Origin of the sequence: Capnocytophaga sp. oral taxon 336 str. F0502 (genome assembly GCF_000411575.1) — a bacterium.
GTDB lineage: Bacteria > Bacteroidota > Bacteroidia > Flavobacteriales > Flavobacteriaceae > Capnocytophaga > Capnocytophaga ochracea.
The window spans coordinates 5,001-235,686 of sequence record NZ_KE150488.1 but is presented as its reverse complement, the minus strand read 5'-3'; the positions used below and the strand labels follow the sequence as shown (position 1 = coordinate 235,686).

211 protein-coding genes, 1 tRNA gene, 1 rRNA gene and 4 pseudogenes (2 of these 217 only partly in view) are annotated in these 230,686 nt (G+C 40.0%); 101 read left to right on the top strand and 116 right to left on the bottom strand.

The annotated features are described in order from the left end of the window. The 4 genes and pseudogenes from HMPREF1528_RS01125 to HMPREF1528_RS01110 all read left to right on the top strand — a co-directional run. On the top strand, nt 1–285 hold the 3' portion of the coding sequence (locus HMPREF1528_RS01125; protein WP_002674144.1) for a hypothetical protein. It extends 9 nt beyond the left edge of the window; 285 of the gene's 294 nt are visible here — the last part of the coding sequence; its start codon lies off the left edge, out of view; it ends in the stop codon at nt 283–285. A gap of 2 nt (nt 286–287) precedes the next feature. Further along, a complete protein-coding gene (locus HMPREF1528_RS01120) occupies nt 288–578 on the top strand; it encodes a cell division protein ZapA (RefSeq protein ID WP_009410520.1) in 291 nt (96 codons plus the stop codon). Between the two features lie 233 nt (nt 579–811). Beyond that, the gene (gene rny, locus HMPREF1528_RS01115) at nt 812–2,380 is read left to right on the top strand and encodes a ribonuclease Y (protein WP_002674146.1); all 1,569 of its coding nucleotides are present in this window, start codon (nt 812–814) and stop codon (nt 2,378–2,380) included. Between the two features lie 55 nt (nt 2,381–2,435). Continuing rightward, a pseudogene (locus HMPREF1528_RS01110) lies at nt 2,436–2,587 on the top strand (anion permease); the annotation flags it as partial. 100 nt (nt 2,588–2,687) lie between these two features. Here HMPREF1528_RS01110 and HMPREF1528_RS01105 read toward each other — a convergent pair. Continuing rightward, nucleotides 2,688–4,223 carry a RagB/SusD family nutrient uptake outer membrane protein gene (locus HMPREF1528_RS01105; protein WP_016478280.1) on the bottom strand — a complete coding sequence of 512 codons (1,536 nt, stop codon included), beginning with the start codon at nt 4,221–4,223 and terminating at the stop codon, nt 2,688–2,690. A 12-nt stretch (nt 4,224–4,235) separates the two neighbouring features. Next, entirely contained in the window at nt 4,236–7,292 is a 3,057-nt protein-coding gene (locus HMPREF1528_RS01100; RefSeq protein ID WP_016478279.1) for a SusC/RagA family TonB-linked outer membrane protein, read from the bottom strand. Nucleotides 7,293–7,487: 195 nt separating this feature from the next. On the opposite strand from HMPREF1528_RS01100, the gene HMPREF1528_RS01095 reads away from it, so the two are divergent. Further along, a complete protein-coding gene (locus tag HMPREF1528_RS01095) occupies nt 7,488–9,443 on the top strand; it encodes a multiheme c-type cytochrome (protein ID WP_016478277.1) in 1,956 nt (651 codons plus the stop codon). Between the two features lie 136 nt (nt 9,444–9,579). Then, nucleotides 9,580–9,935 (top strand): annotated as a pseudogene (locus HMPREF1528_RS01090) (DUF488 domain-containing protein). 684 nt (nt 9,936–10,619) lie between these two features. On the opposite strand, the gene HMPREF1528_RS01080 reads toward HMPREF1528_RS01090, so the two are convergent. The 6 genes from HMPREF1528_RS01080 to HMPREF1528_RS01055 form a co-directional block, all read right to left on the bottom strand. Beyond that, nucleotides 10,620–11,237 (bottom strand): 4'-phosphopantetheinyl transferase family protein, encoded by a 618-nt coding sequence (locus HMPREF1528_RS01080; protein ID WP_009418518.1) that lies wholly within the window; start codon nt 11,235–11,237, stop codon nt 10,620–10,622. Between the two features lie 341 nt (nt 11,238–11,578). Further along, nucleotides 11,579–12,556, bottom strand: a complete 978-nt coding sequence (locus HMPREF1528_RS01075; protein ID WP_016478275.1) for a pyruvate dehydrogenase complex E1 component subunit beta — start codon at nt 12,554–12,556, stop codon at nt 11,579–11,581. A 147-nt stretch (nt 12,557–12,703) separates the two neighbouring features. Continuing rightward, nucleotides 12,704–13,507, bottom strand: coding sequence for a class I SAM-dependent methyltransferase (locus HMPREF1528_RS01070; protein ID WP_016478274.1), 804 nt, complete (start codon nt 13,505–13,507; stop codon nt 12,704–12,706). 59 nt (nt 13,508–13,566) lie between these two features. Then, nucleotides 13,567–14,802, bottom strand: a complete 1,236-nt coding sequence (locus tag HMPREF1528_RS01065) for a hypothetical protein (protein ID WP_016478273.1) — start codon at nt 14,800–14,802, stop codon at nt 13,567–13,569. 105 nt (nt 14,803–14,907) lie between these two features. Next, a complete protein-coding gene (locus HMPREF1528_RS01060; protein ID WP_016478272.1) occupies nt 14,908–16,125 on the bottom strand; it encodes a hypothetical protein in 1,218 nt (405 codons plus the stop codon). Between the two features lie 140 nt (nt 16,126–16,265). Continuing rightward, nucleotides 16,266–18,590 carry a TonB-dependent receptor gene (locus HMPREF1528_RS01055; protein ID WP_034567742.1) on the bottom strand — a complete coding sequence of 775 codons (2,325 nt, stop codon included), beginning with the start codon at nt 18,588–18,590 and terminating at the stop codon, nt 16,266–16,268. Nucleotides 18,591–18,893: 303 nt separating this feature from the next. Between HMPREF1528_RS01055 and HMPREF1528_RS01050 the strand changes: the two genes are divergently transcribed. Both HMPREF1528_RS01050 and HMPREF1528_RS01045 read left to right on the top strand, forming a co-directional pair. After that, on the top strand, nt 18,894–19,859 hold the full coding sequence (locus tag HMPREF1528_RS01050; protein ID WP_016478270.1) for a helix-turn-helix domain-containing protein: 966 nt from the start codon (nt 18,894–18,896) through the stop codon (nt 19,857–19,859). 300 nt (nt 19,860–20,159) lie between these two features. Continuing rightward, nucleotides 20,160–21,668 (top strand): GH3 auxin-responsive promoter family protein, encoded by a 1,509-nt coding sequence (locus HMPREF1528_RS01045; RefSeq protein ID WP_016478269.1) that lies wholly within the window; start codon nt 20,160–20,162, stop codon nt 21,666–21,668. A 62-nt stretch (nt 21,669–21,730) separates the two neighbouring features. Here the strand turns inward: HMPREF1528_RS01045 and HMPREF1528_RS01040 are convergent, their stop codons facing one another. Then, nucleotides 21,731–25,972, bottom strand: a complete 4,242-nt coding sequence (locus HMPREF1528_RS01040; RefSeq protein ID WP_016478268.1) for a cobaltochelatase subunit CobN — start codon at nt 25,970–25,972, stop codon at nt 21,731–21,733. 900 nt (nt 25,973–26,872) lie between these two features. Between HMPREF1528_RS01040 and HMPREF1528_RS12825 the strand changes: the two are divergent. Further along, a pseudogene (locus HMPREF1528_RS12825) lies at nt 26,873–27,048 on the top strand (phosphinothricin acetyltransferase). 193 nt (nt 27,049–27,241) lie between these two features. On the opposite strand, the gene HMPREF1528_RS01030 reads toward HMPREF1528_RS12825, so the two are convergent. After that, nucleotides 27,242–27,315, bottom strand: a tRNA-Ile gene (locus tag HMPREF1528_RS01030). 176 nt (nt 27,316–27,491) lie between these two features. Between HMPREF1528_RS01030 and HMPREF1528_RS01025 the strand changes: the two genes are divergently transcribed. Further along, on the top strand, nt 27,492–29,666 hold the full coding sequence (locus tag HMPREF1528_RS01025) for a S9 family peptidase (RefSeq protein ID WP_016478267.1): 2,175 nt from the start codon (nt 27,492–27,494) through the stop codon (nt 29,664–29,666). A gap of 65 nt (nt 29,667–29,731) precedes the next feature. Here the strand turns inward: HMPREF1528_RS01025 and HMPREF1528_RS01020 are convergent, their stop codons facing one another. From HMPREF1528_RS01020 to HMPREF1528_RS13115, 5 genes are all read right to left on the bottom strand, one after another. Then, nucleotides 29,732–31,066 (bottom strand): UDP-N-acetylmuramoyl-tripeptide--D-alanyl-D-alanine ligase, encoded by a 1,335-nt coding sequence (locus HMPREF1528_RS01020; protein ID WP_016478266.1) that lies wholly within the window; start codon nt 31,064–31,066, stop codon nt 29,732–29,734. Between the two features lie 142 nt (nt 31,067–31,208). Beyond that, the gene (gene gldJ, locus HMPREF1528_RS01015) at nt 31,209–32,876 is read right to left on the bottom strand and encodes a gliding motility lipoprotein GldJ (protein WP_009420001.1); all 1,668 of its coding nucleotides are present in this window, start codon (nt 32,874–32,876) and stop codon (nt 31,209–31,211) included. Nucleotides 32,877–33,078: 202 nt separating this feature from the next. Further along, complete coding sequence (locus tag HMPREF1528_RS01010) at nt 33,079–34,113, bottom strand: inorganic phosphate transporter (protein ID WP_016478265.1); 1,035 nt, start codon at nt 34,111–34,113, stop codon at nt 33,079–33,081. A 264-nt stretch (nt 34,114–34,377) separates the two neighbouring features. Continuing rightward, nucleotides 34,378–35,622, bottom strand: coding sequence for a lipocalin family protein (locus HMPREF1528_RS01005; RefSeq protein ID WP_016478264.1), 1,245 nt, complete (start codon nt 35,620–35,622; stop codon nt 34,378–34,380). A 129-nt stretch (nt 35,623–35,751) separates the two neighbouring features. Then, a complete protein-coding gene (locus tag HMPREF1528_RS13115; RefSeq protein ID WP_316928362.1) occupies nt 35,752–35,889 on the bottom strand; it encodes a phosphinothricin acetyltransferase in 138 nt (45 codons plus the stop codon). A gap of 736 nt (nt 35,890–36,625) precedes the next feature. On the opposite strand from HMPREF1528_RS13115, the gene HMPREF1528_RS00995 reads away from it, so the two are divergent. From HMPREF1528_RS00995 to HMPREF1528_RS00950, 10 genes are all read left to right on the top strand, one after another. Then, entirely contained in the window at nt 36,626–36,874 is a 249-nt protein-coding gene (locus HMPREF1528_RS00995) for a ferrous iron transport protein A (protein ID WP_016478263.1), read from the top strand. Nucleotides 36,875–37,006: 132 nt separating this feature from the next. After that, nucleotides 37,007–39,169 carry a ferrous iron transport protein B gene (gene feoB, locus HMPREF1528_RS00990; protein WP_016478262.1) on the top strand — a complete coding sequence of 721 codons (2,163 nt, stop codon included), beginning with the start codon at nt 37,007–37,009 and terminating at the stop codon, nt 39,167–39,169. A 71-nt stretch (nt 39,170–39,240) separates the two neighbouring features. After that, on the top strand, nt 39,241–40,116 hold the full coding sequence (locus tag HMPREF1528_RS00985) for a hypothetical protein (RefSeq protein ID WP_016478261.1): 876 nt from the start codon (nt 39,241–39,243) through the stop codon (nt 40,114–40,116). A 202-nt stretch (nt 40,117–40,318) separates the two neighbouring features. Beyond that, complete coding sequence (locus HMPREF1528_RS00980) at nt 40,319–42,583, top strand: NADP-dependent malic enzyme (protein WP_016478260.1); 2,265 nt, start codon at nt 40,319–40,321, stop codon at nt 42,581–42,583. A gap of 468 nt (nt 42,584–43,051) precedes the next feature. Beyond that, a complete protein-coding gene (locus tag HMPREF1528_RS00975; RefSeq protein WP_009409967.1) occupies nt 43,052–43,615 on the top strand; it encodes a sigma-70 family RNA polymerase sigma factor in 564 nt (187 codons plus the stop codon). Then, nucleotides 43,615–43,905 (top strand): hypothetical protein, encoded by a 291-nt coding sequence (locus HMPREF1528_RS00970; RefSeq protein WP_009409968.1) that lies wholly within the window; start codon nt 43,615–43,617, stop codon nt 43,903–43,905. Before HMPREF1528_RS00975 ends, HMPREF1528_RS00970 begins: the two co-directional genes overlap by 1 nt. A 168-nt stretch (nt 43,906–44,073) precedes the next feature. Next, nucleotides 44,074–44,505: a DUF417 family protein gene (locus tag HMPREF1528_RS00965; protein WP_009409969.1), complete on the top strand. Its 432-nt coding sequence runs from the start codon at nt 44,074–44,076 to the stop codon at nt 44,503–44,505. A 40-nt stretch (nt 44,506–44,545) separates the two neighbouring features. After that, complete coding sequence (locus tag HMPREF1528_RS00960) at nt 44,546–44,788, top strand: hypothetical protein (RefSeq protein WP_016478258.1); 243 nt, start codon at nt 44,546–44,548, stop codon at nt 44,786–44,788. A 173-nt stretch (nt 44,789–44,961) separates the two neighbouring features. Further along, on the top strand, nt 44,962–46,233 hold the full coding sequence (locus tag HMPREF1528_RS00955; RefSeq protein ID WP_016478257.1) for a spondin domain-containing protein: 1,272 nt from the start codon (nt 44,962–44,964) through the stop codon (nt 46,231–46,233). A 153-nt stretch (nt 46,234–46,386) separates the two neighbouring features. Next, nucleotides 46,387–48,678, top strand: coding sequence for a TonB-dependent receptor (locus HMPREF1528_RS00950; RefSeq protein ID WP_016478256.1), 2,292 nt, complete (start codon nt 46,387–46,389; stop codon nt 48,676–48,678). Between the two features lie 624 nt (nt 48,679–49,302). On the opposite strand, the gene HMPREF1528_RS00940 is transcribed toward HMPREF1528_RS00950, so the two are convergent. The 18 genes from HMPREF1528_RS00940 to HMPREF1528_RS00860 form a co-directional block, all read right to left on the bottom strand. Continuing rightward, the gene (locus HMPREF1528_RS00940; RefSeq protein WP_009417089.1) at nt 49,303–49,719 is read right to left on the bottom strand and encodes a CBS domain-containing protein; all 417 of its coding nucleotides are present in this window, start codon (nt 49,717–49,719) and stop codon (nt 49,303–49,305) included. Between the two features lie 278 nt (nt 49,720–49,997). Further along, a complete protein-coding gene (locus HMPREF1528_RS00935; protein ID WP_002674192.1) occupies nt 49,998–50,255 on the bottom strand; it encodes a DUF6952 family protein in 258 nt (85 codons plus the stop codon). Continuing rightward, nucleotides 50,236–50,547 (bottom strand): thioredoxin family protein, encoded by a 312-nt coding sequence (locus HMPREF1528_RS00930; RefSeq protein WP_009419978.1) that lies wholly within the window; start codon nt 50,545–50,547, stop codon nt 50,236–50,238. The genes HMPREF1528_RS00935 and HMPREF1528_RS00930 overlap by 20 nt, the downstream gene beginning before the upstream one ends. Nucleotides 50,548–50,679: 132 nt before the next feature. After that, complete coding sequence (locus tag HMPREF1528_RS00925) at nt 50,680–51,315, bottom strand: peroxiredoxin (protein ID WP_016478255.1); 636 nt, start codon at nt 51,313–51,315, stop codon at nt 50,680–50,682. A gap of 119 nt (nt 51,316–51,434) precedes the next feature. Beyond that, entirely contained in the window at nt 51,435–51,653 is a 219-nt protein-coding gene (locus HMPREF1528_RS12015) for a YgjV family protein (protein WP_016478254.1), read from the bottom strand. Further along, nucleotides 51,653–51,835 (bottom strand): hypothetical protein, encoded by a 183-nt coding sequence (locus HMPREF1528_RS00920; RefSeq protein ID WP_002674183.1) that lies wholly within the window; start codon nt 51,833–51,835, stop codon nt 51,653–51,655. Before HMPREF1528_RS00920 ends, HMPREF1528_RS12015 begins: the two co-directional genes overlap by 1 nt. Before the next feature lie 14 nt (nt 51,836–51,849). Next, the gene (gene lptC / locus HMPREF1528_RS00915) at nt 51,850–52,422 is read right to left on the bottom strand and encodes an LPS export ABC transporter periplasmic protein LptC (RefSeq protein WP_016478253.1); all 573 of its coding nucleotides are present in this window, start codon (nt 52,420–52,422) and stop codon (nt 51,850–51,852) included. Further along, nucleotides 52,419–52,688: a type II toxin-antitoxin system RelE family toxin gene (locus HMPREF1528_RS00910; RefSeq protein ID WP_002674181.1), complete on the bottom strand. Its 270-nt coding sequence runs from the start codon at nt 52,686–52,688 to the stop codon at nt 52,419–52,421. The genes lptC and HMPREF1528_RS00910 overlap by 4 nt, the downstream gene beginning before the upstream one ends. Beyond that, on the bottom strand, nt 52,675–52,911 hold the full coding sequence (locus HMPREF1528_RS00905) for a hypothetical protein (RefSeq protein WP_002674180.1): 237 nt from the start codon (nt 52,909–52,911) through the stop codon (nt 52,675–52,677). Before HMPREF1528_RS00905 ends, HMPREF1528_RS00910 begins: the two co-directional genes overlap by 14 nt. Before the next feature lie 87 nt (nt 52,912–52,998). Further along, nucleotides 52,999–54,342, bottom strand: a complete 1,344-nt coding sequence (locus tag HMPREF1528_RS00900) for a hypothetical protein (protein WP_016478252.1) — start codon at nt 54,340–54,342, stop codon at nt 52,999–53,001. A 14-nt stretch (nt 54,343–54,356) separates the two neighbouring features. Then, on the bottom strand, nt 54,357–55,637 hold the full coding sequence (locus HMPREF1528_RS00895; RefSeq protein WP_016478251.1) for a hypothetical protein: 1,281 nt from the start codon (nt 55,635–55,637) through the stop codon (nt 54,357–54,359). A gap of 6 nt (nt 55,638–55,643) precedes the next feature. Then, nucleotides 55,644–56,408 carry a type III pantothenate kinase gene (locus tag HMPREF1528_RS00890; protein WP_016478250.1) on the bottom strand — a complete coding sequence of 255 codons (765 nt, stop codon included), beginning with the start codon at nt 56,406–56,408 and terminating at the stop codon, nt 55,644–55,646. A 71-nt stretch (nt 56,409–56,479) separates the two neighbouring features. After that, a complete protein-coding gene (locus HMPREF1528_RS00885; RefSeq protein WP_084667242.1) occupies nt 56,480–57,634 on the bottom strand; it encodes an ABC transporter permease in 1,155 nt (384 codons plus the stop codon). A 117-nt stretch (nt 57,635–57,751) separates the two neighbouring features. Continuing rightward, nucleotides 57,752–58,462, bottom strand: a complete 711-nt coding sequence (locus HMPREF1528_RS00880) for a Fic family protein (RefSeq protein WP_016478248.1) — start codon at nt 58,460–58,462, stop codon at nt 57,752–57,754. Nucleotide 58,463: 1 nt separating this feature from the next. Beyond that, nucleotides 58,464–58,790 (bottom strand): hypothetical protein, encoded by a 327-nt coding sequence (locus HMPREF1528_RS00875; RefSeq protein ID WP_016478247.1) that lies wholly within the window; start codon nt 58,788–58,790, stop codon nt 58,464–58,466. A 41-nt stretch (nt 58,791–58,831) separates the two neighbouring features. Then, complete coding sequence (rbfA, locus tag HMPREF1528_RS00870; RefSeq protein ID WP_016478246.1) at nt 58,832–59,224, bottom strand: 30S ribosome-binding factor RbfA; 393 nt, start codon at nt 59,222–59,224, stop codon at nt 58,832–58,834. A 665-nt stretch (nt 59,225–59,889) separates the two neighbouring features. After that, the gene (gene pgmB, locus HMPREF1528_RS00865; RefSeq protein WP_016478245.1) at nt 59,890–60,513 is read right to left on the bottom strand and encodes a beta-phosphoglucomutase; all 624 of its coding nucleotides are present in this window, start codon (nt 60,511–60,513) and stop codon (nt 59,890–59,892) included. Between the two features lie 8 nt (nt 60,514–60,521). Further along, nucleotides 60,522–61,406, bottom strand: a complete 885-nt coding sequence (locus tag HMPREF1528_RS00860) for an NAD kinase (RefSeq protein ID WP_016478244.1) — start codon at nt 61,404–61,406, stop codon at nt 60,522–60,524. Nucleotides 61,407–61,662: 256 nt separating this feature from the next. Here HMPREF1528_RS00860 and HMPREF1528_RS00855 point away from each other — a divergent pair, with 256 nt between their 5' ends. After that, nucleotides 61,663–62,922: a putative DNA modification/repair radical SAM protein gene (locus HMPREF1528_RS00855; RefSeq protein WP_016478243.1), complete on the top strand. Its 1,260-nt coding sequence runs from the start codon at nt 61,663–61,665 to the stop codon at nt 62,920–62,922. Here HMPREF1528_RS00855 and HMPREF1528_RS00850 read toward each other — a convergent pair whose 3' ends face one another. The 4 genes from HMPREF1528_RS00850 to HMPREF1528_RS00835 form a co-directional block, all read right to left on the bottom strand. Beyond that, nucleotides 62,923–64,311 (bottom strand): RagB/SusD family nutrient uptake outer membrane protein, encoded by a 1,389-nt coding sequence (locus tag HMPREF1528_RS00850; protein WP_034567735.1) that lies wholly within the window; start codon nt 64,309–64,311, stop codon nt 62,923–62,925. Nucleotides 64,312–64,482: 171 nt separating this feature from the next. Beyond that, the gene (locus HMPREF1528_RS00845) at nt 64,483–67,788 is read right to left on the bottom strand and encodes a SusC/RagA family TonB-linked outer membrane protein (RefSeq protein ID WP_016478241.1); all 3,306 of its coding nucleotides are present in this window, start codon (nt 67,786–67,788) and stop codon (nt 64,483–64,485) included. 474 nt (nt 67,789–68,262) lie between these two features. Next, nucleotides 68,263–68,442: a hypothetical protein gene (locus HMPREF1528_RS12820; RefSeq protein ID WP_034567734.1), complete on the bottom strand. Its 180-nt coding sequence runs from the start codon at nt 68,440–68,442 to the stop codon at nt 68,263–68,265. Between the two features lie 206 nt (nt 68,443–68,648). Beyond that, the gene (locus tag HMPREF1528_RS00835; RefSeq protein ID WP_084667229.1) at nt 68,649–69,392 is read right to left on the bottom strand and encodes a TIGR03915 family putative DNA repair protein; all 744 of its coding nucleotides are present in this window, start codon (nt 69,390–69,392) and stop codon (nt 68,649–68,651) included. Nucleotides 69,393–69,752: 360 nt separating this feature from the next. On the opposite strand from HMPREF1528_RS00835, the gene dprA reads away from it, so the two are divergent. The 4 genes from dprA (at nt 69,753) to HMPREF1528_RS00815 (ending at nt 73,842) form a co-directional block, all read left to right on the top strand. Further along, nucleotides 69,753–70,847, top strand: a complete 1,095-nt coding sequence (gene dprA / locus HMPREF1528_RS00830) for a DNA-processing protein DprA (protein ID WP_016478239.1) — start codon at nt 69,753–69,755, stop codon at nt 70,845–70,847. An 18-nt stretch (nt 70,848–70,865) separates the two neighbouring features. After that, nucleotides 70,866–71,954 carry a DNA polymerase IV gene (gene dinB, locus HMPREF1528_RS00825; RefSeq protein ID WP_084667228.1) on the top strand — a complete coding sequence of 363 codons (1,089 nt, stop codon included), beginning with the start codon at nt 70,866–70,868 and terminating at the stop codon, nt 71,952–71,954. A 215-nt stretch (nt 71,955–72,169) separates the two neighbouring features. Beyond that, on the top strand, nt 72,170–73,138 hold the full coding sequence (locus HMPREF1528_RS00820; protein ID WP_016478237.1) for a DUF438 domain-containing protein: 969 nt from the start codon (nt 72,170–72,172) through the stop codon (nt 73,136–73,138). Then, nucleotides 73,138–73,842, top strand: coding sequence for a class I SAM-dependent methyltransferase (locus HMPREF1528_RS00815; RefSeq protein WP_016478236.1), 705 nt, complete (start codon nt 73,138–73,140; stop codon nt 73,840–73,842). Before HMPREF1528_RS00820 ends, HMPREF1528_RS00815 begins: the two co-directional genes overlap by 1 nt. A gap of 54 nt (nt 73,843–73,896) precedes the next feature. On the opposite strand, the gene HMPREF1528_RS00810 is transcribed toward HMPREF1528_RS00815, so the two are convergent. The 5 genes from HMPREF1528_RS00810 to HMPREF1528_RS00785 form a co-directional block, all read right to left on the bottom strand. Continuing rightward, a complete protein-coding gene (locus HMPREF1528_RS00810) occupies nt 73,897–74,529 on the bottom strand; it encodes a 7-carboxy-7-deazaguanine synthase QueE (RefSeq protein ID WP_016478235.1) in 633 nt (210 codons plus the stop codon). Between the two features lie 3 nt (nt 74,530–74,532). Further along, a complete protein-coding gene (locus tag HMPREF1528_RS00805; RefSeq protein WP_016478234.1) occupies nt 74,533–75,945 on the bottom strand; it encodes an SPOR domain-containing protein in 1,413 nt (470 codons plus the stop codon). Further along, nucleotides 75,942–76,904, bottom strand: coding sequence for a Gfo/Idh/MocA family protein (locus HMPREF1528_RS00800; protein WP_016478233.1), 963 nt, complete (start codon nt 76,902–76,904; stop codon nt 75,942–75,944). The genes HMPREF1528_RS00805 and HMPREF1528_RS00800 overlap by 4 nt, the downstream gene beginning before the upstream one ends. A gap of 1 nt (nt 76,905) precedes the next feature. Next, on the bottom strand, nt 76,906–77,874 hold the full coding sequence (gene trpS / locus HMPREF1528_RS00795; RefSeq protein ID WP_009418979.1) for a tryptophan--tRNA ligase: 969 nt from the start codon (nt 77,872–77,874) through the stop codon (nt 76,906–76,908). 947 nt (nt 77,875–78,821) lie between these two features. Further along, entirely contained in the window at nt 78,822–79,655 is an 834-nt protein-coding gene (locus HMPREF1528_RS00785) for a S24 family peptidase (protein ID WP_016478232.1), read from the bottom strand. 621 nt (nt 79,656–80,276) lie between these two features. Between HMPREF1528_RS00785 and HMPREF1528_RS00780 the strand changes: the two genes are divergently transcribed. The 4 genes from HMPREF1528_RS00780 (at nt 80,277) to HMPREF1528_RS00765 (ending at nt 81,866) form a co-directional block, all read left to right on the top strand. Next, the gene (locus HMPREF1528_RS00780) at nt 80,277–80,474 is read left to right on the top strand and encodes a hypothetical protein (protein ID WP_016478230.1); all 198 of its coding nucleotides are present in this window, start codon (nt 80,277–80,279) and stop codon (nt 80,472–80,474) included. Nucleotides 80,475–80,569: 95 nt separating this feature from the next. Beyond that, nucleotides 80,570–80,848 (top strand): hypothetical protein, encoded by a 279-nt coding sequence (locus HMPREF1528_RS00775; RefSeq protein ID WP_009418596.1) that lies wholly within the window; start codon nt 80,570–80,572, stop codon nt 80,846–80,848. A 186-nt stretch (nt 80,849–81,034) separates the two neighbouring features. After that, nucleotides 81,035–81,538 carry a host-nuclease inhibitor Gam family protein gene (locus tag HMPREF1528_RS00770; RefSeq protein ID WP_016478229.1) on the top strand — a complete coding sequence of 168 codons (504 nt, stop codon included), beginning with the start codon at nt 81,035–81,037 and terminating at the stop codon, nt 81,536–81,538. A gap of 124 nt (nt 81,539–81,662) precedes the next feature. Then, entirely contained in the window at nt 81,663–81,866 is a 204-nt protein-coding gene (locus tag HMPREF1528_RS00765) for a hypothetical protein (protein WP_016478228.1), read from the top strand. Nucleotides 81,867–81,887: 21 nt separating this feature from the next. Here HMPREF1528_RS00765 and HMPREF1528_RS00760 read toward each other — a convergent pair whose 3' ends face one another. After that, nucleotides 81,888–82,160, bottom strand: a complete 273-nt coding sequence (locus HMPREF1528_RS00760; RefSeq protein WP_009418684.1) for a hypothetical protein — start codon at nt 82,158–82,160, stop codon at nt 81,888–81,890. A gap of 228 nt (nt 82,161–82,388) precedes the next feature. Here HMPREF1528_RS00760 and HMPREF1528_RS00755 point away from each other — a divergent pair, with 228 nt between their 5' ends. The 19 genes from HMPREF1528_RS00755 (at nt 82,389) to HMPREF1528_RS00660 (ending at nt 95,867) form a co-directional block, all read left to right on the top strand. Next, a complete protein-coding gene (locus HMPREF1528_RS00755; protein WP_009418683.1) occupies nt 82,389–82,952 on the top strand; it encodes a hypothetical protein in 564 nt (187 codons plus the stop codon). A 134-nt stretch (nt 82,953–83,086) separates the two neighbouring features. Further along, nucleotides 83,087–84,259, top strand: a complete 1,173-nt coding sequence (locus HMPREF1528_RS00750) for a DUF2586 family protein (RefSeq protein WP_016478227.1) — start codon at nt 83,087–83,089, stop codon at nt 84,257–84,259. A gap of 106 nt (nt 84,260–84,365) precedes the next feature. Beyond that, nucleotides 84,366–84,782 (top strand): hypothetical protein, encoded by a 417-nt coding sequence (locus tag HMPREF1528_RS00745; protein WP_009411049.1) that lies wholly within the window; start codon nt 84,366–84,368, stop codon nt 84,780–84,782. An 81-nt stretch (nt 84,783–84,863) separates the two neighbouring features. Then, the gene (locus HMPREF1528_RS00740) at nt 84,864–85,154 is read left to right on the top strand and encodes a hypothetical protein (protein ID WP_009411050.1); all 291 of its coding nucleotides are present in this window, start codon (nt 84,864–84,866) and stop codon (nt 85,152–85,154) included. 194 nt (nt 85,155–85,348) lie between these two features. Continuing rightward, a complete protein-coding gene (locus tag HMPREF1528_RS00735) occupies nt 85,349–86,962 on the top strand; it encodes a tape measure protein (protein WP_016478226.1) in 1,614 nt (537 codons plus the stop codon). A 3-nt stretch (nt 86,963–86,965) separates the two neighbouring features. Then, nucleotides 86,966–87,562 (top strand): DUF6046 domain-containing protein, encoded by a 597-nt coding sequence (locus HMPREF1528_RS00730; protein WP_016478225.1) that lies wholly within the window; start codon nt 86,966–86,968, stop codon nt 87,560–87,562. Beyond that, entirely contained in the window at nt 87,562–88,527 is a 966-nt protein-coding gene (locus HMPREF1528_RS00725; protein ID WP_016478224.1) for a hypothetical protein, read from the top strand. The genes HMPREF1528_RS00730 and HMPREF1528_RS00725 overlap by 1 nt, the downstream gene beginning before the upstream one ends. After that, nucleotides 88,524–89,015, top strand: coding sequence for a hypothetical protein (locus HMPREF1528_RS00720; protein WP_002674111.1), 492 nt, complete (start codon nt 88,524–88,526; stop codon nt 89,013–89,015). The genes HMPREF1528_RS00725 and HMPREF1528_RS00720 overlap by 4 nt, the downstream gene beginning before the upstream one ends. Before the next feature lie 63 nt (nt 89,016–89,078). Then, entirely contained in the window at nt 89,079–89,300 is a 222-nt protein-coding gene (locus HMPREF1528_RS00715; RefSeq protein ID WP_015781914.1) for a hypothetical protein, read from the top strand. 28 nt (nt 89,301–89,328) lie between these two features. Beyond that, complete coding sequence (locus HMPREF1528_RS00710; RefSeq protein WP_002674113.1) at nt 89,329–89,640, top strand: hypothetical protein; 312 nt, start codon at nt 89,329–89,331, stop codon at nt 89,638–89,640. After that, nucleotides 89,640–89,951, top strand: coding sequence for a hypothetical protein (locus HMPREF1528_RS00705; protein ID WP_016478223.1), 312 nt, complete (start codon nt 89,640–89,642; stop codon nt 89,949–89,951). Before HMPREF1528_RS00710 ends, HMPREF1528_RS00705 begins: the two co-directional genes overlap by 1 nt. A gap of 28 nt (nt 89,952–89,979) precedes the next feature. Next, complete coding sequence (locus HMPREF1528_RS00700; RefSeq protein WP_016478222.1) at nt 89,980–90,822, top strand: hypothetical protein; 843 nt, start codon at nt 89,980–89,982, stop codon at nt 90,820–90,822. Then, on the top strand, nt 90,819–91,313 hold the full coding sequence (locus HMPREF1528_RS00695; RefSeq protein ID WP_016478221.1) for a hypothetical protein: 495 nt from the start codon (nt 90,819–90,821) through the stop codon (nt 91,311–91,313). Before HMPREF1528_RS00700 ends, HMPREF1528_RS00695 begins: the two co-directional genes overlap by 4 nt. A gap of 5 nt (nt 91,314–91,318) precedes the next feature. Then, on the top strand, nt 91,319–92,164 hold the full coding sequence (locus tag HMPREF1528_RS00690) for a hypothetical protein (RefSeq protein WP_009418576.1): 846 nt from the start codon (nt 91,319–91,321) through the stop codon (nt 92,162–92,164). Between the two features lie 17 nt (nt 92,165–92,181). Next, nucleotides 92,182–93,582, top strand: a complete 1,401-nt coding sequence (locus HMPREF1528_RS00685; RefSeq protein WP_016478220.1) for a hypothetical protein — start codon at nt 92,182–92,184, stop codon at nt 93,580–93,582. A 5-nt stretch (nt 93,583–93,587) separates the two neighbouring features. Continuing rightward, complete coding sequence (locus HMPREF1528_RS00680) at nt 93,588–94,418, top strand: hypothetical protein (RefSeq protein WP_016478219.1); 831 nt, start codon at nt 93,588–93,590, stop codon at nt 94,416–94,418. Between the two features lie 3 nt (nt 94,419–94,421). Further along, nucleotides 94,422–94,688 (top strand): hypothetical protein, encoded by a 267-nt coding sequence (locus HMPREF1528_RS00675; protein ID WP_016478218.1) that lies wholly within the window; start codon nt 94,422–94,424, stop codon nt 94,686–94,688. A 217-nt stretch (nt 94,689–94,905) separates the two neighbouring features. Continuing rightward, a complete protein-coding gene (locus HMPREF1528_RS00665; protein ID WP_016478216.1) occupies nt 94,906–95,340 on the top strand; it encodes an N-acetylmuramoyl-L-alanine amidase in 435 nt (144 codons plus the stop codon). Continuing rightward, nucleotides 95,337–95,867 (top strand): hypothetical protein, encoded by a 531-nt coding sequence (locus tag HMPREF1528_RS00660; RefSeq protein WP_016478215.1) that lies wholly within the window; start codon nt 95,337–95,339, stop codon nt 95,865–95,867. The genes HMPREF1528_RS00665 and HMPREF1528_RS00660 overlap by 4 nt, the downstream gene beginning before the upstream one ends. A 66-nt stretch (nt 95,868–95,933) precedes the next feature. On the opposite strand, the gene HMPREF1528_RS00655 is transcribed toward HMPREF1528_RS00660, so the two are convergent. The 8 genes from HMPREF1528_RS00655 to HMPREF1528_RS00620 all read right to left on the bottom strand — a co-directional run bounded on the left by HMPREF1528_RS00655 (nt 95,934) and on the right by HMPREF1528_RS00620 (nt 110,250). Then, entirely contained in the window at nt 95,934–97,343 is a 1,410-nt protein-coding gene (locus HMPREF1528_RS00655; RefSeq protein ID WP_016478214.1) for an alpha-amylase, read from the bottom strand. Nucleotides 97,344–97,405: 62 nt separating this feature from the next. After that, nucleotides 97,406–98,449: a SusE domain-containing protein gene (locus HMPREF1528_RS00650; RefSeq protein ID WP_016478213.1), complete on the bottom strand. Its 1,044-nt coding sequence runs from the start codon at nt 98,447–98,449 to the stop codon at nt 97,406–97,408. A 12-nt stretch (nt 98,450–98,461) separates the two neighbouring features. After that, nucleotides 98,462–100,084, bottom strand: coding sequence for a RagB/SusD family nutrient uptake outer membrane protein (locus HMPREF1528_RS00645; protein ID WP_016478212.1), 1,623 nt, complete (start codon nt 100,082–100,084; stop codon nt 98,462–98,464). Nucleotides 100,085–100,096: 12 nt separating this feature from the next. Further along, entirely contained in the window at nt 100,097–103,054 is a 2,958-nt protein-coding gene (locus HMPREF1528_RS00640) for a SusC/RagA family TonB-linked outer membrane protein (protein WP_016478211.1), read from the bottom strand. A 280-nt stretch (nt 103,055–103,334) separates the two neighbouring features. Then, nucleotides 103,335–105,524 carry a glycoside hydrolase family 97 protein gene (locus HMPREF1528_RS00635; RefSeq protein ID WP_034567731.1) on the bottom strand — a complete coding sequence of 730 codons (2,190 nt, stop codon included), beginning with the start codon at nt 105,522–105,524 and terminating at the stop codon, nt 103,335–103,337. A gap of 155 nt (nt 105,525–105,679) precedes the next feature. Then, nucleotides 105,680–106,798 (bottom strand): glycosyltransferase family 4 protein, encoded by a 1,119-nt coding sequence (locus HMPREF1528_RS00630; protein ID WP_016478209.1) that lies wholly within the window; start codon nt 106,796–106,798, stop codon nt 105,680–105,682. A 523-nt stretch (nt 106,799–107,321) separates the two neighbouring features. Next, nucleotides 107,322–109,208 (bottom strand): amidophosphoribosyltransferase, encoded by a 1,887-nt coding sequence (locus HMPREF1528_RS00625; RefSeq protein WP_016478208.1) that lies wholly within the window; start codon nt 109,206–109,208, stop codon nt 107,322–107,324. A 46-nt stretch (nt 109,209–109,254) separates the two neighbouring features. Continuing rightward, the gene (locus HMPREF1528_RS00620; RefSeq protein ID WP_016478207.1) at nt 109,255–110,250 is read right to left on the bottom strand and encodes a mevalonate kinase; all 996 of its coding nucleotides are present in this window, start codon (nt 110,248–110,250) and stop codon (nt 109,255–109,257) included. A gap of 1,528 nt (nt 110,251–111,778) precedes the next feature. Between HMPREF1528_RS00620 and nrdD the strand changes: the two genes are divergently transcribed. Both nrdD and nrdG read left to right on the top strand, forming a co-directional pair. Continuing rightward, nucleotides 111,779–113,569, top strand: a complete 1,791-nt coding sequence (nrdD, locus tag HMPREF1528_RS00615) for an anaerobic ribonucleoside-triphosphate reductase (RefSeq protein WP_016478206.1) — start codon at nt 111,779–111,781, stop codon at nt 113,567–113,569. Next, entirely contained in the window at nt 113,550–114,047 is a 498-nt protein-coding gene (gene nrdG / locus HMPREF1528_RS00610) for an anaerobic ribonucleoside-triphosphate reductase activating protein (RefSeq protein WP_016478205.1), read from the top strand. The genes nrdD and nrdG overlap by 20 nt, the downstream gene beginning before the upstream one ends. Nucleotides 114,048–114,206: 159 nt before the next feature. Here nrdG and HMPREF1528_RS00605 read toward each other — a convergent pair whose 3' ends face one another. The 16 genes from HMPREF1528_RS00605 to HMPREF1528_RS00530 all read right to left on the bottom strand — a co-directional run bounded on the left by HMPREF1528_RS00605 (nt 114,207) and on the right by HMPREF1528_RS00530 (nt 126,776). Next, nucleotides 114,207–115,394 (bottom strand): ABC transporter permease, encoded by a 1,188-nt coding sequence (locus HMPREF1528_RS00605; protein ID WP_016478204.1) that lies wholly within the window; start codon nt 115,392–115,394, stop codon nt 114,207–114,209. Further along, nucleotides 115,381–116,532 carry an ABC transporter permease gene (locus HMPREF1528_RS00600; RefSeq protein ID WP_016478203.1) on the bottom strand — a complete coding sequence of 384 codons (1,152 nt, stop codon included), beginning with the start codon at nt 116,530–116,532 and terminating at the stop codon, nt 115,381–115,383. The genes HMPREF1528_RS00605 and HMPREF1528_RS00600 overlap by 14 nt, the downstream gene beginning before the upstream one ends. A gap of 26 nt (nt 116,533–116,558) precedes the next feature. Further along, nucleotides 116,559–117,041, bottom strand: a complete 483-nt coding sequence (locus HMPREF1528_RS00595) for a hypothetical protein (RefSeq protein ID WP_016478202.1) — start codon at nt 117,039–117,041, stop codon at nt 116,559–116,561. Beyond that, nucleotides 117,038–117,448, bottom strand: coding sequence for a hypothetical protein (locus HMPREF1528_RS00590; protein WP_016478201.1), 411 nt, complete (start codon nt 117,446–117,448; stop codon nt 117,038–117,040). Before HMPREF1528_RS00590 ends, HMPREF1528_RS00595 begins: the two co-directional genes overlap by 4 nt. Nucleotides 117,449–117,566: 118 nt before the next feature. Then, on the bottom strand, nt 117,567–117,959 hold the full coding sequence (locus tag HMPREF1528_RS00585; protein ID WP_016478200.1) for a DUF4279 domain-containing protein: 393 nt from the start codon (nt 117,957–117,959) through the stop codon (nt 117,567–117,569). Nucleotide 117,960: 1 nt separating this feature from the next. Continuing rightward, on the bottom strand, nt 117,961–118,407 hold the full coding sequence (locus HMPREF1528_RS00580) for a DUF1016 N-terminal domain-containing protein (protein WP_016478199.1): 447 nt from the start codon (nt 118,405–118,407) through the stop codon (nt 117,961–117,963). Between the two features lie 10 nt (nt 118,408–118,417). Continuing rightward, nucleotides 118,418–118,927 (bottom strand): hypothetical protein, encoded by a 510-nt coding sequence (locus HMPREF1528_RS00575; RefSeq protein WP_016478198.1) that lies wholly within the window; start codon nt 118,925–118,927, stop codon nt 118,418–118,420. 69 nt (nt 118,928–118,996) lie between these two features. Continuing rightward, on the bottom strand, nt 118,997–119,350 hold the full coding sequence (locus tag HMPREF1528_RS00570) for an MmcQ/YjbR family DNA-binding protein (protein WP_016478197.1): 354 nt from the start codon (nt 119,348–119,350) through the stop codon (nt 118,997–118,999). Nucleotides 119,351–119,420: 70 nt separating this feature from the next. Next, entirely contained in the window at nt 119,421–119,711 is a 291-nt protein-coding gene (locus HMPREF1528_RS00565; RefSeq protein ID WP_016478196.1) for a hypothetical protein, read from the bottom strand. A 45-nt stretch (nt 119,712–119,756) separates the two neighbouring features. After that, a complete protein-coding gene (locus tag HMPREF1528_RS00560; RefSeq protein ID WP_016478195.1) occupies nt 119,757–120,248 on the bottom strand; it encodes a hypothetical protein in 492 nt (163 codons plus the stop codon). A 48-nt stretch (nt 120,249–120,296) separates the two neighbouring features. After that, nucleotides 120,297–121,019 (bottom strand): hypothetical protein, encoded by a 723-nt coding sequence (locus HMPREF1528_RS00555; RefSeq protein ID WP_016478194.1) that lies wholly within the window; start codon nt 121,017–121,019, stop codon nt 120,297–120,299. A 40-nt stretch (nt 121,020–121,059) separates the two neighbouring features. After that, the gene (locus HMPREF1528_RS00550; RefSeq protein ID WP_016478193.1) at nt 121,060–121,443 is read right to left on the bottom strand and encodes a VOC family protein; all 384 of its coding nucleotides are present in this window, start codon (nt 121,441–121,443) and stop codon (nt 121,060–121,062) included. A gap of 24 nt (nt 121,444–121,467) precedes the next feature. After that, nucleotides 121,468–121,917, bottom strand: a complete 450-nt coding sequence (locus HMPREF1528_RS00545) for a GNAT family N-acetyltransferase (RefSeq protein WP_016478192.1) — start codon at nt 121,915–121,917, stop codon at nt 121,468–121,470. Beyond that, entirely contained in the window at nt 121,914–122,894 is a 981-nt protein-coding gene (locus tag HMPREF1528_RS00540) for an HlyD family secretion protein (protein ID WP_002674037.1), read from the bottom strand. The genes HMPREF1528_RS00545 and HMPREF1528_RS00540 overlap by 4 nt, the downstream gene beginning before the upstream one ends. A 241-nt stretch (nt 122,895–123,135) precedes the next feature. Next, complete coding sequence (locus HMPREF1528_RS00535; protein ID WP_016478191.1) at nt 123,136–124,548, bottom strand: TolC family protein; 1,413 nt, start codon at nt 124,546–124,548, stop codon at nt 123,136–123,138. 110 nt (nt 124,549–124,658) lie between these two features. Beyond that, a complete protein-coding gene (locus HMPREF1528_RS00530; protein WP_016478190.1) occupies nt 124,659–126,776 on the bottom strand; it encodes a heparinase II/III family protein in 2,118 nt (705 codons plus the stop codon). A 493-nt stretch (nt 126,777–127,269) separates the two neighbouring features. Here HMPREF1528_RS00530 and HMPREF1528_RS00525 point away from each other — a divergent pair, with 493 nt between their 5' ends. The 35 genes and pseudogenes from HMPREF1528_RS00525 (at nt 127,270) to HMPREF1528_RS00350 (ending at nt 162,568) form a co-directional block, all read left to right on the top strand. Next, nucleotides 127,270–128,367, top strand: a complete 1,098-nt coding sequence (locus tag HMPREF1528_RS00525; RefSeq protein WP_016478189.1) for a methyltransferase — start codon at nt 127,270–127,272, stop codon at nt 128,365–128,367. A 64-nt stretch (nt 128,368–128,431) separates the two neighbouring features. Beyond that, on the top strand, nt 128,432–129,055 hold the full coding sequence (locus HMPREF1528_RS00520) for a sugar transferase (RefSeq protein WP_016478188.1): 624 nt from the start codon (nt 128,432–128,434) through the stop codon (nt 129,053–129,055). Nucleotides 129,056–129,076: 21 nt separating this feature from the next. Beyond that, nucleotides 129,077–130,051: an ATP-grasp domain-containing protein gene (locus tag HMPREF1528_RS00515; protein WP_016478187.1), complete on the top strand. Its 975-nt coding sequence runs from the start codon at nt 129,077–129,079 to the stop codon at nt 130,049–130,051. After that, entirely contained in the window at nt 130,044–130,691 is a 648-nt protein-coding gene (locus tag HMPREF1528_RS00510; RefSeq protein ID WP_016478186.1) for an HAD family hydrolase, read from the top strand. The genes HMPREF1528_RS00515 and HMPREF1528_RS00510 overlap by 8 nt, the downstream gene beginning before the upstream one ends. Then, nucleotides 130,688–131,815 (top strand): DegT/DnrJ/EryC1/StrS family aminotransferase, encoded by a 1,128-nt coding sequence (locus HMPREF1528_RS00505; protein ID WP_009419461.1) that lies wholly within the window; start codon nt 130,688–130,690, stop codon nt 131,813–131,815. The genes HMPREF1528_RS00510 and HMPREF1528_RS00505 overlap by 4 nt, the downstream gene beginning before the upstream one ends. 67 nt (nt 131,816–131,882) lie before the next feature. Next, entirely contained in the window at nt 131,883–133,811 is a 1,929-nt protein-coding gene (locus tag HMPREF1528_RS00500) for a nucleoside-diphosphate sugar epimerase/dehydratase (protein WP_016478185.1), read from the top strand. Further along, nucleotides 133,808–135,124 (top strand): UDP-glucose dehydrogenase family protein, encoded by a 1,317-nt coding sequence (locus HMPREF1528_RS00495; protein WP_016478184.1) that lies wholly within the window; start codon nt 133,808–133,810, stop codon nt 135,122–135,124. Before HMPREF1528_RS00500 ends, HMPREF1528_RS00495 begins: the two co-directional genes overlap by 4 nt. Before the next feature lie 39 nt (nt 135,125–135,163). Next, nucleotides 135,164–136,372 (top strand): UDP-N-acetylglucosamine 4,6-dehydratase, encoded by a 1,209-nt coding sequence (locus HMPREF1528_RS00490; protein ID WP_016478183.1) that lies wholly within the window; start codon nt 135,164–135,166, stop codon nt 136,370–136,372. Between the two features lie 69 nt (nt 136,373–136,441). After that, nucleotides 136,442–137,584, top strand: a complete 1,143-nt coding sequence (locus HMPREF1528_RS00485; protein ID WP_009750598.1) for a LegC family aminotransferase — start codon at nt 136,442–136,444, stop codon at nt 137,582–137,584. Next, nucleotides 137,539–138,174, top strand: coding sequence for an acetyltransferase (locus HMPREF1528_RS00480; protein WP_232211444.1), 636 nt, complete (start codon nt 137,539–137,541; stop codon nt 138,172–138,174). Before HMPREF1528_RS00485 ends, HMPREF1528_RS00480 begins: the two co-directional genes overlap by 46 nt. Further along, the gene (gene neuB / locus HMPREF1528_RS00475; protein WP_016478181.1) at nt 138,171–139,178 is read left to right on the top strand and encodes an N-acetylneuraminate synthase; all 1,008 of its coding nucleotides are present in this window, start codon (nt 138,171–138,173) and stop codon (nt 139,176–139,178) included. The genes HMPREF1528_RS00480 and neuB overlap by 4 nt, the downstream gene beginning before the upstream one ends. A gap of 64 nt (nt 139,179–139,242) precedes the next feature. Next, nucleotides 139,243–139,473: an acyl carrier protein gene (locus tag HMPREF1528_RS00470; protein ID WP_016478180.1), complete on the top strand. Its 231-nt coding sequence runs from the start codon at nt 139,243–139,245 to the stop codon at nt 139,471–139,473. Between the two features lie 5 nt (nt 139,474–139,478). After that, complete coding sequence (locus HMPREF1528_RS00465; protein ID WP_016478179.1) at nt 139,479–140,225, top strand: SDR family NAD(P)-dependent oxidoreductase; 747 nt, start codon at nt 139,479–139,481, stop codon at nt 140,223–140,225. 4 nt (nt 140,226–140,229) lie between these two features. Continuing rightward, on the top strand, nt 140,230–141,231 hold the full coding sequence (locus HMPREF1528_RS00460; protein WP_016478178.1) for a 3-oxoacyl-ACP synthase III family protein: 1,002 nt from the start codon (nt 140,230–140,232) through the stop codon (nt 141,229–141,231). 2 nt (nt 141,232–141,233) lie between these two features. Then, entirely contained in the window at nt 141,234–142,292 is a 1,059-nt protein-coding gene (locus HMPREF1528_RS00455; RefSeq protein ID WP_016478177.1) for a hypothetical protein, read from the top strand. 3 nt (nt 142,293–142,295) lie between these two features. After that, nucleotides 142,296–143,282 carry a polysaccharide deacetylase family protein gene (locus tag HMPREF1528_RS00450; RefSeq protein ID WP_016478176.1) on the top strand — a complete coding sequence of 329 codons (987 nt, stop codon included), beginning with the start codon at nt 142,296–142,298 and terminating at the stop codon, nt 143,280–143,282. A 4-nt stretch (nt 143,283–143,286) separates the two neighbouring features. Continuing rightward, entirely contained in the window at nt 143,287–144,444 is a 1,158-nt protein-coding gene (gene neuC, locus HMPREF1528_RS00445) for a UDP-N-acetylglucosamine 2-epimerase (RefSeq protein ID WP_016478175.1), read from the top strand. A gap of 7 nt (nt 144,445–144,451) precedes the next feature. Further along, nucleotides 144,452–145,495 (top strand): nucleotidyltransferase family protein, encoded by a 1,044-nt coding sequence (locus tag HMPREF1528_RS00440; protein ID WP_016478174.1) that lies wholly within the window; start codon nt 144,452–144,454, stop codon nt 145,493–145,495. Between the two features lie 3 nt (nt 145,496–145,498). Continuing rightward, a complete protein-coding gene (locus HMPREF1528_RS00435) occupies nt 145,499–146,218 on the top strand; it encodes a cytidylyltransferase domain-containing protein (protein WP_016478173.1) in 720 nt (239 codons plus the stop codon). Further along, nucleotides 146,215–147,507: a glutamate-1-semialdehyde 2,1-aminomutase gene (locus HMPREF1528_RS00430; RefSeq protein WP_016478172.1), complete on the top strand. Its 1,293-nt coding sequence runs from the start codon at nt 146,215–146,217 to the stop codon at nt 147,505–147,507. Before HMPREF1528_RS00435 ends, HMPREF1528_RS00430 begins: the two co-directional genes overlap by 4 nt. Next, nucleotides 147,507–148,298 carry a nitrilase-related carbon-nitrogen hydrolase gene (locus HMPREF1528_RS00425; RefSeq protein ID WP_016478171.1) on the top strand — a complete coding sequence of 264 codons (792 nt, stop codon included), beginning with the start codon at nt 147,507–147,509 and terminating at the stop codon, nt 148,296–148,298. Before HMPREF1528_RS00430 ends, HMPREF1528_RS00425 begins: the two co-directional genes overlap by 1 nt. Beyond that, nucleotides 148,295–149,062: an oxidoreductase gene (locus tag HMPREF1528_RS00420; RefSeq protein ID WP_016478170.1), complete on the top strand. Its 768-nt coding sequence runs from the start codon at nt 148,295–148,297 to the stop codon at nt 149,060–149,062. The genes HMPREF1528_RS00425 and HMPREF1528_RS00420 overlap by 4 nt, the downstream gene beginning before the upstream one ends. Nucleotides 149,063–149,083: 21 nt before the next feature. Further along, nucleotides 149,084–150,400 carry a hypothetical protein gene (locus tag HMPREF1528_RS00415; protein WP_016478169.1) on the top strand — a complete coding sequence of 439 codons (1,317 nt, stop codon included), beginning with the start codon at nt 149,084–149,086 and terminating at the stop codon, nt 150,398–150,400. Continuing rightward, nucleotides 150,397–151,815 carry a lipopolysaccharide biosynthesis protein gene (locus tag HMPREF1528_RS00410; RefSeq protein WP_016478168.1) on the top strand — a complete coding sequence of 473 codons (1,419 nt, stop codon included), beginning with the start codon at nt 150,397–150,399 and terminating at the stop codon, nt 151,813–151,815. The genes HMPREF1528_RS00415 and HMPREF1528_RS00410 overlap by 4 nt, the downstream gene beginning before the upstream one ends. Next, entirely contained in the window at nt 151,815–152,453 is a 639-nt protein-coding gene (locus HMPREF1528_RS00405; protein WP_016478167.1) for an acyltransferase, read from the top strand. Before HMPREF1528_RS00410 ends, HMPREF1528_RS00405 begins: the two co-directional genes overlap by 1 nt. A gap of 278 nt (nt 152,454–152,731) precedes the next feature. Beyond that, nucleotides 152,732–153,028 (top strand): hypothetical protein, encoded by a 297-nt coding sequence (locus HMPREF1528_RS12695; RefSeq protein ID WP_016478166.1) that lies wholly within the window; start codon nt 152,732–152,734, stop codon nt 153,026–153,028. After that, complete coding sequence (locus HMPREF1528_RS00395) at nt 153,028–154,170, top strand: NAD-dependent epimerase/dehydratase family protein (protein WP_016478165.1); 1,143 nt, start codon at nt 153,028–153,030, stop codon at nt 154,168–154,170. Before HMPREF1528_RS12695 ends, HMPREF1528_RS00395 begins: the two co-directional genes overlap by 1 nt. Next, the gene (locus HMPREF1528_RS00390) at nt 154,167–155,138 is read left to right on the top strand and encodes a hypothetical protein (protein ID WP_016478164.1); all 972 of its coding nucleotides are present in this window, start codon (nt 154,167–154,169) and stop codon (nt 155,136–155,138) included. Before HMPREF1528_RS00395 ends, HMPREF1528_RS00390 begins: the two co-directional genes overlap by 4 nt. Beyond that, the gene (locus HMPREF1528_RS00385; RefSeq protein WP_016478163.1) at nt 155,125–156,330 is read left to right on the top strand and encodes a hypothetical protein; all 1,206 of its coding nucleotides are present in this window, start codon (nt 155,125–155,127) and stop codon (nt 156,328–156,330) included. The genes HMPREF1528_RS00390 and HMPREF1528_RS00385 overlap by 14 nt, the downstream gene beginning before the upstream one ends. Next, complete coding sequence (locus tag HMPREF1528_RS00380; RefSeq protein ID WP_051129437.1) at nt 156,263–157,123, top strand: glycosyltransferase family 2 protein; 861 nt, start codon at nt 156,263–156,265, stop codon at nt 157,121–157,123. Before HMPREF1528_RS00385 ends, HMPREF1528_RS00380 begins: the two co-directional genes overlap by 68 nt. A 5-nt stretch (nt 157,124–157,128) precedes the next feature. Then, nucleotides 157,129–157,752: a haloacid dehalogenase-like hydrolase gene (locus tag HMPREF1528_RS00375; RefSeq protein ID WP_009750620.1), complete on the top strand. Its 624-nt coding sequence runs from the start codon at nt 157,129–157,131 to the stop codon at nt 157,750–157,752. 773 nt (nt 157,753–158,525) lie between these two features. Continuing rightward, nucleotides 158,526–159,356, top strand: coding sequence for a glycosyltransferase family 2 protein (locus tag HMPREF1528_RS00370; protein ID WP_016478160.1), 831 nt, complete (start codon nt 158,526–158,528; stop codon nt 159,354–159,356). A 795-nt stretch (nt 159,357–160,151) separates the two neighbouring features. Further along, a pseudogene (locus tag HMPREF1528_RS00360) lies at nt 160,152–160,593 on the top strand (GDP-mannose 4,6-dehydratase); the annotation flags it as partial. A gap of 102 nt (nt 160,594–160,695) precedes the next feature. Further along, nucleotides 160,696–161,769, top strand: a complete 1,074-nt coding sequence (locus HMPREF1528_RS00355) for a GDP-L-fucose synthase family protein (RefSeq protein WP_016478157.1) — start codon at nt 160,696–160,698, stop codon at nt 161,767–161,769. 187 nt (nt 161,770–161,956) lie between these two features. After that, the gene (locus HMPREF1528_RS00350; RefSeq protein ID WP_009750628.1) at nt 161,957–162,568 is read left to right on the top strand and encodes a hypothetical protein; all 612 of its coding nucleotides are present in this window, start codon (nt 161,957–161,959) and stop codon (nt 162,566–162,568) included. 128 nt (nt 162,569–162,696) lie between these two features. On the opposite strand, the gene HMPREF1528_RS00345 is transcribed toward HMPREF1528_RS00350, so the two are convergent. The 7 genes from HMPREF1528_RS00345 to HMPREF1528_RS00310 form a co-directional block, all read right to left on the bottom strand. Next, nucleotides 162,697–163,983: a histidine-type phosphatase gene (locus HMPREF1528_RS00345; protein WP_016478155.1), complete on the bottom strand. Its 1,287-nt coding sequence runs from the start codon at nt 163,981–163,983 to the stop codon at nt 162,697–162,699. Nucleotides 163,984–164,219: 236 nt separating this feature from the next. Then, complete coding sequence (locus HMPREF1528_RS00340; RefSeq protein WP_009750631.1) at nt 164,220–165,434, bottom strand: OprO/OprP family phosphate-selective porin; 1,215 nt, start codon at nt 165,432–165,434, stop codon at nt 164,220–164,222. An 11-nt stretch (nt 165,435–165,445) separates the two neighbouring features. Further along, nucleotides 165,446–166,222 (bottom strand): acid phosphatase, encoded by a 777-nt coding sequence (locus HMPREF1528_RS00335; RefSeq protein ID WP_002674231.1) that lies wholly within the window; start codon nt 166,220–166,222, stop codon nt 165,446–165,448. A 760-nt stretch (nt 166,223–166,982) separates the two neighbouring features. Further along, a complete protein-coding gene (locus tag HMPREF1528_RS00325; protein ID WP_016478154.1) occupies nt 166,983–168,212 on the bottom strand; it encodes a 3-deoxy-D-manno-octulosonic acid transferase in 1,230 nt (409 codons plus the stop codon). Nucleotides 168,213–168,330: 118 nt separating this feature from the next. Beyond that, nucleotides 168,331–169,299, bottom strand: coding sequence for a glycoside hydrolase family 130 protein (locus tag HMPREF1528_RS00320; protein ID WP_009417204.1), 969 nt, complete (start codon nt 169,297–169,299; stop codon nt 168,331–168,333). 59 nt (nt 169,300–169,358) lie between these two features. After that, on the bottom strand, nt 169,359–170,483 hold the full coding sequence (locus HMPREF1528_RS00315) for a DegT/DnrJ/EryC1/StrS family aminotransferase (RefSeq protein WP_016478152.1): 1,125 nt from the start codon (nt 170,481–170,483) through the stop codon (nt 169,359–169,361). 265 nt (nt 170,484–170,748) lie between these two features. Next, complete coding sequence (locus HMPREF1528_RS00310; RefSeq protein ID WP_016478151.1) at nt 170,749–171,558, bottom strand: RHS repeat domain-containing protein; 810 nt, start codon at nt 171,556–171,558, stop codon at nt 170,749–170,751. 981 nt (nt 171,559–172,539) lie between these two features. Here HMPREF1528_RS00310 and dut point away from each other — a divergent pair. From dut to HMPREF1528_RS00290, 4 genes are all read left to right on the top strand, one after another. Next, nucleotides 172,540–172,977, top strand: coding sequence for a dUTP diphosphatase (gene dut, locus HMPREF1528_RS00305; protein ID WP_002674355.1), 438 nt, complete (start codon nt 172,540–172,542; stop codon nt 172,975–172,977). Between the two features lie 32 nt (nt 172,978–173,009). Beyond that, the gene (locus HMPREF1528_RS12545) at nt 173,010–173,177 is read left to right on the top strand and encodes a hypothetical protein (RefSeq protein ID WP_016478150.1); all 168 of its coding nucleotides are present in this window, start codon (nt 173,010–173,012) and stop codon (nt 173,175–173,177) included. 86 nt (nt 173,178–173,263) lie between these two features. Then, nucleotides 173,264–174,040 carry a DUF4292 domain-containing protein gene (locus tag HMPREF1528_RS00295; protein WP_016478149.1) on the top strand — a complete coding sequence of 259 codons (777 nt, stop codon included), beginning with the start codon at nt 173,264–173,266 and terminating at the stop codon, nt 174,038–174,040. A 96-nt stretch (nt 174,041–174,136) separates the two neighbouring features. Continuing rightward, nucleotides 174,137–175,405, top strand: coding sequence for a murein hydrolase activator EnvC family protein (locus HMPREF1528_RS00290; RefSeq protein WP_009409901.1), 1,269 nt, complete (start codon nt 174,137–174,139; stop codon nt 175,403–175,405). Between the two features lie 51 nt (nt 175,406–175,456). Here HMPREF1528_RS00290 and HMPREF1528_RS00285 read toward each other — a convergent pair whose 3' ends face one another. From HMPREF1528_RS00285 to rplM, 23 genes are all read right to left on the bottom strand, one after another. Continuing rightward, nucleotides 175,457–176,053 carry a ribonuclease HII gene (locus HMPREF1528_RS00285; RefSeq protein ID WP_016478148.1) on the bottom strand — a complete coding sequence of 199 codons (597 nt, stop codon included), beginning with the start codon at nt 176,051–176,053 and terminating at the stop codon, nt 175,457–175,459. A 13-nt stretch (nt 176,054–176,066) separates the two neighbouring features. Beyond that, complete coding sequence (locus HMPREF1528_RS00280; RefSeq protein WP_016478147.1) at nt 176,067–177,263, bottom strand: beta-ketoacyl-[acyl-carrier-protein] synthase family protein; 1,197 nt, start codon at nt 177,261–177,263, stop codon at nt 176,067–176,069. A 2-nt stretch (nt 177,264–177,265) separates the two neighbouring features. Continuing rightward, nucleotides 177,266–177,523, bottom strand: coding sequence for a phosphopantetheine-binding protein (locus HMPREF1528_RS00275; RefSeq protein ID WP_016478146.1), 258 nt, complete (start codon nt 177,521–177,523; stop codon nt 177,266–177,268). A gap of 85 nt (nt 177,524–177,608) precedes the next feature. Next, nucleotides 177,609–177,839: a hypothetical protein gene (locus HMPREF1528_RS00270; protein WP_034567789.1), complete on the bottom strand. Its 231-nt coding sequence runs from the start codon at nt 177,837–177,839 to the stop codon at nt 177,609–177,611. A 122-nt stretch (nt 177,840–177,961) separates the two neighbouring features. Further along, complete coding sequence (locus tag HMPREF1528_RS00265; protein ID WP_016478144.1) at nt 177,962–178,504, bottom strand: hypothetical protein; 543 nt, start codon at nt 178,502–178,504, stop codon at nt 177,962–177,964. 3 nt (nt 178,505–178,507) lie between these two features. Then, nucleotides 178,508–178,765 carry a hypothetical protein gene (locus tag HMPREF1528_RS00260; protein ID WP_016478143.1) on the bottom strand — a complete coding sequence of 86 codons (258 nt, stop codon included), beginning with the start codon at nt 178,763–178,765 and terminating at the stop codon, nt 178,508–178,510. Nucleotides 178,766–179,136: 371 nt separating this feature from the next. Then, the gene (locus tag HMPREF1528_RS00255) at nt 179,137–180,246 is read right to left on the bottom strand and encodes a beta-ketoacyl synthase N-terminal-like domain-containing protein (protein ID WP_016478142.1); all 1,110 of its coding nucleotides are present in this window, start codon (nt 180,244–180,246) and stop codon (nt 179,137–179,139) included. Between the two features lie 691 nt (nt 180,247–180,937). Beyond that, nucleotides 180,938–181,852, bottom strand: a complete 915-nt coding sequence (locus HMPREF1528_RS00245; protein WP_016478140.1) for a ribonuclease Z — start codon at nt 181,850–181,852, stop codon at nt 180,938–180,940. Then, nucleotides 181,843–182,160 (bottom strand): hypothetical protein, encoded by a 318-nt coding sequence (locus HMPREF1528_RS00240; RefSeq protein WP_016478139.1) that lies wholly within the window; start codon nt 182,158–182,160, stop codon nt 181,843–181,845. Before HMPREF1528_RS00240 ends, HMPREF1528_RS00245 begins: the two co-directional genes overlap by 10 nt. Nucleotides 182,161–182,314: 154 nt before the next feature. Further along, nucleotides 182,315–183,586: a serine--tRNA ligase gene (gene serS / locus HMPREF1528_RS00235; RefSeq protein WP_002674327.1), complete on the bottom strand. Its 1,272-nt coding sequence runs from the start codon at nt 183,584–183,586 to the stop codon at nt 182,315–182,317. A gap of 89 nt (nt 183,587–183,675) precedes the next feature. Further along, nucleotides 183,676–183,939, bottom strand: coding sequence for a SemiSWEET family transporter (locus tag HMPREF1528_RS00230; RefSeq protein ID WP_002674323.1), 264 nt, complete (start codon nt 183,937–183,939; stop codon nt 183,676–183,678). A gap of 74 nt (nt 183,940–184,013) precedes the next feature. Continuing rightward, the gene (locus HMPREF1528_RS00225; protein WP_002674321.1) at nt 184,014–184,451 is read right to left on the bottom strand and encodes an RrF2 family transcriptional regulator; all 438 of its coding nucleotides are present in this window, start codon (nt 184,449–184,451) and stop codon (nt 184,014–184,016) included. Between the two features lie 16 nt (nt 184,452–184,467). Next, a complete protein-coding gene (locus HMPREF1528_RS00220) occupies nt 184,468–185,613 on the bottom strand; it encodes an acyl-CoA dehydrogenase family protein (RefSeq protein WP_016478138.1) in 1,146 nt (381 codons plus the stop codon). 468 nt (nt 185,614–186,081) lie between these two features. Further along, complete coding sequence (locus HMPREF1528_RS00215; protein WP_016478137.1) at nt 186,082–186,915, bottom strand: helix-hairpin-helix domain-containing protein; 834 nt, start codon at nt 186,913–186,915, stop codon at nt 186,082–186,084. Between the two features lie 27 nt (nt 186,916–186,942). Continuing rightward, complete coding sequence (gene rlmB, locus HMPREF1528_RS00210; RefSeq protein ID WP_016478136.1) at nt 186,943–187,680, bottom strand: 23S rRNA (guanosine(2251)-2'-O)-methyltransferase RlmB; 738 nt, start codon at nt 187,678–187,680, stop codon at nt 186,943–186,945. 75 nt (nt 187,681–187,755) lie between these two features. Then, complete coding sequence (locus HMPREF1528_RS00205) at nt 187,756–189,414, bottom strand: hypothetical protein (protein ID WP_016478135.1); 1,659 nt, start codon at nt 189,412–189,414, stop codon at nt 187,756–187,758. 186 nt (nt 189,415–189,600) lie between these two features. Further along, nucleotides 189,601–190,632: an Acg family FMN-binding oxidoreductase gene (locus HMPREF1528_RS00200; RefSeq protein ID WP_034567719.1), complete on the bottom strand. Its 1,032-nt coding sequence runs from the start codon at nt 190,630–190,632 to the stop codon at nt 189,601–189,603. 493 nt (nt 190,633–191,125) lie between these two features. Beyond that, nucleotides 191,126–192,466 (bottom strand): NADP-specific glutamate dehydrogenase, encoded by a 1,341-nt coding sequence (gene gdhA / locus HMPREF1528_RS00195; RefSeq protein ID WP_016478133.1) that lies wholly within the window; start codon nt 192,464–192,466, stop codon nt 191,126–191,128. A 155-nt stretch (nt 192,467–192,621) separates the two neighbouring features. Further along, nucleotides 192,622–195,246: a reprolysin-like metallopeptidase gene (locus tag HMPREF1528_RS00190; protein WP_016478132.1), complete on the bottom strand. Its 2,625-nt coding sequence runs from the start codon at nt 195,244–195,246 to the stop codon at nt 192,622–192,624. 106 nt (nt 195,247–195,352) lie between these two features. Then, nucleotides 195,353–196,315: a translation elongation factor Ts gene (tsf, locus tag HMPREF1528_RS00185; RefSeq protein WP_016478131.1), complete on the bottom strand. Its 963-nt coding sequence runs from the start codon at nt 196,313–196,315 to the stop codon at nt 195,353–195,355. Nucleotides 196,316–196,438: 123 nt separating this feature from the next. After that, entirely contained in the window at nt 196,439–197,164 is a 726-nt protein-coding gene (gene rpsB / locus HMPREF1528_RS00180; RefSeq protein WP_016478130.1) for a 30S ribosomal protein S2, read from the bottom strand. Between the two features lie 111 nt (nt 197,165–197,275). Further along, on the bottom strand, nt 197,276–197,662 hold the full coding sequence (rpsI, locus tag HMPREF1528_RS00175) for a 30S ribosomal protein S9 (protein ID WP_002674299.1): 387 nt from the start codon (nt 197,660–197,662) through the stop codon (nt 197,276–197,278). Next, nucleotides 197,662–198,117, bottom strand: coding sequence for a 50S ribosomal protein L13 (gene rplM / locus HMPREF1528_RS00170; protein ID WP_016478129.1), 456 nt, complete (start codon nt 198,115–198,117; stop codon nt 197,662–197,664). Before rplM ends, rpsI begins: the two co-directional genes overlap by 1 nt. Nucleotides 198,118–198,871: 754 nt before the next feature. Here rplM and HMPREF1528_RS00165 point away from each other — a divergent pair. Continuing rightward, the gene (locus HMPREF1528_RS00165) at nt 198,872–200,503 is read left to right on the top strand and encodes a hypothetical protein (RefSeq protein ID WP_016478128.1); all 1,632 of its coding nucleotides are present in this window, start codon (nt 198,872–198,874) and stop codon (nt 200,501–200,503) included. Here HMPREF1528_RS00165 and purN read toward each other — a convergent pair. The 19 genes from purN to HMPREF1528_RS12805 all read right to left on the bottom strand — a co-directional run bounded on the left by purN (nt 200,498) and on the right by HMPREF1528_RS12805 (nt 217,522). Next, the gene (purN, locus tag HMPREF1528_RS00160) at nt 200,498–201,061 is read right to left on the bottom strand and encodes a phosphoribosylglycinamide formyltransferase (protein ID WP_016478127.1); all 564 of its coding nucleotides are present in this window, start codon (nt 201,059–201,061) and stop codon (nt 200,498–200,500) included. The genes HMPREF1528_RS00165 and purN overlap by 6 nt on opposite strands. A 67-nt stretch (nt 201,062–201,128) precedes the next feature. Then, entirely contained in the window at nt 201,129–201,509 is a 381-nt protein-coding gene (locus HMPREF1528_RS00155) for a ribonuclease P protein component (protein WP_002674290.1), read from the bottom strand. A 571-nt stretch (nt 201,510–202,080) separates the two neighbouring features. Next, nucleotides 202,081–202,830: a uroporphyrinogen-III synthase gene (locus tag HMPREF1528_RS00150; RefSeq protein ID WP_009410955.1), complete on the bottom strand. Its 750-nt coding sequence runs from the start codon at nt 202,828–202,830 to the stop codon at nt 202,081–202,083. 33 nt (nt 202,831–202,863) lie between these two features. Beyond that, a complete protein-coding gene (locus HMPREF1528_RS00145; protein WP_016478126.1) occupies nt 202,864–203,568 on the bottom strand; it encodes a DUF4271 domain-containing protein in 705 nt (234 codons plus the stop codon). 13 nt (nt 203,569–203,581) lie between these two features. After that, complete coding sequence (locus HMPREF1528_RS00140) at nt 203,582–203,962, bottom strand: DUF4296 domain-containing protein (RefSeq protein ID WP_002674027.1); 381 nt, start codon at nt 203,960–203,962, stop codon at nt 203,582–203,584. 4 nt (nt 203,963–203,966) lie between these two features. Next, on the bottom strand, nt 203,967–205,304 hold the full coding sequence (locus HMPREF1528_RS00135) for a dihydroorotase (protein ID WP_016478125.1): 1,338 nt from the start codon (nt 205,302–205,304) through the stop codon (nt 203,967–203,969). 5 nt (nt 205,305–205,309) lie between these two features. Further along, on the bottom strand, nt 205,310–205,852 hold the full coding sequence (locus HMPREF1528_RS00130) for a GNAT family N-acetyltransferase (protein ID WP_016478124.1): 543 nt from the start codon (nt 205,850–205,852) through the stop codon (nt 205,310–205,312). Then, on the bottom strand, nt 205,852–206,142 hold the full coding sequence (locus HMPREF1528_RS00125) for a DUF721 domain-containing protein (protein ID WP_016478123.1): 291 nt from the start codon (nt 206,140–206,142) through the stop codon (nt 205,852–205,854). Before HMPREF1528_RS00125 ends, HMPREF1528_RS00130 begins: the two co-directional genes overlap by 1 nt. 40 nt (nt 206,143–206,182) lie before the next feature. Next, nucleotides 206,183–206,959: a UDP-2,3-diacylglucosamine diphosphatase gene (locus HMPREF1528_RS00120; protein ID WP_016478122.1), complete on the bottom strand. Its 777-nt coding sequence runs from the start codon at nt 206,957–206,959 to the stop codon at nt 206,183–206,185. 42 nt (nt 206,960–207,001) lie between these two features. Next, nucleotides 207,002–207,226, bottom strand: coding sequence for a Fic/DOC family N-terminal domain-containing protein (locus tag HMPREF1528_RS00115; RefSeq protein ID WP_016478121.1), 225 nt, complete (start codon nt 207,224–207,226; stop codon nt 207,002–207,004). Nucleotides 207,227–207,228: 2 nt separating this feature from the next. After that, nucleotides 207,229–207,738, bottom strand: a complete 510-nt coding sequence (locus tag HMPREF1528_RS00110) for a hypothetical protein (protein WP_016478120.1) — start codon at nt 207,736–207,738, stop codon at nt 207,229–207,231. A 161-nt stretch (nt 207,739–207,899) separates the two neighbouring features. Continuing rightward, nucleotides 207,900–208,343, bottom strand: coding sequence for a 6-pyruvoyl trahydropterin synthase family protein (locus HMPREF1528_RS00105; protein ID WP_009410945.1), 444 nt, complete (start codon nt 208,341–208,343; stop codon nt 207,900–207,902). 532 nt (nt 208,344–208,875) lie between these two features. Further along, on the bottom strand, nt 208,876–212,283 hold the full coding sequence (gene ileS / locus HMPREF1528_RS00100) for an isoleucine--tRNA ligase (RefSeq protein WP_016478119.1): 3,408 nt from the start codon (nt 212,281–212,283) through the stop codon (nt 208,876–208,878). A gap of 85 nt (nt 212,284–212,368) precedes the next feature. After that, nucleotides 212,369–212,611 (bottom strand): GNAT family N-acetyltransferase, encoded by a 243-nt coding sequence (locus tag HMPREF1528_RS12815; RefSeq protein ID WP_016478118.1) that lies wholly within the window; start codon nt 212,609–212,611, stop codon nt 212,369–212,371. Nucleotides 212,612–212,639: 28 nt separating this feature from the next. Next, on the bottom strand, nt 212,640–213,017 hold the full coding sequence (locus HMPREF1528_RS12810) for a hypothetical protein (protein WP_016478117.1): 378 nt from the start codon (nt 213,015–213,017) through the stop codon (nt 212,640–212,642). A gap of 152 nt (nt 213,018–213,169) precedes the next feature. Then, complete coding sequence (locus HMPREF1528_RS00090) at nt 213,170–215,644, bottom strand: DUF4982 domain-containing protein (protein ID WP_016478116.1); 2,475 nt, start codon at nt 215,642–215,644, stop codon at nt 213,170–213,172. Between the two features lie 80 nt (nt 215,645–215,724). Continuing rightward, nucleotides 215,725–216,165, bottom strand: coding sequence for a hypothetical protein (locus tag HMPREF1528_RS00085; RefSeq protein WP_016478115.1), 441 nt, complete (start codon nt 216,163–216,165; stop codon nt 215,725–215,727). Nucleotides 216,166–216,226: 61 nt separating this feature from the next. Next, nucleotides 216,227–217,231 carry a BtrH N-terminal domain-containing protein gene (locus tag HMPREF1528_RS00080; protein WP_034567715.1) on the bottom strand — a complete coding sequence of 335 codons (1,005 nt, stop codon included), beginning with the start codon at nt 217,229–217,231 and terminating at the stop codon, nt 216,227–216,229. 135 nt (nt 217,232–217,366) lie between these two features. Beyond that, nucleotides 217,367–217,522: a phosphinothricin acetyltransferase gene (locus HMPREF1528_RS12805; RefSeq protein WP_232211453.1), complete on the bottom strand. Its 156-nt coding sequence runs from the start codon at nt 217,520–217,522 to the stop codon at nt 217,367–217,369. 570 nt (nt 217,523–218,092) lie between these two features. Between HMPREF1528_RS12805 and HMPREF1528_RS00075 the strand changes: the two genes are divergently transcribed. The 11 genes from HMPREF1528_RS00075 to HMPREF1528_RS00025 form a co-directional block, all read left to right on the top strand. Next, nucleotides 218,093–218,920, top strand: a complete 828-nt coding sequence (locus HMPREF1528_RS00075) for a glycoside hydrolase family 16 protein (protein WP_016478113.1) — start codon at nt 218,093–218,095, stop codon at nt 218,918–218,920. Nucleotides 218,921–219,013: 93 nt separating this feature from the next. After that, nucleotides 219,014–219,397 carry a TraR/DksA family transcriptional regulator gene (locus tag HMPREF1528_RS00070; RefSeq protein ID WP_002673934.1) on the top strand — a complete coding sequence of 128 codons (384 nt, stop codon included), beginning with the start codon at nt 219,014–219,016 and terminating at the stop codon, nt 219,395–219,397. A 13-nt stretch (nt 219,398–219,410) separates the two neighbouring features. Beyond that, nucleotides 219,411–219,995 carry a Crp/Fnr family transcriptional regulator gene (locus HMPREF1528_RS00065; RefSeq protein ID WP_002673935.1) on the top strand — a complete coding sequence of 195 codons (585 nt, stop codon included), beginning with the start codon at nt 219,411–219,413 and terminating at the stop codon, nt 219,993–219,995. Nucleotides 219,996–220,061: 66 nt separating this feature from the next. Continuing rightward, a complete protein-coding gene (locus HMPREF1528_RS00060) occupies nt 220,062–220,448 on the top strand; it encodes an START-like domain-containing protein (protein WP_002673936.1) in 387 nt (128 codons plus the stop codon). A 2-nt stretch (nt 220,449–220,450) separates the two neighbouring features. After that, nucleotides 220,451–221,305: an aminotransferase class IV gene (locus HMPREF1528_RS00055; protein ID WP_016478112.1), complete on the top strand. Its 855-nt coding sequence runs from the start codon at nt 220,451–220,453 to the stop codon at nt 221,303–221,305. Nucleotides 221,306–221,345: 40 nt separating this feature from the next. After that, nucleotides 221,346–222,641: a tRNA lysidine(34) synthetase TilS gene (tilS, locus tag HMPREF1528_RS00050; RefSeq protein ID WP_016478111.1), complete on the top strand. Its 1,296-nt coding sequence runs from the start codon at nt 221,346–221,348 to the stop codon at nt 222,639–222,641. A gap of 198 nt (nt 222,642–222,839) precedes the next feature. Continuing rightward, on the top strand, nt 222,840–225,551 hold the full coding sequence (locus HMPREF1528_RS00045) for a TonB-dependent receptor (RefSeq protein ID WP_034567714.1): 2,712 nt from the start codon (nt 222,840–222,842) through the stop codon (nt 225,549–225,551). Between the two features lie 111 nt (nt 225,552–225,662). Continuing rightward, complete coding sequence (locus HMPREF1528_RS00040) at nt 225,663–226,352, top strand: hypothetical protein (RefSeq protein ID WP_016478109.1); 690 nt, start codon at nt 225,663–225,665, stop codon at nt 226,350–226,352. A gap of 58 nt (nt 226,353–226,410) precedes the next feature. Continuing rightward, nucleotides 226,411–228,252, top strand: a complete 1,842-nt coding sequence (locus HMPREF1528_RS00035; RefSeq protein ID WP_016478108.1) for a DUF5689 domain-containing protein — start codon at nt 226,411–226,413, stop codon at nt 228,250–228,252. A 162-nt stretch (nt 228,253–228,414) separates the two neighbouring features. After that, nucleotides 228,415–230,019, top strand: a complete 1,605-nt coding sequence (locus tag HMPREF1528_RS00030) for an L-lactate permease (RefSeq protein ID WP_016478107.1) — start codon at nt 228,415–228,417, stop codon at nt 230,017–230,019. Nucleotides 230,020–230,461: 442 nt separating this feature from the next. Continuing rightward, nucleotides 230,462–230,686, top strand: a 16S ribosomal RNA gene (locus HMPREF1528_RS00025); it runs 1,293 nt beyond the window's last position.

The following is a 230,686-nucleotide window of genomic DNA, read 5'->3' as shown; positions in this document are numbered from 1 at the left end:
TTAAAAAAGTTGGTAGCGTTATTAGAAGAGAAAGCCATTGTCTTACAGAGCAAATTCAATAGTCTTAGGGAAGAAAATGGCAAGCTAAAACAAACCATTGAAGAACTTCGCAGTGAGAAACAGTCGCTTGAAAGCACTATCACTACACTGAAAGAGAAGAACGAAACACTCGCCATAGCCAACCGTATATTAGGCAGTAAAGATAATAAAAGAGAAACTAAATTGAAGCTCAATACGCTCATTCGCGAAATCGATGCGTGTATCACTCAGCTTACTAAACAATAGCAATGGAACAGGACGGATTGAGAATTAAACTTTCGGTAGCCGATAGGTTATACCCTTTAACCATTGCTCCACAACAGGAAGAGGGTTTTAGAAAAGCCGCTAAAAAGATAAACGATATGATTCAAGATTTTGAAACCGTTTATGAACTGCGCGATAAACAAGATGGTTTAGCAATGTGCGCTATCGCTTTGGCAAGAGAAATAGAACAAGCCAAACTCAACGAAACGCACGAAGATGAATCCCTCAAAGAAACCTTAGCACAGGTGTACAACGCCTTAAACCAAATAGGTTAAAACACGTTCCTTTACATAGAAAACTTACTGCCTATATTGATTGTCCTTTCGGTAAACTCAACATTAACATTTCACAAAAGGGAGAGTTACAGCGGCTAAAGCGTGCCGGTCTTCAGTTGCCGGATACTTGCCCCACTGAGTATCCCTAAACCTGTTTTTCAGAGTTTTACGTGAAACATATTAATCAATATAGGCATTTTTTATATCAATATTTTATTTTTTAAACAACAAAGATGGATAGTACAGTTATTATAAGTATTGCAGTTTTTATCATTGCCCTTTTCATAGGGTTTGCTATCGCCAAATCGCTGGAAAAGAAGAACGCCTCTAAAATCATTCTCAACGCTAAGAATGAAGCCGACGTTCTTCTGAAAAACGCTAAAGCTGAAGCTGAAAATATCAAAAAAGACAAGATATTCCAAGCAAAAGAGAAGTTCCTTGAACTAAAAGCTGAACACGAAAAAGCAATCACTGCCAAAGATAAAAAAATGGCAGAGGCTGAGAAGCGTATACGCGATAAAGAGTCGCAAGTATCTAATGAATTGGCACAAAATAAGCGCCTAAAAGATGAGTTGGAAAAGAAAACAGAAGAAGCCGACTTTCGCTTGCAGACCCTCGACAAAAAGCAAGAAGAAATAGACCGCCTACACAAAAGTCAGGTACAACAATTAGAGGTTATTTCAGGCTTGTCTGCCGAAGAAGCTAAGAAGCTACTCACCGATTCATTGCGCAGTGAAGCCCAAGCCGACGCGATGGCTTATATCCAAAATACCATTGAGGAAGCCAAGCTCACTGCTCACCAAGAAGCGCGCAAAATCATCATCAACACCATTCAGCGTATAGGCACTGAGGAAGCAGTAGACAATTGCGTATCGGTATTCAATCTCGAGTCTGACGAGGTGAAAGGTCGTATCATCGGTCGTGAAGGTCGCAACATCCGTGCCCTCGAAGCAGCCACAGGGGTCGAAATCATTGTAGACGATACCCCCGAAGCAATTATCCTCTCTTGCTTCGACTCGGTACGTCGCGAAATCGCACGTCTTTCTTTGCACAAGCTCGTAACCGACGGGCGTATTCACCCTGCACGTATTGAAGAAGTGGTGGAAAAAACTACCAAACAAATAGAAGAAGAAATCGTTGAAATAGGTAAACGCACCGTGATTGACCTCGGTATTCACGGACTGCACCCCGAGTTAGTAAAATGTGTAGGACGTATGAAATACCGTTCGTCATATGGGCAGAACCTCTTGCAACACTCGCGCGAGGTAGCCAAACTCTGTGGAGTAATGGCAGCCGAGTTAGGCTTAAATCCTAAACTTGCCAAACGTGCCGGACTCTTGCACGACATCGGTAAAGTACCGCAGATAGAAAGTGAGACTCCTCACGCACTCCTCGGTATGGAATGGGCAGAGAAATACGGCGAAAAACCCGAAGTGTGCAATGCTATCGGGGCACACCACGACGAGATTGAGATGACCTCCTTGCTTTCGCCTATCGTACAAGTATGCGATGCTATTAGTGGGGCTCGTCCCGGAGCACGTCGCCAAGTACTCGATTCGTATATACAACGTCTCAAAGATCTCGAAGATGCTGCTTTCACCTTCCAAGGAGTGAAGAAAGCCTATGCAATCCAAGCAGGTCGTGAGTTGCGTGTAATCGTAGAAAGCGAAAGAGTAACCGACGATAAAGCCGCAGAACTATCATTCAACTTATCGCAAAAAATCCAAACCGATATGACCTACCCAGGTCAAGTAAAAGTAACGGTAATACGTGAAACTCGTGCTGTGAATATTGCGAAGTAAAGTTATATGAATTATATACAAGACTACCTATATCAAATTATTGCTACTGCTATTTTCCTTTATGTTACCTGTAGCTCTACGCCTCCTAATGCCATAGCTTACAGTACGGGCAAGGTAAGTCAACGTGATATGATAAAAGCAGGTTTTGTATTGAATATTCTTAGTATTATCTTTATATCAGTAGTAGCCTACTACTTTTGGAGATAATAGTTAATGATTAATGATAATAAAAAAGCGGTCTACTGACCGCTTTTTTATTTCAAATTTGTTTGAAATCTCTTTATTGTATTGGCAATTAATCATTGTTTTACCAACCTGGGTTTTGTTGCCAGTTGGCTCTACCTTGTTCATAGAGAATGTCACTTGGAGAAAGTGGCCAAACCATTTTATAATTCCCTGCAGGGATATTAAGCTGATAATACTGGTCAGCAGGGTCTGAAACAATAGCACTGAGGTTCTGAGGGGTACCACGCACTACACCCAAATTCCAACGCTTGATGTCTGCCATACGGAAGCCCTCGAAAGCAAGTTCGCGGTTGCGTTCGTTTTGAATCTCTGCCCAAAGGTCGGTATAGGTTACACTACCGATACCACGAGCGGTGCGCAATCTGTCTAAGTAGGTTTTAGCATTAGTTTGATCGCCGTTTTTATACGCAGCTTCAGCGGCTATGAGGTATATTTCAGCAATACGGAACACCTTAGGACGGTGCATATAAGTAGACGAACCATTGGGTGTTTGTTTTAGCAAAGGGTTATCGGGGTATTTATTCACCAAATACAAATCGTTGAAAGTAGCACTACCATAGTTAGCGAAAAGTTTTTTGATATAAATAGACTTACGGTAGTCGTTGTCGTTATACAAATTTACGAAATCTTGAGTAGGTATTGCTTTTGGCAAATACTTTATCTCAAATCTACGCAATCTGTAGTTCCATTCTCTTTGGTATCCTAAATAGACATCGTTAGCTGAAGGCAATTCGGCAGTATTACCTATATCATATTTAGCATAGAGCTGTACGATACTTTCTGCTGTATCATCATCTTTCCATACCTTTTCTAAATCACTACTACTACTCACTAAGCTATAACGACTACCAATAATTGAAGTAGCTGTGGCATAAGCCTCTGCCCACTTGCCTCTATAAAGCAATACACGTGCCTTGAGTGCTGCAACTGCATCTTTGGTAAACTTCTCTGACCCTAAAGCACCTGTTACATCACTAAGGCGAGTTTCGGCTTGTGCTATATCGGCCAAAATAAAGTCATAAGTCTGTCCTACTGTACTTCTGTTAGGAAAATTGTTGATAGTAGGCCCGCTTAGCAAAGGCAATCCATAAGCTGAAGCCTCGTCGGTAGGGCAATAATGCGTAAGTAGATAGGTGTAGTAATAAGCACGTGCCAAATACAATTCGCCCATATTGTGCTTTATCTGTGCCGCATCGGTGCGGTAATTTTCTTGGGGAATAGTAATAGTAGGAATCCCCTCTAAACCTATATTTATATTTTGTATTGCCCCCCAATAGCGTTGCCAAATAGCAGCTGTAGCTGCATTATTGACAGTAAACAACGTCCAGTTTTGAAAGTTTGTAATTGTTTCGTTAGTACCGTCTCTTAGAGCCATATTCAGGAAATCAGCTTGCAAGTCGGTAGCATACATTGCACTTCCGTATATGTTTGTACGCAACTTACCATACATACCATTCACCCAAGATTGAGCATCTTGTACGGTTTTAAAAGAGTTAGCTTGGCTCAAATCTTCATAAGGTTGTTGGTCGAGGTTGAAACAGCCGGTAAAGAACAGAGGAGCTACTACTAAAGTTATTATTTTATAAATCTTTTTCATTGTTTTACATTTTTAAAAATTAACATCTACCCCTAAGGTAAATTGACGAGAAGGAGGATAGCCACCTGATGAAATAGCATTATTGTACTCAGGGTCTGCACCTTCGTATTTGGTAAGCGTAAAGATATTACGAGCGGTAGCATATAAGCGTACTCCTTCAAAGAAATTCAATTGTTTGATAACTTCTTTCGGGAGGCTATAGCTAAGGGTAATATTTTTCAAACGCATAAATGAGGCGTCTTGTATCATACGCGCATCCGATGAATTTACGAAAGTGGTAGTGTTTATCTTAGGGTGGCGGGTGTTATCACCTGGATTTTTCCAATAGTCTAATATTTTTCTACTTAGGTTGTGATCGCCAAACTGATCAGGATTTTCGGTGTACTTCATATCGTAGTTCCACTTATATTTTTCCAACGAAAAAGAGAATGCCATATCGAGCGAGAAAGTTTTATAGCTGATATTCCAACCGAATCCACCATTGATAGGGGCTTGCATTTTCTTGCCTGTGGTTTGTCCTAACTTACTTGAATCGTAAGTAGTTGTTACTCTATTATCATCAGTTACTTGCTCCATACGGTCATCACCTGGTATGTAATACTCCATTTGTCCAGTAGTAGGGTTCACGCCTTTGGGGATAACGGCTGCCCATTCAAGGGCACGACCTAATTTATACCCTATTTCAGAAGAAGGAACCACATTAGAGATTTTATTGCCAAAAAGAGCGGTTATTTCTTGCTTGTTATAGTTTACGTTAAAGTAAGGACGAATGCTCAAGTCTTGATTTTCACTTCTGTAGACTACTGATGAGAAGGTGAAGTCTATCCCACGGTTGCGCATACCCCCTGCATTGTCAAAGAATTGATTTTGCCCTGAAGTACTATTGAGCTCACGACTTGAAATCATATCGTAAGTTTCGCGGTCGTAGTATTCTATATTGAAAGAAGTACCTCTATCAATCACAATATTAAGCCCTACAGTAGTTTTGCGTTGCTCTTCCCAACGTAGATCAGGATTACCCAAGCTACCTACTGTATAAGCTGTTTTACCTTGATAGAAATTGTCTGGTTTTACGGTAGTGATATGTTTGTAGCCTCCTAAAGCATTTCCTGAAAGCCCTGTGCTGAAGCGCAAATTGAGGTCTGAAAGCCATTTTACATCTTTCAAAAAGTTCTCTTGTTTGAGTTTCCACATCGCTCCTATTGCCCAGAAGTTACCGTAGTGGTTGTTCTTACCAAAGGCTGATGAACCATCACGGCGCATTGATAGGTCTACGAAATAACGAGTGTTATAAGAGTATTCCACTCTTCCGAAATAAGAATTGAAAGTACTTACAGTCTTTTGGTCTTCTATTCTTTTATCTTTACTACCGTGTCGGAGCATTGTTAGCCCTTCTGAAGGTTGTCCGAAAGTAGTAGCATCTAATTGTTTACTGCTATTTTCAACCGACTCTTGTCCTAATAACACATTGAAGCTATGTTTTTTGTTTTCTCCTAACAGGAAGCGATATTCTAACGTGTTAGTAATTGTTTTTCTGAGTGTACGACTGTTAGACACTGAAGTGTAAGGATTAGGGTCATCGAAAAACTTATAATCTATAAACGAAGGTAATTCTTTTAGTTCTGATTCGCCATACCCGTATTGTATCCCTCCTTGTGTTTTGAATATGAGGTTTTTAATAGGCTCTATAGAGACGAACCCCGAAGGCAAGAAGTCATCGGAGAAAGAGTTGCTAGGGTGTGTTTCGGCATAGTAGTCGGGGTGGTAGAAACCAGCTGAACGACTGGTGATGCCAGGGATATAGTTTTTACGACGGCCATCTTCGTAAGTAGGACTGTAAAGTGGCAAAGCTATCACCTTAGGGGTGTTGAGGGTAGAACCTCCTTCGCGCTCGGTATGTCCTGCTGCAAATGAGAAGCCTGTTTTTAACCATTTAGTGATTTGGGTATTGATACTACCATTGACAGTATAACGACGGTAATCGCTGCGAGGTGCTGTAGAACCCTCTTGGCTGAAGTGCCCAAACGACAAATAATAAGTACTATTATTAGTACCTCCTGAAATAGAGACATCAGTACGTATCAACGGTACAAAATCTCTGAAGAAAACCTTATCCCAACGGGTATTGTAAGGATTATCGGCTAAGATTTTTTCTGCTGACTGTCTCGCTACATCCTTGCTTGAACTGAACTTACCTACAGCCAAGTTTACTGCTTCAGGATTTTTTTCTATCCAAAAGTCCATATACTCGCGTGGGGTCATCATATCGTCAAAAAACTTACGACTGGCATTGGTAAGCGCTGTAAAACCGAGTTGGTGACTGATAGTTACGCTTGTACGCTCGTTATTACGTCCTTTTTTGGTAGTGATGAGTATCACTCCATTGGCGGCACGAGCTCCGTAGATAGAGGTAGAAGCCGCGTCTTTAAGTACCGTAATACTCTCTATATCGTTAGGGTTGAACCTGCTCATCACACTACTGCTTACGGCTATTCCGTCCATTATATAGAGAGGTTCTTGGGTTCTTTCACCTCGTAGTGCGCCTTGAAAGTTGTTATACCCGTGGATAAGGATATCGCTATTGCTACCTGGGCGACCAGAATCGCTGGTTACCACTACCCCTGCTAATCGTCCTTGTAAGGCATCGGATACGCTGGCTACCGGAGCGGCACTCACATCTTTACCTTGTACTTGTGCCACTTGTGCAACGGTGCGGCTGGCGAGCTTAGGAGCTCCATAGCCGGTAACCACCATCTCTTCAAGCTCTTGTACATCTTCTTTAAGAACTATGTCTAATCGTTTGGTGGAGGCGGTTATTTTTCTCTCTACTGTCTTCATTCCTAAGGTCGAAAAACTCAACGTTTCTCCCACTTTGGTTTGGATAGTATAATTCCCGTCCATATCGGTAGTGGCACCGTGCTGGGTACCCTTGATTAATACCAATACACCTAATAAAGGCTCACCTTTTTCATCTTTTACAGTACCTGAAACCTCTATGTTCTGTGCTGTAACACTAAAAATTACCAGCAAGAAGAGAGCCCAAGAGTACAACAATCTCAGTTTTGTCATCTATATTTAATTTTGCGCAAAAGTAGTAAAAAGGTTTCAATAGTACAAGAGTTTTTAACACAAGTAAATACATTTGTTAATTTTTAATGTTTTAGGACTCTTTTATTAGGATTTTTAACCGTCTTATCCGTTGTATATTAAATATTGTTTTTGTACCTTTGCCTCGCTGTAAGAAAACCGCCTAAATGTTTCTTTATGTCGAAAAAACTATTGATAGCTCTTGCTGTTCTATTATGCCTTGCGGGCATTGTTTTTCTATTCTTCAAAACTACTAATCAGGAGACGTATACCTTCGTAGAGGATATTGATAAAGAAACTCCTCAGGACTACATAGGTTCGGCTTCCTGTAAGCAGTGTCACCTAAAAGAGTATAATGAATGGACGCTCTCCGACCATTACAAGGCAATGCAAATCGCTAACGATAGCACCGTACTCGGCAATTTCAATAACACTACCTACACCGCCGATGGCATCACTTCTCGTTTCTTCAAGCGCGATGGCAAATTTTTTATCCATACACAAAGCGAAGATGGCTCTTACAAAGACTATGAGGTATTGTATACCTTTGGTTATTACCCCCTACAACAGTATATTACCGATTTTCCTAACGGCAAAAAGCAAGTCTTCCGTCAGTCGTGGGATAGCCGCCAAAACAAGTGGTTTCACCAATACGCAGGCGAGGTGATTCCCCCCGATGATTACCTGCATTGGACGCAAGCAGGACAGAATTGGAACCTAATGTGCGCCTCTTGCCATAGCACCAACCTGCAAAAAAAACTCAACCCTTATACCGACTCCTATCACACTACTTATAGCGAACTCACCGTAAGTTGTGAATCCTGCCACGGAGGGGCTAAAACGCACGCCGAGAGTAAGGGGAAAACTCGCACGTTTGTTCTCGCCTCGCAAACCCAAGAACTCAATGCCTGTATGCCTTGCCATACGCGTAGGGGAGAGGTAACCCAGCACCACGCTATGGTAACAGAGGTAATGGACGAATATCTGCCTGAAGTGCCCGTAACCGACCTTTATTTTCCCGACGGACAAGTATTAGGTGAAAACTATAAATATTCGTCTTTCTTACAAAGCAAAATGTATCACCAAAACGTGCGCTGTACCTCTTGCCATTCGTCTCACACAGGCAAGCTGAAAGCCGAAGGTAGCAAAGTGTGTTTGCAGTGTCACGCGCCTAAGTACGCTTCTCAGGCACACACTTTCCATAAGGACAACCCAGCCGAAACCGATTGCCGTGTGTGCCATATGCCTACCCGCACTTATATGGGCAACGATGTGCGCCACGACCACAATTTCTACGTCCCTCGTCCCGATTTGTCTGCTCAGTACGGCACACCCAACGCTTGCAATGCTTGTCATACCGATAAAACCGCTGGGTGGGCAGCCGAGGCTGTTGCCAAGTGGTACGGCAAACAGCGCAAACCGCATTTCGCCGAAAATCTTATTAAAGGAAGTAAAGGAAATATCACCGCACTCAGTAGTCTGTTAGAAGACAAAACAACTCCCGCCATTGTGCGTGCGGGAGCCATTCACTATCTGGGCAATCACCCTTCTGAAAAGAGCTTTGCGCTTATTAAAAAAGAACTCCACAATCCCCACCCACAAACGCGTTATCGTGCCGTGGTGGCTATTAGCGAATATCCTCTGAATCTCTATGAAAATGATTTGTTGCCCTTACTTACCGATAAGGTGAAGGCGGTGCGTATGCTCGCGGCTAATGCCTTGCTCACCCAAAAAGGATTAGAGGCTTGCAGGGTCTATAACCGATTTGAACAAGCACACCAAGAGTACAAGGAGTTTGTGCTTTCACAGTCCGATTTTCCATTAGGAAGTGCTACGGCAGGCGACTATTTTGTGAAGATAAACGATACCGATAACGCCATTCGTTTCTACGAGCGTGCTCTGCTGAAAGACAAACAGCTGAACTACATTCGCCTAAATCTCGCCGTTCTTTACAGTGGCAAAGCCCAAAACGACAAGGCAGAAAGCTTCTTAAACGAAGCCTTGAAGTACGAACCCAAAAACGCCCAAATCTATTACGATTTGTATTTGCTCTACAACGAACTTGGGCGCGAGGCAGAAGCCAAAGCTGCGCTTAGTAAAGCCAAAGCCTTAGGATTTAAGAGCAGGTTTTAATCCTTAAAGCATACCGCTTACAACACTCCTACCGCTCACAACCAGCCCTTCTCCGCTTCTTAATCATTAACCATTAAACATTAATCACTAATCATTAAATCCTAATCGGTATATTTTTTGCAATGGTCTTGTTACTATGAAAATACAATTAAAACGCGTATACGAAGCAGAAAGCCCCGATGACGGCTTTCGTATCTTAGCCGATAGGCTTTGGCCTCGTGGCATCAAAAAAGAAGCACTTCATTTAGATTTTTGGGCGAAAGAGGTAGCTCCTTCCACAGCTTTGCGCAAACGCTATCATCAAGACGGCAAATTCGAAGATTTCAAAGCAGATTATACCCAAGAACTCTTGGTAAACCCCGCTTTTGCATCTTTCTTAGAGATGCTTAAACCTCATAAAGTAATCACCCTCCTCACCGCTTCTCAGCTTCTCAGCTGATTGAGAGAAGTGCCCTCCCCATACTCAAAGAGGCAATCTCCAAAACCCCCTAAAAACCTCTTAAAATAACATTAGCCGAGTATGTAACTATCAATAGTCGAGTGTGTGTATAGAAGAATATTTTTCCCCACATTACCTCCGACTTTCCGTCACTACATTCCCCCTTTGAAGGTAGCCAGCAAGAGATTTTCATCACATTTCCTTCGTCATTCGTCTCTCGTCATTCGTCATTTCTTCCCTTTTCCGTCATACTCCCCCTAGTGCCTATGGCCTAAGGCCTAGTGCCTATTCCCTTTTCTTTCGCCTCGAAACCCCGTTTTTACCATTTTTAGCCTTGTTGTATTATACTATGAATCAACTACTTATACACCCTTTCTATATCAATCGTCCAAGATTCGTATAAGCTTCCTATAAGCTCTCTATAAGCTACCCCCACCCTTCTTACACCCTTTTTTCATCAAAAATCTTACCTTCCTTCTTCCGAACTTTTCCGTTTTCTTCCGAACACTCCTAACAGTCTCAACACGTCGCTTTTTCATCTCAAACTTTGCCAAAGTTAATAGCCCGTCGTGCTACGACTGCCTGTGCGGCTCGCACTCATTTTCTCATTTCCTAATTTCCTCATTTTCTAATTCTGAGATTTACGCCCAACCCACATTCATTAACATAAAAAAACAAATGGCAAACTTTGTACAACTACAAAATCTACCATTTGTTCCTGTGTATAACCAAAATGTTCATTTATTAGCTTTACAATATCCTAAAACAAAATCTTCTATCAAAACAAAAAAGACCTTATACATAGTGTTTCCTATCTTAATATCCGTCTCCTTGTCATTAGGGAAAAAGTCTTTTACCCTCACATCATTTAGGGTAAGTGTAGGTTTGTTGTGAATTTTAAAACCTACTTCTTTGGCACACCACGTCATTGTAAGTTTCTGAATGATGTTATGAATCGAGTAATTCGCTGAGCGATAATTCCATTGAGTGAATTTATGTGCAATACGCAATATTTTCTCTCGTTTCTTCTCAATATCCACCCCCACAGGTTTATTACTTATCATCACCACAACCTTATCAAACGAATGACTAATCGAAATAAAATCTTTTCCCTTTAAAAAAGGCTTCCCGTAAGCATTGTAATGCAAAGAATTGGGGGCGTGTCCTAACTGAGTTAGCAATAAACGCGTAGCTAAAAAGTTCTTTTTAGCCCTCTCATTGCTAATGGCATTGTAACTCTCCTTTTGTTCAGGAGTAAGAGGAGTTTCTTCTTCCAACACAGCAAGCTCCTCCCTTACCTCCCAAATGTACAAGGTGGTTTTTTTATCTACTTTTATGGTGCTCTCTAATGGCATATATAATTCCCCTCCTAATTTCGCACAAAGGTACTGAAAAATTCTTAATTCTTACAAGTTATATAAACCACCTCTGTATCTTTTTCTTTTCTTTCAGAAATCAATAATATGTTAAAACAACGCCCTTATAATGAGCTTATTTAGCATCATTTTAATAGTTCATAAACAATGAAGACGTTAATTTGTGTTACAAGCATAACTTTTATTCTTTTGCTTCCCTATCAAAAGTTTAACAAAAGATTAACGCTCTTAAACGAAAAAAAGTCTTCACGATGAGGAAAAATCGTGAAGACTAAAAAATAAAATATAACTTTTAAAAAAATAAAAATGATAGCAAATTCTTATTTATAAAGTAATTTTTTTACCGCTTTTACTACGTCGTCAGCATTTGGCAAAAACTCTTTCAAAAGCTCTGAAGAGAAAGGTGCTGGCGTATCAGTGGTAGTAATGCGTTGTACAGGCGCATCGAGATAATCGAAGATGTGCTCTTGTACTTGATAAGTAATTTCAGAAGACACACTGGCAAAAGGCCACGCTTCTTCCAAAATCACTAAGCGATTAGTTTTCTTAACCGATGCGAATACCGTGTCAAAGTCAAGTGGACGTACAGTACGCAAGTCGATGATTTCACACTCAATACCTTCTTTGGCTAAAATATCAGCAGCTTTATGCGCTTCTTTAATAATTTTACCGAAAGAAACGATAGTTACATCAGTACCCGCACGCTTAATATCGGCAACGCCTAATGGAATAGTGTATTCTTCTTCTGGCACTTCACCTTTATCGCCGTACATTTGCTCAGATTCCATAAAGATAACAGGGTCGTTATCACGGATAGCCGACTTCAAGAGTCCTTTCGCATCGTAAGGCGTAGAAGGAACTACTACTTTCAATCCAGGGCAGTTAGCATACCAGTTCTCAAAGGCTTGAGAGTGGGTAGCCGCCAACTGACCAGCAGAAGCGGTAGGACCACGAAAAACGATAGGAATATTAAACTGACCTCCTGACATCTGGCGCATTTTAGCCGCGTTGTTAATGATTTGGTCAATCGCTACTAATGAAAAGTTGAAGGTCATAAACTCTACAATAGGACGGTTACCATTCATAGCAGCTCCTACTGAGATACCTGCAAAACCACCTTCAGCGATAGGAGTATCAATAATACGTTTAGGCCCAAATTCATCGAGCATTCCTTTAGAGGCTTTGTAAGCGCCATTATATTCGGCTACCTCTTCACCCATCAAATAAATAGACTCGTCGCGACGCATTTCTTCACTCATCGCTTCGCAAACGGCTTCTCTAAATTGTATTGTTCTCATTTATATTTATTAAATAAGGTATATAACTAAAATTTCTGTTTTGAAAGCACAAAAGTAATAATAATTATTTAATCTCCTAATTTTTTTACTACTTTTATTTTCTATATATTATTTAAAACGTTATATATCAAATATTTATTATGTTATTTACCTTATCTCTAATCTTACTACTCTCTGGTTAAATCGCCTATAAAAATACGGAATCTTATATAGCATACGGAAGATAAATGGGTAGCGCCCTTGGTCGTACTTACTCATAAAATACTCTTTCGCCACGTGCAACTTAGGGTGCCATTGCTCCATCGCCTCGCTATACTTTTCGCTCCATTGAAATTCAGGGCGCCTGTCTTTATCCATTGCTTTTAGTGTATCGTGGTTCTTAGCGTGCCCTACTAAGGCGTAAGCCAGCATATCGAAGAGAAGAGTAGCCTCAGTAAATGCTTCACAGAGATGTATCATAAAATCTTTTACCTCAAACGGAGGGAAATACATCAGTACCCCCTCAACAATAATGAGTATCGGTTTGTGGTGAGCTTTTACTTTCTCTATCCATTCGGTATCAAAGAGAGACATTTCTAAAAAACTACGTCTTTCACTCTCCTCAAAAAACTGACGCCGGATAGCAATCACCTCAGGCAAATCGAGGTCATACCAATGGGTAAGTTCCGGACAACCCAAACGCTCATAACGAGCATCAAGACCCGTACCCAATTGTATTATTACTGCATCGGGGTGTTGCTCTATAAAAGCACGTGTTTCTTCGTCTATCAGGTGAGCGCGCACACACACGCCTGCTTGGGAGAATTTAGCTTTCTTGAATCGGCTAAAATCATAGTCTATTTTGTTTATAATCTCAGCAGCCTTCTCATCGCGTAACAGCGGTTGAGGTTCTTTATTTTCAGTAGCTTTTGCCCATAAAGTAATGAGCATTGTTTCGGGTATTTTGTTCATAGATGTTAGAGGTTAGAATCAGACCTGTTCGACTCGTTCGACAGGTCTGATTCTAAAAATTAGAACTCGTGAAAGAAAGCGGGGTTTCCAGTAGTGCTAAGCACTTGTTCTACGGTTTCAGTAGCAGGGTTGAAATCGAATAAGCCTCTTTTATCGGTACCGAAAGCGCCAAAGAGTACTCTATCTTTCAGTTTGGTGATGAGAATACTATGTCCGTCAGTAAGCGGAACGCCTCTTATCTGGCTGATAGATTTGTTGTTGAAATTTATGAGTACTGCCATAGCGTTTTTAGCAGTATAGGGGTTTGCGCCACCGAGTTCCACGATACCCACATAAGCTACAGCTTTACCATTGCCTATATACAAACAGTTGTACACGCTAGCAGGCTTGTAATTAGTGCCTGCAATAGGAGTAGTAGAGATATCCCACGATTTGCTACTGTCGAATTCAGTCTTTCCTTTGGGAATACAGAGGAAACCGCATTTAGTATTGTCTTTGGAATATCCAAAATAACCTGCGGTAGCTATATAAAGGTCACCTGCTTCATTGGTAAAGAGCATTCCTTTACATTGTGCCATAGGGCGAGTGGGGAAAGTGAGTTTGGTAGTGGTTTCCGATACTACTTTCTCTACCACATCAGTTTGAGTGTCGATGATAGCCATATCACACTGTTGGTAGTCGGCGTAAGGTTGCCAACCTGCTCCAGGGTTGATTTGGTTGAGACATAGGTAATACTTGCCATCGCGAATAATCCCCATAGCAGGCTCAGGACTACTGTCGCCGTGAGCGTATTGGGCGAGATTGATTTCTCCTGTTTTTTGCATTGTCTGTGGGTTGATAATCCACACCACGCCTTGTGTGTACATAGGTACATAGGCTTTCGTAGCACTTACTTTTTCGAGATGACCTACCATCGAATTAGAAAGCCCTGCGAGATTTGCTCCTTTGGTGAGCTTTTTGGTAGTAGGGTCGTAAGTATATTGGGTGATACCGCCGACACCTTTCATAGTGTCGAAGAGGTAGACACTTTTCCCTTCTACTTGTATCGAAGAGCCAAACTCTATTTGCTCAGCTTTGGAGTTATCAATAGCGATACCTCCCGCCATTTTATGAAAGATTTGAAGGTAAGAACTACCACTCATACCATCAGGGTTTTTGACAGAGGATTCTAATAAGAAATCACCTGTATAAACCACATTACTTGGAGGTATGGGAGCAGGGGTAGGGTTGTCGTCTTTCTTGCAAGACACACTTAGTAGTGCTAATAAGCACGCTGTTATGATTGATTTTTTCATTGTAGTTTATTTTTTTTGATTCATTATTGTTTTTTAAGAGGGTGTTATAGACTTTGACGAATTATGTTAATACGCAAAATTAGCAAACAGCCCGTGTGGCTCGCACTAAAATGCGTGGAAGAAAGTGGGATTCCCTTCGGTGGTGAGCACTTGCTGTACATTGCCATTAGTGGGGTTGTAGCGGAACAACCCTACTTTGTCACTGCCAAAAGCACTTAGAATCACGTCGTTCTCATAAGAACCTATAAACAGACTTTGTGGGTCAGTAAGAGGTACACCTTCTATCTTCTTTATCGTCTTAGCATTGAGGTCTATTAGCACTGCCATTGCCATTTTAGCCGTAAAAGGATTGTCACCATAGAGCTCGGCAATACTCACATAAGCTACTACTTTTCCGCTTCCTATATATTTAGTATTGAGAATAGAAGCGGGTTTGTACTGAGTGCCCTGAATGGTTACTTGCGATAAATCCCACGACTTATTACTATCGAAAGCAGTTTCCGAAACTGTTTTAGCATTGGGGATACAAACAAAACCAAACTTAGGGTGCGCAGGATTGAAACCGTAGAAACCAGGACAAGCGATATAAATATCCTTATTTTCCGTGCTGAACATCATTCCGCGTTCTGAAGGTCGGGTAGGGTAACAAATGCCTGAAGTCTTTTCAGAAACTACCTTTTCTACCTTATCAGTTTGGATATTGATAATTGCTACATCGGCTTGTACATAATCCTCATAAGGCTCGTAGTTTTTCTTTTCTTGTGCCAATGCCAAGTAGAAATAACCGTCTTTTACAACACCTGTTGAAGGCTCTGGGTTGTTATCGGTATGCGCATAAGCACTTAGGTCTATTGATCCTATTTTTTTCATCGTTTGTGGGTTGAGCACGATGATTTGTCCTAAGGCAAAAAGGGGCAGATAAGCTTTGGTATCACTCACTTTCACCAAGGCAGAAGCTTGTGAATTAGCGGGAATAGAAAGCATAGCTCCTGCCACTATCGAATGATTCTTAGGGTTATATTGCCATTTTGTTACTCCTTTTTCGCCAGTGTAATCATCGACAACAAAAATATCATTACCTTCCACTACTATGATAGCGCCAAAAGGAATTTGAGCCCCCTTACTGTTGTTGATGTTCCCTGAAAGGTTTGCAAAGGTTTGCAGATAGCAAGTCCCCGTCGTGCCATCAGCACTTTTGATAGAAGTTTGTAATAGGTACTTTCCGGCTCCTCCATTAGAAGGAATGGGGTTGTTGTTGTCGTCTTTCTTGCAAGACACACCTAGTAGTGCTAATAAGCACGCTGTTATGATTGATTTTTTCATAATATGATATTATATATTTATTAATTACTGGTTTACTACATTTATTGAATATTTTAGATTCGCTTTTAATTTATTGTAGACCCACTGTAGACCCACTGAAAGTATAGTTAAAGTATATTTTTAGTTCGGACGAGAGGGAGTTAGAATATTACTCTTAGCTTCACCCCTCCATTGATTCCCATTAATGGGCGGTTAAATTCTGATAAGGTCTTTTCATTCGTTATATTCCGCACTTTCCCTGAGAGAAATACTTTATTATTCAAGAAACTGTGCTCAAAACCTATATCAATGGTCGTACTGCGCGGAATGCGGCGTTTCTGCAATTGCGTCATTTCAAAATCATAGTAATATTCTTCTACGAAAGCAACATCGGCAAAAAGGCGTGTGTTTTGTCCCGTACCGCCAAAGAGGTTCTCGCGGTGGAACTCCAAGCCTGCATTCGCCATTAAGTATGGTATATTAGGCATACGTTTGTTTTTAGTAGGGTTAGGTACGGTGCTTTCTGGCTCGTAAGCACGTGTATCGCGCAGGTCTTGATAAGTAGTGTTGCCGTATAGATAAAGCGAAGGCAATACATCGGCTTTGGCTTCGAACTCTACCCCAAGAGTACGCATCTCTCCAAAGTTTTGGTATTGTGCCCCTATGAGTCCGGCAGTATAACGTATCATATCTTGCAAATACATATAGAAGAAGTTCATTTCTATCTGAGCATTGGTAGGGTGCTTGCCTGTAAGGTCGAACAGCAAACCGAGGTTAGCGCTGAGGTTACGCTCTGGCAATAAATCAGGACTGGGAATTACAGCTATACCATCGCCTAAGAGCTCCGTTTCCGAAGGAATACGCACCTCATAACCAGCAGAGAGTTTCCCCATTAGCGAAGGCAGGAAGCGGTAACGCATCGCATTATTCACCCCAAAATCGCTCTTGTTTACGTCTACATCGTACTTGCCGGGAACGAAGAGTGGCGCCATTTGGGTGTGCATAGTATACATATAATGGCGTACTGTGAGCGAGTTTAAAAACACGTCGTTAAGCGTACGGAAGTCGTATGTAAGTCCGCTTATCCAACTGCGCATTTGCGAATCGAAATTCACTTGCTTACCCAGGCTCAGGGTCTTTAAGTCGTCTTTGGGCGTACCGTTTGCCATAGAAAACACACTGTTGATATTCAGCGAATGGCGTTCAGTAAGAATGTACTCCAAATTGGTTTTATTAATAAAAGTAAGCTTTTTATCATCAGAGTCCGATGGGTAGTTATAACCTGCCTCACCGCCATAACGCGAAGGGGTAGGGTAGGAGCTACCGTCCCACTCATAGCGACGGGTGGCTTTGTCGATGAAGTTCATTTTGGTAATTACCAATCCGTTGAACATATCGAGGTTTAAGCCTTCTGTGAGGAAATTATCTTTTTCGAGTTTATTAGAAAGCCCAGTCATTAACGACTGACTATGGGCTTCTCGTATATCGTATTCGATACCTTGAATTTCCTTATAGGTTTTGACGAACACGGGTTCTAATTCTACTTCGTCGAACCACCATTTCTTTGCTTTGAAGCTCCCGCCAATGATGAGCTTGCGGTACTTATCGTGATTGCGGGTGATGCGTAATCCTTCTTGAAAAGGAGAATCGAAAGTATAGTTATTATCCGATGAAGTATAGCCTCCACCGATACCGAATACCAATCCGCGCTGTTTGAGGTTGCGTTTGAATACCCCTTGTGCCTTATGGGTGTTGTAACTTTCATATCCATAACTGAGGTCGGCATATTTATCGGGGTATTCGCGAATAACGATATTGATAGCTCCTCCAAGCGATGAGCCCCCGAAGCGTGCTGGTACTACTCCTTTGTAAATCTCAATACGGTCAATCATATCTATGGGGATATCATTGATATCGATATAATCCGTTTGCTCACCTAAGGGCAATTCGTCTATAAAAAAGCCTATGCGTTTGCCTTCTAACCCTCTTACTGAGATACGTGAACTACTGCCTACCCCTCCTGAAGAACGCAAAGTGATACCTACGGTTTTTAGAAGAATGTCCTGCACACTGCTTACCGTACCTCGCAGGTTACTCATATCAATTACCGTTACGGGCATACTCTGCTCTTTCTTTTGGTGAGCGATACTCTTGCCCGAAACAGTTACTCCGCTTATTTCTTCGGCTTGTTCTTTCAGCGATACATCTGAACGTACCTGTCCTTTCACACTGATTTTCTTTCCAAAAGTTTGATAACCGAGGAAACTAAACCACACGGTATAATTCCCTTCGGGCAAGTGTGCCAATCGATATTGACCGCGTGCATCGGTGCTCACACCTTTGTTTAGTTCTTTGATGTAAACATCGGCACCTATTAAAGGTTGGTGAGTTACTTTATCGGTAACCGTACCAATGAGTTCGGCAGTGTTTTGAGCTGATATAGAAAGACTGAAGAGTAGTAGTAAAAGAAAAGTTTTGTTTAACATAGATATTGGTTTTTGCATCTCAAACTTTGGCAAAGTTGAATTACCTAATAATCAGTATTTAATCGCTTGCTAACTGCTAACGACTAAAAAACTAAAAGCTAAAATATTTGGTGGTTTGAAATATGTTATTTACTTTTGTTCTAAACAACAGATTTCAGAGTGCAAAAATACAGCAAAAAGGAAGCACGATTGTTTAATTTCCTTAGCAAAGTTTTACATCTGAATAGCAAATAAAGTGATTAGTTGTTTGTAGCTGGCTGGTGAGGCTGACGGCAAACGGCTTATGAACGTGATAAACGACTGATGAATATGATAAACGAAATAACATTACCTTTGGCAACTAACGAAGAAGAGGTGCAAAATTATTACGAAAGAGTGAATGAACAAATGGGGGTGTTTCAATTGGAACAACAAGCCTTAGGCAATCATACTTACTACCGATGGCAAGTACAAATGAAAGAGGAAGTGACTTTTGTGGGACGTATGGATATCCCCTCAGTGCGTCTTTATTTTGTAACCCGAACCTACAAAGGTATGACAGTGCAGGTAGACGGGCGAGATTGTATCAGTAAGGCGGGGACTCACAATATCTTTTTTGGTAAAGAAGAATGCTTGGGCAAAGACTTGTTGCATAAAGATGATATTATAGAAGTGATTACGGTTGCTATCAGTGCTGAGCAATTTGCGCAAATAGCTACTCAATACCCTGAAACTTTTATGGCGTGGTACCAGCGCTATGAGCGGGGTGGTAACTTTATTCTTTCGCCTGAACAATCACTTCCTACTGACTTTGTTATGCAAACTGTCCTTGACCAACTGCAACACGCTTCTCTTTTGGGCAAGGCAGCACGACCTTATGCCGACCTAAAAGTGCAGGAACTTTTTTTGTTACAATTACATCAATACGAACAGCAACAGCTACAAGTATACCAATACTGCAAAACCCAAACCGACGTGCGGAAGATGTACGAAGTGCGCGACCGCCTTACGGATCAGTTGGACGTTACGCCTTCGATAACTGAATTGGCACGTGCCGTAGGTGTGAACGAAAAGAAGTTGTGTTATGGTTTTAAAGAGGTATTTGGCACTACTGTTTTTGGTTATCTATACGACTATAAAATGGAGTTGGCACAACAATTGCTCCTTCACACCGATAAGAGTATAGGTGAAATCGCCATTACCTGTGGATATGATTATATATCGCATTTTTCGACTGCCTTTAAGAAGAAGTTTGGTAGAAATGCAAAGGAGGTAAGAGATAAGAGGTAAATGTCATATGTCATATGTCATATCCTGAAATAGGTTTATACTAAAAACCATAAAAAGATATGACAATAGGGAGGAAAGAAACAGTTCGGTACAGTGATTGCTTTAAGTTGAGTATCGTAGAAGAGATAGTGCTTAGGGGAGGGTTGCTTGCTGATTATTGAAAAGAATATGGTGTTTAAGTTGCAGAAAGACAACAAACCGGCGGAGAAAAGTTACTTTTGTAACTTAATTGTAATAGTAGTTTCTTGTTAGTTCAGAAATAATTATTACTTTTGTCACTTGTAATTTGTTATACAGGATATGCCATTAGCTTTATTCAATTCTATTACTTCGTGGTTTTTAAAACGCCGTATTGACCAAATACAAGAGTTCGTAGAGCACCCACATAAGGTGCAAGAACGTGTGCTTTTGGAGCTTCTCGATGCTGCCAAAGACACTGAACTCGGCAAACTATATAACTTTGCTGAGGTGAAAAACTATGAGCAATTCAGTAGAAATACACCATTAGTTTCTTATGAAGCCTTTGAGCCTTACGTAGAAAGGGCAAGACGAGGGGAGCGGAATGTGTTTTGGCATACGCCGATAAAATGGTTTGCCAAGAGCAGTGGGACTACTAACGCTAAGAGTAAGTTTATTCCGGTAAGTGAGGAGGCACTGCAATTGTGCCATTACAAATCGGGGAAGGATATGCTGTGCTTATACCTAAATAACAACGAGGATTCGAATCTGTTTAAAGGCAAGAGTTTGCGACTGGGAGGGAGCAAGCAACTGTATGAACAAAACGGTACTTATTTTGGGGATTTATCGGCGATTTTGATTGAAAACCTGCCTTTTTGGGCAGAATGGAGTTGTACCCCCAGCAACAAAGTATCGCTGATGAGTGAATGGGAGAGTAAGTTACAAGCGATTGTCAAAGAAGCGAAAACAGAGAATGTGACTAGTATTGCGGGGGTTCCTTCGTGGATGTTAGTGCTTTTGAATCGGATTTTAGAAGAAACCAAAAAGGAACATCTTTTGGAGTTGTGGCCAAACTTAGAAGTATACTTTCACGGAGGGGTGAGCTTTATACCGTATCGCGAACAGTATAGGCATATTATTCCTTTGGATAGTTTTCGTTATTACGAAATATACAACGCCTCCGAAGGGTTCTTTGCAATTCAAGACCGCAACAATTCGGACGAGATGTTGCTAATGCTCGACTACGGGATTTTCTATGAGTTTATACCGATGGAGACTTTTGGTACTGCAGAACAAAAGGCAATTCCGCTGAGTGAGGTGGAAATAGGGAAGAACTATGCGATGGTGATTACTACCAATGCCGGTTTGTGGCGCTATATGATAGGAGATACGGTAAGGTTTACTTCGGTAGTGCCTTATCGGATTAAGATTACGGGTCGTACCAAGCACTTTATTAATGTATTTGGAGAAGAACTCATCGTAGAGAATGCCGAGCGCGCCTTAGAAAAGGCTTGTGAGCAGACTAATAGTCACTTAATAGACTACACGGTTGCGCCTATATTTATGCAAGACAAGCTGAAAGGAGGGCACGAATGGGTAATAGAGTTTGATGCACCTCCTGAGAGTTTGGAGCAATTTACCGAGATATTAGACCGCGAACTGCAAAAACTTAACTCAGATTACGAAGCTAAACGCTACAACAATATGACGCTGAATATGCCCAAAGTGCACAAGGCTCGCACGGGGCTTTTTCACGACTGGCTCAAACACAAGGATAAGCTTGGTGGGCAAAACAAAGTACCTCGACTCTCGAACAGTAGGGAGTACGTGGAGGAGTTATTAAATTTATAATGAAATTAAAAGAAGAAAGGCTACCCTATTGGGTAGCCTTTCTTCTTTGCTGTAACTTTAAATTATCTTCTTCTTTTGCGAATGAAGATGATGAGACCGACGAAAGCGAGGAGCACTATTCCGCCTATCCAAAGGGCGCTGAGTGATACTTTTTCTTGAGGACTTCCGGCAGAGGTTTCTTCTTTTTTGAGGACTTTTGCATCTTGGGTATTGGCTTGTGCCTGACTGCCTTGGTGCGATTGAGCGAGCTGTTGCTGATACGCTTGGGCATTGGCAGGTGAAGCCTTTTTGCTGATATAATCCTGCAACTTCTTATTTTCAGAAGAGAAATGAGAAGAGCTTACACCGAATTGCTTGGTGAGGTCGGTATGGATATCGGCAAGTTTACTGATTTGGGCATCGGAGGCTTTCCACATACCTTTGCGGGTAGCTTCGAGCATTACAGCAGTTACCTCTTGCAAGGCTGCTACGTTTTCTTTCTTTATAAAATTGGTGATGCCCAGGTGATGTTTATCTTCTATATAAGTGTTATATACCTCATTCCACATTGCATCGTCGATGAGTTCGGGGCGAGTAGCTTCCCAACCGTGCATATTAGTAACGATTTCGGCTATTTGCCCGGCACTTGAAGCCTTACCCTTCATCATTTCTTTGATGTATTTAGGATTGAATATTGTACTGCGAGCTTCGACCCCTACGGCTTCTTTGAGTTCTTGCACGTGCATATTCTTATGGTTGCGATAATCGGCGAGGTAGGCATCGGGGTCTTTGCCGTTCACTTCTTTGATAGCAGCATTCATACCCCCCATAAACTCGTAGACGTGGTCGAGGCTAAGCGCTCCCCAAGTGTTGTTTTGGCGAGGCTGAATGAGCACATCGGCGTTCTTGATAGCGGCGCGGAACATACCTTCTTGGAACTTGCTCCAATTGTCTTTACTGCCGTAGAAAGCGCCCATATTATGCATATAAACCTCAGCGATATCCTTTTGAGTTTCCCACTTATCGCCGGAATTAATCAACTCCTTAGTGCCTGTATCATAACGACCTTGCAAGCCACCAAAGATACGTTCGGTAGAAAGTTCGCGGGCTTCTTTGGGCGATACTCCGGCTTCTACCAATTGTTTTTCGATATCTACACTACCTGCGCTCACTTCATTGGCATATGCTTCCTCAGGAAGAGCTGATACCATTTGAATGGCTTTGGTAAGCAAGAACAAACGAGAAGCTGCTAAATCGCGAAACTGACCTGAGGTTTGAATCACTACATCGATACGAGGGCGACCCAACTCTTCAGAAGGAATGACGCGCACATCGCCTACACGACCAAAGCTATCCCATACGGGTTCAACACCTAACATATACAAAGCTTGGGCGATAGATACACCTTCGGTTTCTATAAATTCAGAACTCCAAAAAGTATAGGCTATTTTCTTGGGATATTCGTGGTGTTTGGTTTGGTATTCACTAATTACATTTTGGGCTAAAGCTACGCCTCTATCCCACGCGAGTTTAGACGGTGTACTTTCGGCATTCACCCCATAGAGGTTATGACCGGTAGGTACACCTTTAGGATTGGCTACTGCATCACCTCCTGAGGAAGGAGGGGTGTAACCACCATTTAGAGCATTGAAGAAAGCCTTTTCTTCTAAACGCGGACTGTTTTGCAAGGCGTCTTTATAGAGCGCTACATTGGTAATGGTTCTTTCGATATCTACCAAGGCACGTGCATAATCTATTTTAGCTTTTTGAGCGTTGAGAGCTGTCAGCTCTTCCTTAGTAAGAGGCTTGCGGTCTTCCTTTTTGGCAGGAGCTTTGATTTTGGTAGGACGACCTACGGCATCAGGTTTCTTAGCAGTAGCCGAAGCTGTGGCTGTTGTGTGAGTAGCAGTAGTGGTTGCTGAAACCGTAGCTTGTTTTTTCATCTGCTGTTGTAAGAAATAAGGCATACCACTTCCTTCTTCTTTAGCCATTGTAGCTTTGGCTTTTTGCAAATCGTCAGCAGAAATATGAGCATAGTTGCAAATCAGTTCAGTAGAAACTGGTTTGCCTGCGAGTATTTGGTTTACTAAGCTCTTAGCAGGGTTTAAATAATGAGTTGTGAAAAAGGCTTTGTGTTTAAGGTCGGCTTCGGTAACTTTACCGTGGTACTTATCTAAGGTAGCCAAACTGTACGCAATAGGGTCGGCACTCATAGCCAAGATGGTAGAATTAATTTTATCAGGAGTATAAGGGACTCCCATTACGTAGTATTCGCCATTAATCTTCTCGGTGGCAATCTCTTCGGCGAAGTTAGCAAGGCGGTCGATTTCGGCTTCGGTATACGGTTTGGAGAGGATACTATCCAAACGCAAATCACGATGTAAGCCCATTGTTACGGCTAACTTTTTGATGTGTAACCCAATGGTTTGTTTATCGATAGGGTTCTTTGCTTTCTGATAAGAAAGAATGGTGTTCTCTAAATTATTGAAGGTATTGCGCATATCGCTTTCGGTAAAAGCAGGGGTAAGATAAGACACAATACTGCCGTACGAACGGCGTTTTGCCATCATCGCTTCGCCTATATTTCCGATAGTATAATAGTAGAAATGTGGTACGGTACCCACACAGATATCTGCCCAATCGTAATCGGAGAGGGCTACTTGTTTATTAGGGGTGAACTCCAATGAGCCGTGCGTACCGAAGTGAATGAGCGCATCGGCTTTGAAGCCGTTTTGTATCCAAAGATATGCCCCCATATAGGCATAAGGAGGGATTTCTTTTACGCCGTGCAACACTTTAAAATCATCATCAGTACTAATAGCGGCAGGAGGTTGAGGCAGAATGGTGATATTACCGAAAGTGAGTTGGGCTACTGCCAGATAATTTTTACCGTCCTTAGAAGTATTGAGGTAAGTGCCCGGTACAGCACCGTTCTTTTCGATTACTTGTTTATAGAGTTTTTCGGGTAAAGTTTTTTTGAGCCAAGCATCTAATTCGTGAGCTTCTACCAAAGCAGGTGCACCTGTACTGATGAACTTTTCGATATCGCCTTTGGCATTGGCTCTATAAGTATTGGCGTGCGTGAGCAGTAGCTGATTGAATTCGGCTTGTGTAGCGGGGAGCGTTCCTACGTTATAACCTTCGTTTTTGAGTTGATGTAAAAAGCGGAATAGTGAAGGTTCGACCTCCAACCCTTGAGCGGCAGCAGGAGTAAGCCCCACACCTTTGAAGTAAACAATCGCCAACTTCTTGTCGGCATTAGGTTTACGTTTTAAATCGGTGAAGTTATGAATAATTTTGGCGAACTTACGGGCGCGGTTCTCGATAGTGTTGAGGAAGTAATAACCTTGTTTGTTTTGTTCTTGGGCAATCACTACATAAGGATAGAGCGCCCCGTCTAACTCGGGCATTACAATGGTTTGCCCCATAAAGCCGCCCGACATACCCATAGGGTCTTTTTCCCAATCGTCTTTCATTGCTAAGACCGATAATCCCGTGAAGAGGGGTACGTTGTGCTCCTTAGCCCAATTGATAAACAGTTCGGGTTGCCCCATCATCATTTGTCCGTGAGGAAAATAGACAATGGCATCGGGATTGATTTCGGTAAGGAAGTCGATGCGTTTTTCTTGAGCGGTGAAAGGATAGACGTTCATACCCTCGTTCTGCAAGGCGTTTATTACCCCATTGAGATGTTCTTTATTTCCGCCAAAAGGCTCGTGTAAGCCTGCTACTATGGCGATGCGAGGAGCTCCTTCTTTATAGAAATTATTCTTCTGAATATACTCTTGATATTCTTTAAGAGAGCTGAAAGAGCGCTCGTCGTCTAAATGAAAGTAGACGTTTTCTTTGCGTTCGATAGGTGGTGCGGGTTCGGTAGCAAACCATTTCTTGTCGATATATTTGCGGACATAACGAACGAGGTTTTGGTAGTTTGCTTTATTGCCACTCATCAGATAGTCGCCTACGTGTTTGAGTTCGGTTTCGTTGAGGCTACTGATATCGTTATCGGGATTGGTAACGGCGAAACTGTGAAAAGGCACGCGGTTAGCAGCATCGATGAGTTGATTGCGCTGTTCGTCGCTAATTTTCAGTCCCATTGCCCATACGAGGACGAAGTCGTAGTTTTTGAGTTTATCGAGTTGGTCGAGGGGGACTTCTTCGATTTTGATAAACTTATCGGAATTAGAAAGGGCGATATTGGACGCCTGATAGCTGATGAAGTTCACCAATGCGATACGGGTGGGGGCGATGTATTTTCGCCATACGAAATAACCTGCTATTACTATAAGGAGCAGGGCAATGATGGATAGAATCTTTTTTTTCATCTTATTTGCTGTGGGTCGTAGCACGACAACAGATTGTTTTATAAATTAGACAAAAAGGTTTTATGTGAACAGGTGAGGCTGTGCCTCAGAAATTAAGCAAAATCAAGGTAATGCTTTGTAAAATGCTTGCTTTTAACGTGAGTTCGATGTAAGAAAAGTGTAGCTTACGCTACAGAAATCTTACAAATCTTTAAAAAAAATCGAGCAAATGAACAGCTTCGCTGTTTTTAAGTCTCGCACAAATTATACGAATAGTCTTTCAATTGACAATTGTGATGTGCACCGATGGGCAATTTAATTAATAGATAGGTTAACATTAATGTAATGAAAACTTGGGTGCAAAGATAAGAAAATTATTTTGAATAATAATAAATAGTGGAAAAAAGGTATTAGGCCATAGGCCTTAGGCACTAGGAATAGCGACGCAAAAGCGATGAGCGGAAAATGAGAGAATGAGGAAATGAGAGAATTGGTAAATGGGGTGTGAGCTACAAGAAAAGTGCCTGCGGAGGTATTGTCAGTTTATTCAAATTTGCCAAAGTTTGAGATGAAAAAGCAATGTGTTGAGGCTGTTAGGAGAATTCGAAAGATATCGGAGAAGAACGGAAGAGAGGAGGAAGGACTTTTGATGGAAAAAGGGTGTGAGGAGGGAGGTCTTAGCTTATAGAGAGCTTATAGGAAGCTTATACGAATCTTGGACGATTGGTATAGAAAGGGTATATAAATAATTGATTAATAATATAATACGACAATGCAAAAAACGGTAAAAACGGGGTTTCGAGGCGAAAGAAAGAGGAAGAGGCAATAGGCCTTAGGGCATAGGCACTAGGAGGGAGTGTGACGGAAAAGCGGAGGAAACCTCCCCCTAGCCCCCTCAATGAGGGGGAACTGTGACGAGTCATTTATTCGGTAAGCCCCCGAACCCCCGAAGGGGGACAAGCTGGGAAAGGTGACAAACTCCCCTTTCTCACATACTCCGCTCTCGCAGGGCACATACCCAGCTGTCGCTGGCTACCTTCAAAAGGGGAATGTTGGGACGGAAAAGGGGGAATGTGGTGACTAATAGGGGAGTGTAAAAGGTTTTGAAGAGGTTGGGAGGAACCAAATGGGCACGAGCTACAAGCTCGCGCTAGCGATAGGGGCTATCTTCAAAGGGGGAGAGTAGCGAAAAAAAGGGAGGTGTGTGGGGACGGAAAATATAGTTAAACCGAAGTTGGGGTATAATAAAAAAGCACTTACAAATGTTTGTAAGTGCTTTTGTTTTGAGGGTGGTCCCAGTTGGGCTCGAACCAACGACCCTCTGATTATGAGTCAGATGCTCTAACCAGCTGAGCTATGAGACCTGTCTGTTTTTAATTAAGACGGTGCAAAAGTAGTATTTAAAAATGAATTGACCAAATTTATAGGGATTTTTTTCGAGAAAAAGGGTAAAAATAAGTGATGAAGGCTTTGGCTATTTGAAGAGAATGTTTTATTTTTGCGCTGTAAAAACAATTCATTACATTGGTAAAACTGAATTATGAAAAGAGTTATTACTTCGCTATTCGTAGCTTTTATTACGCTTTCGGCGTTAGCTCAAGACCGTAAACTGACGGTTGCCGAAGCGGTTTTTCACGCGGTACAAGACCCTTCTTCTGAAATGGGATACCGCTTGCTCTCTCCTGAAACTTTGGATAATTTGCAGTGGATTGAGGGCACTGACCTGTATCTGTACAGCAAAGGTGATACGTATGAGATTTTCAATCCCAAAGGTGAAAAAGTGGGTGCTATTGGCAGTGAGCTCACAATGGGGTTTGAGTGGTTGCAAAGCTACTTGCGGAACAGCGGTTCGTTGCCTCCTATCAACTATATCGGTAAAGAGGAAATGGTTTTAAAAATGGATAATACTTATTACCGTTACAATTACGAGCGCAAGAATGTGCTCAGTAGTATCACACTACCCAAAGGGGCTGAAAACGCTGAATACAATCCTCTTACAAAATCGGTGGCATATACCTTAGATAATAATTTGTATTTGGCTACTGAAAAGAATGAAAAACAAGCGGTTACTGCTTTTACTGATGCGAATATTGTAGCGGGTAAATCGATTCACCGCAACGAATTTGGCATTAATAAAGGCATTTTCTTTTCGCCTAAGGGCAATTATTTAGCTTTCTATCAGAAAGACGAAAGCAAGGTGGCTGATTACCCTTTGGTGGATATTACCACCACTCCTGCTACCTTAAAAGCGATTAAATACCCGATGACAGGTCAGCCGAGCGAGCAGGCAGCAGTAGGGATTTACGATTTCCAAAGCGGGAAGGTTTCTTATTTAGACATCAACACTACCGATGAGCACTTTCTCACGAATTTGGCTTGGAGCCCTGATGAGCGATATATCCTTTTGGCGGAAGTAAACAGAGCGCAGAACCACTTTGCCTTAAACCGTTACGACGCACGTACGGGCAAAAAGGTAAATACAATTTTTGAAGAGCGCAACGCTAAATGGGTAGAGCCCGAAAAGCCAGCTGTGTTCTTGCCGAACAACGCAAATGAGTTTTTATGGCTAAGCGAGCGCGATGGTTTTACAAATGTATACCATTACAATGTGAATGGCAAACTCATTAAGCAAGTTAGCAATTTCCGTTGGGTAGTGCAAGATATTTTAGGTTTCGACGCACAAGGGAAATACGTATTTATCACCGGTACAGGTGCTGACCCACGTGAACAACATTGCTTTAAGATAGAGCTTAAAAACCCTAAAAAGGTGAGTGCTCTTACTCCCGAAGCAGGAACTCATAACGTACAGCTGAGCAGTGACGGGAAATATCTTTTGGATAGCTATAGCAGTATCAGCGTTCCACAAAATATAGACCTTGTAAATACGGATAAAGGCAGTAGACAGCGTTTGCTTACGGCTAAGAATCCGCTGGAAGGTATTGCGGTAGGCACTACTGAGTTTGTAACGCTGAAAGCCGAAGACGGTTCGCCTCTTTACGGTAAATTGCACAAACCTAAGACTTTTGACCCTAACAAAAAGTACCCTGTGCTGATTTATGTATATGGAGGACCACACGCCCAACAGGTGAAAAACGAATGGTTGGCAGATACTTACTTGTGGTTACACGCTTTTGTAGAAAACGAACAGTATATTGTGTTCACCTTAGACAACCGCGGTAGTGAAAACAGAGGTTTTGCTTTTGAGAGTGTAATTCACCGTCGTTTGGGAGAAATAGAGGTAAAAGACCAGCTTAAAGGGGTGGATTATTTGAAGAGTCTGCCTTATGTAGATGGCAATAGGATAGCAGTACACGGATGGAGTTTTGGAGGATTTATGGCTTCGAGCTTGCTCACTCGTCACCCTGAAATATTCAGAACTGCTGTGGCAGGAGGGGCTGTAACCGATTGGAAGTATTACGAAGTGATGTATGGCGAGCGCTATATGGATACCCCACAAGAAAACCCAGAGGGTTACGAGAATAGCCGAGTGGGCAAATACCTCACGAACTTGAAGCGCCCACTACTATTTATTCACGGCAGTGTAGACGATGTAGTAGTACCTCAGCACCTGATGAGTATTACACGTGAGTCTATCAAGAAAAACGACTTTATAGAGTTATTTATCTACCCGATGCACGCACACGGTGTACGGGGTACTGACCATATCAATCTTACAGAAAGAATTATTGATTATGTGAAGAAACACAATCAGTAGTTATCAGAGGATAAGCGAAGGGCTGTCGGCATTGCCGACAGCCCTTCGCTGTTTTTTTATGCTCTTTAAGAGTTGGCTATAAGTCTTTCTAAAGCCATTCCTCTTGAACCTTTGATGAGTATTAGGTTGTCTTGAAAAGAAAGCTTCTTAAAGACTTCTCGGAATTCCTCAAAGGTTTCATACTGCGGATAAGGCGCTTTAGTTTGTTTAAAATTCTTTCCGATGAGGTAGACCCCTGCCCATTGGTGTTCTGTGAGTTTATCGACAATGCTTTGATGCTCCTGAGTAGCGTAATCGCCAAGCTCAAACATATCGCCGAGAATAAGCACTTTATTAGGGAAGCTTTTCATAGAAAGAAGATTGTCGATAGCAGCAGTCATACTGCTAGGATTGGCATTATAGGCGTCGAGCAAAACAGTATTACTACCCCATTGCAATAGCTGACTGCGATTGTTTTGAGGAATATAGCTCTCTATGCCCTTCTGAATAGCCTTTGTAGAGAGTTTGAAGTAACGCCCAAAAGCTACCGAAGCAGCAATATTAGTGAAGTTATAGCTTCCTACCAGATGAGAAGTTGCGACAGTGGGAGCATCAGTAAAGCCCTCTATATTGGCTGGGAATCCTTCTGTGGTGGTTTGTAGGGACGAGTCAGTAAACTGTATTTTCACGGGTTGAGTGCTGAGACATTGCACAGAGACGTTTACCCCTTCGCCTACTCCAAAACTGTACACATTGTTATAGTTTTCCAAAAGTGCTTCGGTGATAGGATTATCGGCATTGGCAATAATGGTTTTATGGTGTGTTTTGAGGTAATCATAGAGCTCTCCTTTGGTTTTTATCACGCCTTCGAAAGAACCAAAGCCTTCTAAATGCGCTTTACCAATACTGGTAATATAGCCGTAGTCGGGTTCAGCAATAGAACATAGGAAGGCAATTTCACCTGGGTGATTGGCACCCATCTCCACAATAGCAATATCGGTTTCTGGTTTAATTGTGAGCAAAGTGAGAGGTACTCCTATATTGTTGTTTAGGTTGCCTTGTGTAGCTACTATGTTCAGTTGTTGTGATAATACCGACTTAATAAGCTCCTTTGTGGTGGTTTTCCCATTGCTACCGGTAATACCAATAACAAGTGTTTTTAGCTTCCTGCGGTGATAAGTAGCGAGCTGTTGGAGTGTAGTGAGGACATCGTCTACCAAAAGTGTTTTATCGGCGATGTGATAAGCAGGGTCATCAATTACTGCATAGCAGGCTCCTTTGGCAAGAGCTTCTTGAGCAAAGGTGTTGCCGTTAAACGAAGTTCCTTTCAAGGCAAAGTAAATACTATTAGGTGTTATATTGCGGGTATCAGTACTTACGCCCGCTGAAGTTATATATCTTTGATAAAGCTCTTCTATCATAAACTATTAGTTCTTTTATAATGCAAAACTACAGCGTTTTTTTGAGTTAAGCAAATTGTTTCTCTTACTTTCTGTAAAAAAAGAAAAGAGCCCTCTTGAAAAGTTCAAGAAGACTCTTTGCCTATGAAATATTTTATGGTTTTTATCCTTTAGGAGTTTTATGGTTCTTTTTGGCTTTTGAACCTACACGGCTCATAGCGTTACGGAACCCTATATAATCAGTAGCGATGTACTGAGGTAAGAAACGACGTTGTGCTGGGTCAAGCCAATAAGCACGGTCTCTCCAAGAACCTCCTTTGTATACGCGTACTTCGTCGTCGATAAGTGAAGTACGGTCGTTAGAAGTATCATAGCCCTTACCGCTGATATCGCTACCTGGTCTTTTAGGACGAGGAGCATTGTACATTGAGTTTGTATACTCTGAACCTTCTGCCATCAAGTCATTTTGGTTGCGATAGTTGCGTGTAGATGATTTATCGCCATCGTGATAACTGCGGTTATCGGAGTGTGTAAAGTTATAACGCAAGTAGGTTTCGTTTGAGTCGATAGGAACAGTAGCAAGATTTCCTGGCAAATTACGAGCGATAATTTTACCGTTCATCAAAGTATCATACTTCACATTCTCAGGAGTTACTACTATTTGTTTTCCGTCTTCACCAATAGCGTGTTTCATATACACGTTACCGCGGTAATAGTTGAAATCTGTTATTTCATCATCAACAATAGGACGATAAACATCAGCTACCCACTCGGCTACGTTACCTGCCATATCATACAAACCAAAGTCATTAGGTGGGTAAGTTTTAACTGCTACAGTAATATCACCTTTATCATCTGACCAACCTGCTAATCCGCCGTAGTCACCTTTACCTTGTTTAAAGTTAGCTAAGAGGTCTCCACGAGTTCTACGTTTGGTAGAACGAGTGTATTGGCTATCCCAAGGGTATTTCTTTCTACCTTGCAATGAGTTATATTCACGAATACCACCCAAAGATTTGGCAGCGTATTCCCACTCTACTTCAGAAGGCAAACGATACTCAGGCAATAAAATACCGCTAGTTTGTTTAGCATAAGTTGCTTCTCCTTCTTTATTAGTTTTCTTACCCCCCATTTCACCAGCTATCTTACCTCCGTAAGTTTGTGATGGAGCGTTTAGGTAAGTATCGGTACTAAATGTGCTAGTAGCATCTACTTGGTAACGAGCATCTTTTGCAAGATAACCATCACGTTCCAAGATTGCCTCGTTCACACGGTCAGTGCGCCAAGAACTAAACTGTACTGCTTGTACCCAGTTTACCCCTACTACAGGATACTCAGCATAAGCAGGGTGACGCAAGTAATTGCTAACCATTGCTTCATTAGCACTTAGAGGGCTTCTCCATACTAAGGTATCAGGAAGGGCACCTATATATATATTCCTATATTGCTCTTCATCTGGTGGGAAGACACGTTTTAACCAATCGAGGTATTCCATATACATCTTGTTGGTTACCTCTGTTTCGTCCATATAAAAAGACTGTACGTGTTGTTGGGTAGGTGTGTTATTCCAGTCGTGCATTATGTCGTCTTCCACCTGACCCATAGTGAAGGTACCTCCCTCAATGAGCACAAGACCAGGACCTGTCTCTTGGTCTTTAAAATCTGTATTGTATTGAAAACCACCTTCTTTCGCGTTGATTTTCCAACCTGTCGCACTCGATGTGTTCTTATCAGTCTTCTTGCCACAACCTGCGAGCAACAATCCTGCTAAGGCCATATAAACAGGTACTTTTAATAAATTTCTTTTCATAGTAAAAACACTTGTTAGCATAAAAATTCGGGCGCAAGATACTACTTTTTTTTAATGTAGTATCATCTTTTCTCAATTTTAACTATATATTAATATTCTATTTTTTGTGTATTTTTTATATATGTTTGATTTATAGTTTTATACACTCTATTCTCTCCTTCTCTTGTTTCTTATATTTCCTCTTCTCCCACCCTATTTTTTAACAATTCTTTAAGTATTTTGTTTATAACATTTGGTTCTTATCAGCTAAAAAAACCAATAACAACGACAAAAAGAACGCTATAATAGGTGCTATCATCCACATCGCAAAGAATCGCTTTACTTGAGTCTTGCGAAAAATATTCTTATGTCCCATCTTCGCTACGCCTATTCCTAAGATAGCCGCCACATTCACTTGTACCAATGAGGTGGGTATTCCTTTTACAACCGAAGCCAGCAACAACAAGCTCCCCGATATAAATGCGATAATCACCGCTTCAAACTTCCCAAAAAGTATTATTTCCTTCCCTGTATTCTTCAGTATCTTATGCCCAAAAAGCGAAGCGCCAATGCCAAAACACGGAGCTACCACCAAGGTAGCCAACATCAAGATAACAATATGGTCGCTCTCGCGAATGTGTAGCTCATTAATCGTCATTGTATACAAAGGTCCCGTCGCATTAGCTACGTTGTTAGAGCCTATCGCAAACGATACATACAAAGCCATTATCACCAACGCCACATCCCAAATACGCTTCTTGTTCTCATTCTGCGCCCGCTGTATCGTCAGCCCTCGCCTGCGCATCGGCTGGTAAATGTATTTCCCCGCGAAATAACTCAGAAAATAAGCAATCACAGGCAATATAAACCACGCAGGTATAATCTCCATAAATAGCCTATTCGTGTCTAACTTCTCAAAATACAACGCTGGTGCCGCTAAGGCTAATACTGCTGCCTGACTGGTCGACTGCGGTATCCCGGAAATGTTCGAAATAAGCATCGTTACCGCTATCGAAAATAAGGCTATCGATACCACCGTAAAATCCAAATACTCCGAGGGTAATATGCCACTCCCCATTGTACCTGCCGTTTTCTTCCCTGCCAAAAACGCCCCTACAAACACCATTATCCCAAATAACCCCGGGATAACAGTCTTTCTAATCACATTAGCGCCATAGCTTGCCGAGAACGCAGGAGCGGTACCACTACCTCCCATCGTAATGGCTACTGCCATTGCAATGAGAAACGGAATAAGTAATTGGCTGTATATGGGTGTCATTCTTTATATCAGTTTTTCTCCGCAAAAGTATAAAATCTTTTTTAAATAACAATACTTTTTCTGCAAAAAAAAAGCCCGATATTACTATCGGACTTTTCCATTAACCAACCAAAACTTTAAATTATGAAAACTATTATTTGAAGTTTTACAATGAGCTACCACCCTCATTGCGTCGGCAAAGGTACGGCGTTTTTTTAAACTACCAAAATAATTCCAGAGTTTAACAAAACTTTAACGTACCTATAATGTCTTTATCACTGATTATCAGCGTTTAGTATCTTTCTTTTGTTTCTTCTCCAATTTATTTATCTCCGCAAGTTCTGCCTCTGTAAGTTTCCTAAATGTATACTCATACGTTCCTTCATTATCGTCATCATCTTTATCTATAAATGAAATGACAAGCCTATTTCCTCTTACAAAAAAGTTCTCAGGAGTATCGCCTTTTGTAGTAATCGTACCATTAGAAGCAGTATAAGGCACCGCTCTGCCTTTTTCAAACTCACAACGATTAGTATTACTATTGAAGCCAAACTCATAATTAGTTACTGTATTGGCAGTGTAAATGCTTACTTGTTTATCTTCACAGGGTTCTTTTTCGATAGGTTGTCCATTAAAGGTAGCTTTTTCTATCTGCCACGCCCCTATGAGTGCTTTTGGGTCGGTAGTTTTTTCAGGAACTTTATACTTCATCGCTCTAAGGGCTGTCAATTCTTTTTCGCTGATTTTCTTATAGGTATATGAAAAAGAACGCATTTTTCCTTGTTCATCTAATCCAGTTCCGTTTATCTCAAATTTAGTTTCAGTCACAGTAAAAGTAACTGTCTTACCTTCACGTGTAATAGTTGTCCCCGATATAGTATAGGGTTTTATTTCTTGTTTTTTATAGGTACAATTATATTCATCATACTTTTTAAAGATAAGCTCTTCTACTGTGCTTTCAGTAAAAATAACAGCATCTTTTAAAGAGCACTCCGAAAGCTCTAACTTCTCACCATCAAGAGTTGCCGATTCCACTTGCCACGCCCCTATCAGTTGTTTTTTGTAATCAGGAGCTTTATACTCCATCGTTCTAAGGGCTGTCAATTCTTTTTCGGTAATTCTTTTATAGGTAGTGGTAGAAGGCTTTTTGTTTCCTTGTACATCTGTATAGACTCCCTCTATCACAAGTTTACCCTCAGTAATGGTAAAAGTGATAATTCCATCTTTGGTTGTAAAGGTGTTTCCCGAAAGAGTGTAAGTCAAAAGGTCTTGTTTCTCATAAGAGCAATTACCATTTCTCTTCTTAAACGAAAGACGTTCCATTGTCTTTTCAGTAAAAACAATCGTTTCTTTTAGTGTACATTCTGAAACCGCCTTCGGTTTCCCGTCTATGGTAGACGATTCCATTTGCCACGCTCCTATCAGTTCGGCAGTTTTCTGTGGAGGCTCAGGCGTTTTATCATCTTTGCTTCCGCAAGACGAAATCATTGTGGCAAGGGCAACAAATGCCCCAAATAAAAATTTCTTCATATGTGTTAGTATTTTTAGTTTGAGGGCGCAAAACTATAAAATTAATTTATCTTCACCAAAAAATCGTCATAACACCCCACCTCCGAGTTCCTCCTAACCCCTCCAAAACCTTTTACAACCCCCTATTGGTCACCACATTCCCCCTTTGAAGGTAGCCAGCGACAGCTGGGTATGTGCACCGCGAGAGCGGAGTATGTGAGAAGGGAGAGGTTTGTCTCCTTTTCCAGCTTGTTCCCCTTCGGGGGTTCGGGGGCTTACCGAATAAATGACTCGTCACAGTTCCCCCTCTCCGAGAGGTTTCTTTCGCTTTTCCGTCACTACATTCCCCCTCATTGAGGAAGTCCGCGACAGCTGGGTATGTGTAAAAGGGGAGGTTTCCTCCGCTTTTCCGTCACACTCCCTCCTAGTGCCTATGCCCTAAGGCCTAGTGCCTCTTCCTCTTTCTTTCGCCTCGAAACCCCGTTTTTACCATTTTTTGCATCGTTGTATTATGTTATGAGTCAACTACTTATATACCCTTCCTATACCAATCGTCCAAGATTCGTATAAGCTTCCTATAAGCTCTCTATAAGCTACCCCCACTCTCCTTATACCCTTTTTTCACCAAAATCTCTCCCTCTCCTCTTTTGAATCTCTCTGTTTTCTTTCGAATTCTCCTAACAGCCTCAACACATTGCTTTTTCATCTCAAACTTTGGCAAAGTTTTAAACTTTGCCAAAGTTGATGTTTCAAAAAGCTACTTTACAAGGCGCAGCCTTGATTTTGTTTAAATTTTGTTTGATTTCTGAGGCACAGCCTCATTCCCCTAACACAACCTCGCACCCCATTTCCTCATTTCCTCATTCTCTCATTTTCCACTCATCGTTTTTGCATCGCAATTCCTAGTGCCTATTGCCTATGACCTAAAGCCTCACATCTAAAAACCTAAAATAATTTTGTCAATTCAATAAAAGATTGTAATTTTGCTTGTCTAAAAATATATTTTGATAATACAAACGCTTATATGACCATTACCTTAGCCTCACTGAAAATAGGACAAAGCGCTGTCATTGCAGGATTTACCCCTGAAAGCCGACAAGAAGTAAGGCAACGCTTGCTCGACTTAGGTTTCGTACGCGGGTCAAAAATCAAGATAGAAAACGTCAGTCCTCTATCCGACCCCGTTGCTTATAGCATTCACAACACCCAAATCGCCCTCCGTAAAACCGATGCCCTCTGTGTGCTGATTCAGGTGGCAGGGGATAGGGGTTAGGTGTCAGGTGTGCTACACTTTACCAAAGTTTTTGTCTGTGTGGCTCGCACCTTTGGCAAAGTTGATAATCCTTGTAAATAAGAAAAAATAAATATAAACAAATCAAACAAGCGTTCGGCTTGTTATACAACTATGAAAAACACTTGCGATACTTGTGCCCTCAACCCCTCCGCTTCCCTAAAACCCTTAGGCGAAGAGGCGAGCACTTATAACTATACCATTGCCCTCGCAGGGAATCCTAATACCGGCAAAAGCACCGTTTTCAACGCTCTTACCGGCTTGCGCCAACACACCGGCAACTGGCCTGGTAAAACCGTAACACGTGCCGAAGGCAGTTTCTCATTCCATAAGGAACGATACCGCATCATCGACCTACCTGGCACCTACTCGCTGCTTTCTACTTCCGAAGACGAAGAAGTAGCACGCGACTTTATTCTCTTTGGCAAACCCGATGTAACAGTCATCGTAGTAGATGCAAGTCGTTTAGAACGCAACCTCAGCTTGGCACTTCAAATACTCGAAATCACCGATAAAGCAGTGCTTTGTCTCAACCTGATGGACGAGGCGCGCCGGCATCACATCAATATCGATACGCGCACCCTTTCACGCGATTTGGGCATTCCGGTAGTGGCAACATCTGCACGTACCAAAAAAGGTATCGCCGATTTGCTCTTTGCTATCGAAGAAGTGGTAAGTGGTAAATTCCAAACGAAGAAACAAACCTTTATCGACCTTCCTAAGCAAAATGCCGAAGCCATTGCTGAGTTACAGAAGGCACTTTCTGAACTAAATCCCGATTTACCGAATACACGTTGGCTCTCAATGCGACTCATCGAAGGCGATGAGAGCGTACAAAAAGGTATAGAAGAAGGAGCTTTTTCTGCTGAAAATAATCCCGAAAGGCAGGCGCGTATCTTGCGTATTGCCGAAGAATATCATCATCTCTTAGGCGATACGTACCGCAACGATTTGGTAGAAGCAATCTACGCCCAAGCTACTGCCCTTACCAATGCCTCCGTCAGTACCGATTTTACTGCGCGCTCTTTCCGCATCGACCGCGTGATAGATAAAGTCGTAACACATAAAATTTGGGGTTTCCCTATTATGTTTCTGCTCTTGGCAGGTGTGCTGTGGATTACCATTATCGGGGCTAACTACCCTTCGCAATGGCTCTCCGATTTATTTGTAGGGTGGCTCTATCCGCTCCTGAAAAATGGAGCGAATGCCTTGCATTTCCCTTGGTGGCTCAGCGGTTTCCTTATCGATGGAGTGTACTTGGCTACGGTATGGGTCATTTCAGTGATGTTACCCCCAATGGCTATATTCTTCCCGCTCTTCACCCTCCTCGAAGACTTTGGCTACCTGCCTCGTGTGGCTTTTAATCTCGATAAGCTCTTTCGCACAGCAGGCGCTCACGGCAAGCAAGCCCTCACAATGAGTATGGGCTTTGGTTGTAATGCCGCAGGAGTGGTAGCAACGCGTATTATCAATAGTCCGCGTGAAAAACTCATTGCCATTATCACCAATAACTTTTCGCTCTGCAACGGTCGTTGGCCTACCCAAATACTCATCGCTACATTGTTCATCGGGGCTTTAGTGCCTAAGCAGTGGAGTGATACAGTAGCAATGCTTGCTGTCATAGGCATAGCCGTGTTGGGCATTGTCTTTTCATTCTTCACCTCGTGGCTATTGAGCAACACACTTCTCAAAGGCGAATCGTCGTTCTTTGTATTGGAGTTGCCTCCTTATCGTCCACCGCGTTTCTTTCAAACGCTCTACACATCGCTTATCGATAGAACCCTTATCGTACTCTGGCGCGCTATTGTATTTGCTGCGCCTGCGGGAGCAGTAATATGGCTAATATGTAATCTCCAAATAGCTCACCAGCCCATTGCTCTCTGGCTCATTCAAGGGTTAAACCCCATAGGCGTGTTTATAGGCTTAAATGGCATAATCCTGCTTGCCTATATCGTTGCCATTCCAGCCAACGAAATCGTCATTCCCACCGTGCTGATGCTCACCACTATGGTCTTAGGGCAAACAGCAGTAGGCGAGGGGGCAGGCGTACTGATGGAAGCCTCAACCTCTCAAGTAGGTACCTTGCTACACGCTGGGGGTTGGACGCTCCTCACTGCCGTAAACCTAATGCTCTTCAGCTTGTTACATAATCCTTGTAGTACTACTATCTACACGATATACAAAGAAACCCATAGCAAGAAATGGACGCTCATTGCTACACTCTTGCCCGTACTATATGGCATAGTAGTGTGTTTTTTGGTGGCAAAACTGTGGTAATAACCTAAAAAACATTTGCTTTTTTAGTTAAAACAAGCTATCTTTGCACAGATATTTTAATAAGCAATGATATGAAACGCTTTCTTTTGCTCTTTACATTTCTAACCACTACAACTTATGCACAACTCTCTTCTTACACCTATAAGCAAGAACTGAAAGGTGTAAAGGGGAACACTTGGCATAAGCTTATTCTACCCGACCACACCTTTGCACAATTCCAAAGTTATGGCACAGACCTCCGTATTTATGGCGTATCAGCTACTGATACCATCGAAGTCCCTTATACAGTAATCGACACTAATAACATCGTAAAACACAAGGTCAATTTCTCAGTAATAAACAGTAAAGAAACCAAATGCAGTTACATAAACTTCAGTCTGCCTCAGGCTCTTCGTATCTGTAAGATACGCGTTGTCCCTCAAGCCTCTTATGATTATTACAGGAAGCTAAATCTCGCTACTTCTGTTACCGAATCGTATGCGCAAAAGCGTTGTGATAGTTATTGTTCTTACGATTTAAGAGAAGTGCCACTTAGTTCTAAAACCAATAATACCTTCTCCTTTGATGATATTCTTGTGAAATACGGACAAATAATAATAGAAAACGGAGATAACGAGCCTCTTCCTATTAGCGAAGTCGTAGTATATGCAATACGTTATACCTTAGCGGCTCGTTTTTTAGACCCTAATCGCACCTATTATTTAGCTTATGGCAAAGAAGATGATTACACCCCCGAATATGATATAGAGCACTTCATAACCGATATCCCCAAACAACTCACCGAATTGCAATATGGCGAAGTGCTCAAACAACCCAAAACAGAAAGCTCTTCTGTAAAAGCATCTTCCACTCCTGCCGAAAAATCTCATCAGCAACTCCTTTGGTGGGTAATGGGAGTGATTGTACTACTTATTTTTATATTTTCAGCAAAGATGATGAAGAAATAATCTTCAAAGGTAATACTTTGATTTCGTTTCAATTTTAGCTACCTACTTTAACTCAAACTGATGTTATATAATACTTTTTCACTATTCCTCATTCGTCATTCGTAATTATTTATTACCTTTGCCCCCTAAACAAATAATAGGTAACACGTAATTAGGTAACAAATGCCGTTACCTCTTACCTCTTACCTCTTACCTAAATCAAATGGATCAAAGAAAAAAAGAAGAGGCACTACACTATCACGAGTTTCCACAACCTGGTAAAATCGCTATTGTGCCTACCAAAAAACATTCTACACAACACGACCTCGCCTTGGCTTACTCTCCTGGAGTAGCCGAACCTTGCTTGGCAATTGCCGAAGATAAAAGCAACGCCTATAAGTATACTGCCAAGAGCAACCTCGTAGCCGTAATTTCCAACGGTACTGCCGTGCTCGGTTTAGGCGATATAGGCGCTGATGCCTCTAAACCTGTAATGGAAGGAAAGGGTTTGCTTTTCAAAATATTTGCAGGTATCGATGTGTTCGACATCGAAGTAGATGCCACCGATGTCGATAAGTTCGTAGAAACCGTAAAAGCTATTGCTCCTACCTTCGGGGGTATCAACCTCGAAGACATCAAAGCGCCTGAGGCTTTCGAGATTGAACGTCGCCTAAAAGAGGAATTGGATATCCCTGTAATGCACGACGACCAGCACGGTACAGCTATCATCTCGGCAGCAGCCCTTGTCAATGCTTTAGAAATTGTAGGTAAGGACATTGCCAAAGCCCAGATAGTAGTAAACGGCGCAGGAGCCGCCGCTATCTCTTGTACACGCTTGTACGTGGCTTTGGGTGCCAACCCTAAGAACATCGTAATGTGCGATAGTAAGGGTGTGATTCGTAAAGACGCTCCCAACCTCACTGAACAAAAAGCCGAATTTGCTACTGACCGTAATCTCCGTACTCTCGAAGAAGCAGTAAAAGGTTCTGATGTGTTCATCGGTCTTTCTAAGGGAGATGTACTCACCCCCGAGATGTTGCTCTCTATGAATAAGGACGCTATTGTATTTGCAATGGCAAACCCTATTCCTGAAATCGATTATGATTTGGCGGTGAAAACCCGCAAAGATATCATTATGGCTACAGGTCGTTCCGACTTCCCTAACCAAGTGAACAACGTGCTCGGTTTCCCTTATATCTTCCGCGGAGCGTTGGACGTTCGCGCTACTAAAATCAACGAAGAAATGAAACTCGCTGCGGTACGTGCTATCGCCGATCTTGCCAAGAAAACTGTACCTCAGCAAGTAAGTTTGGTATACGGAGGTGAAAATCTTGCCTTTGGTCGCAACTATATTATTCCTAAGCCGTTCGACCCTCGCTTGATATACGAAGTACCACCCGCTATTGCCAAAGCCGCTATGGAATCAGGGGTAGCACAAAAGCCTATTACCAACTGGGAAGCCTACAAAGGCGAACTAATGGACAGAATTGGTGTAGGTAGCAAAGAAATACGCCTATTGCAAGACCGCGCCAAACGAAATCCTAAACGCGTAGTATTTGCTGAAGCCGACCAATTGGAAGTGCTTAAAGCTGCTCAACGCATTTATGAAGATGGTATCGGTATTCCTGTGCTTTTGGGTAATAAAGAAGTGATAAAAGCGCTCAAATACGAAATAGGTTTCACCGGTCGTGTAGATGTAATCGACCCTAAAAGTGATGCCGAAAAAACACGTCGTGAGAAGTTTGTAAAGCATTATTGGAAACTGCGCGAACGTCGTGGTATCACCTACGAAGTAGCCGAACGCCTAATGCGCGAGCGCAATTACTTTGGTACGATGCTCGTAGAAACCGGTCAAGCCGATGCAATGATTACTGGTTACTCTCACGCTTATCCTAATGCTATTCGCCCTGTATTGGAGATTATTAAAAAAGACGAAGGTGTAGAGCGTATTGCTGCCACCAGCATTATGCTTACCAAACAGGGTCCTTTATTCCTTTCAGATGCTACTATCAATATCGACCCTACTGCCGAAGAGTTGGCTAACATCGCCTTGCTTACGGCTCGTGCCGTGAAGTTCTTCGGTTTAAAACCTTCGGTAGCGATGTTGTCGTATTCTAACTTTGGTTCGGCAGTATCCGAAAGTAGCCTGAAAGTACGTGAGGCAGTAGCTTACCTCCACAAGCGCCACCCCGATTTAGTAGTCGATGGTGAAATCCAAGCCGATTTTGCTCTTAATCCTGAGAAGATTGCCAAGAACTATCCGTTCTCTAAGCTCAACAAGGGCAAAGGGGCTAATGTACTCATCTTCCCTAATCTCGAAGCGGCAAACATCAGTTACAAGCTTCTCAAGGAAACGCAACACTTAGACACCATAGGCCCTGTGATTTTAGGTCTTTCTAAACCCATTCACATCACCACTATCGGTTCTACTGTCGACGAAATGGTAAATCTCGCTACCCTCGCAGTAATTGACGCTCAACAAAAATAGTACGAGTCGCACAAACAATTACTGCGAAGTTATATAAACAATAAAAAAATGTTGTTTTCATATTATAAAAAAGGCTGTTCAATATATATTGAACAGCCTTTTTTACCATTTGATAAATATTTTTTACCTTTGCCTAAATTATATCAGAGATATAGATAAAACATATCAATCAGGTTGTAATATATTTCTCTAAAAATGAAAAAAATAGAACCTTATCTTCGTCTTAGCTTCATCCAACTTATGTATCCATAAGAAAGATCTTAGTGGCTTTGTTTAAGATTCGTTTTCTCTTGAGAAAAAGTAAAAAGATTCTATCTGTCTTGATTCTTATCAAGATATAGTATTTATAAGACTTATTCAAAAATATTTTAAATGCTTTAAAATAAATAGTATTTTTTTGTCAGGTTTTATAACTTTTGATGACTATTCTAAAAATAAGAAAAGATGTTTAATATCAACTAAAAAATAATGCTAAATATGAAATCATCAACTGAAGAAGTAGCGCAATGGGTAGACGCTTATACCGAAAAATTGTTAGATCACGCTTGCTATTTAGTTTCCGATAGAGTGGAAGCAGAAGATTTAGTACAAGAAGTTTTTTTAACAGCGCTTTCCTCCTATGATTCTTTTCAAAACAGAAGTAACCCTCTTACTTGGCTCAAAGCTATTTTACGTCACAAAATAGCCGATTTCTATAAAAAGAAATACAAATCTCCACACGTAAATTTCGATTATTTTTTCGATGAAGACGGCAATTGGAAAAAGAACCAAGAAATAGACGAGTGGGAAGAAGATACTTCCTCTTTGGAAAATCTTCTTGATGATACTGACTTTAGAGAAACTTTACAAAATTGCCTAAATAAACTTCCTACCAAATGGTCTATTCTAATGAAAATGTGCTATCTCGAAGGTAAAAAATCTTCTGAAATTTGTCAGGTTATGAATATCACACCGACTAACTATTGGAAGATGTTGCAACGTAGCCGTATGCAACTCAAGGAGTGCTTAGAAATAAATTGGTTTAAAGAATAATGAAACGCCTTTTACACAAATTCATTCACTTTGCTATTTTGCCGTGTAACGAAGCTACTTTTATGATTGAAAAGCAATTACACAGCAAACTATCTCTAAAAGAACAACTACAACTAAAAGCTCATTTACATCTCTGCAAGATATGCTTAAACTATAGCAAAAAAGCTTTTGCTATACATCAGTGGTTACAAAAGTTTTTTTTGAGTAAAGAAGAACATAGTCCTATCAAGACTGCAGAGATGGAACAGTTTAAAAAAGATTTGAAAAAACGCTTGCATACACAATCATAAATCGCATTTAGTTCAATTCAATTTTTTAAGACAAGAAGAAGGGAAGCTTCTTTTTAGGTTTTTAGAAGTTTCCCCCTTCTTCCTTACAAAAGAAAAGAGAAGAACTTTTTTTGATATGTCAAGTATCAATCTTTTTATTGACTAAGGTTACGAAAAATCTAAAAGAATATGAAGTACGCACACACAGAACGCATTTACAAAGTAGGATATTATATAGGTCTTTTTGGTACAGCATTAATCCTATTGTGGCTTGGAATATTTAAATTTACTAATGTAGAGGCTACTTCTATTAAACCTCTTATAAGTCATCATTTTTTACTTTCGTGGTTGTATAGTATAGCCTCAGAGCAAATGGTATCAAATTTAATAGGTTGTATTGAAATTAGTATAGCACTTGCTTTTATTATAGGAGTGCGTTTCGCAACAGTGCGAAAGATAGCATTTATAGGAAACTCCATCACTTTCTGTTTAACACTTAGCTTTATTTTTACCACCCCTAATATGTGGCGAAGTATTGAAGGTATTCCAGTTACGGATTTTTTCATTTTAAAAGATGTTGCCTTATTAGGGGTTGGTTTTATGAGTCTAAGGAAACCTTAAACTTAGTATTTTAATCACTAACATAAAAAATTCAATCAGTATGAAAAACATTTTAACACTTGTTGCAGTCAGTTTTTTTACCATTTCTGCAGCAAACGCCCAAGAGAAACCAATGCAAGAAAAGCCGGCTATGGAAAAGAGTTGCAAAAAATCTTGTGACAAAAAAGACAAGGAATATAGCTCCTCTAAGGAAAGTAAGAAGTCTTGTTGTAAAAAAGACAAGAAATCTTGCGATAAAAAGCAAGAACAAAAGCCAATGAATACATCTGATAACAAGATGTAGTTTATTTGTGTTCTTTCATCTATGATTTAGTTTTATTATCCGTTCAAAAAATAAAAGAGTTCTGAACTCTTTTATTTTACAACGGATATGAAGAAACCTACCAACCTAAAACCTTTTCTTCACCTCTTTTCTTAGTAAAAGAATTAATCACTTTTTATAAAAAACATTTCACTATGAAACATCAAATTTTATCAGTGGCAGTAATTCTGTCAACACTTGTTGTGTCTTGTAAGAAAGATAAAATGGACACAATCCCCCCTGTAAGTCCTACACAAGCTATTCTTACCTTTGAGAATGTAGTTAAACCAATGAAGTATGTAGAAAGCGGTATTTTCAAAGGAGAAGGTTCTGTACAAATGGATAATAAAGAAATTAAAAATCTCATACTTCCTTCTAATGATCCCAAAACCAATTCTGCTTCCTTTACTTTTCACGCGGGCAAAGGGCAACGCCTAATGTTTACAATGATGTTTGGAGCTTCCAAAGACTGGTTTTTCGCTGCTAAGCAACCCGGTATAGAACTTTACGACGAAAAAGGGAATCCTAAAACGGGCGTAATTACCTCTGATGTTAGTCTTTGGGATAATGGCAGTAAGGAAAATACAAACGGTACAAAAGAAGATAAGGTAATCACTTCTATCAAAGATAAAACGATGCCTCAAAATCTAATGAAGTTAATACTTTCTTATAATGAGCAAAGTTCAGCGTTTACGTTGAAAATCATCAATACTTCCAAAGGAAAAAAAGATACTGAAGGTAACTCCTTAGAAACTCCTTTTGCTCCTGGTGTATGGGTAGTGGCGAATACTTTAGGTGGTAAACTTTTAGACGAGAAACCTTTCTTTGAAGCTGGTCAAAAAAGCACAAAAGAACTTACTATACTTTCCGAAACCGGTAACCCTGAACCACTATATCAAAAAGTAAAAGCCCAAACAGGTATTATTACAGGCTTATCACCCGCTGTGGTAGTAGTTTATACCGGTAACAAAAATCCTCTTTTTACTATGGGACAAAAAGCTACTGAAGGCTTGAAAAAGCTATCTCAAATGGGAGATGTAAAAACCTTCCAAATGGAACTTAAAAAATTAAAAGAAGTAAAAGAGGTTTACATTGCGGGAAATGCTCCCATAGCTCCTAATACTAAAGTGATGACTACTATCAAAAAAGCTACAGGTGACAAAGTGGCCTATGCTCTAATGTTCGGCTATTCTAACGACTGGTTCTATGCCAATAGTACCAATATATTAACTACTGATAGAGGCAATCTTACCGATAAAACTGCTCTTTATGACAGTGGTACAGGTGTAGACCAATTTCCTGGTGCAGGTAACAAACAAGCTCTCTTTGGTGGGATTCCTCAAAAAGAAGATAAAGTTATCGAAAAAGTAGGCAATGTTTTCCCTCTACCCAAAACAAACGAAGTAATAAAAGTTACTCTCCAATAATTTTCTTTTCTAAATGAATGGTTAAATTAGGACTACCGTGAAGTTCGTTTCACGGTAGTTTTATTTTACCCTTAGCTAAAATATTTTTTAGAAAGTTTTTATATTGTCTAAAAATATATTACTTTTGCGCCGAATAAATAAAATTAGTACTATATGAAAACGTTTTTATCTGCTATAATCATAGCTTTCAGTACTTTGGGTTTTGCCCAAAACGGGACACTCAAAGGTACTATCACGGCAGAGGGTCAACCCTTAGAAGCCGTAACTGTTCAACTCGAAGGTAAAACCTTCAAAAAATGGACAACCTCCGACCGCAATGGTCAGTATTCTCTTTCCTTACCCGCTGGCGAATATAGGCTAAAAGTGCGTTCGTTGGGGTATATTCCTTATAACGATAAAGTTGTAATCACAGGAGAAGAGACCCTCTCTCAAGATGTCTCTCTCAAAGAAGATGTAGTCGGAATGGAAGAAGTGGTCGTAACAGCTACCAAAACCAAAGAAAACCGTAAGGACGCACCTGTACTGGTGAGTGTTACTACCAATCGCGAATTGGCAAACGTCAAAGCCCATACCTTGATGGAAGGTCTGGTATTCCAACCGGGTTTGCGCACCGAAGTAAACTGCCAGAACTGTGGTACTTCCCAAGTGCGCATCAACGGTTTGGAGGGTGCTTATTCCCAAATCCTCATCGATAGCCGTCCTATCTTTGGCTCGCTTAATGGTGTGTATGGCTTAGACCAAATCCCTGCCAATATGATTGAGCGCATAGAGGTGATTCGTGGAGGTGGCTCAGCGCTTTTTGGCTCTAATGCCATTGCCGGTACTATCAATGTGATTACTAAAAACCCTACCAAAAACGAGGCGCAAGCAGGTATTGTGGGCAATCTCATAGGCGGTAAATCAGGCGATGTGGTAAGCTCCTTCAATGGCTCTCTCGTGAGTGAGAACTATATGCGCGGTATTTCTTTCCACGCTATGCAACGCACGCGTCAGTCTTACGACGATAATGGCGATGACTTTACCGAAATCACTCGTTTGCGCAATCTCAATGCTGGTGCGAAACTCTTTAACGATTTCAGCGACCGCCATAAGCTCACCGCCGAACTGAACGTGAGCAACGAAAACCGTCGCGGAGGTAATAAACTCGACGAACCCGAACACCTTGCCGACCTTGCCGAGAGCATTCGCACTCAAATGCTTGGAGGAAATGCAAGTTTCGACTACTTTTCGCCTGCTTATAACCATAAGTTCACCGCCTATACCAGTGCCGAACGCACTCGCGCCGATAACTATTACGGCAGCTTCGATGGCACCGATATAGTAGCCTCTTCTGGCAACTATGGCGTTACTAAAGAAAACATATGGTTACTCGGCGGACAGCATACGGCTTATGTACCTACGGGCAACGGCAATTTGCAATGGACGTCGGGCGCCGAATATCAATACGACAAGATAGCCGAAAAGCGTCAGAATCCTAATGTGCTTGCCGTAAACCAAAAAGCGAATACATTTGGTCTCTTCACTCAAGCCGATTGGCGTATCTCTCCCAAAATCAAAGTGCTCGGGGGTGTCCGATTCGACAATGTCAATTCCGATATAATGAAGAAAAGCGTTACAGCGCTCAACCCTCGTGCGAGCGTGCTCTACAATATCGATGAGAATTTCATTGCTCGGGGTTCGTATTCAAGAGGATTTAGAGCGCCTTTCTTCTATTCAGAAGATGTACACAGCGAATTGCAAGGAGGTGAAGCACGACGCGTAAAACTCGCCGATAATCTTAAAAAAGAGACCTCCGATAGCTTTACCGCTTCTTTTGAGTATAACCACGCTCACGATAACCACCAATTTGTAGCGATGATAGAAGGATTTTATACAGCTTTGCACGACCGCTTTACTTACGAAGATGCAGGTTTAGAAAACGGATTGCCTATCCGTGAGAAACGCAATTCCGATGGCGCCGTAGTGAAGGGAGTAAATATAGAAGTGAAGTACAGCCCCAATCCCAAATTTATGGTACAACTTGCCACCACTATCCAAAGTTCTAAATACAATAGTGTGCAAAACCCCGAAGAAAACGTCTATACCGATGAAATTCTCCGCACGCCAAGTGTGTATGGCAACCTGATGGCAACCTATAAACCACGCTCTAATTGGGATATCAACTTTGTAACCGTATATACAGGTAGTATGAAAACCACTCACTTAAAAGGCTATATTCCTGATACGCGTTTGGAGACCACTCCCGCAATGTGGGACGTAGGCGTGAACACCGCTTATGAGTTTAAATTCCCGAGCTTCTTCCCCTTAGAAGTGAGTTGTGGTATCAAAAACCTTTTCAACCAATATCAAAAAGATTTCGACAAAGGTGCTGAACGCGACGCCGATTACATCTATGGTCCTTCGCTACCTCGCACTGTGTTTGTAGGTTTGAAAGTGAAGATTTAGAAGAGAGATAAGAGTTTGAGAAGCGTTTTACATCGCAAAGAATATTAGACTCATAATCAGTTATATTTGCGTCATATTTTGTAGGGGTGAATGGCAATTCACCTTTACAAAATAGAATATAAAAAAAAGCGACTCTTTTTGAGTCGCCTTTTTTATAAAAATGGTATAGTTATACTTCCCTACTTTCAAAGCACTTCGCAATACCTCAGCTCCTTTATAAGGAGCGATTTCTTTCGCCTCGAAACCTCGTTTTTAGCATTTTTAGCCTTGTTGTATTATGGTATGAATCAACTATTTACACACCTTTTCTATACCAATCTTCCAAGATTCGTATAAGCTTCCTATAAGCTAACCTCACCCTCCTTACAGCCTTTTTTCATCAAAATCCCTCTCAACTACCTTTTGAATTTCTCCGTTTCCTTCCGAAAACCCTAACCAGTCCGATTTGTCCAACAAGTCAGACCTGTTAAAAGACCATTTTTATCATTACCCTTTTGCTAATTCCCTCATTTCCAAACTTTCTAAAATTCCTCCTCCGCCGGTGCGAGCTTGTAGCTCGTACCCCATTTTCTAATTCTCTCATTTTCTAATTTTCTAATTTTTCCCCGTCTGTATGGCTCGCACTTAGTATTGTTCCAAAAGATATTTAATAAGGTCAGTGGTTGTAACCAATCCCACTAACTTGCCGTTATCCACTACCGGTATAGAGTGAAAACTTTGGTCGGCTAGTATTTCAGCCACTTCTTTAATCGAGGTATCAGCGCTCACCGTAAGAGGTGTTTTAGCCATAATTTGCGGAATAGTATACATATCATACACCACCGAAGTAACCTCCTCTTCGCCATCAGTCATATCAGCAAAACTAATACGCAAAAGGTCAGAATAGCTTACGATACCTATAAGCTTATCTCCTTCTACCACAGGAATATGGCGAATATTATGCTTCTTAAACAGTCGCTCAGCTTCATAAAGCGATTGAGTAGGAGTAAGAGTTACTAACTCCTTACTCATAATTTGTGATACAGGTACTCTTTGTTTCATAATATATACGTTTTTAAAATGAATAATTCCGTTTTGTAGTTAAATTACCCTACAAAGGTAGTTATAAAAGAGATATAAAACAAAGTGTTTAACAAATATTTAACGTTCTAACATACCTTAACTCCCGAGCTTTCACAGGTTATTTTAACTCAAACTGATGTTGTGTCGGTCTAATCTTTCTTCGTCTTACCTTCGGAAGTATATAAAATAGAAAAAGCCGTTCAGACATCTCTGAACGGCTCTTTCGTTTCTAGTTAGTGAAAGAAATAATAATAATTTTACTTGTCAATAGACCCTACTACACGCTTCATAAAGCTGTTAAGGGCGTCTTTCTGTGGAGTACCTTGTTTAATCATATTGTCTACCTCGATAGCTCCGTAGAAGTTGGAGAGCAATTCGCCTATTACGTCCAGCTCCTCATCTTTGAGTTGCTCACATTCTATGAGATTTTCGAGCGTTTCTACCGTCTCATTTACGTAATCTTGGTCGTTTGTCTCAATAAATTGAACGATGTGTTTAATTACCGGTAATCTCATCTATAAATTGCTTTAAGAGTTCGGCTTTATTCGTTTGTATTTGGTTCACCAAAGTACCGTTTTTAAAAGCAGCGAAGGTAGGCAAATTATCTACTTTGGCTAATTTGCGTGACTCTGCGAAAGCTTCAGCATCTACATAAATAAAAGTAGCATTAGGAGTTTCGCTGGCATACTTTTTAAATTTTGGTTTCATTATCTTGCAATTACCACACCATCCTGCGCCGTATTGTACGAATACAAGAGGGTTAGAGGCTATTATTTCTTGCAAGTTATCTTGGGTAAGTTCTGTCATTATAAAAATAAAATAGTGATGAGTTTTTTAGTGTGTGATTTTCTCATTCTCATCCCCCCTCTCGCAAAGAGAAGAGGGGGAGAATGAGTTCCTTACAATGATCAAGTTATCTATAAGAGTGTTGTTTACTTTTTAGTGAGAAGCCAAGTAGCTGGCTACTCCTTTGCGGTCGGCGTGCATAGCCTCTTTACCTTCTTCCCAGTTAGCAGGGCATACTTCACCGTGCTGTTGTACGTGAGTATAAGCATCTACCAAACGCAAATATTCTTTTACATTGCGCCCTAATGGCATATCGTTAATACTTTCGTGAAATACTTTTCCCGTTTCATCGATAAGATAAGTAGCACGGAAAGTTACATCATCACCTTCAAGAAGGTAAGCATCAGCTGTTTCGTCGTAAATTTCACGAGAGTCGAGAATACCTAAAATACGAGTGAGGTTGCGGTTGCTATCAGCAAGGATAGGGTAAGTTACGCCTTCTATGCCTCCATTGTTTTTAGGAGTATTGAGCCAAGCAAAGTGTACTTCGGGAGTATCGCAAGAAGCACCTATTACTTTCACATTGCGTTTCTCAAACTCAGCCAAAGCTTCTTGGAAAGCGTGAAGCTCAGTAGGGCATACAAAGGTAAAATCTTTAGGATACCAGAAAAGGAGAACTTTCTTTTTGTTGTTCACTGCTTCTGAAAGCACGTTTATTTTGAATGTATCCCCAAGGTCGCTCATAGCATTCACTTCGATATTGGGGAATTGTTTTCCTACAAATGACATATAATATTGTGTTTTGTTTTACGGGTGCAAAAGTAGGGTGTTTTTGTATAGGAAGAAACGTTTTTTTATTGAAAGATTTTATATGAAGATAAATAATAATTATGCAAGAAAAAGTTTCTTTACTTCCTCTTACGTAATTCTCGCCAAATATATACTATTTGTACTATTATTAAAAAGCCGTTAGGCAGTATCACCGGAATACTATTAATTAAGTAACCGTAAACAACAAAGAGAGCGCACCCCACCAAATTAGTAAGGCGTATATACACAAGATTATCTTTAATCAAAAAGCTGAGCACTATAAATAGTGAAGCAGTATAACCAATAAATTCAATCATTATTTTTTATGTTTAAGTCGGGTTTGACGTCTGAACCAAAACATTGCCAAGGCTCCCAAAGCAAAGGCGATGTACAAATACCACTGAGTGCGGTCAGCAGTGCCCCACAAGTTATAAACCTCATAGGCACAGTAAAGAGCGATTGCCAAATAGGCATATTCAAAAAATATACGTGCGTTCATATTATTTTATATTGTTATTCTTCTTCGTTATCTTCAATAGCTAAGATACCTGTGGTTTTATGCGCTTTTACAGTCGAAAATTTCTTGTCGAAATCCATACCTATACCATTAGTAACAGTACCTTTAGTTTCATCGGTAAAACTAAATTCTCTATCGGTAAAAATCCAATCTTCTTTTTGGTCCCAAAAGAGCTGAGATGTTTTTAGCTTCTTACCGTCATAAGTAGTGAGTACTACATTGTCGCGCAGTTCTACCATATCGGAGCTCGGATAGATAATGCCGTAATTAGCTTCTACAATATTTTTATGTCGTGCTTGGTCGTAAAACTCTACTTTCACCCCTTCGGGGAATTCAGAGTACGGCATACGCTGATTGGTAAAATCTTTATTTAATTTACTGGTAACAACAGCAACCACCTTAGTAGAATCGGTGTATACAAGTTTAAAATCAAAAGCTTCTCCTTGCGGGAATTTCTTTTGAATGCTCAGCTGTTGAAGATTGCGCATATCGTTATTACACGAAAAAAGCATTGCCATACATAATAGTAAAGCAATACTTCTTATTATTTTTTCAAGAGTTCTTCTCATCTTTTATAGGCTTCTTTTCTATGGCTTACCTTAACAATTTCAACTGTTACAACCTCTTCAAAAATTTTATAAAGAATCCTATAGTCTCCCACTCGTATCCTGTACTTATCATCGTTTGTTAGTTTCTTATAACCAAAAGGTCTTGGATTTTCTTCAAGCGAAACCAAAGCTCTTACAATAGCAGAATAATGAGGCTCTGAAAGGGATTCGATAAATTTACTTATCTTTTTGACAACTACTACAGTGTATTTTTTAGTAGATTCCATTTTTTTTTCTGTTTTCCTCTACTCTTTTTAAAAAAACATCTAAGGGTTCTGTTTCCTCTCCCTCAGCATCTTTAAAGGCTTGGATATCTTCTAAATCTTCATACATTTCGGCTATAGCTAATAATTCTTTATACTCTTCGGCGGGAATTAAAGCTATAGATTTACCATTATTATCAGTTAAAAACTGTGGTGTTTGTAGATTTTGTAAATTGATAGTATGCATAAGTTAAGGATATTTTTTAGCATTATCCATAGAGATGATTTTATATCATTTCTACGGATAATGCTATATTTTTTATCACTATATTACTTACAAACGTGGCACTGTGATAGATTGTCCTATCCAGCATTTAAAAGTAATGTTTTTACCTGCTAAACCAGATTCAAATACATCTACTTTTGAAGGAGCTAAAGCATCGTAACGAGCAGCTAAACTTTCCAAACCTCCTTTACGAGCAGTTTTGGCAGCTAACCAATAAACGGCTCTTTTTTCAAAAGGAGTACTACCACATTCATTAGCTGAGCTTGCGTAGGCGTGTGCCATAATACGATAAGCGTCGGAGTTTGAAGGGTTGTAAGAAAGTGCTTTTTGAGCATAGGCAACCGCTTGTGCTTTGCTGTGTTTAGAGGCGATACGAATGAGTAATTTTGATTTCTTAAAGTTATCTGTCTCTAAGTTCACTGACTCATTGTAATACTGAATAGCTTTGGCAGAATTTCCTGCTTTATCATTCATTACCCCTAAATAGTAAGCTGAGTTTGCTGACGGTTTAACGTTGTGCAATGAGGTTACGATTTTCACGAATAGAGGGTCTTTGGTACAATCTTTATCTGACATTTTACCTGCTGCACGGCGTAACCATTCTTCATTGTTCTTATTTGCCTCAAAGTTCTTGGTGTAAAGAGGAATAAGGTTTTTACAATCAGCAAGCTGACCGAGTTTAGCATCTACACTCTCTGCAATAGTTTCGTAGTTATCTACGCGTTTACGACAACCGTCCAAGAGCCTTTTGTCCTTTTCGCTAAGAGTACCTGCTTCTTCTTGAGCTAAATACTTGTTGATAGTTTCAGAAAGTTCATTCTTTTCGTCTTGAATTTTATCGGATACGTTGTCATAAGCATCAAATACTTCTTGCAATTCTTTTTGTCCTTTTTCGTGTAAAGAAACCAATTCAGAGAAGTACAAATACAGAGCCTTTTCGTTTTTAAAGTTAGCTTTATCTTCGGTAAAGGCTTTGTGCAAAAGGTCGTAAATCTCTTTATCTGTTCCTATTTTTTCATCGAACATCAAAAGGGCTTGACGAATACGCATTTCAGTAGCTGAAAGACGTGTAGGGAATGTTTTGTTATAATCGGTGTAGAGTTGTAACAATTCTTTGGCATTTTGAGTCTTTTCAGCACCTGTGGTTGTATTCATTTTGTCTTGCAAGATGCGTTCGCCATAGGCAAAGGTAGCATAGTGTAAAGAAGGACATTGGGTATATACTTCCTTCCATACAGGATAAGCCTCTTTGTAATTTTTGGCTTTGGCATACTCACTAAATATAGAGAGTTTTTGCTTTAATTCTTCGTTGTTTTTGCAATCTTGTGCTTGTGCATAGGCAGCATAAAAGAAACTTGCAACTACTGTGGCTAATAAAATTCTTCTTCTCATTCTTTGTTTGTTTTTTATTGATATTTTGTTCGTTGGAACCACTTATCGTTTAAAGTGAAACCTATTTTTAAGTTGAAATAATTTTCCTTTACTAAACTGGCTGAGGTAGTACCTCTTATGCCGTATTCTCCCACAAGGGTAAGATTTGAAAATCCTTTTACGGGTAAACTAAGTCCAAAAGACGTGCCAAAGTCGTTTATGTTTTGATTATTGAGCACAATTCCTGTATTTTCATAGCGCAAACCTATGCGGTAGGTTACTCTTTTCCAGTAACTTGAATAGGAATTGTAGTTAGGAATCCAAAAACCTCCTAAGGCTATTTTGTATCCGTCGGTATAACTGACATTGGTGGTAGTAAGGAACGGATTTGAAAAAGCTTTTGTATTGGCATAGGTATACTCAATCCCTGTAAACCATTTTTGGTGTTCTCCTAAACCTAATCCAAATTCTATTTGAGTGGGCAAGGTAAGAGAAGTATTTTTGAGCCCTAAGGCTTCTAAATCTAAAGCACGTGTTTCGCGTATTGCCAATTGTGGTGCGGAACGCCTGTTATTTCCTGTTACATAGCCTAAGGTAGAGATATTGCGTTGGTTTTCAGAAGACAGTTTGCTTTGCGGTGTATATACCAATGAGGTATACAAACGCAAGCGGTGTTTCAAAGTCTCTTCGTAATACAAACCTAAGTTAAAAGCACCTCCTTTTAGGCGTGATTTGCTAAACTCTTGGGTATAGAATTGCACATCTTTTTGTTGCAAGAGGTCGGTCATATCAATGGTTCCAAAGTTATAACGGAAAGAAGCTCCTAAACTGAGTCCGCCAAATATCTTTACCCCAGAGGAAAGAAAAAACTGATTCACATTTCCTTTTCCTTCGAACTGATTTACTGTTTCGCTTGTGGTGTGCTTCAGTTTATAACCTACCGATGAGTAAGGCACCAACCCAAACGATACCCCAAAGTTTTCGAGAATAGGGAACCCGAGTGTAAAATAATCGAAGGCGGAGGATTTAGTACCTATTTTTGTTTCATTTGTAACAATATTTTTGCTTTGCATTGTAAATCCGGCTGAAAAAGCGGTGAATTTTAAGTGCGAAAGTGAGGCAGGATTCTGCATATTGATACGAGTAGAATCGGCATAGACACCAATTCCGCCCATAGCACTTTCCTCGGCTATACCGTTAAAATTGCGTTCACCGACTCCGTAAAAAGAGTAAGGCGACTCAGTAGTTTGTTGCGCAAAACTCACGTAAACGGTTGTAAATAAAGCACTAATAAGTGTGATTAGTTTCTTGTTCATAAATATTTATCCAATATTAGTAACGTGTGCCTCTCCTTCTTTTGTTTGATATTCTAAGATGGCATTGAGCCCCTCGAGCAACACGTATGAGCCTGCAAATATCTGATTTTTTATTCTTTCTTGCAAATAATTTTGATTACCCCCTGTTAAAATAGTGATAAGCGAGGGGAATTTTGCTTCGTATTTTTTAATCACTCCCTCGATTTCACACACCACATTGTGATAGACACCTGAGAGCATACAGCTTTCGGTAGTATTTCCTATAAACTGTTCAGTATCAAAAAGCTGTTCGGATACTAATGGCAGTTTGGAAGTGAAATGGTGCATCGCTTTTAGGCGCATTGTTATGCCTGGAGCGATAGCTCCCCCAAGATACTCTTTTCTATCGGTAACTATATCGAAAGTAATGCAGGTACCCGCATCGATGATGAATACGTTGCGGTTGGGGAAACGTGTTACCGCACCTGCTACCAGAGCCAAACGGTCGATACCTAACGAGTGAGGGGTTGCATACTTATTGACGAAAGGCACAGGGGTTTCAGCAGTGAGATATAACACATCTGGCAGGAGTTGTTCTAAGAAAGAGAAACGCTCTTTAACCCCAGTTACCACCGAAGCGATGATGCAATGAGTTACCTCGTTTAAAGGTACTTTGCTTAAAAAAGATTCTTGAAAACCCTCTTTGGCAAAGGAAAGAAAGAATGTTTGTATTCCTTTTTTGAACAGTGCTACTTTTATGGACGTATTACCTTCGTCTATTATTAAATTCATTTTCAAAAATCAGTGGGTGTGTGATTGTCCTGCAATAATTGCGCCAAAAAAAGAAGGTCTCCTGTTTCCTTTTATTTTACTCGTACTCGTGAGGAAGCTACTAATGAGGCTAAAACGCCCAAAACAACAATCGTAGCCAATACAATGAGTACATTTAAAGGAGTAATAGCAACAGGGTAGGCTAAGGTAGGGCTTATCATTACAAACTCAAAATGTTGTTGTAAAAGGACTACCGCAACGCCTAAGGCAATACCTATCAGAGCGCCGATTACCGATGCCATAGTGCCTTGCCAGAAGAATATCTGTCGCATTTGTTTTTCGTTCATACCCAGTGCATAGAGCGTTTGCAGGTCGTCTTTCTTGTCGAGTATCATCATAATGATAGCGCCTACGAGGTTGAAAAGCGCAATGATGAGCACCAAAATGAAAATCAGATACACCGCTATATTTTCGGTATTGAGCATACGGTAAAGCGCATCGTTTAGCTGTGCGCGGTTTTTCACTACTACGGGCTCTTGAAAGAGCTGTGAGAGCTGTTCGACGACTTGCTTTTCATCAGCATTTGGGGCTAATTTCACTTCTATCGCTGAGACCTGACCCTTACTTAGCCCCAATAAGAATTGGGCTTCGTCTAATGATGAAAATACGTATTTCTTATCTAATTCTTCCGTGAGTTGGTAGATGCCTTGTACTACTGAAAAGGCTTGACGGTAGGGCATAGGGTCGTTTAGGATACTGCCTTTGCCTGCCTTGGGAACTACTATTTGTAGAGGGGAAGAACCATCGAGGAGATTTAAACCGAGATTATTGAAAATAGTAGCGCCCACTATCACACTAGGAGGTGAGAGCTCCCAATTGCCCAGCACGAGGATACTATCGACATCGTTTACTTTGGGGTACTCAGCATCTACTCCCTTGATATAGGCGATGTGGTTTTTTTGGTTGTGAGTGAGAAACACCTGTTCTTCTAACACTTTGGTAAAGTGTGCTACCGATGAGAGTTGGCTTAATTTGAGCGTATCTTGATTGGTGAGTGATAGGTATTTGCCTGTTTTAGGAAACACTTTTAGGTCGGGGTCGAAAGTGGAGGAGAAGGAAAGCGTAAAGTTTTTGAGACCTGCGAAGCCGGCGAGCACAATAAAGAGGGCAGCGCCACCCAACACCACCACAAAAGCCGTAACCCTATTGATGATGTTGATAACGTTCTGCGAACTTTTGGCGAACATATAACGCTTTGCTATGTAGAAAATAGAAGTCATTGTTAATGATTAGTGATTAATGATTAGTGGTTAATGAAAAGTGCAAAGATATAGAGTAATTAGCAAAAAGGCAAAGTTTGGGAATTAGCAAATTCTAAAATACGCCATTACTGCCTTGTATTCATCTTGTGCTGTTAAGCAAGTGTCGAGCAAAAAGCCTTCTGTTTGTTGCCAATTTTGTAGCCCGCGATAGTAGAACCAACGGAGTTGTTCGGTAATGATAAAAGGCACTATGTTGTTAGCTAAACATTCTTTAAAGAGCAACAAACGTCCTATGCGTCCGTTGCCGTCTTGAAAGGGGTGAATGGTTTCAAAACGCCAATGAAAATCGACCAAATCACGAAAGGTTTTGGTTTGTTTTTGGTGGTAATCGACTAACAAAGCGCTCATTTCCTGTTCTACATTTTCAGGCAGATTGGTGGCATTGCCTCCTACTTCGTTAGGTAGTTTTTTATAGTCGCCTATGGCAAACCAATCTTTATTGCTATCGGAAGTATCTGCTTTGAGAATGCTGTGAAAGGTTTTAATCATCTCTTGGGTAAGAGGTTCAGTAGCGCATTCCAACATTGCATCAAAAGCCTTAAAATGATTAATAGCTTCGAGAATATCATCAATTTTTACCGCTTGTTCTGTAATGCCAATGGTATTGGTTTCGAAAATATAGCGTGTTTGCTCGTGCGTGAGCTGGCTACCCTCTATATGATTGGAATTATAGCAAAAATCTATTTGAGTGCGGTGATAAATACCGCCCTTTAGCTTTGTTTCTTTCTCTTGTAATAATTGTTTTAAAAGCATTTTATTTCTTTAATAATTTAGCTGTGTTCTTTTCTAATACTTTTAAACTCTCTAAAATCACCTCCTCCATTGCCTTTGAGGGTCTTCTAACATCTCGGGTACCTTCTTTTTGAACTGTCAAGAAATTCTTGACAGTTGAATCGGGTATAAGTTCTCCTTCTTCAAATATATTCTGAATGTGTAAACTTATATTCTGTTTGGAAGTGTTAAAAAGCTCAGCCATTAATTGTTGTGTAAGCCAAACGGTATCCTCTTCGAGTCTTACATCTATTCGGGCTGAACCATCTTCTCGCTGATAGAATAAGATTTCTCCTTTTTGTTTTTCCATTTTTTGCAGATTAAATTAGCAAACTTTTATTTTTAATATTTTTACGTCATTTTTCTTTTGTAGAGCAAGTCTCGGTTTTCGATGGGGTTTTCTTCCTCTTTGAGGGATTGCTCAATGCCTTCGATGTATTGCAAAGAATCGTCGATATAAAAATACAACTCGGGCATACGACGGAATTGGTGTTTGGTGATTTGCGACAGTTCGTGCTTGATCAGGGGCGCATTGGAGGTTACGCCTTTGAGCACCTCAGCTGCCTTTGTTTCTGGGAATACACTGAGGTACACCTTGGCTACAGATAAATCGACGGTTACATTTACTTTGGTTACCGAGATGAGTAGGTTTTGTTGCCCTGCATCGCGTATGGATTGCTGCAACACTTTGGCTAATTCTTCTTGAATAATGCCTGCTATTTTCTTTTGTCTGTTGTTTTCCATTAGTTTGTTTATTTATGGTGCAAAGATAGGGAATAATACTGATAATACCAAAAATGCCAAAAGAGCGGTAAAAATGAGAGAATTAGAAAATGGGGTGCGAGGTTGAGTTAGAGGAATGAGGCTGTGCCTCAGAAATTAAACAAATTTTAAACAAAATCAAGGCTGCGCCTTGTGAACCAGCGGAGGTATTGTTAGTTTATTCAACTTTGCCCAAGTTTCAAACTTGGGCAAAGTTTGAGATGAAAAAGCGATGTGTTGGGACTGTTAGGAGCATTCGGAAGGAAACGAAGAGGTTCAAAAGAAGGTAGGAAGGGTTTTTGGTGAAAAAAGAGTGTAAGAAGGGTGGGGGTAGCTTATAGGAAGCTTATACGAATCTTGGACGATTGGTATAGAAAGGGTATATAAGTGATTGACTCATAGTACAATACAACAGTGCTAAAAATGTTAAAAACGGGGTTTCGAGGCGAAAGAAAAAGGAAGAGGTGATAGGCCTTAGGTCATAGGCAATAGGAGATAACATCCCCCTAGCCCCCTTCAAAGGGGGAATGTAGCGACGGAAAAGGGAAGGGATAATTAGAGAATTAGCAAATTAGAAAAATAGAAAATTAGGAAATTAGTTGGAGAGACTCTGAGAGGCTTCTCCAACTATTAGCTACATTGGGTGCTTATATCTTCATATTTAAAAAGTTGGGAATTACGGTATCGGCGGCTTTAAGGACTTCGGGATTGCCGACTCCTATTACTTTCATTCCGGCACTCTTGGCGGCTTGTACGCCTGCGGGAGCGTCTTCGAATACGCAACAATCAGCAGGAGGAAGCCCTAAACCTTCGGCGGCTTTGAGGAATACTTCGGGGTTGGGTTTGGCTTTGCTTACCATTGTGCCATCGACAATAGCATCGAATAGGGGGAGAATGCCGGTGCGCTCCAACACTAAACGGGCATTACGGCTTGCGGAGCCCAAGGCTATCTTTTTGTGATGGGCTTTGAGGAGCTGTAAGAAGTTTAACACACCAGGGAGTAACTCGGAGCTATCGATACTACTGATTTGCTCTAAGTACAATTTGTTTTTGCGCAAGGCGGTATCGGTAAAGTCGGTTTCGGAGAGTGTTTTGCCTGCCCATTGGAGGATTTGGTGCAAGGAGACTTCGCGCCCGATGCCTTTCAGCTGTTCGTTATGCTGAGGAGTGAGCTCAAAATTGAATTCTTTGGCGATGGTTTTCCACGCGATATAGTGGTATTTTGCGGTGTCGACGAGCACACCATCTAAGTCGAAAATATATCCTTTCATTTTTTTAGTTACTTGTTACGTCGGTCTTCACCCCAGAGTAGTTTATAGCGCAGGGTGTTTATAAAGCTGTCTCCGTCGAGGCGTATCATTTTCACGACAAAGGGAGCTTTACGGACTATAATGGAGTGTTTGTTAGCAACGGGCTTGATATGTGAGTCGAGCGACATTAAAAACTTCTTTTCTCTGCCTGATACAGTGAGTTTTACTTCGGTATCTTCGGGGATTACCAGCGGGCGCGCGTTGAGGTTGTGAGGGGCGATAGGGGTAATCACAAAGTTTTTGGCGGTAGGGAGTATTACAGGTCCGCCACAGCTAAGAGAGTAGCCTGTGGAGCCTGTGGGGGTGGAGATGATGAGCCCGTCAGCCCAATAGGAGGAGAGGAAATCGCCGTTGAGTTCAGTATCGATAGTAATCATAGAGGCGGTATCCTTACGAGTAAAGGTTATTTCGTTCAGAGCGAAGTTCACAGGGGCTACGGGTTCGCCTGTATCGGCGTAAACGGCTTCGATAACGGAGCGTTCTACTACTTTGTAATTTCGTTCGCGGAGTTGTGTTAGTACGTTTTTCAGGTCGTCTTTATGTGCATTTGCCAAGAAGCCCAAGCGTCCTGCATTGATACCGAGAATGGGGATTTGCAGGTTTCGTACATAAGTAACCCCTTTGAGCAATGTGCCGTCGCCACCAATAGTGAGCATTACATCGTAAGAGGAGTTGAGGTCTTCGAAGGAAGCAAAAGATTTTGCTTTGAGGAATTGCTCGGAGCGATCGTTGAGGTCGCTGAGGATTTCGCGTTCTATAAACACCTTATCGGAGGGCAATAGAAGGGTAAAAAGCTCATTGAGAATGGCTTCGTTTTCCTCGGAGTACTGACGTATGTAAATAGCAATCTTCATTTTAAGCAGAAAACTAAGAATTTTTGGCAAAGATACAACTTTTGAAGAAAAGGAGGGTATTTAAGAGGTTTTATTTTGGGTTGGGCAAGGGGAATTAAACCTTTAAAGAAGTATGGTTTACGTTATAGAAGTTGAATAAAAATCAAGGCTTCACTTTGTGAAATTGGCGAGTTCTTTTGCTTATTATTTTTTCTTGTTTATCTCAGAAAAAAGCAGTACATTTGCACTCGTGATTCGTTATGCTAAAATAAATTAAATGGATTTTGAACGTATCAAAGAAAAGCTGGCTATCCTTGCGGATGCTGCCAAATACGACGTGTCTTGCTCGAGTAGTGGGAGTGCTCGTAAGGCGGTGAAAGGTGAATTGGGCAACGCTGCGAACTTCGGTATCTGCCACTCGTTTACTGAGGATGGCAGGTGTATTTCTTTGCTCAAAATCTTACTTACGAACCACTGTATCTACGATTGTATTTATTGTGTGTCGCGACGCAGTAACGATATACAGCGCGCTGCTTTTAGTGTGCAGGAAGTGGTAGACCTTACTATTAATTTCTACCGACGGAATTACATCGAGGGGCTGTTTTTGAGTTCGGGAGTGTTCAAAAACCCTAATACTACGATGGAACGATTGGTGCGTGTGGCTAAGAAGTTGCGGACAGAAGAGCGCTTTAACGGTTATATTCACCTGAAAACAATACCTGGGGCAAGCGAAGAACTGATTCACGAAGCGGGACTTTATGCCGACCGTCTGTCCGTTAATCTTGAAATACCTACCAAAGAGGGGTTGAAACTGCTTGCACCAGAGAAAGACCACCTGCAGATGCTTACCCCGATGCAACAGGTGAAGAACGAGTTGGCAATGCATTCGATTGAAAAGAAGAAGTTTAAGCATACGCCTAAGTTTGCGCCTGCCGGACAGACCACCCAAATGATTATAGGCGCGACTGACGAAACCGACCATAAGATTATAAAGGTTGCCAGCTATATGTATGACAAGCTTGAAATGAAGCGAGTGTATTATTCGGGTTATGTGCCGGTATTGCAGGACAGTAGGTTACCGTCTATCCACAGCCAAGTGCCCATAGTGAGAGAAAACCGCCTATACCAAGCCGATTGGCTGATGCGTTACTACGGCTTTGCTCCTGATGAGATTTTAGATGCTCGGCAACCGTTCCTCGATTTGGAGATAGACCCTAAATTAGCGTGGGCATTGCGTCACCCTCATCTTTTCCCCGTAGATGTGAACACGGCTCCGCGTGAAATGCTCTTGCGCGTTCCAGGGGTGGGAGTACAGTCGGTACAGAAGATACTTGCGGCGCGTACTTTTCAGAAGCTCACGTATTACTCGCTCAAACAGATAGGGGTAACCTTAAACAGAGCAAAATACTTCATCACTTGTAGCGGGGCTACGCCGTTGGCAGGCAGTATGGAGCCCGCCAAACTTCGCCATTTGCTTATCGCTAATAGCCACAACAAGCATAAGGAGCTTTTCGGTGGGCAGTTGTCGTTGTTTTGATTAATAATTCTGTGTAAGCGATGGGTTCTTCTCCATTACATCCTTAGGAAAAGGAACGATGTACATAGGCGAATTGGGAGGCAGGGTATAGGTGTGTTGCGGTACGGTGGTATTCACCAGAGGGAAGGTGCGTTGCAAGGTTTTGGCATAAGCACTCTCGGTGTTCAATCGTTTTAAATCGAAAAAGCGATTAAAGCCCATAGCGAGCTCTCTACGGCGCTCATCGATGATGAGTTTTACGGTCTCCTCAGTAGTAGCAGGGGTAGCAAGGGTCGCACCATTGCCTTTTATGCGTTTGCTACGGAGGATATTTACGGTTTGCATCGCCCCACTGAGGTTGCCCAAGCGCGCTTTGCACTCGGCTAAAGTAAGGTACATCTCACCTGTTTTCATTCCTACGGTAGGGTAGAAGAACTTAGTGGCGAGCATATCCCAGTTGGCAGTACCCGAACCTTTATCGTTATAACGGTGGTTCTTATTGAAGAAGAGCTTGAAGCGCATATCGTTTTCGGCATCAAAAAGGTTGCAAAACTCAGGACTCACGGGGTAGATGTACCAAATATTCATCTCGGTATGTCCGTTCATATAGGCTAAGTTGAGCACTTCGGGGTTTTTATCTACTGTGATAGGGGTAGGACTTGCCTCATAAGCCACCATATCTATCAGTTGGTTGTTGTACGACAGACTCTTTTGGGCTGCCACTAATGCCTGCTGATATTCTCTTCTGAATAGGTGCACTCTGGCTTTCAAGGCATAGCCAAAAGCTAATGAGGGGTGATATACATTCACAGGGTGTTCTTGCAAAAGGGGCAATGCCGCCTCGATATCTTCTTGAATAAAATCATACACTTCTTTTACGGTAGCTTTGGTAGGGTGAGCTTCTAAGTCGAATTCACGCATTAGGCACACGGCACCATCGGTAGCTGCTGTGGTAGGGTCGTAGCCTTTGGCGTAAACGTTTACCAGCATAAAATAATCAAAAGCTCTTAGCAAGCGGGCTTCGGCTTTGGCACGTGCTTTTAGTGAGGCATCGCCTTTGGCATTATCAACGGTAGTGATAATCATATTCCACCTACCTATATAGCTGTATACATTGTTATAAAAGGGAGACGACTCGATATAATCGGCACGTGGGGCACTTTCTTCGTAATAGAAGTTGATGCTGTTCAGGTCGGGTGTCTTACCGATGATACTACTCTCCTTCACCCAATTGTCGTCTACCAGAGTGCGGAAGTTAAAAGGAGGGTAGTTTTTAGTGGGGAGTACTACCAAATCGTAGTATTCCTCGGCGGTGTTGATAATCTTTTCACCTTTGGGAGTGAGGTCGGTGTATTTGTCACAAGCGCTGAGAAACAGGGCTATGAATATGATGGTTGCAATTCTTTTCATTATGATGGTTGCAATTCTTTTCATTGTAAAATAATAGTAATTGATTAACAATATATTGTTACTTTTATGGATTGCCCCCTTTCTTTCGGAAAGGGGGAACGGGGGTTAGGCTTTTATATTACTTTCACTTTGTCAAAATCTAAGAACTTTTACAAAGTTTGTGATTTATGGCTAAAAACTAAATGATATACCGAAAAACGCAGCTGTTGCTACGGGCAGAGCGCGTCTTCCAGAGTTGAGGTGATAGGTTTCGGGGTCTATATCGTCGCCAGCAGCACACCAAGTGAGTAGGTTGTTGAGCTGAGCGGTGATTTTAGCCTCTTGTAAGCGCAATTTCTCGCAAATGTCTTTAGGAATATAACACGAAAATAACACATTGCGCCATTTGATATAATCGGCGTTTACCACCTGATTGTCGCCGAGTTGCCAAAGAGTATTCACTGTATTAGCAGTGCGTCTCAAAGTGGCTGGATAGTCGAACGACATACGGGGCATATCGGTGGGGTTCGCAGCTGTCCAACGTTGGGTAATATCGCGATGGGTTTCGCTTTCTTGATTGATGGAATAAGTGTCTTTGCGAAGTTTATGTCCACCCGCATATACAAACATCGTACCGAGCTCAAAAGCCTTATAGCGCAGTTGCAAGCTAAGAGCTCCGTTAAAGGTCGGGTTCATCGTTCCTAATCTTACGAGGGCATCTTCGCTTTTGATATCTTTAATAGTGGGCACACCATTGGCGTCGAAAGTGGTATTAGGGTTGCCGTTTTCGTCTAAATAAATAGGGTAGCCATTGGTGGTTTCCTTGTATCGATAGGCATAAAGCGAGTTAAAGTCGTCTCCTTGTTTGTAATAACGCAAGGGGTTACGAGCGTATTCCACAGCATTAGAAGGCTTGCTACTCACTTTCTCAATGGTATTTTTGTTGTAGGCAAAAGTAGTTCTTACAGTAAGTTGCAAATCTTTGGCTAACTCACGTGTAGCATTCAAACTCACTTCTATTCCTTTGTTCAGTAAAGCTCCGTTATTGATGAGTCGTCTTTGAGCACCTACGGTAGGGTCGAGTTCAGTCAGTACCAACAGGTCGGAACTGTAACGACGATAAAGGTCGATACTTCCTGAGAGCCAATACCACATACCGAAGTCAATACCTAAATTGGTGGTTTCAGTCTTTTCCCAACGTAATTTAGGGTTAGGCAAATCGGTATCGTTGAACTGTAAATACTGTTGGCTAGGGTAAGCGCCTCGCACATCGGTAAGCAAACGTCCGCGTAAGAAAGGCGTAGTAGTTTGGTCTACATTACCGCTGACACCATAGGTAAGGCGCAGTTTTAGCAAGTTTACCACATTACCATAGAAGAAATCTTCGCGATGCAAATTCCAGCTACCGCCTACTGACCATAGCGGACGATATTTGTACTTGGGGTCTGCCCCAAACATATCAGCTTGGTCTACGCGCACACTCCCTGTGAGGTTGTATTTCTGATGGTATGAATAGCCCAACGTGCTATAAAAAGAGATAAAGCGGTGTTTGGTTTCGCTTTGCTGATTACGGCTCAGCGATAGCGACTGCCTGCCGTAGAGATAGGTAGTAACACCAGGATTGTAGAGGTCTTTCCAGTTCAGGGTAGGGAAGGAGAGCGTTTGCTCGTCGTAACCATATTGCATTTCCTTAGTATTGCGCGGGGTGTAGTGCTGACGCATCTCGAAGCCCAATAGCGCTGTCACATTGTGTGCCTCCGCAAAAGTGCGATTGAAATCCAATTGCTGACGGAAGGTATAATGCTGTGTCTGCCCTTTCTCCTGTTCGTAATAACCGCCTTCGGGTAGTTCAGAAGAGAATTTTTGAGTAGTAGCATCTTGTTTTACCAATTGGTTGTGGCGCAAACGCATATAATAAGTGTCTTTGCCAAAGAAAGTTTCACTGTTGTGAGTGTTTAATTCATATTGAAAATAGCTTTGGTATTGCAAACCTTTGAGGATAGATACTTGCAGATTTGCAAACGGACGCAAACTGAGGTTGTACTGTTTTTGATGTTCTTGCGCTATCGATTCCAATAAATTGAAGCTATACGAGCGGAAAGCATCGTTGCCCGCAATTTGTTCTAAAATATGTCCGTTTATGGGGGCTACTAAATTAAAACCCGCATACGGATTCGTTCCCAATAGCCGAGTGTAACGCGGTTGCTTTAAGTAATCGGTATACAAGTTCCGCACTTGTTCAGCTACGGCATCAACAGCGGTATATCTGCCATTCACCCCTATGGTGCTTTTTAGCCAAGGCGTGAGCTGGTAAGTGTTTTTTAAATAAAGGTTGAGAGCGCGCGTCTTTTCGGTAACGATGCGCTCATCGGTGTCTTCATATTGTAGCGAAGCGTAATTCTGACTCCGGTTATTACCACTTTCTACGCTTATATTGTAGCGTTTGCTGATGATAGGTTGCCACACATAACGCTTGAAGTCGCGAAGGTAATCGCGGTTGCGCCACTCGTTAAGCGTACTATTCACCTCTTGCTGGCTGAGTTTTCCTTTGGCTTGGTCGCGGTATAGCTGGAAGAGAGGCGAGTAATACCTTACTGTTTGCCTGCCCCCAATTTCTCCGTAGGAAGCAAAAAGGTCATCTACATTGCCATTGCTATCAGCCAATTTGCTTTGGTAGAAAGCCGTTTCGAGGTCAATAAGGTCGGACGTCGAAGCGTAGCGCATACGGCTCATATTGGGTTTGAAAGTATAGAACAGGTCCGTATGCACGTTTATACGCAAACCATTCTGCAAGCCCTTTTTGGTAACAATCACAATCACCCCATTGGCAGCGCGCACCCCGTAGATAGCCGTCGCAGCAGCGTCTTTCAGTACCGTTACCGACTCGATATCTTTGGGGTTGATATCTTCTAATGGCGTATCGGTAGGGATATCGTCAATCACCACCAAAGGCGAATAGCCCACATTGCCCGAAAAAGTACCTACCCCGCGCAGTATAGGCACCTCTTTCCCTGTAAAAGGGTCTTTTGTAAAGCGCACACCTGCTATTTGTCCCTCAATAGCTTCTTGTACGGTTCTATTAAGCTGACGGTTGAGCTGGTCTGTCCTTATTTTGGTATAAGCCGAAGTAGTTTGCTCTTTGTGAAGATTTTGGTAGCCCGTAGCTACTACATCGGTAGAACTTAAAGTGATAATCTCCGGTTCCAAATGCACTTTTAAGAAAGGTTGTTCAGCCGAAACGGTAAATTCACGAGATTTCATACCTAAGTACGAAATCCTTATCACTTCTCCTGCTTTTGCAGAAATTCGAAATTCCCCTTTGATATCGGTAAGGGTTCCCATAGATAGCAGTATGTTGTCATTTTTAACCACTACTGCTGCTCCTTCCAAAGGGTGGTTTGTCACATCGGTTACTTTGCCCGATACACTAATCATTTGGGCGAAAGCGCCCACAAAACAGCAGAGGAAGAACCCCCACGCTATTACATATTTTTTCATAAACAGTCTTATTGGTAAACAATACCTCTTATATACATTAATAAAGTCATCGCTCTCGTCCCACTCCTCTCATAAGTCCGACAGGTCAAAAAACTATCTTTCAATCGCTTTTCCACCACCACACTCCCACTTTTTCGTCGCTACATTCCCCCTTTGAAGATAGCCAGCGACAGCTGGATATGTGAGAAGGGAGATATTTTCATCATATTTCCTTCGACATTCCCGTCCCTAATTCCCCCTTTGGAGGGGGCTAGGGGGAGGTTTCTTTTAATTTCCCGTCACCACATTCCCCCTCTCCTTGGGAGAGGGACGGGGTGAGGATTCCCTTTTCTTTCGCCTCGAAACCCCGTTTTTAACATTTTTAGTGCTGTTGTATTATAGTATAAATCAACTATTTATATACCCTTTCTATACCAATCGTCCAAGATTCGTATAAGCTTCTTATAAGCTCTCTATAAGCTACCCACACCCTTCTTACACCCTTTTTTCATCAAAAAACCTCTTAGTCTCTTTTTGAAAATCTTCGTTTCCTTTCGCTCCCTCAGATGTGTCACTTTTAGGGGTATACACTTTGCCAAAATTTTTGCCCGTGTGGCTCACACTGCCTGTGCGGCTCGCACCTTTGCCAAAGTTGATTAGTGGTATTATTGGCATTTACCCCATTTTCTAATCCTCTTTTCCGTCACTACATTCCCCCTTTGAAGGGGGCTAGGGGGATGTTTATACAACAATGTCGCTTCCCTCCTAATGTCTAGTGCCTATGGCCTACGGCCTAAGTTCTAAGGCCTAAACAGTTTTTTAACGGTGGCAAAAGTAGTAAATAGAGTCGAACTACACAAATTATTTTGAAAGAAACTAAATTACACTTCCGGTAAATACTGCCAATAGCGCTTCGGCATATTCCTCAGTTGGTATTTCGCATTCTTGCGCTCGGCTATGTTAATATGCTGAAAATAAGTCTTCCAAAGCGTTTTATAAGCATCAGCAGTAGCCGGAGTAAGCACTCCAAAATGCTTATCCGCAGGAGTAAAAGGCAACACCTCGTGCAGATTGTAAATAAAACCATAACCCCGTTCAGGGTCGTAAAGTACCCACTGTTGGTCAGAAAAACGCGTTTTGAAATGAGGAACAACCAGTGGCAACACGTCATACTCAGGTACTATTTTGGCAAAGTAAAGTTCGTCTACCTTTTCAAAGCGCACAAACTCTTTCATTCGGTGCACTTCACGTCCCACACTCTTAGCCGCTTTGCGTATAGAAGCAATAGCCCTATGGGCAAAGTTCTCCAACACTTTCCCCTCAGGGTATTTCACCATCAGTCTAATAGCCTCCAATAAGTAGTCTTCCATATGTGTTTCTTCCGATAAGAAAGCTCTTAGCACAATCGCCACCCCTTCTTTACCCCAGCACAGTTCTATTTTGGTAAGCACCCGTTGCGCTTTATTAGCATCGGTATACACCGTTTCCTCCTCGCCAAAAAGCAAAGGCGCAAACCGATGTCTCGCTACAATAGTCACCTCGTTGTAACGATACTCAAAAACAGCAAATACTGCTGTGAGGAACCCCTCAAAAGTACTGTCGTATACCAAATGTTTCAAAGCCAAATACAGTTAAATACGCAAAAGCCCGCAAATATACTTCTTTTTTTATTTTAAAGAGAGAATATTACAAAAACATTCGTGTACAATCACCGTCCCCACATTCCTCCTAAAGCCTAACGCCTTTCCGTCGCTACATTCCCCCTTTGAAGGGAAGTCCGCGAGAGCGGAGTATGTGAGAGGGGGATGTTATCCCTAAGGCCTATTGCCTATGCCCTAAGGCCTCACACTCCCTCATTTCCTCATTTCCAAATTTTCTAATCCCTATCACCCCTAGTGCCTAAGGCCTATGGCCTGTGGCCTTTCTCCCATTATATCCATTTCAAAAAATATTTATACCTTTGCACTACGCATTAATACTTTATTATGAAAGACGATTTGTTGTATCTTATTGCCTTAAAGAAAATCCCTCTCATAGGCGATATAACTGCCAAGAAACTCATTTCCCACTTTGGAAGTGCTCAAAACGTATTCGCTCAACCCAAAAGTGCCTTAGAGAAGGTAACAGGTATTGGCTCTAAGATTACTCAAAACATACTCAGTGCTCGGTGTTTGCACGAAGCAGAAACCGAATTGCAATTCACTCAAAAGCAAAACATCAGTATTATAACCTATACCGATGAACAGTATCCCTCCTCACTCAAACAATGTGTAGACAGCCCAATACTGTTTTACCAAAAAGGAAATATCCACTTGCAAAATAAACGACTGCTCAGCATTGTAGGCACTCGCAATATTACCAGCTATGGCACAGCTTTTTGCGAAAAACTCATCGAAGAACTCGCCTCGTTAGATGTGGTAATCGTCAGTGGGTATGCCTACGGAGTAGATATTACCGCCCATAAGGCAGCGATGAAACACCGCCTACAAACGGTGGCTTGTCTTGCCCACGGACTCAATACTATCTACCCCGCTGCTCATAGTAAGTATTGTGAGGCAATGGAAGAAAACGGCGGGTTCATCACCGATTTCAGTAGCCAAAGTCCGTTCGATAGAAAGAATTTCCTCAGTCGTAATCGCATTATCGCAGGGCTTTCACAGGCGACCGTAGTTGTTGAGTCGGGACTAAAAGGCGGTAGCTTAGTCACTGCCGACATAGCTTTTTCCTACAATCGCGAAGTATTTGCCGTGCCAGGGCGCACCACCGACCTGTATAGTATGGGGTGCAATGAACTGATACGCAACGGTAAAGCAAGCCTACTCACTTCAGCCAAAGACCTCATTTACCAATTAGGTTGGGATACCCCAGCCCCAAAAGCCGTACAGCAAGAACTTTTTGTAACTCTTTCTCCTGAGGAAGAAACTATTAGCGCATTTCTCAAAGCCAATGGCAAACAAAGTTTAGACGAGCTCGCCTTGGGGTGCCAAATGCCCATCTACCAACTCTCCAATCTCCTCTTTCAAATGGAAATCAAAGGAGTGATAAAACCTCTTCCAGGCAAGAGGTTTGAAGCAATCTAATTACTGAATCCTAATCCCTTGAACAGAAAAATCATACATATCGATATGGACGCCTTCTATGCTTCGGTAGAACAGCTCGACTACCCCGAACTGCGTGGGAAAGCAATTGCAGTAGGCGGAGGGGAACCACGCGGTGTGGTAGCTACTGCCAGCTACGAGGCGCGCAAGTTTGGGGTGCGCAGTGCTATTAGCGGGGCGCAAGCGCGCAAACTGTGCCCACATCTCATTTTTGTAAAACCTCGATTCGAGCGCTACAAGCAAATATCGATGCAAATACGTGCTATTTTTCACGAATATACTGATTTGGTCGAACCTCTTTCCCTTGATGAAGCTTACTTAGACGTGACCGTAAACAAAAAGGGCAACCCTTCGGCTACCCTTATCGCCCAAGAGATTCGCCAACGCATCTTCCAACAAACCGGACTCACGGCTTCGGCAGGCATTTCAGTAAATAAGTTTATCGCTAAAATCGCCAGCGACTACCGTAAGCCCAACGGACAAACCACCATCACCGAAGCCGAAGTGCAAGATTTTTTAGACAGACTCGATGTGCGCAAGTTCTACGGTATTGGCAAAGTAACAGCCGAGAAGATGTACCAGCTGGGGATATTTAAAGGAAAGGACTTGCGCGAGAAATCATTGGAGTTCTTAGAGCGGAATTTTGGCAATAGTGGTCATTATTACTACGAACTCTCACGAGGCATTCACCGCAGTGAGGTACAACCTTTCAGAATACGCAAATCAGTAGGTGCAGAAGAAACTTTTGCCGAGAACCTTACCAGCGAGGTGTATATGCTACGCGAACTCGAACATATAGCCGAAGACGTAGCCCGTCGTCTCTACAAACAGCAAGTAGCCGGCAAAACCGTTACCCTGAAAATCAAATACAGTAACTTTACGGTGCAAACGCGCAGTAAAACCCTTAAAGATTTCATAAGTAGTAAAGACGACATACTCTTGCACATCAAAGAACTGCTCTATCAAGAACGCCCTGCCGAATCAGTACGACTCTTAGGTATCTCGCTTTCTCATCTCAACAACGAACCCGAAAAAGAAGAAGTAAAGAAGCCGATGTACATACAACTAAAACTAGAATTCCCAGATTGATAAGAAAGAGTTATCGTTATACCTCTAACCTGTCCGATTTGCTCAATAAGTCTGACTTATCAAAAAAACATTTTTTCACTACTCATTTGCTAATTCTCTCACTTGTTAATTTCCCGCTCGTCCTGCTACGACTGCTTGTACGGCTCGCACCTAATTCTCTAATTTTCTAATTTCCTAATTATTTCATACCTTTGCGTCCTAAAATAAAATCATTTATGGAACAAACTTTACCCGCAGGACACCCAGTGCATACTTATATGCTTGAAGCTGAGCTTATTTACTCGCTTATGGACGAGTTGCTCAGCATAGACCCTCATACCGACTATCAGAAATTCTACAACGTGTTTAATCATTTGGCAACGGTAGAAAAACACTTTGCTCGCAAAGAAAACCAGCTCTTCCCTTTCTTGGAAAAACGCGGTTGGACGAATCCTTCACAGAATATGTGGTCTTTCCACGACACCATTCGCGATATCTTCCGTTTGGTACGCAAAAACTTAGAAGAAAAAGACCTTGATGCGGCGCAAACCAATGTGCGCTATATCGAAGATAACTTGGGTCGTTTGCTAAATGTAGAAGCAAATATCCTGTTCCCAAACGCCTTGCAATTACTCACCGAAGAAGATTGGATTGAAATGCGCAAAGGCGAGGAGGAAATAGGTTGGATGCTGAAAGAAGCACCTGCACCTTACCCTAACAACAACCCCAATGAGCCTGTGTACGTACACCCTTCAATGGATACCGAACGTCGCACCGATGTTAAATTTGCCGATGATGCTGCTCATTACGACGAGGGGTATATGACTGTTGAACAGGTAAACCTCTTGCTCAAAACCCTCCCTATTGATATCACTTTTGTAGATGAACACGACCGCGTGATTTTCTACAACCGTGGCGAAGAACGCGTATTTCCTCGCAGTGCCGGTATTATAGGGCGCGAAGTGAAGTTCTGTCACCCGCCTAAGAGCGTGGGCACGGTGCTTAAAATCGTAGAGAACTTCAAGGCAGGTACTCAAAACGAAGCTAATTTCTGGTTCAATTATCGCGGTCGCCTTATCTATGTGCGTTATTTTGCAGTGCGCGATAAAGAAAAGAACTACAAAGGCGTGATTGAAATGTCGCAAGATATTACCGATATTCAGAAAATAGAAGGTGAACGCCGTTTATTGGAGTGGGATAACTAATGAAAGACTTATTCGGACAAGCTATTTTAGATTATCAGCAAGGGCAATATACCGAAGATATTAAAACGGAAACTACCATTTCCGAAGAAGATGTATTGCCCTTGCCTTATTTGTTTCGCTCCTTTGAACAGATGCCTGCGTTAGAGCAAAAAGCCTTACAAATGGCGAAAGGTAAAGTATTGGAAGTGGGGTGCGGAGCAGGCTCTCACGGACTCTATTTGCAGAACGAACGCAAGCTTGAAGTACATTCTATCGACCTATCGCCTAAGGCTATTGAGGCGTGCCTGTTGAGAGGTTTACGCAACGCCAAAGTGCAGAATGTATTGGAAACAACAGGACAGTACGACACCATTCTCTTACTGATGAATGGCGCAGGTATGTGCGGACGATTGAAACAAATGGGCGTTTTTTATGCTCATCTGAAAACACTCTTAGCTCCACACGGACAAATCCTCACCGATTCTTCTGATATTATCTATATGTTCGATGAAAACCCTGATGGCAGTTATGATGTACCGCTCTATTTCGATTATTACGGAGAAGTAGATTACGTGGTGAAGTATAAAGGAGAAAAAGAAAATCCTTTCCCCTGGATGTATGTAGATTACAACACTTTACAAAACGTAGCAATTTCAGTAGGCTTACAATGCGAACTCATCGCCGAAGGAGAACACTTTGATTACCTTGCAAAATTAGTAAATTAGGAAATTAGCAAATGATTGAGTAGTTTCACATTTTCTAATTATCACATTTTCTAATTACCTAATGTCAAGGTATTTATGCATTTGTAAAGAGGCTTTCCACTGAGGATGCACCATTACGTAATTTACAATTTTAGGCATTACCTCAGCGCGTTTGCTCCACTCAGGTTGGAGGTAAAGTAAGCACTCAGGAGATACTTGCGTTGCCATTTCTTCGGCAAAAATAAAATCGTGATTGTTATAGATTACCATTTTGAGCTCATTAGCTTTTTGAAGAACGTCTCCTACGGGACGTTTTATTTTTTTAGGCGATAGGCATATCCAATCCCAAGTGCCTGATAACGGGTGTGCTCCTGAGGTCTCTATATGAGTACGTGCACCTCCTGCTCTCAGCTTTTCGGTAAGTAAAGTTAAGTTCCACATCAGTGGTTCACCCCCTGTAATAATGATAGTTTTGGAGTGTGCTAAGGCTTCGGCTACAATCGTATCTACGGGCACTAAGGGGTGAGCTTCGGCTTGCCAACTTTCCTTTACATCACACCAATGGCAACCCACATCACAACCGCCTAAGCGAATGAAATAAGCTGCTGTTCCTTTGTAGAAACCTTCGCCTTGTAAGGTATAAAAAGCCTCCATCAGGGGGAGGAGTTTCCCCTTCTGCAAGGCTATCTGTGTATCTTTGTTTAGCATTTATTATTCGTAATTAGCCACATCTAATATCCACGGGTCGGGGATTTCGGTGTTTTCTCGTACTTCTTCTACCTTTTTCATAGCTTCGTCATAAGTATTATAACGGGCTATATAAATGTAGTTTAGTACTTGGTCTTTATTGTAATACACTTGGGCATCATACCCCCATTTCTTCATTTCTTCTACCCGTTTGTTTACATTATTGAAGTTTAAGAAGACTCCCACTATCACATAATAACCCTGCTGAGTATCGGTGACTTTCAGTTTGCTTATTCTCGTTGAACGGTGTAAATGGGTAATCTCCTTGGGATTATTTTCTATCTCCAAAGCGGTAAGGAACAAATAATAACGGTCGCGACTACGTGTATAACTCAAATCTAATGAATTGGTGTTGTTAGGAATGAGGTATTGATTGTCGTTTTTGATATCCATACGGAAGATATCAAAGCCTAAGGTGTTTTCGCTGTTAGGGGTGCGTGTTTTTACTATCTCATCGTTATTTGTAATAGCACTGCTAAAAAAGTTTTGATTAGGGCGCCATTTGCTTTCCAAAGAGGAGGTTTTACCACTGGCAGGTACACCAACGGCTACGTTATCACCTGCCATATTAAAGTCGCCTTCGAGGGCTACTCCCATAATACGCGTTTTAAAGTCGCCTGCCTCAGGGGTTTTAAATCCACTAAAAGTAAAGGTTTTGGAAGCTTCATTGGTAATAGCCGAAAAGCCATCGTAAGTAATGATTTTCTTTACATTGCTATCGGGGTTTTCGTATACTATTACTAACGCCCAGCCTGCTGCCGAACCGCCTTCTATTTGCCCTAAAGCAGCTTTTACATTGGCTACGGTATAATCGCCTTCTATTTTAGTTGCCGGAGCTAAAAGATTGGTGATATTGGCGTAATACACATAAGGCGCTGAGTTTTTTAGCTCATCGTCAGTGCGTCCGTCGTAAATGAGTTCACCAGCGATAGGGGTATAGGTATTGGTTTCGGGTATTTTCAGTAATACACTACTGGCGTCTTCTCTATTGGAATCAACAGGGATATTTTTATTACCTCTTAGGGTGCCCTTAGCATATGGATAGGTAGCCGACCAATACAAACCTGCATAAGCTACCTTTCCGCCTGTTCCTTCGTAAGAGAAATTGGCACTACTAGATGAAAACGTATTAGGGTCAGCATCGATATCGATGTATTGCATATCGAACTCGTCGTTGAGTTTAGCTTTCGAGCTACGGTCGTTATAAGGGTCGTTAGGGCTATTGCGTTTCTCTTTACGGTTAAGAATGTTATTCCCTATAATTTTGATATCCCCTTTGATAAAGGTTTCGTACCTAATGTTAAAATCGGTAGTAGATTGTGCTTTTAGGGAGAAAGCGAGTCCCACACAAGCGAGCAATGTGATGATATGTTTCATAAACTTACTATTTTCTTGGCAATCCGGAGGGCTTCAGTGCCTTGTTCGAGAGTGACCATAGGGGTCGTATCGTTTACAATGGCATTGGCAAAGCTTTCGAGCTCGTCTAAGATAGCGTTGTTATTATGTATTTCAGGGTATTCAAAATAGATTTGACGGCGCTCTCCTTCTGCATTTTGGAGTATCATATCGAAATCACCAGGTACTTCTGGGGCGTCTTTCATCTTCACTACCTCTACTTTTTTCTCCAAAAAATCTACGGATATATAAGCGTCTTTCTGGAAGAAACGGCTTTTGCGCATATTCTTCATAGAGATACGGCTGGCAGTGATATTGGCTACACAACCGTTCTCAAACTCCAAGCGGGCATTAGTAATATCGGGGGAATGACTGATGACCATTGCACTACTTGCCGAAATGTGTTTCACCTTAGATTTTACGACGCTTAGGATTACATCGATATCGTGAATCATTAGGTCGAGCACTACGGGCACATCGGTACCACGAGGGTTGAACTCAGCTAAGCGGTGAGCCTCGATGAACATAGGGTTGTGAATTTGGTCGCGTACGGCAATAAAAGCCGGATTGAAGCGCTCTACGTGTCCTACTTGTCCTTTCACGTGGTGTTCTTTGGCAAGAGCAATTATAGCTTCGGCCTCTTCTACCGTAGTAGCGATAGGTTTTTCGATAAAGAGGTGTTTGCCTGCTTTGATAATCTTTTCGGCACACATAAAATGGTTGAGGGTAGGGGTTACTACGTCTACCATATCACATTCGGCGATGAGCGCTTCTATACTATCGAAACGCTTGTAGCCAAACTCTTCGCTTACTTTTTTAGCGTTTGCTTCATCGGGGTCGTAGAAGCCTACGAGTTCGTATTTTTCGGATTGGTTGAGCAATCGCAAATGTATCTTTCCTAAATGTCCTGCACCGAGGACGCCAGCTTTTAATTTTGTCATTTTAATATCCTATTTTGGTGCGTACCCTGCGCAAAGTTTCATCGGCTACGCGGTGTGCTTTGGCAGCACCTTCTTTTAATATAGCATCGAGTTCGCTTAAATGCTCCATATAGTAAACGTAGCGCTCGCGTGGGGTAGCAAATTTTTCTAATATCAGTTCGTAAAGGGTTTGTTTGGCTTGACCGAAGCCATAACCTCCTGCACGGTAAGCCTCTTCCATTGCTTGTATTTGCTCAGGAGAAGCTAACAGGCGGTAGAGCCTCATCACGTTGCAAGTATCGGGGTCTTTGGGAGCTTCCAAAGGAGTACTATCGGTTTGGATTGCCATTATTTGCTTGCGGAGTTGTTTTTCGGGCAAGAAAATATTGATGAAATTGTTGCGTGACTTGCTCATCTTTTCGCCGTCGGTACCTGGTATAATCATTATTTTCTCCTCTATTTTAGCTTGTGGCAATACGAAAGTTTCGCCCATTTGGTGATTGAAACGAGAAGCTACATCGCGGGTAATTTCGAGGTGTTGCAACTGGTCTTTGCCCACAGGTACGACCTCAGCATCATACAAGAGTATGTCGGCTGCCATTAGCATAGGGTAAGTGAAGAGCCCTGCATTTACGTCTTGCAGGTAGTCCATTTTGTCTTTAAACGAATGGGCGAGGGTGAGGCGTTGGTAAGGGAAAAAACAAGCCAAGTACCACGAGAGTTCAGCGGTTTGGGGTACATCGCTCTGGCGGTAGAAGGTTACTTTATCAGTATCTAAACCGAAAGCCAGCCAAGTGGCAGCAACGCTATAAGTGTTGGCGCGGAGTTGCGCACCGTCTTTTATTTGAGTAAGGGAGTGCATATCGGCGATGAACAGAAACGATTCGTTAGAAGGGTCTGATGCCATTTGCACTGCGGGGAGGATTGCTCCGAGGATATTCCCTAAGTGGGGAGTACCTGTACTTTGAATGCCTGTTAATACACGAGCCATTGTTTTATTAAAAGTTAATAAGTTAAGAAAGTGCAAAGATATGAAATAATTAGGAAATGAGAAAATTAGAGAATGAGAAAATTAGAGAATGAGGAAATTAGAGAATGAGGAAATTAGGGAATGAGAGAATTAGGGAATGAGAGAATTGGTAAATGGGGTGCGAGGTTGTGTTAGAGGAATGAGGCTGTGCCTCAGAAATTAAACAAAATTTAAACAAAATCAAGGCTGCGCCTTGTAAAACAGCGAAGGTATTGTCAGTTTATTCAACTTTGGCAAAGGTGCGAGCCGCACAGGCAGTGTGAGCCACACGGGCAGAGGAAATGAGAAAATTAGAGAATTAGGAAATGAGGTGAAGGCTACAAGAGAAGCGCCAGAGGAGAGAATGAACTTTGGCAAAGTTTTAAACTTTGCCAAAGTGTATACCGCAAAAATGACGTATAGGAGTTTTCGGAAGATATCGGAGAAGTTCGGAAGAGGGGAGGGAGGGATTTTGATGAAAAAAGGGTGTAAGAAGGGTGGGGTTAGCTTATAGAGAGCTTATAGGAAGCTTATACGAATCTTGGACGATTGGTATAGAAAGGGTATATAAAAAGTTGATTCATAATATAATACAACAAGGCTAAAAATGTTAAAATAGGGGTTTCGAGGCGAAAGAAAGAGGAATCCTCACCCCGTCCCTCTCCCAAGGAGAGGGGGAATGTGGTGACGGGAAATTGAAAGAAACCTCCCCCTAGCCCCCTCCAAAGGGGGAATTAGGGACGGGAAAGTCGAAGGTAATGTGGTGAAAATATCCTCCTTTACACATACTCCGCTCTCGCGGACTTCCCTCGGAGAGGGGGAATGTAGAGACGGAAAAAAGTGAAGGTAATGTGTGCTCGTAGCACGATGGGCGGATAGAAATTTGGCAAAGTATAGGGCAAAAAGATTCGCAAACCAATTCTGATAGGCTATAAAATAGGTTTGTTGTGATGCTCTAATTGTTCTACACGTTCGGTTAGAAACTGAACATTGGCTTCTAAATCGGCGATTTTTTGGTACTCAGGGATAGGGTCGAGGAACTCGAAAGAGAGGTGCATTTTACATTCCCATACTTCTTTAATATCTTCAGCTCTAACGGTAATATGCGGGTAGTCGCGATTATCGGATTTGCAATACAGACTACCATATTTTCTTATTTTGTTTAAAACCCGTTTTACAATCACTCCGTCGCGCTCTGTAACTACTACGCACACCCTGTTATCTGAGAGCCACTCCCAATTTTCGACGAATTGCCCTACCACATAACTGCCGTCTTGCAGGGTGGGGAACATAGAGAGTCCGTTTACTTGAAACATTCTGAAAGTGCCGTTTCGCATTTCGGGGAGGTTGTACATAGGGAGTTCTTTTATGTATTCGGGGTCTTCATAACCATTGAGATAGCCCGCTTGAGCGTATATAGGCACTAAGGGTATGGGATTAAAAAGTTCGTCTTCTTCAACCACTACCACCTTGGGAGTTAAATCTCTTCCTTCTACTTTTAAAGGTTTGATAATTTCTACACGAGGAGTTTCGACAATCTCCTTGTTTTTTAACATAGAGCCTTTACCTGTGAGTAACCATTCAGCATTTAGTTCGGGGAAGGATTGTAGAATATTTTCTATTTTATCGCTTCCAATAGACTTGTTGTTTTTATACTGAGTAGCAAAAGCACCGTTGGAAAAGCCCACAAGCTCTTCAAACTTTCTAACCGATAATCCCTTGAAATCAATATAATCTTTTACTCTACTAACAATGTTTGACATACTGAGAAAAATATTTTATTGGCAATTAATTAGATAGATAAAAATATAAAAAATTTTCTACAAAAAATTTGGAAGTGTAGAAAATATCCTATATTTTTGCACCGTAAAACAAAATGAATAGAACAATGAGCAAAAGTACAAAAATTTTGTGGATAATCGACCTTATGGCAGTAGAAAAATTATTGTTGAGGGGAGGTTGGTTAAAAAAATGTGTAGGACAAAAGTTGAATAGATGTGCAGTAGAAAAGCCTCCGTAGGGGTGCGGAAATTTTTTTTGAAGAAGAATACCTAAGCCGTAGTACAGTCGTAGTACGACGAGCAGGTGTGAGCCACACAGGCAAAAGGAAAATTAGCAAATTAGCAGATTTGGAAATTAGAAAATGAGAGAAGCGTAAGAAATTATATTTTTAATGAAGAGCGCCTAAAAAAAGTAGAAATTGAAAACAAATTAGTTTCAAAATAAAAAAATCAGGGCTTTGCCTTGTAGAGAGGCAATTTAACGTGAGAAGTTTAAGGGATTATTAAAAAGAAATCCTGTAAAGTCGGCAAATTAGTATTGCTGAGAATGTGACGATTGATTATTAGAATTACAAATTGAATTAATATTAAAAATTAAAAACAATGAGAATACATTTAAATGAAGTCAGTGACTATGAGTATGTACAGCGCAAGCTCCGCGAGCAAGCGGTTGTGTTGTTAGAAAAAGCCAAAAGTTATCATCAGCCTGTGCGCTATTTGCCCAGAAGAATTAGTGGGCATAAGGTGAACTGGTGGAGTGAGCTGAAAAAATATGGACGGCTTGTAGAGAATAGGCAATAGGCAATAGGCCTCAGGCCTTAGGCATTAGGAAAAGTGATGCAAAAGTGAATAGTGAATAGTAAAGTGAAAAAATAACAAAAAACAAAAAAATTACAATGAATAGATTTTTAGAATACACCCAAGCGCTTGCTCTTGATAGTTTTTTGCAGGTGCTTACTTTTGAGGAACGACTACAAACCTCACAATACCGCGCGGGACGTACGAACGAGGTACCTGCTCGTGTGCAAGAACTACAAACGTGGGTGGAACAGAACGGTTGGCGTGCCCCTATCTTTAAATACGACGAAGAGCGACACCTGCTTTGGCTGGACGAGCAAAGGGAGTGGCAACCAGTAAGAAAGCACCCGCTTTATAAGGTAAAAGATAAAAGGTAAAAGGTAAAGCCAGCGAGGGCTCACAGCTGGGTATGTGAGTAAAAGGTAAAGCCTGTGATGGGCTAAAGGTAGGGTAGGGGGGAGAATTTTAGAATTAGTAATACCAATCAAGGGTTGGATTAACAAATTGATTATGAACCTCTCTCTATTTACATTCAAAATTAACGATTAAAAAACAATACAAAAATGGCAAGAACAAAAAGAATAATCCCTACTGGGGTAACTAAAACACAAATGGAGAATGCTTTTTCTACTTATGCAAAGGCAGAGGCGCGAATGACTAAAATAAATGCGTTGATAGAGAAGCAAATTGCAACTATACGCAATAAATACACGAATGAATTGGCGACTCTTAAAGAAATAAAAGACACCAATTTTGATGTGTTACAAGCTTATGCATTAGCAAATAAAGACAGTTTATTTATCAAGAAGAAATCACTTGACAGTTTGCACGGTACCATAGGGTTCCGCACAGGTACGCCGAAACTGAAAACGCTAAAAGGTTTTACGTGGAATACGGTAACAAACCTGCTGAAAGAATTTTTGCCTGCTTATGTGCGCATAGCCGAAGAACCAGCTAAAGATAAGCTACTTGCCGAACGCAACAATGAGCAAATAGCTGACTTCTTTCCAAAAATAGGAGTAGTGGTGACTCAGGATGAGACTTTTTTTGTGGAAGTGAAGGCTTAGGTAATAGACCCCAGGCCTCAGGCAATAGGGAGTGAGATGCAAAGGTGAAAAAAAAACTTTGGTAGAGTTTTAAAAAAGCTCTACCAAAGTTGGCAAAAAGTTTAACATTTAAAAAATGAAACATATGAAATGTGATAATACACAACAGCGCAAAGAACGCTTGCAAAAACGCAATGAAAAAGTGCGTCAACTTTTTGAAGAACTGAGTGCCAAGCACCCTCAGTGGAAGGTAGATGCTCTTGTAGAGGAGGTGGCGAACATTATGTTTTTATCACCTCGTACTATTGTAGCAATACTTTCTTTTCAGGGCGGTTATGCCGAAAGATAGTCCCCACAAAAGGGGGAGCTATTACTCTATTAGCAGAGAGCCCTGAGGGGTAAGAGTTACGTTTTTCACGGGTATACCGTCGTACTCCAATTGCTTTTTTACCTCAATAAGCATTTCGGTATAAAGGTCGTCGGCGAGCATTTGGGCAATACCCACCCCCACTTCGGGGTGCTCTTTCCACTGTCCTTTTTCGGCAGTAAGAATAGCTTTTTGATGTTGGGGCTCAGATAAGCCTACTTGAAAATCACCTTCAGCAAGGTGCAAATCGTTTTTGATTAAGAGTAAATCTTTCATTTTACACATTTGTTATTTGTTGATGGTGCAAAGGTCGTACATATAGATGAGGTAAGGAAAAAGACGTTCAACGCTTGTACCAAATTAGTACAATGGTTGGGGAAAATAAGTACAAGGCTTGTTTGCCGATTTTCAGAACTGAAAAAACCGCCGGAATTTTGCACCGTAAAACAAACGATAGAAGTGCACTTACAATTAAAATAATGTATAACAAAAAAAATTAAAGAAATGGGAAAAAGTAAATCAAACTATGCCATTACAGGGCTTAGTGGTAAAGTAGGGAAAGTGTTTGTATTTCGCCAACGCGGAGGAGAAACTATTGTCGCTACCCCTCCTTCACACACCAAAGCTCCCAGTGCTTCTCAGAAAGCACAACAAGAGAGATTTATACGCGCTTCGGCATATGCCAAAAACGCTTTGCAAGACCCTTCGCTAAAAGAGGATTATACAGCAGAGGCTAAAAAGCGCAGGAATGTATCGGCTTATAATATGGCGATGACTGACTATTTGCGCGCTCCTAAAATTGCCCATATAGACCATTCAGGCTATACAGGTAGTGCCACAGGAGAGAAAATAATGATAGAGGCGGGCGATGCTTTTAAGGTTGTAGCTGTGAAAGTGCGTATTGAAGACCACGATGCTACTCTTGTGGAAGAAGGTAGCGCAACTCTTGTACAGGGCAAATGGGTGTACACCACTACGGTTACTAATCCTTCGCTTACAGGTGATAAAATAATAGTAACCGCTACTGACCGCCCTGGTAACAATTCTAAAAAAGAGGAAAGCCTTTAACGATTGAGAGTTAATAGAGAACAGTTGTTTTTAGCTATTTTGCCTTTTTATTAGTAGAGTTACAATTAAGGATATAATAAGGGAGGGGTAGGGGGACATTTATTAAATAATTAACAAAAACACATAATTAAAAAATGGGATTACCAAAAGTATTATTTAACATTGCCAAGGATGGTATGAACCGTACAGGCAATAACATTCAAAAAGTTACTGGTCTTATTATCACAGGTAGTGGAGTAGCCAGTAAGGTAGAACTCGGGAAATCGTACCAAGTATTTTCCTTAAACGAAGCCGTAGCATTGGGTATTTCGGAGGCTGAAAACGCTTTTGCTTACAAGCATATTAAAGCATTTTACGACCAAGCTCCTACGGGTACACCTCTGTGGGTAATGCTCGTATCGGACGCTACGACTATGACTGCAATGCTTGACAAAGACGGTGCTTTTGCTCCAACTCTCATAGCTGATGCCAAAGGTGCTATTAGGGTATTGGGTGTGGTGAAAAAAGCAACTGGTAGCGAGACTATTGCTGCCGGCTTAGACACTGATGTACAAACAGCCGTAGTGAAAGCACAAGCTATTGCTGAGCATTTTGAAAAGAAGTATATGCCTTTTAGGGTAGTAGTATCGGGCAACAGCTGGAACGGCAAAGTAGCTGACCTTACTAATTTCTCGGAAAACGAACTCAACAAAGTGGCTTGCTTTATCGGTAATGACGATAAGGAGAAAGAAGCATCAGTAGGTTTGTTCTTAGGAAAAATGAGTTCTATACCCGTACAGCGCAAAATTCACCGCGTGAAGGACGGTAGTGTATTGCCATTGGTGGCTTATTTTACTGACGGAACTACTATTGACAGCAAAGCTGACCAGTGGGACGCCTTAGACGACAAAGGGTATATTTTCTTTCGCACCTTCGTAGGGCGTTCAGGCTACTATTTTTCAGGAGATAATACGCTTACCAAACCTACTGATGATTTTAAGAGTCTCAGCAGCGGATTGGTAATGGACAAGGCGTTACTTCTTGCTTATGGGGCTTTGGTAGAGGAATTAAGCGATGAGGTGTTGCTTTCAGAAGAGGGAAGTATTCACCCTGCTATTATCAAGAGTTGGCAGACCAAGTTGGAAAACACTTTGCAAAGCGAAATGGTTTCGAAAGGGGAGCTATCGGCAGTGAACATCAATATAGACCCTGAACAGAAGGTGTTGCAAACAGGTAAAGTGGTAGTAGGGCTAAAACTCCTTCCTGTGGGTTATGCTGATTTTATTGAGGTGAATATTGGTTTTACCACAAAGAAAGAAGAAAATTAGGTGTGAGGTCGTAGCACGACAGGCAGAAATTTAGCAAATTAGTCGTAGCACGACAAGCAGAAAATTAATAAATTAATAAATTAGTAGATTAATAAATTAGAAAAAAATGGGAACATTTAGTAGTAAACAGTATGCGTGGAGCGATATTTCGATTGCCTTTGGAGGGCGTATTATTGCTGGGGTGACAGAAGTAGAATACACTGAGAAAAAAGAGAAATCGGCGCTTTACGGACGTGGGAGTAAACCTTTGAGCATTGTAAGAGGTAATCACAGTTTTGAGGGGAAGTTGAGCATTTGGCAAAGTGAATTGGAGGCAATGACGCGTGATGCCAAAAACAACGACATTCTGAACCTTAACTTTGACTTGGTTGTTGCTTACGTGCCCTCAGAAGGTGGACAAATAGTAACCGATATTCTCAAGAATGTGGAATTTACCGAAGTGAAAAAGGCAATGAAGCAGGGGGATAAAAATATGGTTGTAGAGCTTCCTATTATCTTCACTGATGTAAAACGCCAATCGTAGCAGTGAACCACAGTCGTAGCACGACAGGTGGGTGCGAGCCACATAGGCGGGGAAATTAGAAAATTAGCAAATTGATAAAAAATGGACGTAACAAAAGAACAAATCAAACAATGGAAAGCGAAGTACAAAGAAGTATTTGTATTGCGAGTAGATGACAAAGTAGCATACTTGAGAACGCCTGACCGCGCTACCCTGAGTTATGCTTCGACATTGGCAACGAAAGACCCGATGAAGTTTAATGAGGCTATCCTTACCAACTGTTGGTTGGGAGGAGATGAAGAGATTAAGACTGATGATGCACTTTTCCTTTCGGCAAGTAGCAAGCTTGGCGAATTGATACAGATTAAAGAAGCTACCTTGGAAAAGCTTTAAGCAGTGCGGAAATTGACGAGCCTCGGGATTGGTTGCGTATTACCAATGCCTCACTGCGTTATTATATGCACATTGCCAATCCCGATGCCCTCAATGATACTGAGTGGGCTATGCGAGTGAAAGAACTGGAATGGATTCGCCAAAAGGAGAGTGAATCGTATGGAGAATAAAAAAGTAAAGAAAAAAGTTTATAAATGGCAGAAAATCCAAAAAACACGATATCTTCTTTCTTTGATCAGACTAAAAGGTTAAAGGAGGTGGTTAATAACATTATAGACCCTATCTCGTCTTTACAGAAAATATTTAAGCAAGGTTTTACGGCAGACACCCAAAAGATGAGTCTGGCTACTTTTGTGCAAGGTAATATGCAAAAGGCACAAGAAATACATCAGAATCTCACACAATACAGTGGGCAAACGGCTTATGAAGTACCATCGCTTGTGAAGGCTCAAGAGAGTTTGATGGGAGCAGGGTTGGTTCCTGAAGGAGCATTAGGAATGCTCAAACAAATAGGAGATATTGCCTTGGGGGATAGCAAAAAGATAGAAACCTTAGCTACTGCCTTTGCCAAAGTGACCACACAAGGGAAATTGCAAGAAGCTACACTCACACAGATGCAACAGGCAGGATTTAATCCTTTGCAAGTGATAAGTGAGCGGACGGGCGAGACTATGACCTCTCTCCAAGAGCGAATGGACAAAGGAGGAATTTCGGCAAGAGAGTTGGCTGAGGCTTTCCGATGGGCAACTGACGCACAAGGAGATTTTTATCAAGGAGCTGAGAATGTGAACAGCACACTACAAGGCAGGTTTACAGTTTTAATGGCTTCGATACAATCTATAGCTGTAAAAATATATGAGGTTATAAGTCCGTTGCTGATTCCGTTGGTAGCACTTTCTACGATGGTATTTGGAGCTTTGAATGAAGGATTGAGTTGGTTTATTCAAAAACTTCAAGAGGGGAACCCCATAATCCTTGGTATAGCAGGAGTGTTAGGAGTATTTATTACAGCAATCACATTGCATAACACTTATATGGCTATTGCTGCGGCGTGGCAGAACCGACTATCGTGGGCAGTAATTAAAACGAACTTAGCTTTTTTAGCTAATCCTATTGTATTGATTATAGCAGGCATTGTGGCACTTATTGCTATCATCACTTATTGTATTGTAGGAGTGAGCGGTTGGGGCAAAGCGTGGGATAACACTGTGCAAGGAATGAAATACTTGTGGGAAGCCTTTATTCTCACCTACAAAGCTCATTGGAATACGGCGGTGAATGCTTTTATGGCAGGTATAGACCTCTGTAAGTTGGCTTGGTATAAGTTTAAAGAGGCTGTAGGTTTGGGAGATAGTAAAGAGAACCAAGCGATGATAAGCCAAATACAAAACGACTTGCAAGAACGTGCTAAATCGGTAGCAGAAGGCTATAAAAAAGCAGGTGAGGCAGGAGCTAAAGCAAAAGAATATTTTGGTAAAGCGTGGAACTCTTTAGAGTTTAAGAGCCTTTCGAGTGTGAAAGACGGGCTAATGGGCAAGTTAGGCGTAGGGCAAACGGGACAAAAAACAAGTCCGTTAGCAACACCTATTGCCAGCACACCTTTTTCAGAGATGGGTAATAAAACCAAAGATAATATTGTAACGGGAGGTACCCGTCAAACGCATATCAACATACAGATAGGCAACTTGGGCACGGATACCAAAGTGTACGTATCATCGGTACGGGAAGGAGTGGAAAACTTTGGGGCGCAACTGAAAGAAGAGCTTTTGAGAATTGTGAACAGTGTAAACCAAATGCAAACAGTGTAATTTATGGAATTTGATATAAAAGAACTCACCGCACGTGCTTTTTTGGACTATGTAGGTCCAGCATTTCCGCAGTGGTGGGCAAACAATAAGACAAAATTTGTACTGCCAAGTTTGTCTAACATTAGTGAGGCACGCAGTAATGGCAGTCAGTATTTTATGACGTTAAAAGTAGCTGATAAATTGGGGGAGCAAACGGTTTTCCCCAATGAGCCTTTGGTGAGTTTTTCGCTTACTAAAACCATTGTAGAAACGGCAACGGTAGGCAAACAACGCAAAGGTAAGGTCAAGGAATATATCACTACTGAAGATTGGCAAATTACCATAAGAGGACTGTGTGTAGACCCCAAAAATCCCGATCAATATCCTACGGCACAAGTACAAAGTCTTAACAAATTGTTTGAAAAGAATGAAAGTTTGGAGGTGATAGGCAATAAGCTCTTTACTCTTTTTGACATTGGTAACATCGTGCTCAAAGATATTAGCTTTGAGGAAATGGAAGGCAAAGAAGGTATACAGAAGTACACCATTAAAGCTGTATCGGATATGGACTTTTATGCGGAATTAGACGAGAAACGAACCCAACTTAACAAGATATACTAATGTTTGTATTACAAGCGATTATAAAAATAGGTGATTACACTTTTAGAGCACTACACAACGTTAAAATCACCAAATCGGTAGACGAATTGGCGGACACCTGTACGATTGAACTGCCAACCCATTTTAAAGTAGCCAAAGGGGGTGAAAGCCTTTATACTGAAAAGGCTATCAAGGTGGGTGACAAAGTGAGTGTTACCCTTGCTTATGAGGGTGTGTATAGCGGAGTGGAGTTTGAAGGCTATGTAAAGAAGGTTAAACCGAGCATTCCTGTAAGCATAGAGTGTGAAGACGCTATGTACTTACTTAGACGTAAAAATATCAGCAAGTCGTGGCAAAAAACAACACTTAGAGAAGTATTGCAGGAAGTTGTGAAGGACACGCCTATTGTGCTGGCGGACAATATTCCAGAAATGCAGTTAGACCAGTGGATTATTCGCAATGCGAACGGTACGCAGGTATTGGAGAAGCTGAAAGAAGAGTTTAGGCTAAGCGTGTTTATCAATGATGAAGGCAAGCTGTACGCAGGACTTTCGGAGCTTACCAATATAGGGCAAACAGCACGTTATGACCTCAATTACAACATTGTTGCTAATGATTTGAAGTATAGGACTAAGGAGGAACGCAAACTGAAAGTACGTTACACTTATATCGACAAAAATAACAAAAAGAAGACAGTGGAAGAGGGAGATCCTGATGGTGAGCTAAGAACTTTTCATACTTCGGTAGTGAGTGAGGAACCTAAGCTACGAGAAATGGCAAGAGCCGAGATGGAAAGGCTGAAATACGATGGCTTTGACGGCTCTATAACGAGTTTCTTGGTCCCTTTTGCGACGAGGGGTATGCAAGCTCATATGATAGATAATGAATTGAAAGAGATAGATGAGCGCTACTTTATTAAGAAAGTAGAAATTACCTTCGGACGTAATGGCTCACGTCGACAAGTAACCATAGGAGCAAAATTATGAGTATAGACAGAGAATTAGCAGAAGGGCTTAGGCAGATAGGAAAACGCAAAACACCTACCATAGCCGTAGAAGTGGTATCGGTAGACAAAGCACAAGGCACGTGTGAGGTGAAGGACGACGAGCTACAATATACCGTGCGCTTAGCTTCGGTGATTAACGATAATGCTGAGCGGTTTTATCTCTTCCCCAAGGAGGGGAGTAGTGTGTTGATAGCTTCGATTGGGGAAGACGAGAACCGCTACTACGTGGTGGCTTATAGTGAGATAGAGAGCGTGAGCTTACGTATAGAAGAAACACAGCTTACAATAGACAAAGCAGGCTTGCACTTGCAACGCGGGGAAGTGGATTTAAAAAGTCTTTTAAACGAGCTTCTAACGGAACTTAAAAACGCGGTGATACAAACACCTTCGGGTGTAGGAAATTTTTCTCCGAACAACGTGATGAAGTTTGAGGAGATTAATAATAAGATAAACAAATTATTACAGTAATCAGTAGTTAGTAGTCAGTTGCAAGTACTTGCAACTGACTACTAAAAACTAAGCACTAAACTTATGGCATTAGATAAACAAGCACTAAAAGCAGGGATTATACGCCTGCAACAAGAAATGCTTACTAAAACAGAAGCAGGAATGGAAGAATATGCCGAACGACTTGCCTCTCTCATTGAAGCTTATGTAAAGAGTGGAGAGGTAATAGTGCAAACGGGCATACCTGTACTGGCAGGCACTTATACAGGAGTTACTACTGGTATGGGAAAAGGAACGATTAATTAGTAGATTAGTAAATTATCATAATAACACAATGGGAATAATCATAGAAGGACTTAAAGAGCATTTTGTATCGTTTATAGGAATGGTACTATCGGGAGTAGTGGGTTGGTTCTTTGGTAGACCCAAGCAACGTATGGAACTACAGACCAGCGAACTTGAGAATGTGGATAAAGCCGTGAAAATCTATCGAGAAATGATAGAAGATTTAGGGGCTAAATACGCAAGTGCTATTGAGGAGCTCAAAAAAGCAAATCAGCGTATTAAAGATTTAGAAAACTCTGTTGAAGGGCTATTAACTGAATTAAAGAAATACAAGCAACTAAATGGAAAATCAAAAGAATAATGCAAGTAGTAGTTTTACATAATCAGAGTCTTTTAGACCTTGCTTTACAGCACACAGGGACTATTGAAAGCATCTTTGATTTGGCAATGCTCAACAATTTGAGTATTACCGATGATGTGGTAGCAGGAAAAGTATTAACAATACCTACAGAATCATTCACTAATAATGATATTTTGACCTACTACATCGCAAAGAAGATACAGCCTGCAACTGCTTTTACGCAAGAGGACAAAAGAATAAGCGAACGCCAGGAAGGTATTAGCATATGGGCGATAAACTTAGATTTTGTCGTGAGCCACAACGGACAGTAATTATTCACTTTTCACTATTTACGGAATTATGGCACGTACAATACAAGAAATACAACAGATTATCTATAATGCGAAAGAGCGAGAAGACGCTCTAAACGGACTTAACTCAAACTCAAGAGTAGCTATATGGCGACTGTGGGTTTATATTATCTCGGTAGCTATTTGGAGCTTAGAAAAGTTATTCGACTTACATAGGACAGATATTGATAAACGCCTTACTGAATTAAAACCTCATACTGCACGGTGGTATAGAAGTAAAGCCCTTGCCTTTCAGTATGGTTTTGACCTCTTACTCGACAGCGATAAGTTTAACAACAAAGATAAGGCAAAGGAGCAGGTAGAGGCGAGTAAGATTATAAAATACTCGGCAGTGGTGGAGAGTAATGACGGTAGGTTGATAGTAAAGATAGCCACTGAAAACGGGGGACGGTTACAGCCTATTACAGCAGATGAACAAAATGCCTTTAGCGGTTATTTATCAGAAATTAAAGATGCTGGAGTACGCACTACGGTTATTAATTATCTGCCTGATAAGCTTGTTCTGAACCTTGATGTGTATTACGACCCGTTAGTATTGGATGGTAATGGAAGCGATATGCTTTACGGTAAACGCCCTATACAAGAAGCCATAGAGGGTTATCTTAAAAACTTACCTTTTAACGGTGAACTTATTGTAGCACATCTTGTAGACGCTTTGCAACAAGCCAATGGTGTGAAAATACCCCACTTAAAAGAACTCAAAACAGCGTGGATAGACCCCGAGACCAAAGGCTATGGAGCGTTACAAAACATAGGAGTTACCCAAATACCGCAAAGTGGTTACTTTGAGGTAGACTGGAATGCTTCACAAATAAAATACATCACAAAATGATATTTAATTTCAAAATAGAAAAATTGGTCATTCTACTTATACCTCCTTTTTTGCGAAAGGCAAGAATGGTAGGATGGATAAGAACGCTTAGTGCTCCTATCAGTCAGTTGTATTATGATTTTATTCAGAAGAGATATTTAGATATTAAGAAACTTGGACTGAATGGGCAAGTGTGTTACTTACGCAAAGCGCTAAATGATGCATTCGATATTGAGCAACGGCGCATACGCATATGGGACGGCAATCAGTACAAAGGACAGTATCTTTATACTGAAGGAGAACAAAAACCGAAGTTTTTAGGGGCTATGTATTTACATCGTGAGGTAGATTACAGCGATACAGGAGTAGACTTTATCGTAAAAATACCTTTGGAGATATGGGAGGCGAAGAAGATTTCTACAAGTGAAATAGGGAAGTACCGTTTCTTTGAGATAGAAGCCCTAATAGATTTTTACAAATTAGCGAGTAAACGATATATTATAGAAGTATAGAAATTATGAACAGTATTAATGTAAACCAAACGGGAGGTTTCCCACTAACTACCGATGTATTAAGTTATATGCAGAATGCTTATAAGATATTCAATGCAATGAGTGGTATTTCAGGAGATTTAATTATTCTTTCGGGGTGTGAAGTAGTAGGGAACACGGTGTCAGACGGAGTAGTAGCCATTGAAGGAGAAATATACCCTTTTCAGGGTACGACACTTGGCTCTCACGTGTTTATTAAGGAAGTGAACACATCTAAAATTTTTGAAGACGGCTCACAGAAAACAGTACTTGTGGAGAAAGTAGCTACTTTTGGCAGTAGTACAAAGAGTTATCCGTGGGAGAGCTTCAGACGAGTGTTAAGTAACAGACAAATAGAAGAGAAATCTTTTACAGAAGAAACCTCTTTGCTGAAGCGCTTGGAGAAATTAGAGGAACGTGTAAAGAAAACAGTGCCCTTGGGGTTGGTGGCAATATGGGGAAAACCAGCTAACATTCCTTTACCAGAAGGCTGGCGAGAGTATGAACCTTTACGAGGACGTATGGCTGTGGGCTATGATCCCAATGGTAACAGTAGCTACCGATTAGAACAAATATTATTTGCAGGAGGTGAATTGGAACATACCCTTACAGTTGCAGAAATGCCGAAACTGACGATACCTTATAAAGATATATATTATTCTGAAAATGGAGGGACAGTTTATATTCACGGGGGTATTGGTTCGGGAGATACTGATCACGATAATAGAGGATTAGAAATGGATAGAACAACGATATTTAGTGGAGGTGAAAAACCTCACAATAATATGCCTCCTTACCGAGTGATTCGTTTTATAGAATTTGTAGGATTTTAATTTTTAAACTAAACGATATGACAACAATAGAAACTTTAAAGCAGTGGTTTTCTAACCTTAAAAAACCAACACAAGAGCAGTTCTGGGCGTGGTTAGATAGTTTTTGGCACAAGAGCGAAAAGATACCAATGACAAGCGTAGAGGGCTTAGACAAACTCGTAGAAGGCACGGCTTCAGCTGAACAATTGAGTAATCACCTAAACGATACACAAGCACATAAGGTGTTATTTAACAAAAAAGTGGATAAGGTAGAGGGGAGAGAATTAAGTTCTAATGACTTTACTAATGAATATAAAGAGAAGTTAGAGGGGCTTCATCAAGTAGATATTTCGGGACTCTTACCAAAAGGAGATTATACGGGTACGGCACAAGACTTAAAAAAACAGATTGATGACAAAGCCAATAAGAATCATAAACATTCGTGGGGAGATATTGAAGGAAGTCCTGCCGATTTATCCGAAGCTTTTAAGAAAGTTGTTGATAATATACAGATAGGTGGGAGAAATCTTTTAAGAGACAGTAATAGAAAGATAACAAATAATAGCTATCTCATTGCTACTTATGATATTACTACAGAATTAAAAGAGGGGGAGACAGTAACACTTACACTTAAAGGACAATTAGGAGTGGGAAAGTTAGGATTTTCTGTTCATAATAGTAATGGGTATGTTCATTTAACTAATTTAGAAAAAAAAGAAGACAGTGTTTATCAGTCTACATTCAACTGGAAGGTTACAATGAATGGACACTCTGCTAATAATACAAAAATAGAAATATATACTACTACTAATGTTGTTACTGTAGACAGTACCATAGAATGGATTAAACTTGAACGTGGTAACAAATCTACTGATTGGACACCTGCTCCTGAAGATTTTGATTTCTATAAGGAACAAGTAGATTATTCAGAATTAAAAACATTTAAAAATAGACCAGCTGGTTCTTGGGGAATTAAATTTGGTGGTGGAGGTGGTATATATGTAAATTTTCCTGCCAATTCTTCAGCATCTTCATTAGAATTTTTTAAACCCAATTGGTATCCAGCAACTCGTATTGGTGTTCGAAATTCAGTTGATGGCAATAGATTTAACGATGATAATGGTACATTTCGTGATTTAGCTTGGTATGATGATGTTATAAGCGCTGGTGTTAGAGTTGGTGAAGACACAACTTTAAATGTAAATCATCAAAATCAAGTAGTTTTTGTAACCAATGCTTGTAGAATTGAGCTAAACCAAATTCAGAATATGGGTTCAGTTTCTTTTCGTAAGGTTTTTGATGATGGAACAGTAATCTTTATCTGCAAAAACAAAATAATAAAATATACAGGCGATAATTCTTTTAACGGAAAAGATGGTAGTACTGCTGTAGTTTCTTTTTATGACAACATTTGTTACATTGATATTAGAAACATTTAAAAACTATGAATGCTATACAATTTTTTCAATGGGGATTAAATAGCAACGAAGAAGTAGATTTATTTCAAATCAAATTAATTAAAAAAGTTGCCAATTTACCTCTACCTACTGATATTCAAACATATTTTTATTTAAAGATAAATAATATTGATGTGCCGTTGAATAGCTCTAAAAATCAAACATATTTAGATACAATATTCAATTCTGATAACAATGATAATTATAAGGAAATTAAAATTTGGTTTGATTCAAAGTATGAATTACCTAAAATAATCGAATCTATTGAATTTTATTGTGGTTCGAGTTATGGCATATTGTTAGGTAATTATTGGGAAAATCCTGTTAAAATACAATCTTTATTTAATTATAGCTTAAATGATTTTCTTGAATTAGTAGGTTTTAAACACACATTTATTATTAGACTTAAAAATATTGCTCATTTGAAATTAAATCCGAAAGATGTTTTTGATAATATTAATTCTCATGATGGTGTAATGTGGAATTTAAATGTATTAACTGAGAGCTCATCAACGCCTAAACCAAATCCTGAACAACCTAAAAAACGAGCAACATCACTAAATGTGATGTCTCCTCTAAATGAAGATATTGTAGGTCCTGATTTTATAGTAAGATGTTTTGGTAAACCGACTGATGATGGTACTTATTCTGTTGAATATGATACAAGAGTGCTTAGAAGTGTTATTAATCCCAATAATGTTAATTTGGGGGAAATGCACGATTTCAAGTGGATAGATGAGAATATAAACAGAACATCTTTAACGTTTAAGTTAGATGGAACTGATTATAAAACAATTATATACATAAATAGGAAGTAGTGTATGAATGCAATACAATATTTTAATTGGGGAGCTAATAATAAAAAAGAACAATCAGATAAGATATACAAAGAATTACTCAATAATCCTATAGCAGGTTCTTTTTATTACAAAAAAGGTGAGTATTGGTACAAATATACCTACCCTATATCATATGATCGTACTGTATTTTCGTGGAGAGATATAGGAACTAATGATATAGAAGAATTAGTACCTTATTTTATGTTTATATCTACATTGTATTTAGATAATTGCAGTGCTAAAAAATAGTACTTAGCTATGTATTAGACAAGTTAGTATATGGGGTATCTATGCAACCTACTAATGATGGGATAAAAAGAATAATAGTACCCGAAAAATTTATCAATAATATTACTGTATTAAGAGAGTATATTCTTTTTAACACAAAGAATAACATGGGCTATAAACCCTACATTCAGTGTGATAGTGATAAAGCAACAATATTAAAAAATAAATTAGTTACAGAATGAAAAAAAGCACACGCAACATCCGCTACCTCGTAGTACACTGTTCCGCTACACCAGAGGGCAGAGACCACACCGCTAAGGATATTAACCTTTGTCACAAACAACGAGGCTTTAACGAAATTGGCTACAACTACATCGTCCGCATTGATGGCACAATAGAAGAGGGTAGAGATGTGAATAAGATACCTGCTCACGTTACAAATCACAATAAGAATAGCATCGGCATCTGCTACATCGGAGGCATCGACAAAAACACCCTTCAACCCAAAGACACTCGTACACCTGCGCAGAAAGAAGCCCTTAAAAAGCTCCTTAAAGAGCTCAAGACACTATACCCCGAAGCACAAATCTTAGGGCACAGAGACTTCCCTGGTGTAGCCAAAGCCTGTCCTTGCTTCAACGCCAAAGACGAATATAAAACCATTAGCAAATGAGAAAGTTAGTTACATTACTATTAGTGTTTCTCACCCTTATAGGTTGCAGAACCAAAAAAGTAGAAATCTACACACAAAGGCAAGTCCAGAAAGAGCACTTTATCACCAATAAAGATAGCTCCCAGCTCTTTGTTCAGGAGTCTCATAAGTCTGAATGGTCTGACCTGTCCGCCACCTCTTTCGAGCTTGAACTCGAAAACGACAAAGACAGCCTTGGCAATGCTAAAGAACTCACCTATACCCGCACTCGGGACGGCAATAGTGAGACTATAAGGGTACGCAATGGCAAGGTAAAGATTAAAGCTATCAGAGCCCATTCTAAGAGCTTACAGCAGGCTGATACTACTCTTTACAAGCAATCCTATACAAGTGTTCAAAATGAAGTTCGAAAGCACGAAATACAGCAAGCTGAGCAAATACGAAAACACACCCAAAGTAAGCCTTTAAGTTATGTTCTTTGGTTGTTATTGCTCGTAGTTTTAGCTTATGTATATTGGAGATATAAGCGTTTTAAACAGAAGATTTAAAACTTAAGTAAAAAACGAGCTACTTCATCGTGAGGTAGCTCGTTTTTTTATCTGTATAACTTTATGTTATTTACCTATTGACCACACGGTGTAGCTATTGGCGGGTACTTGTATAGTTACATTGCCATCGCTATCGGTAACAAAAAATAAATGACTATTACCAGAGTAATCTATCAAGGTTTTGTTTTTCCAATGGGTGGTGATAGTACGCTTGGCAGGGAGAGAGCTGTTGTTGATAAAGAGCACTAAGCCCGGACTTTTCTCGTTGCCCAGACGTGAGGCTACATACTCTGTATTAGAAGCTAAGTGAAATTTCTCTTCGCCTACTGCCAAACTGCGGTTGATGAGCATTAGCTTTTGTAGCTTGGCTTTGAAAGCCTCATTTTCGTAATCGGAATAGAAAATACAAGGGTAGCCACTGTGGGTAAGGATATAGGCGTACGCCATTAGTTTTTTATCAGGCGCAATGGTATTATCCGCTATTTTGTCTTTCTCGGTATCGTGGTTAGCTGTAAAAGTAACGGCTTTCTCGGTGCGCAAGGTTCTAAGCATTGGGTGGGTATCGGTCATCAGTTCGTGCATATCTTTATTGCGGTCTAATGCCTTTTCGAGAGCATAAAAACAGGCAAAGTCGAAAGCACTTGCACCGCTCTCGTCTACCCATTTTTTAAGCGTTTCGGGGTTGCCGTCCCACAATTCACCTACGGCGAAACCACCTACTGCTTTTAGCCAATCGCGTACTACCCAAGCTCCAAAGCTCTTCACATAGTCGAAACGCCAACCGTCAAACTTCATTGTATTCTTGTAATACTTAGCCATTGAGTTATCTTTTTCCCAAAGTTCTTCACGTACATAGGGTACTTTATGCGATAGGTCTCTTTCGGGATAAAAATTTTCTTCCTCGTCAGAAGTTGCATATTTATTGGGGTGAAAGCACTCATAGTTGCGGTTAAATCTTCCAGAAGCATTACCGTGGGTTTCATCGAAAAGGGTGTAGGTCTCTTTATTGCGGTAAGGGTTCCACTCTTTTCCTCCGCCATTGTTATGTCCTATAACGATATCGGCAATTACTTGCAAGCCACTTTCGTGGGCTTTGCTGATGAGGTTTTCGAGTTCAGCGCGTGAGCCGAAGCGGGTTTTGGTCGTTTCGTGCTGGAAGTATTCACCAAAGTCGAAATAATCGGAGGGGTCGTAGCCCATAGAGAGGCCCCCAGAAGCTCCTTTGGAGGCAGGTGGTAGCCAAATGCGGTCTACTCCGTTGGCTTTCCACTCAGTGAGTTTTGGGGTAATGGTATTCCACCATTCGCCAAGAGGTGTTACGTCCCAGTAGAAGGCTTGCATCATCACGCGGTTGCCATTGTCTATTTTAGTAAGGTCTAAGGGAACTGTATTTTGGGGTTCTGGGTTGTCTTTGTTGCTTTTTTTATCGCAGGAAAAGGCGAGCAATCCTGCGAGAAGGTATATATAATATTTCATATTTTTGGTATTTAAATGATATAATACAGGCTGTCCGACAGTGTCGGACAGCCTGTATTCTGTTATAATTTTTCTATCTTGTAAGTACCTTCTTTGGTTTTTACATCAAAAGAGAAAGAAACGTTGTAAGTGCCTGCACTCACTTTGATGTTATTTCCACCATCTTTAAGCTTACCACTAAGAGCGGTTGCAGGGTTATCAGTGCTAACAGCACCGAAGTTTGTACCCCATTGGTTATTTAAACGGATTTTAATTTCTCCGTCCTTTAGACTAACATTTTTAGCTTCCCATTGGTTAAAAGCACCATTGTAAGACAACTTGATGTCTAAATCCTTATTTTCGTCCCAACCATTAGCACCGCTACCAACTATACCCCAAGAGTATTTTTCGATACTATAAGTAAGCGCTTTTTCGTTAAAAGTAATCTTATAAGTACCTGCTAAGACGGCAATATTATCTCCTCCGGACACTAATTTACCGTTACTTCCGCCGTAATTAAGATCCCACTTATTATCTTTACGGAATTTGATACTACCAGTTTTTAAAGTAGCATAGGCTACTAATGCACCATCGTCACCTTTCCACATTTTAATATCTAATCCTTTATCTGGATCCCAACCGTTAGCACCATCACCAGCTATTCCCCAATCGCTTGGTTTGATTTCATCAAGGAAAGGAGTTACTTTCAATTTATGCTCGGAGGTAAGACTGCGTTGGTCGCTGAGGACTAATCTTACCGCTACGGTAACTTCGGTGGTTGTTCCTGCTGTAATTTCTAAATCACTTATAAGATAGTCATTTAACTCTTTACCTGTGATAGCAAGAGGGGATTTCTCAACTGAAATAGATTTCTCCTTTTTTCCATCTTTTCTTACAAAATTAACGGTATATTTAGGAGCAAGGTTTATGTTGAGGTTTTTCGTTTCCCAAGAAACAGTAAGAGCTGTTTGAGAGGCGGTGCCCTGTGTAAGTACTACGTTGTCGGTAGATAGGGAAGCCTCTATTTTGGCATCGGCATTAAGGGTTGCCTTTTCTTCGTCTTTTTCGCAGGCTACCAATGAGATAAGCCCCATACATAGTGCTGCTGTTTTAAGTATATTTTTCATAGTATTCTCTTTTTAGTATCCTGTATTTTGAGTAAGGTTGTCATTAGCGGTGCGTGCATCTTGAGGAATAGGATATAAGTTTCTATAATCGGGCACTGCTACACCTGAAGCGGCACCTCCTTTGAAAGACCAAAGGTAAGCACCTCCTGTAAATTTACCATAACGAATAAGGTCGGTACGGCGCAATCCTTCCCAATACAATTCACGAGCGCGTTCATCTAAGATAAAATCTAAGGTAAGGTTGCTATCGGCTATGTTGCCAGAAGCGTTACCATAAGCACGGCTACGCAATTGGTTGATATAACCTAAGGCAGTAGCTCTATCACCTCCTGTACCACCGCGTAGCACGGCTTCAGCATAAGTAAGATATACTTCGGCTAAGCGGATAAGCGGTAAATCAGTGTCGGGGAATTTCTTTTCGGGGTCTTTACCTGCGGCTCCTGTAGAGGTTATGTTCTTGAATTTAGTAATGGCATAACCTGACTTTGTAAAGTCTTTTAAGTCTGTGTTCTCATAGGTTTGTCCATCGGTATAGAACATCGCGCGTTTGTCTTTCCAAGCGGTAGGCTCGTTATTACCATTGCGTGCTGATACCTCAAATTTATTAACGAATTCTTTAGGAGCTGTAAGACCACTCCAACCGTCGTTAATACCCAAGGAAGAAGCATTCATATTTCCTCCGGTAGCTCCGTGTATAATGAAAGCTGTACCTCCATAGGTTTTGGTATTAAGCCCATCAAAACTTGCTAAAAATATAAACTCGTTCTGAGCGCCATTACTGTTGTTATCAGCAAGGAACAACTCGTCGTAAGCGGTACCATTGTTATTGGCATCGGTAGTGTTTAAGCTATAGGAAGAGGCAATTACCTTTTTAGCATAAGTAATACAATCGGTATATTTATCTTGTCCTATATACACTTTAGCGTTGAGGTATAAACGAGCGAGGAGCGCTTGAGCGGCTACCACATCTACACGTCCGTATTCATTAGCACGTGCGGCTTTTAGTTTGCCCTCTAAATCCTTTAACTCACTTTCTACGAAGTTAAAGAGTTCGGCACGTGTGTTTTGAGCAGGTTTTAAATCTGCCTTAGAGGAGGTTACCAAAGGTGCTTTCCCGAAAGCATCTATTACATTGTAATAAGCATAAGCACGGATAAAGCGCGCTTCGGCAATATAATAAGCTACTTCGGGGTCAGAAGCTAAGGCTTGTGCGTTATCTATAAACGAGTTCGCAAAAGCGATTTGTTGCCCCAAGCGGTTGTAATAGGCATTGTTAAAGGTGTTAGCAGGTGTCCAACTCATATTGTGGAAGTCGGGCACACCAGCATCACTCCAGCGAATGATAGCCTCATCGGTACTGGCTACTTGTAAGTAGAATTGCATACGAGTGTATCCAGTAGAACCTTCATCGGCACCTGCTATATCGCCATCACCGCTGGGACCTTTTTGCCCAGTAAGCGATAATGAGGCATAAATTTTAGCTAAGGCACCTTTAGCTTCAGTAGCGTTTTTAAACACGTCTTTTTCAGTAAAGCTATCGGGGTCTATAGGCTCTTGGTCTAAATCTTTCATACAAGCACTAAGCGAAAGTGCTAATATTACCCCAAAGATACTATGTTTGATATATTTTTTCATACTCTGTATTCATTAAAAGTTAACATTCAAGCCCAACAAGTAAGTTTGAGGGCGTGGATAAAGGTTGTTGTCGATACCAAAAGTAGCTCGATTGGTAGCACTATCTACTGATAATGCTTCAGGATCTAAACCACTGTACTTAGTAATAGTCAATACATTTTGTACAGTACCATAGAGGCGGATGTACATTTTATCGGTATGAGGGAAGGTGTAACCTAAGGTGATATTATCTAACTTGAAGAACGAAGCGTTCTCTAAGTAGTAATCGCTTAACCACGATTGGTCGTTATGGCGTTGGAAATTACTATTCGCTTTAATATTGCGCAAGAAACCACTGTTAGCAGTAATTTCGCCGAATTGGTCTAAGCGTGATTGGGTGTTATTGTACACATAGTTACCGATATTTGCACGGGTAGTGATGTTTAAATCCCAATTCTTGTAGTTCAAATCGGTACCAAAGCCCATTGTCACAGGGGCAAAAGGTGATTTGTACAAGTAGCGGTCGCCTTCGTCTATTTTGCCATTACCGTTTCTATCTACAAAAGCATTTTCTACTGGATTGCCTTGTGCGTCGTACACTTGTTGGTATACAAAGAAAGAGTAAGGGGTTTCACCTTCGCGGTGTAGTTGTACACGGTTACCAGTACCTCCTGAGATACCTCCGGCGGGTTGGTCATCGGGCATTTTGGTAATCTTATTTTCGTTGTAAGAGATATTGTAATTAAAACTCCAACGGATATTCTTCTCAATATTACGGATAGGAGTTATGGTCAAACCAAGTTCAATACCTTTGTTTTCCATATCCCCTACATTGGCATTTACACGGTTTTTAAAGTTGGTAAAGGGGTCGATAGTGGTTTCGGCTATCAGGTCTTTGGTTTGTTTGCGATACACATCGAGGGTACCTGTGATGAGGTTGTTCCACAAGCCAAAATCAATACCAGCATTGAGGGTATTACCAATTTCCCAACGTAGGTTTTTATTGGTTACCCCAGGACGGTAAGTTTGATAGAAGCTATCGCCCAATTGATAAGAAGCTCCGTCTTGGCTACGAGTGTAATTGGTAAGGAAGAGGTAGTCGCCCAAACCATTCACGTTCCCTACTTCACCATAACCAAAACGCAGTTTGAGTTCGTTAAGAGTTTTGTTGTCTTTAAGGAAGTTCTCGTTGCTCACGTTCCAAGCCAAGGCTACTGAAGGGAAGTAACCCCAACGGTCGTCTGGGTTTAGTTTAGAAGATGCGTCGGCACGAAGGGTAGCGGTAAAGAGGTAACGATTCTTATAGCTATAGTTTGCACGACCAAAGAAAGACATCAATACGTTTCTATTCTTGTCGATGTTAGGTACGATTTTGTTATCACCTGGGTTAGTGAAGTAAGAGTAATCAGTAGAGTTATTGTCAAATTCGAATGACTGATAAGAGTGTCCTACCATTAGCCCTATATTATGAGTTTCTTTGATGTCCTTCATATAGTTTATATAAGCATCAAAGAGCTTGTTGGTAGCTTTATTAGTATAAGTAGTTTTAGCTCCGTCGAAACCAGGAGTAGAGGTAGGCATACGGCGGTCGGTTATTTTATCACCTTCCCCTTTACTGTAATCAATACCCACGTTTACACTAGCGGTAATATCTTTAAAGAAAGGCAAGGTATAATCTACTTTAGCATTCCCAATAAAACGATACACTTTAGAAGAATCGTCTAAAAACTTTAGCATTGCCATAGGGTTGTTAGGAGCTAAGTCGTAGCGGCTGCCATTATTAGGGTTCACCCAAGCGTGGTAACCTCCATATTTAGCGAGACCTCCAAACACTGACTGAGTAGGGTCGTACTCTACGGCTGCCCCAATAGCATCTTTATTAGCAAAACGGTTTTGCATATAAGTACCATTGGCATTCAATTCTAATTTCAATGATTTATCAAAGAAAGTAGGGTTTAAGCTAATTTTGGCATTGGTACGTTTGAAGTTATCGGTGCGCAATATCCCATCGGCATACGAATGTCCTACTGATACACGGTAAGGCAAAGTTTTGTAAGCGCCGGAGAGCACCAAAGTACTATTGCTCATTGGAGCAGTTTGGTAGATTTCTTTTTGCCAATTAGTATCGGCATTTCCTAAGAGCGCTTCGGCAGCAGGGTTATTCAATCCTTTTACTGTTTGGCGGAATTGGTTAGCATTCATTACATCTACGTATTTGTTTACATCTTGTACGGCGATGCTAGTATTGAAGCTAATCTTCAAATCTTGGTTTGCTTTTCCTTTTTTGGTGGTAATCATAATAACCCCATTGGCAGCACGTGAACCAAAGATAGCGGTAGACGAAGCGTCTTTTAGCACGGTCATACTCTCAATATCTTCGGGGTTGATAGAGTTGAAGATACTACGAGAACCACCCACGCCACCATCGTTCATTGGCACACCGTCAATTACAATTAGCGGGTTAGAAGTTAAGGACAAAGAGCCATTACCACGGATACGGATAACTTGTCCTTCACCGGGAGCTCCACCAGTAGAAGCCATCTGTACCCCAGCTATTTTACCTTGGATGAGCTGGTCAGCATTTACGGAAGGAGCTTTGTTAAAGTCTTTGTCGGTTACCAAGTTTACAGAGCCTGTTAAGTCTTTTTTCTTTATAGCACCATACCCAATGACTACCACGTCTTCCAATTGTTGTGTATCCTCTTGGAGAACAATGTTCATAGTACCTGCTTTAGCAGCTACTTCTCGGCTTTTATAGCCTACTGATGAGACCACAAGGGTAACCCCTTTGTCTACTTTTAACTCAAAATTACCGTCAAAATCGGCAGCAGTACCGTGAGAGGTACCTTTTACAAGCACACTGGCTCCCATCAAAGGTTGTCCAGAGCCGTCTTTCACTGTTCCTTTTACAGTGATTTGCTGTGCATAACCAAAAGCTACGCACAAGAAAAACATTACTGTACAAAGTAGTTTGTTCATTTTTACTTTCATATATAATAAATTTAGTTCCTCTCCCCATTAAGAGTGCCTAAAATCACTTTTACATCACTACAGCTCCCTTCTTGAAGGAAGTCAGCGAGCTGGCATAGCTGAGTATGTGAATAGGGGGAGGTTATTTGTAATTTTCCAACTATTAGCCTCTCCCCGTTTCCCTCTCCTTGGGAGAGGGGGTAATCCAAAAAGATTTTCCCTTTTCAGAAAACGGAGTAGTTTTATTTCTAATATGTGTTCTCCCAAACTTCCTCCCCTTGGGGGAGGGCTGGGGAGGGGATTATTTCACTTCTTTAATGCTAATAGCATACCCTCCGCCTTGGGCAGCGGTGAGTTTTAGCTTTGTTTTAGCATTTACTTTTTGTTTGGTGATGGTGTATGCCTTCGGGTTGGTTTTCCAGTTGGCATCTTTAGCATCAGCGTAGATAGTAGCCTCGTACTTCTTACCTTTGTCCAAGAAGTTGAGCAGAAGCTCTGAGGTATGTCCGCCTTCGTGAGCCGTACAACCTACGTACCAATCGTTGCTGTGTTTATCTTTACGCGCAATGGTGATGTAACGTCCTGGTTCTGCTTCAAGGTATACGCTCTTTTGCCAATCTACGGGTACATCTTTAATGAATTGGAAAGCGTCCATATGCTTCTCGTAGTTCTCTGGCAAGTCGGCTGCCATTTGTAGCGGACTGTACATTGTTACATACAACGCTAATTGGCGTGCCAAGGTACTGCGTATCTGACTGTTATTATTAGGATTTACATACTTCATTTCGGTCTCGAAGATACCAGGAGTATAGTCCATTGGGCCTCCTTGCAAACGAGTGAAAGGCAAGATAGTGGTGTGGAATACTTTATTACCTCCAAAAGCCTCGTACTCAGTACCGCGAGCTGATTCGTTACCTATCATATTTGGGTAAGTACGGCAAATACCGGTAGGGCGTACGGCTTCGTGCGCATTCACCATTATTTTGTGTTTAGCAGCTTCTTTAATCGCATAGAGGTAGTGGTTAAGAGTCGATTGGCTGTAGTGGTGTTCACCCACAGGGAGGATATCGCCTACATACCCGCTTTTTACGGCATTGTAACCGTATTGGTTCATCAACTCGTAAGCGGCTTTCATATGGCGCTCGTAGTTGCGCGTAGAGCCCGAAGTTTCGTGGTGCATCATCAGTTTCACGCCTTTAGAGTGTGCGTAGTCGTTCAGTGCTTTAAGGTCGAAGTCGGGGTAAGGAGTTATAAAGTCAAACACATAGTCCTTTTTGTGACCAAACCAGTCTTCCCAACCTATATTCCAACCTTCTACAAGCACTTGGTCGAAGCCGTGTTTCGCCGCAAAATCGATGTATTTGCGCACTTCTTCGTTGGTAGCGCCGTGGGTACCATTAGGTTTAGTTTTGGTGTAATCCACCGTATTAAGGTCTACTGCAGGAAGGTCATTGGTATAACTCCAAGAGTTTTTACCGGTAATCATTTCCCACCAAACACCCACATACTTCACAGGTTTAATCCACGAAGTATCGGCAATAGCGCAAGGTTCGTTGAGGTTGAGGATAAGACGTGACGCTAAGATTTTACGAGCGTCATCACTCACCATAATAGTACGCCAAGGACTGTGACAAGGGGCTTGCAAATAGCCTTTAGCTCCCTGTGCATCGGGCGTGAGCCACGATTGGAAGACGAAAGTCTTGTCGTCTAAGTTCAGGTTCATTAGCGAGTAGTTCACCAAAGCCGCTTCGTGAAGATTGATATACAAGCCGTCTTTGGTTTTCATCATTAAGGAAGTTTGTACGCCGGTAGGCGAGAAAACAAACTGCGATACGTTGTCACTCATCGCTTGTTTCATCAACCCGCGAATTTCGGAGAGCTTACTTTCCGTATAGTCGTATTCTTGGGTATCATAGTCCCCAGGAATCCACCAAGCGGTGTGGTCTCCGGTCATCGCAAACTGCGAGAGTTCTTCCTCTATTACAAAATAGGTGAGCTCTTTTTGTGAAGGGAACTCATAGCGGAAGCCCACTCCCTCGTTGTACACGCGAAAACGAATGTTCATTTTTCGGTGGGTCTTCTCTTGTTGTAATTGTACGAGAAGTTCGTTGTAATGGTTGAGAATCTCGCTTTCTTCTCCCCATACAGGTTTCCACGTTTCCTTAAAAGTAGACTTTTTGGTGTCTACTACTTTAAAGTTTTGGGTTAACGGCTCAATTTTCTTGATTTTAGAGTCGTCCGGAAGGCTTTTTTCACTATAAACAGGTGTCTCGTCCGATTTCAATAAATAGGAGGATAACACTTCTCTTATTTTAAAGCCTAAAGTACTTTCATTGATCACTGCTTTGTTTTTGTAAGTCACCTTATACGAAGGCGTCCCATCAGCTTTCAGTGAAAAAGTGAGCACTACATTGCCGTCAGGCGAGCTCTGTTGCTGTGCCATAGCGAGGGGCATAGCAAAGATGCTCATCAATAAGATCATCTTTCTCATCTTTTATTGCTTTATAAGTGTTATAAATTGGTACAAAGTTACGGAAGTTTTTTTAACAAACAAATTTTTCTTTACTTTTTTTTAAGAAAAATTTATGATACATCATAAAGTCAATAAGTTAAATAAGTTTTTAGCTGTCGTATTTTTATCTTTTACTACTCACTTTTTACTTTTTTATACACTTTTATCAAGTTTTCAAACACTGCTTCGTCGGTAAAATGCTGAGCGTGTCGGTAACCCTCTTCTACCATTTGCCTGCGCAACACCTCATCGGTAGTAATGCTTACAATAGCTTTACGTATCTCTTTTTCAGCATTTTGCAAGTCCACATAAACCGAATGTGTTCCACCTGCTTCGGCAAAACAACTGCCCTGCGAACTAATCACAGGGGTTTTGCTAAATAACGCTTCTATAATAGGAATCCCAAAACCTTCAAAAATCGAAGGATAGCAAAACACCTCAGCAAGCTGGTAGATAATCGCCAAATCTTCCATAGGCACGTTACTCAGTGCTTGTACGCGGTCTTTAAGTTGGTGTGCTTCACAATACGCCTCTATTTGTTGGTAATAAGCCGTTTGCTTACCCACCAAAACTAACGAAATATCTCGCAGAGGTTCAATAGCTTTCACTATTTCAAGTGCGTTCTTGCGGGGCTCAATAGCACCTACGTTCAATACAAATTTTTCGGGAAGATGATATTTTTTGCGTATAGTTTCCTTCTGTGTTTCGGTATATATTTTTTTAAAAGCTCGGTGACAGCCTTGGTATACCACCGTTATTTTCTCTTCTGAAATACCTAAATAACTGATGATATCTTGTTTAGTCTGCTCACTAATAGCGATGATGTGTTCTGAATGTTGTGCGGCATACAAGAACTTGCGATAATGTATTTTTCTGTCGAAAAACGAATACAGTTCAGGATAACGCATAAAAATAAGGTCGTGAATAGTAACTACCGTAGGTATGTATTTATAAATTCCCTTAGGAATTTCTCCTGAAAGTCCGTGATAAATATCAATGGGAAGTTGTTTAGCTATATCAGTGATTTTTACACTGCGCCATAATGATTTTAGCTTGCGCCAGAAGAAAGATTGTGGAGTGATTTCGGTGGTGTGTTCATCAATCACCACTCCCTGAATTTTGCGTTTTTGTGGGTTGAAGAGGTATAAATGCCCCACCTTGTGTTCTTGTAGTATGCGAATCAAATCCCGACTGTAATTCCCCAGTCCGCGTGTGTTATGGAAAGCCCGTTTAGCGTCAAAAGCGATGTTCATAGTTGCTCAATGAAATGATAAGGTAATATGAACTGCAAAGATAATAAATTAAAACGATACAAACAAAACAGTATTTAAAACCCCTTTACCTTCAGTTTTTCTTCACCTTTCCTTCGCTCATTCACTACTTGTCCCTGTGACTCGCACCGTCTTTTGTATGAACTTTGCCAAAGTTTTCAAACTTTGGCAAAGTTGAAGTCCACTAATAACCTTCTTTTTATCTCTATCTTAGCTTTAACTTACCTTCACCTTTCCTTCGTTCATCATTCATTGTAGACCCACTGTAGAGCCACTGTAGAGCCACTGTAGACCCACTCATCGTTCGCCTTACCTTTATCTTATCTCCGCTCCACCTCCGAACAACCCTCGTCTTTCACCCTAATACCCGCCACTACTTTTTACTCACACCTAATTTATTTAATCGATTTTTCTCTAATTTCCTCATTTCCTCATTTTCTCATTTCCTCATTTCCTCATTACCCTCATATCTTTTACCTTTTACCTTTTATCTTTTACCTAAACCTCAGTACGCCCTCTCTTTATTCCCTTCATAAAAGTTAATAAATGCCCTATTCACTACCCTATTGCCACCATTGGTAGGGTAATCACCCGTGAAATACCAATCGCCCAAATTCTCAGGGCAAGCCTTATGCAAGTTGTCTACCGTTTGAAAGATTACTGCTACTTCTGAGGCGAAGTTCTTTGGCAAAAGCAAATCTCTTATCTTGTCCGAAATCTCTTCATCGCTGAAAGGAGCATACACTTCTTTTACGTAATTCACTACCTTGTCATCACTTAGCGCTACTTGGGTAAGACACTTGCGGTATACTTCTTCCACAATGTGGTAAGTCCCTCTTTCGTGGTGTAAAGCCAAAGCTGCTTGAAACGCTACAAGGTCTTCTAAACGCGCCATATCTATCCCATAACAATCGGGATAGCGTATTTGAGGTGCCGAAGAGACGATCACTATCTTTTTGGGTTCTAACCTGCCTAATATGCTCAAAATACTTTTTTTAAGGGTTGTACCCCGCACAATACTATCGTCTATAATTACCAAAGTGTCGCCTTTTTGTACCGAACCGTAGGTAATGTCATACACGTGCGCCACAAGGTCGTCTCTGCTACTGTCTTCGGTAATAAAGGTGCGCAACTTCACATCTTTAATCGCTACCTTTTCAGTGCGTACTTTTTCAGAGAGAATCCTAAGAATTTCACTTTCAGTGGCGGTTGCTAATTGTTTTGCTTTCTGCTCGTTGAGGTATTGTTCCGCTGCTTCTATAAGTCCCAAATACGATGTTTCAGCCGTGTTAGGAATATAAGCAAAAACTGTATCTTTCAAGTTGTGGTCTATCGCTTGGGCAATGCGAGGAAAGAGCAACTTGCCCAACATCTTGCGTTCGCGGTAAATATCTTGGTCGCTACCACGAGAGAAGTAAATACGCTCAAACGAACAGGCTTTGCGTACCCTTGGGGTAAGTATCTCTTTTACTGCCACCTCTCCACTCTTCTTGATGATAATCGCATTTCCAGGTGGCAACTCGTGTACATTCTCGTATTTTACATTGAAGACCGTTTGTATAGCCGGACGTTCCGACGCTACCACTACCACTTCTTCATCTCGATAGTAAAACGCCGGACGAATACCCGCAGGGTCGCGGAGTACAAAAGCATCGCCGTTACCTATCATTCCTTCCATTGCATAACCACCGTCCCAATACTTAGCTGCGCGCTTCAAAATGCGCTCTATATTCAGCCGTTCGGCAATAAAAGGCGACGCTTCCTGTTTGGTATAGCCCTCTTCTTTCAGTTGGAGATAGAGTTTTTCTACCTCATCGTCTAAGAAATGACCGATACCTTCCATTACAATCACAGTGTCGGTTTTGTCTTTGGGGTGTTGTCCAAGGTGTACGAGGTTTTCGAAGAGCTCGTTTACATTGGTCATATTGAAGTTACCCGCCATAATAAGGTTGCGGTATATCCAGTTGTTTTCGCGCAAGAAAGGGTGCACATTCTCGATGCTGTTCTTGCCAAAGGTACCGTAGCGCACGTGCCCCATTATCACTTCGCCTATGTAGGGGAGTTCTCTTTTCTGCAAAGCCACATTGTCTTTCAGTGCAGTATTCGCCTTAAATCCCTCGTTGATACGCTGGTTGATACGCGTAAAGATATCCTGCACCGGTTGCGCCTCGTTGGAACGAATCCTACTGATATAGCGTTCTCCGGGTTGCATATTCAGCTTGATGCTCGCCACTCCTGCACCATCTTGTCCACGGTTGTGTTGCTTTTCCAGCATCAAGTACATTTTATTGACGCCATAGAAGGCAGAACCGTATTTTTCTTTGTAATATTCCAAAGGTTTGAGCAAGCGGATAAGAGCAATCCCGCACTCGTGTTTGATAGTGTCACTCATTTATAAATAAGAAAAGGCGTTGCATAGGCACGCCTTTATATAGGTTTTAAAATTGATATACTACTTCTAATTTATGGTTGCTAAGAGCTCGCTTGGCTTTCTCTAAGTCCTCAGTAAAGCCCAAAATATAGCCTCCACCCCCCGAACCACATAGTTTTAAGAAATAATCGCCCGAGTCGATTCCCTGCTTCCATAGCGTGTGAAATTCTTTCGGAATCATCGGTTTGAAGTGGTTCAGCACAATGCCCGATAGACTCTTGATATTCCCAAACAGCGATTTGAAGCGCCCCTTCAAAAAGTCATCTATACAAGCATCGGTATATTTGATAAACTCATCTTTGAGCATCTTCTGGAAAGCCTCGTTCTTCATATTCTCCATAAAGATGCGTACCATAGGAGCCGTTTCGCCTATCACACCACTGTCGAGCAAAAACACTGCGCCTTTTCCGTTAGACGTTTGCGAGGGAATGCCCGTAGGCTCTATATGGTCCTGTGAATTGATAAGTATCGGCAAACTCAGGTAGCTGTTCAGTGGGTCTAAGCCCGAAGAAGTGCCGTGGAAGAACGATTCCATCTTGCCAAAAATCGCTTTGAGTTGCAATAGCTTTTCGCGGGTAAGGTTTTCCATTGCACTGATAGGCTCAATAGCATATTCGCTGTAAATAGCAGCTACCAAGGCGCCACTACTGCCCACGCCATAGCCTTGTGGGATACTGCTATCGAAGTACATACCCTCTGCTATATCAGCATTGAGCTTTTCAAGATTGAAGCGCACAATCGGGTTTTCTTCCTCCATAAGGTTTTGTAAGTAAGTAGCGAACTCCCGCAAAGCCTCATTCGATTTGCGAGCCTCTTCTTCTTTTCGCAGGTGTGGTTCACACTGTTTGTGTGACTCGCTCTGCTGGTGTGGCTTACACTGTTTGTGCGACTCGCACTTCTTCAGTGTCCCCTTATAAAAGTTATAGGGGATTGCCAAGCCTTTGGAGTTCTTGATAATGCCATACTCGCCAAAGAGGAGTATTTTAGAATAGAAAAGTTTCATTTTTTAGGTAAGCAAGGTAGTATATGAGTAATAAGAGACTGCAAAGGTACACATTTTTCGAATATCTCAAATACTTTTCTGAGAGAAATATTTTGTTAATTAGCGTCAGTTCTATATATATCAATACTGATTCACACTTGTGTTTACATTGTAGTCTGTGAAATCCAGCAACGCAGTTGCCAATTTGTACCCATCACATTTGTCAATTGTCAATTATCAATTGAAAGACTATCCGTTTAATCTGTGCCAGACATTTAGGCAACTTGTTGCCTATTTGTTTAATTTTTTTAAGATTTGTAAGATTTCTGTAGCGTAAGCTACACTTCCTTTACGTCCAACTCAATTCGTCTCTCGTCATTCGTCATTTTTTCCCTTTTTCGTCATACTCCCCCTCTAGTGCCTATGGATTAAGGCTTCCCACCTTCCCATTTTCTAATTTACTAATTTGCTAATTCTCTAATTATTCCTTTCCTTTTCGTCATACTCCCCCCTATTGCCTATGGCCTAAGGCTTCCCACCTCCCCATTTTCTTTGCTAATTCCCCAATTATTCTTTCCCTTTTCCGTCATAATCCCGCCTATTGCCTAAGGCCTAAGGCCTATTGCCTATTCCTCTTTCTTTCGCCTCGAAACCCCGATTTTAACATTTTTACCCTTGTTGTATTATACTATGAGTCAACTACTTATATACCCTTTCTATACCAATCGTCCAAGATTCGTATAAGCTTCCTATAAGCTCTCTATAAGCTAACCCCACCCTCCTTACACCCTTTTTTCATCAAAATTCCCTTCAACCTCCTTCTGAAAATCTCCGTTTTCTTCCGAACTCCTCAACCCTCCCCATTTGCTAATTCTCTCATTTGCTAATTTGCTAATTTCCCCGCCTCCACATACCCAGCTGTGAGCTCTCGCTGGCTTTGGCTCGCACCTTTGGCAAAGTTAATCGCCCGTCGCTTCTCCCCCTAATGTCTAATGCCTATGACCTTTTCTAATTAAAAGTATATTTCAAAAAGTGTTTAGGTACTGAGAACTTTTATTTTTAGAATCAGGAAGATATAAAAGTGAGGTTCAACGGCAGAAATTTTTAGAGCATTTATAACTTATAAAGATAATTTTGTCCTAACTTTATAACTATCAAAATGTTCACTTAAATTGTTAATAACTGTGTTGATAACTATTTTATTTTTGTTGAAAACTTATCACATTATTCCGTACCTTTGCCCCAGCAACTAAGAAAAAACTCTTCCCCTTTTTAGGGAACTTATAAAAGCAACATTATTCAATGCATTATAAATGAGTGATTTATATAAATCACTCAGCACTTTCTTTCTCTCTAACTGAAAAAAGAGAGTTAAAAATAAACTCATTAAGCTATGTTTGTATTATATAAACATTCCTTATGCATCACATACTTGAAAATTGTTAATAAAATAGAGAAATTAGTGACCGTTATCATTACAACTTGGAAACTTAATGCTCGAAAAATTAATATTTGTTTTTGAAAAATAATAATAATAAAATTAAAAATTATGTCTAAATTCACTAAGCTTACAGCTGAACAGCTTCAAACAAAGCGTAATTTCATCGAAAATTACCTACAATCTCACAATGCCGCTACGGGGTCTCTCTTCGATGCCAATGCCAATGTGGCACATAAAAACATCGCTACGATGGAGGCAGAACTCAATAAAGATATCAATATTCAAGTGAACCGTTCGCTCGTGTCTCACAAAATCGAACAGCTCTTTGGCAAAGAATTAGCCGATGAGTATATCCGTCAGATTGAGGAACACGAAATCTATGTGCACGACGAAACGAGCCTCAAACCTTATTGTGTGAGCGTTTCGATGTATCCTTTGCTCTTGGACGGGCTCGTAAAACTCGGCGGTGAAAGCAAAGCTCCGCAACACTTAGCAAGCTATTGCGGGTCGTTCGTGAACTTCCTCTTTTCCGTTTCCTCTCAGTTTGCAGGAGCGGTAGCAACGGTAGAGTTCCTAATGTACTTCGACCATTTTGCTCGTAAAGACTATGGCGACGATTATCTCAATACCCATCGTGAAGTGATAGAAAACGAACTGCAACACGTAGTATACGCCATCAATCAGCCAGCAGCAGCACGTGGCTATCAGTCAGTATTTTGGAACATATCGCTGTATGACCGCCCTTATTTCGACTCGATGTTCGGTACATTCGTTTACCCCGATGGTAGCAAACCTTCTTATGAGTCTTTAGACAAGCTCCAACAGTTCTTTATGCATTGGTTCAATATCGAGCGCACCAAGGCGATACTTACCTTCCCTGTGGTAACCGCAGCAATGCTCACTAAGGACAAACACGTGTACGACGAGCATTTTGCGCGCTTCTGTGCCAAAGAGCTCAGCGAAGGGAATGCATTCTTTATCTATCAATCAGATAACGCCGATTCATTAGCAAGTTGCTGTCGTTTGCGCAATGAAATTTCCGATAACACCTTTAGTTATTCACTTGGGGCAGGAGGTGTTTCTACCGGTAGTATTAATGTGATAACCATTAATATGAATCGCCTTTACCAAAAACACTTGTCGTTGGAACGCACCTTAGATAATATCCATAAATACCAAGTAGCTTATCGCGCTATTGTTCAGGATTACAAAGATGCGGGTATGTTACCGGTGTACGATGCGGGCTTCATCTCACTTGATAAGCAATTCCTCACCGTTGGTATCAACGGAATGGTGGAAGCTGCCGAGTATTTAGGGATTCGCATTTCCGACAACCCCGACTATAAAGCATTCATCAACAAAAACCTCAAACTAATTTACGACAAAAATAAGGAAGCTAAAGGCAAATACGGCTTTATGTTCAATACCGAGTTTGTACCTGCCGAGAACTTAGGCGTGAAGAATGCTGCTTGGGACAAAGCCGATGGCTTGCAAGTGCCACGCGATTGCTACAATTCGTATTTCTACATTGTGGAAGATAGCTCTCAAAACCTTATCGATAAGTTCTATTTACACGGAAACGACTATATACAGTACTTAGACGGCGGTTCGGCTTACCACTGCAATCTCGAAGAATACACTACTGCCGAAGGTTTTTATAAGTTGCTAAATGTAGCCGCTAAAACGGGTTGTAACTACTTCTGCTTTAATATATGCGTAACCGTGTGCAACGATTGTGGCTATATCGATAAACACACGCACGACCACTGCACCCATTGTGGTTCTGAAAATATCGACCACGCGACACGGGTGATAGGCTATCTCAAACGCATCACTAATTTCTCTAAAGACCGACAAAAAGAAGCTAAAATACGTTACTATGGGAACGCTACGGTATAGCAGTTACGATATAGTCCTCCAAGAAGTACCCAACGAGATATCCCTGTGTTTTACCATCACAGGGTGTCCGTTGGCGTGTGAGGGTTGCCATTCCGAATATATTTGGGACGGTAGCAAAGGCTGTGCGCTTACTAATGAAGGTTTGGAACAACTGCTTAGCAAATATGAAGATATGATAAGCTGTGTGCTGTTTATGGGAGGCGAGTGGCAGGTAGAGACCCTGCTCTCGCTTATCTTCCAAGTGAAGTGCAAACGGCTGAAAACGGCACTCTATACAGGACTCAACCTCAAGCAAGTACAGCGCAAATACCCTGAGCTATTAGGGTGTTTAGACTACATCAAAACCGGCAAGTGGTTACCTAAACTCGGTGGCTTAGACAGCCCCACCACCAATCAAGAGTTTTTAAACCTGCAAACCGGAGAGGTGATGAATAAAGTTTTTTTAAAGGTAAAAGGGAAAGCCGGACTGCAAGCGTAGCTAGGTATGTAAATAAGAAAATAATACCAAGATTTCACACGTACGGCTATCTCCTCTTTTATTATCGCTTGTGTGATGGGAGTGATAGACTACAAACATACGAAAGACAAACGGGAAGTAATAAAAAAAGAACGACTTAATCAAGTCGTTCTTTTTTTATTACTTGTTTAACACTCTCCTCAAGGTAAGGGTGGCTAATACTAAATATACCAAACACAGTGCCCACATTCCCAGCCAATATGGCATAATGGTAGTGATATGAGCTCCCATCTGGGTAATAGATATAAAACCCTTGCTCCCTAAAGTAGTAGGTACAATATATGAAAAAACACTCAGCCATTCAGGCATCGCTACGGTAGGCCACGAAAAGCCAGTAAGCATCACCGCAGGCAAAGAGGTATACATAATGAGCATAATGGCGTCTTCACGACGACGCAAAAAGTTCAGCAAGCAAAGCCCCATAAATACAATCGACAGGATAAATGGTATCATAAAAACCATAGTGCTTAGTATCGTGCTACGTACAGGAATGCCAAACAATGGCATTATAATTCCTAAAATAATGAGTAATATCACCATTGAAAAAGCTAAATAAGTAGTAGCTTTTCCCATTACAATAGGCAAAGCTCCCCAAAAACTATCGGAGTTAGGATATATTTTTTTAAGTTTATTACCCTCTCGCATCGTTCCTCCTAACATACCTACGGCAGTGAGTATGGTAGTTTGAAAGATAATTACAAGCACTATGGGAATAAGGAAAGTAGCATAACCCAAAGAGGGATTGTATAAGCTCACTACTTGGGCACTCACGGGCATTGCCTCATCGCGTGCTTGGGTAGGGAGTTTGCCTTGTGCCGAAGTGCGTTTCACCTCAACCCCTGCATTCAGGTAAGTAGCCGACACTTTAGCGGCGGTAAGTATTTGCTTGTAATAAAGCATATAGGAAGCATCGGCATAGACCGATATAGTAGGTTGTTCTCCGCGTTGTAGGTCACGTGCAAAACCGTTGGGGATGGCTACTATCCCCCGTATTTTCTCCTGCTGAAAGGCCTTTTCAGCTTCGGTGAGGTTGAGGTAACTGCTGTAAATAGCGGTCTGACTCGTGGCATCAATCATACGCAACAACTGACGGCTTTGGGCAGTATTATCCTCATCTACTACTCCAATAGGAAGCTCTTGTAAGGTCTCTTCGGAATAGAGATAAGTATAGATGAACGACACGGCAATCGCTACAATTACAAACGAAAAGAACACCGCCTTGTCGCGAAATATATATTTGGCTTCCCAAAGCATTGCACGAGTGAAGTCGGCTGAACTTTGATATATGTAACTTCTAAACTGTTTCATAACCTCCTGATTTTATCTTTTTCACAAACATAGGATAAGCCACTATAAGCAACAGTCCAAAGAGCAATAATGCCAGAAGCGGTTGCCACGTCATCTCTACAGGAATGCCCTTAATGGCGCGATTTACATAGTATTTCATAAAATGAGCATACGGAAAGATTTGCGCTAAATACTGCATACTCTTTGGCAATCCTTCCATCGGAAAAGTATAAGCGGCAAATGAGAAGGCAATCGCTGTAAAACCACTGCCTATGGTGAGTGCTGACCTAAAATTAGGCAGGAGAGAGACGAGTGTAATCGCGATAATCTGATAAATGATGACTAAAGCAAAAGTGATGAGTACTACGTTGAACATCGGGATGTGGAGGGGTGCGCCTATAAGCCCAAAAAGGAGATAGTTCATCCACCACGCGACAAAGAGGAGCACTAAAGTATAAGGCAAGAGTTTGCCTATCAAGGCTTTTAGCGGACTGCCGCCTGCCTTTTTGAGCCACTGTTTCCCTTGGCGGTAACGGAATTCTACGCCTAATACATACACCGTTACCATCATTACAATCATTTGGAGCATCATAGGCAAAAGTGCTGTGAGCAGGTAATAGGCATAATTAGAATAAGGATTGTATAGACTGTGGTCGTCTACCTTTACGGTTTGAGCCTCAGCACGTACCTTCTCTGTCTGTTGCCCTTTTTGCATTTTCTTTTTCATCACCAGTCCGGCAGAGAACATTCCTACAGTAGTTTGAAAATCCTTTTGGATAAGACTTGCCCCCAGCATAAACTGACTATTGGTATAGCAAATCACCGATTGATTTTCGCCTTTGAAGAGTTTTTGCTGAAAGTTAGCCGGAATAACGATAAAGCCCATAATCTGCTGTTGCTGGATAAGGCGTTGGGCTTCTTTTTCATCGGTGAGTTTGATTTTCAGGTCGATATTGGGCATAGCATCGAGCATACGCAAAAGGTTTTCGGACAGCTGACTTTGGTCGTAATTGATATACGCCATAGGCAGGTCGCGGGGTACCCCTTTGTAGAAAATAGCCGCAAAGAACCCAAAGATAACCAAGGGAAACACCAAAACGTAAAACAGTCGTTTGGGTGATAGGAAAAGGTTCTTGCATTCGGTTTTAAATAAATACATAATTAATTTGTCAATTAGCTAATTAGTTAGATTTCTTCAGCGTCTTCTAAGTTTTCTATTAGAATAGGTTTTTCTTCTTCAAAGTGAAAAGAAACTCCATAAGGCTCGCAAAAGCTGAAACCACCTTCAGCAAAATGCAATATCCATTCTTTGTTGTCATAAAATAGAAACTGCGGACTTTCAAAAGGGACTTCCTGCAAGGGAACACTTAGCAATCGTTTTTCTTTTTCCGAAAGATGAAAGCCTTTTGAGCATATCGGCAGTTGTTCTTGAAAATAAGAAAGTGCTTTGGCTACCAACTTATCTGCACTGATAAGGATCTGTTCAATAAAAGCAATAGTATCAGGGGTGATGGTTTCACTTTTGCTAAACACAGAAAAAGGCAGCTGTAAAGTTTCTTTGTAGAAATCACTTTTCCACTGATATGAAGCCTCCCAAAAATACTCGTCTCCCACTTTTTGTGAGAAAGCAAGAGTGCCAAACTTGGTGTTATAACTTGATATGTTCATTGCTTTAACCAATTAATTTCTTCTTTACTAAGGAGAAAATATTTATATACAAAGTTTTCGCAGGCTTCTTGTTCGCTATCAAAAGACTGTTCATCACAGAAGCAACGAGTATCGGCAAGGCATACCGCCCATTGGTTTTCTCGTTGCAGAAGACAAGCATTATCCACAGCTACATTTCCTTGCTCAAAAGTATTTGTTTTAAAATAGCACTGAGCAGGGTTATAGTTCAAGGCTTCTAAAGCTTGTAACAACTCTTTGAATGTGGGAATAGGGAGTTGTTCTTTTATCTGGGCTAAAAGTTGTTGCCTTTTCATCCTTTCTTGTTTGTTTTTCTTGGAAAACCAAATGAGTATAAACGCCCAAGCCAAAACAGCTATTGATAGAGGGGCAAGTATATTGTAATTCACAAGAGCAAAATTATATTTTTAAATTTTAAACATTTTGTTAATTGTTCTATGTTTATAAGGTTTTAAGTTTGTAGCAGTTTTATACTTTCTTTCATTTTTCTGTAATTGGTGACTTATATCAATCATAGATGTACAAATCTAAATCAATAGAACTGTTTAGTTTGCTTAGCAAATTGATAATATTGTTTTCAAAAACTATTGCTGGAGCAGGTTCTTTATTTGTTTCAACTTTGAAACGCATTATAGATTTTAAATTGTTTTTCTGTATAAATGAAGATATCTCCTCAATTCTTGGGGTTATAATTTTTTCAAGAGGCTTTAAACTATCTTCTACATAAAGAGATATAATATCTTTAAATGAATGTTGCCAAAATGTTTCTGTACTTATCCTAAATTTTAGTTTATCACCTTTGTAAGCAAATTCGGTAGGGGATATATTTATGATTTTAGAAAACTCATCTATATCAAACATATCGCCATAAACAATAAAAGTTAATTTACTTCGTGTCATTCTATTCGTAAAAGTTTTTAAGTTTGTTTTTTTCAAATTCAGCGATAGTGTTATCGATGATTTCTTTGATCTGATAAGAGGCGATGCCTATCGGCATCTCTAAAAAGTCACCAAGTTGGTGACTTTTTGTAAGCTCTTGATAATAAAATAAATACCACCTTCTTATATATTTGATGTTGGTAGTTGAAAAATCAGTAGCTTCAGGGAAGGCTTCTCTCAAATCCAAACTCAGTTGGTTGATAAAGCCACTACCCCAAGCCTTTTCGGTTTGCATTTTTACTATATCACTACCCAAGCTCCAATAGAACTCTAAAAGGGCAGTATTTACCTTTATGGCTGTTTTGATTTGCGATTGCTGGAATCGCTGTTTGATTTCTATCAGCCATTGGTGGTATTCTTTATCGGGGAGGTTTTGTGCTCCAAAAGTAAAAGTTGGGGTTTCTTTCATTGTAGTTGTTTTATTGTTTTCTTGTTTTTATGAATGTTGTAATTCCTAATACAAAAAATAATACCCAAGAAAGTACCACAAAGATACATTTCATAAGAGAAAAATAGGGCGCTAAGGTCTCTATCCATAAGTTTTCAGGATAGTGTGTGAGCATTGTAATGGTACTAAAATTTTCGAAATAATCAAAAATACCTCCTATTATTGGGAAATATGATAAGAAAAGGAGCTTTCTTTGGCTGAGTTTTTCTAAAAAGAAACGTATCAGTTGATAGTAGGTAATAGCAAACAGACCGGGATATATCATATCTACAGGAATTTGTCGGTATAAATAGAAATGGCGACCTTCTTCACCTAAACGCCTAAATAGCTCTTGAATGTAAGTAGCATCATAAAACGGAAGCACATCTAAAATATCCATTCCTCCAGCCATTGCTTTAAGAGCTGGTACGGTTACCAACATCAAATAGGCATATACTGAAGTAGTAATGATAAAAAGTATCCAAAGTTTTTTCTTTTTCATTTCTAATTAATTTTTGTTGTTTTTCTAAATTATCACGGATATTCCCAATCCTAAGAAAGATTACGGAGTTTACACCCCTAACGCTTCTTTTTCCTTCTTCGGTACTTTGGCAAGTACTTGGTCGTAAGAGTGCTGTACCATTTCTTTGATAAGGGCTTCAGGCAGACTCTCTAAAAGCACGGTATTCCAATATTTTTTGTTCAGGTAATAGCCTGCTACAATCTTATCGGGGTACTGCTCGCGGAGCTCTACCGCACGCTCAGGTTCGCATTTGAGGCTAACACTCATAGGCACGCGGTTTAGGTTTATCAGTGCAAAGATACGATTTGCCATTCGGAAGACCAAAAAATTCTCCCCGAAAGGCATATCCTCCGTAGCGTGAGGCAAAGTTAAGCAAAAATCTCTAAAGGTTTCTATGTTCATTTTATTCAAGTAATGGATATAAGACAACAATAATTTGACACACATGTGTGCTAAATCTTTGATATCAGTATTATTTCTTTAAAAGTCGTTCGTCTTCCCAATAATAGTATACTTCACTACTATAGCAAGTTTCTTCTTCCTCAAAGAAGAAAGAAAGTCGTTTTTGTGACGTAAAATCTTCTGAAAAGATATCTACAAGAATATAACGATCCACATACACTCCGTTTTTCACCATCTTTTTAGAAACATCAGCTGAGGCAAATTGCAATACAGCTATTTTCTCCTGAAAAGGGATGATATCTACCACCTTATAATGGCGAAAAGAGTTATTAAAAGTGTTTAAGGTATAGCAGTTCATCATAATTTTTTTCTTCCATAGTGTATTGAATTATTTATGTGGCTCGCATTACTCATAGTATCTTCCTAAATCTAATAAATCTCCCAAAAAATGCCAATCATCGGGAATGGTCTCCTCTTTCCCTATATAATCCGATAGCCCTTGTGCACCACATTCTAAGAGGGAGAACGCATCAAAATTGTACCAATCATAGCCCGTTTCGGAGGTGATTCTCATATAGCGTTGTTTGTCTTGTAGTTCTTTGCCTCTCATACGGTGAAGTTCAGCTATCTGAAAGAGAATAACAGCTTGGGTATAATCAAAAGCGGACATACTGTCAGTTTCGGGCATCGTGCGAATAGTTGTCCACTTCTCGTTATAAAGTACAGGTGTTTCCGTAAAGGCTTGTTTGAGTAATTCCAAACATAAGGTTGCTGTAAAAATGTTGTCTTTATGTTGGGTTGTTAAATTGTATAAAGCTAAGAGGTAGGTTTCCAAATCTCGGTTTGTTACCTCCTTAGGGAACTGTTCTATATGGTTGTAAAATTCGTCGTAGGTCATTTTATTAATTTATCAATTAGTCAATTTAATAATTCAATATTAAGTTACTCACTCGAGAAGGAAAGAATGTCTTTCTTCTTCAGAAACTAAAATAGGATTGTATTCCTTCATTAGTTCTTCAAATTCTTCATCTGAAAGAAGAGCAGTATAATCTTGGTAATGTATCAAGGCAGTTAAAAGATTATTTTTTTTAACTTGTATAGCTTTGTAGGTAGTGAGTTTACGGCTGTAAATCTTCTCAATTACTTCAGCTTGTTCCTCAGTAAGGTAAGGGCGATGTGTACGGAATAAATTAGCAATGTTTTCATAAAAATCACCTAAACAAATAGGAGCTTTTGTATAAATGCTATGTACCATTGATAGCATCCCATAAAAGATGAAATTTTGCAAGTTATCCGCTAAAATCTCAGCAGAATCAAAGTCGTACCAGTCCTTTACGATAACAGGAGGTTGCTCTGGTTTTTCTCTATTATAGAAAAAACAAACATCTCCTGCACATTCTCTTGCAAAAGGCACCAAAAGATATTCAGCTTTAATTCCTCGTTGAGATTTATAATCTTCTATTAAATTTACAATCTCTTCTGCATCATCCAATGCCGTAAATTGATCTCTAAATAAAAGTAATGGAGGATTCTTTTTTAACTCAGGAAATATGTTTTTCCACCAACCTTCTTGCCAGCGAATATCCAACATACCATCTTCCCAAAGCTGATAGTATAACGTTGGATATTTGAAATGATAAGTTTGTTCTATTTCTTGTAGTGTTATCATAGGAGTTAGGTGTCAGCCAAGCCAAACTATTAGACAAAGTTTAAATCGTAATCTCTACCATATTGCCATCAGGGTCAAGAATAACGCTTTCGTAATACCCATCACCTGTGGTACGAGGAAGACTAAAACACACATAGCCTTCATTTACGATTTTCTGAGTAAGCGCATCAACCGCTTCTTTACTCCCTACACTGAAAGCAAGGTGTATAAGTCCTTCATTCATTATCTTGTCCAAACGTTCACTAAGATTGGGGCGCCACATAATTTCTAAGCGAGCTCCACTATCAAAACTTAGAAAGTAGGTGTGCAAGTCCGTTTTAGGATTATGGTACAACTCGTTTGATTTTGCCCCGAAGGAAGTCTCATAAAAGGCTTTAGAAACTTCCAAATCTTTTACATATAAAGCGATATGATCTATTTTCATAGTGATAATTTATTAATGAGCCAATTAAGTAGTTTTTACCATCTTGTATTTCTTCCTTTCTCCTTCAACAGTGGCTACTACTTTAAAACCGAGTTTTGTATAAAGAGCTTTAGCTATGGGGTTGTCATCAAATACATTTAGGCTGATAGAATGAACTCTTTTATCCTCAAAAAGCATTGCGATAAATAACTGCATTGCTGAGGTGCCTAATCCTTTTCCTGTAAGCGAAGGATTGATAAGAAATCTACCAATATGTACGTTGCTCCCTTCTACTCTTATTTGCTGAATCATTCCTATAAAACTACCCTCTGCCTCAATACGGAAACAATGAGACAATGCATTGAGTGCTTCCATTGTAAGAGGATAAGGCAAAGCATCTCCTGCCCATTGTTGCAAGAAATCAGCTCCTTTGCTATTTGTCCAATGTATAATAGCTTGCTTATCTTTAGTTGATAGCCCTTCAGTTATTCTCATTTTTCACTTACTAATACCGACATTCCGGGTCTTAAATCCTTTACTTTTTGGGTAGGGTAGGCTTTGATAGCAAAAGTTTTCTTGTCGAAATCGCCTTTGCTCTTGGTAGCTGTCCAAGTGGCGAAATCGGCTTGTACGGCGATGTGTTTTACTTCTAATTCTATCTCCTGATTGCCCAAAGCGGGCACGATGCCTTTGAATTTAGTGCCTATCTTGAAATCTGCCATTTTATCTTCGCGTATGTTGAACACCACCCACTCGTCCTGAGTATCGATGAGGTTCATCACAGGGTAACCCGCATTCACGATTTCGCCTTCGTTGGGGATAATGGTTTGTATCTCGGCATCGGCAGGGGCGAACACTTTAGCCCCATCTTTATAGGCATTTACCTCAGTAATGACCCCTTGCGCTTGAGCTACAAGGGCTCGGGCAGCGGTTTTATCTTCTACACGAGCTCCGTTTTTCGCCATTTCGTATTGTGATTTGGCTGCTTCGGCTTGTTTTTGTAAGGCAACCATTTGGGTATAAGCCTCATCTTTCTTTTGAGCAGGCAATACCTTATCGTTATAAAGGTTGCTCACACGCTGATAGGTTTTTTCAGCGAGTTGGGCAGCCGCTTCGGCTTGTTGCCATACATTGTAAGCCCCTTGAATCTGTTCGCTGCGGGCACCGCGTTGTGCTTTATCGGATTGAGCTTGTGCTGCCAAACGTGCCGCTTCGGCTTGAGAGAGTTTGGCATCGAGTTCAGTGCTTTCGAGTTCCAAAAGGAGGTCGCCTTTGTGCACTTGGTCGCCTTCCTGCTTGTAGATAGCTTTCACCCTACCAGGTACTTTTGGGGCAACGTTGATTTGTTTGGCTTCTACCTGACCTTGCAAATATACAGGTTCGCGGTTACTAAAAAAGTAGATAGAAAGAATAAGAACTACTGCAAATACAGTGATTGTTACAATAAGACCGGTGATGTTTTTCTTTTTCATTGTTTATTTAGTTTAGCCCCCGTTCCCCCGAAGGGGGACAATCCATAAATAGGATAAAAATGAGGGTATTATTATGGTTATTATTTTTGTAATGTATTAATTCTGCTTGCGGCTTCGGCTTCCTTCGAGGCACGAGCTACAAGCTCGCGCCAGCGTATGATTATCAGGGTAGTCAACTTTGCCAAGTCTAAAACTTTGGCAAAGTATAGCGATATAAGAGGGTAAGAGCATTTGTGTCGCTCTACCTTACTTGTTCGCTGAATTTATCGCTCATTCCGCAGGTTTCGAGGAGCTGGGCGAAGGTTTTGTCCATTTCAAAAAGGGCTTGGTAGCGTTTGATTTTGATAGAAGCCAAGTATAGGTTGGCATCGGCTACATCGGTGGAGGTGGAGAGACCTTCGGCAAAAGCTTTGTCGCGGGCACGTACGAGCTCTTCGGCAAAACGCAAACTCTCTTCTAAGCTGAGGTATTGTTCGCGTTGCTTTTCAATTTCGGTGTACTGTTTTTTCACTAAGGTTTGTACGTCTTTTTCGGCTTGTGCAGTGATGAGCTCCACACTCTCACGCATTGCTTTGGCTTGGGCTATCTTGTTTTTGTCCTGCAAACCGTTGAAGAGATTCCACTGTAACCCTACACCTACCACCCAGTTATCGGGTTCGGTTAAAGGTAGATTTTCGCTCCACAAGTACTTTTTACCTACTACGGCTACATCGGGCAAATAAGCGGCTTGTTGCGCTTTTACGCTTTGGGTAGCCATTTGAGCTTTCAGTTTGGCTTGCACAATCATAGGGTAGTGCTCTTTGGCTTGCTGTTGGTAGTATTCAAGCGATTGAAGGGGTGCCACCTCAAAAAGTTCGGTGGTGAGGGCAGTGAGCGGTTGCTCGGTAGTGCCCATTACGCCATAGAGAGCTGTTTGCGCTAATTGTATGTCCTTTTCAGCAGCCATCACCTCACGTTCGGCATCGGTAACGGCTTTTTTAGCTTGCATTGTTTCTACGGAAGCTATCATTCCGTTCTTTTCGAGCTTTTGGGCATTCTCATAGTGATGTTGCGCTGTTTCAAACGACTGTTTTCTCACTTCCAACGCTTTTTGGGCTAACTGTACTTGAAAATAACGCTCCGCCAACTCACTGATGAGGGCATTTTCGGTTTTTTTACTCTCTACGGTGGCTATTTTGGTGTTGAGCGCACTCACACGATTGCCTACACGCACCTTTCCACCAGCAAATAGCACCCATTTGGCATCGGCGCTTACTTTCCAAATGTCTTGTTTCTGGAACTCATAGCGCCAGTCTTGGGCAAAAAGCGGTTGTATTCTGCCAAGTAGGGGGGTGAGTAGTGGACGCATAGGGGTAGGCACCTGGGTTGCGAATCCCTGTAAGCCACTTTGTAAGGGCGCCTTATACTCGTTAAAGTCCAACGAAAGCGGGTCGGAGAGGTGCATATAGCTCGCGTTAAGGCTCAGTTGGGGCAGATAGAGCCCACGGAATGACTTGCGATTATAATCGGCTGCTTCGGTTTGTTTTTCGATGCCTTTGAGTTTTTGGTTGCCTGAACGCATCTGGCTAAGTGCATCATTGAATGAGAGCGATTGCGCTCGTAATGAAGCTGTTATCCCTATAACGAAGAGGCATAGTAAAGTATATTTTTTCATAAAAGAAAACTTTTTATTTCTACGGGGCAAAATTACGGCGATTTTTCCAGATGAACAACTCGTTTGTTTGCAAAGTTTTTAAGATAGATTAAAAAATAAAGCCTCTTAATTTATTTCTTCTCTATTTGACAGCCGTATGACTTTGTTTTATCAAAGGTTAAAATATATCGTTTTCCTTGATAGGTGAATCTTACCCCTATTTGAGCTGTATTTTCAAAGGTTTCAGTGCGGGGTAAATCGGAAAGAGCTGTATCGCCTACTTGGATAATATGCATAAACAAGTCTTCTTTAGAAGCCGTTTGTGGGCTCACTTCTATACGCCAATGTCCCAACTGTGGGTGATTGGCAGGAGGGAGATTCATATTATACCCGTAATCTTGTGGAGTGAGTTTGGGTAGAGGCCAGTTGCGTCCGTCAGACCAGAAATCCTTTCCACTTCCACCTATTTTAGTAAGTGTAGCATTGGCAGGGAATAAAGTACGGCAAATCATCTTACCTCCGTCGGAGGTTTCCGAGAACTCTCTGCTACCTTTCATCACAGGTTCGTTGATGGTGTGTATCAGCCACGTTTTGGGATAATTTTTGTCGGTAGATGTTACCCTATCGAACACTACAAAAAGGTCGGGGTAGAAATATATAAATTCACGCACGACTAACGAGGCTTTTTGGCTGTTGTAGCTTTTAGTAGCATCGGAGGCGAGATATACATAATCGTCAGTGATACGCTTCTCTTTCAGCACAGAGCCTAATATGTTGTTTTGTCCGCCATCGTTGGGGATAGGTTCGAACTTGTTTTCGGTAGAAGCCCCTCCGCCCCAGTATTCGGGCATTTTTTCATTGGGCATTCTGATAGTTACGCAGTTATGGGCTACCGTACGGGCGTAGTAATGCGACAAATGCCAGCCAGGTTCGGGGCGTGTGCCTGTATCTAACGCACGGTAACCTTTTTTGTAGATAGTGAAATGATTGTTATCGAAGTGCTTGTGGTAAGAGGTTTTCCCTCCGCTCACAAAAAGAGCATAAGTGTCGTTTTCGCCTGTTCCTGAACGCATAATGACTTCTCCCGTACCCTCGAAATACACGGTACCTTTACCTGAAGGTGTCGCTCCCTGAGTTCCTTGAGGATATTTTTGTAAGAACGGCATAAAGAGTAGTCGTTCTGTATAGTGTTTCTTATCGAATAAGCCTAACAGGCGTTGTATATTGGTAGAACTTCCATAAAGAGAGGCTATCTCTCTCAGGTGATAATTGATGTCTCTTTCGGGGAGCAAGCAATCGTAGTGATAACTGTCGCCAAAGCCAAACTCGCGATTGTTTGGTAAGCGATTCCAATCGATATAGTCCAAATATTTGAATACGTAGTTGAGCCTTTGAGAGAGGTCTACGCCTGTGGCTGCGCGATGACTGCGAATGAAATTGAAATCGGCGATAGGATAAGCACCTAACGAATAGCCTACACACCCTGTGACAGCCCCTCCGCTCATACCGATAATATCACGACGATATTCTGCCATTTTCATATTTAGGGCAAATCCTTTTTGAAACATATCTTCACAGCGTGCGTTATCAATACCGTCGTTGTGAAAAGTGATACCTATATACCACGGTAGGGCGTCTGTGCCATAAAACCCTGTATTGTATCCCCCTGTATTCTCCCGATTGCGCTCTGGGCGTAATCCCTTTCCGTGCCAAGCAATATCCATCATTACCTGATAAAGAGGTTTGCCTATTTGCTCGCGTTCTTTGGGAGTTAAGTAGTTGTAAATCCAATCATAAGCACATAATGCATTGATTTGAGGAAACACATACCAATCAGCATTCAAGTTGTGACTTACCCGAAGGCGGTAATATTCAGTGATTTTTTGTAAGAATTTTTTGGTATAGTCGAGATATTTTGCTTCACCCGTTATCAAATATAATATGGCGACTTGCGATACTTTGGAGATTTTCAAGCCGTTATCAGTACCATTCACCGCGGTAGGATTTTCAAAAGAGATAGGTTCATTTAAGAGCTTATCCACATCTCTTTTAGTTTCGGTATACGTATCCAGAGCCGAGCTTTGGGCAGCGTTTTTGATATTCGGAATATCTTCTTTAGTAATAAAAAGGCGTGGGTGTTCGGTGCGAACAGCGCCTGTTATCTCTTGCTCATCAGGGTCTGTATCTTTACGACACGATAGCATCGCTATTAACAGAGCCCATAGCATCATAAATACTGCTTTTTTCATAAGTAAAGAATGTTTTTAGTAAAATGGAATGTGATTTGTTTCAACGATGCAAAGTTACGATGAAAAAATGAGATAAGCAACTGTAGCAAGACAGGTGCGAGCCGGACAGGCAGTGCGAGCCACACGGGCAGATTAATTAGCAAATTAGAAAATGAGAGAATTAGCAAATGGGAAGGGTTGAGGAGTTCGGAAGAAAACGGAGATTTTCAGAAGGAGGTTGAAGGGAATTTTGATGAAAAAAGGGTGTAAGGAGGGTGGGGTTAGCTTATAGAGAGCTTATAGGAAGCTTATACGAATCTTGGACGATTGGTATAGAAAAGGCGTTAATTTATTGAATATCAAGTGTTAATAAATGTTAATAAGAAAAAGGAATAATCAAGGAAAGAGCTAAGAAACGAAAGGGTGGCGAATAGCTGAAAAATCTTTTTATTGTTATTTGCTATTTAATTTGTACATTTGCACCTTAAATTATTGAATTGAGATATTTAAGCATATGAATTTAACACCAGCAATCAGAAAACAATACACTGCTGAACAAAAAACGGCTTTGGAAGCTCAGCGCTTGGCTCAAGAGATTGCTTTTGCGCCTGTGGTGTTCCAAATATCACATCTAATGGTAAAACTCGGCGTGTTCGAGGTTTTGTGTAATGCCCCTGAAGGATTGACAATGCAGGAGGTGGCTACTAAAACACAGCTGAGTGACTATGCTGTGAAAATACTTTTGGAGTCGTCGCTTTCCATAGGTACGGTACTCTTGAAAGAGGGCGACCGCTTTGCGATATCGAAAGCAGGTTGGTTTTTGCTTCGCGACAAGAGCTCCCGTGTGAATATGGAATTCATTCAAGAGGTGTGTTACGAAGGGTTGTTTCACCTTGAAGAAGCCCTTAAAGAAGGGAAACCTGCGGGACTTAAAGTGTTTGGGTCTTGGCCTACGATTTATGAGGGGCTCTCACAATTGCCCCAAAAGGCGCAAGAAAAGTGGTTTGCTTTTGACCATTACTATTCTGATTACTCTTTTGAAGATGCTTTAAATATCATTTTTAAACGCCCTGTAAAGACGCTCTTAGACGTGGGAGGGAATACGGGACGCTTTGCGTTAAAGACTGTGAGCTTTAACCCCGATGTGCAGGTAACCATTATGGACTTACCTCAGCAACTGGGTTTGATGAAAAACAATATCGCAGGCAAAGAAGGGGCTGACCGTATTGGAGGCTATCCGGCTAATCTGTTGGACGCCTCTGTGCCTTTCCCGAAAGGTTTTGACGTGATATGGATGAGTCAGTTTTTGGATTGCTTCTCAGAGGAGGAAGTAACGAGTATTCTCAGTAGGGCAGCTGCTGCGATGGACGCTCATACCGAGTTGTATATTCTGGAAGCCTATTGGGACAGACAACAACACGAAACGGGAGCGTATTGCCTTACCCAAATCAGTGTGTATTTTACGGCAATGGCAAACGGCAATAGCAAGATGTACTATTCGGGCGATATGATAAAATGCGTGGAACGCGCTGGACTAAAGGTAGTGGATATCTATGACAACTTAGGCAGTGGCAATAGCCATACGCTGTTTAAGGTAGTGATTAATGGTTAATGATTAATGGTGGTTGTGCGACAGGCTGGTGGGAGCCACACGAGTAACTTTTGGGAGAAAATAGATGTATAGGAATATTATAAAACCGGCGTTAGACTTCCTTACAGCACTGATTGCCTTTATTGTGCTGAGCCCTATCTTTGTGGTGGTGATGGTAGGGTTGTGGTTTGCTAATAACGGAAAGCCGTTTTTCTATCAGTTACGACCTGGGAAAGGAGAACGCATTTTTAGGATTATCAAGTTCAAAACAATGAACGACCGTTGTGATGCTAACGGACAGCTTTTGCCTGATGGTGAGCGACTCACGAAAATAGGGGCTTTTGTACGGAAGACTTCGCTTGATGAAATTCCGCAGTTGCTGAATGTGCTGAAAGGGGATATGTCGGTTATAGGTCCGAGACCGTTATTGCCTCAGTATTTATCTTTGTATAACGAGACTCAGAAGCGTAGGCACGAGGTAAAACCAGGTATCACTGGTTGGGCGCAAGTGAATGGGCGCAATGCTATCAGCTGGGAAAAGAAATTTGAGTTGGACGTGTGGTACGTAGACCACCAATCATTCGTATTAGACCTTAAAATACTGCTTTTCACGGTAAAGAAAGTGTTTATACGCGAAGGGATATCACAAGAAGGACAAGCTACAATGGAGGAGTTTAGAGGGGGTCGTAACACAACAAGCAGTTTGTAGCACGATAAGTATTTTTTATAAATGAAAGGAGAAAATAATATATTAATTACGTCGGTAGGACAACGGGTGGCGTTGTTGCGGGCTTTTCAAAGAGAATTGAAAGAGCTATTCCCTGAGAGCAAGGTGTATGCGGTAGATATGAACCCCGCCTTCTCGCCTGCTTGCCAGATAGCCGATGGATATGCCTCTATATGTAAAGCAACTGATGAGAATTATCCACAAGCCTTATTAGAACAATGTTTGCAATGGGGTGTAAAACTTATTGTCCCTACTATTGATACTGAACTACTGATGCTTGCTAAGCACCAACGACTTTTTTTAGACAAAGGAATTACCCCTGTGGTTTCCTCATTAGCGTTTGTGCAACAATGTAGGGATAAACGACTTACAAACACTTTTTTTCGAGAAAAAGGCATAGAGGTACCTGTTTCTATTGATAAAACACGACCTACTTTTCCGCTCCTTATAAAGCCCTACAATGGTTCGCTTAGCAAAGATATTTTTGTGATACGCAAGGCAGATGAGCTGACTGATTATCACCTTAACAACCCTGACCTGCTTTTTATGGAGTATATAGACCCAAAAATGCACGATGAATATACGGTAGATGCCTATTACAATCGCAATGGAGATTTAAAATGCGCGGTACCCCGCAAACGCATATTTGTGCGTGCAGGTGAAATCAATAAAGGGATTACTGAAAAGAACGTATTAGTGCCATTCGTTACAAAACATCTTGCGCATATTGAAGGGGCAAAAGGCTGTTTAACAATGCAATTTTTTTTAAATCGGACGACAAAACAAGTGATAGCTATTGAAATCAATCCTCGTTTTGGAGGAGGTTTCCCGCTTAGCTATGCCGCAGGAGCTAATTACCCTAAATTCTTAATAGAAGAATACTTGTTAGGCAAAGAAATACCAGCGAACAACAATTGGGAAGACCATTTATTGATGCTTAGGTATGACGAAGCTGTTTTTGTAAGCCATTATGAGTAGCAAGTACGTTATTTTTGATTTAGACGATACTTTGGTATATGAAATCGACTATTTGAAGTCGGCTTACCGAGCAATAGCTTCTTTGGTTGTCTCTGAGGCGGTAGCAACGGAAAGGCTTTATAAGCAAATGATTTGTGAATATCAAGAAGGAAGGAATGCTTTTGAATATGTGGCAAAGTACTTTCCACTTTTCAGTATGGAACAATTATTGCAGGTTTATAGAAACCATTTCCCTGTAATATCTTTAAATAAAGGGGCACAAGAAGTTTTAGTTTTTTGTAAAGCCCAAGGCTATAAAATAGGACTCATTACTGATGGACGATCAGTTACACAGCGCAATAAGTTGAGAGCTTTAGGGATAGAAGCCCTGTTTGACAAAATTGTTATTTCGGAAGAATTTGGCAGGAGTAAACCTGACTTACGCAACTATGAAGTGTTTACAGAAGAAGATATTAAGACGTATTGCTATATAGGCGACAATCCTACAAAAGACTTTATAGCTCCAAATATATTGGGATGGACGAGTTACTGTTTGCTCAATAAAGGATGGAATATACACCCGCAGGATTTCGAGGTAGCTCCTGAACAACAACCTACCTATATTATCACAGAATTAAAAGAACTTATACACACGTTATGAAAGAAAAAATATGGCTTTCTTCCCCACATATGGGAGGGAATGAACTTAAATATATCCATCAAGCCTTTGAGGAGAATTGGGTAGCCCCCTTAGGTCCTAATGTAAATAGCTTTGAAGAGGATTTACAGCACTTTTTAGGCAATGGAGTGAAAGTATCGGCACTTTCGGCGGGTACAGCAGCCTTGCACTTAGCTCTTATAGAATGTGGTGTGCAAGCAGGCGATGAGGTACTCTGTCAATCGATGACTTTTTCAGCTTCTGCTAACCCTATCGTATACCAAGGAGCTACGCCCGTGTTTGTAGACTCGGAAGAGAGCACCTGGAATATCTCTCCCGTTTTCTTAGAAGAAGCTATTAAAGACCGTATTAAGAAAGGCAAGAAGCCCAAAGCAGTAGTAGCTGTATCGCTCTACGGAATGCCTTTCGAAATAGAGGAGGTGCTCACTCTATGTAAAAAGTATGATATCCCATTGGTGGAAGATGCTGCCGAAGCCTTAGGAAGCACTTACAAAGGGAAACCTTGTGGTACTTTTGGTAGGTTTGGGGTACTGTCGTTCAACGGCAATAAGATTATCACTACCTCAGGAGGAGGGGCTTTGGTATGTCACACTCAAGAAGAGAAAGATAAAGCTGTATTTTTGAGTACCCAAGCGCGCGACAACGCTCCTCACTATCAGCATTCGCACATAGGGTATAACTACCGTATGAGCAATATTACGGCAGGCATAGGTCGTGGACAAATGGAGGTATTGCCACAGCGCATTGAAGCCCGCCGAAAGATGCACGCTTTTTATGCCGACTTGTTCAAAGGAATTGAAGGGATAAAATTACTTACAGAGCCCAATGAAGATTACTTTTGTAATTATTGGCTTTCGGCTATTACCATTGATAAAACTAAAACAGGATTTGATAGAGAAGACTTGCGATTAGCCTTTTTGGAAGAAAATATTGAAACGCGCCCCTTGTGGAAACCTATGCACTTGCAACCTGTGTTTGCCACAGCTCCTTACTATGGTAAAAAGACCTGTGAGCACTTATTTAACAATGGTTTATGTTTGCCCTCAGGTTCTAATCTTACTGATGCAGACCGAGAGAGAATAAAAGGCGTTTTTAAGAAATTATAACGTGTCTCTATAAAATTAAAAAGAATTTTGTACCTTTGTGCAAATTTTTCCATTTATATTTAAAACAATGCCTCAAGCACATAATACATATAGTGATAGCACTTTGGTAAACTTAGCTACTGCCCGTTACACCCCACGTTGGATAGTGGTGTGTATGGAGGTGCTTTTGCTATTTATAGCTCTATTCTTTTCCTTTTTTGTAGTAGAGCGCTTGGGGGTATATATTCCCGACAGTATTCCTCTTTACAAACGCTATTTATTAGTTATCGGAGTGAACATCTTCTTTATGTTCATCTTCCGTACTTATTCAGGGATTATACGGTATTCTACTTTTAGAGATTTGTTTCGCATTCTGCTTTCAAGTGGGTGCACGGTAATAGCAATGTTTATTGCCAACAAGATAAGTCTGCACGTTATAGGTGAAAAAGTGTTGTTGAACCCTATTCTACTGATATATTTTACAGTGTCGTTCATCATACTATTTGTATTTAGGTTATCGGTAAAAGAGTTTTTCTATTTGGTAAAAGAAATTAATAGGCGTACTTCTAAGAGGCGTATTCTTATCTTGGGGATAGATGATGAAGCAGTTGCTTTTGCCAATGGGATTATAGGCAATGCTGCCATTCCTTATTCGGTAGTAGGTTTTCTTACAGGGCGTACGAATCCTAAACAGGCTACTCTATTAGGTAGACCTATTATCTCAAAAGATAAATTTATAGATACTCCTTGTGAAGAATTAGAGGCTGATGGGGTGCTCATAAACAAGAACCATCTTTCGAAAGAAGAGATGACTTTTTGGGTGAATGTGTGTTTAGACAAAGGTTTGCAAATACTCAAAACCCCCGCATTACAGAAATTACGTCCAGAAAAAGAAGGATTTAATCTTCATAAAATACAAATAGAAGACCTCTTAGGACGTAGACAGATAGTATTAGATAACGAAGAAGTACGCGAAAAACACTACCACAAAAATATATTGGTGACAGGAGGAGCGGGGTCTATTGGTAGTGAGTTGATACGACAGATAGCTACCTTCACCCCCGCCTTAGTAGTTGTGCTCGACCAAGCAGAAACGCCTCTATACGACATAGAGTTAGAACTTAAAGAGAGTTTCCCAGACATCGCTTTTGAATTTGTTTTAGCCGATATTACTAACTGTGAACGTTTAGAAAGTGTGTTTAAAGCACATAAGTTTTCAGTAGTGTATCACGCGGCTGCCTATAAGCACGTACCGATGATAGAAGAGAATCCGCACGAAGCTGTGTTAGTAAACATACAAGGGACTAAAAATGTAGCACTTTTGGCTAACAAATATGAAATACCTCACTTTGTGATGATATCCACTGATAAAGCTGTAAACCCCACCAATGTAATGGGAGCTTCAAAGAGGGTGGCAGAGCTTTTTGTACAAGCCTTACAAAACAAAGAAGGCAATAAAACAGCTTTTATCACTACTCGTTTTGGCAATGTGTTGGGCTCTAATGGGTCGGTAATCCCCCATTTTAGGAAACAGATAGAAAAAGGAGGTCCTGTAACCATCACCCACCCTGATATAGTGCGTTACTTTATGACTATACCCGAAGCGTGTGAGTTGGTACTTCAAGCAGGAACTATGGGCAAAGGTGGTGAGATATTTGTTTTTGATATGGGTGAACCCGTGAAGATACTCAACCTTGCTACTCGTATGATTAAACTATCAGGCTATGAACCAAACGTAGATATCAAGCTCGTGTACACAGGCTTGCGCCCTGGTGAGAAACTCTATGAAGAACTATTAAGTGACAGTACTAAAACAATGCCTACTCACCACAAGAAAATAATGATTAGCAAAGACCCTTCAATGTCGTTTACTGAGATAGAGGCGCTCACTACTCAAATGTATGAGGTAGCTACGCAAGGGGATAAGACAGAAGTAGTGCGTTTATTAAAACAAATAGTAAAGGAGTTTAAAAGCAATAACTCCGAATATGAAACCTTAGATAAGAAAATAGAATGAGAATAGCAGTCATAGGCACCGGCTATGTGGGGTTAGTATCAGGGACTTGTTTCGCTGAGATGGGCAACAAGGTAACCTGCGTAGATGTAAACTCTGAGAAAATAGAGAAGCTCAAACAAGGGGTGATTCCTATTTACGAGCCAGGATTGGAAGAAATGGTACAGAGCAATTTAGGTAAAACACTATTTTTCAATACTGACCTCGCGGAGGCAATCAAAGATGCTGAGATAGCTTTTATAGCTGTAGGAACTCCTATGGGGGATGATGGGTCGGCAGACTTGCAATATGTGCTTTCGGTAGCCCAAGCCATAGGCGAAACAATGCAAGGAGAGTTAATAGTAGTAGACAAATCGACCGTGCCTGTAGGCACTGCCGACAAGGTTCGCACTACCGTGCAAGCTGCCTTGGATAAACGCGGAATGAATTACAAATTTCACGTGGTGTCCAACCCCGAGTTTTTAAAAGAAGGTAAAGCTATTCAGGATTTTATGAAACCTGACCGCGTGGTAATAGGGGCTGATAGCGATGATGCTTTTACTAAGATGAAAGCCCTTTACTCATCCTTTTTCTTACAACACGAATGCTTTATCACGATGGACATTCGTTCGGCAGAGATGACCAAATACGCTGCGAATACTATGCTGGCTACTAAGATTTCATTTATGAACGAAATCGCGAATATCTGTGAGCGTGTAGGGGCTGATGTAAATAAAGTGCGTATAGGGATAGGTTCTGATAGCAGGATAGGCTATAGCTTTATTTACCCAGGATGTGGCTATGGAGGTTCTTGTTTCCCGAAAGACGTATTGGCACTTAAAAAATTAGCAGAAGAGGTAGATTACAAAGCAGAACTGATTGAATCAGTAGACAATGTAAATAATCGACAAAAGTACGTAATCGCACAGAAAGTAGTTGACAAATATGGAGAAGACCTCAGTGGTAGGACTTTTGCGGTATGGGGACTTTCATTCAAACCTGAAACCGATGATATGCGCGAAGCTCCTGCAATTTACATCATCAAAGAGCTCATAAAACACGGTGCCAAAGTACAAGCGTATGACCCCAAAGCGGTACACGAGGCAAAGGTATGTTACCTAAAAGATATACCCGTAACCTACGTAGATAGTAAATACGAAGCTCTAAAAGGTGCAGACGCTTTGTTGTTGCTTACTGAGTGGAAAGAGTTCCGCGTGCCCGATTTCGACGAGATTGCTAAAATGCTAAAAGAAAAAGTAATCTTTGATGGCAGGAATCAGTATAATGCCTTTGAGTTACCAAGCAAGGGGTGGGAATACGTACAGATAGGAGTATAAATAAACTCACTTTAAAAATAAACACAAAGAAATTATTTAATGCTAAATATAGAACATTTTATATCGAAATATGTTACCAAGCGCCCTGAGAGTATGTTTCAGGCAGATTTGTACACTCATCAATCAGCATTAACTAAGGCTATTGAAGACAAAAGTGTATTGGTAATAGGAGGAGCAGGTTCTATTGGGAGCTCGTATATCAAAGCCTTACTACCTTTTAAACCTAAAACTTTGGTAGTAGTAGATATTAGTGAAAACGGACTTACCGAACTCACTCGCGAATTGCGTAGTACTTCCGCCTTTATAGTGCCTACCGACTATGTAACCTACCCTATGAATTACGCCGATGATACTTTTGTAAAAATGTTCAAAGCACGTGGTGGGTTTGATATAGTAGCTAACTTTTCAGCTCACAAGCACGTACGAAGCGAAAAAGATAAATATTCGGTAGAAGCCTTACTCAAAAACAATGTAGTAAACGCTAAAAAATTCTTAGATTTATTGTGTGACTATCCCCCTGAACACTTCTTCTGTGTATCGACCGACAAGGCAGCGAACCCTGTGAACATAATGGGGGGCAGCAAAAAGATAATGGAAGATATGATAATGGCTTATGCTCATAAGTTCCCCGTAACGACCGCGCGTTTTGCTAATGTAGCTTTCTCCAATGGCTCATTGCCAGCTGGTTTTTTAGAGCGTATCGCTAAAAACCAACCGCTATCAGCTCCTTCAGATGTAACCCGTTATTTTGTATCACCCGAAGAAAGCGGACAAATTTGCTTAATGGCTTGTATATTAGGAAGTAAAGGACAAATATACTTCCCTAAACTGAAGAAAGAACAAGTACTTACTTTCTCAGAAATAGCCTCCCAGCTATTAAAAGACTTAGGCTATACCCCTTTGGAATGTAAGAGTGAAGCTGAAGCTATTGCTAAGGCTGAAAGCCGAAAAGAAACCGATAAAAGGTATCCCGTTTATTTCTCAAAAAGCGATACCACAGGCGAAAAACCCTACGAGGAATTTTATACTGAAGGAGAACAAGTAACATTAGACAAATACAGCTCTTTAGGAGTTATCAGTCTACAGTCGTTTAAAAAAATAACTGAAATAGAAAGTTTTATAAATAAACTAACCCTACTATTCGATAATCCTGCTACTGAGAAAAAAGATATTACCCAGCTGATGAAAACATTCTTAGTAAATTTCAACCACCAAGAAACAGGAAAGTATTTGGATAGCAAAATGTAACATTGATGATAAAAATTTCAACTTTGACAAAGTCTAGAACTTTGTCAAAGTATTATAGGCAAATTGAATATGAATATCGCTGAAACCATATCCTTTATACGCGACCTTTATGGTGAGAAAGAGGCTTTTATCCCTCTACACGCCCCTACTTTTGCAGGGAACGAAAAAAAATATTTAGAAGAGTGCATCGATACTACTTTCGTATCAAGCGTAGGAAAATTTGTAGACCTCTTCGAACAAAAGGTAGCTGAATATACAGGGGCTAAATACGCTGTAGTATGTGTGAATGGTACCAATGCCCTTCATATAGCACTAAAACTCAGTGGGGTAAAAGCAGGCGATGAAGTTATTACCCAACCGCTAACCTTTATAGCTACTACCAATGCCATTGTATATGCAGGGGCTGTACCCGTATTTGTAGATGTCGATAAAGATACAATGGGACTCTCTCCTACCTCTTTAGAACACTTTTTAAAAGAAAACACCGAACTACGAGGGAACGAATGCTACCATAAGCAAACAAACCGACGTATCAAAGCGTGTATGCCAATGCACACCTTTGGACACGCCTGCCGTATAGAAGAAATTATAGCTATCTGTGAACGTTATCAAATAGACGTAGTAGAAGATGCTGCCGAAGCCATCGGTAGTTATTACAAAGGCAAACATTTGGGTACATTCGCCAAAATAGGAGGTATCTCTTTCAACGGCAATAAAACCATTACTACAGGAGGTGGCGGTATGATACTCACCAATGATGAGACTATAGGCAAACACGCCAAACACCTCACCACCCAAGCCAAAGTACCTCACGCTTGGGAATTCGTACACGATGAAATAGGTTATAATTATCGTATGCCCAATATCAATGCTGCCTTAGGGGTAGCCCAATTAGAACAGTTAGATGGCTTTTTAGCTAACAAACGCGCTACAGCCGAAACCTATAAAGCTTATTTCAAAAAACAAGGTATTACCTTTTTTGCCGAACGTGAATACGAAAAATGTAACTATTGGCTCAATGCCATTATCTTAAACAACAAAGAAGAGCGCGACGCTTTCCTTACCGAAACAAATGCAAAGGGGGTAATGAGCCGCCCAATATGGCAACTGATGAACCGCCTACCAATGTTTAAAGATTGTCCTAAAGCAGACCTCAGCAATGCCGAATGGTTAGAAGCAAGAGTAGTGAATATACCCAGTGGAGTGAGATGAAAAAAGAAAAACCTAATATCATCCTTGTAGGAGGCGGAGGGCATTGCACCTCGGTGATAGATGTGATTGAACAAGAAGAAAAATATCTCATCAAAGGAATTATCGACTCCAAGGAGCATTTAGGAAAAGAAGTATTAGGATATAAAATTATAGCTACTGATGATGATTTAGAAAAATTATACCTAACTTGCCCTAATGCTATAATTTCAGTAGGACAAATAAAAAGTAATGTTTTGCGAGTGCACTTGTCCCAAAAGTTGAAAGCAATAGGCTATCATTTGCCTGTAGTGATTTCTCCTTTGGCGTATGTATCAAAACACACTATTATAGAAGAAGGTACAATTATAATGCATCACGCTTTAGTGAATGCAGGGGCTAAAATAGGAAAAAACTGTATTGTCAATACTAAAGCAAATATCGAACACGGTGTAGTGATAGACGATTTTTGTCATATCTCTACGGGAGCAATAGTCAATGGAGATTGTGTGATCGGCAGAGGTACTTTTATAGGTAGTAATGCTACTATTTCTAATGGGGTAACCATTCCACCTAATAGTATCATATCAGCAGGAACATTTGTAAAAAGATGAAAAGAACACTTATCATAGCCGAAGCAGGTGTAAATCATAATGGCGATATCGCCAAAGCCAAAGCCCTCATTGATAAAGGAGCTGAAGCTGGTGTGGATTATGTGAAATTCCAAACCTTTAAAGCCAGTAACTTGGTGACCAAACAAGCAAAACGCGCGGCTTATCAAGATAAAAATACACAAGACAACGACTCTCAGTATGAAATGCTTAAAAAATTAGAGCTTTCACAAGCTGTTCATCAAGAGTTAATTGACTATTGTACAAAAAAAGGCGTACAATTTCTCTCTACAGGTTTTGATTTCGAATCGTTAGAATTTTTAGCTGGGTTAGGAATTACCATCGCTAAAATTCCTTCAGGTGAAATTACCAACCTGCCCTATTTAAGAAAAGTAGCAACTCTTTTTCCTGAAGTGATACTCTCTACAGGAATGGCTACTATAACCGAAATAAAAGATGCTATAAAAGTTTTTACTGATAATGGGGTAAGTAAAGACAAAATTATAGTATTGCATTGTAATACCGAATACCCCACCCCTATGGAGGATGTAAACCTAAAAGCTATGCTCCATATCCAACGAGAATTAGGAGTGCCCGTAGGTTATTCCGACCATACCTTAGGGATAGAAGTTCCCATTGCAGCCGTAGCCTTAGGTGCTACCGTGATCGAAAAACACTTTACCTTAGATAAAAACTTACCAGGTCCTGACCATAAAGCCTCTCTTGAACCTGAGGAACTAAAAGCTATGGTAATGGCTATTCGCAATATAGAAAAAGCTATAGGAGGTTCAGGACTGAAAGAAGTTTCGAAATCTGAAGCTAAAAATAAAGCTATTGCTCGTAAAAGTATAGTAGCAACTAAAACTATAAAAAAAGGTGATTTGTTCTCAGCTGAAAATCTTACTGTAAAACGCCCTGGAACGGGTATTTCTCCTATGCAATGGGATGAGGTAATTGGTAAAATAGCTAAAAAAGATTTTGAAGAAGACGATTTGATTGAGCTATAAATTTAATCACTATCTTTAAGATATTGAAAAGAAATAAATTGCAAATTAAATAATAGTTATAAATATGAATACACAAGAATTTGTACAAAATTTTGTAAATCTGTTTGATGAAACAGATGTAGCAGAAATCAGCCTTTCTACAGAGTTCAGAAATTTAGATGAGTGGAGCTCTCTAATTGCCCTATCAGTTATTGCTATGGCTGATGAGGAATACAATGTAAAACTAAAAGGTGATGATATCAAAGCGGCTCATACCGTAGAAGACCTATATAATGTAGTGAAAAGCAGAATGTAATAACTATGTACAATCCTTTTTCATTAGAAAATAAAACTATTTTAGTGACAGGAGCCTCTTCTGGTATAGGGAAGGCTATTGCTATAGAATGCTCTAAGATGGGAGCAAAAGTAGTTATCACAGGGCGTAATGAGCAGCGTTTGCAAGAAACCTATGGGCAGTTAGAAAGTGCGCAGCGCGCTTATATAGTAGCTGACCTTACCAAAAAGGAGGATATAGAAACCTTAGTGAACCAAATAGATAGTTTAAACGGGTTAGTAAATTGTGCTGGACTTACAATTCCTAAACCTTTTAAGTTTCTGCAAGAAGAGGATATACAAGAGGTGATGACAGTTAATTTTAATGCTCCTCTGTTATTGACTCAGTTACTCGTTAAGAAGAAAAAGCTACAAAAGGCATCATCTATAGTGTTTATCTCATCTATTTCAGGCACCAAAGTGTCATATATAGCAGGAAGCATTTATTCAGCTTCAAAAGGAGCAATCAATGGGATTTGTAAAGGATTAGCTTTGGAGTTAGCCCCACAGCAAATAAGAGTAAATACAGTCGTACCAGGAATGGTTGAAACCAATATTGTTTCAGGAGGAGAGGTGACTCAAGAGCAATTAGAAGCTGACAAGCAAAAATATCCTTTAAAACGTTATGGAAAGCCTGAAGAAGTAGCGTGTGCAGTTATTTATCTCTTGTCTGATGCTAGTTCTTGGGTAACAGGTTCAAATCTTCTAATAGATGGAGGATACACTTTATTGTAAAATTATGAAAGCATATATTAAAGCACTGACATACGCTCTCCCTAAAAAAGCGCTTACTAATGAACAGTTAGTAGAAGAATTTCTAGAATGGAGTGTCGATAAAATCGCCAATAAAGTGGGTATACACACCCGCCATATAGCAGATGAGAATGAAACTGCAGCAGACTTAGCAGTGAGAGCAGCTGAGAAACTTTTTGCTACAGAAACTAATATCAATAAAAAAGAGATAGATTTTGTTCTTTTCTGCACCCAAAGTCCTGATTATTTTCTGCCTACTTCTGCTTGTTTAATACAAGATAGATTAGGTTTGCCCACTACTTGTGGTGCTTTAGATTTTAATTTAGGGTGTTCAGGATATATATATGGACTTTCTTTAGCCAAAGGGCTCATTATGGGAGGAATTGCCAAGAATGTACTTTTCCTTACAGGAGAGACCTATACTAAACATTTGCACCCCAAAGACAAAGGAAATCGCACTATTTTTGGAGATGCAGGTTCCGCTACACTTATATCTACCGAAGGATTTGCTGAAATAGGTAATTTTAGTTTGGGAACAGATGGCAAAGGAGCTGAAAATCTAATCGTAAAAACAGGAGCTTTTCGTCATAAAAGTTCTTTAAACGACTTAAAATTTGATGAAAAAGCAAATCCTATTGCTTCTGATTATTTATTTATGAATGGTTCGGAAATTTTTAACTTTACTATTGATGTTGTACCCTCTTTGGTAAGCGATACATTAAACAAGAATCAACTCTCCAAAGAGAATATTGATGGTTTTGTATTTCATCAAGCAAATGCTTTTATGCTGAATTTTTTGCGTAAAAAACTAAAAATTGAAGAAGAACAATTTCATTACTATATGAGTGAAGTAGGGAATACCGTTTCAGCTACTATCCCTATAGTACTCTGTGAAAAACTAAAAGAGAATAAACTAAAAGGAAGTCTCCTCCTTGCAGGTTTTGGCGTAGGCTATTCGTGGGGAGGATGTATATTGAAATTTAATTAAAAATGTACGATATTCGCTATGCAAAAAAAGAGGATTTACCTCTTATTATAGAATTTTTAGACACCCATTGGAAAAAAAATCACAGTTTAGTGGTCTCAAAAAAACTAATGGATTTTCAACATTTAAATCCTATTACAGGAGGTTATAATTTTATTATTGCCCAAAATAAGCAGACGGGAAAGATTGATGCCCTTAAAGGATTTATTCCTATTTATCAATATGATAAAAAGTTGTATCAACAAGAAAATGATACTTGGGCTGCTATCTGGAAAGTGAGAAAAGATATAAGGAATGATGAGATAAATAATTTAGCTGTTTACTTGTGGGAAATGTACTTTAATTTGCCTAATAGTAGGTCTTTTGCAAGTATAGGACTAAGTAATGATGCTATAAAAGTACATAAGGCTACTAAAAATTTAGTAGATATAGTGAAACAATATTACATTCTCAATAATTCTGTTGAAAATTTTAAAATTGCTAAAGCTAGTCATAACGAAAAGCTAAACAAAAAGGATAATGCTTCTATAGAAAAATTAACTATAAAGGATAATTTTGATATTGAGCCTCTTACCGAAGAAAGCATACAAGCAGGGGAGTATAGACCTAAGAAATCTATAGAATATCTAAAAAACAGATATTTATATCACCCATTCTACAGATATAATTTTTGGGGTGTTTTTGTAGAAGATAAACTGAAAGCTATTTGGGTTATTCGGATAGTGAAAGTAGAAACAGCCAAAGCACTGAGAATAGTAGATATGTACGGTACTGGGGCAGAAGCACTTCCGTGTTTATATAACCAAATACAAAAATTATTATCAAAATACGAGGCTGAATATATAGATTGTTTAAACTATGGTTTCGCTGAAGAAGTATTTGAAACGATGGGATTTTCAAAATTAGACTCCTCAACAAATGAGGTAATTATTCCTGATTACTTTGAACCCTTTGAACAACAAAATATATCTTTATATTTTACCTATAAGTTAAAAGATAAAAATGATCGATACGTAATATTCAAAGGTGATGCCGATCAAGACAGACCCAATATAATTCAATAGAAAATGGAAAATCAAAATCTAACAGTAGTGATGTACCACTACGTGAGAGACTTAAAACACTCAATATACCCTTCTATTAAAGGGCTTGATGTAGCTCTTTTTAAAGAGCAAGTAGCTTTTTTGAAGAAACACTACTCTTTTGTAACCGTTGAAGAAGTTATAGCAGCTACACAAGGTATTCATAAACTACCATCTCACCCTGTTCTTCTTACTTTTGACGATGCTTATATCGACCATTTTACTTACGTATTTCCTATTTTAAAAAACGAAGGGGTACAAGGGGCTTTTTATGCACCTGTAAAAGCTATTACTCAGCACAAAGTATTGGACGTAAATAAAATACATTTCATTTTAGCTTCAACTCCAGAAGAGAAAATGTCGTCTCTATTAAAAGAAATAGCTTTGTTATTAGATAAATATAGAGAAGTGTATCATCTGGAAAGCTTTGAGTTTTATTACAAAAAGTTAGCTCAATTAGATAGATTCGATACTAAAGAGGTTATTTTTGTTAAGCGACTATTACAAGTTGAATTAGTTGAAAAGCTGAGAAATATTATCACAACAGAACTTTTTAAGAAAATAGTAGGAGTTGAGGAAGGTACTTTTAGTAGAGAGCTATATATGTCGGAAGACCAAATGAAGTATATGGTTAGCGCTGGTATGCATATAGGAAGCCACGGTTACGACCATTATTGGTTGGGCTCTTTGCCAAAGGAAAAACAAGAAGTAGAAATTAAAGAATCTTTAAAATTTATAGAAAATATAGGTGGAGACATAAAACACTGGACTATTTGTTATCCTTATGGAAATTATAATGATGATACTATAACTCTTTTGAAGGAAAATCATTGTGCTTTAGGTTTTACAACAGAAGTAAAGTTAGCAGATATAAATAACCAAATGGGAGATAATGTATTTAAAATTCCCCGTTTGGATACTAATGATTTGCCTAAAGATGCAAAAGCATTACCTAACAATTGGTATAAGTAATTTTATGAGAAAAATTTGTGTCATAACAGGTACAAGAGCCGAGTTCGGCTTATTGAGATCTCTGATTGAACTTATTTCAAAAGATGAAAAGCTACAATTGCAACTCATCGCTACTGGGATGCATCTCTCTCCTGAGTTTGGTTATACTCTTGATGAGATAACCGCAGCAGGTTTTGTAGTCAATAAAAAAGTAGAGTGCTTGCTCTCGTCAGACACTTCTGTAGGTGTTTCAAAAACCATTGCCTTAGCTATTTCAGGCTTTGCTGATGCCTTTGAGGATCTACAACCCAATTTGGTAGTAGTTTTAGGTGATAGGACAGAAATATTAGGAGCGGTGATAGCAGCTGGAATGGCTAACATTCCAATAGCTCACTTACACGGAGGTGAAACTACTGAAGGAGCTTATGATGAAGCTATTAGGCATAGCATTACTAAGTTTAGTCATTTGCACTTCACCTCTACAGAAGTCTATCGAAAAAGAGTAATACAGTTGGGAGAGCAACCTGATACAGTATTTAATGTAGGAGCGATAGGCTTAGATAGTATTAAAAAATTAGAGTTATTAGACAGGGAGACTTTTGAAAAATCTATTGATTTTAACCTTAAAAAAAGAAATGTACTCATTACTTATCATCCCGTAACGCTAGAAAAAGAAGCTCCTATACAAACTTTTGAAAACATCCTGCAAGCCTTAGATGAGTTGCCAGAAACAGGACTTATCTTTACACACGCTAATTCGGACAAAAATGGACGTATTATTAATAAGATGATTACTGAATATGTAGAAACTCATAAAGATAAAGCAGTTGCTTTTAAGTCGTTGGGGCAGTTGCGTTACTTATCATCCTTACAATTTGTAGATTTTGTCATAGGAAACTCTTCTTCTGGAATGACAGAAGTGCCTGCTTTTTGTATCCCCACTATCAATATAGGCGATAGACAGAAGGGACGTATCAATTGTGAGAGCATTATAAATAGCACACATACTTTGGAGGATATCAAAAAAAGTATTACTTTTGCCCTTGATGAATTTTTTAGAAAAAAGATTCAGTTACAAAAATTACTATATGGTGATGGCACTGCTGCTGAAAAGATTTTACAAATTATCAAAGAACATAATCATATTTCCATAAAAAAATCATTTTACAATATTGATTTCTAATTTTTTTATGAGAAAAGATATTTTAATACATAAGGATAAAAACTTAGTAGAAGGTCTCAAGCAACTAAACCAGCTGAAAGGTATGAGTAGGCTCATCCTTTTTGTAGTAGAGGATAATGAGAAGGTTGTAGGATCAGTTACAGATGGTGACATCCGTCGCTCCATCATAGCTGAGCAAAATCTACTGAAAACCTTAGGAGAGATTGCAAACCCAGATTTCAAACGGCTATATCAAAAAGATACCTATCAGAGCTTTGAGAAATATCGAAAAAGCGATATAAAAATTCTACCTATCCTCAACCAAGAAGGTAAAATGGTCGATTTGATAGATTTGGAATACACCAAAGCCCAACTCCCTTTGGAAGCAGTGATTATGGCTGGAGGAAGGGGCAAACGCTTGAGTCCGCTTACGGATACTGTCCCCAAACCAATGTTGCGATTAGGCGACAAACCTATCATAGAACACAACATAGATAGGCTCATTAGTTTTGGTATCAAAAAGATTTATATCTCAGTCAAATACTTGGGGCAGCAAATAGTCGACTACTTGGGGGATGGTAGCCAAAAGGGGATTGCCATAGAATATGTATGGGAAGATGAACCCTTGGGAACAGCAGGTGCTTTGGCACTGATAAACAACCTAAGTACTGAACATATCCTACTGATGAATAGCGACCTATTTACCAATGTAAATTTCGAGTCGCTCTACCTAAAACTCATTGATGAAGCGGCGGATATGGCTGTAGCCTCTACTGAGTATAAAGTAGATATTCCTTATGCCGTATTTGAAACTAGAGAAGGACAAGTAACAAACTTTAAAGAAAAACCTAGTTTTATATACCACTCAAACGCTGGTATTTATATACTAAAACGCTCTCTGATTACTAAAATAGAAAAAGGCAAATATTGCGATATTACTGATGTAATGGAGCGATTAGTAGCTGAAGGAGGTAAATTAGTCTACGATCCTATTATAGGTTATTGGATAGATATTGGAAAAACAGTAGATTACGAGCATGCACAAGAGTTTATCAAACATTTAGAACGTTAAGTAATGTATAATAATAAAAAAATATTAGCTATTATCCCTGCACGAGGAGGTAGCAAAGGTTTGCCTGGTAAAAATATAAAACCATTATGTGGTAAACCTTTAATAGGGTGGAGTATAGAGCAAGCCCAAGCAAGTGAGTATATTGATGAAATATTTGTTTCAACTGATAGTAGTGAAATAGCAACTGTAGCTGAGAGTTTTGGTATAAAAGTACCTTTTTTAAGACCTTCAGAATTAGCAACAGATACTTCTCCCTCCTCAGCATTTGTACTACATACAATTGATTATTATCGTAACAAAGGACAAGAATTTGACTACATACTACTATTAGAGCCTACTTCTCCTTTGCGTGATGTAGATGATATTAATATAGCTATAGAGCAATTATTAAACCATAATACAGCTAAAAGTATAGTAGGAGTCTCAAAAGTAGAAGCAACTCACCCTGCTTTTTTGGTAAACATATCTAAAGAAGGATTGTTAAAACCTTATTTAGAAGAAATGAAAGTATTAAGAAGGCAAGAGCTAAATGATTTGTATTTTTTTGAAGGCTCTTTATATTTATCAGAGATTGATTACTTTATGAAAACGGAATCTTTCTATCACAATCTTACTTTACCTTATGTAGTACCCAAGTATAAATCGTATGAAGTAGATGATATTGTAGACTTCTATATCATTGAAAAATTATTAGAACTGAAATTAAATAACATATTAAAATGAATTATAGCCAACGACTCAATAATGTAATCCCTGGTGGTTGTCACACTTATAGTAGAGGAGACGACCAATACCCCGAAAATGCCCCTCAAATATTTGAAAGAGGTGAAGGTGCTTATCTTTACACCCCCGATGGGAAAGAATTCTTAGACTATGGTATGGCTTTGCGAGCTGTCACTTTAGGCTATGGTGAAAAAAGAGTTGCTAATGCTGCTATTGAGCAAATTTGGAAAGGCAATAACCTTACACGTGCTTCAGTGATAGAATTAGAAGCTGCAGAAGCAATGGTAGATCTTATACCAAGTGTAGATATGGTCAAATTCGCTAAAAATGGCTCAACGGTCACTTCTGCCGCCGTAAAAATGGCACGTGCCTATACGGGTAGAAAATATATCATTCGTTGCTTAGACCACCCTTTCTTTTCCTACGACGATTGGTTTATCGGTGATACAGTGCTTACTCGTGGTATTCCTAAAGAAAACTATGAGCACACAGTACACTTTAGATATAATGATATAGAGTCATTAGAAACCTTGTTTGCTCAACACCCTAATCAGGTAGCTGGTGTAATTTTAGAACCTGCCACTGGAGAGCACCCTAAAGATAATTTCTTGCAAAAAGTAAAAGAACTATGCCATAAAAATGGAACTTTATTTATCCTTGATGAAATGATAACAGGTTTTCGTTGGCATTTGCAAGGAGCTCAGACTTACTATGATGTAGAGCCTGACCTTTGTACCTTTGGTAAGGGTATGGCTAATGGTTTCTCGGTAGCAGCCCTCTGTGGCAAACGAGAATTTATGAGAATAGGAGGTATCAAAGAATTAGGAGCTGAACGTGTATTTTTAACATCAACTACTCACGGGGCCGAAATGTGTGGTTTAGGAGCTTTAGTAGAGACTATAAAATTCTATAAAGACAATAAAGTGGTAGACCATTTATGGAACTACGGTAGGAAACTAGTTTCAGAAATGAATACTATTGCAAAAGAATTACAAATTAGTGATTATTTTGCAGCTACAGGAATAGAGTGTTCTCCTAACTATATCACAAAAGATACTAATAAAGAAGTATCATTGGCTTTTAGAACACTTTTTTCACAAGAAATGATTAAAAATGGGGTTTTAATACCTTGGATTGCTATTTCGTATGCTCATACTGACAAAGAATTAAACAGAACTCTTGAGGCGGTACACAAATCATTACAAGTGTATGCAAAAGCACTTAATGAAGGTGTAGATAAATATTTAGTAGGAGCTACTATAAAACCTGTATTTAGAAAATATAACTAATGAAAGTGGCATTGGTATCACTCAACCAAAGTTGGGAAAATAAAGCCGAGAATAAGAAAAAGGTAGAAAAAACATTAAATCTTATTACTGAACATTGCTCTGATATCAATTTGGTAGTATATCCTGAAATGACCCTCACAGGTTTTACAATGGAAAGCCAAAAAGTCAAGGAAGATGAACTTTCGTCAGAAACGATTACTTTCTTTCAAGAACAAGCTAAAAAACATAATGTGTCTATAACTTTCGGAGTTGTTCTGACAAAAGGAGATAAAGCTACTAACAACTTGGCTGTAGTAAACAATCAAGGTGTCTTGCTAACTACTTATGCTAAAATACATCCTTTTTCGTATGCTAATGAAAATGATTTTTACCAAGCAGGCAAAGAACTGAAAAAGCTAACCATCGCAGGAGCTATTATAGGCCTAACCATCTGTTACGACTTGCGCTTCCCTGAACTTTACCAAGCATACTCTAAAGATTGCTCGGTGATACTAAATATAGCCAATTGGCCTGAGCGTAGAGTACCCCATTGGTGGGCACTTATCAAGGCAAGAGCTATAGAAAACCAAGTGTTTATGGTGGGTGTAAATCGTATAGGGAAAGATGGCAAAGGATTGTTATATGTAACCTCATCGCACATTGTGTCACCTTATGGCGAAGTGCTGAGAGGGACATCTCTCTCAGAAGAGGTAACTCTATATGAACTCAATCTTGAGGAAGTAACTCAATATAGAACTGAATTTCCTGTGAAAAATGATAGAAAAACAACACTGTACAAAAATTTATTATGAGCGAATTAGTAAAAGACAAAATAGTAGTAGTTACTGGCGGTGCTGGTTTATTGGGCAAAACCTTTTGTCAAGCTATAGCAGACAATGGAGGTCTTGCTGTTGTGGCAGAGTATGATATTGCCATAGCTGAGAAACTATGTGCTTCATTAAAAAATGCCAGCATAGTACCTGCAGAAGTTGATATTACCAATAAGATTTCCGTTGAAACTCTTATCACTACTATTTCCAAAAAATATGGCAAAATAGATGCTTTAGTAAATAGTGCTTACCCACGCAACAAAAACTACGGAAAACACTTCTTTGAGGTAACTTACAATGACTTTTGTGAAAATCTAGGAATGAACTTAGGAGGTTATTTTCTTACCTCACAACAGTTTGCTACCTATTTTGAGAAGCAAGGCTATGGTAATATCATTAATTTAGCTTCTATTTATGGAGTAATAGCACCACGTTTTGAGATTTATGATAATACCCCAATGACGATGCCTGTAGAGTATGCAGCTATTAAGTCAGGTTTAATACACCTTACAAAATATATGGCTAAGTACTTTAAAGGGAAAAATATTAGAGTAAATACTATTTCTTTAGGAGGCATAGAAGACAAACAACCTGAATCTTTTCTAAAAGCGTATAAAGAGTTTTGTTTAAACAAAGGAATGCTCAATGCTAAAGACATTGCAGGCACTGTACTATACTTACTTTCTGATTTATCAGAGTTCGTAAACGGACAGAATGTAGTAGTAGACGATGGTTTCACATTGTAGAAAAATATATAAATTGAAAAAATGAATAACAAAGAAGATATTGTAGCTCAATTTTTAGCTTTTGAAAAAAAAAATAATCTTTTTGATCTACAAGATTCAAAAGGCACCTATTATTGGGATATCATTAGATATTATGTGTGTGTCAAATTGAGATATCAGGAAGATCCCTTGATTAAAAAGAAACAAAGGAAAAACTATTTATTGATTTTAAAAAGAATCCTTGATTTTTTTCTTATTTTTTTCACCTATTCAAAAAAACAATATTTATTTTATCTGGCTTCTAGAGATAACGATACTCATAAAAAGAATATAGACAGAAATTTGAAGGCTTCTTATGATCTACTAAAAGAAAAAAAACTTTTATTAATAGAGTCTTTTAACCCTAACTTAAAAGGTACTTATTTTTTACCTCAAAACATTTATTACAAATTATTTAGGAAGAAATATTTTGATTTTACGAATGTCTTGAATCTTTTAAATAATTCTTTTGGAGAAACAAAAATTAGCAATGAATATCTTAATACTGTATTAAACCATTATTATTCTGATTTGTCTTTCTTTAAAAATATATTAAAAAGGCATAAAGTAGAGAAAATATTTATGATTCAAAATGGAATACAAAAAGGACTTATAAAAGCAGCCAAAGAATTAAATATAAAAATCTTTGAATTTCAACACGGTGTGGTATATAAAAACCATTTGGCATATAATTATCCAACAGAATGTTTAAATGAAAAAGTATATCTACCTAATACTATTTTTTCTTTTTCTCCTTTTTGGTTTCAAGATGTTTTTCTACCTAATGTTAATATTGTGCCTATAGGTAATGATTTTTTATATAATTCTATAAAAATTAATAGCTTAACTAAACCTAAAAAAGCTATATTAATAATTTCTGCCAATATTTTTGGAAAAAAACTTTTAAATTTTATAAAAAATGATGCTTTTCAAAAAAAGACTCAAAATATCCCTATTTTTTTCAAATTACATCCTAATCAATTTGATGAAAAAGAGTATTATATAGAAAGCATAAGAGAATTTGAGAATGTAGAAGTTATTAGCAATGAATTTTCTGTAAGCGATCTGATAGGAAAATGTGATACTATTTTTACAATCATATCTACTACTATCTATGAGGCATTACAATCTGAACGAAGAGTAATCCTTTTAAAAGAATTCCCTTATGAAGATCATAAACATATTTTTGATAGAAAAAATTTGCATTTGGTAGATACAGTTGAAGATTTTATTTCAGCTCTTAATACTGAAATAGTAACAGATAAAAATGTGACATTTTTTGCTCCTTTTGATAAAGAAGCCTTTTTTAAAGCATTATGAGTAAACTGCTGAAACAATCGGTCTTGTATGCTATAGGGGAGATTGTACCTAAGCTGGTAAGTTTCTTTTTATTGCCTATCTACACCCACTATCTCTCTAAAACAGATTATGGGATTATCAGTTATACCAACTCTTTTGTGATGTTCCTCTTTGTCCTTTGTGTACTATCGCTCAATTCTTATGTGCTGCGATTCTATTTTGAAAAAGAAGATGAAACTTATCGCAAACGATTGTTAGGTAATTTCTATATCATCATTGCGGGGATCAACATTTTATTATCTCTTTTAGCGTATTTCTCACTGCCTATTATTATTGAAAAATACCATATACAGGTGCCTTGGAATCCTTATTTTAAATTAGCTGTTATTGCAAATTTTTTAGAGGTATTTTCTGTGATTCCTTTGGTGTTGTACCGTGTAAAGCAACAAGCTAAATGGTTTACTATTTTGAGCTTGAGCAGAACCCTATTACAGATGTTGCTAATATTTCTTTTAATAGTAGTTTTTAAATGGGGAATATTAGGACACTTTTACGGAAGATTGTTCAGCCTAATTCCTTTTTTCTTTATCTATTGGGTCATTATTGCGCGCAATGCAACTCTTAATTTTAATTTTACAGAACTAAAAAAAGGACTTGCTTTTTCAACTCCCTTGCTACCAGGGGCCTTAGCATATTTAGCTTTAAGTCTTTCTGATAGAATTATCTTAGAACGTTTTGTCTCTATGGCACAAATAGGAATTTACAGTTTAGCTTATACCTTAGCACTTACACTCAATATTGTAATACAAGGTTTTTATAAAGCTGTAGAACCAGAAATCTTTCAACATTATGGAAAAGATAGTTTTAATACTTTTATAAAAAAAACACAAAATACTTTCTTTTTAGTAGTGTATATGGGAGCAATGTTTATCACCCTATTTAGCCAAGATGTATTTAAAATAATGGCTTCTAAAGAATTTTATGAAGGATACTTATTAGTGCCTATTTTGATGATAGGTGTGATTATGACGGGACAAAATGTAATTTTTGGAGGAATCATCATAGCAGAAAAGAAAAGTAAGATTTTGGGAGGTGCTACTATTATAGGAGCTATAGTAAGTGTAACTTTCAACCTTTCGTTAATGAGATATGGAGGTATTTATATAGCAGCTATCTCTTCAGCAGTGTCCTTTGCCCTAATGAATTTTATTCTTTATAGCAAGATGGACTGTAAGGAAAAGAATTTAAAAGCACCTATATTTGCTTTATTGTTATTTATAACCATTACTTTTGGGTTATTTTATGGTTTGGATATGATTTCCTCTTGGTGGAATGTACTGTTTAAAATATTATTACTATCTTTATACTTTATTTTACTATTAAGAGTGTTTAATATACACTTAAGAGATTTAGTAACTATTATAAGAAGAAAATAATGAGACTTTTCATCAGAATATTTAATAAATTAAATAGGATTTTTCTCAACTTGTATTATAGTACTATCTTTAAAAAGTTAGGAAAGAATTCCTATATACAAAACCCCATTAAATTACAAGGAACAGAACGAATTTCCATAGGTTCTAATGTTAATATCGGTTGGGGAGCTTGGTTAGCTGCCTTTCCTCATACTGGTTTTTTTAAAGAGTGCGAACTTGTTATTGAAGATGGAGTGTCTATTGGGAATTTTGCTCATATTTATGCTACTAAAAAGATCTATATCAAAAAAAATGTACTTATAGCAGATAAAGTATATATTTCTGACAACTTGCATGGTTATGAGGATATTAATACTCCTATTATAAAACAACCTATTATACAAAAAAGAGAAGTTGAAATAGGAGAAGGATGTTGGATAGGAGAAGGTGTTTGTATCATAGGAGCTAAAATAGGTAAAAATGTTATTATAGGAGCTAATGCTGTGATTACTAAAGATGTTCCTGATTATTGCGTGGCTGTAGGATTGCCTGCACGTATTATAAAAAGATATAACCTAGAAAAACAAATTTGGGAAAATGAAAAAAATGTTAAAAACAATCAACGAAACCTTAATAAAGAGGGGGGGGGTATTTTATAAAACGAAAAATATGGTTCTTACTAAACAAACCTTTTTTTAAATATTTAGGGGAAGGAACTTTCATTGATTCTCCGCTAAAAATAACAAAAAAGTATATTGAGTGTGGAGAAAAAGTCTATATTTGGAAGTTTTGTCGAATAGAAGGAGTTAGTCAATATAATAAACAAACATATACCCCTAAGATTATATTTGAAGATGGTGTAACAATTCAACAGCTTCTACACCTAACTTGTGCTAACCAAATAAAAATAGGTAAAAATACAGCTGTAGCTGCTTCCGTGACTATTACAGATATTCATCATTCTTATGAAGATACTACTATTCCTATTGAACAACAAGATATTGAAGTGGGTGAAGTAATGATTGGAGAAGATAGTAAAATATACAATAATGCAGTAATTCTACCAAACACAAAATTGGGAAAACACACTACAGTAGGTGCCAATAGTGTTGTGTCAGGTATTTTTCCCGATTATTGCGTAATAGTAGGGACGCCTGCTAAAATAGTAAAACGTTACTGCTTTGAACAACAAAAATGGAGAAAAACTAATAACAACGGTAATTTTATAGACTAATGGAAAAAACACTTATTACAGGAGGCGCTGGCTTTATAGGTTCTAATCTCGCTTTAGCTCTCCTCAAAAAAGGACATCAGGTAACAGTACTTGATAACCTATCAGAACAAATTCACGGCAAAAACCCTGAAGAAACTTCTCCTTTATACCTAAGCATTAAAAACAAAGTACAGTTTATTAAAGGAACAGTGGCTTGTCGTGAAACTTTGCGAGAAGCTATTGCCGATAATACCGTGATTGTACATTTAGCTGCGGAGACTGGTACAGGGCAATCAATGTATGAAATACAGCATTATACTGATGTCAATATAGGAGCTACAGCTTTGTTATTGGATATTCTTACCAATGAAAAACATTCGGTAAAAAAAGTAGTAGTAGCTTCCTCTCGTGCTATTTATGGAGAAGGCAAGTACTACAATAAAACTAAAAACACCTTTGTTTATCCTCTACAACGTACCGATGAGGATATGCAAAAAGGAGATTTTGAAGTAAAAGACCCTCAAAATCATTCTGATGTCCTTGAATTAGTCGCTACTACCGAAGATTCGATCATTCACCCTACCTCAGTATATGGCATCACCAAACAGGTACAAGAACAATTGGTAATGACAGTATGTCCCACTATAGGTATTGCAGGGGTGGCTTTCCGTTACCAAAATGTATATGGACCAGGTCAATCACTTAAAAACCCTTATACAGGCATCCTTTCCATTTTTTCTACCCAAATAAAAAATGGCAATGGCATCAATATTTTTGAAGATGGAAAAGAAACACGCGATTTTGTATTTATCAGCGATATAGTAGATGCTACCGTTTTGGGTATAGAAAAAGAAACAGCTAACAACCAAGTATTCAATGTAGGAACAGGAGTAGCTACTGATGTGATCACTGTAGCGACAGAACTTTCAAACAACTATGGTATACAAGTACCCATTACTATATCCGGCAATTATCGCTTAGGAGATATCCGCCATAATTACGCCGACATCACTAAAGCAAGACAATTGTTAGGCTTTGAACCTAAAATATCTTTTAAAGAAGGGCTAAAACAATTCACCGACTGGGTAAACACTCAAGAAGTAGAAGAAGATAAGTACCAACAGTCTATAGACGAAATGAAAGCCAAAGGATTGTATAAATGAAAAAGAGAGTTTTATTCATAGGTATAGGCTTTTATGATTATGATCTAATTATTCAGCAAGCTATTGAAAAATTAGGATTTGAGGTTGATTATTTTTGTGAAACACCTAAAACAATCACTTATACAATATCAAATCATTTAAAAATAAGAAGTATATCTAATAGAATTAAAAGTAAACACTCTATACTTATTGCTACAAAATGTAAAGAAAATTATGACTTTATTTTTGTTATCAAAGGAGACGTTATCACACCTGAATCTTTAGAAATTATTCGTCAAAAAAATAAGACCGCCAAAACTATTTTGTATCTTTGGGATTCTATAAAAAGAATGTCTAATTATAAGAAAATAGAATCTTATTTTGACACTATATATTCTTTTGATAGAGTTGATGCTTTGAATGATAACAAGCTAAAATTTAAACCTCTTTTTTATCGTTCAGAGTATAAAAGAGATGGAAGTAATCACTCTTTTTTATTTGATTTATTTTTCATAGGATGGGCACATTCCGATAGAGCTACTTTGTTACAAAAAATAGCTTCAATTTTAGAGGAACAAAAATTAAAGGTAAAGTTTTTTATATTTGTAGGAAAAATGAGTTATTACATTTCTAAATCAATTAGAACTGTGCGCAGTATGACAATACGGAAACCAATTTCTCCAAAAGCAGTTGTTAAATATAGTACACACTCAAGGGCTGTATTAGATTTAGCACATCCTTTACAAACAGGATTAACGATGCGTACTATAGAAGTTCTTTTTGGAATAAATAGAAAACTAATAACTACTAATAAGGACATCGCTAATTATAGTTTTTATAATGAGAATAATATTCTAATTATTAATAGAGAAAACTTAGAAATACCTAAATCTTTTTTTGAAAAAGATTTTATTCCTTATCCTAAGGAATTTATAGACTCTTTTTTTATAGAAAATTGGGTTAAAGATTTTTTTTATGAAGATAAGTAAATCCTTAGTAATTAACTTTCTATTTGCTGGAGTAGTTCTTATTCTTACAAGGCAGTTCCCTCTAAATGCATACTCTACTTTGGGTAATATGTTTTTAATAGGGTTGCTATTCGTTTCTTTTTTTTGGAAGAATAAGACTTTAGATATATCGTCAAGAAAAACAATAAAACTGATATTTATATGGTCAATATTCCTATTAGCTTATGCTGTTTTGATAAGGGAGAATTCTATTAATTTAGTTTTTAGGTTTTATATTATTATATTGTGCTTATTACTATCTCATTGGGTATATTTACCCCTTGTTACTACTAAAAGAATCTTTTTTTTCTTTATTTTGCTACAATGCTTTGTTTTAATAGCTATAGAAGCTATTATGAATTTCTTTTTTTCTATAAATAACTATTTACCTTTGAGATTCTTTTTTCAAGACCAAGGATGGGGAGATGTCTATACTTATGATGGTTTTTTTTATAGGGTGCAGATAAAAGGAAATGCTTTAATACCCTTTGCTTTTTTTCTCACATTTTTAAAAGATTATACATTTAAGCATAGGAGAACATTGCAAATTATACTTCTTATCAGTAGTATAATAGCAGGTAATTTTGCTTATTTAATAGCAATTTTTGTATTCTTCGTTTTTTGGTACTTATTTAATAATTTACGCAAACGAAAACTAATAAATAGAATTATCATATTTTCTTTTATATTTGCATTGAGTATAGGTAGTGTTATAGAATACACTCAAGAGATTTTAGATAGAAAAAGTGATTATTCATTAGGAACTAGAAATGATCAAGTAGATGTACTTATTAGAGATGTACAAAAAGATGTTTCTACATTGTTATTAGGAAAAGGATTAGGTAATAATGTAATGATAAAAACTTCTTTTCGTGATTATACAGATAATTTGTATTTTGAGATACAAGCAATGTATTTTTTTAATCAATTAGGGCTCATAAACTCTCTTATTTTTATATCTTTTTTATTATTCCTTGCTATAAAAAAAATCTTTTATAAAGATTTACTTTTTATGTATTTGTGCTATATTGTATACGCAACAACTAATCCTTATATTTTAGACACAACTCAGATAGTTGTTATTTTAATATTAATCAGTATTAGCAATGAACGAAAACAAAAAAATAGGTTGTATAATAGTGCTATACAACCCCAATTGGGAAGTAACTCATAAAGTTTTAGAAAGTATTTATAAACAAGTAGATACAGTTTTTATAGTTGATAACTCTCCTAATGCGCAAGAGGTAGATTTTTCTGTGTATAAAAATATTGTATATCATTTCATAGGAGGAAATAAGGGAATCGCAGCAGCCCAGAATATTGGTATAAACTATTTTAAACAAAATAAATATGCTTTTATTATTTTCTTTGATCAAGATAGCATTCCTCCTATAGATTTAGTAGAGCATCTTTATAAAAAATATAAATTTCTCTATGAAAAAAGAATAAAAGTAGGAGGAATTGCTCCTCGTCCATACAATAGGAGAGAAAAGAAAATATATAAAGGAACTATCAAAAAAGGTAAAGAAGTATTTCCAAATATTACTGAGGTTACAGAAATTATTAGTTCTGCTTCTTTTATTCCTATACAAAATTTTGAGATAGTTGGAAATATGGAAGAAGATTTATTTATTGATGCTGTTGATTTTGAATGGTGTTGGAGAGCTACACATAGAGCGAATTTTCGCTTTTTTATTTGTGAAGATATTTTTTTAAGTCATCAATTAGGGGAAAAAGATCTTTCTATTGGGGTAAAAAAAATAGCTATACATTCTCCTTTTCGTCAATATTATAGATATAGAAATTTTTTCAAACTCTTAATAAGGAATTATGTACCATTGTATTGGAAAATCTCAAATCTTATCAAATATACTTTTAAGTATTTTTATTTACCTTTGTGTATTTCTCCAAGAAAAGAATATTTTTATAAAATAAATAAAGGCATTTATGATGGACTACTTAAATAGGAAATATGAAAATTAATATAATTGATGTTTGCTGGACGCTTTATAAGTCAAATACTACTTTTGACTTTATCTCCTTTGTGATGGAGAAAAAGCAAAGAAAAAACTATAGAATACTAAATATATATATTATAAAGTCGCTTTTAGTACTAATAGGGAAGTTGTTGAAATATGATATTTATAGATATCTATATATCTCTCTATTAAAAGGATTTTCTAAAATTCAATTAGAACAATTGGCTAATGATTTTTACAATCAAGTTTTAACTAATATAAAAATTGATTTTTCTTTCAGTTTAGTCTCTACATTACCAAAAGACGAAGAAAAAATATTATGTTCAGCAAGTTTAGATATTATCATAAAAGAAGTTGCTGTCCAATTAGGCATCAATCAATATGATTCTTCTATTTTAGAATTTGATAAGAATGACATCTGTACAGGAAAACTTAGCAAAGATATTTTGTACAAAAAACATATTCTGTTTGAAAATAAAGAAATTAATTATGTAATTACAGATAACAAATCTGATTATAATTTACTAAAGAAAGCAGAAAGACCTATTATATTATCTACCAAGAATAATATGGCTTACTGGAAGAAAAAAAATATGAAAGTTACCTATACATACTAAAATGAGAATATTTTTACCTTTTTATTATTTGTTCTATTCACGACTAAAAAGTAATATCTCTAGAATTGCTTGGATTTTTACTTATATTATTCCTATATTTATTGTTTCCTATTTATCAAATATAGAATTTATATTTACATTTCTTCTTATATTTTCTATCTATTTTACTTATGAGATAGGATATATCTATAATGATTGCGAGGTGATTAAAAAGGAGATAAATCCAACATTACGATTAAAAAAAGAAGATATTCAATACTATGAAAAATATAAATTAATTATTTATAGTATTAGAATATTATTTTTAAGTATCATTATAGGTATTATTTATCTATCATATCCCTATTATATAAATCCGGTTTTTTATACTCTCGGAGGAATTTTATTTCTTTATATTATACATAATAGTATACGAAATCATTGGAATATCTTGTCCTATTCCCTTTTAAATTTTTTTAGATATTTTGCTTTTTTTTCTTTTATAGAGCAAGATGTTTTCTTTTGTTTCTTATTATGGATTATATATCCTTTATGTGTTACTATTGAATTCTCCTCAAAAAGTAGATTCTATACAAGTAATTACATAAAAATTCCTAACTTTGACAGATTCAGAGTTTTTTATTATATATTATTAGTTTTTATAAGCTTTCCCTTATGTATAATAATCTTTAATAAATACACTATAATATTTCTTATATTGTCTTTTTATTTTGCTCTTTATCGTTTGTTGTCTTTTTTTCTAATAGCTAAAAAATATAGAAATACGTAATTTTATGAATTTCTCAGTCCTACTATCATTATACCATAAAGAAAAACCAGAATTTCTAAGAGAATGCTTGGAGAGTTTAAAAAATCAAACGCTTCCAGCTACTGAGATTGTATTGGTTTTTGATGGGGCTATTACCCCTGAATTAGAAACAACAGTAGTAGAATACACAACAGTTCTACCTCTTAAAATTATTCGATTACCTAAAAATGTAGGTATGGGTAATGCTTTTAACGAAGGATTGAAACATTGTTCTTATGAATGGGTATTCCGTATGGATACTGATGATATTTGCATACCTGAGCGATTTGAAAAGCAGGTAAGCTTCATCAAAGAGCATCCAAATGTAATACTATTTGGGTCACACATCGCTGAGTTTAACAACAATATTAATGAAGTTGTAAGTTATAGAAATGTACCTATAAGTAATAAAGCTATAAGGAATTTTTCTTTATTCAGAACACCTTTCAACCATATGACTGTTGCCTATAAAAGAGATATTGCTATAGAAGTAGGAGGGTATAGAGCTTATTTGTTAGAGGACTACAATCTATGGTTGCGTATCATTGCTAAAGGCTATGAAGTAGGCAATATAGATGAAGTTCTTGTTTATGCTCGTGTTGGGAATAATATGGTCGCACGCCGCAGGGGGAAACAGTACATTAAAGGAGAATGGGATCTCTATAAACTGAAAAGAAAACTAAAATTGCAAAATGCTTTTTTGGGCTTTTTTACTTTTTTATTACGAGTAATCCCAAGAATGCTTCCTACAAAAATACTTAAAAAAATCTATACTTTTTTAAGAACAAATACAAAAACTCTTCCTCAAACCTTTTGAGTGTTAGAGAATTTTGACAGAAAAGGATTTTAGAAAAAGATGAATTTCTATAAAAAGAATACACTTTTTGTAAATTATCTTCTACTTTTACCAATTTTAATCATATTAGTTATTCTCCTTTATTATTTTTTTAGTTCAAAATAACTATATTGTTTATTTTTGAGGATTAATAGCTGTGCAACTCTATTATTCTATTATAAAAATTTATCTAAACTATAAAACTCAAAAACATTTAAAAAAGACTGTCAAAAATTACTCTTTTTCTTGGATAGAGCTTTGGAATATCAATTGGGATAATGAGTTGTTGTTTTTCCTATGGCAAGAAAAAGTAAATCAAAAAAGTATTTCAAGAGACAATATATTGTCATCAATGTATTACTATAGGAATAAGCAAAAAAAGAACCCTTCCTTCTTTAAAGAAATAGCATTTCTTAGTTCGAGCATTGTAATAACAATATTAAATTTTAAAAAAGACACTAATGAAAAAGAGTTCTTAACTTGGGCTACATATATTCTATTGATTAGTTTGACTTTTTTTATGTTTAAAGTTTTCTACCTATATCTTTTAAGTTTGAAAAAAGTGGATAATAACAAATATAAAAAAATGGAAGACCTCTGTGAGTATCTGCTTAAAAAGATGAAGTAAAGAGTTTCTCTACTCAAATTATTTGTTAAAAAATATCTTTATCATTTACAAATATATACCTATAAAACTTTCGTGTCCATCTAAAAAATATTTTCATAAATCAGTAATATTTGAAATATTTTTTATACCTTCGCAAAAACAAATCACCAATGACAAAAAAAGCACTCATTACAGGTATCACAAGGCAAGATGACGCCTATCTCGCCGAATACCTCCTCAAAAAAGGATATGAAGTACACGGTATGAAACGCCGATCCTCTATCCTCTCTCTTCAATACCGACCGTATCGACCACCTCTACCAAGACCCTCATTTAGAACACCGCAAACTCATCCTACACTACGGCGACCTTACCGATAGTATGAATATCACACGCCTTGTCCAAGAAGTACAATCCGATGAAATCTACAACCTCGCTGCGATGAGTCACGTGCACGTGAGTTTCCAAACACCCGAATACGTCGGTAACGCCGATGGTCTGGGCACCTTGCGCATCCTCGAAGCAGTACGCCTCTTGGGGCTTACCGAAAAAACGCGTATCTATCAGGCTTCTACCTCCGAACTCTACGGTTTAGTGCAAGAAGTACCTCAAAGGACTGATTGAAGATATGATGCGCTCGGATATCAAACTCTTCAAACGCGATGCTTACCTCAAAGAAGATGGCTTCACTGTAATGAATTACTTTGAATAACAATGAATAAAAACGCTAAAATATATGTTGCAGGACACAAAGGTTTAGTGGGTTCTGCTATTTGGAAGAATCTTTCACAAAAAGGATATACCAATTTGATAGGCAGAACAAGTGCCGAACTCGACCTACGTGATGCACAAGCCGTCGCTCAATTCTTTAAAGATGAAAAAACCGATTATGTCTTCTTGGCTGCTGCCAAAGTAGGTGGCATTATGGCTAACAACACCTATCGCGCCGATTTTATCTACGAAAACCTGATGATTCAAAACAATGTAATTCATTCGGCTTATGAAAATAAGGTGAAAAAATTACTGTTCTTAGGGAGTACTTGTATCTACCCTAAGGAAGCACCCCAGCCTATGAAAGAAGACTGTTTGCTCACTTCTCCGTTAGAATATACCAATGAACCCTATGCCATTGCTAAGATTGCGGGCATCAAGCTATGCGAGAGTTACAACCTACAATATGGCACTAATTATATTGCTGTAATGCCTACCAATCTCTATGGGCCTAACGATAATTTTCACCTCGAAAATTCTCACGTATTGCCAGCGATGGTACACAAAATACACTTAGCAAATGCCTTGCTTAAAAATGATTGGGAAGCAGTAAAAACAGACCTCAACAAGCGTCCTGTAAAAGGAATAAGTGGTAAAAACAGCCAAGAAGAAATAAAAACAATCTTATCAAAATATGGTATTACAGCCGAAACAGTTACGCTATGGGGTACGGGCACTCCTTTGCGTGAGTTCTTGTGGAGTGAAGATATGGCTGATGCTTGTGTGTTTCTAATGGAACGCATCAATTTTAAAGATACATATCCCGCTAATGCCAAAGAAGTCCGCAACACCCACATCAATATTGGTACAGGTAAGGAACTTTCTATCAAAGAACTCGCCTATATGATAAAAGAGACCATTGGCTATCAAGGGAAAATAGTCTTCGATAGCACTAAACCCGATGGCACAATGCGCAAACTCACCGATCCTACTAAGCTACACCAACTTGGGTGGAAACATTCCATAGAACTCCAAGAGGGAATTAAATTGATGTATGAGCATTATTTAGCAGAATAGAGATTCTTTCCTCTTTTTGCTTAGCTTAAAAATAAAGTGATAAATCTCTTTAAAACAATGAATTGCATATAGAACAAAGAAAAATTTTAGTAAAACGTTTGTAATATTTAAAATATTTTTTGTAATTTCGCCTTCCCTAAAAAACAATTGACTTTTTACTAAATTTTAGCATTAAACACTATTACTTATGACCGAATCTACTTTAAAAATTAGAAACTTTTCTCCTAAACGTATGCTCAAAGGAGATGACTATCTGAAAAAAGAGCATAACAGTATTCACAATGCGCTGTTTTTGCCTATTATGGTTGTTGCTTCGTTTTGTTACTACGCAGCCCATACCAATATTGAGAAAAGTATTCTTGTTTATTTGGCGCTTGTCTTTGATATTTTCTATTACATTCTCACAAGGCTCATCTTTAATTATCGTCTTCAAAAGCATTTACAACAAACAATACCCAACTATCAGTTTTGCGGAAATTTATGGTTTGTTAATTGGAATGACAAAGCTCTACAGCAGGCTTGGCAAGAAAAGTTGTTTATTCTTGTTGATAAAAAAGAAATCACAAAAGAAAAACTCAAGCAAATTATAAATGTTTATAAAAACAAGAAAACTTCAAGATTAGCCTATCTTTGGTTGATATTTTTGATAAGCGCGAGTATCTTATTTTGCATGCTTTTGGTAACAATGAAATCACATCACAAATTGGCAGATGTTCATAAATACAGAAGAAGACATCTGCCAATGAATATGCACCACTTTACAAAGACAGATGTTTTGCAAAATCAAAACTTCTTATAGTCATTTTTCATATTCTTTAATGTGAATTTGGGTTAAGAATTTTAAGATACTGCTTAAAGAGATATGTAAAACCATAAAAAGCTGTCCCATCTCAGGACAGCTTTTTTATTGTTTTAATAGATACTATACTATTTGATAGCTTCGTAAGCACGGATAGCTTTGTCGAAGCGGTCGTTTACACTTTCTAAAGTGTAGAGACCATCGGCATTGGCTTTCACACCTTTAAGCTTTAAAGGAAATACTACTGGCGGATTTTGCATATCCAATAGTTCCATTCCACGCAATTGTTCGGTGGTTTGGTATACAATGTTTACCGATACAAACTCTTTACCGCTGTTGTCTACCCATTTTTCAAACACAAGTTTGCTACCTATTGGAGTTTTCTTTTCAATAGATTTAGGCAAACTGTATTCTTCTACTTCCAAAGCGGCATTCACGCTGGCAATATTAGAATCGTGACCACAAAGGAAGGTGAATTTGCGGTTTTTAGCGTTCAGCTCATCTTTCATATACACCAATAGTGGGTGTGCTACGTTCACAGCTACAATAGGAGCGGTGAAAAGCACATCGCCATAGACATCTTTTACTTTAGCGATTTTCTCCCAGTCGGAGGTGGTGAGGTTGTTGCCAAATGCTGCTTGCACAGGGTCTTTATCTTCATAATATTGCAAAATAAAAGCATCGGAAGCGGAGTTGGCTAACTTCAACGAACCTTTCATATTAGGTTCATCGCCTTTTTCGAGTTTCAACTGGGTGTTGTAATCGTTGAAAGCACACACTTCACCTGATTTACAAGCGGGTGAGTTCTTCAAATCGAGTACTTTTTCCAAGAGTTGGTAAGAGTCTTTCAACCCCTCGTTGATGCCCACAATGCCTTTTTTACCGCCCATAGCAGCAATTTCTTTTAAGGCTTGTGCTTTGAAAGCAGGGCTACTTTTGGTAAGCGCAGGGAAGAACACAGGGTCCATTTTGCTGGGGGTAAAGCGGTGGTTGATATGCAAATTGGCTACGGGCATAAATCCTGAGGAGAAATATTGCGCCGTCGCGATGGTGCGTTGCATACTATTAGCATAGAAATTCACTTCATCAACGGTAGGAACTGCGTTTTCGGGAAAGAGTCCTTCGGAAACTGTCCATTTGCGGAAAAACTGACCCATAATGGTTTCGAGTGCTCCTCCACGAAGGGTGAGTTCACTGGGGGCTGCGCTCCATTTTATCCACTCGTGAGGCGTCATTTTTTGCAAGGTACTCCCGTTCACTGATAGAGAGGAGCGAATGTTATGACGACTGAGAATAACCACTTCTTTGAGCTTGTATTGGCTTTTAAAACTTTCGGAGCGGTTGAGTTGTGCCATCGCTAAGAGCGGACACAAGAGGAGTAGTAATGCTTGTAGAGTTATGATTCTTATTTTCATACTGTGTTTTAATTAGAAAATTATATTCTTTAACTTAGTAACTTTGGCAAAGTTTTAATTGCATCTCGTGCTACGAGCTTTGGCAAAGTTTGTGACTGCCATATGGTGAGAGGTCTTTTATAACTATATGATAATAAACCTCCCCCGTTCCCCCTCCAAAAGGGGGACAATCCACAATTGTACCTCTATAAAAACTTTTCAAACAGTCCTTTTACAATTGCCCGTGCGAGTCGCACTTAGAATTTGATTTGCAAACGAGTTTCGATAAGACTTAAATTGGTGTCGGGAATGCTTTCACGGTAAGTAACACCGGTGTAGGAAGCACGTACACGCCAAATCATATACTTATTGATATAATAGTTGAATGTAAGTGAATAATCGTTGAGGCGACCTCCTAAGATTCCCGCTTTAGGGTCGGATAAGTCGGTGTAGTTATAACCTGCAACGAGTTCCATAGCACCAGGTCTGGGGGTAGCGATACCTCCATCGATATCAGTATATTCGTAAGGGTTTCCTTTTACGATAGCACGGAACATACCATAAGCACCACTTGCTTTGAAATTATCGAAACCACTCTTGCGATTTACATTCACATAGTAATATTGGGCTTCTAACCCTAAACGACCACGCGCAAAGAGCAATTCGGGGGAGAATTTATAAAGGAAAGTAGCGTTATCAATAGTTGCTTGTTGTGCGGTTACCTTAGCGATACGAGTAGGGAAAGGTGTTTTGAGCACATAAGAGTTGTGGTTAAGTGCTGGTGTTTCGTTATAACGAGGTGTTTCGAAAGCACCTGAGAGTCCTACGTGAAAAATCTTGCCTTCTTCACGTTGTGGGCGATAGAGCAAACGACTCATCATACCCATACCTTGGTCGCCTGTAGCATCAGAGCTTTTCTTCATCGTTTCACCTTCGGCAAAGAGGCTTAAAGTACCCATAAAGTCATCTTTTTGGTGTAAGAGCATCAAACCGATGAGACGAGAGTTGAAGAAAGCCTCGTTACTTTGGGGTTCTTCCATCGATATTTTGAAAGAAGAGCTGGTGGCACTTTGCATACCGAATTGGTGTACGAAATAACCTCCACGCAAAAGTGTGTGTTTGCTGAAACCGTATTCGATAAAGATATCCTTAGGAGAAACTTTGCCATAAGCAAAGCCGATATCTACTTTTCCTTTCCAATTACCATAGCGTACGCCTAAGCCCATACGCACATCGGGGATAGCTACCCCACTTACAAACTTATCTTTTTGCTCATTGGCATTGAAATAACCAGCGTCCAATAAAATACGTCCTCCGGGTTTTACTTCTAACTTTTCTTCGGGTTTAGGAGCTTCCTGTATAGGTGTAGCGGGCATAGGTTCGGTGGTATCGGTAACGGTGGTTGGTTCTTCTTGGGCATAGGTATAGCCCACAGCCATTAGGCTGAACATCATAAAATATATCTTTTTCATAGTTTTAAATTTTATTTAGTCATACGTTCACTTTTCTTTACTTTGCCTTTTTTTACAAGTCCTTCAAATTCTTTTTTAGCTTTTTCGAGTTGTTTCATAAAGGCATCATTGGCGTGGAGGCGCGCTACTACGGCACTTGCTACGAGACGAGCAGCATCTACATCACTTTGGAAATGGTAACCACAAATCACGCGACTTTGTCCCATTTCATATCCGCGTTTGAGGATTTCGTTTTGTCTATCGACATTGATTTCGGCTAGCACCAAAGCGGTAGCCCACCCAATAGCGGTGTGACCAGAGGGATAAGAACCGTTGGTAGAGAGTTCTTTTTGTTGTTCGGGGTTGCAAGTGGTCTTTTCGTAGAAAGCAAACGGACGCACGCGCATATAGTGTTCTTTGGCGGCACGAGTAGCGAGGTCGCCTGCATCTTCACGCATATTTACTACGAGTTTGAAGATTTCGGGAGTAGTTTCCTTAGAAATCTTGATGCCAAAAGCTTCGGAAAAAGCATTAGGCACACCAGGACCCTCTACACGGGCATCGGATACGGCTTGCTCACCACGAGGGGTACGGCGTTGCATTAAGCCCCACTGGTATTGGGCTTCGTCGTTAAGGAAGAGGATACTACCTGGTTGAGGAGGAGGAGGTAGGAGTTCAAGACTGTTTGCCACCTCACCGATTTGCAAGAAGTAGAGGTCGGGCTTGGTTCTTACGTCTTTGATTTTCTCTTGTGCGAATGTAGTTGCCATCACCGATAGCAAGGCTACGAATAATAATGTTTTTCTCATCTTATTATACAGTTAAAATTTATTGTATTCTCTTTTGGAAGGTATTTAGGTTTTAAAAAACACTACAAATGTAGAAAGAAAAGAATAAATGTGCAAATTATTTCAAAAAAATATTTACTAAAAAAGAAAGAAATAAAAACAAATATGGTGATTTTGTGGTTTTTAGGTACGAGGTGCACGGGCGGGGGAGAAATTAGAAAATTAGAAAATGAGAGAATGAGAAAATGGAGTGTGAAGTTGTATTAGAGGAATGAGGCTGTGCCTCAGAAATCAAACAAAATTTAAACAAAATCAAGGCTACGCCTTGTGAAGTAACTTTTGGAAACATCAACTTTGGCAAAGTTTTAAACTTTGCCAAAGTTTGAGATGAAAAAGAGATATGCTGGGACTGTTAGGAGCTTTCGAAAGATATCGGAAAAGAACGGAAGAGAGCTGAGAGAAAATTTGATGAAAAAAGGCTGTGAGGAGGGTGGGGTTAGCTTATAGAGAGCTTATAGGAAGCTTATACGAATCTTGGACGATTGGTATAGAAAGGGTATATAAGTAGTTGACTCATAATACAATACAGCGATGCAAAAAATGGTAAAATCGGGGTTTCGAGGCGAAAGAAAGAGAAAGGGTATTAGGCCTTAGGCCATAGGCACTAGGGGGGAGTATGACGGAAAAGGGAAGGAATGACGAGGAACGAATGACGAATGACGGAGGTAATAGGGGGAATGTGGTGACGGAAAAGCGAAGGTAAAAAGGCGGTAAGGCGAGGCTAAAACGAAGTTATTGCTTGTAAAAAAGCCTTAGTAGCGCCTTGTTTTTCGTTTATATATTGGCGATTGATATTGCCTATAGCGGTGCGCTTTTCGGGTGAAGTAACAAGGTTATTCATCACCTGAGCGAATTCTTCTTTACTGCTTACGGAGAGAACGCCTCCTAAGGTGACTAACTCCTTTGCTTCATTGAACTTTTCATAATTCTTACCGATGATTACAGGTACCCCAAATACGGCGGGCTCTAAGACATTGTGTAAGCCCGTAGTGCCCATTCCTCCTCCTACATAGGCTATATCGGCATAGCTATACACTTTGGTGAGAATGCCTATGGTATCGATGATGAGTACGTCGTAATCAGAAAGGTTGAGAGAGTCTTTCTCGGAGAATAGGGCAACTTTACGGTTTAACTTCTGCTGGTTGTGTTTGAGTTCTGCGATATCGGTAGGGTGAATATTATGAGGGGCAATGATGAACTTCACTGGGGCAGTGCAAGTGTTGATATACTGCAAGTAAATGTCTTCGTCGGTAGCCCACGAACTACCGAAGACCACACATAGATTGTTTCCTTTGAACTGCTCTACAAAATCTAAATGGTTGTCTCGTTCCAATATTTCGGCTACACGGTCGAAGCGGGTATCGCCACTGACAGTTACATTATTGAAGCCTATGTTTTTAAGTAGTTGCTGAGAAAGCTCGTTCTGCACAAAAAAATGAGTAAAGCAATGCAGGGCTCGGCGCATCATTCCGCCGTAAGGCTTGAAGAAGATTTGATTTTTGCGAAAAATACCGGAGAGTAAATAAGTGGGTACTTGTGCTTTTTTGAGCTCGGTAAGGTAATTGACCCAAAACTCGTATTTCACAAAAATAGCCATTGCAGGATTTACCATTTGCACGAACTTGCGGGCATTAGCGGGTGTATCAAGGGGAAGATAGACTACTATATCGGCATCGGGGGTGTTTTTGCGCACCTCGTAGCCTGAGGGAGAAAAGAAGGTAATGAGTATTTTATAGCCTTGTTTTTTCAGGGCTTTAACAACGGGCAAGCCTTGTTCGAACTCGCCGAGAGAAGCGGTATGTATCCACACATAGCGGGTATGAGGGTCGAGTTTGGCGGTAAGGGTAGTCCATACGGTTTTACGTCCGCTTACAAAGAGGTGTATTTTTTTGTTGAATAGGGCAACGATGGGGAGGATTGCCTTGATGATATAAAGAGAGAATGTGTACATTTTAATGATGAATTACGAATGACAAATGACGATACAAGGCGCAAAGGTAGTAAAAAAGGGGCAATAAAAAAAACGCAAGCCGACGGCTTGCGCTTTTTCACTTGTTTTATTTATCTGTTTACAATGAGTTCTCTTTGGTGAATTTTACAATTTCGGAAATACGTCCGAAGGCAACGCCCACTACTGTATCGGCAGCACCGTAGTACACTGCTACTTTGTCTTCTTCGATAGAATGCAAGGCAGCACAAGGAAATACTACATTAGGCACATCGCCGGTAGTTTCGTAGAGAGTGGCAGGCGCCAAGAGGTAAGGCTGTGTACGAGCGATTACCTTGCTTGGATTGTTGAGGTCTAACAATGCAGCCCCCATAGAGTAGCGGAAACCGTTGCAAGTGTTGATTACCCCGTGATAGAACAATAGCCACCCGTCTTTTGTTTTGATAGGCACAGCTCCTGCTCCTATTTTGGTACATTGCCAAGCACTATCTATAAAAGGCGTTACTTTCATCACACAGCGGTGTTCACCCCAGTATTTCATATCGGGGCTATAGCTGATGAAAATATCACCGAAAGGTGTATGTCCGTTATCACTTGGGCGGCTAAGCATTGCGTATTTACCGTTGATTTTCTCAGGGAAGAGCACACCGTTGCGGTTGAAAGGCAAAAAGGCATTCTCGCATTGGAAAAACTCTTTGAAATCAAAAGTATAAGCAATCCCGATGGTAGGACCACAATAGCCATTACACCAAGTTACCCAATAGCGGTCTTCGATAAACGTTACGCGAGGGTCGTACTTATACTCAGAATGAAGGAAATCAGTATTACCACCTTTCATTACGATAGGTTCGTGGTTGATTTCCCAGTGAATAGCATCTTTACTGAAGCCAGCGAAGATGTTCATTTGCACTGCTTTGTTGTCGCAGCGGAAAACCCCTGCATAGCCGTCGCCAAAAGGCACAACAGCCGAGTTAAAAATACTGTTAGAGGTAGGGATATCATACCTACCGATAATAGGGTTTTCAGAATAACGCCACATCACATCGGTACAACCCGCAGGGCGTTCTTGCCAAGGAATTTTTTGACTCATTATTTTTGTTTTAGTTATTAGTTATTCTGCCTTTTTGTCTGTCCTACCACGACCTACAATTACACTGTTTTCTTTATCAATTCTGTGATAAACGCTATTTGCTCGTCGTCAAGCTCGGTGTGCATAGGCAGAGAGATGACTTCTTGTACTAATTTATTGGTAACGCCAAAATCAGCTTCGTTATAAGAGCTGCGGGTATAGGCTTTTTGAGCGTGCAATGGTATCGGGTAGTAAATACCAAAAGGCACTCCGTTTTCACCAAAAACCTTAGCGAGTTCATCGCGTTTGCCATTGGTAATGCGGAGGGTATATTGGTGAAATACGTGGTCGTTACCTTTTGCGATTACAGGAGTAATGATATGAGGATTGCCTTTCAGCGCTTCTGTATATTTGCGAGCAGCTTCACGTCGACGGGCATTATAATCGTTCAGGTGAGGAAGTTTAGCGCGCAACACAGCTGCTTGTAAAGAGTCGAGGCGAGAGTTTACCCCTACTACATCGTGGTGATAACGCACGTACATACCGTGATTTACGATACCGCGAAGAGTGTAAGCGAGGTCGTCGTCGTTAGTGAAGATAGCTCCTCCATCGCCATAGCAACCTAGGTTCTTAGAAGGGAAGAAAGAAGTTGCCCCCACGTGACCGATAGTTCCTACTTTTTGTTTGTGTCCGTCAGCAAAAGTATAATCGGCACCAATGGCTTGCGCATTGTCCTCAATCACAAAGAGGTTGTGTTTTTTAGCCAAAGCCATAATAGCTTCCATATTGGCTGGCTGACCGAACAAATGCACGGGTACAATAGCTTTCGTGCGGGGAGTAATCGCTTTTTCAATAGCCTCAATGTTGATGTCGAAAGTATCGTCATACACATCTACCAATACAGGGGTGAGTTTCAGTAGGGCAATCACTTCCACAGTTGCAGCGAAGGTAAAATCGGCAGTGATAACTTCATCGCCTTCTTTGAGTCCGAGACCCATCATTGCTATTTGTAGGGCATCAGTACCGTTGGCGCAAGGGATTACGTGTTTTACCCCCATATAGTTTTCCAATTCTTTTTGGAAGGCTTGTACTTGGGGACCGTTGATAAAAGCGGTGGTGTTGAGTACTTCTTCAAAAGAAGCTTGTACGTCGTTTTTAATTCTTTCGTACTGACCTTGAAGGTCAACCATTTGTATTTTTCTCATATGTCGAATATTATTAATCGTTCGTTTTTAATCCTTAATAGTTAGTGTTGCTTTGTCACGACTTTTATCAAAGTCCTAATAGCCCGTCGCACTACGACTACGTAATGCCTACCGTGCCACAGTTCTATAGCCATTAAACACAGCCTTCCACAGTGCAAAGATACAAAAATATTTTGAATTATATAAAAATACCCCCTTCTTAACACATAAGGGTTGACTCACCTTCGTAAGCCAACCCTTATGCTATTAAAAAAACTTCTTATTCCTAAAAATATTTCAACTTCTGTGTGAAAATCGTTACACGCTGACCGTTAACCGACATCGTTTTCTTTGTCCAGTTGTTCTTCTTGTCATACACAAACTCGTAAGTCTCTGTTTTGGTAACGTTACCATCTTTGTCAAAGTATTTAACCTCCACCTCATTGTTGTTTTTGTCAAAAGCTGAAACAACTCTCTGTTTCAAAGCGTTATCTTTGTCAAACACTTGCTTTTCTACCATATTTCCTTTGGCATCGTAAGTATATACCGTTTTGCTGGTAAGCTCGTCCTTTGTGAATTTAGACTCTTCCGATAATTTCCCCTCAGGAGTATACTTATAAGTAGTTTTATCTTGGCACATTCCTGCTATACAATCCGTGCGTTCTACAAGCTGATTCTGTTCGTTATAAACATTTATTCGGCTCATAAAAATATTCCCGTCGGGCGTCTCTACATCGTGCTTGGTAAGGTTCCCTTTTTCGTCGTACTCATACACATTCTTAGAAAGCAATGTGTTCGAATCATCTCTCGAAGCCGACTCTATCATATTCCCGTCTTTGTTATACACATCTACGAATTTAATCGTCATTCCATTTTGCTTCGATTGCATTTTCACAACAGTTCCCTTTTTGTCAAACTGCGAAAAAAGCTCAGAGTTCATCGGTATTTCTTCTCCGTTTTCACCAATTTGAATACCCGATTGCACAACCGTTTTTACTTTCCCTTTCAGCTGAGCACGCTCCCAACCATTCTTTTTCTGACTCTGCCCAAAAGCGACAGTAGTAGCTAATAAGGCAATAGCTATGATTCTTTTCATAATAATGTTCTATTTAAAATAATACTTTTTTGGGGCGCAAAAGTACAAAAGATTTCTAAATGTACCAATACGCCATATCTACCTATTCACCAAAACTATGCCAAAACAAAGTAAAATAAGAATAACAAAACTCCGCTTGTTATATTTATAACTAAATAGCCATTATTTGTATCTCTTTTTAAAGAAATTTTCTATCCTTATTTAACCTCAATTCGATATAATAAAATACTATTTTCAATCACCCGTCGTGCTATTTTCAATTGCCTATCGTGCTACTTTCAATTGCTTGTCGTGCTACGACCTCACCCCTTTTCCGTCCCTAATTCCCCCTCTCCTTGGGAGAGGGTCGGGGTGAGGATTCCCTTTTCTTTCGCCTCGAAACCCTGTTTTCACCATTTTTAATGCTGTTATACTATACTATGAATCAATTACTTATACATCCTTTCTATACCAATCGTCCAAGATTCGTATAAGCTTCCTATAAGCTCTCTATAAGCTACCCCCACCCTCCTTACAGTCTTTTTTCACCAAAAATCCTACTTCTCCTCTTCCGAAATTTTCCGTTTCCTTCCGAACAGCCCAACTATCGCTTTTTCATCTCAAACTAACAATCCCTCCGCTAGTTTACAAGGCGTAGCCTTGATTTTGTTTAAATTTTGTTTGATTTCTGAGGCACAGCCTCATTCCTCTAACTCAACCTCACACTCCATTTTCTCATTTTCTAATTTCCTAATTTACTCATTTTCTCTGTCTGTCGCTTTTACGCCACAATTCCTAGTGACTAGTGCCTATGGCCTAAGGCCTCGCTCCTAATTTTTAACCCTTATCCTACTACGACTTGCTAATTTGCTAATTACGTCGTATCTTTGCACCCAATAATAAAAGAAAACATCAAGAATGAATACACCGCAAGAATTGTGGCGCAACAAGTAATTAGTAATAAACACCGCAAACTTTACCAAAGTTGAAACCCACTAAAAAATGACAGTAAAGATTAAAAACCTATCAAATAACGAGCTCCCTTCATATCAAACCGAGGGAGCCGCAGGCGTAGACCTAAGAGCTAATTTGCCTAACAGCAACATCACCTTACAACCCTTAGAGCGCACCCTCGTGCCTACCGGCTTATTCTTAGAAATACCCGAAGGTTATGAAGCACAAGTGCGTCCGCGTAGCGGTATGGCAATCAAGCACGGCATTACAGTAATCAACAGCCCAGGTACTATCGATTGTGATTATCGTGGGGAGGTAAAAGTTCCTATCGTAAACCTATCCAATGAACCCTTTACCATTGCCCACAGCGACCGTATTGCCCAAATGGTATTTGCCAAGTATGAGAAAGCCACTTTTGAAACTGTAACCGAGCTTTCACAAACTGAAAGAGGTGCTGGAGGCTTCGGAAGCACCGGAGGTAATTAGCAGATTATAAATGATAAATTACGAATTGAAATATGAGTTACAAACTATCATTTGCGGAACGGGCAAAGTTAGCTATGGAGATACTATCCAAGCAGCCACCCGTTACCTTAGAGGAAGCAAGAGAACAAGCTCGCAAAGTGAGAGAGCGAAGTACTTCAAAAACGAAGAAACAGCTCGCCTTAGCCTTAGTAAATGGATAGAAGCTAAACACCATCTCAAACTTTGCCAAAGTTCTTGCCTGTGCGGCTCGCACCTTTGGCAAAGTTAAAAATCTTATTAGAACATTATGAAAAAAATCATCTTAATCCTTACAGTCTTGCTATTGGTGAGCTGTAAAACCAAACAAGCAGTGGTAACCCCCGCTGGTAGAACAAGCGTTGATAAACAAGCCAAAGAAATTATCAACCGTCACCTAAAATCGTTTCCTGCTTTTAAAACACTTAGCGCTAACCTGCAAGTAACTTATAAAGACGGTAAGAATGAGCAGAGTTTGCCTCTATCTTTCCGTATGGAGAAAGACAAAACAATATGGATATCCGCTCCTTTGGGAGTAGCCAAAGCACTTATCACCCCCGAAAAAGCCGAATATTATAACCGTTTAGACAGTTCTTTTTTCAGCGGTGATTTTAGTTATATCAGCAAACTGTTAGGCATTGATGTAGGTTTTAACGAATTACAGAACCTATTATTAGGCAATGCGCTTTACAGTCTCAACTTTAAAAGCGAAGGTTTTATCAAGCTCCTCCCTGAGGACAACAACCGCTATAATATTGAAGTCACCGGAGAGTCGCCCGTAGAAGTGATTTACCGCTTTTTCCCTGATAATTACCGTGTGGAGGTTACCGAAGTAAATCATTTGGGAGCAAACCAAAAGGCAATAGCAACTTACAGCTATCAGCAAGTGGGGGAACTCTTATTACCTCTCTCCATTAAGATAATTGCCAGCGAGGGAGAGAATAGCACCCAAATCACTTTAGAGTTCAAAGGATTGGATTTAGATAAGAAACTGTCCTTCCCTTTTAAAATCCCATCGGGAATGAAAGAAATAACAATAAACAAGTAACAAATGTGTCTCAAACTTTGCCAAAGTTCTTGCCTGTGTGGCTCACACCTTTGGCAAAGTTAAAAATACGTTAAACTGTCCGTCGTGCTACGACCTATGAATATACTAAAAATCACACTGCTTTTGCTTTGCTTTCCGCTACTCCTTACAGCGCAAACTAAGCAAAAAGAATTAGAACAACGCAAGAAAGCACTGCTCGAACAAATCAAGCAGATGTCCGCTTTACGCCAACAACAAAGTCAGCAACACAAAACTACCATTCAGCAGATAGAAGTTGCTAATGAGAAGATATTAGCGCGCACACGCCTAATACAAATCAATCAGCAACAGGCGAATTTGCTTTCCAAAGAAATAGCTGACAACGAGGAACAACTGCGTACCCTCAAAAAAGAATTGGAATACCACAAAGGCGAATACGCTAAGATTATCAAACAGTCGTTCAAAAGTAAATCGGCACAAAACCGATTGCTGTTTTTGCTCTCTTCCGAAAGTTTTTCGCAAGCCTACAAGCGATTGGCTTATATGAAACAGTATGCCAACTATCGCAAAGAGCAGGTGAGCCTCATACGAGAAAAGACAGATAAAATAAAGACTATCAACAATACTTTGGTAGCCCAACGCAATACTAAAAACCAAGTATTAGAAGAACAACGCCAAGAGCAAGCTACTTTGGAGACTGAGAAAAAGGAACTGGAAGTGTTGGCTACCAATATCCGTGCTGCAGAACGCAACTACGAAGCACAGATACGCGAAAAACAAAAACAAGCTAACGCTATCGACCGCGAAATACAGCGCCTGATTCGTTTGGCTATTATAGAGGCAAATAAACGAGAGAAAGAGCGTTTAGCTGCTTTAAACAGAGGAAAAAATGCTCCTAAAACTACTTCTTCTCCTTCCTCAGGTTCTAATACTGAAATTATTTTTGTACTTACTCCCGAATCGCGTAAAGTAGCCGATAGCTTCGAAGCTAACAAGGGTAATCTTATTTGGCCAGTGGCAAAGGGCTACAAATCGCAAGGTTTTGGGGTGTATTACGACCCTGTATATCCTGAGTTGCAACATTACAATAATGGGGTGACCATTGCTACTGAAAAAGGTTCAGAAGCCCGTTGTGTGTTTGAAGGGGAAGTATCAGCCATACAATCGATACCAGGAAGTAACAAAGTGGTGCAAGTGCGACACGGTAACTACATCACTATTTATTACAATCTCACTGATGTGTATGTAAAGAAAGGAGATAAGGTAAAAGCCAAAGAGCCTCTTGGCAAAATCTTCACCGATAGCAATGGCAAGACTGAAATGAAGTTCTTTATATATAAAAACACTACCCGCCTCAACCCCGAATTCTGGATACATAAAATGTAATAACATAAGAAAATCCCTACAAAAGAAAGTAAACTTTTGTGGGGATTTTTATTAGAATAAACTCAACTGTTCCACGGGCAGTAACTGAAATGTTTTGCGATGGTGCTCAGTGGCGCCGTGCTCGGCGATAGCTTTGCGGTGTTCGGGGGTGGGATAACCTTTGTTTTGCTGCCAATGGTACTCAGGGAACTGCTGGGCAAGGTCTTCCATATAGGCATCGCGGTAGGTTTTCGCAAGTATCGAAGCCGCTGCAATGGTTTGTATTTTGCCGTCGCCTTTCACCACACAAGCGTAAGGTACTTTCTGGTAAGGCACAAACTTATTGCCGTCTACCGCTATAAAATCAGGGGTTATTTTGAGCTGAGCAATAGCGCGGTGCATAGCCGTGATAGAAGCGCGAAGAATATTTAGTTCGTCTATTTCAGCAGGGAGTACGTGACATACAGCATACGCTACTGCCTCGCGCTCGATGATAGGTCGCAAGAGGTTGCGCTGTTTTTCGGTGAGTTGTTTAGAGTCGGTGAGAAGGTCGTTTTTGAAGTCGGAGGGCAATATCACAGCTGCTGCTGTTACGGGACCCGCCAAACAACCGCGCCCCGCCTCATCAGTACCTGCTTCTAATGAAGAATGATAGAATAATTGCAACATAACTCATTACCTGTTATCTCTTACCTAAAATAAGCGTTGAGCAGTTCCCTCCAAAGCCAAAAGAGTTAGAAAGCACGTGCTGTATAGGTTTGTATTTCAGTTCGATTTGTGGGCGGATAGGCACTTCTTCCATTGGAGTGCTGAAGTTGAGGTTAGGGAATACCACCCCGTGTTGTAAAGCTAATACACTAAATACCGCTTCTACTGCCGAAGCTACTGCTAAAGTATGTCCCGTAAAGGCTTTGGTAGAACTAAAATCGGGGACGTGCTCGCCAAAGATACGCATTAAGGCGCGACTTTCGGAGAGATCGTTGTTTACGGTAGCCGTGCCGTGTGCATTGATATAATCGATATCTACAGGGGTTAATCCTGCTGTTTGTAGGGCTTTTTGCATTGCTAAAAACGCGCCTTCACCATCGGCGGAGGAGGCTGTTTGGTGATAAGCATCATTAGCATTGCCCCACCCTTTGATTTCTGCTAATATAGTAGCCCCGCGTTGTAGGGCATTTTCTTCAGTTTCCAATACCAAAAAAGCACCTGCTTCCCCTAAGTTTAAGCCCTTGCGATGTTGGTCGAAAGGAGTGCAGTCAGTATCGGAGAGAATCATCAGGGTATTAAAGCCGTTGATAGTAAATTTAGAGAGGGCATCGGCACCACCGGCAATGAGACAGTTGGCTCTGCCAGTACGAAGCAGGTTGACAGCTGTTATGATGGCATTTGCCGAAGAAGAGCAAGCAGTACTCACGCTGGTTACAACGCCTTTTATGCCTACATAATCGGCGATTTGGTGAGTTACCTCGCCTATGTTGTGAGTAGTGATATAGCGTCGCAGGGGTTCATCATCGCCATAGCGGAAGAAATAGTTTTCGGTCATATCCATACCCCCAACAGTAGATGCCATAATGAGTCCGCAGTGAGAGAGGTCTTTTGAGGTAAGAGCAGCATTGGCAATCGCTTCTTGCAAGGCGATAATCCCCAAGAGAGAGGTGCGTGAATAGGCGTTCACTTCGGGTAATCGCAAAGCAGTAATAAGTTCAGCGTTCGTGCGTTTGATTTCGCCTACCTTGATGTGGTCGGCGTGAATGGTTTCTACATTTTCAATCCTGCTGATACCTGCTTGGCGATGGGTAAGGGCATAAAAATGCTCTCCGACAGTGTTACCTATCGAAGAGTTGATACCCATTCCCGTGATGACTACTTTTTTCGGCATCGCTATTTGGTGCGGTGAGCGGTGATGTAATCAGCCATTGTTTTCACCGATTGGAAGATTTCTTTTCCTTTTTTAGGGTCGTCTAAGCGGATACCGTAATTCTTGTCGAGTAGTACAATAAGTTCGAGAGCATCGATAGAGTCGAGGGCTAAGCCAGTACCAAAAAGAGGCTCGTTTTCATCGATATCCTCGGGGGTTACTTCTTCTAAGTTAAGTACTTCAATAATTTTGTTCTTGAGTTCTAAAATAAGTGTGTCCATTATAAAAAGTTATTATTAGGGGGCAAAGATAGTGAAGAATTAGCAAATGAGCAAATTTGAAAATTAGCAAATTGTGCAATGAAGGTTATAAAGCATTTGTAATTCTGTTCTCTATGCTTTTAGCTAAAGAAACTATGGTTTCATCATAGTTTTGAGGTGTTTTTAAAATCTCGTTTAAATGATGCTTTATCTTCATTAATATTTCTGTTCCTATAGCACTATATCTTATACTATCGGATAATTGTGTTGCTATTTCAGTATGTCCTTTCTGCTTTAAAATGTTGATAAGATGGTCAGTCTCTTTGTATAAATCCATAAATTCTTTATAAACGTGATGGAAAATAACTGATTGTTGTTGCAATTAACTTAGCCAAAGTTAAAATTTAGGCTAAGTTTGTGATGCTACACATTTTCTAATCTGCTAATTGGCAAATTTTACTAATCTATTAAAGTTGCTATGGCTCTATAATCGCCCTGTAAGAACTCTACCCACGCCATTAATACACTTTGGGCTTTGCCTTGGGCTAATAGAGCTTGGCTATACTGTTGTAGGAAAGGTTCAGCTTGTTCGTAGCTATCGAATACAAAAAAACTGTTTTCGGTTTTCAGCTGGTGGCGTATGCTTATCTCACCTAAACAGATGTTGGGTAGGGTGTAAACAAACACAGCGGGACTGGGGTAATATTCGTGTGGGTTCGCGATAGTAGCTTGATGTTTAAGGTCGGTATCGAGGCTGGCAGAACGATTGGCGAATACAAGGGCAACGCTATTTTTCTCCGACTGCGAAAACGGACGCAAGAGGACTTCGGCTGCTAAAAAAGCGAGCTTGCTGAGGTTATCCATTTTGAAGAACTTAGGATAATCCATTTGCAGGGCTTTGAGGGCTTTTTTTGAGAAATCGACGAAAGAAGTACTTTTATCGGAGAAAAGCACAGAGTCGTTGAGAGTTATGGTATTATTTTCTATCGTACAAGTTTTCATATTTTAAGTGATACTATATAAGGGAGCTCCTATGAGTTCAAAATCTTTCTTATTCAAGGTATAGATACTCATATCATAATAAATAGCAGTAGCTCCTATCAGTGTGTCGGCAACTTTTGAATGAGGTTTTTGGGAAACAAGTTTCATTGCGACGTTACAAATATCATCGTTGATATTAATTACTGGAATGCTATTTATTACTGTTTTTAGCTTCATTCGCTTAGCCCTTTCGATTCCCTCATAGAAAGCGAGCCATTTCATCAATGGTTATCGTTATTTCTGCACTACTATTAAGAATATAACGGCTTATTACATTCGTATCGCAAATTACCTTTTTCATTTTATCGGATAGGGTCACAAGGAGCAATTAACCCTTTTTTATAAAGGTCGGCTCCCACTTTTTGGGCTTCTTTTATAAGAGTAGTTAGGTTTTCTTCTTGATGAGCATCTTCTTTTTCTTCTATTATAAGAGCAAAACTTATTTTTTTATTACCTACATCTAAGGTAGTTTGTTTTTTTTCTTTTCTAAAACATCTGTTCCCATAATATTCATTATTTTCTGCAAAGATACAAATAATTTGCCAATATACTAACGCGATTTGTAAACACTTCTTATGATATTTTGGAAATATCTAATCGTTAATCACTTTTATTGCTAATGCTGTGTTGCTTCCGCCAAAACCTGAGGCAGTTTTTAGGACGTGTTTTACTTCTGTGTGTTGGGTTTGTTTTAGTACATTGATGGGCTGCGAAACGCCTAAGGTTTCATAATTTAGGCTCTTTAAGAGGATTTTATGGCGAGCAAATTCGATGGTGAGTACGGTTTCGAGCAAACCTGAAGTGCCTAAGGTATGACCGAAATAACCTTTGTAGCTGTTTAGCGGAGGAGACAAGAGTCCGGCGCGCATAAAAGCATTGCTCTCCATCTCGTCGTTATAAAGGGTACCGGTGCCGTGAGCGTTGATAAGGTCTATTTGTTCAGGGCGTAACTTTGCCTCATCGAGGGCGTTTAGGACGCTTAAATAAAGCCCTTCGCCTGTACGTGAAGGTCCTGAAATATGGTTGGCATCGTTGATAGAACTGCTACCCAAAAGTTGTGCTTTAGCGCCTGTTGCCTCACGGGTTACATAAGCCACTGCGGTAGCCTCGCCCAAGGTAATGCCATCGCGTTGAGCATCATAAGGTCTGCAAGGTTGTGCACTCATCGCTTGAAAGGATTGAAAGCCCGAAAGCACAAATTCGCTTATCTCATCGCCTGCTAATACTATGGCACTATCGTAAGCATCGGCTTTTAGGAGTCTATCGGCTACCGAGAGTGCCATTGCTCCTGAGACACAAGCGTTGGAAACGACTATGGGAGTAGTAGTTACCCCTATGGCATTAGCCATTTTTTGAGCCAAAGTTGAAAGCAGAGGAGCGCTATCGCCATCGGCAAGCGCTGAAATATTGCCTTTGGTAGAGGAAAGGATAAGAGCGGTTCGAGGGGTGATTCTGATTTTATGAAAAATAGGTGCTATTGCCAAGAGCAGAAGCTTTTCTAAGCGTGAAAAGTCATTGCGTTCTACCACCTGCTGAAATCGGCTTTCGATAGCTCCGTCGCCAATCTTAGAAAGGCAAACATCGGTGAGCTGTCCGTACATAGGATAACGGGCAATAGCTGAGCGTTCGCGCAGTAACAAACGGGCGGTGGTAGGGAGGTCGAAGCCTAAAGGGGTTACTATATTATAATGCTGGATATACATTTTTGGTGGCAGGAGCCTTACAAACTTTTGATATAAAGTGCAAAGATACGACGTAATTAGCAAATTAGCAAGTCGTAGTACGATAAGGGTTAAAAATTAGAGAATTAGGAAATTAGAAAATGAGAGAATGGGGTAAATACCAATAATGCCACTAATCAACTTTGGCAAAGTTTAAAACTTTGCCAAAGTTTGAGATGAAAAAGCGATGTGTTGGGACTGTTAGGAGCATTCGGAAGGAAACGGAAATTTTCAAAAGGAGACTAAGAGGTTTTTTGGTGAAAAAAAGGTGTAAGGAGGGTGGGGGTAGCTTATAGAGAGCTTATAGGAAGCTTATACGAATCTTGGACGATTGGTATAGAAAGGGTATATAAATAATTGACTCATAGCATAATACAACGATGCAAAAAACGGTAAAAACAGGGTTTCGAGACGAAAGAAAAGAGAATAGGCACTAGGCCTTAGGGCATAGGCAATAGGGGGAAACATCCCCCTAGCCCCCTTCAAAGGGGGAATTGTAGCGACGGAAAGTCGAAGGTAATGAGGTGAAAATATCTTCCTATATACATATTCGGCTATCGTTGTGTACATACGTGGCTGTCGCTGGCTATCTTCGAAGGGGGAATATAGGGACGGAAAAAGTATTGAGGACTTTCCAAAAAAATGGGGGTGTAGTGATGTTTTCTTCTGTTTGTCAATTATCGAAAATGAACTTTTTGCCATCTTCGGCTAAAAAGACGTTCTTAAAGACTTCTTGTGCTTCCTGCTTGAAGAGATTGACATCGGGATATCGAGAGGAATAGTGCCCTAAAATGAGGGCATCGGCGTGGGCATTCTTAGCTGTGAGTCCTGCTTGATAGGCGGTGGAGTGCATTGTTTTAACTGCGAGTTCTTCGTTTATCTCTAAAAAGGTAGATTCGTGATACACGACTCTTGCTCCTTGTATTTCGGTAGCCAAAGCTTCGAAATAAAGAGTATCGCTACAATAGGCATAGCTTTGCGGGCGGTGAGGGTCGAAGGTGAGCTCAGTATTGGCAATAGTTTCGCCGTTTTCTAATGTTATATCTTTGCCGTTTTTGATGTTCTGATAGTCGCACGTTTGTATCTCGGGATACTCAGCAATTGCGTCGATATTTAGGCGACGTTCGCCTTCTTTTTCTTGAAAGAGAAAACCATTGGTATAGACGCGGTGTTGCAACGGAATGGTACGCACGAGCACTTTGTTGTCTTCGTATAAGAGTTCGGAGGTTTTGGAAGATAGTTCGTGAAAATACAAGGGGAAAGGGGTATAAGCACCACCGAGTTTGAGAATGAGCAAAACGGCTTCTTTGATGCCCTTAGGACCGTAGATGTGCATTTCGGCTTCGCGACCGAGGAGTTGGAAAGTAGAGATGAGTCCGAAGAGTCCGTAGAAATGGTCGCCGTGGAGGTGAGAGATGAAGATGTGCTTGATGCGGGAGAACTTAGCATTGGCATTGCGGAGGGCGATTTGGGTAGCCTCTCCACAATCGATGAGGAACAGATGACCGCGCATTTCGAGCAGTTGAGCCGAAGGGCGGGCATTGGAGCGAGGGGTCGCACTGTGACAACCTAAGATAGTTACTTCCATAAGTCGCGTTCTATTTCGTCGAGTTCAATAAGGTCGTACGCCTCTTGGAGGGTAGGAGCGATATGCAGGAGGAGTTCAAAATCTTCGAGCGCTAAGGCACGTTGCACCACCACCACTGATTTGTGATGTTGCTGATTGTGCTGTTGGGCAAAGACGACGAGTGGTTTGAGGTCTTTCTTTAACCAGTGTTCCTCTTCGGGCAGGGTAATGATGATGTGCTGTTTTTTAAGGGTTTCGTTGGTATTAAAATCGGCTATCCAAGAGGGGAGTTGCGTTTTAGTGAGGGTAATTACAGTAGTTTCTTTCATTGAGTAAAATTATTTGCGCAAAGTTATGAATAATATTTAAAATACAAAATAATCTTTTCAAATAAATAATCTAGAAGGTCGTAGCACGTATAGGTAATAAAAAACTTTGCCAAAATTTGAAACTTTGGCAAAGTTGTATAATATGTAGTTCGCACTAATTAATAATATCGAAGCCTGTGTATTTTCTGAGGACTTCGGGTACTACAATACCGTTGGGGGTTTGATAGTTTTCTAAAATACCGGCTAATACGCGCGGGAGGGCAAGTGAACTACCGTTGAGGGTATGTGCTAAGCGGTTTTTACCGTCGGCGTCCTTGAAACGCAATTTAAGACGGTTTGCTTGGAAGGTTTCGAAGTTAGACACTGAGCTTATCTCTAACCACTTTTCTTGAGCGGTGGAATATACCTCGAAATCGTAAGTAATTGCTGAGGTAAAGCCTAAATCGCCACCACAAAGGCGCAAGATGTGGTAAGGGAGTTTCAACTCATTGAGAATGCCTTTTACGTGTTCTATCATTCCTTCGAGTGCTTTATAAGAGCGGTCCGGGTGTTCAATGCGTACAATCTCCACCTTGTCGAACTGATGCAAGCGGTTGAGTCCGCGTACGTGAGCGCCATAGCTACCGGCTTCACGACGGAAGCAAGGTGTATAGGCGGTACAGCAGATAGGCAAATCGCTTTCGTTGAGCAAGGTATCGCGGAAAATATTAGTTACAGGCACTTCAGCGGTAGGGATAAGGTAGAGGTTATCTACCCCTACGTGGTACATCTGTCCTTCTTTATCGGGTAACTGACCGGTGCCATAGCCTGAGGCTTCGTTTACTACGTGAGGCACTTGGTATTCGTTATAGCCTGCCTCGGTGTTTTTGTCGAGGAAGTAGGTGATGAGAGCACGCTGTAATTTAGCTCCTTTACCTTTGTACACAGGAAAGCCTGCACCGGTGAGCTTTACGCCTAACTCGAAATCAATGAGGTCGTACTTCTTGGCGAGTTCCCAGTGAGGAAGAGCGTCTTTACCTAAATCAGGAATAGTACCCGCCTCGAATACGACTACATTGTCAGCTTCGGAAGTACCTTCGGGCACCAACTCATTAGGGATATTAGGCACGCGGTAGAGCAAATCGTTAAGCTCCTCTACGGTAGTGTTGAGAGTATCGGTAAGGGTTTTGATATCTTCTTTAAGGGTAGCGGTTTGCTCTTTAAGGGTATTGGCTTTGTCGGTTTCACCTGCTTTAAAGAGGTTGCCTATTTCCTTAGAAAGATTATTGGATTTCGCCAATGTTTCATCGAGGGAAAGCTGAGTGCTACGGCGTTTTTCGTCTAAGGCGATAATATCGTCTATGAGAGACAACTCTTTAAAGTTGCGCTTTTTAAGACCGGTAAGCACGCGGTCTTTTTCTTCTCTAATAGTGTTTAGTTGTAACATATCTTTTCAATTAACAATTGACAATTGACAATTAACAAGGGGGAGAGTGTGTAGTATTTTGAACTTTGGTAAAGTGTGTGACAACCCAATTACAAAGCAGTTGCAAAGGCAATGAGACCGAATATGATACCTGGGGCATTGGCAAGAGCTACGGGTATATCGCGTTTGGGCTTTTTGAGCAGTCCGTAAGTGACCCACAAGGCACAGTTGATAGCAGCTACCAAGGGCTGAATAGGATTGCCTGGTTTACCGTTGAGATTATCGTGAATTTGTGGTATGTAAGATACATACATACCAATGGCAGTAGCAGTAGCTACCCAACTGAGAATAGTAAAGAATTTCCCGTTCTCCATACATAATTATTTTTTAAGTTTATATACTATGATAAATTTGTAAATAGATAATTGCTCGTGCAACTAGCACTTAATTACTCCGTAGGTGATAAGAAAGCAGTCTTATCAGCAATTTTTTGAGCAAAGGAGGCTATGGAGTTCTCGGTAAGTTCTCGCATAAAATTATCTCTGAAAGGCTGTACGGAAGCGTGTAACGGACAGGGTTTCTCTGATGAACACTCTTTGAAGCCCATCGCACAAGCGATAAACTTATCGGCTTCACCTATTTGCTCTACAACGGTCATTAAAGGAGCTTGTTTTTCCTCATCGGAGAGCCAAAAGCCTCCCCCAGGTCCTTTGTTGGAGCTAATTACCTTTTTGCGGGCTAAAGTTTGCAATATTTTTGCCAAAAAGGGCGTAGGAATATGTAGCGCTTCTGCCACGTCTTTGGGCGCTATTCTATGGCTTGCCGATGAGTGTATGGCAAGGTATATTACTGCATTGATGGCATACTTGCTGGAATTGGATAACATATTCGTTCGTTTTTAATTATGAGTTCTTATCTATTTGTCGACTGATGACTAATTTCTGTATTTCGGTTGTTCCCTCGCCTATGGTACACAATTTGGAGTCACGGAAGAATTTTTCGACTGGAAAATCTTTCGTATAACCATAACCGCCGTGAATTTGAATGGCTTCGGTAGCTACGCGCACACATACTTCGGAGGCGTACATCTTTGCCATTGCCCCCGATAGGGTTACGCGCTGACCGTTGTTCTTTTGGAAAGCCGATTTGTGCAAGAGCAGTTCGGAAGCTTCTATTTCGGTAGCCATATCGGCGAGTTTGAAACCAACGGCTTGTAGGTCGATGAGGCGTTTACCGAATTGCATACGTTCTTTGGCGTATTTGAGGGAGGCTTCGTAAGCGCCTTTGGCAATACCCAAAGAAAGAGCACCGATAGAAATACGTCCGCCGTCTAATATCTTCATTGCTTGAATAAAGCCGTCGCCTACTTCACCCAAACGATTAGCATCGGGGATACGACAATCTTGAAATATCATTTCGGCAGTTTCGCTGGCGCGCATACCGAGTTTGTTTTCTTTTTTACCACTGCTAAAACCCTTCGTACCACGTTCTACTACAAAGGCTGTGATGGCGTGTTTGTTACCTTTTTCGCCGGTACGAGCAATGACTACGGCTATCTGTCCTGTTTTGCCGTGAGTAATAAAGTTTTTAGTACCGTTCAGTATCCACTCGTCGCCGTCTTTTACAGCGGTAGTAGCCATACCTCCGGAATCAGAACCGGTATTGTGTTCGGTAATGCCCCAAGCACCTATCCATTCACCTGAAGCCAATTTGGGCAACCAGCGTTGTTTTTGCTGTTCGCTACCAAAGCTAAGGATATGATTGGTACAAAGAGAGTTGTGAGCTGCTATTGAGAGCCCTATAGAAGGGTCGACTTTTGAGATTTCTTCTACAATCGCGATATAATCGTGGTAGTCGAGACCTGAGCCACCATAGGCTTCGGGTACTAAAACGCCCATAAAGCCAAGTTCGCCTGCTTTGCGGAATACCTCCACAGGAAATTCCTGACTTTCGTCCCATTCCATCACGTGTGGATGGATATATTTTTCGGCAAACTCTTTAGCCGCATCGGCTACCATTCGTTGTGTTTCAGAATAGTTAAAATTCATTCGTTATATGCTTATTCTAATACCAAGGGGCAAAGATATAAAATAATTACGAATTACGAATTACGAATTACGTTTTTTTTAATCAGAGGGTGAAAAGAAGAGTGTTAATTGTCAGGGATGTGTTATTCAATAAAAATGGTGTATAGAGGCAATAAGATTGAAGAAAAAATGTTAAAGTTTGTTATATGGCTGCATTTTTTTCAGTATTAAACAAGGAAAATACTTTTAGGTATTTTATACTATAAAACATATTAATCAGCTGTAAAACAAATAAATAAATGTTTTACGTTTTCTGAAGAACAAGCGAACCTACACTGAAGGTAAAGCGAAGCTAAGACGAACCTAAGACGAAGGAAAGACGAAGGAAGAGCGTTAGTTAGTTGAATTTCAATTGGTAAAAAGAGGGAGTTTACTTATTGAAAAAAAAGTGTTAAAGAAGAACGAAATTCTTTTTAATTATCTTGAAGGCTACTGTTCGATATAGAGATACAACTGCAATCGGGCGATGCGTTGTTTATCAAAACCCTCTATTTGCAAAAGGTCATCAAAGGATTTGAGCGTACCGAGCTCGGAACGCAAGCCTACTATCTTTTTGCCTTCTCCGTATTTCACATAAGGAATTTTGCTGAGTTCGTACATATTGAGAGTATTGATGTCCTTCTTCTCAATCACGGGTGTTGTTTGTACCTCAAAGCGCTCGGCTACTCGTTCGTACACTTCCTTTTCGAGTCCGTAGACTTCTGCTACTTGGCTGATATAGGTAAAGCCGTGCAATTTGTTGCGGTATTTCAAGATGCGATTAGAAAAGCCTTCGCCTATACCGTAGATTTTCATCAGTTCTTCGGCAGTTGCGGTGTTGATATCTTGTTTAGGGTAGTGTTTTTGGGGGTATTTTTCATAGACATAAGAAGAAGTTCTGCGGTTTTTCACCCATTCGGGGAACTTAAAAGAAGGGGCTATTTTGTGCAGAAGACTATCCGAAATACCCGTTACTTGTTGGAACTCTTCGGCAGAATTGACATACTTATTCTGTGCGCGAAAAGCTTGCAAGCGGTCGATTTGCTCTGGGGTAAGTCCGAGTTTAAAGCCTTTGTAGTCTGTAATAAAATTGGGATTGAAGGGGTAAATGGTATCTTTTTTAGGCAAGGAAACAAGAGCTCTTAGCGAGTCCATCTCCCGTTGAAGTACAGTAGTTTCAGTAGGGGCAAAAGTGCGATTAAAACTGAGATTACGAAAGGCGAATTGTAGTGCTATGATGAGCAATAGCAAAAAAAGGACACCTCGGGTTTGTTGGCGGTTCATCGGTTTTAGGAGATAGGGGTTGGAGGATTAGAGTCGTTGTTTGAGAGCTTCGTACAAGAAAACAGCACAAGCTACCGAAACGTTTAGCGAACTAATATCGCCTACCATTGGCAATTTGGCTTTGCTATCTACTACTTTGAGTACTGCTGGCGATACCCCGACGTCTTCAGCCCCCATAACAATAGCGGTAGGTACCGTAAAGTCTTCGGCGTATAGCAATTGACTAGTCTTCTCGGTCGCAGCCACTACCCTGATGCCACTGCCTTGCAGGTAGTAGACCGCATCTACGAGGTTTTCGACCTTGCAGATAGGCACGCGAAACACAGCTCCTGCCGAAGTTTTGACAGTATCGGCGGTGATACTCACACTACCGCGCTTAGGAATGATAATCCCCGAAACGCCCGTACACTCTGCCGTGCGGATAATCGCACCAAAGTTGCGCACATCCGAGAGGTGGTCTAACACGAGGAAAAGCGGTGTCGCTCCACTTTCGGTAACTGAGATTACCAAATCCTCGAAGTTGTGATAATCTACGGGGGAGAGGTTCGCCACTACCCCTTGGTGGTTTTTCTTGGTAAGGCGGTTCAGTTTTTCAACGGGCACATACTGCACGGACACTTGGGCTTCTTGTAATAAGGGCATTAGCTCTCTAAACAAACCTCCTTGTAAGCCTTTTTGCAAAAAGACTTTATCGATGGTTTTGCCTGCTTTGAGGGCTTCTATCAGGGCACGAATGCCGTATATTTGGGATTCTTGTTCTTGCATATTATAGCACGACGGGCGTTTATTTTTATTATAGAGGGGACAAAGATAAGAGATTTTGAGGAAGAAAGCTAATCTTTAACAGTATTCTTCAAACATTTCCTTAAAATCTTTATCTGCAAATCCTTCATTGATAAATCTGGCACTAAAAGGTAATAGTTTTTTCTGAATCTTTTTCTCATTTTCAAGAGTATGGTTATATTTTTCTTTCTTTTTCATCTCCGTTATGTGTCTATCAAGCATCTTTCTAAAATTCTCCTTATCCTGCTTAAATTTATTTTTGAAAACAATAAAACTATCTAAACTCATCACTACTAAATCCTGTACTTTAATATTTTTATGAGATAAATCACCTAACTCATCTCTAAACCATTGGTTAAATTGGTAGTTTATTCCTAATATTTCAAGTTTTCTATCAGAAAGGACTAATATAGGATAAATTTTTAAAGATTTGACAGTATTAATCCTATCATCAAAAGGAAACTCATTATTATCAATATTATTTATATGTTTTACTAATTGTCCTATTCCTTTATCGCTTGACTTGTCTTGTAATAATTTATTTTTCAGTTCACTTAATATTTTTTCTATATTTCTTGAAACTTTTACATTCTTATTTATCAAAATATCTTTATACTCAAAAATAAAAATTTTATTATTATACCTAAAATAATAATCAGGTTCATCTTTTGCTTCTTCTTCTCCTAAAGTTTTCTTTTTGACAAAATATTTACAGTTAAAAATAGACTCAAACAAATTATACATTAAAAACTTTTCTGAGAAGTCTTTGTTATAAAAGTTAGAAAAATCACCTTGTATATTATTATCCCAAAAAGATTTAACTAAGAAAAATTTCAAGCTAATTGTAAACTTATCCATTATAAAAAAAGGATTAAGAACTATATAAGTACCATCCGTTTTTTTGTATACAGGATAATTTCTTATATTGATAAAATCATCTTCTACTTTTATTTTTTTAGCAATTAAAGAGTCTAAAAAATTCTGTTGATTATTATCTTTTACCTCAAAGAAGCCATATTTACCTACGTTTATAGCAACATTGACATACAATTCAGCAACTCTTGTTAAAAGCTCTTTTCGATTAGCAACATTAAAGTTATTATATATTTCATCTAAATAGCTTTCATACTTTCCTTGCTCAAGAAAGTTAATCAATTTTTCTAGTTTATAGAAAGAAACATATAATAAATTACCTAATTCTCTATTTATATCATCATATAGCCCTAAATCAGCTGTTGAAAATTTTAGTGTTATATAAGCCTGAGCTATTTTACACATATCATTGTTTTCATTAGGTAAAATAATACTTTTCTCTTTCTCATTTAAAAACTCATTCACCCATAAGATACTTTTAAATATATTTAATTCATCTCTATCTATATCTCTGTCAGTATCTCTCCCCAATGTATTTTCGTCCAACAACTGTTTTTTACTTGCAATAATTCTTTCAACTATATATAAATTTGCTTCCGTTGAAAACACGACAGGATTTCCTTGTGTATATTTATTTTGTTTACATTCTTGTACTTTACTAATTATCTCTCTATGAACATCTTTGTTAGAAATAATACCATCATATTTAGGTAATTTATCCTTATTAAAAAAAGATATAGTTTCTTCTAATGTAGACTTAGATATATTCTTTAAATAATCTATAAGGTCTTTTTTTTCTTCCTCTGGAAAAACATCACTAAATTGTAATCTATAAATTAGCATAATACTATTAATTATCTGCAAAAATAGTAAAAACTTCTTCTTTTTGCAAATAAATAATTTTTAAGTAGTAATGTAAATAATGGAATGATATAATTAAATAACTAATTATAGATTTAAACTTTGCCAAAGGTCGTAGCGCGACGGGCGGGTAGAAACTTTGGCAAAGTTGATACTGCAAAAGAGACTTTATTTGCGTTTTTTAATTACTTCTTTGATATCTTTTCTCTTGGAATAAGCTACAGGCTTCGCATAGCCGATGCGCAAGAGGATTTGTGGATAGGCTTTTGCAATGGGCAAATCGGCTTGCAGTTGCGCACGGAGTTCGGGCACTTCACACGGTTGATTGAGGTAAGCATTGGCGATGCCTGCTTCGGTGAGGACGAGCAAAAAGCGTTCTAATAAACGACCTGTGTTTATCCAAGTGCGGATATCGTCTTTCTCAGAAGTGATAAGCACTATATCGGAGGAAGATTGTATCTTCTTCAAGTCGGTTTTGTTTTGCTTATCGGCTTTTAGTGATGCCTTTACAATGGGCTCGGTTACCCAACGAGGGAGATTAGGAGCGCCGAGCACTGCGTAACTGAGTCCGTCGTGAGTGCTTTCAGAATGCTTTTTGTTGAAGCGTATCCACGAGAGGAGTTCGTTTTTGAAAGCGGGGTCAGCCATTTGCACAGCATTGCCTTGCATTACTGCTTCGGTGAGTGTTGCAAAAAGCGGAGAACCATTGGCGAATGTGTAGAGCTTTGCCCCCGTATCGTCCATAGCTTTGCTTACTAAACTTTGGAGCAAAGGAGCGTCGATGCGTTTGCCATCGTATACCGAACGGTTGGTTTGGCGCTTAGGAATGACAGCTGCTAAGGAACTGGGGGTTACATCTTCTCGTTTTTGCAAAAGCACGGTGATGACACCTTCGCTGGTGAGTTGTACCTGGGTGTGATAGTGCAATTCGGTGGCTTTTAGGCAGAGGTTTTCCAGAGCACAGCCCAAGCTCATAAACAGTTCGCGGTGTTTGTCGTCTACGGCAGGGAGCGCTTTGGTAAAATCGGGCGTAATAATGATGCGGTTGTTCTCAACAGTGAAGAACCAAGGTTGAGAATTGTGACCTGAAGGGGCTTGTGTAGCCGCAGTGACCAATGTGAGGAGGTCAGGATTTTGACCGTTGGACTTTAAGGTAGCCAACGTCATAAGAAGTGTGATACTAAACATTTTTAAGTTCATTTTTAAGTTGTTTTTGTTTTACGATGCAAAGTAACGGTGAAAAAGCGATGAAAAAATGAACTTGGGTTAAGAAATGCGTGAATGGCAATTAGAGAATTAGAAAATGAGGTGCGAGCCGCACAGGCAAAAACTTTGGCAAAGTGTATACCCCTAAAAGTGACATATCTGAACTATCGGAAGGAAACGGAGTTTTTCAGAAGGAGACTAACAAGGTTTTTGGTGAAAAAAGGCTGTTAGGAGGGTGGGGTTAGCTTATAGAGAGCTTATAGGAAGCTTATACGAATCTTGGACGATTGGTATAGAAAGGGTATATAAATAGTTGATAGTGAATAGTTAAAAGTGAGCGGTTAGAGGGTGAAAAGTGAGAAGAAAATCGAAAGAAATCGGTATTTATATATAAAGATTATTCATAAGAAGTAAATGGATTAAAAAAGCTGCCTCATTTTAAGAAGCAGCTTTTTTGTTGATTGTTCATTATCAATTGTTCATTAAATTAAACCACGCCTTGGTCGAGCATCGCGTGAGCTACTTTCATAAAGCCTGCGATGTTAGCACCTTTTACGTAGTTAATATAACCTTCTTCCTGACCATATTTGAGGCAAGCGTTGTGGATAGACTCCATAATTTGGTGTAACTTAACATCAACTTCTTCAGCTCTCCACGCGAGGTGCGCTGCGTTTTGAGTCATTTCAAGACCTGAAGTAGCTACCCCTCCTGCATTCACTGCTTTACCTGGGGCGAAAGGCAATTTAGCATCTTGGAACACTTTGATTGCCTCAGGAGTACAACCCATATTCGATACTTCGGCTACGAGTTTTACACCATTTTTGATAAGCATTTGAGCATCATTGCCATCTAATTCGTTTTGGAATGCACAAGGTAAGGCAATATCACAAGGGATAGTCCACGCTTTTTTACCTGCGGTAAACTTACTTTCTTTAGCAAATTTTTCGGCAAAAGGAGCTACAATATTGCGGTTAGAAGCACGAAGCTCCAATAGGTAGTTAATCATTTCGTGAGTCATACCATTAGGTACTTCTACACAACCATCGGGACCTGAAAGTCCGATAACTTTAGCACCCAACTGAGTTGCTTTTTGTGAGGCACCCCACGCTACGTTACCAAATCCTGATACTACTACGCGTTGTCCTTTGATGTCTCTGCCGAGTTTTTTAAGCATATGGTCTACAAAGTAGAGTGCGCCATAACCTGTAGCTTCAGGACGAATGAGCGAACCTCCCCAGTTGATACCTTTACCGGTGAGTACCCCAGTGTTATATTCGTGGGCTAATTTTTTGTACATACCGTACATATAGCCTATTTCGCGTCCGCCTACACCCACGTCGCCAGCAGGCACGTCGGTATCAGGGCCTATGTATTTCCAAAGTTCGAGCATAAAGGCTTGACAGAAATGCATAATTTCAGCATCGGATTTACCGGTAGGGTCGAAATCAGCCCCCCCTTTAGCGCCTCCCATAGGCAGGGTAGTAAGTGCGTTTTTGAAAGTTTGTTCGAAGCCAAGGAATTTAAGCATTGAAGGGTTTACAGCTTTGTGGAAGCGGATACCACCTTTATAGGGACCTATGGCAGCGTTGAACTGCACGCGGTAGCCGAGGTTGCTTTGCACTTCGCCTTTATCGTCTACCCAATCCACGCGGAAGGTATGAATGCGGTCGGGCTCTACGATGCGTTCTATAATTTTAGCTTTGGCAAATTCGGGGTGCTGGTTGTACACCTCTTGTACTGATTCAAGCACTTCGTGTACTGCTTGCAAGTACTCTTTTTCTCCTGGGTGTTTTGCCTCTAAGGAGGTCATTATTTTTTTTACGTCCATAATATATTTAATTAGTTATGAATTATGTGTTAATGAATTATTTAGTTACGCAAATATATTAATGAGCGACAAAAGTAGTTAATATTATTGAAATGTGCAAAGAAAACGAAAGAAGTTTTTATTAAAAAGATTTATTTTCAAAAGAAAATGAAGTTTTACCTTACATATAAAAAGCCTTTTTGTTGTTCTTCTTTTCCGTGCTTGCTGTAACGAACGATATAGAAATAAGTGCCGTGAAGAGCTTTGCTATTCCCTATAAAACCTTTGGCATTGGCATAACCTCTAAAATAATCGCCATTTTTGCCATAATGCTCGTTTTCATATACTTTTAACCCCATTTCATCAAATATGAGAAGATGAATAGAACTATTAGTATCTGCTCCTTCTACGGTAAAATAGTTGTTCGTATTCTCGGTAGAAATGCCATTGTAGATAACAATGTTTTTCTCTGGCTCTTGCTGTGGTTTTTTTGCTATGGGTCTTACTGTAATGGTTTGCTTGTGTACTGACTCATTAGCACAATCATCTTTGGCTACCCAAGTATATATTATTTTATTGCCAAGGGTTTCTTTGGTAGGAACGACTTGAAATATACCTTTACAATTATCGGTAGCGGTAAGAGTAGGTCCAAGAAGTATTTTAGCTCCTTCATCAATCGTTGTATCTTGAGGTAAGCTCCCTACAAAAGTAGGTTTTTGGGTATCATTCACTACGATTGTTTGTTGATAAGTAATGGTTTCACAGCCATCGTAAGCCTTGAATGTGCGCTGAATGGTAAAGCTATTGGCACAAGTTCCAGCAATCTTTTTATCTGTATGGGTAATAGTTACTGCTCCACAGCCCCCTTCGGTTGTAGGGTTGGCAGGTGCAGGTATCTCATTAGCACATTGAACGGTTACATTTTGGGGTTTGCTATTCTCTACAAAGGTTAAAGGAGAGGGTGTTCCTGTTTTCTTTTTAATTTTAAAGCCTCCATTAGGTACTGATTTTCCGTTAGAGGTTTTATAAGGCGCTACATTGGTGATAGCAAAAGCGATATGGTCTATCACTTCCACTTTGATAACCCCCGCAGGAAGTTGGATTTTTGGTTGTTTGCCCCATTCTACTGTGCCTATCTCGATATTAGGAAGTGTAATCTCGCAAGTACCATCGTTTTCGGTGGTTTCTACCAAAGTATATTTAAAAGTTTTACCTAAATCATCGGAAAGGAAGATGCGCACTTTGCTATTGGGGTCAAAGAAGTTAGGATCTACTTGCCAATGAAGTGTTATTTTATCACCCCCTTGGTACTCGTCGTTCATTCCGTTAGTGATAGCGAAAGTTTTACCGTCGGCGATGTTCACCTTTACAGCTACCATATCGTAATTCACAAAGTGTTGGGGCGCAGGATTAGAGGTTGCCACCCAAAAGAGGTGTTCGCCTTTTGCATTGGGACGTGTATACTCTATAAAGCCTCCTGAATCGCTGTACTGTGTTTGGAAAGTGATAGGATTCCCTTCTGTTTTCCCCTTACGAGTGAGGAACTTAGGATCGTTTACTCCTGCCCTACTGGTGAGTTGTGCTGTGTAATAAATAGGGAGATTGTTAGGGCTTGTCGCCTTGATACGGAATTGGAAATAAGTATCTTTAGGAATGGTATAGGTTTCTTGTAGTTTAGTGCGGTCGATTATAGGGAAAGAGCTTTCGGTTTTGACACCATAAGCATAATTGAAATTACTCACATCATTCCCATTGCGGTCTACTAACTGAGTGCGCTGAGAATCTTTGAAATAAGACCTATTGACGATCCCGCTACGTATTTGATAAGCGGTAGGTAGTGAAAAGAAAGCCCCATCGGGGAAATCATTGCTATAGCCCATCAGTGATTGACCGTAGCGAGGTTCTGTATAGAGAGAGTTGCCTGAATAGGCGTTTTTAAAAGTGTGATCGGCACCAAATAAATGTCCGATTTCGTGAGCGATGGTTGCATTTTCGGCTATTGCCGAAGCCCCTCCTTTTCTTACAAGACGAAATCCTCCAGAAAAGAAAGCGAGTCCTGACAAGGTAGCATCGGTGCCAGGAGCGATCACAATTCCTAAATCATATTGTTTATCGCCAATGAGTTCATTAATCTTTTCAGTAGAATTTTCGATGATATCTCGTCGTGATTTTTGATTGTACAACTGCTTAGTAGCTTCCTGAATAATGAGTCGGTTATCGTCTACGATGCTGAATTTCAATCCTATATCGCGTACATATACCTCGTTGAGAAAGGTTTCGAGGTTGAGCAGGAAGTTTTTTACTTGTGTGATATCACTGCCAAAAGTATGGGCAAAGTCGTAGTAATCAACCAATACGGCCAAGCGATAGAGATAAAGAATTCCCTCGGGGTCGTTAGCCATTATAGATGTAGTAGTGGTGATAGGGCGTGCTGTAGGGCTATTTTGAGGAGAAGGAAAAAGAGAGGTATGCTGGTGAGTATCAGTACCACATTTTGCATTGGGATTATGGCGAAGTCGCTCTTTTGCTGATAGCTTACCTTGCTGTGAGCCTGTAAGTTGGTAGGTAGTCCCTTCCCATTGCAAGCTACCAAAAGCCTCTTTATTAGGGGGTACTACCAAAGTAGCCACAAACTGGTTTTGATAGTAGCCTACAAAGGTGTGAATACCTTTGTCTTGCTGAGAGTTTTCGCGCTCTTGCCATTGGAGATTAAGGGTTTCGCCATTAGGGAGGGCAATATTCCATTGTGCTTGAGCAGTAGTAAAACTGAGGTAGAGGAATAAATAGATAATATGTTTCATTTCTATTATTGGGTAATGTTTTTTAAGGGGGTTGTTAGTAGTTAGAGAAAAACTCCCCCTACTTGATAGTAAGAGGAGTTTTAACTATGTCATTTAAATATATAAATTACAAGGCTACGCGTTTGAAAGCAGTAATCTCTACATTTTTAGATTTTACAAAATCGGATACTTTTTTGCTTTCGTCGTAGATGTACACTTGGTCGAGGAGAGCTTTCTCTTGGTCGAGAGTAGTGTTATCGGAGATGAAGCGTTGTATCTTACCAGGAAGGATTTTATCCCAAATTTGTTCTGGTTTACCTTCAGCTTTCAATTCAGCTTTGGCATCGGCTTCAGCTTTAGCTAATACTTCAGGAGTGAGTTGTGCTTGTGAAACGTATTGAGGTACGTGTTTGAGCGGTTTGCCCAAGCGGTGTAACTCTTCGTTTTCTTTTTCGATGATAGCGATGCGTGCTTCGGTTTCTTTAGCGATGTACTCAGCTGAGAAATCTTTGAAAGAAAGAGTTTCAGCACCCATAGCAGCGATTTGCATTGCTAAGTTTTTACTTACTTCGGTAGCATCGGCGATAGCAGCTGATAAGCCTACGATTGCAGCGATTTTGTTGCCGTGGTGAATGTAAGAACCTACGAAAGGAGCTTCTACTTTTTCAAAAGCACCGAGTTCTATTTTCTCACCGATAACACCTGTTTGTTCGAGGAGTTTTTCGGCTACGGTAATGCCTTTGTAGTTAAGAGCAAGAAGTTCGTCTTTGCTATTTACAGTAAGGGCGAGATCAGCTAAATCTTTAGCAAGTGCTACGAAATCGGCGTTTTTGGCTACGAAGTCGGTCTCACAGTTGAGAGAGATGATAGCACCTACCGTGTGGTTAGCATTTACTTGAGCGATAGCAGCACCTTCTTTAGAATCGCGGTCAGCGCGTTTAGCGGCTACTTTCTGACCTTTTTTGCGCAATACTTCGATTGCTTTATCGAAATCGCCTTCGGCTTCGATGAGGGCAGCTTTACAGTCCATCATACCTGCGCCGGTAGCTTGGCGGAGTTTATTTACGTCTGCGGCGGTAATATTTGCCATTTTTATTAATGTTTATCCTCTCCCCAGCCCTCCCCCGAGGGGAGGGAGAAGCCGGTGAAAGTGAGTTAAAAAATAATTTTAAGGCTTTGACAAAGTTTGGGACTTTGTCAAAGCTTATTTGATTTATTCAGCTGCTTCAGCTTCTTTGTTAGCTTCGGCTGTTCTACCTGAAAGACCTTCGTTTACAGCTTCGGTGATGTAAGAAAGTACTTTTTCGATAGCTTTAGAAGCGTCGTCGTTGGCAGGGATAGCAAAATCCACCTCACGAGGGTCGGAGTTTGTATCTACCATTGCGAAAATAGGAATGTTTAATTTTTGCGCTTCTTTTACAGCGATGTGTTCACGGAGTGTATCGACTACAAATAGAGCACCAGGGAGGCGAGACATATCCGCGATAGACCCTAAGTTCTTTTCGAGTTTTTCGCGCATACGTTCTACGTGTAGTTTTTCACGTTTTGAAAGGGTATCGAAAGTACCGTCTTTTTTCATTTTATCGATAGACGACATTTTCTTTACTGCCTTACGGATAGTTACAAAGTTAGTAAGCATACCACCAGGCCAACGCTCGGTGATGTAAGGCATTTTTACTGAAGTTGCTTTTTCGGCAACTACGTCTTTTGCTTGTTTTTTAGTAGCCACGAAAAGCACTTTTTTGCCAGAGGCTACGATTTTTTTGAGGGCTTCAGCAGCCTCTTCAATTTTAGCAGCGGTTTTGTACAAGTTGATTACGTGGATACCGTTGCGTTCCATATAGATGTAGGGAGCCATATTAGGATTCCATTTGCGGGTAAGGTGACCGAAATGTACGCCTGCATCTAATAAATCTTTAATTTCTATGTTATTTGCCATTTCTTTTTAAATAGTTTACGTTCCTACTATTAGCAATAGCTTGGAGAGGTTTTGTAAATTTTAGATAACCGCCTGAGCCATTTGGATGCTAAACTAAGGAGCAAATTGATATTAACGTTTAGAGAATTGGAATCTCTTACGGGCTTTTTTCTGACCGAATTTCTTGCGTTCAACCATACGAGGGTCGCGTGTTAAAAGTCCTTCGGGTTTCAATACGGCGCGGTTTTCAGCGTCGAGTTCGCAAAGTGCGCGAGCGATAGCCAAACGAACGGCTTCGGCTTGACCAGTGATACCACCACCATACACGTTTACTTTTACATCGTAAGCATCTTCAGCACCTACAAGGCTGAGGGCTTGTTTTACTTTGTATTGTAGTGTAGGGGTAGTGAAATAATTGTTGAGTTCGCGTTTGTTTACGGTGATAGTACCGTTACCTGCTTTAAGGTAGATACGCGCTACGGCGGTTTTTCGTCTACCAATGGTGTGAATTACTTCCATTATTTCAAATCGTTTAAGTTAATGGTAACAGGTTGTTGAGCTTCTTGTTTGTGCTCGGCACCTGCATACACTTTTAAATTACGTAAAACTGCTGCACCCAATCTTGTTTTTGGCAACATACCTTTTACAGCTTTTTCGATGATACGTTCTGGGTGTTTGTCGAGGAGTTGTTTTACTCCTGTGAAGCGTTGTCCTCCTGGGTAGCCAGTGTGGCGAAGATAAGATTTATCTTCCCATTTGTTCCCTGTAAGGTTGATTTTCTCGGCGTTGATAACAATTACGTTATCGCCACAATCAACGTGAGGGGTAAATTCGGGTTTGTACTTACCGCGAAGTAGCTTGGCTACTTTAGAGGCAAGGCGACCCAAAGTCTGTCCATCAGCATCTACCAAGACCCACTTTTTGTTTACAGTGGCTTTATTGGCAGAGATGGTTTTGTAGCTTAATGTGTCCACTCTTTGTGATTTTTATTAAAAATTAAACATTCCTTAATAGTGTCATCAAACGACACTTTTATTTTTAGGGCGCAAAAGTACGACAAATATTTGAAACTGCAAAATTTTTGAGAGGTAAGAGGTAAGAGGTAAGAGGTAAGAATGTGGGAATTAGGGAATTAGGGAATCAGGAAATTAGCCAAAATTTAAATTAATACGAGTTCGGAGTGAGAAATTAAAATATCGCGTTTTATTTGTTAAAAACTCTATTTTATGATTTTTTCTTCAATAATTTATGAAGCACATTTCTTCTATTGATATTCAACATACTAACGTCTTTCCTTCGCCTTAGCTTCGGTATAGGTTCGTCTTAGCTTCGCTCTTCCTTCGGTCAAACTCCTATTAAACGACAAAGAAGGTGTTCTTTTCATTTTATTGATATGCAATGTTTTAACATTTTTAAACCCACAAAAGACTATCAAGTATTCTGTTTTCTAAACTTTAAAATATTTGCAGGGATTTAAGAATCATTAACATTTTTCTAATATCTAAATTAGCAGTTAGGAAGATAAGAGTTAGTAAAAAAGAGGATTGTCTTCGTCGTAATGTTCGTTTACATAGTGAATGGTGATACCTCTCTTTTTTTCGGGTTGACACACCATATATTTCTTTTATTGTCTTATTTGGACAAAAACTGAGATAAATTTAATGTTTTTGTTTGAAATATGTTAGAAAAAATATATTTTTGCCCTATAAAATTAAAACACCCTTCAAAATGAAACTTTGTTTTGCCATATTATCTCTTTTTACATCTTTGGCTTATGCGCAATATACCTTGCCATCTCAAGACATTGCCCTCATTGTTTACAATAAAGATAGTGACATAACAGTCTATAAACAAACCCAAAATGGCAAATATGTTGAAGCTTCACTACAAAAACACTACGATGAAACCTATCAGGGGTATTACCGCCCTTTTACCCTGTCGTGGAAATATGATACCAAAGAAAAAACGCTATCCGAATTATTAGAAAAGGGAGATAAACTCATCTATCCACGCGACATTCGTCCTACTGAATGGGCAAACTTTATAAACCACCCGCTTGTTACCTCTCATTTATTGTCTTTTTCTGAAGATAATGGCAAGTATAAAAAAAGAGCCAAAACCATTGTAAAGTTTTTAAATCCATCACTGGCAACTGTACAACTCCTGCAATACAAAAAAGCTGATTTAGAAGATGTAGGTGGATATTTCTATACTGAAGAAACCAAAATTAAGAAATGGCGACCTTATGAGGTGAGGTATTTCCCTCTAATGGCGCTCGATTTTGGTGAGGGTAGAAAGGTATATCTTTTAGAAGAATCGGATATGATAGTGCCTTTGCAGCATAAAACGCTATTTATATCAAACGAATACAGTGTTTGTACTTCTTTGAAAGCTGAAAAAGGGAAGTCTATTGATACCTCCTACCTTACAGACTTTTACGATTTATCTGATTATTACGACTATCACAAGATAAATGAGTTTTTATATCTGCTTCCTAAAGGTGATAAATACGAACTCAAAAACCGATACCTTCAAAATGTATTGCCTAAAAGTTACGATACGATTCTCTTCAATCGCTGGGCTATTATCGGGAAAGAAGGAACTCAAATAGACATCTACAATGCACTTTTTGAAAAACAACCGCTTACGGGAGTGCTATCGGCTTATCTTACGGATAATGGCTCTATAGAAATGCTTACTGATAAAGGGGTGAGCTATTACAATATCCAACAAACAAAGAAAAACTTAAGACAAATGATTTTTAGACAGGGGAATGATGTATATAGATCACCTAAATTGGGCTATCACATAGAGAAAGATTCCTTAACATATGAATACTATGTGTCGTATATAAGTGATAACTATGATTTAAAACTTCACGGACGAAATTACTACCTTACCGATCGCCTTGCAGAGGAACATCTTTCGTTTATAGGTGAACGAAAATACTTTTATGACTCTCATACGCAAAAACTTATAGCTACCCAGATTCCTATTTGTGTAGAAAGAGGTGATAAGTATGGTTTGTATCTCTATACTTTTTCAAATGTTTTTGCAGGAGAATATGAAAAAATACTATTCTCTTTATACGAATACGAGTTTGAACCTCCTGATAAACTAAAGATGTTTGACCCTCAGTATCTCACAGGAAAAGAAGTACTTCCTATAGCATTTGATACTATAGAAATTAGCAAAGATGACAAGCGGATTATTTTCTCTAAGGACGGAAAAATAGGTATCTATCCTCAGGCTACTGCTGAGTATGAGCTTCTCGAAAAGATATCCTCTTCATTTTACAAAATCATTAAAAATGGACGCAAAGGGTATTTAGACTTTCATTTGCTTAGAGAATATTTATGACAGTAACTCTTCTATGACCCTTGGAAAATACTCATATTCCAATAAGTGAATTTTTTCGGCTAAGGTATCGGGAGTATCGGTGGGGAGTACGGTTGTTTTGGCTTGGAAGATGATATTACCTTCGTCGTAATGTTCGTTTACATAGTGAATGGTGATGCCACTTTCTTTTTCGGCATTGGCAATGATGGCTTCGTGCACGTGTGAACCATACATTCCTTTACCGCCATATTTGGGCAAAAGAGAAGGGTGTATGTTGATGATTTTATGAGGATAAGCCTCAGTGAGATAAGCAGGTACTTTCCACAAGAAACCTGCCAGCACGATAAGGTCGGGGTGCTGGGATTTAAGGATATTGAGGACGATATCCGACTCATAAAACGCTTGTCGGTTGAAGACTAAAGAGGGAATGGCTAAGCGTTTGGCACGCGTAAGTACGCCTGCCTGAGGGTTGTTGCAGAGTATAAGGCTTACCTGCGCAGTGCCTTTTTGGTGAAAATAGGTAGCGATACGTTCGGCATTGGAGCCTGAACCTGAGGCAAAAATGATAATCTTTTTCATAGGGGGTAATTTAAACATCTACCTAACCCCTCTTCAAAGGGGGAAGGTGGAGCGCAAAAGCGATGGGTTATTCTTGGGTGAGCTGATGAGAAAAATCTTCTATAAGTTGGGTTACGGATTTGTAAATGGTGGCGTAATCGGTGAGTTCTTTCCCTATATAGAGAAAGGCAAGGGCATACTTTTCGGTTTTTACGGGCAATAGGTGTTTTTGGAGTCGGTAGCTTTCGCGCAGGCGTCGTTTTAGCAAATTGCGATGTACAGCGCGCTTGAAAGTGCGTTTGGGCACACTGATAAGCAGTTGGTAAGGAGCTTCTAAACTGCTAACAGGGGCGTACAACAACCTAAGCGGATAGCAGGTAAGTGCCTCGGCTTGGGCAAATAGTTGCTGAATGGCTTCACGCTTGCAGAGTTTTTCGGTTTTGGGAAAAGTGGGCAAAATAAAACACATTAAATTCGACGGCAAAGGTAAGAAAGAATTAACAAATGAACAAATGAGAAGAGTGCTCTTAGCTTATAGAAAGCTTATAGGAAGCTTATACGAATCTTGGAAGATTGGTATAGAAAAGGCGTTAATTCATTGAATATCACGTGTTAAATAAATGTTAATAAGAAAAAGGAATAATCAAGGAAAGAGCTAAGAAACGAAAGGGTGGCAGATAGCTGAAAAATCTTTTTATTGTTATTTGCTATTTAATTTGTACATTTGCACCTTAATTGTTGAAATAGAGATATGAAGACAAGTGTTATTTTATTTATAGCAGGTGTTGTGCTTATTGTTTTAGGAGCTCTTGCTAAGATATTGCATTGGGAAGTGCCTGTTAGCGGTTCTTTATTTATAGCATTAGGTTTTATACTGGAAATTATAGCTTTATGCTCACTTTTAGCGAGAAGTAGGAGAAGCAGATAGTCTTTCTTGATAGTTAGAGATTTTCTTTATAAAAGGAAGTAAAAAAGCACCAAAGGTAAGGGAGAATAGTTCTTCCTTACCTTTGGTGCTTATAGAAAACGGATTTTAGATTCTATTTTTTGCTATTTTGTTTGCCTAAATAATGGTCGAGTGCTACGGTCATTGAGGGGCTCTCAGGTGAGGGAGCTTTAATATCAATGATAAGACCAGCTTCTTCGGCAGCTTTTAGGGTCGCATCGCCATAGACGGCTATTTTGGTTTTCTTCTGTGAGAAATCGGGGAAACTTTTAAACAGCGCCTCTATTCCTGCGGGCGAAAAGAAAGTAAGAATGTCGTACTTATTTTCTTTAATAGCTGAAATATCGCAATATACAGTGCGATAGAACACTACGCGTTCCCATTTTATTTTGATATCGTTTAAAGCTGCGGTCGCCTCTGGTTTAGGGGCATCGGAACCTGGGAAGAGGAATTTCTCTTCTTTGTATTTTTTGAGGATAGGCAAAAGGTCCGCAAACTCTTTTTTACCTACGTATATTTTGCGTTTGCGATAGGTAATATACTTCTGCAAATAGTAAGCGATGGCTTCGGACTGACAGAAATACTTCATAGTTGTAGGCACCTTAAAGCGCATTTCTTCAGCAATACGAAAATAGTGGTCTACCGATTTACGGCTAGTGAGGATAACGGCTGTAAAATTAGTAAGGTCAATCTTCTGCATTCTGACGTCCTTAGCGGTCATTCCTTCGACCTTAATAAAGGGCACAAAATCTACTTTTACCTTGTGGTTTTCAATAATTTGTGCATAAGGTGAGCTTTCGGCTTTCGGTTCTGGTTGCGAAACTAATATCGATTTTACCTTCATAAATGTTATTTCTTTACACCTCCTAACGCCCTATTATGAAACAAATTGAGCCATTTTCTGTACTTCAATTAAGTATTTTGTTCCATAGATGAGAAAGATATAGGGTGCGATTTCGAGGGTGCAAAGATACAAAATAAAATAGAATAAATAGGATTTTATTTCTTTTTGATTGTTTTTTATGATTTTAATCCATCCTAATACATTGATTGCTAACAATATGGATACTAACACAAAAAGTAATAAAAATAGCTGATTTTTATTGGTGAAAGGGATATAAACTCCCAAAAAGAGGAGTATAACCATTACAATTGCGGCATAAGATGAATAAGAAACTCTGGTGAAGATGTAATCTCTTGCGAAATCATAAAGGTCGAACAGGCTACTAATCCATTGTTGTAAGAGGAGTTTTGTGATTAACAGTGAGAAGACTACAAGCACCAATTCCAGAAACATAAACTGAGAGTTGTAAAGTTCTGAGATACCAAAATTCTTTAGCATAACATAGAAAAGAAGAGCTAAACACACACATTGCAAGAGAAAAAGCACTGTCATAAAGAGGTGCAATCGGCGTTCTTTTTTGCCGTAAATTACAATATATTTATTGTTAAACAGTAAGTTTTGATAATCGGCAAAGTGTTTAGGGTAGAATATACGCAGGAAAGCCACCAACCCAAAGATGAGTAGGAAGGCAGGAAATATCCACGAAAGATAAGACTGATGTAGTTCTAAGGCTTCCAAATACTGTATTTTATTATGGTTCGACTGTTGCTGGGTTCTCTTTTAGGGTCTCTAAGGGTAGCTTTCCAATGCTATCGCGTTGTTTTTTGAGTTTTTCTTCTACCTTTTTCACTATACGGTCATAGTCTTTAGGCAGGGAGGCATAATAGACCATATTTTGTGCGAGTGAAAGGCTATCGAGCTGATATTTCTTGTAGATGAACTGTTTCGAATTGAATTGTAAAGAATCTAGCATTTGGGCTTGTGAAACCTTCATAGATTCTAAAACAGCCAAATCGTAGAGCATACTTTCCATTTGCTTTTCGTCTAAAAACTTATCGGGTTTGGGTACGATGTTCTTTTTGCAAGCTACTATAATGAGTAGCAAAGCGAATATATAAATGATTTTTCTCATAGTCTTATCTGTTAAAAGTGATGCGTTGCCCCTGAGGCTCTGCAATTACCTTGCCATTGTGGTACACCTCTTTGCCATTTACGAAGGTACTCACTACAGCCGAGTGGAATTGTTGCCCTTCGAGCGGACTCCAGCCACATTTATACAGCAGGTTGTTTTTCTGTACTGTCCATTGGGTATCCATATCCACCAAAACAAGGTCGGCGTAATACCCTTCGCGTAAGAAACCGCGTTCTTTTACCTGAAAAAGGATTGCGGGATTATGACACATTTTCTCTACTATCTTTTTGATAGAAATAGTACCTTTGTAAGCTTTTTCGAGCATTGCCACGAGCGAGTGTTGCACCAAAGGCGCCCCCGAAGGGATATTCAGATAGCCCTTGCGCTGTTTTTCTTCAAGGGTATGAGGAGCGTGGTCGGTAGCAATCACATCGAGACGGTCGTCTAAAAGGGCTTGCCACAGCGCAGTACGGTCATCGGCAGTTTTTACAGCAGGATTCCATTTGATGAAAGCCCCACGAGTAGTATAATCTTCTTCCGAAAACCACAAGTGATGCACGCACACCTCAGCGGTGATTTTCTTATCTTTTAGCGGAATATCATTGCGGAAGAGCTCGGTTTCTTTAGCCGTAGAGAGGTGGAACACGTGTAGGCGTGCGTCCGTTTTTTCAGCCAAAGCAATGGCACGTGAAGAGGACAGATAGCAAGCCTCAGCACTGCGAATATGAGGGTGCATCGCAATAGGGATATCCTCGCCGTACAATTCTTGATAGTGGGCTAAGTTCTCTCGGATAGTCGCTTCATCTTCGCAATGAGTTGCGATGACCAAATCTACATTATTGAAAATAGCTTCTATGGTTTTCTCGTTGTCTACAAGCATATTCCCCGTAGAAGAGCCTAAGAAAAGTTTCACCCCTGCACAAGCATTTTTATCTAAGCGTTTCAGTTCTTCGAGGTTGTCGTTTGTTCCTCCCAAGAAGAAAGAATAGTTAGCAAAAGACGACTGTTTGGCAATGGCAAATTTCTCTTCCAAAAGCGGAATAGTTACCGTTTGGGGTACCGTGTTAGGTTGCTCAAAAAAGGTAGTTACACCACCTGCTACCGCAGCACGGCTTTCGGTAGCTATGGTAGCTTTATAAGTAAGCCCAGGTTCTCGGAAGTGTACTTGATCGTCAATCACCCCAGGAAGGAGGTATTTGCCTTCGGCTTCCACCACCTCATAATTTCCTTTAGGAGTGATGTGAGTACCTATTTGGGCAATGCGCTCTCCCTCAATCAGGAGGTCGCCTTGAAAGAGGGTATTTTCGTTTACGATGATTGCGTTTTTGATGAGGGTTTTCATTTCAATTATTCATTGTACACAAGGTGTTTATACGTTCCGCCAGCGAGGGCTTGGTGGTTTACATACGTAAATCCTAAACGGGTGTAGAGGCGTTCGGCAGCGGGGTTTTGTACATCCACGAGTAAGCCTAAGGGCTGAGTAGAGACCTTTTTGAGGTGGGCTACCAATTGTGAGCCTATGCCTTTGCCTTGAGCAGTAGGCAATACGCTAAGGGTATCTATATAAAGTTCACCTTCGGCGGTCTCATCTTCTAAAACAATATCAATACCATAGCTACTGCGAATAAGCGCCAGTACAGGGGCACGCAAGGTGTGCAAGTGCCCTCCATCATAGGCAATAACTGACCCTATTACAGTATTGTTTTCTTCGTATACCCAAGCATTTTTATAAGAATACTGATTGCCTTCCTGCTCAAAGAGGTTTTGGAGTAGTGCAATAGCATCTTCTCTATGTTCTTTGCCAATCATCTTATAGACGATTTCTTCCATTGCCTGAAACATCAGAGGGGCAACGGCAGAGGCATCGGTAGGGGTTGCGGGTCGTATCATCAGTTTAAAAATATCAGTTTTTGAATGAGAGGTTCCCCTAAACGTTCGTTGAGGTTATCAATAATCTTACTCTTGCCATAACTGAGTTCGTTACCGAGTGCAGGCGAGGTAAGGCGGACGTATAATGTACTACCTTTTAGCTCTACTGAGGAGGTATACTTAACGATTGCTTTGCCCATCAGCTCATTCCACAGTTCTGGTAACGAGGCTTTTTGTAGTCCGTACGTTAAATGATTTTGTTTGACAATTTGCTGAATGACCTCTGAAAGAGTGTTTGTATTTCCGTCCATAAATGCAAAGGTACAAAATAATTGCGAATAATGAATATTTCTATAGCTCTCCGTCTTTAAAATCTAATAATTTTAATTCCTCACCATCGAAAACGGCATAGGTAAAGTAGTGTATCCAGTCGCCGGTGTTGATATAAGTGCTTTCCTCCCCTACTTTGATAGTCATTGGTAGGTGACGGTGACCAAAAAGGAAATAGTCGTAATGTTGCGTCTCAAGTTTGCGTTTGCAATACTGTACTAACCATTCGCTATCTTCACCCAAGAAACGCACATCTTCATCACCTGAGATGAGCTTGTTTTTCACTGAGAGGTATTGCGCCAATCGTACACCTATATCGGGGTGTAACCAGCGGAAGAGCCACTTACAAAACGGATTGGTAAAGACTTTCTTCATCCGCTTGTAGCCTTTATCACCGGGACCCAAACCATCGCCGTGTCCTATCAAGAAGCGTTTACCATTACATTCCACTTCCAGCGGGCGACGGTATACGGGAATGTTCAATTCGGTTTGGAAATAATCGTCCATCCACAAATCGTGGTTGCCTACGAAAAAGTAGATAGGGATACCACTATCTCGCAGTTCAGCGAGCTTGCCAAGAGTGCGCACAAAGCCTTTGGGGACGACCATTTTGTACTCAAACCAAAAGTCGAAAAGGTCGCCTAAAAGGAATATTGCCCCTGCATCAGCTTTGATAGTATCAAGCCATTGCACGAACTTTGCTTCGCGGGATTTACTTTCGGCAACAGTGGGTGCTCCGAGATGATTATCGGAGGCGAAGTATATCTTTTTATTTTCGGGTAATTCTATGGATAACATTGGTTCTTTAAGTTATCATTTATACAAAAAGTCCATTTCGTATCAATGAGCAATATGATATGGAAAAAAATGGCGTTTTTTTTCCACGTTATACTTTTTCTCTTTTAAGGAAAGGGTATTGATGAGAATTTGCTCATTGGGTATCGTTTTTACTACTCTTTTCAGTTCAGCTAAATGCCTATGTGATAGCGTGAGCTGTTTGAGTATCTCACGGGTCTCAATCTCTGGTGGAGGTGGTAATAAGGGTAATGTAAAATCTGTTTTCATTATCAAACATTCATCAGTTCAGTGAGGTCTTTTTGTAAAAACTCGGTATCAATATACACTTCTTTAGGGTCTTGAGGGTTGTAATACACATTGATATAGCCTTGTACATTGAGCTTTACTTGCGCTACACTGGCGTCTATATCGGCAACAGTAGTTTGATATACTTTTACAGGAGTAGTAGTTTTATCGTAACACCTTATATAGCTAAGCTTCAATTTTTCTTCTCCTAATCGCAATTTACTGAATAACATTGTCTCAGTGAGAAGCATTGTTTCCTCAAAATCACTTTTCATACGATTGTCTTCTACGGCTTGTAAATCGAAGGTTGTATTTTCATTCATCACATCACAATGTTCAGCATCAATACGCTTTTCTCGCCAGTGTTTACGAATATAGTTTGGTGTATTCCTGTTTAAGGTCTTTTGAGTAAACGAATTGCGCAAACGTTTCTTGACGTTTGTTTTGTAAAACCAAAAGATAATGCTTAATATAATTATTAGTACAAGTGCCATAGTTTACATATTTGTGTTATGAATTTTTTTAAAGGGTTAATTGCCGTTAGCCCCTACAACAGAACGTAAAAGCGACTGATTGTCGATATAATCAAATTATCCAAAGGTGCGAGCCGCACAGGCAAAAACTTTGGCAAAATGTATAACGCCTTACTTTTCTCTTAATTATCTGAGGCGAACCATTCGGCATAGGAGCTTTCTGTTTCGCATAGGCGTACTGAAAAGAGCTCGACCCCGGCGGGTAGCTGGTAGGCGATGCGTCGAGCAAAGTCGGTTACGAGGTTCTCGCTGGTGGGCTGATAGGGCACGGTGATGATGCGATGACCTTTGGCGCGCAGTTCTTCGGCTAATGCCTTGTGAGGTGAATGTTCGTTGAAGACCATAGCGTGGTCGAATGCTTCGATGATTTGCTCCTGCACGATGCGTTTGAGGTCGCCGAAGTCTATTACCATACCGTTTTTCACGTTATGGGGGTCGGTAATAGGTTCGCCTATGACAGTTACGTAGAGCTTATAGCTGTGTCCGTGCAGGTTTTTGCATTTGCCATCGTAGCCGTAGAGCGCGTGTCCTGCTTCAAAATCGAATTTTTTAGTAATGCGAATCATAGTTTAGACATTAGGGTATAGGAATTAAAGTGCAAAGGTATGAAATAATTAGGAAATTAGAAAATTTGGAAATGAGAGAATGAGAAAATTAGAAAATGGGGTAGATGCTAATAATGCCAGAAATACTAATAATTAACTTTGGCAAAGTTTTAAACTTTGCCAAAGTGTGTACCCCTAAAAGTGACATGGCTGAGAATTCGGAAGAAAACGGAGAAGTTCGGAAGATAGGAGGGAGGACTTTTGATGGAAAAAGGGTGTAAGGAGGGTGGGGTTAGCTTATAGAGAGCTTATAGGAAGCTTATACGAATCTTGGACGATTGGTATAGAAAGGGTGTATAAGTAGTTAAGAATGAAGGGTTAAGAGTTAAGTAAAAAAGGTAGTTTTGAGGGTAATAAATCGAAAGAAAAGAGAAGAGAAATTGGAGAATTAGTCAATGAAAAAGCGCGATGTTTATTATTTTAAACATCGCGCTTTTCTTATCACTTTGTCAAAATCTAGAGATATTGGCAAAGTGTTTAACAGCTTGTTGTCCTACGACTTAACAACTACTATTCTTGTTGTTACTTCGTCGAAGGTTATTTCTTCACCCTCTGGCAGACTATCTACAAAACTGATACTATCGGTAAGAGTTTCGTTCTTGATATAGGATTCGTTAGCAGTAACTGCTTCTTTTAGGGCAGGGTGCGCTTGGAGACGTATTTGTATACGGTCGGTGATGTCGTAATCGTTGTCCTTGCGGATATTCTGAATGCGGTTCACCAACTCACGAGCGATACCTTCTTGACGCAGTTCGGGGGTGATGTGAATATCTAAAGCTACCAACAGACTGCCAGCGGTAGCTACCAACCAGCCTTCTATATCTTGGGTGCTGATTTCTACGTCGTCCAAACTCAAAGTAACCGTTTTGTCGGGCAGTTGCAAGCTGTACGTTTGTGCTTTTTCAAACTGTGCTATTTCCTGCTGACCAAATTCTTGTACCGCTGTGGCAATAGCTTTCATATCCTTACCGAATTTAGGTCCTAAGGTCTTGAAGTTCGGTTTGATTTGTTTTACCAATATACCTGAGGCATCTTCCAAGAGTTCTATTTCCTTCACATTCACCTCGTGCTTGATAAGGTTTGCTACGGCTTCTATTTCTGCACGCTCAGTAGCGTTGGCTATCGGTATCATTATCTTTTGCAATGGCTGACGCACCTTGATGCTTTCTTTCTTGCGCAACGATAGTACTAAGGACGAGATAGTCTGCGCTTTCTGCATCTTGCTTTCCAACGATTTATCGATGTAGCTTTCGTCAGCTGCGGGGAAATCGGTGAGGTGTACACTCTCTTTGTTTTCTTTGCCGGTAACGCTCACCAAGTCTTTGTACAATCTATCAGCATAGAAAGGCGCTACAGGCGCCATCAGTTTGGCGATGGTTACCAGACAGGTATAAAGTGTTTGGTAAGCTGCTATCTTGTCAGTTTCGTATTCTCCTTTCCAAAAACGGCGACGTGACAAGCGTACGTACCAGTTACTGAGGTTTTCTTGTACAAAATCTGAAATAGCACGCGTAGCGCGGGTAGGCTCATAATCAGCGTAGAGCACATCTACTTCTTTGATGAGAGTGTTGAGTTCCGAAAGTATCCAGCGGTCTATTTCTGGGCGTTCAGCCAGTGGTATATCGGCTTCTGCATAAGTAAAGCTGTCGGTATTGGCATAGAGCGCAAAGAATGAATAGGTGTTGTAGAGCGTACCGAAGAATTTACGGCGCACTTCGGCTACCCCTTCCAAATCGAATTTGAGGTTATCCCAAGGGTTCGCGTTAGAAATCATATACCAGCGAGTGGCATCGGCACCATACTCGCCTATGGTAGTGAATGGATCTACCGCATTGCCCAAGCGTTTCGACATCTTTTGTCCGTTCTTGTCGAGTACCAAACCGTTAGACACTACGTTTTTGTACGCCACGTTGTTGAATACCGAAGTAGCTATTGCGTGAAGTGTATAGAACCAACCGCGTGTCTGGTCTACCCCCTCCGCAATAAAGTCGGATGGATAAGCGGTATGGTTTTCTATATAGTCCTTGTTTTCAAAAGGATAGTGCCATTGTGCATACGGCATAGACCCTGAGTCGAACCATACGTCGATAAGGTCGGTTTCACGGTGCATTGGCTTGCCTGATGGCGATACGAGCACTATGTTATCTACGATATTTTTGTGTAAATCTACCTTGTCGTAATTGCTTTCGGAGTTGTCGCCCACTACAAAATCTTTATAAGGGTCGGCTGTCATCACTCCTGCTGCGATAGCTTTTTGTATTTCGGCTTTTAGTTCTTCTACCGAACCGATGCAGATTTCCTCTTGTTTATCGGCTGTACGCCAAATAGGTAACGGGATCCCCCAATAGCGCGAACGCGAAAGGTTCCAGTCGTTAGCATTTTTGAGCCAGTTGCCAAAACGCCCTTCACCGGTAGCCTTAGGTTTCCAGTTGATGGTTTCATTGAGCTCAAACATACGGTCTTTGAAGTCAGTAACCTTTATAAACCACGAGTCGAGCGGGTAGTACAACACCGGTTTATCAGTACGCCAGCAGTGTGGATAGCTGTGTACGTATTTTTCTACTTTGAAAGCCTTATTTTCTTCTTTGAGGAGAATTGCCAGACTCACATCCCACGATTTTTCAGGCGCTTGTCCTGCATCGTAATACTCATTTTTGATATATTTACCGGCAAAAGCCTCAGGAATATTGTGCCCTGTGATAAATTTTCCTTGTAAATCTATTAACGGAATCAAATTGCCGTGCGCATCTTTCACAAGCATTGGGGGCACACCGTATTCTTTAGCTACGCGGGCGTCGTCCGCACCAAAGGTAGGCGCAATATGCACGATACCTGTACCGTCATCGGTGGTAACAAAGTCACCTGCAATCACGCGGAAAGCTTGGTCGGCATTCTCGGCAGGAGCGCACCAAGTAATGAGCTGCTCATAAGTAGTGCCTACGAGGTCTGCGCCTTTGCATTTTCCTAATACTTGGTAAGGAATAGTTTTGCTTTCAGGCGTATAAGCCGCTAAGGCAGCAGCATCACCCTCTACGAATTTCTTACCGAATTGTTTTGCCAAAAGCGGTTTGCCAATAATGATAGTAATCGGCTCAAAAGTATATTGATTGTAGGTTCTTACGAGTACATAATCAATCTCTTTGCCCACGGCAAGTGCAGTGTTTGAAGGCAATGTCCAAGGGGTGGTTGTCCAAGCGAGGATATGAATAGGTTCTGTAGGGTTACCCAATGCTTTGGCTGTCGCTGCTGACAATGTTTTCACTTTGAACTGTGCTACAACGGTAGTATCGCTCACATCGCGGTAGCACCCAGGTTGGTTGAGCTCGTGCGATGACAAGCCTGTTCCCGCCTTAGGCGAGTACGGCTGAATGGTGTAGCCTTTGTAGAGCAATCCTTTATTGTAGAGTTGTTTCAAAAGCCACCATACGCTTTCCATATACTTAGGTTTATAGGTGATATAAGGGTCGTCCATATCCACCCAGTAGCCTATTTTCTCGGTAAGGTCATTCCAGATGTCGGTATAGCACATCACGGCTTCCTTACAAGCCTTGTTATAGTCCTCTACGCTTATTTTTTTGCCTATATCTTCTTTGGTAATGCCGAGTTCTTTCTCTACTCCGAGTTCTACTGGCAAGCCGTGGGTATCCCACCCTGCTTTGCGTTTTACTTGAAATCCTTTCTGAGTTTTATAACGGCAGAAAATATCCTTAATAGAGCGCGCCATCACGTGGTGAATACCAGGTACGCCATTAGCGGATGGCGGTCCTTCAAAAAACACGAACGGAATAGCGCCCTCACGTGAGGCGATACTCTGCTCAAAGATGTTAGCGGCTTTCCAGAAAGCCAATATTTCTTCTGCTATCTTAGTAAGGTCTAAGAGTTTGTACTCGTTGAATTTCATATAAAACAATAATTAATGATGAATGGTGAATGGTTAATGTTGGTGCAAAAGTAGAAAAAAAGTTTCAAAGTACCAAGTTACTCTTCTAATCAGGGTTGTCAGGTGCTTTATAGCGACTCTTCACTTTCACCAACATCGTCCAAACATCTACGCCCCCTATTTTGGTTTGGTGGATTTGCTCAAAACCGTGTTTTTGGTAGAAAGACACATTTGTTTCGGTATTGGTAACCAAACTGAGTTGGCTACCTCCTTCACGCGCTACTAAAGGCAAAGCGGCTTCGTCTAAAAACTTACCTCCTATGTGTTTGCCTTGCCACGCGGGACTCACTACAAAACTCTCTAAATACCATCTGTTTTCAGAAGTTTGTTTTTTGGCGTGCTCGCTGCTCTTGTCTAAGAAGGGTAAAAAAGTATTGAGTAGGTTTGGCATAACGCCAAAGCGCGAAAGCTCCTGAGCGCAGGTAGTCCCAAAGGGTAATACGAGTGTATCGCAACGATTGCATTACTGCGACGGCTATAATTTCGTCGTTTTCTTCGGCTATCAAGCAATAACCCTTACGGATATTACTCATCACTTGTACATAATGCAATTTGTTCAGATAGTCTATATACTTGCTATCGGTAGTAAAAAAAGAGTTGAGCACTGCGCGATACATATTGTAATTAGCAAAAGCATCGGTGAGCACAGTAGCTACTTTACGGGCATCGGCGGGAGAGGCAAGACGGTAGTTCATAAGTGGACGATTTGTAGATGAAAGTACAAAGATACAATATTTTTGTTAAAGCACCAATTGTTCTTGGCTTTACCTCTACTATAAAAAACTTTGCCAAAGGACAAGAGCCTTTGGCAAAGCATATAAAAATAACAGCATCTAATTTCTATGTTCTATTTTCTAACTTCTACTGAAATCTTTCCTTTTAGCGTTTTACTTTTTGCCTCAATACTAATTTCGCCTGCTTTTTCACCTGCGTGTACCATCATCACTAATTTCCCATTGAAGAGGTGCATTTTAGGCAAGTGAAATGGGTCGGTGCAAGTAGCATCGCCATTGGCAGCTGCTTTATAAAAGCCAGCACCTTTAACGCTGAACTGCACAAGGTCATTCACTGTTGGGCATAAATTACCGTCCTTATCTACCGCTTCTACGGTGATGAAAGCGAGGTCTTTACTATTAGGGATGAGCACTGTTTTGTACTCAGTGCTAAGGCGCAAAGCATAAGGCTTGCCAGCGGTACGTATTTCTTTTTCGGCTACTGCCTTACCATTGGTATCGTAAGCTACTACTTTCACAGTACCAGGTTCGTACTTAGTATCCATCCACATTAGGCGGTAACGCTTTTGGCGGTTGAGGTCTGACGGATTACCCTCTTGTTCTTTCTCTTCTAATTTCACCGAAAGGTCTTTACTGCGTTTCCCTTGACTTTTGCCATTGATAAACAATTCGGCAGAAGGATAATTAGTATAAACAAAGATAGGAGTTACTTCACCCTCGCGCCCTTCCCAATTCCAATGAGGAAGGATATGCAAGGTTTCGGCTTCCTTATTCCAATGCGAGCGGTAGAGATAGAAGCGGTCTTTGGGTAGCCCAGCCAAATCTACTGCTCCAAAATAGGAACTATGGGATGGCCATTCTACATAGTAAGGAGTAGGTTCGCCGAGATAGTCGAAACCTGTCCAGATGAACTCTCCTATGGTATAAGGCAAATCCTCTTGATGTATCCAGTCGTCTTCGGGCAAGTTTGACCAACCGCAGTGTTCTACGTCATAAGACGACGATTGCATATCGGGGTATTTAGCCATTGATTTGCGCTCTACGGGGAACTTATACACCCCACGCGAACTCACCGTTGAAGCGGTTTCACTACCCAAAATAAGCTGTTGTGGCAACTTGCGGTAAGACTCTTTGTACTTAAACGGACGGTAATTGAACCCCATTAACTGCATCGTTGCTGCCATATTGTTTTTAAGCACATCGTGGGGTCTATCCATACCATTGCTCACGGGGCGGGTACTATCGTATTTTTTGATGATATCTTGCAAATAGCGCGCTACTTGCGAGCCACTTTCTACGCTCTGTTCTTCCACCTCATTCCCGATGAACCACATCAGCACGCTAGGGTTGTTGCGGTAGTGTTTTACAAGGTTCGTAAGGTCTTTTTCAACCCATTCTTTGAAGTATAGGTGATAACCATTATCCACTTTGGGGATAGCCCATTCGTCGAAACTCTCTACGGCGAGTAGCATACCCATTTCATCGGCAGCGCGCACATATTCAGGCGCGGGCATATTGTGTGAAGTGCGGATAGCATTCACACCCATATCCTGCATAATGCGTATTTGTCGGCGTATAGCACTCTCATTTACTGCCCCGCCCAGCGGACCTAAATCGTGGTGCATACACACCCCTTGTATTTTGATTTTACGTCCGTTGAGGTACAGACCATCATTAGGCTTGAGTTCGATAGAGCGAACCCCAAAAGTAGTGGTTACCTCATCTTTTACAGTATCACCTTCATAGAGCTTGGTAACCGCTTTATAGAGGTACGGCTTGCCGATGTCCCACAAACGAGGATTATCAATATACAGTTCTGCTGAAATTTTATCGGTAGTGTAAGGAGTCGCTTTGGTATTAGCATACGCTACTTTTTCACCTTGATTATTGAAAATAACAGTTTCTGCCGCAACTGAAGTCTTCTTATCAGCTACAAACTCGGTATTTACTACTACTTTGGCGAAGTTGTTTGTTATTTCGGGGGTGGTAATTTGTACGCCCCAAATAGGGATATGCGTCTTGTTTTTAGTGATAATATGCACATTGCGGTACAAGCCTGCCCCTGGATACCAACGCGACATCTGGGTAAGGTTGTTGAGTCGTACTGCCAAAGTGTTGTTATTGGCTTTTACGTAAGGAGTGATATCCAAGAAGAAAGTGTTGTAACCGTTGTGCCATTCACCGGCTTTTTGTCCGTTTACAAATACTTCGGGGTTACTCATCGCCCCGTCAAACTGTACAAACACTTGCTTATCGGACGTAAGTTCAGGCACGTTGAACTGCGTGCGGTACCAACCTACGCCTACAAAAGGCAGTCCGCCAGTACGCCCCGTGTGTTCAATAGCCGCTTTTTGCCCGTCTTGCTTGATAGCCGTGCGCTGGATATCGTTTTCCATATCAAAAGGACCATAGATAGCCCAATCGTGAGGCACGGTTACGCGTTGCCATTTGGCATCGTTGTAGTTAGTTTGCGAGAACGCTGGTTTGTCCTCACGGGTAAATTTCCACCCTTTTTCGAGGGTCTGCTGTTGTTGCGCCCAGCTTGTAGCAACAATGCCTAACAAAAGTAAAAGGTTGATTTTGTTCATTCTTATAAATCAGTAGTTTTTTAATCGGAGTTCTGGAAGCTTCTTATAGCTTTGGTTTATCTTTTCACTCCTCGCTTATTTTAGTTCACTTCAATTTTTGAAATGGTTACAGAGTTTGCTTTCATTTGTTTCCCGTTGAGGAGGGAAAATGAAAATTCAAGGTAATGATTATTTCCAATCCAACGACTTCCAAATTCTGCACCTTGTCCTTGAATGCCATTGCTCCAAGGCTGCAAAACCTGTCCATCGCTAGTTCTCGCTTGCATATAAACTTTTCCTGTTGGTTTTGAGTTGGCGTCAGACTTTGTCAATAACAAGTTTACATACAGCACTGTGTTACCTCCATTTCCTCCCCATCGCTCTTGAGCTATTTTAGCATTAATTCCATTTTGGGTAACTTCTCTAGTGCCTTCTGGGAACTCTTTACCACTCCCTTTATCATCGTCTTTTCCACAAGAAACTAAGGTAACTGCTGAGCATAGTAGTAATAATGCAAATGTTACGTTAATTAGTTTTTTCATTTTATAATGTTTTTAATCATTAATTCTGCAAATATAAGGATTTATTTTGGTATTGGCAAGTTTATCTTTTACCTTTTACTTTCCGAAGCTTCTTAAAAAACGCTTCCTCTCTCTCGGCTATAGCGTACAACTGCTGTGAGAGAGCATTATACACATCAGCTTGGGTGCTACGGTTTTTGTATACGCGGGCTATGGCTACCGCAAAATCGCGCCACGCATCGCCTATATCGGTAATTTCTTTGGAGAGCTCTAATAAGGCATCGTTTTTCAGGAGTTTGCCTGCTTCTTGCAAGAAAGCACCGTAGATAAACCTAAAACCTGCCCCTCCAGTGCCTATCTCTTCCTGCATACGTATCAGCTGAGCGAGGTAGTGATTAGTAGTCTTCGCACCTTTCTTGCGGTGCCATTTCAGTATATCCTTGCTGAGTTTCTTAATTCCTGCTACACCTACTATGGGCACAGGAGCGAGCATCGTATTGCACGTCTGCTTGATACCCTTCCATATTGCCTTTTCCAACTGAAGCTCTTTGGGTAAATGGGTAGGGTAGTAGAGGTGTCCTTTGGGTGCCAATACCCCATTGGCAAAACGCACTTTGCTGAGTTCCTCAGGCGTAAGGGTCGTAGTATAAGGAATCACGGGGTCGCTAATAAGGTACTTGCCGTCTTCTTTGCCATAAACCACTAAGTTATGCGCGTTGAAATGAAAGCGGTACTCATCGGGGAAATAAGGTAGGTTGAACACCCCCACTTGCAAGCCCGTAGGGATACCCTTGGCAAGATTGTCATCGAGGGCTTGTTGCGCCTTTTCAGCAGAAGAGAATTTTTGGCGTTTCACCTTAAATCCTAAACGTTTGGCTACTTTACTGAAAATGTGTCCCGGCATTGTGCGGTAACTAATGGCAGGTGCTTCGTTCACTCTTATCCAAGGAAAGTAGAAGAACAACAGTCCCGACCCAATCCCAAAGACCATCGGTTCACTCAGTTCCACTCCATTGAAGTGCAACAAATTAGAAGCTACTCCATTTTCACAGTGCGCCGACTGTTTATGTTCAAAATCTATTGTCATATTGAGTAATAAAGCGCAAAGGTAGGGCATAATTAGCAAATGAGCAAATTTCGCAATTTGCGAAAGCGCACAAATGTAAGAAAATTATCAGTGTGAATCAAGGTTTTGAGGAATGATTGTCTCTGATTTACAACCTCATAGTCGTTTTCCCGTCCCCACATTCCCCCTCTTTGAGGTAGCCAGCGATAGCTGGGTATGTGCACTGTGAGAGTGGAGTATGTGACAGGGGTGAGGTTTGTCACCTTTTCCAGCTTGTCCCCCTTCGGGGGTTCGGGGGCTTACTGAATAAATAACTCGTCACATTTCCCCTTTTCCGTCGCTACATTCCCCCTTTGAACGGAAGTCCGCGAGAGCGGAGTATGTGAATAGGGGTATGTTATCTCCTATTGCCTATGGCCTAAGGCCTATCACCTTTTCCTCTTTCTTTCGCCTCGAAACCCCGTTTTTAACATTTTTAGCACTGTTGTATCATATTATGAACCAACCACTTATACACCCTTTCTATACCAATCGTCCAAGATTCGTATAAGCTTCCTATAAGCTCTCTATAAGCTAACCCCACCCATCTTACAGCTCATTTTTTATCTCTCTCCTAAATCACCCCTTCCGAATCCCTCCGTTTTCTTTCGCTCTCTCTAACCTATCCAATTTGTCCGACAAGTCTGACCTGTCAAAAAATGATTTTTATCACTATTCATTTTCTCATTTCCCTGCCCGTGCGGCTCGCACCTCATTTCCTCATTCTCTAATTTTCTCATTTTCTCATTTCCCTGTCCGTGTGCCTCGCATCTTCTTTTTGCTAATAAAAAATTATTTTGTACCTTTGCCCTTATATTTATATTTAATTAAAACAATATCAATATGAAAAACATATTTATTATTTTATGTTTGATGAGCATTAGCATAGCCTGCTCTCAGCAAGAAAAGGAAGACCCTTCAACAAAAGAAAATAACGATTATTTAAAAAAAGGAGGGTGGAAATTAGTTTGGGAAGACGATTTTAATCGCGACGATATCTTTGCCACCAAAATATGGTCAAAAATATGGCGTTGCGATAAAGCTGATTGGTGCAAAACAATGAGTCAAGACCCTAGTTTGTTCGAGATAAAGAATGGCAATCTTATCCTCTTAGGCAAGCCCAGTACCAACCCCGCCAAAGACAAGTCTAAATATATCACTGGGGGTGTTTCTACCAAGGACAAAAAATACTTCGAAAAAGGACGCTTAGAAATCCGTTGTAAGCTCGAAGCCACTCAAGGAGCTTGGCCTGCTATCTGGATGGTACCCGATGCTCCTTGGCCTACGGGCGGTGAGATAGACATCGTCGAGCGACTCAATTACGAGCCTTTTGTACACCATACGGTACACTCCACTTACACCCAAGCGGGCAAAAAAGACCCTACCAAGCGCACCCCTAAAAGCACCGCTACAGCTCCTATCAACCCCGATGATTATAACATCTATGCCGTAGAGCTCGACACCGATGAATTGCGCTTTTATGTAAACGGCAAACAAACTTTTAGTTATGCACGTGTGCCCGGGAAAGAAAATGAAGGGCAATTTCCCTTTGCTCGCCCCTATATGTTGCGCATCGATATGCAATTAGGCGGTAGCTGGGTAGGCGAAGTAAAACCTTTTACCAAACCGGTAAGAATGTACGTAGATTGGGTGCGTTTTTATCAGAAATAATAATCCCAAATAAAAAAAATAACATTTTTATTTTGGTAGTTCTGAAAATAATAGTAATTTTACGCCCCAATTTTAATAAATACTATAATTTTTATGGAAGAAGGAAATATCAGAGTGCGCTATTCCGATAAGGAATTAGAAGAATTTAAAGCACTTATAGAAGAAAAAATCAAAAAAGCACAAACCGATTTAGAGCTTATCAAGAGTTCATATATGAACAGTGCCACTAATGGTACCGACGATACATCTCCCACTTTCAAAGCCTTTGAAGAAGGCTCTAAGGTAACCAGCAAAGAGGAAAATACCGCATTGGCTATTCGTCAAGAAAAGTTCATACGCGATCTCAAGAATGCACTTATCCGTATCGAAAACAAAACCTATGGCATCTGTCGTGTAACAGGTAAACTCATCGATAAACGTCGCCTTATGGCAGTACCTCACGCTACTCTCAGCATCGAGGCTAAAAATATGCAATAGCCATACCCCAAAAATGACGCTCACCGAGTACTTACACCAAGAAACTCAAATCAACACCGAGACACTTGCTTTTATCAATAGCCTATTTGAGCAACAAGAGTACAAAAAGTACCACTTGTTGCTCAAAGAAGGCTCACATTCCAAACAGTTGTTTTATGTTGAAAAGGGACTCCTGCGCCTGTTTTATAACAAAGAAGATAAAGACATTACCCACACCTTCCTTTTGGAACAAATGTTTTATTTTCCCGTAGAAAATATCTATTTCTCCCAGCCTTCACTCTTCTCTTTAGAAACGCTGGAAGACAGTGTAGTATGGGTAGCTTCTTTCCCCGAAGTAGAACGCGTAATAAACGAACACCAAGAACTCGAACGCCTAATGCGATTCCTATTGGTATCAGCCATCAAATCGCTTACAGAGCGTCTACATACTATAAAATTCCAAACTGCCCAAGAGCGGTATGACCTTCTCTTGCACACTTATCCTCAAATACTTCTGCGTGCCCCCTTAGGACACATAGCTTCTCTATTAGGTATTACTCAACAAACCCTCAGCGTTATTCGTGGAGCAACTCGCACAGGTGATAAAGGGGTAAAATAATTTGCTGTTTCAAAAAATAGTTGTATATTGCGCCCATCAAACAGTGTAATAATACCCTATTTGCCTATGCAAACAAAAGAAAAATATCAATTAGAAGTTACCGTAAACGCCTCTCCGCAATTGCTCTATCAATACATCTCTACCCCAGCAGGTCTCGCTTCGTGGTACGCTGACGATGTGCGCGCTAATGAAGAAATCTACACTTTTGTATGGAATGGGGTAGAAGAAGCAGCTCAGATATTGCGCAAAAAGTTGGACGACCATATTCGTTTCCATTGGGAAGACGATAACGACGCTTCTACTTATTTCGAAATCAAAATCAATGTGAATGATATGACTCAAGAAGTCTCCCTTATCATTACTGATTTTGCTCTCCCTAATGAAATAGAAGAAGCTAAACAGCTTTGGGAGCTCCAAATAAACGACCTTAAAGCTAAAATAGGAGCAAGCTAAATATGAAACTCAATTATAACGGTAACCTCATTACCGATAGCGATACCGTCTTAACTATTAAAAACCGTGCTTTCCTCTACGGCGATGGCGTGTTCGATACTTGCAAATACAGCTACCAAAAACTAATCTTTTGGGAAGAACACTACCTGCGCCTAATGGCAGGTATGCGTATCTTGCGTATGGATATCCCTATGGTATTCTCTATGGAGTATCTCGAAGAGGAAATCCTTACACTTATTAAAGCCAATAGCCTCGAAAATAATCCAGTACGAGTGCGTATTACTGTTTTCCGTAAAGATGGGGGTAAGTATACACCCATTACCAATGAGGTAGATTATATCATAGAAACCGAAGTGATGAACAATCCTTTCTATGTACTCAACGAAGAACCTTACGAGGTAGAACTCTTTAAAGACTTTTTTGTACAACCCGACCTCTTAGCAAATGTAAAGCATATTAATCGCACGGTGAACGTGTTAGGCAGTATCTTTGCCGAAGAAAACGACTATCAGAATTGCATCTTGCTGAACAGCAACAAGAGTATTGCAGGAATGCTGAACGGCAACCTGTTTGTAGTGCAAGGCAATACCTTAAAAACGCCCCCACTAACCGATGGAGCACTGAATGGTATTACCCGCAAGATGCTTATCAAAACCCTTAATAAAACCGAAGACTACGAGGTGATAGAGACCTCTATTTCACCTTTTGAACTTCAAAAAGCCGACGAGCTGTTCTTTACCAATAGTCTTGTAGGGATTCAGCCCATCAGTCAGTATCGCAAAAAAGCATATCCTTGTACTACTGCCAAAAGCCTCATCGGCAAACTGAATACTAGTGCCCGATTTGGAGTGGTATAAGTGTGAGCCACACGGGCAATTAAAAAGAGGTGAATAAATTATGAATGTTGAGATTAAAAAACTTAAAGAGAAAAAAATATTGGTTGCCATTAGTGGCGGTATCGATAGCGTAGTACTCACACATTTACTGTACACTCACGGTATAGAACTGCTTTTAGCACACTGCAACTTTCAATTGCGCGGAACAGAAAGTGACGACGATGAGGCTTTTGTACGCACTTTTGCTGCGGAACTTGGCGTTCCTTTAGAAGTAAAGCGTTTTGATACACATCAATATGCGAGTTCTCATCAGTTGAATACTCAGTTGGCTGCTCGCGAATTGCGCTATCAGTGGTTCGATGAACTGACAAGCACCCATTTCTGCGATGCTATCGCTACGGCTCATCACGCTAATGATAACCTCGAAACCTTCTTTATTAACCTTTCCAGAGGTAGTGGTTTAGAGGGGCTCTTAGGCATTCCAGAAGAAAAAGATACTATCATACGTCCGTTATTACAATTCTCTCGTCAGCAGATATACGAATATGCGCAAGCAAAACGCCTTAAATGGCGTGAAGACAGCAGTAATGAAACAAATAAATACGTGCGCAATGTAATTCGGCACGATATAATACCGAAATTAGCATTAGTACACCCTAATTACTTAGAGAATTTTAATCAAACGCAGGAATACTTACACCAATCAGCGCGATTTATAGACTTTTATATAGGAAAACTCAAAGAAACTTGTTTTGAAGGACATAATCCTATACAAATAGACATAGAAAAACTACAAGCTGTTCCTGAATTGGACTTTGTTTTACATAAACTCTTCTACCCTTATGGATTCGGCAATGTAAAAGACCTCAAAAACCTATTGCTGAATGCCGAAGCGGGTAAACAAGTACTTTCGCCTACCCATATCCTCATAAAAGACAACACTTGTCTTTGGTTAAAGCCCAATGAAGCAAAACGCAGTTTAAGTTTGCTGATTTCGGAAGATATGGCTGAGGTATACGACCCCGTTCATCTTCGTTTTGAATTTATAGAGGGCAAGGTGAAAGTGAAAAATCCAATCCCTACTGAAATATATGTAGATGCCGACAAATTGCAATACCCACTTATGTTGCGCTATAAGAAAGAAGGCGATGTGTTTTATCCTTTTGGAATGAACAGCGAGAAGAAGCTCAGCAAGTTCTTTACCGATGAGAAATACACCCAAATAGAGCGCGAAGAGCAAGTGCTTTTATGTAGTGGTGAGGATATTGTGTGGGTGGTAGGCAAGCGTTTAGACGACCGTTTTAAAATTACCAAAGATACCAAAAGAGCAGTAAAAATTAGCAAATTAGAGAATTAGTAAATTAGAAAATGGTGACGGAAAGATGAAGGTAAGAGGTAAAATGGGTGGGGGTTTTCTTAAAGAAAATATAAAGCTATGACAGCTATAATACTCTATTTGACCTCATATAAAATAATTTTATTTCGTTTATTTTGCTATTTCATTTTTTTGTTGTACCTTTGGCATATATTTCAAAGAAATCAACCTCATAGTATTATGTTAAGGAAATTATATCTCTATGTGCTATTGTTCGTATCGGTTTCGGCGTTTTCGCAAGTGAAAGTGGAAGGAACAGTGATAGATGAACTAAGCAGCAAGCCTTTGCAAGGGGTAAAAGTGCGTGTGAGCACTTCTCCGCGCGAAGCAGTTACCAATAGTAAAGGTAAGTATACGCTTCAATTGCCAGAAGGGGAACACTTGCTACTCTTCTCCCTTAGTGGTTATAGCAGTGCTGAGCAACTCATTTCATTAGGAGACACTCATCCTTACACCGTGCCTACGGTTTCCCTCTCGGGCGACTATCAGCAGGAAGCTGAGCAATTGGCAGTGATTACTGAAAGCGAACTAGAAGACGACGAAAGTGGTGCTGATGCAATGTCGGGACTTTTGCAAAGTTCACAAGACGTGTTTATGCGTAGGGCGGCTTTCGATTTCAGTTCGGTGTTCTTCAAACCTCGTGGTTATGACTCCAAAGACGTAACGGTGCTCATTAACGGTATCCCGATGAATCGACTTGAAAACGGTCGTGCCCAATGGGCGAATTGGGGAGGGCTTAACGACATTACGCGCAACCAAGAAATGAGCAACGGATTGGTAAAATCCGACTATACTTTTGGTGGATTGATGGGGTCTAACTACATCAATATACGTCCGTCGCTTAACCGTGCAGGACTTCGCGTAACGACTTCAGCCAGCAACCGCAGTTATACTGGTAGACTGATGGCTACTTACAACTCGGGTGTACAGCGCAACGGATTGGCGTATATGGTTTCGGCTTCACGTAGGTTTGCTCCTCAGGGTAGTTGGGTAGACGGTACGCTCTACAACGCTTATGCTTTTGCAGCAGGAATAGAATATCAGCTTAATAACCATAGTAGCTTTAACCTTATAGGAATGTTTTCGCCGGTGAAGCGCGGTAAGACCTCGCCACTGACTCGTGAGGTACTCGATTTGATGGGCTACCAATACAATCCTTTTTGGGGTAAACAAAATGACGACAAGCGCAATTCGCGTAACCGTATCGTTTCAGAGCCTATCTTCGTTTTCTCTTATAACTATTTGAAAAACGACACGCGCCTGAACGTGGACTTGGGCTATCAGTTTGGTGAAATAGGTAATACGCGTATTAGTTATTCGAATGCTCAAAATCCTGAGCCTAATTACTATAAACTTCTGCCAAGTTATTACTTAAACCAAAATCCTTCTGACGAAACGATGGCAGCCTTACAGAAAGACTATTTCTTAACGCATTCGCAACTGGACTGGGAAGAGCTTTATCGGGCGAACTACAACACTACCGATAAGCGCAGTGCTTTTATTGTGAGCAATGATATCAATCGCGAACGCACGTTCTCAGCCAATGTGAACTTTTCTACGCCTATTCACGAAAACATCAAATGGACATCGGGTGTAGTGTACCGCAATGTTTCTTCCGATAACTTTGCTGAAGTAGACGATTTGCTTGGCGGTGATTACTTTATGAACTACGATTACTTTGAAGGGAAACCTTACAATGCCGATGAAACAGATATGAAGAAAAAGCAAGGCGACAAGTGGAATTACTTTTATGCGCTTAAAAGCAATGTAGCCGAAGTTTTCTCGCAGTTTGAATTTACGTTTAAAAACGTCGAGTTATTTGTAGCAGGACGTTGCCATTATACTGATATCCAACGCGAAGGTAAGTTCAACTATCCTCTCTATGCTGATTCTTACGGAAAGGGTGCTATGCAAGTGCAAAACGGAATGAGTACCAAAGCTGGACTTACCTACGCACTTACCGGTCGCCATTTGTTACAAGCGAACGTGGGGTATTTTAATACACCACAATCAGTGCGCAATATCTATGCAAATGTGCGCAATTCTAATCGCTTGTTGCCTAATATCAAGAATGAATTGGCTTACACTGCCGATGCGAGTTATATTTTGCGTATGCCTTACCTAAAAGGACGCCTTACAGGGTTCTTTACCGAGATAGAGAATACTGCGGAAACAAACTTCTTCTATACTGAAACAGCTCTTACTGATGAAATAGACAGAGACTTTGTGGCTCAAACGGTAGAAGGCATCAAGAAACGCCATTTTGGGTTGGAGTTTGGAGCGGAAGCACAACTTATACCTACTCTTAAACTTACGGCAGTAGCTTCGGTAGGACAATATACTTACATCAATAATCCGTCGCTTTACATTTCATCTGGAGAGATGAACAAGGCTATTGATGAGGTAACGATGAAGAATTACCACGTGCCCAGCGGTCCGCAACAAGCCTATTCATTAGGTTTGGAATATCGCCACCCTAAGTATTGGTGGGTAGGAGCAACGGCTAATTTCTTGGCACAAAACTACGTATCGTTATCGGCTTTGAACCGCACTTCGCAGTTCTTTATAGACCCGACCACGAAAGCGCCTTTTACTAATATTGATACTGACTTAGCTCGGAAGCTTCTCAAACAAGAATGTTTAGACGATGTATTCTTAGTAAATCTTGTGGGTGGTAAGTCGTGGAGACTCAATAAAACCTATGTAAGCCTAATGGTGAGCGTGAATAACTTGTTTGACACTCAATTCCTTTCAGGAGGTTTTGAGCAATCGCGTACTGCCAATTATGGCAAGATGGTACAGGACAACGCACAAGGCGTACCTTCGTTTGGCAATCGTTACTTTGTGGGTTACGGACGTACTTATATGGTGAACTTAGCGGTGAGTCTTTGAAAAGGTAAAAGATAAAAAGGTAAAGTTTTAAAAGTAGCCTTGCCTACTTAGTGGGCAATTATAGAGTAAGAACAAAACAAAACGTTGTTCATTTGAACATTAATAAATATAATGAATAAAAAATCTATTTTCAGAAGAGGGGCTTTGGCGCTCCTTGTAGCAACTACTGTATTAGTAGGTTGCTCTAAAGACAACAATTCGAACCCTGACCCCAACAATCCTAAAGGGACACCCTATATGATTTTTACCACTGATAAAAAGGCGGGGAGCGAAATAACGCTGACAATAAACGCCAAAGAAGCGGATAAAAAAGATGTGTGGGTAGACTTAAACAACAATGGTGTGTACGACAGTGGTACTGATGTTCGCCTAAGTGCTACTACAGCAAAGTATAGGCTACAGGGCGATACTGTGAGAGTTTACGGTAAGGTAACGACTTTCTATTGTAATGATAATGAAGTGACTTCGTTAGATGTAACTCGCAATACCGTATTGGAGAGATTGAATATGAGTCATAATAAAATAAAAGAAGTAAACTTGCACAATAACACTGAGCTTGTTTATTTGAAAGTATCGGCTTTGCCTCTTGAAAGCTTAGATCTTACCACTAATAAAAAGCTGAAAGAATTACGCTTTAATCTTACATTTTCGGGCGAAAAACTAAAGAAAATTGTGAGTACTATGCACGAAAATGGCGGGGGCACTGTTTATATGAACCCGAGAATTACCAACAACGAAAAAGAGAAACAAACAATGCAAACTTTGAAAAATAAGAAATGGACTATAGGGCATTGCGAATAAGCAAACCTTAAAAAAAAACAAAACCACTGATAACTCATAACTGTAAACTTATAGCTATATGAAACTAAACGTATTAAAACCAGTGGCGATAGCCCTACTTACGGCATTCGCTATTACATCGTGTGTAAAAGACGACGATTATGACATTCCCGATCCTAACGGGAAAAAGCCACTGCCTGACTATAGCGGTCAAGTAGTAAGTTTTGCTAACGTACTCACGAAAGTAACAGCCTCAGTGGCTACCTATACTGCTGATGAAGCTATTGAGGGGTATGTAATATCTAGCGATGAGGGAGGTAACTTCTACAAGAAAATTTATATACAGAACGCTGATAAGAATCAAGGACTTTCAGTAGCGATTGACAAAAGTGGTCTTTATACCGAGTTTCCCGTAGGAGCTAAAGTACAATTGCGCTTGAAAGGCCTTGCTACTCAGCTTAACAACAGTGCTATAGAGGTAGGTCACGGTACTTATACTGCCAAAAGCGGAAGAAAGGGTGTAGCCGCAATGGCTGAGGCGATTTATAAAAAACACTTGTTTGACACAGGTGAGCGCAAGACAGTTGCCAAATTAGCCAAAGTGAGTAACTCTATACAAGAAGTATCTACCGAAGCACACGTAGACCAGCTCATTACCCTTAAAGGAGTACATTTCCCTACTGATGCCGTAGGTAAAACACTTTATGACAAGAGCAATGCCCTTGGAGGCGCTACTAATTACAAGCTTACCGATGCTAATGGGAAGACCATTATCTTCAGAACTAGCAGTTATGCTAAGTTTAAAGACGAGAAAGTGCCTGCTGGTGAAGTGGAAGTAACAGGAGTGCTTACCAAATTCAACAAAGACTACCAATTTATGATAAGCAATTATGCTGATTTGGTAGTAAAAGGAGGTACTTCTACCAGTACACAAACTGGTACACAAACCTCTACGACTGTTGAGACCTTAGAAGCGAGCAATGCTACTGTAGCTGATTATATAGTAGGCAAAACCGTAAAGCTGCACGGTACGACAGTAGTAAAAAGCGGAAAAACCTACATCGTTTTCAAAGATGGTACCGAAATACAAGTGTTTTCAGCTAAAGGCGTAACTATTTCAGATGCAGCTAAAGAAAAATTGGCAACAGAAGGTTATGAAATAAACGTTACAGGAGTCTTTACTGATTATGCCCTTAAAAATGGTACTATTGTAAAAGAAATACTGTATAGCAAAGAAAGCGATATAGAATTTATAAAAGCGCCTGCTCCTATCACCTATGTGGATGTAGACGCTACAACCGCTACTCTTGCCAGCGATTACCAAGTGGGTAAGCACGTAAAGTTAAAGAATGCCACTCTAAAAGTTGAAGGTGGAAAATCTTACGTTGTTTTCTCGGATGGTAATAAAATACAGTTGTACTCTCCTAATCTCAAATCTTTTAGTAAAGACGCTCAGACTAAATTGGGTACTGACGGACAAAAGCTCACTTCAATTAAAGGAAAATTTGAAGATTATAGTGTAAATGGAAATACCGTACATCAATTGGTTTATGCTGTGGAAGGTGATATTGTATTTGGTGATACCCCAGTAGTACAGCTTCCTGAGCTAAATGCAGCTACCGCTACTGTTGCTGATTTTAATAAATACAAAGACAAAAAAGTGAAATTAGAAGGTATCATTACAATAAAAGGCAAAAGTAGTACTTTCTTTGTATTCAAAGATAAAACAGAAGTACAAGTGTATGCTACTAGTACTGTATTTAAAGCGTTATCCAAAGAAACTAAAACCAAACTGAAAACAGCAGGTGCCAAACTTATTGTTACAGGCACTTTCGTTGAATCTTCTTCCACCAAGGATGGCGTTACAACAATTACTAAACGGATTAGATATGATAAAGAATCGGATTTAGACTTCCAGTAGAAAAGAAGTTTTTTGGATTTATTCAAAAAGAGTGAGCCTCCAAAAAGGCTCACTCTTTTTTTGTCTTTGCTATTTCGCTCGAAAACATATTTCTTTCGTAATATTTGCATATTAAATAAAAAGTACTATCTTTGCCCTCAAAAGAAAACAAAAAAGAAACCTATGGCTTTATTTCTTAGCGTACTTCCGATAGTGCTACTCATCTATTTGATGGTTAAAAAGAACGCACTTCCCTCGTATATAGCACTCCCACTTATTGCAGGATTGGTGTATGTGTTGCACCTAACTTATTTTGAAGGCTCTTTTGTAGCCGTAAATGCTAACTTTATTAAGGCTATTATATCGGTAGCTACGCCTATTACGGTGATATTTGGGGCGGTGCTCTTCAACCGAATGATGGAGATGACAGGGGCAATGAATGTGTTGCGCCGTTGGTTAGGCAACATCAGTCCGAATCCTGTGGCACAGCTGATGATTATAGGCTGGGCTTTTGCCTTTATGATTGAAGGAGCCAGTGGTTTTGGTACGCCTGCGGCTATCGCAGCACCTTTATTGGTAGGATTAGGCTTCAAGCCGTTGCAAGTTGCCATTCTCACACTTATTATGAACTCGGTACCCGTATCGTTTGGGGCGGTAGGTACCCCTACGTGGTTTGGTTTTGGTACGCTTATCGGTAATGGTGCTATTTCTGACACTGAGCTTTCCGATATAGGTAGGATTACGGCTATTGTGCATCTGTTTGCTGCTTTTGTAATTCCTGTGATGGCACTCAAAGTGATTGTATCGTGGCAACAGATACGCAAGAATATAGTTTTTATACTCATTAGTATTCTCTCGTGTACGGTGCCTTACGTGGTTATTGCTTGGTTTAACTACGAGTTTCCCGCTTTGGTAGGAGGATCTATTGGACTCTTTATCTCGGTGGGCGTCGCAAGCAAAGGAATAGGATTATCTAAAACAGATAACCGTGAAGTGCATCACGAGAAGGTAAAATCTTCAGAACTCATCAAAGCCCTTTTTCCTACGGCTTCACTCATTATCATTTTAGCACTTACCCGCATTAAACAACTCCCACTAAAAGCACTTTTGAATGATACAACTGAGTGGTTTACTATAAAATTGGGTTATCTGGGCGATTTTGAGGTTACTAAAGGACTCATTTTTTCACTGAATAATATTTTTGCTACGGGCGAAAACGAGAGTTATAAACTGCTCTACGTGCCCGCACTTATTCCGTTTGTCGTTACAGTACTCATTTCCATTCCGTTATTCTCGCTGAAATGGAAGCAAACCAAAGAACTTTTTTCGGCTAGTTTTGTGCAGATACAGAAGCCTTTCTTGGCTTTGGTAGGTGCGCTTATTATGGTAAATGTAATGCTGATGGGAGGAGAAAACTCTATGGTGCAAATTATCGGTCGTGGATTGGCACAAGCCACAGGCAGTCACTGGACGATTTTCTCATCGTATCTAGGAGCGGTAGGGTCTTTCTTTTCAGGCTCTAACACCGTATCGAATCTTACTTTTGGAGCCGTGCAATACTCGGTTGCTAATACCACAGGACTTTCGGTGCCTCTGATACTCGCCTTGCAATCAGTAGGCGGAGCGATGGGTAATATGGTGTGTATCAACAATATTATTGCGGTATGTTCAGTATTAGGCATTGATAAAGCCGAAGGGAAAATAATGAAAATTACCATTGTACCTATGATGGTATATGGAGTGATAGCTGCGCTGGTAGCATATCTTGTTATTCCGCTAATATTCTGATAGGTAAAGGGATATTGCTATAATTTATAACAAAGCTTTTTTGTTCTTAATTTTTTTTAAATGTATATTTTTACTAGCCTATCGCGCTACTACTCCATAGATGAGTTTCTTGTAGCTCATATTTATCGTTTTTTCTTATCCGTGCGACTTGTCTCTCGGATATTTTTAGAGTTTTTTAATAATTTTTTAGAGACTAATATAAAAATACACATCTCATTATCAAGTAACTAAAAATTTTCTTCAAAAAAAATGTATAAAAATTTTGGAGGTAAAGATAAAAGGTGTACCTTTGCACCCGCAAAAGAGGAGAGTAGTGCCTCTGGAGTAGAAGAAACAACACGTACCTTGACATAATGTTGTACAGCACAAAGAAGATTTAAAGGATTGAGTGAAACCTGAAGTCAATAACTTGAAGATCGGTTAGAAGATATAAAAGAATTTAACGATGAAGAGTTTGATCCTGGCTCAGGATGAACGCTAGCGGCAGGCCTAACACATGCAAGTCGAGGGGGAAGTTACTTTCGGGTAACTGAGACCGGCGTACGGGTGCGTAACGCGTATACAATCTGCCTTTCACTGGGGGATAGCCCGAAGAAATTTGGATTAATACCCCATAGTATATAGGGACGGCATCGTTTTTATATTAAAGCTACGGTGGTGAAAGATG

What these genes read in the sequence shown, in the direction of transcription:
- HMPREF1528_RS01120 (WP_009410520.1), top strand. Translation starts at nt 288, where the DNA reads ATGGAACAGGACGGATTGAGAATTAAACTTTCGGTAGCCGATAGGTTA.
- rny (WP_002674146.1), top strand. Translation starts at nt 812, where the DNA reads ATGGATAGTACAGTTATTATAAGTATTGCAGTTTTTATCATTGCCCTT.
- HMPREF1528_RS01105 (WP_016478280.1), bottom strand. Translation starts at nt 4,223, where the DNA reads ATGAAAAAGATTTATAAAATAATAACTTTAGTAGTAGCTCCTCTGTTC.
- HMPREF1528_RS01100 (WP_016478279.1), bottom strand. Translation starts at nt 7,292, where the DNA reads ATGACAAAACTGAGATTGTTGTACTCTTGGGCTCTCTTCTTGCTGGTA.
- HMPREF1528_RS01095 (WP_016478277.1), top strand. Translation starts at nt 7,488, where the DNA reads ATGTCGAAAAAACTATTGATAGCTCTTGCTGTTCTATTATGCCTTGCG.
- HMPREF1528_RS01080 (WP_009418518.1), bottom strand. Translation starts at nt 11,237, where the DNA reads ATGCCATTAGAGAGCACCATAAAAGTAGATAAAAAAACCACCTTGTAC.
- HMPREF1528_RS01075 (WP_016478275.1), bottom strand. Translation starts at nt 12,556, where the DNA reads ATGAGAACAATACAATTTAGAGAAGCCGTTTGCGAAGCGATGAGTGAA.
- HMPREF1528_RS01070 (WP_016478274.1), bottom strand. Translation starts at nt 13,507, where the DNA reads ATGAACAAAATACCCGAAACAATGCTCATTACTTTATGGGCAAAAGCT.
- HMPREF1528_RS01065 (WP_016478273.1), bottom strand. Translation starts at nt 14,802, where the DNA reads ATGAAAAAATCAATCATAACAGCGTGCTTATTAGCACTACTAAGTGTG.
- HMPREF1528_RS01060 (WP_016478272.1), bottom strand. Translation starts at nt 16,125, where the DNA reads ATGAAAAAATCAATCATAACAGCGTGCTTATTAGCACTACTAGGTGTG.
- HMPREF1528_RS01055 (WP_034567742.1), bottom strand. Translation starts at nt 18,590, where the DNA reads ATGTTAAACAAAACTTTTCTTTTACTACTACTCTTCAGTCTTTCTATA.
- HMPREF1528_RS01050 (WP_016478270.1), top strand. Translation starts at nt 18,894, where the DNA reads ATGAATATGATAAACGAAATAACATTACCTTTGGCAACTAACGAAGAA.
- HMPREF1528_RS01045 (WP_016478269.1), top strand. Translation starts at nt 20,160, where the DNA reads ATGCCATTAGCTTTATTCAATTCTATTACTTCGTGGTTTTTAAAACGC.
- HMPREF1528_RS01040 (WP_016478268.1), bottom strand. Translation starts at nt 25,972, where the DNA reads ATGAAAAAAAAGATTCTATCCATCATTGCCCTGCTCCTTATAGTAATA.
- HMPREF1528_RS01025 (WP_016478267.1), top strand. Translation starts at nt 27,492, where the DNA reads ATGAAAAGAGTTATTACTTCGCTATTCGTAGCTTTTATTACGCTTTCG.
- HMPREF1528_RS01020 (WP_016478266.1), bottom strand. Translation starts at nt 31,066, where the DNA reads ATGATAGAAGAGCTTTATCAAAGATATATAACTTCAGCGGGCGTAAGT.
- gldJ (WP_009420001.1), bottom strand. Translation starts at nt 32,876, where the DNA reads ATGCTAACAAGTGTTTTTACTATGAAAAGAAATTTATTAAAAGTACCT.
- HMPREF1528_RS01010 (WP_016478265.1), bottom strand. Translation starts at nt 34,113, where the DNA reads ATGACACCCATATACAGCCAATTACTTATTCCGTTTCTCATTGCAATG.
- HMPREF1528_RS01005 (WP_016478264.1), bottom strand. Translation starts at nt 35,622, where the DNA reads ATGAAGAAATTTTTATTTGGGGCATTTGTTGCCCTTGCCACAATGATT.
- HMPREF1528_RS00995 (WP_016478263.1), top strand. Translation starts at nt 36,626, where the DNA reads ATGACCATTACCTTAGCCTCACTGAAAATAGGACAAAGCGCTGTCATT.
- feoB (WP_016478262.1), top strand. Translation starts at nt 37,007, where the DNA reads ATGAAAAACACTTGCGATACTTGTGCCCTCAACCCCTCCGCTTCCCTA.
- HMPREF1528_RS00985 (WP_016478261.1), top strand. Translation starts at nt 39,241, where the DNA reads ATGAAACGCTTTCTTTTGCTCTTTACATTTCTAACCACTACAACTTAT.
- HMPREF1528_RS00980 (WP_016478260.1), top strand. Translation starts at nt 40,319, where the DNA reads ATGGATCAAAGAAAAAAAGAAGAGGCACTACACTATCACGAGTTTCCA.
- HMPREF1528_RS00975 (WP_009409967.1), top strand. Translation starts at nt 43,052, where the DNA reads ATGCTAAATATGAAATCATCAACTGAAGAAGTAGCGCAATGGGTAGAC.
- HMPREF1528_RS00970 (WP_009409968.1), top strand. Translation starts at nt 43,615, where the DNA reads ATGAAACGCCTTTTACACAAATTCATTCACTTTGCTATTTTGCCGTGT.
- HMPREF1528_RS00965 (WP_009409969.1), top strand. Translation starts at nt 44,074, where the DNA reads ATGAAGTACGCACACACAGAACGCATTTACAAAGTAGGATATTATATA.
- HMPREF1528_RS00960 (WP_016478258.1), top strand. Translation starts at nt 44,546, where the DNA reads ATGAAAAACATTTTAACACTTGTTGCAGTCAGTTTTTTTACCATTTCT.
- HMPREF1528_RS00955 (WP_016478257.1), top strand. Translation starts at nt 44,962, where the DNA reads ATGAAACATCAAATTTTATCAGTGGCAGTAATTCTGTCAACACTTGTT.
- HMPREF1528_RS00950 (WP_016478256.1), top strand. Translation starts at nt 46,387, where the DNA reads ATGAAAACGTTTTTATCTGCTATAATCATAGCTTTCAGTACTTTGGGT.
- HMPREF1528_RS00940 (WP_009417089.1), bottom strand. Translation starts at nt 49,719, where the DNA reads ATGAAACAAAGAGTACCTGTATCACAAATTATGAGTAAGGAGTTAGTA.
- HMPREF1528_RS00935 (WP_002674192.1), bottom strand. Translation starts at nt 50,255, where the DNA reads ATGAGATTACCGGTAATTAAACACATCGTTCAATTTATTGAGACAAAC.
- HMPREF1528_RS00930 (WP_009419978.1), bottom strand. Translation starts at nt 50,547, where the DNA reads ATGACAGAACTTACCCAAGATAACTTGCAAGAAATAATAGCCTCTAAC.
- HMPREF1528_RS00925 (WP_016478255.1), bottom strand. Translation starts at nt 51,315, where the DNA reads ATGTCATTTGTAGGAAAACAATTCCCCAATATCGAAGTGAATGCTATG.
- HMPREF1528_RS12015 (WP_016478254.1), bottom strand. Translation starts at nt 51,653, where the DNA reads ATGATTGAATTTATTGGTTATACTGCTTCACTATTTATAGTGCTCAGC.
- HMPREF1528_RS00920 (WP_002674183.1), bottom strand. Translation starts at nt 51,835, where the DNA reads ATGAACGCACGTATATTTTTTGAATATGCCTATTTGGCAATCGCTCTT.
- lptC (WP_016478253.1), bottom strand. Translation starts at nt 52,422, where the DNA reads ATGAGAAGAACTCTTGAAAAAATAATAAGAAGTATTGCTTTACTATTA.
- HMPREF1528_RS00910 (WP_002674181.1), bottom strand. Translation starts at nt 52,688, where the DNA reads ATGGAATCTACTAAAAAATACACTGTAGTAGTTGTCAAAAAGATAAGT.
- HMPREF1528_RS00905 (WP_002674180.1), bottom strand. Translation starts at nt 52,911, where the DNA reads ATGCATACTATCAATTTACAAAATCTACAAACACCACAGTTTTTAACT.
- HMPREF1528_RS00900 (WP_016478252.1), bottom strand. Translation starts at nt 54,342, where the DNA reads ATGAGAAGAAGAATTTTATTAGCCACAGTAGTTGCAAGTTTCTTTTAT.
- HMPREF1528_RS00895 (WP_016478251.1), bottom strand. Translation starts at nt 55,637, where the DNA reads ATGAACAAGAAACTAATCACACTTATTAGTGCTTTATTTACAACCGTT.
- HMPREF1528_RS00890 (WP_016478250.1), bottom strand. Translation starts at nt 56,408, where the DNA reads ATGAATTTAATAATAGACGAAGGTAATACGTCCATAAAAGTAGCACTG.
- HMPREF1528_RS00885 (WP_084667242.1), bottom strand. Translation starts at nt 57,634, where the DNA reads ATGTTCGCCAAAAGTTCGCAGAACGTTATCAACATCATCAATAGGGTT.
- HMPREF1528_RS00880 (WP_016478248.1), bottom strand. Translation starts at nt 58,462, where the DNA reads ATGCTTTTAAAACAATTATTACAAGAGAAAGAAACAAAGCTAAAGGGC.
- HMPREF1528_RS00875 (WP_016478247.1), bottom strand. Translation starts at nt 58,790, where the DNA reads ATGGAAAAACAAAAAGGAGAAATCTTATTCTATCAGCGAGAAGATGGT.
- rbfA (WP_016478246.1), bottom strand. Translation starts at nt 59,224, where the DNA reads ATGGAAAACAACAGACAAAAGAAAATAGCAGGCATTATTCAAGAAGAA.
- pgmB (WP_016478245.1), bottom strand. Translation starts at nt 60,513, where the DNA reads ATGAAAGGATATATTTTCGACTTAGATGGTGTGCTCGTCGACACCGCA.
- HMPREF1528_RS00860 (WP_016478244.1), bottom strand. Translation starts at nt 61,406, where the DNA reads ATGAAGATTGCTATTTACATACGTCAGTACTCCGAGGAAAACGAAGCC.
- HMPREF1528_RS00855 (WP_016478243.1), top strand. Translation starts at nt 61,663, where the DNA reads ATGGATTTTGAACGTATCAAAGAAAAGCTGGCTATCCTTGCGGATGCT.
- HMPREF1528_RS00850 (WP_034567735.1), bottom strand. Translation starts at nt 64,311, where the DNA reads ATGAAAAGAATTGCAACCATCATATTCATAGCCCTGTTTCTCAGCGCT.
- HMPREF1528_RS00845 (WP_016478241.1), bottom strand. Translation starts at nt 67,788, where the DNA reads ATGAAAAAATATGTAATAGCGTGGGGGTTCTTCCTCTGCTGTTTTGTG.
- HMPREF1528_RS12820 (WP_034567734.1), bottom strand. Translation starts at nt 68,442, where the DNA reads ATGCCAATAATACCACTAATCAACTTTGGCAAAGGTGCGAGCCGCACA.
- dprA (WP_016478239.1), top strand. Translation starts at nt 69,753, where the DNA reads ATGAAAGACGATTTGTTGTATCTTATTGCCTTAAAGAAAATCCCTCTC.
- HMPREF1528_RS00820 (WP_016478237.1), top strand. Translation starts at nt 72,170, where the DNA reads ATGGAACAAACTTTACCCGCAGGACACCCAGTGCATACTTATATGCTT.
- HMPREF1528_RS00815 (WP_016478236.1), top strand. Translation starts at nt 73,138, where the DNA reads ATGAAAGACTTATTCGGACAAGCTATTTTAGATTATCAGCAAGGGCAA.
- HMPREF1528_RS00810 (WP_016478235.1), bottom strand. Translation starts at nt 74,529, where the DNA reads ATGCTAAACAAAGATACACAGATAGCCTTGCAGAAGGGGAAACTCCTC.
- HMPREF1528_RS00805 (WP_016478234.1), bottom strand. Translation starts at nt 75,945, where the DNA reads ATGAAACATATCATCACATTGCTCGCTTGTGTGGGACTCGCTTTCTCC.
- HMPREF1528_RS00800 (WP_016478233.1), bottom strand. Translation starts at nt 76,904, where the DNA reads ATGACAAAATTAAAAGCTGGCGTCCTCGGTGCAGGACATTTAGGAAAG.
- trpS (WP_009418979.1), bottom strand. Translation starts at nt 77,874, where the DNA reads ATGGCTCGTGTATTAACAGGCATTCAAAGTACAGGTACTCCCCACTTA.
- HMPREF1528_RS00785 (WP_016478232.1), bottom strand. Translation starts at nt 79,655, where the DNA reads ATGTCAAACATTGTTAGTAGAGTAAAAGATTATATTGATTTCAAGGGA.
- HMPREF1528_RS00780 (WP_016478230.1), top strand. Translation starts at nt 80,277, where the DNA reads ATGAGAATACATTTAAATGAAGTCAGTGACTATGAGTATGTACAGCGC.
- HMPREF1528_RS00775 (WP_009418596.1), top strand. Translation starts at nt 80,570, where the DNA reads ATGAATAGATTTTTAGAATACACCCAAGCGCTTGCTCTTGATAGTTTT.
- HMPREF1528_RS00770 (WP_016478229.1), top strand. Translation starts at nt 81,035, where the DNA reads ATGGCAAGAACAAAAAGAATAATCCCTACTGGGGTAACTAAAACACAA.
- HMPREF1528_RS00765 (WP_016478228.1), top strand. Translation starts at nt 81,663, where the DNA reads ATGAAATGTGATAATACACAACAGCGCAAAGAACGCTTGCAAAAACGC.
- HMPREF1528_RS00760 (WP_009418684.1), bottom strand. Translation starts at nt 82,160, where the DNA reads ATGAAAGATTTACTCTTAATCAAAAACGATTTGCACCTTGCTGAAGGT.
- HMPREF1528_RS00755 (WP_009418683.1), top strand. Translation starts at nt 82,389, where the DNA reads ATGGGAAAAAGTAAATCAAACTATGCCATTACAGGGCTTAGTGGTAAA.
- HMPREF1528_RS00750 (WP_016478227.1), top strand. Translation starts at nt 83,087, where the DNA reads ATGGGATTACCAAAAGTATTATTTAACATTGCCAAGGATGGTATGAAC.
- HMPREF1528_RS00745 (WP_009411049.1), top strand. Translation starts at nt 84,366, where the DNA reads ATGGGAACATTTAGTAGTAAACAGTATGCGTGGAGCGATATTTCGATT.
- HMPREF1528_RS00740 (WP_009411050.1), top strand. Translation starts at nt 84,864, where the DNA reads ATGGACGTAACAAAAGAACAAATCAAACAATGGAAAGCGAAGTACAAA.
- HMPREF1528_RS00735 (WP_016478226.1), top strand. Translation starts at nt 85,349, where the DNA reads ATGGCAGAAAATCCAAAAAACACGATATCTTCTTTCTTTGATCAGACT.
- HMPREF1528_RS00730 (WP_016478225.1), top strand. Translation starts at nt 86,966, where the DNA reads ATGGAATTTGATATAAAAGAACTCACCGCACGTGCTTTTTTGGACTAT.
- HMPREF1528_RS00725 (WP_016478224.1), top strand. Translation starts at nt 87,562, where the DNA reads ATGTTTGTATTACAAGCGATTATAAAAATAGGTGATTACACTTTTAGA.
- HMPREF1528_RS00720 (WP_002674111.1), top strand. Translation starts at nt 88,524, where the DNA reads ATGAGTATAGACAGAGAATTAGCAGAAGGGCTTAGGCAGATAGGAAAA.
- HMPREF1528_RS00715 (WP_015781914.1), top strand. Translation starts at nt 89,079, where the DNA reads ATGGCATTAGATAAACAAGCACTAAAAGCAGGGATTATACGCCTGCAA.
- HMPREF1528_RS00710 (WP_002674113.1), top strand. Translation starts at nt 89,329, where the DNA reads ATGGGAATAATCATAGAAGGACTTAAAGAGCATTTTGTATCGTTTATA.
- HMPREF1528_RS00705 (WP_016478223.1), top strand. Translation starts at nt 89,640, where the DNA reads ATGCAAGTAGTAGTTTTACATAATCAGAGTCTTTTAGACCTTGCTTTA.
- HMPREF1528_RS00700 (WP_016478222.1), top strand. Translation starts at nt 89,980, where the DNA reads ATGGCACGTACAATACAAGAAATACAACAGATTATCTATAATGCGAAA.
- HMPREF1528_RS00695 (WP_016478221.1), top strand. Translation starts at nt 90,819, where the DNA reads ATGATATTTAATTTCAAAATAGAAAAATTGGTCATTCTACTTATACCT.
- HMPREF1528_RS00690 (WP_009418576.1), top strand. Translation starts at nt 91,319, where the DNA reads ATGAACAGTATTAATGTAAACCAAACGGGAGGTTTCCCACTAACTACC.
- HMPREF1528_RS00685 (WP_016478220.1), top strand. Translation starts at nt 92,182, where the DNA reads ATGACAACAATAGAAACTTTAAAGCAGTGGTTTTCTAACCTTAAAAAA.
- HMPREF1528_RS00680 (WP_016478219.1), top strand. Translation starts at nt 93,588, where the DNA reads ATGAATGCTATACAATTTTTTCAATGGGGATTAAATAGCAACGAAGAA.
- HMPREF1528_RS00675 (WP_016478218.1), top strand. Translation starts at nt 94,422, where the DNA reads ATGAATGCAATACAATATTTTAATTGGGGAGCTAATAATAAAAAAGAA.
- HMPREF1528_RS00665 (WP_016478216.1), top strand. Translation starts at nt 94,906, where the DNA reads ATGAAAAAAAGCACACGCAACATCCGCTACCTCGTAGTACACTGTTCC.
- HMPREF1528_RS00660 (WP_016478215.1), top strand. Translation starts at nt 95,337, where the DNA reads ATGAGAAAGTTAGTTACATTACTATTAGTGTTTCTCACCCTTATAGGT.
- HMPREF1528_RS00655 (WP_016478214.1), bottom strand. Translation starts at nt 97,343, where the DNA reads ATGAAATATTATATATACCTTCTCGCAGGATTGCTCGCCTTTTCCTGC.
- HMPREF1528_RS00650 (WP_016478213.1), bottom strand. Translation starts at nt 98,449, where the DNA reads ATGAAAAATATACTTAAAACAGCAGCACTATGTATGGGGCTTATCTCA.
- HMPREF1528_RS00645 (WP_016478212.1), bottom strand. Translation starts at nt 100,084, where the DNA reads ATGAAAAAATATATCAAACATAGTATCTTTGGGGTAATATTAGCACTT.
- HMPREF1528_RS00640 (WP_016478211.1), bottom strand. Translation starts at nt 103,054, where the DNA reads ATGAAAGTAAAAATGAACAAACTACTTTGTACAGTAATGTTTTTCTTG.
- HMPREF1528_RS00635 (WP_034567731.1), bottom strand. Translation starts at nt 105,524, where the DNA reads ATGAGAAAGATGATCTTATTGATGAGCATCTTTGCTATGCCCCTCGCT.
- HMPREF1528_RS00630 (WP_016478209.1), bottom strand. Translation starts at nt 106,798, where the DNA reads ATGAACATCGCTTTTGACGCTAAACGGGCTTTCCATAACACACGCGGA.
- HMPREF1528_RS00625 (WP_016478208.1), bottom strand. Translation starts at nt 109,208, where the DNA reads ATGAGTGACACTATCAAACACGAGTGCGGGATTGCTCTTATCCGCTTG.
- HMPREF1528_RS00620 (WP_016478207.1), bottom strand. Translation starts at nt 110,250, where the DNA reads ATGAAACTTTTCTATTCTAAAATACTCCTCTTTGGCGAGTATGGCATT.
- nrdD (WP_016478206.1), top strand. Translation starts at nt 111,779, where the DNA reads ATGTCTAAATTCACTAAGCTTACAGCTGAACAGCTTCAAACAAAGCGT.
- nrdG (WP_016478205.1), top strand. Translation starts at nt 113,550, where the DNA reads ATGGGAACGCTACGGTATAGCAGTTACGATATAGTCCTCCAAGAAGTA.
- HMPREF1528_RS00605 (WP_016478204.1), bottom strand. Translation starts at nt 115,394, where the DNA reads ATGAAACAGTTTAGAAGTTACATATATCAAAGTTCAGCCGACTTCACT.
- HMPREF1528_RS00600 (WP_016478203.1), bottom strand. Translation starts at nt 116,532, where the DNA reads ATGTATTTATTTAAAACCGAATGCAAGAACCTTTTCCTATCACCCAAA.
- HMPREF1528_RS00595 (WP_016478202.1), bottom strand. Translation starts at nt 117,041, where the DNA reads ATGAACATATCAAGTTATAACACCAAGTTTGGCACTCTTGCTTTCTCA.
- HMPREF1528_RS00585 (WP_016478200.1), bottom strand. Translation starts at nt 117,959, where the DNA reads ATGACACGAAGTAAATTAACTTTTATTGTTTATGGCGATATGTTTGAT.
- HMPREF1528_RS00580 (WP_016478199.1), bottom strand. Translation starts at nt 118,407, where the DNA reads ATGAAAGAAACCCCAACTTTTACTTTTGGAGCACAAAACCTCCCCGAT.
- HMPREF1528_RS00575 (WP_016478198.1), bottom strand. Translation starts at nt 118,927, where the DNA reads ATGAAAAAGAAAAAACTTTGGATACTTTTTATCATTACTACTTCAGTA.
- HMPREF1528_RS00570 (WP_016478197.1), bottom strand. Translation starts at nt 119,350, where the DNA reads ATGAACATAGAAACCTTTAGAGATTTTTGCTTAACTTTGCCTCACGCT.
- HMPREF1528_RS00565 (WP_016478196.1), bottom strand. Translation starts at nt 119,711, where the DNA reads ATGATGAACTGCTATACCTTAAACACTTTTAATAACTCTTTTCGCCAT.
- HMPREF1528_RS00560 (WP_016478195.1), bottom strand. Translation starts at nt 120,248, where the DNA reads ATGACCTACGACGAATTTTACAACCATATAGAACAGTTCCCTAAGGAG.
- HMPREF1528_RS00555 (WP_016478194.1), bottom strand. Translation starts at nt 121,019, where the DNA reads ATGATAACACTACAAGAAATAGAACAAACTTATCATTTCAAATATCCA.
- HMPREF1528_RS00550 (WP_016478193.1), bottom strand. Translation starts at nt 121,443, where the DNA reads ATGAAAATAGATCATATCGCTTTATATGTAAAAGATTTGGAAGTTTCT.
- HMPREF1528_RS00545 (WP_016478192.1), bottom strand. Translation starts at nt 121,917, where the DNA reads ATGAGAATAACTGAAGGGCTATCAACTAAAGATAAGCAAGCTATTATA.
- HMPREF1528_RS00540 (WP_002674037.1), bottom strand. Translation starts at nt 122,894, where the DNA reads ATGAAAAAGAAAAACATCACCGGTCTTATTGTAACAATCACTGTATTT.
- HMPREF1528_RS00535 (WP_016478191.1), bottom strand. Translation starts at nt 124,548, where the DNA reads ATGAAAAAATATACTTTACTATGCCTCTTCGTTATAGGGATAACAGCT.
- HMPREF1528_RS00530 (WP_016478190.1), bottom strand. Translation starts at nt 126,776, where the DNA reads ATGAAAAAAGCAGTATTTATGATGCTATGGGCTCTGTTAATAGCGATG.
- HMPREF1528_RS00525 (WP_016478189.1), top strand. Translation starts at nt 127,270, where the DNA reads ATGAATTTAACACCAGCAATCAGAAAACAATACACTGCTGAACAAAAA.
- HMPREF1528_RS00520 (WP_016478188.1), top strand. Translation starts at nt 128,432, where the DNA reads ATGTATAGGAATATTATAAAACCGGCGTTAGACTTCCTTACAGCACTG.
- HMPREF1528_RS00515 (WP_016478187.1), top strand. Translation starts at nt 129,077, where the DNA reads ATGAAAGGAGAAAATAATATATTAATTACGTCGGTAGGACAACGGGTG.
- HMPREF1528_RS00510 (WP_016478186.1), top strand. Translation starts at nt 130,044, where the DNA reads ATGAGTAGCAAGTACGTTATTTTTGATTTAGACGATACTTTGGTATAT.
- HMPREF1528_RS00505 (WP_009419461.1), top strand. Translation starts at nt 130,688, where the DNA reads ATGAAAGAAAAAATATGGCTTTCTTCCCCACATATGGGAGGGAATGAA.
- HMPREF1528_RS00500 (WP_016478185.1), top strand. Translation starts at nt 131,883, where the DNA reads ATGCCTCAAGCACATAATACATATAGTGATAGCACTTTGGTAAACTTA.
- HMPREF1528_RS00495 (WP_016478184.1), top strand. Translation starts at nt 133,808, where the DNA reads ATGAGAATAGCAGTCATAGGCACCGGCTATGTGGGGTTAGTATCAGGG.
- HMPREF1528_RS00490 (WP_016478183.1), top strand. Translation starts at nt 135,164, where the DNA reads ATGCTAAATATAGAACATTTTATATCGAAATATGTTACCAAGCGCCCT.
- HMPREF1528_RS00485 (WP_009750598.1), top strand. Translation starts at nt 136,442, where the DNA reads ATGAATATCGCTGAAACCATATCCTTTATACGCGACCTTTATGGTGAG.
- HMPREF1528_RS00480 (WP_232211444.1), top strand. Translation starts at nt 137,539, where the DNA reads ATGGTTAGAAGCAAGAGTAGTGAATATACCCAGTGGAGTGAGATGAAA.
- neuB (WP_016478181.1), top strand. Translation starts at nt 138,171, where the DNA reads ATGAAAAGAACACTTATCATAGCCGAAGCAGGTGTAAATCATAATGGC.
- HMPREF1528_RS00470 (WP_016478180.1), top strand. Translation starts at nt 139,243, where the DNA reads ATGAATACACAAGAATTTGTACAAAATTTTGTAAATCTGTTTGATGAA.
- HMPREF1528_RS00465 (WP_016478179.1), top strand. Translation starts at nt 139,479, where the DNA reads ATGTACAATCCTTTTTCATTAGAAAATAAAACTATTTTAGTGACAGGA.
- HMPREF1528_RS00460 (WP_016478178.1), top strand. Translation starts at nt 140,230, where the DNA reads ATGAAAGCATATATTAAAGCACTGACATACGCTCTCCCTAAAAAAGCG.
- HMPREF1528_RS00455 (WP_016478177.1), top strand. Translation starts at nt 141,234, where the DNA reads ATGTACGATATTCGCTATGCAAAAAAAGAGGATTTACCTCTTATTATA.
- HMPREF1528_RS00450 (WP_016478176.1), top strand. Translation starts at nt 142,296, where the DNA reads ATGGAAAATCAAAATCTAACAGTAGTGATGTACCACTACGTGAGAGAC.
- neuC (WP_016478175.1), top strand. Translation starts at nt 143,287, where the DNA reads ATGAGAAAAATTTGTGTCATAACAGGTACAAGAGCCGAGTTCGGCTTA.
- HMPREF1528_RS00440 (WP_016478174.1), top strand. Translation starts at nt 144,452, where the DNA reads ATGAGAAAAGATATTTTAATACATAAGGATAAAAACTTAGTAGAAGGT.
- HMPREF1528_RS00435 (WP_016478173.1), top strand. Translation starts at nt 145,499, where the DNA reads ATGTATAATAATAAAAAAATATTAGCTATTATCCCTGCACGAGGAGGT.
- HMPREF1528_RS00430 (WP_016478172.1), top strand. Translation starts at nt 146,215, where the DNA reads ATGAATTATAGCCAACGACTCAATAATGTAATCCCTGGTGGTTGTCAC.
- HMPREF1528_RS00425 (WP_016478171.1), top strand. Translation starts at nt 147,507, where the DNA reads ATGAAAGTGGCATTGGTATCACTCAACCAAAGTTGGGAAAATAAAGCC.
- HMPREF1528_RS00420 (WP_016478170.1), top strand. Translation starts at nt 148,295, where the DNA reads ATGAGCGAATTAGTAAAAGACAAAATAGTAGTAGTTACTGGCGGTGCT.
- HMPREF1528_RS00415 (WP_016478169.1), top strand. Translation starts at nt 149,084, where the DNA reads ATGAATAACAAAGAAGATATTGTAGCTCAATTTTTAGCTTTTGAAAAA.
- HMPREF1528_RS00410 (WP_016478168.1), top strand. Translation starts at nt 150,397, where the DNA reads ATGAGTAAACTGCTGAAACAATCGGTCTTGTATGCTATAGGGGAGATT.
- HMPREF1528_RS00405 (WP_016478167.1), top strand. Translation starts at nt 151,815, where the DNA reads ATGAGACTTTTCATCAGAATATTTAATAAATTAAATAGGATTTTTCTC.
- HMPREF1528_RS00395 (WP_016478165.1), top strand. Translation starts at nt 153,028, where the DNA reads ATGGAAAAAACACTTATTACAGGAGGCGCTGGCTTTATAGGTTCTAAT.
- HMPREF1528_RS00390 (WP_016478164.1), top strand. Translation starts at nt 154,167, where the DNA reads ATGAAAAAGAGAGTTTTATTCATAGGTATAGGCTTTTATGATTATGAT.
- HMPREF1528_RS00385 (WP_016478163.1), top strand. Translation starts at nt 155,125, where the DNA reads ATGAAGATAAGTAAATCCTTAGTAATTAACTTTCTATTTGCTGGAGTA.
- HMPREF1528_RS00380 (WP_051129437.1), top strand. Translation starts at nt 156,263, where the DNA reads ATGAACGAAAACAAAAAAATAGGTTGTATAATAGTGCTATACAACCCC.
- HMPREF1528_RS00375 (WP_009750620.1), top strand. Translation starts at nt 157,129, where the DNA reads ATGAAAATTAATATAATTGATGTTTGCTGGACGCTTTATAAGTCAAAT.
- HMPREF1528_RS00370 (WP_016478160.1), top strand. Translation starts at nt 158,526, where the DNA reads ATGAATTTCTCAGTCCTACTATCATTATACCATAAAGAAAAACCAGAA.
- HMPREF1528_RS00355 (WP_016478157.1), top strand. Translation starts at nt 160,696, where the DNA reads ATGAATAAAAACGCTAAAATATATGTTGCAGGACACAAAGGTTTAGTG.
- HMPREF1528_RS00350 (WP_009750628.1), top strand. Translation starts at nt 161,957, where the DNA reads ATGACCGAATCTACTTTAAAAATTAGAAACTTTTCTCCTAAACGTATG.
- HMPREF1528_RS00345 (WP_016478155.1), bottom strand. Translation starts at nt 163,983, where the DNA reads ATGAAAATAAGAATCATAACTCTACAAGCATTACTACTCCTCTTGTGT.
- HMPREF1528_RS00340 (WP_009750631.1), bottom strand. Translation starts at nt 165,434, where the DNA reads ATGAAAAAGATATATTTTATGATGTTCAGCCTAATGGCTGTGGGCTAT.
- HMPREF1528_RS00335 (WP_002674231.1), bottom strand. Translation starts at nt 166,222, where the DNA reads ATGAGAAAAACATTATTATTCGTAGCCTTGCTATCGGTGATGGCAACT.
- HMPREF1528_RS00325 (WP_016478154.1), bottom strand. Translation starts at nt 168,212, where the DNA reads ATGTACACATTCTCTCTTTATATCATCAAGGCAATCCTCCCCATCGTT.
- HMPREF1528_RS00320 (WP_009417204.1), bottom strand. Translation starts at nt 169,299, where the DNA reads ATGAGTCAAAAAATTCCTTGGCAAGAACGCCCTGCGGGTTGTACCGAT.
- HMPREF1528_RS00315 (WP_016478152.1), bottom strand. Translation starts at nt 170,483, where the DNA reads ATGAGAAAAATACAAATGGTTGACCTTCAAGGTCAGTACGAAAGAATT.
- HMPREF1528_RS00310 (WP_016478151.1), bottom strand. Translation starts at nt 171,558, where the DNA reads ATGAAAAGAATCATAGCTATTGCCTTATTAGCTACTACTGTCGCTTTT.
- dut (WP_002674355.1), top strand. Translation starts at nt 172,540, where the DNA reads ATGACAGTAAAGATTAAAAACCTATCAAATAACGAGCTCCCTTCATAT.
- HMPREF1528_RS12545 (WP_016478150.1), top strand. Translation starts at nt 173,010, where the DNA reads ATGAGTTACAAACTATCATTTGCGGAACGGGCAAAGTTAGCTATGGAG.
- HMPREF1528_RS00295 (WP_016478149.1), top strand. Translation starts at nt 173,264, where the DNA reads ATGAAAAAAATCATCTTAATCCTTACAGTCTTGCTATTGGTGAGCTGT.
- HMPREF1528_RS00290 (WP_009409901.1), top strand. Translation starts at nt 174,137, where the DNA reads ATGAATATACTAAAAATCACACTGCTTTTGCTTTGCTTTCCGCTACTC.
- HMPREF1528_RS00285 (WP_016478148.1), bottom strand. Translation starts at nt 176,053, where the DNA reads ATGTTGCAATTATTCTATCATTCTTCATTAGAAGCAGGTACTGATGAG.
- HMPREF1528_RS00280 (WP_016478147.1), bottom strand. Translation starts at nt 177,263, where the DNA reads ATGCCGAAAAAAGTAGTCATCACGGGAATGGGTATCAACTCTTCGATA.
- HMPREF1528_RS00275 (WP_016478146.1), bottom strand. Translation starts at nt 177,523, where the DNA reads ATGGACACACTTATTTTAGAACTCAAGAACAAAATTATTGAAGTACTT.
- HMPREF1528_RS00270 (WP_034567789.1), bottom strand. Translation starts at nt 177,839, where the DNA reads ATGGATTTATACAAAGAGACTGACCATCTTATCAACATTTTAAAGCAG.
- HMPREF1528_RS00265 (WP_016478144.1), bottom strand. Translation starts at nt 178,504, where the DNA reads ATGAAAACTTGTACGATAGAAAATAATACCATAACTCTCAACGACTCT.
- HMPREF1528_RS00260 (WP_016478143.1), bottom strand. Translation starts at nt 178,765, where the DNA reads ATGAAATGGCTCGCTTTCTATGAGGGAATCGAAAGGGCTAAGCGAATG.
- HMPREF1528_RS00255 (WP_016478142.1), bottom strand. Translation starts at nt 180,246, where the DNA reads ATGTATATCCAGCATTATAATATAGTAACCCCTTTAGGCTTCGACCTC.
- HMPREF1528_RS00245 (WP_016478140.1), bottom strand. Translation starts at nt 181,852, where the DNA reads ATGGAAGTAACTATCTTAGGTTGTCACAGTGCGACCCCTCGCTCCAAT.
- HMPREF1528_RS00240 (WP_016478139.1), bottom strand. Translation starts at nt 182,160, where the DNA reads ATGAAAGAAACTACTGTAATTACCCTCACTAAAACGCAACTCCCCTCT.
- serS (WP_002674327.1), bottom strand. Translation starts at nt 183,586, where the DNA reads ATGTTACAACTAAACACTATTAGAGAAGAAAAAGACCGCGTGCTTACC.
- HMPREF1528_RS00230 (WP_002674323.1), bottom strand. Translation starts at nt 183,939, where the DNA reads ATGGAGAACGGGAAATTCTTTACTATTCTCAGTTGGGTAGCTACTGCT.
- HMPREF1528_RS00225 (WP_002674321.1), bottom strand. Translation starts at nt 184,451, where the DNA reads ATGTTATCCAATTCCAGCAAGTATGCCATCAATGCAGTAATATACCTT.
- HMPREF1528_RS00220 (WP_016478138.1), bottom strand. Translation starts at nt 185,613, where the DNA reads ATGAATTTTAACTATTCTGAAACACAACGAATGGTAGCCGATGCGGCT.
- HMPREF1528_RS00215 (WP_016478137.1), bottom strand. Translation starts at nt 186,915, where the DNA reads ATGAACCGCCAACAAACCCGAGGTGTCCTTTTTTTGCTATTGCTCATC.
- rlmB (WP_016478136.1), bottom strand. Translation starts at nt 187,680, where the DNA reads ATGCAAGAACAAGAATCCCAAATATACGGCATTCGTGCCCTGATAGAA.
- HMPREF1528_RS00205 (WP_016478135.1), bottom strand. Translation starts at nt 189,414, where the DNA reads ATGCTAATTTATAGATTACAATTTAGTGATGTTTTTCCAGAGGAAGAA.
- HMPREF1528_RS00200 (WP_034567719.1), bottom strand. Translation starts at nt 190,632, where the DNA reads ATGAACTTAAAAATGTTTAGTATCACACTTCTTATGACGTTGGCTACC.
- gdhA (WP_016478133.1), bottom strand. Translation starts at nt 192,466, where the DNA reads ATGGACGTAAAAAAAATAATGACCTCCTTAGAGGCAAAACACCCAGGA.
- HMPREF1528_RS00190 (WP_016478132.1), bottom strand. Translation starts at nt 195,246, where the DNA reads ATGAAACATATTATCTATTTATTCCTCTACCTCAGTTTTACTACTGCT.
- tsf (WP_016478131.1), bottom strand. Translation starts at nt 196,315, where the DNA reads ATGGCAAATATTACCGCCGCAGACGTAAATAAACTCCGCCAAGCTACC.
- rpsB (WP_016478130.1), bottom strand. Translation starts at nt 197,164, where the DNA reads ATGGCAAATAACATAGAAATTAAAGATTTATTAGATGCAGGCGTACAT.
- rpsI (WP_002674299.1), bottom strand. Translation starts at nt 197,662, where the DNA reads ATGGAAGTAATTCACACCATTGGTAGACGAAAAACCGCCGTAGCGCGT.
- HMPREF1528_RS00165 (WP_016478128.1), top strand. Translation starts at nt 198,872, where the DNA reads ATGAAACTTTGTTTTGCCATATTATCTCTTTTTACATCTTTGGCTTAT.
- purN (WP_016478127.1), bottom strand. Translation starts at nt 201,061, where the DNA reads ATGAAAAAGATTATCATTTTTGCCTCAGGTTCAGGCTCCAATGCCGAA.
- HMPREF1528_RS00155 (WP_002674290.1), bottom strand. Translation starts at nt 201,509, where the DNA reads ATGTGTTTTATTTTGCCCACTTTTCCCAAAACCGAAAAACTCTGCAAG.
- HMPREF1528_RS00150 (WP_009410955.1), bottom strand. Translation starts at nt 202,830, where the DNA reads ATGAAGGTAAAATCGATATTAGTTTCGCAACCAGAACCGAAAGCCGAA.
- HMPREF1528_RS00140 (WP_002674027.1), bottom strand. Translation starts at nt 203,962, where the DNA reads ATGAGAAAAATCATTTATATATTCGCTTTGCTACTCATTATAGTAGCT.
- HMPREF1528_RS00135 (WP_016478125.1), bottom strand. Translation starts at nt 205,304, where the DNA reads ATGAAAACCCTCATCAAAAACGCAATCATCGTAAACGAAAATACCCTC.
- HMPREF1528_RS00130 (WP_016478124.1), bottom strand. Translation starts at nt 205,852, where the DNA reads ATGATACGACCCGCAACCCCTACCGATGCCTCTGCCGTTGCCCCTCTG.
- HMPREF1528_RS00125 (WP_016478123.1), bottom strand. Translation starts at nt 206,142, where the DNA reads ATGGACGGAAATACAAACACTCTTTCAGAGGTCATTCAGCAAATTGTC.
- HMPREF1528_RS00120 (WP_016478122.1), bottom strand. Translation starts at nt 206,959, where the DNA reads ATGTTATCCATAGAATTACCCGAAAATAAAAAGATATACTTCGCCTCC.
- HMPREF1528_RS00115 (WP_016478121.1), bottom strand. Translation starts at nt 207,226, where the DNA reads ATGAAAACAGATTTTACATTACCCTTATTACCACCTCCACCAGAGATT.
- HMPREF1528_RS00110 (WP_016478120.1), bottom strand. Translation starts at nt 207,738, where the DNA reads ATGGCACTTGTACTAATAATTATATTAAGCATTATCTTTTGGTTTTAC.
- HMPREF1528_RS00105 (WP_009410945.1), bottom strand. Translation starts at nt 208,343, where the DNA reads ATGATTCGCATTACTAAAAAATTCGATTTTGAAGCAGGACACGCGCTC.
- ileS (WP_016478119.1), bottom strand. Translation starts at nt 212,283, where the DNA reads ATGAAATTCAACGAGTACAAACTCTTAGACCTTACTAAGATAGCAGAA.
- HMPREF1528_RS12810 (WP_016478117.1), bottom strand. Translation starts at nt 213,017, where the DNA reads ATGAACTACCGTCTTGCCTCTCCCGCCGATGCCCGTAAAGTAGCTACT.
- HMPREF1528_RS00090 (WP_016478116.1), bottom strand. Translation starts at nt 215,644, where the DNA reads ATGAACAAAATCAACCTTTTACTTTTGTTAGGCATTGTTGCTACAAGC.
- HMPREF1528_RS00085 (WP_016478115.1), bottom strand. Translation starts at nt 216,165, where the DNA reads ATGAAAAAACTAATTAACGTAACATTTGCATTATTACTACTATGCTCA.
- HMPREF1528_RS00080 (WP_034567715.1), bottom strand. Translation starts at nt 217,231, where the DNA reads ATGACAATAGATTTTGAACATAAACAGTCGGCGCACTGTGAAAATGGA.
- HMPREF1528_RS00075 (WP_016478113.1), top strand. Translation starts at nt 218,093, where the DNA reads ATGAAAAACATATTTATTATTTTATGTTTGATGAGCATTAGCATAGCC.
- HMPREF1528_RS00070 (WP_002673934.1), top strand. Translation starts at nt 219,014, where the DNA reads ATGGAAGAAGGAAATATCAGAGTGCGCTATTCCGATAAGGAATTAGAA.
- HMPREF1528_RS00065 (WP_002673935.1), top strand. Translation starts at nt 219,411, where the DNA reads ATGACGCTCACCGAGTACTTACACCAAGAAACTCAAATCAACACCGAG.
- HMPREF1528_RS00060 (WP_002673936.1), top strand. Translation starts at nt 220,062, where the DNA reads ATGCAAACAAAAGAAAAATATCAATTAGAAGTTACCGTAAACGCCTCT.
- HMPREF1528_RS00055 (WP_016478112.1), top strand. Translation starts at nt 220,451, where the DNA reads ATGAAACTCAATTATAACGGTAACCTCATTACCGATAGCGATACCGTC.
- tilS (WP_016478111.1), top strand. Translation starts at nt 221,346, where the DNA reads ATGAATGTTGAGATTAAAAAACTTAAAGAGAAAAAAATATTGGTTGCC.
- HMPREF1528_RS00045 (WP_034567714.1), top strand. Translation starts at nt 222,840, where the DNA reads ATGTTAAGGAAATTATATCTCTATGTGCTATTGTTCGTATCGGTTTCG.
- HMPREF1528_RS00040 (WP_016478109.1), top strand. Translation starts at nt 225,663, where the DNA reads ATGAATAAAAAATCTATTTTCAGAAGAGGGGCTTTGGCGCTCCTTGTA.
- HMPREF1528_RS00035 (WP_016478108.1), top strand. Translation starts at nt 226,411, where the DNA reads ATGAAACTAAACGTATTAAAACCAGTGGCGATAGCCCTACTTACGGCA.
- HMPREF1528_RS00030 (WP_016478107.1), top strand. Translation starts at nt 228,415, where the DNA reads ATGGCTTTATTTCTTAGCGTACTTCCGATAGTGCTACTCATCTATTTG.